The 230,686-nt window shown below is 43.8% G+C and carries 193 protein-coding genes, 18 tRNA genes and 1 other RNA gene (2 of these 212 only partly in view); 68 read left to right on the top strand and 144 right to left on the bottom strand.

Going from position 1 to position 230,686, the window contains the following annotated elements:
- The 4 genes from recB to BET10_RS08580 all read right to left on the bottom strand — a co-directional run.
- Positions 1–3,312, bottom strand: partial view of an exodeoxyribonuclease V subunit beta gene (gene recB / locus BET10_RS08595; protein ID WP_070984959.1) — the 5' portion only. Its footprint begins 237 nt before the window's first position; the window shows 3,312 of its 3,549 coding nt (coding positions 1–3,312); the start codon lies at positions 3,310–3,312; the stop codon falls past the left edge of the window.
- Complete coding sequence (recC, locus tag BET10_RS08590; protein WP_070984956.1) at positions 3,299–6,574, bottom strand: exodeoxyribonuclease V subunit gamma; 3,276 nt, start codon at positions 6,572–6,574, stop codon at positions 3,299–3,301. The genes recB and recC overlap by 14 nt, the downstream gene beginning before the upstream one ends.
- A 107-nt stretch (positions 6,575–6,681) precedes the next feature.
- Positions 6,682–7,704 (bottom strand): GGDEF domain-containing protein, encoded by a 1,023-nt coding sequence (locus tag BET10_RS08585; protein WP_070984954.1) that lies wholly within the window; start codon positions 7,702–7,704, stop codon positions 6,682–6,684.
- Positions 7,705–7,908: 204 nt separating this feature from the next.
- On the bottom strand, positions 7,909–8,952 hold the full coding sequence (locus tag BET10_RS08580; RefSeq protein ID WP_070984953.1) for an alkene reductase: 1,044 nt from the start codon (positions 8,950–8,952) through the stop codon (positions 7,909–7,911).
- A 141-nt stretch (positions 8,953–9,093) separates the two neighbouring features.
- Here BET10_RS08580 and BET10_RS08575 point away from each other — a divergent pair, with 141 nt between their 5' ends.
- On the top strand, positions 9,094–9,675 hold the full coding sequence (locus tag BET10_RS08575; protein ID WP_070984951.1) for a TetR/AcrR family transcriptional regulator: 582 nt from the start codon (positions 9,094–9,096) through the stop codon (positions 9,673–9,675).
- A gap of 80 nt (positions 9,676–9,755) precedes the next feature.
- Here the strand turns inward: BET10_RS08575 and BET10_RS08570 are convergent.
- The 26 genes from BET10_RS08570 to aspS all read right to left on the bottom strand — a co-directional run bounded on the left by BET10_RS08570 (position 9,756) and on the right by aspS (position 25,145).
- A tRNA-Ser gene (locus BET10_RS08570) sits at positions 9,756–9,845 on the bottom strand.
- A gap of 95 nt (positions 9,846–9,940) precedes the next feature.
- Entirely contained in the window at positions 9,941–10,981 is a 1,041-nt protein-coding gene (gene nadA, locus BET10_RS08565; protein WP_070985594.1) for a quinolinate synthase NadA, read from the bottom strand.
- 128 nt (positions 10,982–11,109) lie between these two features.
- Positions 11,110–11,185: transfer RNA gene (locus BET10_RS08560), tRNA-Lys, on the bottom strand.
- 28 nt (positions 11,186–11,213) lie between these two features.
- Positions 11,214–11,289: transfer RNA gene (locus tag BET10_RS08555), tRNA-Lys, on the bottom strand.
- A gap of 26 nt (positions 11,290–11,315) precedes the next feature.
- Positions 11,316–11,391 (bottom strand) — tRNA-Lys (locus BET10_RS08550).
- A gap of 28 nt (positions 11,392–11,419) precedes the next feature.
- Positions 11,420–11,495: transfer RNA gene (locus BET10_RS08545), tRNA-Lys, on the bottom strand.
- 28 nt (positions 11,496–11,523) lie between these two features.
- Positions 11,524–11,599, bottom strand: a tRNA-Lys gene (locus tag BET10_RS08540).
- A gap of 27 nt (positions 11,600–11,626) precedes the next feature.
- Positions 11,627–11,702 (bottom strand) — tRNA-Lys (locus BET10_RS08535).
- Positions 11,703–11,727: 25 nt separating this feature from the next.
- Positions 11,728–11,803 (bottom strand) — tRNA-Lys (locus BET10_RS08530).
- A gap of 152 nt (positions 11,804–11,955) precedes the next feature.
- The gene (ybgF, locus tag BET10_RS08525; protein WP_070984949.1) at positions 11,956–12,705 is read right to left on the bottom strand and encodes a tol-pal system protein YbgF; all 750 of its coding nucleotides are present in this window, start codon (positions 12,703–12,705) and stop codon (positions 11,956–11,958) included.
- A 15-nt stretch (positions 12,706–12,720) separates the two neighbouring features.
- Positions 12,721–13,257 (bottom strand): peptidoglycan-associated lipoprotein Pal, encoded by a 537-nt coding sequence (gene pal / locus BET10_RS08520; protein ID WP_070984947.1) that lies wholly within the window; start codon positions 13,255–13,257, stop codon positions 12,721–12,723.
- A gap of 41 nt (positions 13,258–13,298) precedes the next feature.
- Complete coding sequence (gene tolB, locus BET10_RS08515) at positions 13,299–14,654, bottom strand: Tol-Pal system beta propeller repeat protein TolB (RefSeq protein ID WP_070984945.1); 1,356 nt, start codon at positions 14,652–14,654, stop codon at positions 13,299–13,301.
- A gap of 9 nt (positions 14,655–14,663) precedes the next feature.
- On the bottom strand, positions 14,664–15,602 hold the full coding sequence (tolA, locus tag BET10_RS08510; RefSeq protein ID WP_070984943.1) for a cell envelope integrity protein TolA: 939 nt from the start codon (positions 15,600–15,602) through the stop codon (positions 14,664–14,666).
- 2 nt (positions 15,603–15,604) lie between these two features.
- On the bottom strand, positions 15,605–16,030 hold the full coding sequence (gene tolR, locus BET10_RS08505; protein ID WP_070984941.1) for a protein TolR: 426 nt from the start codon (positions 16,028–16,030) through the stop codon (positions 15,605–15,607).
- Position 16,031: 1 nt separating this feature from the next.
- Positions 16,032–16,721, bottom strand: coding sequence for a protein TolQ (gene tolQ, locus BET10_RS08500; protein ID WP_070984939.1), 690 nt, complete (start codon positions 16,719–16,721; stop codon positions 16,032–16,034).
- A gap of 794 nt (positions 16,722–17,515) precedes the next feature.
- Positions 17,516–18,520: a Holliday junction branch migration DNA helicase RuvB gene (gene ruvB, locus BET10_RS08495; protein ID WP_070984937.1), complete on the bottom strand. Its 1,005-nt coding sequence runs from the start codon at positions 18,518–18,520 to the stop codon at positions 17,516–17,518.
- A gap of 5 nt (positions 18,521–18,525) precedes the next feature.
- Complete coding sequence (gene ruvA, locus BET10_RS08490; protein ID WP_070984935.1) at positions 18,526–19,143, bottom strand: Holliday junction branch migration protein RuvA; 618 nt, start codon at positions 19,141–19,143, stop codon at positions 18,526–18,528.
- A gap of 8 nt (positions 19,144–19,151) precedes the next feature.
- Complete coding sequence (gene ruvC / locus BET10_RS08485; RefSeq protein ID WP_070984933.1) at positions 19,152–19,673, bottom strand: crossover junction endodeoxyribonuclease RuvC; 522 nt, start codon at positions 19,671–19,673, stop codon at positions 19,152–19,154.
- Between the two features lie 68 nt (positions 19,674–19,741).
- A complete protein-coding gene (locus tag BET10_RS21680; RefSeq protein ID WP_205987528.1) occupies positions 19,742–20,200 on the bottom strand; it encodes a carbon-nitrogen hydrolase family protein in 459 nt (152 codons plus the stop codon).
- Between the two features lie 31 nt (positions 20,201–20,231).
- Positions 20,232–20,456: a nitrilase-related carbon-nitrogen hydrolase gene (locus BET10_RS21675; RefSeq protein ID WP_205987527.1), complete on the bottom strand. Its 225-nt coding sequence runs from the start codon at positions 20,454–20,456 to the stop codon at positions 20,232–20,234.
- Positions 20,457–20,520: 64 nt separating this feature from the next.
- Complete coding sequence (locus tag BET10_RS08475; protein WP_070984931.1) at positions 20,521–20,988, bottom strand: GNAT family N-acetyltransferase; 468 nt, start codon at positions 20,986–20,988, stop codon at positions 20,521–20,523.
- 83 nt (positions 20,989–21,071) lie between these two features.
- Entirely contained in the window at positions 21,072–21,644 is a 573-nt protein-coding gene (locus BET10_RS08470; RefSeq protein WP_070984929.1) for an NAD(P)H-dependent oxidoreductase, read from the bottom strand.
- A 37-nt stretch (positions 21,645–21,681) separates the two neighbouring features.
- Entirely contained in the window at positions 21,682–22,059 is a 378-nt protein-coding gene (locus BET10_RS08465) for a MerR family transcriptional regulator (RefSeq protein ID WP_070984927.1), read from the bottom strand.
- Between the two features lie 33 nt (positions 22,060–22,092).
- Complete coding sequence (locus BET10_RS08460; RefSeq protein WP_070984925.1) at positions 22,093–22,551, bottom strand: GNAT family N-acetyltransferase; 459 nt, start codon at positions 22,549–22,551, stop codon at positions 22,093–22,095.
- A gap of 107 nt (positions 22,552–22,658) precedes the next feature.
- Positions 22,659–23,126, bottom strand: a complete 468-nt coding sequence (locus tag BET10_RS08455) for a GNAT family N-acetyltransferase (protein WP_070984923.1) — start codon at positions 23,124–23,126, stop codon at positions 22,659–22,661.
- A gap of 243 nt (positions 23,127–23,369) precedes the next feature.
- Complete coding sequence (aspS, locus tag BET10_RS08450; protein ID WP_070984921.1) at positions 23,370–25,145, bottom strand: aspartate--tRNA ligase; 1,776 nt, start codon at positions 25,143–25,145, stop codon at positions 23,370–23,372.
- A 171-nt stretch (positions 25,146–25,316) separates the two neighbouring features.
- Between aspS and BET10_RS08445 the strand changes: the two genes are divergently transcribed.
- Positions 25,317–26,165 (top strand): DUF72 domain-containing protein, encoded by an 849-nt coding sequence (locus tag BET10_RS08445; protein WP_083330476.1) that lies wholly within the window; start codon positions 25,317–25,319, stop codon positions 26,163–26,165.
- 31 nt (positions 26,166–26,196) lie between these two features.
- On the opposite strand, the gene BET10_RS08440 is transcribed toward BET10_RS08445, so the two are convergent.
- Positions 26,197–26,610 carry a GFA family protein gene (locus tag BET10_RS08440; protein ID WP_070984917.1) on the bottom strand — a complete coding sequence of 138 codons (414 nt, stop codon included), beginning with the start codon at positions 26,608–26,610 and terminating at the stop codon, positions 26,197–26,199.
- Between the two features lie 77 nt (positions 26,611–26,687).
- On the opposite strand from BET10_RS08440, the gene BET10_RS08435 reads away from it, so the two are divergent.
- Positions 26,688–27,191: a YgjP-like metallopeptidase domain-containing protein gene (locus BET10_RS08435; protein WP_070984915.1), complete on the top strand. Its 504-nt coding sequence runs from the start codon at positions 26,688–26,690 to the stop codon at positions 27,189–27,191.
- Here the strand turns inward: BET10_RS08435 and BET10_RS08430 are convergent.
- Both BET10_RS08430 and BET10_RS08425 read right to left on the bottom strand, forming a co-directional pair.
- Positions 27,171–28,442, bottom strand: coding sequence for a lipopolysaccharide biosynthesis protein (locus tag BET10_RS08430; protein ID WP_070984913.1), 1,272 nt, complete (start codon positions 28,440–28,442; stop codon positions 27,171–27,173). The genes BET10_RS08435 and BET10_RS08430 overlap by 21 nt on opposite strands.
- Before the next feature lie 15 nt (positions 28,443–28,457).
- Complete coding sequence (locus BET10_RS08425; protein ID WP_070984911.1) at positions 28,458–29,144, bottom strand: DUF3334 family protein; 687 nt, start codon at positions 29,142–29,144, stop codon at positions 28,458–28,460.
- 115 nt (positions 29,145–29,259) lie between these two features.
- Here BET10_RS08425 and cmoA point away from each other — a divergent pair, with 115 nt between their 5' ends.
- From cmoA to BET10_RS08400, 5 genes are all read left to right on the top strand, one after another.
- Entirely contained in the window at positions 29,260–29,985 is a 726-nt protein-coding gene (gene cmoA, locus BET10_RS08420) for a carboxy-S-adenosyl-L-methionine synthase CmoA (RefSeq protein WP_070984909.1), read from the top strand.
- A 10-nt stretch (positions 29,986–29,995) separates the two neighbouring features.
- Positions 29,996–30,964: a tRNA 5-methoxyuridine(34)/uridine 5-oxyacetic acid(34) synthase CmoB gene (gene cmoB, locus BET10_RS08415; protein ID WP_070984907.1), complete on the top strand. Its 969-nt coding sequence runs from the start codon at positions 29,996–29,998 to the stop codon at positions 30,962–30,964.
- Positions 30,965–31,128: 164 nt separating this feature from the next.
- Positions 31,129–32,181, top strand: coding sequence for a phosphoribosylformylglycinamidine cyclo-ligase (purM, locus tag BET10_RS08410; protein ID WP_070984905.1), 1,053 nt, complete (start codon positions 31,129–31,131; stop codon positions 32,179–32,181).
- Positions 32,181–32,828, top strand: coding sequence for a phosphoribosylglycinamide formyltransferase (gene purN / locus BET10_RS08405; RefSeq protein WP_070984903.1), 648 nt, complete (start codon positions 32,181–32,183; stop codon positions 32,826–32,828). The genes purM and purN overlap by 1 nt, the downstream gene beginning before the upstream one ends.
- On the top strand, positions 32,773–33,537 hold the full coding sequence (locus BET10_RS08400) for a DUF3108 domain-containing protein (RefSeq protein WP_083330475.1): 765 nt from the start codon (positions 32,773–32,775) through the stop codon (positions 33,535–33,537). The genes purN and BET10_RS08400 overlap by 56 nt, the downstream gene beginning before the upstream one ends.
- A 60-nt stretch (positions 33,538–33,597) precedes the next feature.
- Here BET10_RS08400 and BET10_RS08395 read toward each other — a convergent pair whose 3' ends face one another.
- Positions 33,598–34,362 carry a class II glutamine amidotransferase gene (locus BET10_RS08395; protein ID WP_070984901.1) on the bottom strand — a complete coding sequence of 255 codons (765 nt, stop codon included), beginning with the start codon at positions 34,360–34,362 and terminating at the stop codon, positions 33,598–33,600.
- Positions 34,363–34,629: 267 nt separating this feature from the next.
- Here BET10_RS08395 and BET10_RS08390 point away from each other — a divergent pair, with 267 nt between their 5' ends.
- Entirely contained in the window at positions 34,630–35,289 is a 660-nt protein-coding gene (locus BET10_RS08390; protein ID WP_070984899.1) for a hypothetical protein, read from the top strand.
- 94 nt (positions 35,290–35,383) lie between these two features.
- Here the strand turns inward: BET10_RS08390 and BET10_RS08385 are convergent, their stop codons facing one another.
- Positions 35,384–36,766, bottom strand: coding sequence for a Na+/H+ antiporter NhaC family protein (locus BET10_RS08385; protein ID WP_070984897.1), 1,383 nt, complete (start codon positions 36,764–36,766; stop codon positions 35,384–35,386).
- Between the two features lie 513 nt (positions 36,767–37,279).
- Between BET10_RS08385 and BET10_RS08380 the strand changes: the two genes are divergently transcribed.
- Positions 37,280–37,516: a hypothetical protein gene (locus BET10_RS08380; RefSeq protein WP_070984895.1), complete on the top strand. Its 237-nt coding sequence runs from the start codon at positions 37,280–37,282 to the stop codon at positions 37,514–37,516.
- A 70-nt stretch (positions 37,517–37,586) separates the two neighbouring features.
- On the opposite strand, the gene topA is transcribed toward BET10_RS08380, so the two are convergent.
- Together topA and BET10_RS08370 are read right to left on the bottom strand one after the other, a co-directional pair.
- Positions 37,587–40,226, bottom strand: a complete 2,640-nt coding sequence (topA, locus tag BET10_RS08375) for a type I DNA topoisomerase (protein WP_070984893.1) — start codon at positions 40,224–40,226, stop codon at positions 37,587–37,589.
- A 244-nt stretch (positions 40,227–40,470) separates the two neighbouring features.
- Complete coding sequence (locus BET10_RS08370; RefSeq protein WP_070984891.1) at positions 40,471–43,497, bottom strand: hypothetical protein; 3,027 nt, start codon at positions 43,495–43,497, stop codon at positions 40,471–40,473.
- Positions 43,498–43,664: 167 nt separating this feature from the next.
- On the opposite strand from BET10_RS08370, the gene BET10_RS08365 reads away from it, so the two are divergent.
- A complete protein-coding gene (locus BET10_RS08365) occupies positions 43,665–44,990 on the top strand; it encodes a dicarboxylate/amino acid:cation symporter (protein WP_070985592.1) in 1,326 nt (441 codons plus the stop codon).
- 61 nt (positions 44,991–45,051) lie between these two features.
- On the opposite strand, the gene BET10_RS08360 is transcribed toward BET10_RS08365, so the two are convergent.
- From BET10_RS08360 to BET10_RS08325, 8 genes are all read right to left on the bottom strand, one after another.
- Positions 45,052–46,224, bottom strand: a complete 1,173-nt coding sequence (locus BET10_RS08360; protein WP_070984890.1) for a cystathionine beta-lyase — start codon at positions 46,222–46,224, stop codon at positions 45,052–45,054.
- Positions 46,225–46,226: 2 nt separating this feature from the next.
- Positions 46,227–47,150: an NAD(+) diphosphatase gene (gene nudC / locus BET10_RS08355; protein WP_170829124.1), complete on the bottom strand. Its 924-nt coding sequence runs from the start codon at positions 47,148–47,150 to the stop codon at positions 46,227–46,229.
- 149 nt (positions 47,151–47,299) lie between these two features.
- Complete coding sequence (gene nagB / locus BET10_RS08350; RefSeq protein WP_070984888.1) at positions 47,300–48,094, bottom strand: glucosamine-6-phosphate deaminase; 795 nt, start codon at positions 48,092–48,094, stop codon at positions 47,300–47,302.
- Positions 48,095–48,350: 256 nt separating this feature from the next.
- Positions 48,351–49,484 (bottom strand): transmembrane glucosamine N-acetyltransferase NagX, encoded by a 1,134-nt coding sequence (gene nagX, locus BET10_RS08345; RefSeq protein WP_070984887.1) that lies wholly within the window; start codon positions 49,482–49,484, stop codon positions 48,351–48,353.
- Between the two features lie 62 nt (positions 49,485–49,546).
- Entirely contained in the window at positions 49,547–50,671 is a 1,125-nt protein-coding gene (gene nagA, locus BET10_RS08340) for an N-acetylglucosamine-6-phosphate deacetylase (protein ID WP_070984885.1), read from the bottom strand.
- Entirely contained in the window at positions 50,671–51,582 is a 912-nt protein-coding gene (nagK, locus tag BET10_RS08335) for an N-acetylglucosamine kinase (protein WP_070984883.1), read from the bottom strand. Before nagK ends, nagA begins: the two co-directional genes overlap by 1 nt.
- Positions 51,583–51,853: 271 nt before the next feature.
- Complete coding sequence (locus BET10_RS08330; protein ID WP_070984881.1) at positions 51,854–52,696, bottom strand: isopenicillin N synthase family dioxygenase; 843 nt, start codon at positions 52,694–52,696, stop codon at positions 51,854–51,856.
- Positions 52,697–52,978: 282 nt separating this feature from the next.
- Positions 52,979–53,773 carry a M48 family metallopeptidase gene (locus BET10_RS08325; protein WP_070984879.1) on the bottom strand — a complete coding sequence of 265 codons (795 nt, stop codon included), beginning with the start codon at positions 53,771–53,773 and terminating at the stop codon, positions 52,979–52,981.
- Between the two features lie 178 nt (positions 53,774–53,951).
- On the opposite strand from BET10_RS08325, the gene BET10_RS08320 reads away from it, so the two are divergent.
- Positions 53,952–55,142 (top strand): Bcr/CflA family multidrug efflux MFS transporter, encoded by a 1,191-nt coding sequence (locus BET10_RS08320; protein ID WP_070985591.1) that lies wholly within the window; start codon positions 53,952–53,954, stop codon positions 55,140–55,142.
- A 28-nt stretch (positions 55,143–55,170) separates the two neighbouring features.
- On the opposite strand, the gene grpE is transcribed toward BET10_RS08320, so the two are convergent.
- Positions 55,171–55,773 (bottom strand): nucleotide exchange factor GrpE, encoded by a 603-nt coding sequence (gene grpE, locus BET10_RS08315; protein ID WP_070984877.1) that lies wholly within the window; start codon positions 55,771–55,773, stop codon positions 55,171–55,173.
- A gap of 58 nt (positions 55,774–55,831) precedes the next feature.
- Entirely contained in the window at positions 55,832–56,776 is a 945-nt protein-coding gene (locus tag BET10_RS08310; protein WP_070984874.1) for an HrcA family transcriptional regulator, read from the bottom strand.
- A gap of 86 nt (positions 56,777–56,862) precedes the next feature.
- On the opposite strand from BET10_RS08310, the gene nadK reads away from it, so the two are divergent.
- From nadK to recN, 3 genes are all read left to right on the top strand, one after another.
- The gene (gene nadK / locus BET10_RS08305) at positions 56,863–57,747 is read left to right on the top strand and encodes an NAD(+) kinase (RefSeq protein WP_070984872.1); all 885 of its coding nucleotides are present in this window, start codon (positions 56,863–56,865) and stop codon (positions 57,745–57,747) included.
- Positions 57,748–57,813: 66 nt separating this feature from the next.
- Positions 57,814–58,401 (top strand): hypothetical protein, encoded by a 588-nt coding sequence (locus tag BET10_RS08300; RefSeq protein ID WP_070985590.1) that lies wholly within the window; start codon positions 57,814–57,816, stop codon positions 58,399–58,401.
- A gap of 90 nt (positions 58,402–58,491) precedes the next feature.
- Positions 58,492–60,165, top strand: coding sequence for a DNA repair protein RecN (recN, locus tag BET10_RS08295; RefSeq protein WP_070984870.1), 1,674 nt, complete (start codon positions 58,492–58,494; stop codon positions 60,163–60,165).
- 180 nt (positions 60,166–60,345) lie between these two features.
- On the opposite strand, the gene BET10_RS08290 is transcribed toward recN, so the two are convergent.
- From BET10_RS08290 to BET10_RS08280, 3 genes are all read right to left on the bottom strand, one after another.
- Positions 60,346–61,761, bottom strand: a complete 1,416-nt coding sequence (locus BET10_RS08290) for an FAD-dependent oxidoreductase (protein WP_070984868.1) — start codon at positions 61,759–61,761, stop codon at positions 60,346–60,348.
- Between the two features lie 8 nt (positions 61,762–61,769).
- The gene (gene gltB, locus BET10_RS08285; RefSeq protein ID WP_070984866.1) at positions 61,770–66,224 is read right to left on the bottom strand and encodes a glutamate synthase large subunit; all 4,455 of its coding nucleotides are present in this window, start codon (positions 66,222–66,224) and stop codon (positions 61,770–61,772) included.
- A 525-nt stretch (positions 66,225–66,749) separates the two neighbouring features.
- Positions 66,750–67,097, bottom strand: coding sequence for a Grx4 family monothiol glutaredoxin (locus BET10_RS08280; RefSeq protein ID WP_070985589.1), 348 nt, complete (start codon positions 67,095–67,097; stop codon positions 66,750–66,752).
- A 241-nt stretch (positions 67,098–67,338) separates the two neighbouring features.
- Here BET10_RS08280 and BET10_RS08275 point away from each other — a divergent pair, with 241 nt between their 5' ends.
- The 4 genes from BET10_RS08275 to BET10_RS08260 all read left to right on the top strand — a co-directional run bounded on the left by BET10_RS08275 (position 67,339) and on the right by BET10_RS08260 (position 72,884).
- A complete protein-coding gene (locus BET10_RS08275) occupies positions 67,339–67,920 on the top strand; it encodes a Fe-Mn family superoxide dismutase (RefSeq protein WP_070984864.1) in 582 nt (193 codons plus the stop codon).
- Between the two features lie 203 nt (positions 67,921–68,123).
- Positions 68,124–70,046 carry a PrkA family serine protein kinase gene (locus BET10_RS08270; RefSeq protein ID WP_070984862.1) on the top strand — a complete coding sequence of 641 codons (1,923 nt, stop codon included), beginning with the start codon at positions 68,124–68,126 and terminating at the stop codon, positions 70,044–70,046.
- A gap of 27 nt (positions 70,047–70,073) precedes the next feature.
- Positions 70,074–71,357: a YeaH/YhbH family protein gene (locus tag BET10_RS08265; RefSeq protein ID WP_070984860.1), complete on the top strand. Its 1,284-nt coding sequence runs from the start codon at positions 70,074–70,076 to the stop codon at positions 71,355–71,357.
- Between the two features lie 18 nt (positions 71,358–71,375).
- On the top strand, positions 71,376–72,884 hold the full coding sequence (locus BET10_RS08260) for a SpoVR family protein (RefSeq protein ID WP_070984858.1): 1,509 nt from the start codon (positions 71,376–71,378) through the stop codon (positions 72,882–72,884).
- Positions 72,885–72,920: 36 nt separating this feature from the next.
- Here BET10_RS08260 and BET10_RS08255 read toward each other — a convergent pair whose 3' ends face one another.
- Positions 72,921–73,919: a sensor domain-containing diguanylate cyclase gene (locus tag BET10_RS08255; protein WP_070984855.1), complete on the bottom strand. Its 999-nt coding sequence runs from the start codon at positions 73,917–73,919 to the stop codon at positions 72,921–72,923.
- A 4-nt stretch (positions 73,920–73,923) separates the two neighbouring features.
- Positions 73,924–74,928: a response regulator gene (locus BET10_RS08250; protein ID WP_070984852.1), complete on the bottom strand. Its 1,005-nt coding sequence runs from the start codon at positions 74,926–74,928 to the stop codon at positions 73,924–73,926.
- A 220-nt stretch (positions 74,929–75,148) separates the two neighbouring features.
- Here BET10_RS08250 and tpx point away from each other — a divergent pair, with 220 nt between their 5' ends.
- A complete protein-coding gene (gene tpx / locus BET10_RS08245; RefSeq protein ID WP_070984849.1) occupies positions 75,149–75,730 on the top strand; it encodes a thiol peroxidase in 582 nt (193 codons plus the stop codon).
- A 70-nt stretch (positions 75,731–75,800) separates the two neighbouring features.
- On the opposite strand, the gene adk is transcribed toward tpx, so the two are convergent.
- The 4 genes from adk to BET10_RS08225 form a co-directional block, all read right to left on the bottom strand.
- Positions 75,801–76,445, bottom strand: coding sequence for an adenylate kinase (gene adk / locus BET10_RS08240; protein WP_070984846.1), 645 nt, complete (start codon positions 76,443–76,445; stop codon positions 75,801–75,803).
- A gap of 156 nt (positions 76,446–76,601) precedes the next feature.
- Positions 76,602–78,515, bottom strand: coding sequence for a molecular chaperone HtpG (gene htpG / locus BET10_RS08235; RefSeq protein WP_070984843.1), 1,914 nt, complete (start codon positions 78,513–78,515; stop codon positions 76,602–76,604).
- Positions 78,516–78,865: 350 nt separating this feature from the next.
- A complete protein-coding gene (gene recR / locus BET10_RS08230; protein ID WP_070984841.1) occupies positions 78,866–79,471 on the bottom strand; it encodes a recombination mediator RecR in 606 nt (201 codons plus the stop codon).
- Between the two features lie 155 nt (positions 79,472–79,626).
- Entirely contained in the window at positions 79,627–79,863 is a 237-nt protein-coding gene (locus BET10_RS08225) for a DUF3024 domain-containing protein (protein WP_083330473.1), read from the bottom strand.
- Positions 79,864–80,065: 202 nt separating this feature from the next.
- On the opposite strand from BET10_RS08225, the gene BET10_RS08220 reads away from it, so the two are divergent.
- Positions 80,066–81,013: a site-specific integrase gene (locus BET10_RS08220; protein WP_070984837.1), complete on the top strand. Its 948-nt coding sequence runs from the start codon at positions 80,066–80,068 to the stop codon at positions 81,011–81,013.
- Between the two features lie 141 nt (positions 81,014–81,154).
- On the opposite strand, the gene BET10_RS08215 is transcribed toward BET10_RS08220, so the two are convergent.
- From BET10_RS08215 to BET10_RS08190, 7 genes are all read right to left on the bottom strand, one after another.
- Positions 81,155–81,481 carry a YbaB/EbfC family nucleoid-associated protein gene (locus tag BET10_RS08215; protein ID WP_070984834.1) on the bottom strand — a complete coding sequence of 109 codons (327 nt, stop codon included), beginning with the start codon at positions 81,479–81,481 and terminating at the stop codon, positions 81,155–81,157.
- A gap of 57 nt (positions 81,482–81,538) precedes the next feature.
- Positions 81,539–83,788: a DNA polymerase III subunit gamma/tau gene (dnaX, locus tag BET10_RS08210; protein ID WP_070984833.1), complete on the bottom strand. Its 2,250-nt coding sequence runs from the start codon at positions 83,786–83,788 to the stop codon at positions 81,539–81,541.
- A gap of 1 nt (position 83,789) precedes the next feature.
- Positions 83,790–84,335, bottom strand: coding sequence for an adenine phosphoribosyltransferase (apt, locus tag BET10_RS08205; RefSeq protein WP_070984831.1), 546 nt, complete (start codon positions 84,333–84,335; stop codon positions 83,790–83,792).
- Between the two features lie 159 nt (positions 84,336–84,494).
- Positions 84,495–84,617: a hypothetical protein gene (locus BET10_RS21975; protein WP_275423248.1), complete on the bottom strand. Its 123-nt coding sequence runs from the start codon at positions 84,615–84,617 to the stop codon at positions 84,495–84,497.
- 69 nt (positions 84,618–84,686) lie between these two features.
- Entirely contained in the window at positions 84,687–85,433 is a 747-nt protein-coding gene (locus BET10_RS08200; RefSeq protein ID WP_070984829.1) for an HvfC family RiPP maturation protein, read from the bottom strand.
- Positions 85,433–86,275 carry an HvfB family MNIO-type RiPP peptide maturase gene (locus tag BET10_RS08195; RefSeq protein ID WP_070984827.1) on the bottom strand — a complete coding sequence of 281 codons (843 nt, stop codon included), beginning with the start codon at positions 86,273–86,275 and terminating at the stop codon, positions 85,433–85,435. Before BET10_RS08195 ends, BET10_RS08200 begins: the two co-directional genes overlap by 1 nt.
- A gap of 63 nt (positions 86,276–86,338) precedes the next feature.
- Positions 86,339–86,824 (bottom strand): HvfA family oxazolone/thioamide-modified RiPP metallophore, encoded by a 486-nt coding sequence (locus tag BET10_RS08190; RefSeq protein ID WP_070984825.1) that lies wholly within the window; start codon positions 86,822–86,824, stop codon positions 86,339–86,341.
- Positions 86,825–86,978: 154 nt separating this feature from the next.
- Here BET10_RS08190 and BET10_RS08185 point away from each other — a divergent pair, with 154 nt between their 5' ends.
- Positions 86,979–87,971, top strand: a complete 993-nt coding sequence (locus tag BET10_RS08185) for a tRNA-dihydrouridine synthase (RefSeq protein WP_070984823.1) — start codon at positions 86,979–86,981, stop codon at positions 87,969–87,971.
- Between the two features lie 29 nt (positions 87,972–88,000).
- Entirely contained in the window at positions 88,001–88,360 is a 360-nt protein-coding gene (locus tag BET10_RS08180) for a TraR/DksA family transcriptional regulator (protein ID WP_070984821.1), read from the top strand.
- On the opposite strand, the gene BET10_RS08175 is transcribed toward BET10_RS08180, so the two are convergent.
- From BET10_RS08175 to BET10_RS08130, 10 genes are all read right to left on the bottom strand, one after another.
- Complete coding sequence (locus tag BET10_RS08175) at positions 88,357–89,355, bottom strand: hypothetical protein (protein ID WP_083330472.1); 999 nt, start codon at positions 89,353–89,355, stop codon at positions 88,357–88,359. The two genes, BET10_RS08180 and BET10_RS08175, sit on opposite strands and share 4 nt — an antisense overlap.
- 60 nt (positions 89,356–89,415) lie before the next feature.
- Complete coding sequence (locus BET10_RS08170) at positions 89,416–90,675, bottom strand: tetratricopeptide repeat protein (protein ID WP_070984819.1); 1,260 nt, start codon at positions 90,673–90,675, stop codon at positions 89,416–89,418.
- 11 nt (positions 90,676–90,686) lie between these two features.
- The gene (locus BET10_RS08165; RefSeq protein ID WP_070984817.1) at positions 90,687–91,301 is read right to left on the bottom strand and encodes an energy transducer TonB; all 615 of its coding nucleotides are present in this window, start codon (positions 91,299–91,301) and stop codon (positions 90,687–90,689) included.
- Positions 91,301–91,705: an ExbD/TolR family protein gene (locus BET10_RS08160; protein ID WP_070984814.1), complete on the bottom strand. Its 405-nt coding sequence runs from the start codon at positions 91,703–91,705 to the stop codon at positions 91,301–91,303. Before BET10_RS08160 ends, BET10_RS08165 begins: the two co-directional genes overlap by 1 nt.
- 14 nt (positions 91,706–91,719) lie before the next feature.
- Entirely contained in the window at positions 91,720–92,244 is a 525-nt protein-coding gene (locus tag BET10_RS08155) for a MotA/TolQ/ExbB proton channel family protein (protein ID WP_070984812.1), read from the bottom strand.
- Positions 92,244–93,608, bottom strand: a complete 1,365-nt coding sequence (locus BET10_RS08150; protein ID WP_070984810.1) for a MotA/TolQ/ExbB proton channel family protein — start codon at positions 93,606–93,608, stop codon at positions 92,244–92,246. The genes BET10_RS08155 and BET10_RS08150 overlap by 1 nt, the downstream gene beginning before the upstream one ends.
- Before the next feature lie 6 nt (positions 93,609–93,614).
- Positions 93,615–94,385: a DUF3450 domain-containing protein gene (locus tag BET10_RS08145; protein WP_070984809.1), complete on the bottom strand. Its 771-nt coding sequence runs from the start codon at positions 94,383–94,385 to the stop codon at positions 93,615–93,617.
- 413 nt (positions 94,386–94,798) lie between these two features.
- Positions 94,799–95,437 carry a CatA-like O-acetyltransferase gene (locus BET10_RS08140; RefSeq protein ID WP_070984806.1) on the bottom strand — a complete coding sequence of 213 codons (639 nt, stop codon included), beginning with the start codon at positions 95,435–95,437 and terminating at the stop codon, positions 94,799–94,801.
- 73 nt (positions 95,438–95,510) lie between these two features.
- Entirely contained in the window at positions 95,511–96,551 is a 1,041-nt protein-coding gene (locus BET10_RS08135; protein ID WP_070984804.1) for a Leu/Phe/Val dehydrogenase, read from the bottom strand.
- Between the two features lie 330 nt (positions 96,552–96,881).
- Positions 96,882–98,408 carry a fumarate hydratase gene (locus BET10_RS08130; RefSeq protein WP_070984802.1) on the bottom strand — a complete coding sequence of 509 codons (1,527 nt, stop codon included), beginning with the start codon at positions 98,406–98,408 and terminating at the stop codon, positions 96,882–96,884.
- A 156-nt stretch (positions 98,409–98,564) separates the two neighbouring features.
- Here BET10_RS08130 and pabB point away from each other — a divergent pair, with 156 nt between their 5' ends.
- The 3 genes from pabB to BET10_RS08115 all read left to right on the top strand — a co-directional run bounded on the left by pabB (position 98,565) and on the right by BET10_RS08115 (position 101,961).
- On the top strand, positions 98,565–99,914 hold the full coding sequence (pabB, locus tag BET10_RS08125) for an aminodeoxychorismate synthase component I (RefSeq protein ID WP_070984800.1): 1,350 nt from the start codon (positions 98,565–98,567) through the stop codon (positions 99,912–99,914).
- Between the two features lie 11 nt (positions 99,915–99,925).
- Positions 99,926–100,495, top strand: a complete 570-nt coding sequence (locus tag BET10_RS08120; protein ID WP_070985587.1) for an NUDIX hydrolase — start codon at positions 99,926–99,928, stop codon at positions 100,493–100,495.
- 89 nt (positions 100,496–100,584) lie between these two features.
- Positions 100,585–101,961 carry an L-serine ammonia-lyase gene (locus BET10_RS08115; RefSeq protein WP_070984798.1) on the top strand — a complete coding sequence of 459 codons (1,377 nt, stop codon included), beginning with the start codon at positions 100,585–100,587 and terminating at the stop codon, positions 101,959–101,961.
- A 98-nt stretch (positions 101,962–102,059) separates the two neighbouring features.
- On the opposite strand, the gene BET10_RS08110 is transcribed toward BET10_RS08115, so the two are convergent.
- A complete protein-coding gene (locus BET10_RS08110) occupies positions 102,060–103,493 on the bottom strand; it encodes a serine hydrolase domain-containing protein (protein ID WP_070984796.1) in 1,434 nt (477 codons plus the stop codon).
- Positions 103,494–103,622: 129 nt separating this feature from the next.
- On the opposite strand from BET10_RS08110, the gene BET10_RS08105 reads away from it, so the two are divergent.
- Both BET10_RS08105 and BET10_RS08100 read left to right on the top strand, forming a co-directional pair.
- Positions 103,623–105,719: a winged helix-turn-helix domain-containing protein gene (locus BET10_RS08105; RefSeq protein WP_070984794.1), complete on the top strand. Its 2,097-nt coding sequence runs from the start codon at positions 103,623–103,625 to the stop codon at positions 105,717–105,719.
- A gap of 51 nt (positions 105,720–105,770) precedes the next feature.
- Complete coding sequence (locus BET10_RS08100) at positions 105,771–106,385, top strand: LysE family translocator (protein ID WP_070984791.1); 615 nt, start codon at positions 105,771–105,773, stop codon at positions 106,383–106,385.
- A gap of 68 nt (positions 106,386–106,453) precedes the next feature.
- On the opposite strand, the gene BET10_RS08095 is transcribed toward BET10_RS08100, so the two are convergent.
- The 5 genes from BET10_RS08095 to dapB all read right to left on the bottom strand — a co-directional run bounded on the left by BET10_RS08095 (position 106,454) and on the right by dapB (position 113,069).
- Entirely contained in the window at positions 106,454–107,035 is a 582-nt protein-coding gene (locus tag BET10_RS08095) for a rhomboid family intramembrane serine protease (RefSeq protein WP_240503662.1), read from the bottom strand.
- 128 nt (positions 107,036–107,163) lie between these two features.
- Positions 107,164–107,640 (bottom strand): transcription elongation factor GreA, encoded by a 477-nt coding sequence (gene greA, locus BET10_RS08090; RefSeq protein ID WP_070984787.1) that lies wholly within the window; start codon positions 107,638–107,640, stop codon positions 107,164–107,166.
- Between the two features lie 45 nt (positions 107,641–107,685).
- Positions 107,686–110,904: a carbamoyl-phosphate synthase large subunit gene (gene carB, locus BET10_RS08085; protein ID WP_070984785.1), complete on the bottom strand. Its 3,219-nt coding sequence runs from the start codon at positions 110,902–110,904 to the stop codon at positions 107,686–107,688.
- Positions 110,905–110,919: 15 nt separating this feature from the next.
- Positions 110,920–112,056 (bottom strand): glutamine-hydrolyzing carbamoyl-phosphate synthase small subunit, encoded by a 1,137-nt coding sequence (gene carA / locus BET10_RS08080; protein ID WP_070984783.1) that lies wholly within the window; start codon positions 112,054–112,056, stop codon positions 110,920–110,922.
- A 209-nt stretch (positions 112,057–112,265) separates the two neighbouring features.
- Positions 112,266–113,069 carry a 4-hydroxy-tetrahydrodipicolinate reductase gene (gene dapB / locus BET10_RS08075; RefSeq protein WP_070984781.1) on the bottom strand — a complete coding sequence of 268 codons (804 nt, stop codon included), beginning with the start codon at positions 113,067–113,069 and terminating at the stop codon, positions 112,266–112,268.
- A gap of 227 nt (positions 113,070–113,296) precedes the next feature.
- Here dapB and BET10_RS08070 point away from each other — a divergent pair, with 227 nt between their 5' ends.
- The 3 genes from BET10_RS08070 to BET10_RS08060 all read left to right on the top strand — a co-directional run bounded on the left by BET10_RS08070 (position 113,297) and on the right by BET10_RS08060 (position 116,681).
- Positions 113,297–114,604 carry a Na+/H+ antiporter NhaC family protein gene (locus BET10_RS08070; RefSeq protein WP_070984780.1) on the top strand — a complete coding sequence of 436 codons (1,308 nt, stop codon included), beginning with the start codon at positions 113,297–113,299 and terminating at the stop codon, positions 114,602–114,604.
- Between the two features lie 82 nt (positions 114,605–114,686).
- The gene (locus BET10_RS08065; RefSeq protein ID WP_254679743.1) at positions 114,687–115,475 is read left to right on the top strand and encodes a nucleoside-binding protein; all 789 of its coding nucleotides are present in this window, start codon (positions 114,687–114,689) and stop codon (positions 115,473–115,475) included.
- 153 nt (positions 115,476–115,628) lie between these two features.
- Positions 115,629–116,681: a hypothetical protein gene (locus tag BET10_RS08060; protein ID WP_070984777.1), complete on the top strand. Its 1,053-nt coding sequence runs from the start codon at positions 115,629–115,631 to the stop codon at positions 116,679–116,681.
- 90 nt (positions 116,682–116,771) lie between these two features.
- On the opposite strand, the gene BET10_RS08055 is transcribed toward BET10_RS08060, so the two are convergent.
- The 14 genes from BET10_RS08055 to BET10_RS07990 form a co-directional block, all read right to left on the bottom strand.
- Positions 116,772–117,722, bottom strand: coding sequence for a hypothetical protein (locus BET10_RS08055; RefSeq protein ID WP_070984775.1), 951 nt, complete (start codon positions 117,720–117,722; stop codon positions 116,772–116,774).
- 227 nt (positions 117,723–117,949) lie between these two features.
- A tRNA-Leu gene (locus BET10_RS08050) sits at positions 117,950–118,036 on the bottom strand.
- Positions 118,037–118,071: 35 nt separating this feature from the next.
- Positions 118,072–118,145, bottom strand: a tRNA-Cys gene (locus tag BET10_RS08045).
- Positions 118,146–118,160: 15 nt separating this feature from the next.
- Positions 118,161–118,236, bottom strand: a tRNA-Gly gene (locus BET10_RS08040).
- A 30-nt stretch (positions 118,237–118,266) separates the two neighbouring features.
- A tRNA-Gly gene (locus BET10_RS08035) sits at positions 118,267–118,342 on the bottom strand.
- A 30-nt stretch (positions 118,343–118,372) separates the two neighbouring features.
- Positions 118,373–118,459 (bottom strand) — tRNA-Leu (locus BET10_RS08030).
- Between the two features lie 27 nt (positions 118,460–118,486).
- Positions 118,487–118,562: transfer RNA gene (locus BET10_RS08025), tRNA-Gly, on the bottom strand.
- Positions 118,563–118,669: 107 nt separating this feature from the next.
- Positions 118,670–118,756, bottom strand: a tRNA-Leu gene (locus BET10_RS08020).
- Between the two features lie 35 nt (positions 118,757–118,791).
- Positions 118,792–118,865, bottom strand: a tRNA-Cys gene (locus BET10_RS08015).
- 15 nt (positions 118,866–118,880) lie between these two features.
- Positions 118,881–118,956, bottom strand: a tRNA-Gly gene (locus BET10_RS08010).
- Between the two features lie 221 nt (positions 118,957–119,177).
- The gene (gene pgsA, locus BET10_RS08005; protein WP_070984773.1) at positions 119,178–119,723 is read right to left on the bottom strand and encodes a CDP-diacylglycerol--glycerol-3-phosphate 3-phosphatidyltransferase; all 546 of its coding nucleotides are present in this window, start codon (positions 119,721–119,723) and stop codon (positions 119,178–119,180) included.
- A gap of 42 nt (positions 119,724–119,765) precedes the next feature.
- Positions 119,766–121,589, bottom strand: coding sequence for an excinuclease ABC subunit UvrC (gene uvrC / locus BET10_RS08000; RefSeq protein WP_070984771.1), 1,824 nt, complete (start codon positions 121,587–121,589; stop codon positions 119,766–119,768).
- 12 nt (positions 121,590–121,601) lie between these two features.
- Positions 121,602–122,252 (bottom strand): UvrY/SirA/GacA family response regulator transcription factor, encoded by a 651-nt coding sequence (gene uvrY, locus BET10_RS07995; RefSeq protein ID WP_070984768.1) that lies wholly within the window; start codon positions 122,250–122,252, stop codon positions 121,602–121,604.
- A gap of 178 nt (positions 122,253–122,430) precedes the next feature.
- Entirely contained in the window at positions 122,431–123,576 is a 1,146-nt protein-coding gene (locus BET10_RS07990) for a dicarboxylate/amino acid:cation symporter (protein WP_070984766.1), read from the bottom strand.
- A 216-nt stretch (positions 123,577–123,792) separates the two neighbouring features.
- Between BET10_RS07990 and BET10_RS07985 the strand changes: the two genes are divergently transcribed.
- From BET10_RS07985 to BET10_RS07975, 3 genes are all read left to right on the top strand, one after another.
- Positions 123,793–126,132, top strand: coding sequence for a carbohydrate binding family 9 domain-containing protein (locus BET10_RS07985; protein ID WP_070984764.1), 2,340 nt, complete (start codon positions 123,793–123,795; stop codon positions 126,130–126,132).
- Positions 126,133–126,266: 134 nt separating this feature from the next.
- Complete coding sequence (cysK, locus tag BET10_RS07980) at positions 126,267–127,235, top strand: cysteine synthase A (RefSeq protein WP_070984762.1); 969 nt, start codon at positions 126,267–126,269, stop codon at positions 127,233–127,235.
- A 122-nt stretch (positions 127,236–127,357) separates the two neighbouring features.
- Positions 127,358–128,257 carry a substrate-binding periplasmic protein gene (locus tag BET10_RS07975; protein ID WP_170829123.1) on the top strand — a complete coding sequence of 300 codons (900 nt, stop codon included), beginning with the start codon at positions 127,358–127,360 and terminating at the stop codon, positions 128,255–128,257.
- Positions 128,258–128,303: 46 nt separating this feature from the next.
- On the opposite strand, the gene putP is transcribed toward BET10_RS07975, so the two are convergent.
- Entirely contained in the window at positions 128,304–129,782 is a 1,479-nt protein-coding gene (putP, locus tag BET10_RS07970; protein ID WP_070984760.1) for a sodium/proline symporter PutP, read from the bottom strand.
- A 279-nt stretch (positions 129,783–130,061) separates the two neighbouring features.
- On the opposite strand from putP, the gene BET10_RS07965 reads away from it, so the two are divergent.
- The 3 genes from BET10_RS07965 (at position 130,062) to BET10_RS07955 (ending at position 133,751) form a co-directional block, all read left to right on the top strand.
- Positions 130,062–131,294, top strand: a complete 1,233-nt coding sequence (locus BET10_RS07965; RefSeq protein ID WP_070984757.1) for an EAL and HDOD domain-containing protein — start codon at positions 130,062–130,064, stop codon at positions 131,292–131,294.
- Between the two features lie 108 nt (positions 131,295–131,402).
- Positions 131,403–133,421: a TonB-dependent copper receptor gene (locus BET10_RS07960; protein WP_070984755.1), complete on the top strand. Its 2,019-nt coding sequence runs from the start codon at positions 131,403–131,405 to the stop codon at positions 133,419–133,421.
- Positions 133,422–133,523: 102 nt separating this feature from the next.
- On the top strand, positions 133,524–133,751 hold the full coding sequence (locus BET10_RS07955) for a DUF3820 family protein (RefSeq protein WP_070984753.1): 228 nt from the start codon (positions 133,524–133,526) through the stop codon (positions 133,749–133,751).
- Here the strand turns inward: BET10_RS07955 and BET10_RS07950 are convergent.
- The 5 genes from BET10_RS07950 to ilvY form a co-directional block, all read right to left on the bottom strand.
- Complete coding sequence (locus BET10_RS07950; protein WP_070984752.1) at positions 133,748–134,734, bottom strand: sterol desaturase family protein; 987 nt, start codon at positions 134,732–134,734, stop codon at positions 133,748–133,750. The two genes, BET10_RS07955 and BET10_RS07950, sit on opposite strands and share 4 nt — an antisense overlap.
- Positions 134,735–134,804: 70 nt before the next feature.
- Positions 134,805–137,030 carry a TonB-dependent receptor family protein gene (locus BET10_RS07945; protein ID WP_070984750.1) on the bottom strand — a complete coding sequence of 742 codons (2,226 nt, stop codon included), beginning with the start codon at positions 137,028–137,030 and terminating at the stop codon, positions 134,805–134,807.
- A complete protein-coding gene (locus tag BET10_RS07940) occupies positions 137,023–138,291 on the bottom strand; it encodes an imelysin family protein (protein ID WP_070984748.1) in 1,269 nt (422 codons plus the stop codon). The genes BET10_RS07945 and BET10_RS07940 overlap by 8 nt, the downstream gene beginning before the upstream one ends.
- A gap of 87 nt (positions 138,292–138,378) precedes the next feature.
- The gene (locus tag BET10_RS07935) at positions 138,379–140,118 is read right to left on the bottom strand and encodes a DUF4856 domain-containing protein (protein ID WP_070984746.1); all 1,740 of its coding nucleotides are present in this window, start codon (positions 140,116–140,118) and stop codon (positions 138,379–138,381) included.
- 300 nt (positions 140,119–140,418) lie between these two features.
- On the bottom strand, positions 140,419–141,312 hold the full coding sequence (gene ilvY, locus BET10_RS07930) for an HTH-type transcriptional activator IlvY (RefSeq protein WP_070984744.1): 894 nt from the start codon (positions 141,310–141,312) through the stop codon (positions 140,419–140,421).
- Between the two features lie 122 nt (positions 141,313–141,434).
- Here ilvY and ilvC point away from each other — a divergent pair, with 122 nt between their 5' ends.
- From ilvC to BET10_RS07910, 4 genes are all read left to right on the top strand, one after another.
- Positions 141,435–142,907: a ketol-acid reductoisomerase gene (gene ilvC / locus BET10_RS07925; RefSeq protein ID WP_070984742.1), complete on the top strand. Its 1,473-nt coding sequence runs from the start codon at positions 141,435–141,437 to the stop codon at positions 142,905–142,907.
- Positions 142,908–143,191: 284 nt separating this feature from the next.
- A complete protein-coding gene (locus tag BET10_RS07920) occupies positions 143,192–145,105 on the top strand; it encodes a methyl-accepting chemotaxis protein (RefSeq protein ID WP_070984740.1) in 1,914 nt (637 codons plus the stop codon).
- Between the two features lie 201 nt (positions 145,106–145,306).
- Positions 145,307–146,485 carry a tetratricopeptide repeat protein gene (locus BET10_RS07915; RefSeq protein ID WP_070984737.1) on the top strand — a complete coding sequence of 393 codons (1,179 nt, stop codon included), beginning with the start codon at positions 145,307–145,309 and terminating at the stop codon, positions 146,483–146,485.
- Positions 146,427–147,362 (top strand): M28 family peptidase, encoded by a 936-nt coding sequence (locus BET10_RS07910; protein ID WP_240503660.1) that lies wholly within the window; start codon positions 146,427–146,429, stop codon positions 147,360–147,362. The genes BET10_RS07915 and BET10_RS07910 overlap by 59 nt, the downstream gene beginning before the upstream one ends.
- Here BET10_RS07910 and BET10_RS07905 read toward each other — a convergent pair.
- Complete coding sequence (locus BET10_RS07905; protein WP_070984735.1) at positions 147,290–147,610, bottom strand: GIY-YIG nuclease family protein; 321 nt, start codon at positions 147,608–147,610, stop codon at positions 147,290–147,292. The two genes, BET10_RS07910 and BET10_RS07905, sit on opposite strands and share 73 nt — an antisense overlap.
- A gap of 122 nt (positions 147,611–147,732) precedes the next feature.
- Between BET10_RS07905 and BET10_RS07900 the strand changes: the two genes are divergently transcribed.
- On the top strand, positions 147,733–148,092 hold the full coding sequence (locus tag BET10_RS07900; protein ID WP_070984732.1) for an outer membrane protein assembly factor BamE: 360 nt from the start codon (positions 147,733–147,735) through the stop codon (positions 148,090–148,092).
- Between the two features lie 80 nt (positions 148,093–148,172).
- Here the strand turns inward: BET10_RS07900 and BET10_RS07895 are convergent, their stop codons facing one another.
- Positions 148,173–148,493 (bottom strand): RnfH family protein, encoded by a 321-nt coding sequence (locus tag BET10_RS07895; RefSeq protein ID WP_070984729.1) that lies wholly within the window; start codon positions 148,491–148,493, stop codon positions 148,173–148,175.
- On the bottom strand, positions 148,493–148,927 hold the full coding sequence (locus BET10_RS07890) for a type II toxin-antitoxin system RatA family toxin (RefSeq protein WP_070984727.1): 435 nt from the start codon (positions 148,925–148,927) through the stop codon (positions 148,493–148,495). The genes BET10_RS07895 and BET10_RS07890 overlap by 1 nt, the downstream gene beginning before the upstream one ends.
- Before the next feature lie 140 nt (positions 148,928–149,067).
- Between BET10_RS07890 and smpB the strand changes: the two genes are divergently transcribed.
- Positions 149,068–149,550 (top strand): SsrA-binding protein SmpB, encoded by a 483-nt coding sequence (gene smpB / locus BET10_RS07885; RefSeq protein ID WP_070984725.1) that lies wholly within the window; start codon positions 149,068–149,070, stop codon positions 149,548–149,550.
- Between the two features lie 103 nt (positions 149,551–149,653).
- Here the strand turns inward: smpB and fabB are convergent, their stop codons facing one another.
- Positions 149,654–150,868 carry a beta-ketoacyl-ACP synthase I gene (gene fabB, locus BET10_RS07880; RefSeq protein ID WP_070984722.1) on the bottom strand — a complete coding sequence of 405 codons (1,215 nt, stop codon included), beginning with the start codon at positions 150,866–150,868 and terminating at the stop codon, positions 149,654–149,656.
- 175 nt (positions 150,869–151,043) lie between these two features.
- Here fabB and mnmC point away from each other — a divergent pair, with 175 nt between their 5' ends.
- Positions 151,044–153,029 (top strand): bifunctional tRNA (5-methylaminomethyl-2-thiouridine)(34)-methyltransferase MnmC2/FAD-dependent 5-carboxymethylaminomethyl-2-thiouridine(34) oxidoreductase MnmC1, encoded by a 1,986-nt coding sequence (gene mnmC, locus BET10_RS07875; RefSeq protein ID WP_070984720.1) that lies wholly within the window; start codon positions 151,044–151,046, stop codon positions 153,027–153,029.
- A gap of 59 nt (positions 153,030–153,088) precedes the next feature.
- On the opposite strand, the gene BET10_RS07870 is transcribed toward mnmC, so the two are convergent.
- Complete coding sequence (locus tag BET10_RS07870; RefSeq protein ID WP_083330471.1) at positions 153,089–153,925, bottom strand: OmpA family protein; 837 nt, start codon at positions 153,923–153,925, stop codon at positions 153,089–153,091.
- Between the two features lie 198 nt (positions 153,926–154,123).
- Here BET10_RS07870 and rnt point away from each other — a divergent pair, with 198 nt between their 5' ends.
- Positions 154,124–154,792, top strand: a complete 669-nt coding sequence (rnt, locus tag BET10_RS07865; protein WP_070985583.1) for a ribonuclease T — start codon at positions 154,124–154,126, stop codon at positions 154,790–154,792.
- A 330-nt stretch (positions 154,793–155,122) separates the two neighbouring features.
- On the opposite strand, the gene gap is transcribed toward rnt, so the two are convergent.
- From gap to BET10_RS07840, 4 genes are all read right to left on the bottom strand, one after another.
- Positions 155,123–156,127: a type I glyceraldehyde-3-phosphate dehydrogenase gene (gene gap, locus BET10_RS07855; protein WP_070984714.1), complete on the bottom strand. Its 1,005-nt coding sequence runs from the start codon at positions 156,125–156,127 to the stop codon at positions 155,123–155,125.
- Positions 156,128–156,144: 17 nt separating this feature from the next.
- The gene (eda, locus tag BET10_RS07850) at positions 156,145–156,765 is read right to left on the bottom strand and encodes a bifunctional 4-hydroxy-2-oxoglutarate aldolase/2-dehydro-3-deoxy-phosphogluconate aldolase (RefSeq protein ID WP_070984712.1); all 621 of its coding nucleotides are present in this window, start codon (positions 156,763–156,765) and stop codon (positions 156,145–156,147) included.
- 25 nt (positions 156,766–156,790) lie between these two features.
- Positions 156,791–158,644 carry a phosphogluconate dehydratase gene (edd, locus tag BET10_RS07845; protein WP_070984709.1) on the bottom strand — a complete coding sequence of 618 codons (1,854 nt, stop codon included), beginning with the start codon at positions 158,642–158,644 and terminating at the stop codon, positions 156,791–156,793.
- A 365-nt stretch (positions 158,645–159,009) separates the two neighbouring features.
- Positions 159,010–160,638 carry a DUF342 domain-containing protein gene (locus BET10_RS07840; protein ID WP_070984707.1) on the bottom strand — a complete coding sequence of 543 codons (1,629 nt, stop codon included), beginning with the start codon at positions 160,636–160,638 and terminating at the stop codon, positions 159,010–159,012.
- A gap of 248 nt (positions 160,639–160,886) precedes the next feature.
- Here BET10_RS07840 and ssrA point away from each other — a divergent pair.
- Positions 160,887–161,243: a transfer-messenger RNA gene (gene ssrA, locus BET10_RS07835) on the top strand.
- Positions 161,244–161,327: 84 nt separating this feature from the next.
- Here ssrA and BET10_RS07830 read toward each other — a convergent pair.
- From BET10_RS07830 to BET10_RS07815, 4 genes are all read right to left on the bottom strand, one after another.
- Positions 161,328–162,245 (bottom strand): pirin family protein, encoded by a 918-nt coding sequence (locus BET10_RS07830; RefSeq protein ID WP_070984705.1) that lies wholly within the window; start codon positions 162,243–162,245, stop codon positions 161,328–161,330.
- A gap of 175 nt (positions 162,246–162,420) precedes the next feature.
- Positions 162,421–164,934 carry a M1 family metallopeptidase gene (locus BET10_RS07825; protein ID WP_070984703.1) on the bottom strand — a complete coding sequence of 838 codons (2,514 nt, stop codon included), beginning with the start codon at positions 164,932–164,934 and terminating at the stop codon, positions 162,421–162,423.
- Positions 164,935–165,363: 429 nt separating this feature from the next.
- Complete coding sequence (locus BET10_RS07820) at positions 165,364–166,272, bottom strand: S1 family peptidase (protein ID WP_070984701.1); 909 nt, start codon at positions 166,270–166,272, stop codon at positions 165,364–165,366.
- 345 nt (positions 166,273–166,617) lie between these two features.
- Positions 166,618–167,115, bottom strand: a complete 498-nt coding sequence (locus BET10_RS07815; protein ID WP_070984699.1) for a winged helix-turn-helix domain-containing protein — start codon at positions 167,113–167,115, stop codon at positions 166,618–166,620.
- A 101-nt stretch (positions 167,116–167,216) separates the two neighbouring features.
- On the opposite strand from BET10_RS07815, the gene BET10_RS07810 reads away from it, so the two are divergent.
- A complete protein-coding gene (locus BET10_RS07810) occupies positions 167,217–168,302 on the top strand; it encodes a hypothetical protein (RefSeq protein ID WP_070984697.1) in 1,086 nt (361 codons plus the stop codon).
- A gap of 57 nt (positions 168,303–168,359) precedes the next feature.
- Here BET10_RS07810 and BET10_RS07805 read toward each other — a convergent pair whose 3' ends face one another.
- The 8 genes from BET10_RS07805 to BET10_RS07770 are packed head-to-tail and all read right to left on the bottom strand — an operon-like array spanning position 168,360 to position 178,135.
- A complete protein-coding gene (locus BET10_RS07805) occupies positions 168,360–169,262 on the bottom strand; it encodes an SMP-30/gluconolactonase/LRE family protein (protein WP_070984695.1) in 903 nt (300 codons plus the stop codon).
- A gap of 8 nt (positions 169,263–169,270) precedes the next feature.
- A complete protein-coding gene (locus BET10_RS07800) occupies positions 169,271–171,706 on the bottom strand; it encodes a beta-N-acetylhexosaminidase (protein ID WP_083330469.1) in 2,436 nt (811 codons plus the stop codon).
- Complete coding sequence (locus BET10_RS07795) at positions 171,699–172,670, bottom strand: sugar kinase (protein WP_070984693.1); 972 nt, start codon at positions 172,668–172,670, stop codon at positions 171,699–171,701. The genes BET10_RS07800 and BET10_RS07795 overlap by 8 nt, the downstream gene beginning before the upstream one ends.
- Complete coding sequence (locus tag BET10_RS07790) at positions 172,667–174,103, bottom strand: sodium:solute symporter family protein (protein WP_070984691.1); 1,437 nt, start codon at positions 174,101–174,103, stop codon at positions 172,667–172,669. Before BET10_RS07790 ends, BET10_RS07795 begins: the two co-directional genes overlap by 4 nt.
- 52 nt (positions 174,104–174,155) lie before the next feature.
- Positions 174,156–174,542 (bottom strand): RidA family protein, encoded by a 387-nt coding sequence (locus BET10_RS07785; RefSeq protein ID WP_070984689.1) that lies wholly within the window; start codon positions 174,540–174,542, stop codon positions 174,156–174,158.
- 6 nt (positions 174,543–174,548) lie between these two features.
- Complete coding sequence (locus BET10_RS07780; protein ID WP_070984687.1) at positions 174,549–176,021, bottom strand: N-acyl-D-amino-acid deacylase family protein; 1,473 nt, start codon at positions 176,019–176,021, stop codon at positions 174,549–174,551.
- A gap of 3 nt (positions 176,022–176,024) precedes the next feature.
- Entirely contained in the window at positions 176,025–176,897 is an 873-nt protein-coding gene (locus BET10_RS07775; protein WP_070984685.1) for a MurR/RpiR family transcriptional regulator, read from the bottom strand.
- Positions 176,898–176,908: 11 nt separating this feature from the next.
- The gene (locus tag BET10_RS07770) at positions 176,909–178,135 is read right to left on the bottom strand and encodes an amino acid deaminase (protein ID WP_070984683.1); all 1,227 of its coding nucleotides are present in this window, start codon (positions 178,133–178,135) and stop codon (positions 176,909–176,911) included.
- A 432-nt stretch (positions 178,136–178,567) separates the two neighbouring features.
- On the opposite strand from BET10_RS07770, the gene BET10_RS07765 reads away from it, so the two are divergent.
- Both BET10_RS07765 and BET10_RS07760 read left to right on the top strand, forming a co-directional pair.
- Entirely contained in the window at positions 178,568–181,603 is a 3,036-nt protein-coding gene (locus BET10_RS07765) for a TonB-dependent receptor (RefSeq protein WP_070984680.1), read from the top strand.
- Between the two features lie 138 nt (positions 181,604–181,741).
- A complete protein-coding gene (locus BET10_RS07760) occupies positions 181,742–183,256 on the top strand; it encodes a tryptophan halogenase family protein (protein WP_070984678.1) in 1,515 nt (504 codons plus the stop codon).
- A 56-nt stretch (positions 183,257–183,312) separates the two neighbouring features.
- Here the strand turns inward: BET10_RS07760 and BET10_RS07755 are convergent, their stop codons facing one another.
- A complete protein-coding gene (locus tag BET10_RS07755) occupies positions 183,313–184,824 on the bottom strand; it encodes a tryptophan halogenase family protein (protein ID WP_083330468.1) in 1,512 nt (503 codons plus the stop codon).
- Positions 184,825–185,119: 295 nt separating this feature from the next.
- Positions 185,120–185,407 (bottom strand): helix-turn-helix domain-containing protein, encoded by a 288-nt coding sequence (locus BET10_RS07750; protein WP_083330467.1) that lies wholly within the window; start codon positions 185,405–185,407, stop codon positions 185,120–185,122.
- A 195-nt stretch (positions 185,408–185,602) separates the two neighbouring features.
- Here BET10_RS07750 and BET10_RS07745 point away from each other — a divergent pair, with 195 nt between their 5' ends.
- On the top strand, positions 185,603–186,049 hold the full coding sequence (locus BET10_RS07745) for a helix-turn-helix transcriptional regulator (protein WP_070984676.1): 447 nt from the start codon (positions 185,603–185,605) through the stop codon (positions 186,047–186,049).
- 47 nt (positions 186,050–186,096) lie between these two features.
- On the opposite strand, the gene BET10_RS07740 is transcribed toward BET10_RS07745, so the two are convergent.
- The gene (locus BET10_RS07740) at positions 186,097–186,462 is read right to left on the bottom strand and encodes a hypothetical protein (RefSeq protein ID WP_070984674.1); all 366 of its coding nucleotides are present in this window, start codon (positions 186,460–186,462) and stop codon (positions 186,097–186,099) included.
- A complete protein-coding gene (locus BET10_RS07735; protein ID WP_070984672.1) occupies positions 186,459–187,007 on the bottom strand; it encodes a hypothetical protein in 549 nt (182 codons plus the stop codon). The genes BET10_RS07740 and BET10_RS07735 overlap by 4 nt, the downstream gene beginning before the upstream one ends.
- Before the next feature lie 727 nt (positions 187,008–187,734).
- Here BET10_RS07735 and BET10_RS07730 point away from each other — a divergent pair.
- The gene (locus tag BET10_RS07730) at positions 187,735–188,994 is read left to right on the top strand and encodes an SLC5/6 family protein (RefSeq protein WP_070984670.1); all 1,260 of its coding nucleotides are present in this window, start codon (positions 187,735–187,737) and stop codon (positions 188,992–188,994) included.
- Positions 188,995–189,034: 40 nt separating this feature from the next.
- Here BET10_RS07730 and BET10_RS07725 read toward each other — a convergent pair whose 3' ends face one another.
- The 3 genes from BET10_RS07725 to BET10_RS07715 form a co-directional block, all read right to left on the bottom strand.
- Positions 189,035–191,371, bottom strand: a complete 2,337-nt coding sequence (locus BET10_RS07725; protein WP_071038881.1) for a methyl-accepting chemotaxis protein — start codon at positions 191,369–191,371, stop codon at positions 189,035–189,037.
- Positions 191,372–191,493: 122 nt separating this feature from the next.
- On the bottom strand, positions 191,494–191,928 hold the full coding sequence (locus tag BET10_RS07720; protein WP_070984666.1) for a GNAT family N-acetyltransferase: 435 nt from the start codon (positions 191,926–191,928) through the stop codon (positions 191,494–191,496).
- A gap of 78 nt (positions 191,929–192,006) precedes the next feature.
- Positions 192,007–193,560 (bottom strand): AbgT family transporter, encoded by a 1,554-nt coding sequence (locus tag BET10_RS07715; protein ID WP_070984664.1) that lies wholly within the window; start codon positions 193,558–193,560, stop codon positions 192,007–192,009.
- Positions 193,561–193,733: 173 nt separating this feature from the next.
- Between BET10_RS07715 and BET10_RS07710 the strand changes: the two genes are divergently transcribed.
- Complete coding sequence (locus tag BET10_RS07710) at positions 193,734–194,588, top strand: HDOD domain-containing protein (protein ID WP_070984662.1); 855 nt, start codon at positions 193,734–193,736, stop codon at positions 194,586–194,588.
- 86 nt (positions 194,589–194,674) lie between these two features.
- Positions 194,675–195,910 (top strand): NRAMP family divalent metal transporter, encoded by a 1,236-nt coding sequence (locus BET10_RS07705; protein ID WP_205987530.1) that lies wholly within the window; start codon positions 194,675–194,677, stop codon positions 195,908–195,910.
- A gap of 118 nt (positions 195,911–196,028) precedes the next feature.
- On the opposite strand, the gene BET10_RS07700 is transcribed toward BET10_RS07705, so the two are convergent.
- From BET10_RS07700 to fadI, 7 genes are all read right to left on the bottom strand, one after another.
- The gene (locus tag BET10_RS07700) at positions 196,029–197,111 is read right to left on the bottom strand and encodes an energy transducer TonB (protein ID WP_070984660.1); all 1,083 of its coding nucleotides are present in this window, start codon (positions 197,109–197,111) and stop codon (positions 196,029–196,031) included.
- 63 nt (positions 197,112–197,174) lie between these two features.
- Positions 197,175–197,453, bottom strand: coding sequence for a YfcL family protein (locus BET10_RS07695; RefSeq protein ID WP_070984658.1), 279 nt, complete (start codon positions 197,451–197,453; stop codon positions 197,175–197,177).
- Between the two features lie 10 nt (positions 197,454–197,463).
- On the bottom strand, positions 197,464–198,591 hold the full coding sequence (locus BET10_RS07690) for an ATP-NAD kinase family protein (protein ID WP_070984656.1): 1,128 nt from the start codon (positions 198,589–198,591) through the stop codon (positions 197,464–197,466).
- Positions 198,581–199,135 carry an elongation factor P hydroxylase gene (locus BET10_RS07685; RefSeq protein WP_070984653.1) on the bottom strand — a complete coding sequence of 185 codons (555 nt, stop codon included), beginning with the start codon at positions 199,133–199,135 and terminating at the stop codon, positions 198,581–198,583. The genes BET10_RS07690 and BET10_RS07685 overlap by 11 nt, the downstream gene beginning before the upstream one ends.
- A gap of 72 nt (positions 199,136–199,207) precedes the next feature.
- Positions 199,208–200,731 carry a sensor domain-containing diguanylate cyclase gene (locus tag BET10_RS07680; RefSeq protein WP_070984651.1) on the bottom strand — a complete coding sequence of 508 codons (1,524 nt, stop codon included), beginning with the start codon at positions 200,729–200,731 and terminating at the stop codon, positions 199,208–199,210.
- Positions 200,732–200,888: 157 nt separating this feature from the next.
- Positions 200,889–203,072 (bottom strand): fatty acid oxidation complex subunit alpha FadJ, encoded by a 2,184-nt coding sequence (gene fadJ / locus BET10_RS07675; RefSeq protein WP_070984650.1) that lies wholly within the window; start codon positions 203,070–203,072, stop codon positions 200,889–200,891.
- The gene (gene fadI / locus BET10_RS07670) at positions 203,072–204,382 is read right to left on the bottom strand and encodes an acetyl-CoA C-acyltransferase FadI (RefSeq protein ID WP_070984648.1); all 1,311 of its coding nucleotides are present in this window, start codon (positions 204,380–204,382) and stop codon (positions 203,072–203,074) included. Before fadI ends, fadJ begins: the two co-directional genes overlap by 1 nt.
- A gap of 282 nt (positions 204,383–204,664) precedes the next feature.
- Between fadI and BET10_RS07665 the strand changes: the two genes are divergently transcribed.
- The 9 genes from BET10_RS07665 to BET10_RS07625 all read left to right on the top strand — a co-directional run bounded on the left by BET10_RS07665 (position 204,665) and on the right by BET10_RS07625 (position 213,853).
- On the top strand, positions 204,665–205,621 hold the full coding sequence (locus tag BET10_RS07665; protein ID WP_070984642.1) for an AAA family ATPase: 957 nt from the start codon (positions 204,665–204,667) through the stop codon (positions 205,619–205,621).
- Positions 205,621–206,586 carry a DUF58 domain-containing protein gene (locus BET10_RS07660; protein WP_070984640.1) on the top strand — a complete coding sequence of 322 codons (966 nt, stop codon included), beginning with the start codon at positions 205,621–205,623 and terminating at the stop codon, positions 206,584–206,586. Before BET10_RS07665 ends, BET10_RS07660 begins: the two co-directional genes overlap by 1 nt.
- A 5-nt stretch (positions 206,587–206,591) precedes the next feature.
- Positions 206,592–207,026 carry a DUF4381 domain-containing protein gene (locus BET10_RS07655; RefSeq protein ID WP_070984638.1) on the top strand — a complete coding sequence of 145 codons (435 nt, stop codon included), beginning with the start codon at positions 206,592–206,594 and terminating at the stop codon, positions 207,024–207,026.
- Entirely contained in the window at positions 207,019–208,005 is a 987-nt protein-coding gene (locus BET10_RS07650; RefSeq protein WP_070984636.1) for a vWA domain-containing protein, read from the top strand. Before BET10_RS07655 ends, BET10_RS07650 begins: the two co-directional genes overlap by 8 nt.
- A gap of 1 nt (position 208,006) precedes the next feature.
- Entirely contained in the window at positions 208,007–209,932 is a 1,926-nt protein-coding gene (locus tag BET10_RS07645; RefSeq protein ID WP_070984634.1) for a vWA domain-containing protein, read from the top strand.
- Positions 209,926–211,578, top strand: a complete 1,653-nt coding sequence (locus BET10_RS07640; protein WP_070984632.1) for a BatD family protein — start codon at positions 209,926–209,928, stop codon at positions 211,576–211,578. The genes BET10_RS07645 and BET10_RS07640 overlap by 7 nt, the downstream gene beginning before the upstream one ends.
- Positions 211,579–211,640: 62 nt before the next feature.
- Entirely contained in the window at positions 211,641–212,156 is a 516-nt protein-coding gene (locus tag BET10_RS07635; protein ID WP_070984630.1) for a sigma-70 family RNA polymerase sigma factor, read from the top strand.
- A complete protein-coding gene (locus BET10_RS07630) occupies positions 212,156–212,872 on the top strand; it encodes a DUF3379 family protein (protein WP_070984627.1) in 717 nt (238 codons plus the stop codon). The genes BET10_RS07635 and BET10_RS07630 overlap by 1 nt, the downstream gene beginning before the upstream one ends.
- 129 nt (positions 212,873–213,001) lie before the next feature.
- Positions 213,002–213,853 carry a Tim44 domain-containing protein gene (locus tag BET10_RS07625; protein WP_070984625.1) on the top strand — a complete coding sequence of 284 codons (852 nt, stop codon included), beginning with the start codon at positions 213,002–213,004 and terminating at the stop codon, positions 213,851–213,853.
- Positions 213,854–213,948: 95 nt separating this feature from the next.
- On the opposite strand, the gene BET10_RS07620 is transcribed toward BET10_RS07625, so the two are convergent.
- The 9 genes from BET10_RS07620 to rlmE all read right to left on the bottom strand — a co-directional run bounded on the left by BET10_RS07620 (position 213,949) and on the right by rlmE (position 223,797).
- The gene (locus BET10_RS07620) at positions 213,949–215,238 is read right to left on the bottom strand and encodes a Glu/Leu/Phe/Val family dehydrogenase (protein WP_070984623.1); all 1,290 of its coding nucleotides are present in this window, start codon (positions 215,236–215,238) and stop codon (positions 213,949–213,951) included.
- A 163-nt stretch (positions 215,239–215,401) separates the two neighbouring features.
- On the bottom strand, positions 215,402–217,192 hold the full coding sequence (locus BET10_RS07615; protein ID WP_170829122.1) for a UvrD-helicase domain-containing protein: 1,791 nt from the start codon (positions 217,190–217,192) through the stop codon (positions 215,402–215,404).
- 304 nt (positions 217,193–217,496) lie between these two features.
- A tRNA-Leu gene (locus tag BET10_RS07610) sits at positions 217,497–217,581 on the bottom strand.
- 63 nt (positions 217,582–217,644) lie between these two features.
- Positions 217,645–217,992 (bottom strand): preprotein translocase subunit SecG, encoded by a 348-nt coding sequence (gene secG, locus BET10_RS07605; RefSeq protein ID WP_070984619.1) that lies wholly within the window; start codon positions 217,990–217,992, stop codon positions 217,645–217,647.
- A gap of 1 nt (position 217,993) precedes the next feature.
- A complete protein-coding gene (tpiA, locus tag BET10_RS07600) occupies positions 217,994–218,743 on the bottom strand; it encodes a triose-phosphate isomerase (RefSeq protein WP_070984617.1) in 750 nt (249 codons plus the stop codon).
- Positions 218,744–218,822: 79 nt separating this feature from the next.
- Complete coding sequence (gene glmM / locus BET10_RS07595) at positions 218,823–220,163, bottom strand: phosphoglucosamine mutase (protein ID WP_070984615.1); 1,341 nt, start codon at positions 220,161–220,163, stop codon at positions 218,823–218,825.
- Positions 220,160–221,008, bottom strand: a complete 849-nt coding sequence (gene folP / locus BET10_RS07590; protein WP_070984613.1) for a dihydropteroate synthase — start codon at positions 221,006–221,008, stop codon at positions 220,160–220,162. The genes glmM and folP overlap by 4 nt, the downstream gene beginning before the upstream one ends.
- Before the next feature lie 152 nt (positions 221,009–221,160).
- Complete coding sequence (gene ftsH, locus BET10_RS07585; protein WP_070984611.1) at positions 221,161–223,098, bottom strand: ATP-dependent zinc metalloprotease FtsH; 1,938 nt, start codon at positions 223,096–223,098, stop codon at positions 221,161–221,163.
- A gap of 69 nt (positions 223,099–223,167) precedes the next feature.
- Positions 223,168–223,797 (bottom strand): 23S rRNA (uridine(2552)-2'-O)-methyltransferase RlmE, encoded by a 630-nt coding sequence (rlmE, locus tag BET10_RS07580; RefSeq protein ID WP_070984609.1) that lies wholly within the window; start codon positions 223,795–223,797, stop codon positions 223,168–223,170.
- Positions 223,798–223,881: 84 nt separating this feature from the next.
- On the opposite strand from rlmE, the gene yhbY reads away from it, so the two are divergent.
- Entirely contained in the window at positions 223,882–224,178 is a 297-nt protein-coding gene (gene yhbY, locus BET10_RS07575; protein ID WP_070985578.1) for a ribosome assembly RNA-binding protein YhbY, read from the top strand.
- Between the two features lie 5 nt (positions 224,179–224,183).
- On the opposite strand, the gene BET10_RS07570 is transcribed toward yhbY, so the two are convergent.
- Positions 224,184–225,338, bottom strand: a complete 1,155-nt coding sequence (locus tag BET10_RS07570) for a serine hydrolase domain-containing protein (protein WP_070984607.1) — start codon at positions 225,336–225,338, stop codon at positions 224,184–224,186.
- Between the two features lie 97 nt (positions 225,339–225,435).
- Here BET10_RS07570 and BET10_RS07565 point away from each other — a divergent pair, with 97 nt between their 5' ends.
- The 5 genes from BET10_RS07565 to BET10_RS07545 form a co-directional block, all read left to right on the top strand.
- A complete protein-coding gene (locus BET10_RS07565) occupies positions 225,436–226,239 on the top strand; it encodes a hypothetical protein (RefSeq protein ID WP_070984605.1) in 804 nt (267 codons plus the stop codon).
- 110 nt (positions 226,240–226,349) lie between these two features.
- Positions 226,350–227,189, top strand: coding sequence for a MipA/OmpV family protein (locus tag BET10_RS07560; RefSeq protein WP_070984603.1), 840 nt, complete (start codon positions 226,350–226,352; stop codon positions 227,187–227,189).
- Positions 227,190–227,360: 171 nt separating this feature from the next.
- Complete coding sequence (locus BET10_RS07555; RefSeq protein ID WP_070984601.1) at positions 227,361–228,068, top strand: response regulator; 708 nt, start codon at positions 227,361–227,363, stop codon at positions 228,066–228,068.
- Positions 228,069–228,079: 11 nt separating this feature from the next.
- Complete coding sequence (locus tag BET10_RS07550; RefSeq protein WP_070984598.1) at positions 228,080–229,369, top strand: sensor histidine kinase; 1,290 nt, start codon at positions 228,080–228,082, stop codon at positions 229,367–229,369.
- A gap of 234 nt (positions 229,370–229,603) precedes the next feature.
- Positions 229,604–230,686: the 5' portion of a sodium-dependent transporter gene (locus BET10_RS07545; RefSeq protein WP_070984596.1), read on the top strand. It continues 264 nt past the right edge of the window; 1,083 of the gene's 1,347 nt are visible here — the first part of the coding sequence; its start codon is at positions 229,604–229,606; its stop codon lies off the right edge, out of view.

Below are 230,686 nucleotides of genomic sequence, written 5' to 3'. Positions count from 1 at the left end.
GTTACTTGGCATGTAGTCACTGGCTTTGTCTCCCAAATAGTTAGACTTATAATCCAAAATGTAATATTTCTCTTGGTAAACAAAAATCAAGTCTATAAACCCTTTGAGCAAACCTTTGACCTGTTCAAATTGCAGCTGGCTGTGCTGCCCTGTTATTTCGCTCACCAAACGGTTTAATTGCCCCGCTTGCAAAGGCTCAAGTGGCAGATGAAATTCCATCTCAACTAGGCACTGTGCGGGGCTTAATGCACTTAGGCTCAAGCCGTTGCTGCTATTTAGCGGGCAATTTAGACACGCCAATATCCAGTGACTGACTGGCTCCTGCCATTGCTCTTCAATGTGATATTTGGTCAAACTCTTGGTAATGGCTTCAGGTAATGCTATTTGCGCTGCGCTTGGATCATACGGCGCAGTAAAGTCGATTAGCTCAAATATTTCATGTAGACAACTACCAGGCTTGGCACCCTTAGGGAAGGTATACGAGTTAAACACTTGCTGGGTATTCGCAACGATTTGCTCAGGTAAATCAAGCTGGTGGTTTTCATCTAAAGCGCCTGCTGGTCGCTCATCAGAATGACTATGGTAACTTAGCTGACTAAAACTGGTGGCGCGCCAATCACGCTCAATTTTAATCGTGACGGGCTTGACCCCCATACTGGATGACTCGACAAACTGAGCATCCATAACCTTAGGTGTGCTATCCTCTGTGGTTATCCAGTGTAGCCTAATATCCTCTTGCTCATCACAAAATGTTTGTAGCCTCTGGTGCCAGCTTTGTGCATCAGCAAAGACCTCGTTGCCAAACAGTACATAACCTATCGCTGTTTGTGTGATCCCCGGTTTTTTAGTTCGTCCTGCTGCAATGTTAAATAACCCTATATCACAAAAATGGACGGCCCGGGTTAAAGCAACGTATAGCAGTCGAATATCTTCGGCTAAGCGCTCTTGTTGCGCCAAAGCTTGCTCATCTTCTGTTGCATCCATACTATAAATGAGCTGGCCATCTTGATGATAGATAGCATCGCTGGTTTCTCGGTAACTGCTAGCAAAAGGCATATAAACGATTGGGTATTCAAGCCCCTTAGATGCATGCATTGTGACTATTTTCACGAGGTCTGCATCACTTTCCAGGCGCACCTGAGCGCTGTCTTGCTGTGATTGCTGACATTGTCCTGAAAACCAGCGCAATACGCGCAGTGTGCCGTCCAGCTCTATCTGTTTTTGTTGCAACAACTCAGCTAAATGTCGATAGTCGGTTAGCCAGCGCTCGACGTTGTAACCTTTGGCTTTCCACAGCGCAGGTAAGCGGTTTTGAACCAAGAGCTGCTCGAGCATTGCCATAGCACCTTGCTTGGACCAAGTCTTTTGTAGCTGACTGAATTGGTCGAGATAGTCCTGCCACTGTTGCTCTTGCGTACGCAGCGCATAGATCTGTTGATAATTCAAAGCAAATAATGGACTGACTAAAATGCCTCGCAGTGCCGCTTCATCATATTTGCCATGTAATACCTCCAAAAAGTTTAGTATTGCATGGGCGATGGGCTGACTGAATATGCTGTCTCTGGCCAAATAAACACTGGGAACCGCGCACTGCGCCAACGCTGCCTTAATCATACTGGCTTCATTTCTATCGCGTACAAGTACACAAATATCGCCTGCTTTTACGGGTTGTTCACCAATTCGCGCCCGACCTTGCTGGGCATCTAGTAGTAAGTCGACAATTTTGCCTGCATAAGCACGCGCTAAAACTCCTAAAGCTTGGGTTTTACTGGTGATCGCTGCCTCATCCGCGTAGACGCTAAATACTAATGAAGCCTCACTGGTTGCGGTCCGTGAAAAACGCTGCGCTTCGCTCTTCCCCTTAGCAGCAACACAGGTAAATGGAATCGCTTGGTTGTAAATAAAACTGTGTTCATGGCATGAAAACACCGCATTAATCGCTTTAACCATGCCCGTTGCAGAGCGAAAGTTAGTGCCAAGGGTATATTGGCTTTGCTCATTTACTTGCTGTTTAGCTTGAATATAAGTGAATATGTCTGCACCACGAAAGCCGTAAATAGCCTGCTTGGGGTCGCCAATCATGGTTATAGTGGTATCAGGGTTATCACCGTAAATCGCTTCAAAAATACCGTACTGAACAGGATCGGTATCCTGAAATTCATCAATCATCGCAATTGGAAATAACTGTGCAATTTTTTGCCTTAAAACACCACCTTGCTCAGTGTGTAATGCGCGATAGAGCTGGTTTAGCAAATCATCTGGGCTAATTAGCCCATGCTGGGCTTTATGCGCTTGTAGTAGTTTACGTACTTCACTGACACTGTGCTGCAAAATAGCTAGTGGCAACCCCTTACTAACTTGTGCGTGTAGTTTAGCCATTTCATCAAAGCTTGCGATAAGCGGATGTTCAATAATAGCCGCACCTTTTTTATAGTGACTGGTATTTGACAACGAGGCGCTCCCCCACAAAGCAAACGAATGCTTAGCACTGCCAAATTCAAAATACCAGTCATCGCTTTGGCAATACGCTATTAGCGCCTCAATATTAGCCACTCTCCCCGGCGTTTTATTTTTGGCCAAGGCACTTTGAGACAACACAGTGAAAAAGTCGCTCGCCAGTAGTGATTTTTTAAAAATACTTGCTTGGCGCTGATATGCTTCACGAGCTTGTAAAACCTCCCCAAGTTCAAGCTTCGGGGTGATCACCGCCTGCTCTTTAGTGAGTAACTTTATCACACTGCCAGCCAGCGCTTGAGGACTAGAAAAGTGCTCAAGCACCGCCGAAGTCGTGTCTTTGTCTAGCGGATAAACAAAGCTTCGCCAATGGTCTTTAATGGCTTCAAGGATCAGTTCAGACTCATCCAATACAAACTCTAAGTTAAACGCAACATTTGATTCAAAAGCATGCTGTTTTAGCATCCGTTGGCAAAAGCCATGAATGGTAAAAATTGCCGCTTCATCAATTGATTTTGCGGCTGCGTCTAATAATGTAAATGCCTGATGTGGATCTGATACTTGTGATAACACACTGTTGATCAGTGCGTCATCACACTCAGCCCCCAAGAGCGCATCTCTAGCTAATAGAATTCTAGAGCGCACTCGGTCTTTAATCTCTTGCGTTGCAGCTTCAGTGAATGTTACGACCAATATTTGTTCTACGGTTAACGGAGGTTGTATCTGAGGTGGTGTTTGTAAACCAAGTAAACAGCGCAGATACAAACCGGTGATGGTGTAGGTTTTTCCCGTTCCAGCACTTGCTTCTATGAGGTTAGCACCAATCAATGGCATGCTTTGTGGCTTAAGCGTCTGCATAACGTTGCTCCTGTGCCAGCTCTACAATATCTGCAAGTAACCTGTCGCTTATCGCCTGCAATGGCGCAATCACGTCATCTAAGTTGCTAAAATTCAGCGCCACATATGGGTCCTCACTTTCACCAAACCCTATGTACTGACCACCATTAAACTTGGTAGCAGCCTTGTTGATATCCCCTGTGGCGATAAGTTCATAAGCAGTACTGACAAAAAATGGCATCGGTTGCGCCAAGCATTGTTGATAAAAATCAAGCCAGTTTGCCAAGTGCTGACGCGCAGTCTTCGGCTCAATTGGCGCAAAACTCACACGCTCATCCAATCCATAAATATGCGTATGTACACTTTGCTCTGCACATTGTGCAACACAATGCATCAAAAAGCCTTTCACCTTGTCTTTGGCCTTAATACTGGCACTACGATAAAAAATTTGCTTGTCGTCGTATAGTTTATCCAGCCAGCCAAGTAGTGTTTTCTCACCCACTTTGAGGCGTACTTCAACTGGCTCTTTTCGCTGTTGAATGTGTGTTTGTAGTTGCTCTGCCATAGGTTGAACGCGTTGCTGCATTTTCGCCAGCTGAATTTCACCAACCGCTGCTTGGGGTAAGTTGCCGCGTTGCACCATTTGCTTGAGATTTACCGTTTCACCTCTAAGTTGACTCTCAAGTAGCTCACCAAGGTAAAAGTACCGTTCCAAGGTATCGAGTATAAATGGCTCTTCATCTTTATCACTCAAGGCTTGTTCATGTAACTTCAGCCCCAGTGTTTGGGTATAAAACGCTTTTTGAGGATTGAGCACGGTAAACATAAACTGAGCAATATCTATTTCATGATCGCAATCAATTTCAAGCGCAGTGGCAGAAGTCGGCTCAAGAAGCTGTTCAGGAACCTCTTCGTCAATTAACCAAATAGGATTAAAACTTTGTAGCGCATTATGAGCATCATAATTCTTGGCATTGAAGGGCTGTAGCGATGCTTGCTGCAAAAGTTGCTCAGACGGCTTTAGCTTAGGGTCTGAGTAACAAAAACTACGATCGATGTACTCCATTAACTCGCTCACCAAAATCGATGGCATCTGCAATTCATTATTAAAGCATGAACGGCCAATATAGCTTAGATACAAATGCTCTCGCGCACTCAGCAACGCTTCAAGAAACAGATAACGATCGTCAAATTTCCGTGAACGGTCACCTTTTTGCCGTTTGGAGTGAGGCACTAAATCAAAGCCAATGGGTTGTACAGTTCTTGGATAATCCGCATCATTAAGTCCAAGCAAACACACCACCTTAAACGGTACTGCACGCATCGGCATCAGTGTACAAAAGTTAACCGGACCGACTAAAAATCTTTGCCCCACCCCCTTTTCCTGCACGCCTTGCTTTACTAAATAACTCAACACTCTAGCTGACACAGGTGATTGCATGTCTAAATTGTCATCATGTTTTTGCAAATCATCAATGACTCGTTCAAGCGTAAGCAAGTCCCAACTCTGCTCGGTTTGTGCATCATAAAACTGCTCAACCATCTGGCGTAATAATTGGGCTTTGTCGGACAAACGCGCCTGTTGATTTAGTTTTTGTTTGAATGCAGCCAACATACTCACAAAATGCAACAACTTACTTAAACTGTTGACCGCCATGCCCTCAACGAGATCTGCTGGATAAATATCATTAAAGTCATGTTGTTCATTACTTGAAGCAATACCCAGCAGCAGTCGATTTAGACCATGTTTCCAAGTATTAAGAGATAACGCCGGTAAGTCATGGTCTAACTTGTGTTCAGCATCCAGCCCCCATTTAACGCCAACCTGTTCTAACCAAAACTTCAGCTGGGAAAACTCCTGTTCCTCCACCTTAAATTTGCAAGCTATAGGCGTTACGGCTAATAAATCCAGAATATCAGACACGCCAAAACGGCTAAATGGCAAGTTCACCAAACTCACAAACGAACTCAATATCGGTTTCTCTTGCTCTATCGATAAGTCAGCCAATGCATAGGGAATAAATCGCTCACCAGAGGCTGCGCCAAATACCGCTTCTATATATGGGCTGTAGGCACCTACATCGGGCATCATGACAATAATATCTTTGGGTGTAAGGCTTGAGTCAGCATGAAACAACCTGAGTAAGTGATCATGCAAACATTCCACCTCACGAAGCGGTGTATGGCAATCTTGTAGCTGTATTGACTTATCGTTTAAAGCAATTGGTAGCTTACCTTGCTCGCTGATAAACCACTGTTTATCAGGAGTTAGCGACTTCCCTTTGAATGCAAGTTGAAAGAACTCTTGTTGTATCTTGCTAAGTAGTGTGTCATCAAAATCATCCATAAAGCCATCTATCCATTGAGCGTCTACTTGAACCAGTTGCTCAAAATAGTCACGCCCCAACTTCCCCCAAGAGGAAAGCAATGGGTTGCCAACAAAGTAATATTCCTGTTGCGCCAATTGCGCTTCGACCTGTGGCATTTTGGCATATTTGACTGCTATTTTAGCCTGAGTTTTTTCATCTACTAGGTCTCCCCAATAGTGTTCGCTAGGATTGCAAAAAAACAGCAACACCGTGGTTTTCTTGGCCAGCGCCTGAAATATTTCTAACTGGCTTGATGGCATGGCCGACAAACCAAAAATACATATTCGTTCGGGTAATGTGCTAGGGTCTGCATCTTCTAGAGCAGTAACCAATAGTTGGTGCATATTTGCACGGTGATAGTCGCTTTGCCCTAGTGCTTGGGTATGCTTTACCAATCGCCGCCAAAGATCGGGTTGCCAAGGTGCGATGGTAACATCAACATCATCCAGCTCGTCTATTGAGCTATCCCATTTTGCTATCCAATGGGGACGGTACATTAAATACTGATCGTACACATCTGCGATTTTTTCACACAATGCAAATAGCTTTAGACCGTCCGCATCTTGTTGTAAATATTGCTGTAACTGCACATAACGAGGATCATCCAAACAAGTTGGTAAAATACTTACCAACTTCCAAGTCATATTAGGCTTATTATAGGGCGATTCACTGGGTACATCAGGTAAAAACTGTTGGTACAACCGCCAAATAAAACTTGAAGGTAGAGGAAAATCAACTTGTGCGGCGATCCCCAGCGCCTCACTTAGGCCGATTTTCAACCACTGCGACATGCCTGGTGATTGTACCAAAACCACTTCTTTACTAAATGGCGAACTTAATGGCGCACTTTTGAGCAGAGTATGAAATTGCGCTTGGAGAACTTCCATGCGGTTAGATTGAATGATGTGCAACATTATGTATTTCCGAGCTATTTATAACCAGAATAACCGGATAAACCAGCTGAGTTTGAGTTTTTATATGCACGTGACAGTGTAAGATATTTACCGGCCCGAAGATAGACTCAAAACAAGTCTACGCCATCATCATCGCCTTTGGGCCGTGTATAATCACCAGCGATACTTTCGAAGAAACAAATTTGATCACGACCACTCTCTTTTGCCGCGTATAATGCCCTGTCAGCATTTTCTAAAACATGAATAGGAAAGTCGTACGGTCCAACCTTAGCAATGCCAATACTCACCGTTAATTTATCGACAAACGGGAACTTTGTGCGACGTACTAGTGCAACAAACTCGTTAAGCAAACGCTCAATTTCTTCAAATTTGACGGGCTCAAACACCAACACAAACTCTTCCCCACCAAAGCGGAATAACAAATCTGTTGGATTAAAAAAGTGTTCCATGGTTTGCGCGAGTATCAATAGCACTTCATCACCGCACACATGACCATAGTTGTCGTTTACTTGCTTGAAGTGATCTATGTCCAACATGGCAAGCCAAGACATTGCTTCTTCGTGCTGTTTTCTGCCTTTATTTGCCTTAATGGTTTTGTGGTGTTTTACCACCTGCTTTTCAATTAGTTGTTTTAACTTTTTATCAAATGTTTGTCTGTTTAATAAGCCGGTGAGCTTATCTCGTTCGTTTTCATGAAGAATAGTGAGGTAGTTTTCATAGATACAACAAAACGCGTTGAGCAACACCTGATCTGCACTACTGAGACTTTCACTCACGATAGCAATGGCGCCTATGGGTTTATCCGAAAGTGTTATTGGGATCCATCTTCTTTCAACACCATGTTGATCTTGAATGGCAATAATACACGCCGAATGCAAACAAGATAACAGCTCAGAGCTTGGACTTAATATTCTCTCAGATTCCTCCCAGTAATACTGTTTATCGTCCAATACTTCCAAGCTCAAACTGCATTCCACCGTAAGCTCTCCTCTTCCTGATGTGGACTTATAAATAGAGACCTTCTGACAACCAATAAATTCATGAATAGTAGATAGTAGGCTTGATTCGAGTGAATCCACATCTCGTGTTTTGGTCAGTTTTACAACAGAGTGAAGTAGCTCTTCTTGCATGGCTTTACCTAAAGCTTAAACGACTGGAGCGCCGTGATTAATTATGGTTTCAAATCTAGGTGGCAACTTAAAGTTCATAACAAGTATAGTCACTATTCAAACGCTTGCAGAAGTTAACTTTGCGCTGTTTTTTATTTGGCTTTTTGCTCTATGGTTACAAAAAAGGAGGCCGAAGCCTCCAATGCAGGTTTACGCTTGCTACCGTTAAACGAGTTCTGCGAGCATTTGTTCGCTGTACGGCTCTAAATCTTGTTGATTTTTTACACGAATTACATAATCTGGATTAGCGATAAATGGACGCCCTATCGCGACTAAATCAAAACGCTCCTCAGATAATGCTCGCTGTGCTGTATCTGGTGTAAAACCACCTACGCCAACAAGGGTTCCCTTATAGTGTTTGCGCATATAATCAGATACTCGGCCCCCAAGGTGTTCAAATTCCATGCTATCGTCGAAAATGCCCACATGTACAAATGCCAACGTGCGAGAATTAAGTTGCGCCAGCAAGTAATCAAATACTTGTGTATCACGTGAGTCTGGTTCCATATTGAAATACGCCCCTGGAGATAGACGTAAACCAACTCGTTCATTACCAACTGCCGCAACTACCGCATCGACAACTTCTAACGCAAAACGCGACATATTCTCTGGCGTTTCACCATATTCATCTTGACGTTGATTTGCGGCATAGTGCAAGAACTGGTCAATTAGATAGCCATTCGCGCCATGAATTTCCACACCATCAAACCCTGCTTCAATTGCATTTTTTGCAGCTTGGGCATAATCGGCTACCAGTTGTTTGATTTCCTCGGTTGATGCAGCTTTTGGTGTTTGATAACTCAAGTCCCGCATTCTTGGCACGGTGCCCTCTATGCCAATTGCTGAGGGTGCAAGTACATTTCCTTCACCGAAAAAGTACGGGTGAGCAACACGACCAACATGCCATAGTTGAGCGAAGATCTTGCCACCTGCATTGTGAACTGCGGTTGTCACTTTTTTCCAGCCGTCAATTTGAGCTTGGGTGAATAACCCAGGCGTATTAGGGTAACCTTGAGCATCAGGACGAATAATGGTTGCTTCGCTGATGATTAACCCTGAATCGGCTCTGCGTGCATAATAAGCCGCCATGGTGTCGGTTGGGACCAGCTCATCATCAGCCATACAGCGCGTCAAAGGTGCCATTAAAATGCGATTGTTTAAAGTAAGTGTCTCGTTGAGCTGCAGTGGCTCGAATAAAATAGATGTCATAAACCCTCTCTCATATGCTTAGCATTAATCTTGAATATGCATTCAAGATACACATTCTTGAATATGTGTTCAAGAACTATTTTTGAATAGCCAATCAAATTAGGTTAAGATTTGCTTATCTAAGCAAGACTACACGCCCCTATGAGAAGTGCTGAATTCGACAGAGAACATGTATTACGCCAAGCCATGACCGCTTTTATGCAGCATGGTTACTCCAAAACGAGTATGCAGAAACTAACCCAGGCCACTGGACTACACCCAGGGTCAATTTACTGTGCCTTTAACAACAAAAAAGGATTATTGCTGGCGTCTGTTGAGCAGTACCAAAAGGATAAAAATGAGCAGTTTGCTCAATTGTGTGCAAGTCATGACAATATCAAGTCTGCTTTACAAGCTTTTTTAGCTGACATCGCCCATCCATGTGCAAGCAATGAAGCAACCAAAGTATGCTTGCTTACCAGAACGCTTTCAGAGGTCGATGGACAGGATGATGAAGTCACGCAAGTGCTTGCAAATAATTTAAGTGCATTTGAGGATTCATTAGAAAATGTGTTAAGTGAAGCGATAAACAAAGGTGAGATTGGCTCAACGCCCAGTGCAAAAGAACGCGCTCAGTATCTGGTGGTGGGGATTTATGGTTTGCGCACCTACGCCAGCACAGGGAACGATCCAAAAGCTTTGAAGCGTCTTAGCGAGCAATTGCTTGAACACGTGCTCAGGTAGTCAAACGAAAATATTCAGACACAAAAAAAGCGCCTATAAGCGCTTTTTTTAATGTCATTCTGTTATTGCACTAAAAAACATGGCGGAGAGGGAGGGATTCGAACCCTCGATAGGGGTTAGCCTATACACGAGTTCCAGTCGTGCGCCTTCAGCCACTCAGCCACCTCTCCGTTGCATCTAAAGTGCGGGGCTAATACTATGAAAAGCAACACACTTTAGCAAGCAGTTTTTGCCCCAGAACAATCAGTTGCTCAACTATCGAGCGTTATCTTTGCAGGTTTGCTGAAAAATCCAACATACGATTAAGTGAACGCAAAGCACCTTCACGCAAGTCCATATCTACAAACACTTCTTTACCTTGAGGGTCAACAAGTGCTTCTTCGATTGCTTTGAGGCCATTCATTGCCATCCAAGGACAATGAGCACAACTCTTACAGGTTGCACCTTCACCCGCAGTTGGCGCTTCAAAGAACTCTTTCTCAGGGCAAAGCTGTTGCATTTTATAAAAAATGCCACGGTCTGTAGCAACAATAAACTTGTTGTTTTCCATAGTCTGCGCCGCTTTAATCAACTGGCTGGTGGAGCCAACAGCATCCGCAAGCTCTACAATTTCCGCAGGTGATTCTGGGTGTACCAATACCGCTGCATCTGGGTGCAACGCTTTCATGTCTTTTAGCGCTTTGGTTTTAAATTCATCATGAACAATACAAGCGCCATTCCACATGATCATATCAGCACCGGTTTGCTTTTGGATATACGAGCCTAGGTGCTTATCTGGACCCCAGATAATTTTTTCACCTTGCTCATCCAGATGCTCAACAATTTCCAATGCACACGACGACGTGACAATCCAATCGGCTCTAGCTTTAACAGCGGTTGAGGTATTAGCGTAAACCACTACTTTTCTATCTGGGTGCTGATCACAAAACGCTGAGAATTCATCAATTGGGCAACCAACATCCAAAGAGCAGGTTGCAGCAAGCGTTGGCATCACTACGGTTTTGTTTGGTGTTAGAATTTTTGCTGTCTCACCCATAAAACGCACACCAGCTACAACAATTACATCGGCATCGTGCCTAGCACCAAAGCGCGCCATTTCTAATGAATCTGCCACACATCCGCCCGTTTCTTCAGCCAAAGCTTGGATCTCAGGATCGGTGTAGTAATGGGCGACCAACACGGCATTTTTCTCTTCTAACAAGGATTTAATACGCGCTTTGTAAGCCTGCTTTTCGTCATCAGATAACGGGGCTGGTTTAGGAGGAAAAATATAATCCTCAGGCATGATTTGTTCAGCTAAACTCATTTTTCGACCACTGTAGTCATATTGCATAATTGCAGCGAATTATACGTAAATGAGCGCAAGAATCCTAGTCAATGACGACTATAAGACAGAATAATTAAGAATATATTAAATAGAGAATATCTAGGAAGTGGTGGGTCATGATGGACTTGAACCATCGACCAATGGATTAAAAGTCCACTGCTCTACCAACTGAGCTAATGACCCGCTCTAACATCGAGAATAGTTTTTTGAATGGTGGGTCATGATGGACTTGAACCATCGACCAATGGATTAAAAGTCCACTGCTCTACCAACTGAGCTAATGACCCGCTCAAAAAAGAGAATAAGTTTTGAATGGTGGGTCATGATGGACTTGAACCATCGACCAATGGATTAAAAGTCCACTGCTCTACCAACTGAGCTAATGACCCGCTCGGAATTCAAAACTGATTTTGTAAATGGTGGGTCATGATGGACTTGAACCATCGACCAATGGATTAAAAGTCCACTGCTCTACCAACTGAGCTAATGACCCGCTCGGGTTATCCTAAACATTGCATTGATGGTGGGTCATGATGGACTTGAACCATCGACCAATGGATTAAAAGTCCACTGCTCTACCAACTGAGCTAATGACCCGCTCGAGTATCAATGCAAAATTGTAAATGGTGGGTCATGATGGACTTGAACCATCGACCAATGGATTAAAAGTCCACTGCTCTACCAACTGAGCTAATGACCCGATCGGATAACATTTACAAAATAAGTGGTGGGTCATGATGGACTTGAACCATCGACCAATGGATTAAAAGTCCACTGCTCTACCAACTGAGCTAATGACCCACTTAGTGCAGCAGTTTGATTTGAACCAATCGCCTGCTGCGGGCGCTTATAATACTTATTTAAAAAATGAGTGCAACTGAAATACGTAGTTTTTTTCAGTTTTTGTGTCTAAGCGCCTAATTTTAAACCATTGTGGCAAAAAATCGTGCCATTTAGATCTTCGCAAGACGTTCTGTGGCCAATTTAGCAGCAGTCGTACTTGGGTATTCTGAGATCAAAGTATTTAAGATTTGCTTAGCTAAATCTACTTTGCCCTGCTTTTGATACAAAGCACCTAACTTTAACATCGCATCGGGACGTTTATTCGATTCAGGGAATTGTTCAACAACCGTTTTAAAGTGCACTATCGCATTAGCGTCATCACTTTTTATCGACTGTAGCTGACCTAACCAATAATGTGCATTTGGAATATACACAGATTGTGGGAAAGTCGTTAAAAAGTTTTGAAACTCAGGAATAGCGGCATCATATCGCTTGTCCTGCATGATCAGCGCGACTGCACGGTCATATGCTTCATTCTCATTTAAATCGGTGCTAATGGCTTGTGAGTTGTCAACGGCCGTTGCCGCCGCAGGACTGCTCGATTGCTCATAGGCTTTAGATACGCGATTTTCAATTTCTTGATACAGTTCACGTTGCCGCTGAAGCACTTTCTCAAGCTTGTAGCTTTGCTCCTCAGTAACACCGCGTACTTGACTCACTTCATCTTGCAATAAATTGAGTTGTTGCTGTAGCTCTAGTTGCAACTTATTACGTGTTTGCATCATGCGCTCTAACTGCGCTATACGTTGCTCTAAAGAATCTGGGTTATTTGCAGCTTCAGAAACAGGAGCGGGAGCAGCCCAAACTTGGGTGCTCCCGCTTAGTAATAGTAGAGCTGCCAGAATATTATTCGGCTTCATAATCTCTCTTACTTATTAGTATACAAGCACCGCGCGACGGTTTTTAGCAAATGCTTCTTCTGTGCGAGACTTAACCATCGGCTTTTCTTCACCATAGCTCACTACAGAAATTTGGCTATCTGAAACACCTAAACTTTGTAGATACTTCTCAACTGCTTTACCACGGCTTTCACCTAACGCGATGTTGTACTCAGGTGTACCACGCTCATCCGCATGACCTTCAATAAGTACTTTAACGCTTGGGTTTTTAACTAAGAAGTCGGCGTGAGCTTGCAATAGCTCAGCGTACTGGCTTTGAATCGTTGACTTATCAAAGTCAAAATAAACGATTTGCTCTTGACGCAATGCTTCATACTTTTCGCGTAACTTTTCTTCTGCTGACTTTTCACGAGAAATAGTATTTACGTCTACTTGATTGTTCGAATCATTAGCTGCAGCCTGATTGCTTTCATTTGCTGCACCTTCGTCAACACTTGAAGAAGAGCTACATGCCGCTAGCGTCATTACTGGTAAAGCCACCAATAGCGCTTTTAAAGTTTTATTAAGTTGCATCGAGTATATTCCTATTTGTAAAATTCAAACCAGCAAAATTGTTATAAAAATGGCGACCAGGCCGGAGCCTTTACTTGTCCATCCGAAACGGGAAGTCGCGCCTTAAATCGACCATCCATAGACACTAAAGCCAGTACCTGCTTATTGTTATGTAACGTGCTATAAATGATCATTGAGCCATTCGGTGCAATACTGGGAGACTCATCTAAACGCGTTCTCGTCAATACTTGAAACAGCCCCGATTCTAATTCTTTTTTAGCAATATGATATTTGCCTAATGTTCTATTAACCATAATCAATTGTTGACCATCAGGGCTAATAGAACCCGCAAGGTTCATGTCACCGTCAAAGGTAATACGCTTTGACCTACCAGTCTGTAAATTTAACTTATATATCTGGGCATTACCACCCCTTTCCGACGTATAGACAATTTCTTTGCCATTTGGGTGCCAAGATGGCTCTGTATCTATACTACGGTGCTTAGTTAAACGTCTGGTTTGTTTGGTTTTAAGGTCCATTACATAGACTTCTGTGGCACCGCCTGCATCCTTAGATAACACCACGAGTAACTGTGTACCATCAGGTGAGAATTGCGGGGCACCATTTATACCAGGAAAGCTTGTAACCACTTCTCGTTTTCCAGTGTACAGGTCCTGTATGACAATTTGTGATTGACGGTTTTCAAACGTAACATACGCGAGCTTATTACCGTCTGGAGACCATGCTGGAGACATTAGAGGCTCTTTTGAGCGCAATAACACTTGCTCATTGTAGCCATCGTAGTCCGCAACCACTAATTGGTACGGCTTGTCCTGCCCATCTCGTACTATCACATAGGCAATTTTGGTACGAAATGCACCGCGCTCACCTGTTAAAGATTCGTAGACGACATCACTAATTTGGTGGGCATAACGCCTAAAGCCTTCACTGGTGATGATGCTTTGTCTGGCTTCTTGGATATGATCCTGACTTTTCATCAGTTTGCCATTACTCATCATGCGTGTTTCGCCGCCTGTTATCTGGGCGCGGATCACATCAATTAACTCGTATTTTACCAAGTATCGACCACCAGGCTGTTGTTGTACTGAGCCGACAACAATGGCCTCGACGCCTCTTTCTACCCATGCATTGTAGTCAACGTCTTCATCACTGGTTGGCAACTGCGGCATATCTGCAATCGCTAGCGGCTTAAATTTACCACTGCGCATCAAGTCTGCGGAGATAACATCACTTAGCTGAGAAGGTAACTGACCTACCCCGTCAAACTTAAATGGCACAATCGCTATCGGTCGAGCACTGTCAATGCCCTCCGTTATGACAATCTCAAGGGCTGCGCTTGCAACACCCTGCATGCCAAAAGCAACTATGATTAACATGTTTCTCAATCGGTTAAACATAAGTTTCCTTTATAAATTTGGTTTAATTGTTAAGTTAATATTTTTTAGTTTTTCAAACACATCTTTTTCTTTAGACACAGGCAAGGTATCGGCCATTCTCACCGCTCTAAGTGCTGCATCACAGACCAGCTTGTCGCCACCCAAAGAGGTGACACTCGTAACTAAGCCATTAAATGCCAAACGAATATTGACTCGACATTCTTTGCCTCGCATTTTCTCATCTGTTAGCAAGTTTTGTTGAATTCGCTGTGTGATCAAAGCTTGATACTTCTCAACTTCAGTCAGCACCTGCTGTTGACGAATGCGGCTTCTCGCAGCTTGCTCCTTGGCTAACTGCTCTTGAAGCATTTTTTCTTCCAGCGCTTTTTGACGAGCCCGCTCAGCTTCTTCCGCCTTGCGTTTTTCTTCTGCTTCGCGACGTTTTCTTGCCTCTTCTGCTTTGCGCAGAGCATCTTCTTCTGCTTTGCGTTTATCTGCTGCCGCTTTTGCAGCCTTTTCAGCAGCTAACTTTTCTTGCTCCGCCTTTTGCGCCTTCTCACGTTGTTTCTTCTCTATTTCACGTGCTTTTCTAGCCTGCGCTTCAGCTTGGCGCTTTTCTTCTTCTTTCGCTTTACGTTGCTGTTCTAGCTTAGCTATGCGGCGGGCTTCTGCTTCACGGTCTTGTCGAGCTTGCTGCGCACGTCGCTCTAAGTCTCGTATCCGCTTTTCCTCCGCCCTTTTCTGTGCATCTTCTTTTTGCTTCAGTTCAGCAATTTTCTTTTCTACCGCACTTTGATCTACAGAAACTGCCGAAACCACCTTCTCTGGTTGAGCGGTTTGTGGCACATTCAAGGTCACCTCCATGACTGTAGGTGTGGGCACTTTAAACGTTGCACTTGCGAATAAAAATCCAGCTATCGCAAAATGTAAAAGAAAAGATTTTAACAATCCGCTTTGTAGTGAGCCCATGGCTATTCCTCAAATGATTTCGTCATTAAACCCACCGATGGCACACCAGCATTCTTCAAGAAGTCCATCAATAACAGAACTTCCTGATACGACACTTTACCTGAGCCTTTGATCATCACTGGCGTATCTGGATTTTGTTGTAGCTTAAGTTTAATAACTGCTGCCACCTCAACCGCATCCATCGGAGCCTCAGGATCTGTACCGACACTCACATAGTATCGACCTTCTGAGTCAATACTGGCGATAATCGGAGGCGCATCTTTAGTTTCGACTAGATCCGACTCCTGCATTTGTGGTAAATCGACTTTTACCCCATGCGTTATGAGCGGTGCAGTTGCCATAAAGATGATTAACAGTACCAACATGACGTCTATATAAGGTACAACGTTTATCTCCGCCATTTGGCGGCGTTTCTTCCGCACATACATATTACTTCGCCTCTACCGAGTTAGCAGCTTGACGATGAAGAATATTTGAGAACTCTTCCATAAAGTTAACGTATTGTGTTTCAGCGCGTTCTACATTTTTTGCAAAACGGTTATATGCCATAACTGCGGGGATTGCGGCAAATAAGCCCATAGCTGTAGCAATCAAAGCTTCTGCGATACCGGGTGCAACCATCTGTAACGTAGCTTGTTTAACTTCGCCAAGTGCAATGAAAGCATTCATGATCCCCCATACCGTACCAAATAGACCGATATAAGGACTGATTGAACCCACTGTGGCAAGAAATGATAATCCTGATTCAAGCTTTTCAATTTCGCGAGATAAAGCCACTCGCATTGAGCGGTGTGTGCCTTCGATCATCATACCAGCCGAAGGTGTACTACTTTTTTTATGGCGGGCAAATTCCTTAAAACCTGCTGCAAATAATGCTTCAAGCCCAGCCGCGGGAGCCGCTTTGGCACTCACTTCTGAATACAGTTTGCTTAAATCCATTCCAGACCAAAACTTACGTTCAAACTCTCTCGCTTCGGTTACTGCTCGGCCAATAATACCTTTACGCTGAAAAATAATGGCCCAAGAGGCAATCGACATCCCAACCAGTGTTAGCATCACAAGTTGTACTAATAAACTTGCTTTTAAAATTAGATCAATAAAATTGAGTCCCGATTCCACTTTTTTATACTCCTAACGATTGTGTTTCGGCCAATGGCCTGCCAATTCACTCAATTGACTGTAAGCGACTATAAAGGTTCAGTTAGTTTACTCACACATGCCAGTGCTTACAATCTCATTACCGTGAATTACAGCTATTTGGCGACAAAGTGCGCAAAAATGTAACAACTCTTCCACCTTCCTATGAGAAATAAGCCAAAAGGACTAGAGAGCAAACTTTAATCTATACATAAAATGCGTATTTATTACTAATTCATGCATAAATCGAGTGTTTTATGCATAAATAGCGAATAAACTCACAAAAACATATTGGTAATACCAATTAACAACAAATAAACTAATACTCACAAATTGATTAATAACAATACAAACACAACAAAAACAACAACTTAAAAGTGTGCTAAGTTCAAAAAATCAACATAGAGAAAGATGCACCACAAACTTGGTATTAGTTTTTTTTATTTGAAAATAAAATTTTTCTAGTTTGATGAAATGCAAAAACCTCTTTAATATACACCCTGTACTGAGCACACAGCATGATGAATGCACAAGCACAGTTGTTAGTAATATGATTGCTGATTTGTCGTATTACTTTTGATAAATGCATACTGGATAAAACCGGTGTTCATTTATCAGTTCCCTGGATTACTTCCTTCAACTTGTTGTTTTGCCCGCTATCTTTAGCGGGCTTTTTTTTGTCTTGAATTCAGCGAATATTGTATTAAGTGAGACTTAACCTTGACTGAAAATGAACAGGTAGGTGTAGAATTTCAGGCGCTAAGCCTAGCGACAAACTAGGCTTGCGGTGTTAGGTTAAAATGAAGGTATGCCGCATTAGACGCAATACGGCCACGAGGTGTCCTTTGTATAAAGCCTTGTTGAATTAAAAATGGTTCTATAACATCTTCAATCGTTTCACGTTCTTCACCAATTGCCGCAGCTAAGTTGTCTAAGCCTACGGGACCTCCTGTGAACTTTTCAATGATGGCCAATAGATATTTACGGTCCATATAATCAAACCCACACTTGTCGACATCCACCATATCCAGCGCTTGTTGTGCGATTTCTGCACATACTTTTCCATCCCCTTTGACTTGCGCAAAGTCGCGCACTCGCCTTAATAAGCGATTCGCGATACGAGGAGTGCCTCTGGAGCGCCTAGCAACCTCATCAGCCCCTTCTGGGCTAATGGTTAAGTCTAGATAAAACGCTGAACGGGAGATGATTTTCGCCAAGTCGGCTACTGAATAAAACTCCAGTCGCTGCACGATACCGAAACGATCTCTCAGTGGCGATGTTAATGAACCAGCCCGAGTCGTGGCACCTATCAACGTAAATGGCGGTAAGTCTAGTTTAATCGAGCGTGCCGCTGGCCCTTCTCCTATCATAATATCTAACTGATAGTCTTCCATCGCTGGGTATAAAATCTCTTCAACTTGCGGGCTTAAACGATGAATTTCATCGATAAATAGCACATCGCCTTCTTCGAGATTGGTAAGTAACGCAGCCAAGTCACCTGCTTTTTCCAGTACGGGGCCAGACGTCGTTTTTATATTAACGTCCAGCTCGTTGGCAACAATATTAGCCAATGTGGTTTTACCCAGTCCTGGTGGACCAAATATCAACAGGTGATCCAATGCTTCATCACGGCTACGAGCAGCCTCAATGAAGATTTCCATCTGCTTTTTAACATGGGCTTGCCCAGTGTAATCAGCTAGCAGCTTAGGGCGAATCGCCCTATCAACTACATCTTCGTTGCCCTGTACTTCGGGCTCAATTAATCTGTCAGCTTCTATCATAATGGCTACATCATAGATTTAAGCGCTTCTTTTATCAGCGCTTCTGTGCTCATATTCGGTTGTGATACATTTTTAACCGCTTTCAATGCTTGTGCTTGTTTATAGCCTAATGCCATTAAAGCAGCAACCGCGTCATCCGCGGGCGTATCCGCTACGGTTGGGTTTTGTGTTGGTTCAAGTACCGCCGCATCACTAAATGGTGTTAGCAGATCATGGCCAAAGTTCTTTAGCCTGTCTTTCATTTCTAATACTAAGCGTTCTGCGGTTTTTTTCCCAACACCAGGAATTTTCACCAACGTTGTGGCATCTTCATTGTTTACACATTGTATAAACTGCTCCGCTGACATGCCTGACAAAATAGCGAGCCCTAGTTTAGGACCTACACCATTGGCTTTGATCAACTCTCGAAACAGCGCACGCTCTTTTTTATGGTTAAAACCAAACAGTAACTGCGCATCTTCACGCACCACAAAATGAGTATAGACTGCCGTTTGCTCACCTATATTAGGTAATTCATAGAAACAGGTCATAGGCATTTGTACCTCATAGCCTACTCCCGCAACATCGAGTAATATTTCCGGTGGTTGTTTTTCTAATAGTATCCCACTGAGTCGTCCGATCATGCTTATTCCTATCTAAGTCTACGCCTTACGGTTTTGGTCGCACTGCCTGCAAGGCGAATTAAATTTTGTTCCGAGTGAGCGTGGCAAATTGCAATGGCTAATGCATCAGCGGCATCCGCCTGTGGTGTACCCGGCAGCTTGAGAATACGCTTAACCATCTCTTGTACTTGTGCTTTTTGCGCACCACCTGTACCAACAACAGCTTGTTTTACCTGCCTTGCGGAATATTCATTTACAGGTACATCTTGCATCGTCGCAGCAACGATTGCTGCGCCTCTGGCCTGCCCAAGCTTGAGCGCAGAGTCAGGGTTATGCGCCATAAATACTTGTTCAATTGCAAAGCTATCTGGCGAGAATTGTTCAATTAATTGATTTACTCCTTGGTAAATCATTTTTAATCGGGTGGGAAAGTCGTGTTCCCCAAGCTTTATACAACCACTGCCTAAATACTGAAACTTCGACCCTTGGTGAGAGATCACACCATAGCCAGTAAAGCGAGAGCCGGGATCTATGCCTAAAATAATTGCCAATATACTTACTCAGTCATTAGGTTTTGTGCATAATGCCAAAATACTGTATGAATTACCAGTTATAAGTCTTAGAGTTTAACGTCCTTTTTAATTGCGCTTACACCTTCGTCAGAAATAGAGCACACTAATAAACTTGGCATCTTGGTGTTCGTGCATGCAAACATTCGTCCCGCCTCACCCCATATAGCGTTCTTCCCTGCACAAGTCCATCCACCTGTAACGGAAATATGATTACTAAGAAGTACAGGAAACTGATTTGTTGTAGCTATCTGCGCTAAAAGTTTACTGTCTGGCGTATAACCCGCTTGAGAGATTAGCGCACTCACAAGATATACATCGGCGTTTGCTTTTGCCGCGTTTTGACTGTGTTCAGGCGCACAAAAATCAGCGCAGACGGCCAAGGCTATGCGGTATTGCTTGCAATTAAACACATAGTCTATAGAACCTGCACTGCAATAGCGCTCTTCACCAGAGTGTAAAAACTGTTTCGAATAAAACTCAACGTCACCATTTGCAAAACAAATCACCGCACCAATAGTCGGTTTTTCTGATGACTTACTACTTAACGGACAGCCCCTTGAAATTTTCAGCCTCTGGCTCAACAGCCAACGTATTCAACAATTCCAATTCATAACCACTAAGCGATAACTCAGGAAAAGCGACAATATCGCACCCGAGCTCTGATGCTTGCGCTATCATGGACATGTGAGTCTTTAAATTTTCGGTGACATCACCTTTTACAACCGGCGACTGTGCCAAGCCAATCACAACCTGCTCACTCACTTCAACTCCTAAAAACACTCTTAAACAGCTGTGAGCCTTGAACTGCTCGCTGTAAACCTTAAAACTAGGGTTTTAATCTCTTAGACATGACTTGCACATCTACGCCGCAATAAGTCACGCGCTCCAAGCTTTGCCATCCCACGCGCTTATACAGGCCTCCCTCTAGCGCTTCTGTTTGCAAAAATAACTCTTTGATACCAAGTGATTTCGCTACTTGTTCAACGCTATCAACCAAGGCTGTAGCCACTGCTTGCCCGCGCCATTTGGGTGCCACAAACACCCCTCCGAGCCAATGTTCTCTGTCTGGGTAGATAGACATTTCTCGGTACTTAAGCTGCGCGACACCAATCATTTGTTCGCCTTCCAAAGCAACAACGATAAGTGGCATACAGTCACGATTGAGGTACTCATCGAGTTGTTGCTCAAATAACGCTATTGATGCATTTTCGATAATATCTCCCCACTGTTCAAAATACCATTTTGCCACCAGCGGTTTCAGCTCTACCTTGTCAGCTAAAAATAAAATATCCACGTTGTTGTTCCTTGTCGTTTTGGACTTTCAATGTTTTGAGGTGAAAACCACATCTGGTGATTTTCACCCTTTATCAGTGATATTTAACCCCCATGAGATGCAAAATTGCTCACATCTTGCAGCCAAGTATTGCGCTGCGCTTCATCTGCCAGTATCACCCCACCAAATAAACTTACCGCAGCTTTTTCAATACCGCAAAATTGCAATGTAAACAAATCTAGTTGCTCTAATACAGGCTTGGCCTGAACCTGCATGAAGTCGCTCGGTGCATCCATAGTTAAAATTATACGGGCTGACTTACCACAAAGATGTGGAGTCGGTAATGGATTAGCTTGCTCATAACTAAACGCAAACCCAGGCAAAAAGGTCCTATCAAATAGTCCTTTGAGTTTTGCTGGTAAACCGCCCCACCAAATTGGTGAGACGATTACTATATGTTCAGCCCATAATAGCGCTTGCTGAAACTGCACCAAAGCAGGCTCTAGACACTGCTTTTGATCATACCCAGCTGCTAAGTTGGGGTTAAACTCCATAGTGGATAGATCAAAGCGTCGTACTTGTGCATACTCTGTTGCCGCTATTTCGTAACGGTCGCTCAACTGCTTTGAAAAGCTCTTTTCTTTTGGATTACCATTTAGCAATAATATATGTTTCATCGTTACTCTCTATTTAGATTAGAAAACGATGCTGAGTTTAAGCTCTCCCCTTAACGGCAGAGTCAAGTACTTTTGGACATGACTCTATGGCACTAATACATTGACTCACCTTAGCGATATTATTGCTAATACGTAGCACTTGCTCTTGCATCTCTATTTTTAGCTGTTGTAAAAATAGATTGATCCGTTCCCAGTCTACTTGATCATTTTGATAGACAATCACGCCTTTTAATTTCGCCAACGTCACACCAAGCTCCTTGGCTTCTCGGATCAGCTTTAATACTTCCACATCGCTTGCCGTATATACACGATACCGCCCCTGTCTTAAGGGCTTTTTGATAAGGCCCTTTTGCTCGTAAAAGCGGATAGCTTTTACCGACAAGCCTGTTTGCCTTGCTACTTCACCAATAAACACTACTTATCCTTCGCGACGTCTAAAATAACCACGTTATTCACTAAAATTGTTAATATTAATTTCCATGGGCTGATATACCAACCCCTCAGATACTGCAATATCGCCGACACTAATAAAACCATACCGCTCATATGCCGACACCGAAGTCGTGGATGCGTGGACCGTAAGCTTAGTATTTGACACGCCACTTTTGAGTGAAGACAGCAACCTGCGACCGACCCCTTGCTTTTGGTATTGTGGTGCCACAAACAGCATAGCGATATGCTGACCTTGCTTAAGTTCTACGTACCCTGCCACACGGCCATTAATGACGGCAACCAACATTAAGTTATCCTGCGTCATGCGCTCAGAAAGCGCTGCACCACTGGCTATTCGTTTAAATGTCACAATTCCTTGTTCAGATAAAGTGCCAGCCACTGAATTCATAAATGATGACATACATACTTTACTGACTTCATCACAATCACCGTGTAAAAGTTCCCTTATAACCATTAAAGTTACCCATTATTTCAACCGTTATAGATGTGGCTTTTTGCGCTCGCAGAGAATGCTCAAACATAGACTCTACGGTGTAACTGGCCTAAAAATGTAAGCACTGTTTAAGCAATCACATGTTTCATTTTATGACCACCAGTTACTTCAAACCCATTAGATTTGTAAAACTCTACCGTGCCTTTGTACTGTGGTAATGGTGGTGTGCACAACTCTAACCGCTTCCATCCCTGTTGCTTGGCAAGTTTTACAACCGACTGTAATAACTCCTGTCCAATACCCTTAGAGCGATACTCTGGCATCACATAAAATTCTTGAATAATACCGAATTGACCTTCTGCGTACAGCGAATAGCTTTGGCATACCGATGCAAAGCCAACAATCTGGTCAGCATCAAAGGCTGCCATCACCTGATAAATACCATTGGAAACATAGTTTTTGCATAGATCAATCGCAAGCGGCACATCTACGCTGAAGTGCTTTGTGCCTGTTCGTTCAGTAATTTCATTGGTAAGGCAAACTGCAAGCATCGCAATTTGTTCAGATTTGGTTGAGTCAATAGTTTGGTATTTCATGCGCTCTCTCCTTGTACGCTTATAGAATGTGAAGGCAAAACGTCACCACGCTAAGTCATAACTTGATAACACTTTTCTTATAACAAATATTAATAATGAATTGATGACTAATACAAGTAATATCTAGCAATAAAATAGAACCTTATTTAGGAACATATGTAAACAGTTATTTGTCGTTGGAACCTTGCACAACACAAATAAAAAAGGCGACCTAAAGGCCGCCTTTTTCAACAATCGCAATAATTATTCACTGTCGATTTTTGCTTGTTCAACACTAATCGCAAGTTCTTTAAGGGCATCAGGATTGGCGACGCTTGGCGCATTAGTCATTAAACAAGACGCTTGAGTTGTTTTCGGGAATGCAATGACATCACGGATATTGTCCGTTCCACATAGCAACATCACTAAGCGGTCTAAACCGAACGCTAAACCAGCGTGTGGCGGCGTGCCGTACTTCAATGCATCCAACAAGAAACCAAATTTATCTTGTTGTTCTTGTTCGTTGATCCCTAAGATCCTGAACGCGGCCTGCTGCATCTCATTGTTGTGAATACGCACAGAACCACCACCTACTTCATAACCGTTTAAGACCATGTCGTACGCGTCAGATATTGCAGATGCGGGATTTGCTTCCAATTCTGCCGCTGAAATGTCCTTCGGCGCAGTGAACGGATGGTGTACCGCGTGTAGTGTTCCTTCGTCATCTTCTTCAAACATTGGGAAGTCAACAACCCAAAGCGGTGCCCATTTTTTCAAATCTGTCAGTTCAAGGTCCAAACCAACTTTTAGACGTAAAGCACCCATTGCTTCGTTAACCACGTTGCGCTTGTCAGCACCGAACAGGATAATATCGCCTGTTTGTGCGTTGGTACGCGTTAGTAACGCGTTGATCACTTCTTCATTTAAGAATTTAGCGATTGGTGACTGCACACCTTCTACACCAGCTGCGCGGTCGTTAACTTTCATCCACGCCAGACCTTTCGCACCATAGATGCCAACGAATTTGGTATATTCATCAATTTGCTTGCGTGACAGCGCAGCACCACCTGGTACAGTTAATACTGCGACGCGACCTTTGTCATCGTTTGCAGGGCCGGATAGTACTTTAAACTCAACATCTTTCACTAGATCGGCAACGTCCACCAATTCCATCGGGTTACGTAAATCAGGCTTATCTGAACCAAAACGACGCATCGCTTCGCTGTATGCCATAACTGGGAATGCACCCAAATCAACGTTCAGTAATTCTTGCCACATTTCACGGATCAATTGCTCTGTCACAGCACGTACTTGATCTGAGCTCATGAATGAGGTTTCAATATCAATTTGTGTGAATTCAGGTTGACGGTCAGCACGTAAGTCTTCGTCACGGAAACACTTAACGATTTGGTAGTAACGGTCAAAGCCCGACATCATCAACAACTGTTTAAATAATTGTGGAGACTGAGGCAAAGCGTAAAAACTTCCTTTGTGTACTCGGCTTGGTACCAAATAATCACGCGCACCTTCAGGTGTCGCTTTAGTCAGTACGGGTGTCTCAATATCTAAAAAGTCATTGTTGTCTAAGAAGCGGCGTACAAAGCTGCTGGCCTTGGCGCGTAATTTAATACGGTCGCTCATTTCTAAACGACGTAAGTCAAGATAGCGATATTTTAAACGACGCTCTTCAGAGTTTTGTTGATTAAAATCCAGAGGCAGCGGTTCAGAACGGTTAACAACCGTCAGTCCAGTACCTAAGATCTCAACTTCTCCGGTTGCCATATCTTTATTAACCTGACTGTCAGGACGAGCGCGAACCACTCCCCTAACCTGTACACAGAACTCTTGACGCAACGTGTTTGCTGTGTCCATTAACCCTTCAACTTCTGGGTCAAAAACAACTTGCACTAACCCTTCACGGTCGCGCAGGTCGATAAAAATCAAGCCACCTAGGTCACGGCGTTTATTGATCCAACCGCATAGTTCTACTTCTTGTCCAACATGGCTTTTGTTTAAATTTCCGCAGTATATAGAGCGCATAGTATTCCTGTGTCTCAGTTACACAAGACCGGTAACTGGCATTAAGATGAAAAATTATCGGCGATTATATAAAATTCCTTGTCTGAATGTCATCCTCGATCCGATTTTGTTTCTAAAATTCGTCATCTTTATTACACTGTCGCTATTAGCGGACTTATAAAACTCGATAACATGTTATATCTTGGTTGCCCACAATGGAGCGCAGCTCATTGGAAGGGACGATTTTTCTCTTCCCACTGCCAACACAGCCAAATGCTTCAAGAATATGCACAAATTTTTAATTCTGTTGAGGGTAATACTAGCTTTTATGCCGATCCAAAACCCAGTTCTATTACTAAATGGCGCAATGATGTGCCCGCTGATTTCAAGTTTACGTTTAAAATTCCCAAACGTATTTCTCACGAACTGGCGTTACAAAACTGCCAACGTGAGCTTACTCGTTGGTTAACTCTTTTCGAACCGATTTTTGATAAAGTCGGTCAAGTGATGCTGCAACTGCCCCAAGCCTGTAGCCCACAGTTTTTACCGCTCATCACCGCGTTTTGTGCCCAACTACCAACGGCGCTGCCACTTGGTATTGAAATTCGCCATCTCGCATTTTTCGATAAAGCGGATAACGAGCGCCGATTTAATCAGTTTTTGATTCAAAATCAATACAATAGAATTATGATGGATACACGCCCTCTATTTAGTGAGGCCGCCACAAACGAGGCGATTATTGATGCACAAAGAAAAAAGCCACGCGTGCCGTTACATGTTATTGCCACCAGTAACGCGCCCGTTTTGCGCTATGTTGGCTGTTCTGATTTGCAAGCCAATCGTCAGTTTTATGCACCATGGCTAAAGAAAATTAATCACTGGTTAGATGAAGGCAAAACACCCTACGTCTTTTTTCATACTGCTGATAATTATGATGCGCCGCTGTTGGCCAAGCAATTTATTGAAGATCTTAACCGCCCAGAAGTTAAACTTGGTGAATTCCCAGCACAGCAGCAACCACAGCAAACAAGTTTACTGTGATCAATTTTCCCACTCATGTAGTAACGTGCTATTAGCTTTTACCACGACTAGGCTCAAACCCGTTGTATTGTGGCAACTTAACATCAAGGTCTTCCCAGTTCGCTTTACTGCTTACAAAGTTATGTGACATAGGCCGCTCATCAATGTCTGAATCGAGAATGCCTAGGCGTAAGCGTAGCTTTTGCGGTAAATCCGAGTTTGAACTGAACAATGGACTGGCGCAATTGGCGCAAAAGTGGCGTTTTCTACCTGGCTTAAACTCAAAATGCTTAATTGCATCCTGACCACGAACCACCTGTAGCTCATCACTATTTACAAAACCGTTTGTTGCAAACGCGGTGCCCGTGGACTTTCGACATAATGAGCAATGACAATGAATGATGTCGCTGATCCTACCGGTGATATTCAATTGAACTTTGCCACACAAGCAACTAGCCCTATACATCCCGTTATCCTTGTTGTCGTGTTTATTAATGAATTCGATTATAATAAGCCGCTGTAGCATGTACCAGAATTAAAACCATGAATTTCTCACATTATTTTCTTCAATACCCGGAACACATTCAAACTCAGGTTCAGCAACTGATCACGTCGGGTAAGATAGAGCACTATTTCAAGAACAAGTACCCACATGCTCACCAACTGCAAAGTGAGAAATCATTGTATGAATATACCAATAAGCTAAAACAGCGCTATTTAAAAAATGCGCCCAATTTGAACAGTGTTAGGTATAAAAAGCAGAGTGATTTGGTAAAAAATGCTTTGGGAACGCACACTTTTAAAAGCCATCAACATGGCGGAAAGTTAAAAGCAAAACATGAAATAGCCATTGCAGAGCAATTGAAAAACGCCCCAGAAGCTTTACTTAAGGTACTAGTTGTTCATGAGTTGGCACATTTTAAAGAAAAAGAACACAACAAAGCATTCTATCAATTGTGTTGTCATATGGCGCCTGAATATCATCAGCTAGAGCTAGATTTACGATTATTCCTAGTGCTTCAACAACTACAACTGAGCTTTTATTGACCGCTTGGTCAATCCAAACAATTGCTCAAAATCAAGATAACCATGCTTTATCACCAACCAAGTGCGCAGCACCGCACCCAGCACAAAACCAAAACAAAAGGCCCAAGCGATACCCAACAAGCCAAATTGTGCCTGGCAATACCAAGCAACTATTACCGTAACGGCTGTTGCAAATAACAACACCCATAGATTATAAAGTGGCTCACCTAGTAAATTGATAGTACTGCTAGCACATACCCTCAAAGGGGTGACCAACTGCGCTAGCAACAAAATCAGTAGTAGCGTATGACCGGACTCCATTTCAGGCTCATGGTACAATGCCAGTAAGGGATACGCTGCGATGGCAAGTACAGATACAAACACTAAATTGCACAACCAAAACCAGCGCATGGTCTGAGCTATCTCAGCGCTGTCTGGACGCTCTTTCAGTAGCAGCGGCTTCAATACCATACCAAACGCGTTGGATAATATAGCCATCAACCCAGCAATCACCACTGCAGGATAAAACACACTGACTGCTTTTGGACCTAACCAATGATGTACAAGCAGTACATCAAGTTTAGCGACCAGAGCAACACCCGCCCCACTTGCAAGCAACCGCAACGATGATTTACACCAATGCTTGGTTTGATACGCCGGTTGGTCTTTTTTCAGCAGCGGGAATATCAATGCGAACTGTAGTACCACCACAATACTGATGCTGGCTATCAGTGCTTGGCAGACCATTTCAAGGTGTAATGGTCCATGGCTAAAATACAAATATGCGCAACTAGCAGCTGTAAATATTTCAAACAGTGACTGCTGTGTCAGCAAGCCGCGCCGCTTGGCATCAAGCGCAATTAAAAATGTTGCCTGACACTGCATAAGAGCTCCAAGAGGAACTATTAAAACTAGGTACTCTAAATGCTCATTTGCCAGTTGGTGAGGAGAAAATAGCGCGTAGCCAAACAGCACAATGGCAGCAAAAATAAGCCCAAAGCTCAATGCAACTGCTAAGTAAACTCGTTTTAGCCCTTGTAACAATGCATGTTGCTGGCTTTTAAACAAAGGATGCGCAATACGCATAAGCGATGACGCAAAGCCCATGCTAGCAGGTAAAAGAAGCACTTCGCATAGTGCGAGTAAGGCGGCAAACGTGCCAAAATGTTCGGCCCCCATAAAACGGGCCAACAGCAAAGTCATAATAACTCTGCTGACATGGTTGAGCCCCGTAAAGGTGCCGAGTGATAGAACGTGCTTTAAAACATCCATGTTGGGTGAATAACTCTACAGACCTAACTCCGACATAAAATCGTCATCTGCTACATCCGCATCATCTGCTGCCTGCTTCTTGCTCTGGTCTTCATTTTTTGAAGCCTGGCGTTCTATGATCGTATCTGGGTCTACCGATTCGGCGATATCAAAGTCATGTAGTTTGATAAACTCGGTTTTATCCATCGCCAGCTCTAGGTAGAAAATATTTTGATTCTGAGTGGTAAAAGTAACTCGACGCGCTTGTGGGCGGTCCATCGTGGTATCTACAGAGATCTGTACCTGCTTGTTAATCGCCATCATCTTCGGCTGATTTTGGGTGATTGACGTATGCAACTGTTCACGTACTTTGCTGGTGAAATCCCCTACAATTTGGTTCATCAACTCACCCATCACATTGGATACATCATCAGACAAGTGACTATTCGCGATCTCATCTTCTGGCATACCCATGCTGCGCATGTAGTCTTGGTAGATTTCCATCGCCGCTTGTGCTGTAAAGTTGGTCACGACAAGGCCTGTAAACCCACCATCAAACAATACAAAACACCCAATGTCAGGGCGCATACACGTACGGGTAATTTTTTGCACCATCGCTGAATATGCTATTTGATTGCCACTTGCCGAAGAGAGGACCTCGGTCACAGAACGACACAAAGTTGATAATATGTCTTCAGTACTAACTACTTTATTTCTCGCCATTATTTGTCTCTTTTTTACTTCTTATCATTAATAGTAGCCAAGCTACTCAATTTATCACTGACTATCCAGCATAAAATGGTAAAATAGCACGATTATTTGGTAAGAGAGATAAAATGTGACTGGCAAAGACAGTATTTATGCCACTGAGCAACAGGTAAAAGATTTCAGCTTTGACGCCAATGTCGTTGAAGTGTTTCCGGATATGATACAACGCTCAGTCCCAGGGTACGCCACGATTGTAAGCACCATGGGTAAACTAGCTGGGCAATTCGCTCAAAGTAACTCAAATTTATATGATCTTGGCTGTTCTTTAGGCGCTGTAACGCTGAGTATGCGCCGCAACATCGCAAAGGAAAATTGCCAGATCATCGCTGTGGATAACTCACAAGCTATGGTCGAGCGCTGTAAAATGCATCTTGGTGGCTTCAAATCTGATGTGCCTGTGGATGTGCAACTTGGTGATATCAATGAGCTTGAGATTAGCAACGCCAGTGTTGTTGCCATGAACTTTACCCTGCAATTTATCCCACAAGAGCAGCGTTTAGCGGTTTTACAAAATATTTATAACGGCCTTAAACCGGGTGGTATCTTGTTATTAAGTGAAAAAATCAAAGGTGAAAATGACGAGCAAGATAACTTGCTGATCGACTTACATCATGATTTTAAGCGCCACAATGGCTATTCTGAGCTAGAAATTAGCCAAAAACGCACTGCGATTGAAAATGTCATGCGCCCTGATAACTTGAGCACACATTTAACTCGATTAAGTGACATTGGTTTTAAGCAAACACAGGTTTGGTATCAGTGTTTTAACTTTTGTTCAATAATAGCGATTAAGTAACGGAGAAAAGATGAACAACTGGTTTACCGACTTTTATGCAGCCATCGCAAAAAACCAACTGAGCCATTGGCTAAATACCCTGCCAGCTCAGCTTACGCACTGGCAAAATGAGGCACAGCACGGTGACTGGCCACAATGGGAAAAGGTTTTGAAAAACCTGCCAGAATCAAATACTCAGCACATTAATATTGTTGATAAAGTTGAGTTTGGCCTTGCAGATGAGCTTTCTGAGGGTCACAAAAAGCAGCTCTCTCATTTGCTTACGCGTATGATGCCATGGCGTAAAGGCCCATTTCATATCCATGGTATTCATATTGATACTGAATGGCGTAGCGACTGGAAATGGGATAGGCTACTGCCACATATCAGTAACTTGCATGGTCGAACCGTTTTGGATATTGGTTGTGGTTCTGGTTATCACTTATGGCGTATGCGTGGTGCTGGCGCTGAGTTTGTGGTGGGCATAGACCCATCGGATCTATTTTTATCTCAGTTTCAGGCTATCAAACACTTCAATCCCGACCCTAACGTGCACCTGCTGCCACTGGGTGTAGAGCAACTGCCACAGCTAAAAGCGTTTGATACGGTGTTTTCTATGGGCGTACTGTATCATCGCCGCTCACCGATAGATTTTCTATCACAGCTTAAAGCGCAACTTCGTGCAGGTGGAGAACTAGTACTTGAAACGCTTGTTATCGAAGGCGACGTCAATACGGTGTTAGTGCCAACTGATCGCTACGCAAAAATGCGCAATGTCTGGTTTATTCCAAGCACTGCTGCACTAACTTTATGGCTTGAACGTGTCGGTTTCAAAGACATCAAAGTGGTAAATGAAGACATTACATCTGTTGATGAGCAACGTCGTACCCCTTGGATGCAAACGGAATCGTTGGCTGACTTTTTAGACCCTAATGACATCACTAAAACCATTGAAGGCTACCCTGCGCCACTGCGCGCTATTCTAACTGCCAAGGCCTAAGGTTCGTAGTAACTCTGTGCAGGGATTTCCTCCAGCATTCCCTGCACACACTGCTAATTTTTTCCACATGCGATTAAGTGATATTTCAACTAGCCCCATATGGGCAATTGTTGTAAAATACGCGCGTTTCTAAGCAACCCATAAAGCAATTTTGAGGAAAACCTGTGAGCGAACAAAAACAGTCTCTTAGCTACAAAGACGCAGGCGTAGATATCGATGCGGGTAACGCATTGGTAGAGCGCATAAAAGGCGTAGTGAAAAAAACTCGTCGTCCAGAAGTAATGGGCGGAATTGGTGGTTTTGGTGCACTATGCGAACTTCCAACTGGTTACAAAGAGCCTGTATTAGTTGCTGGCACAGATGGTGTGGGCACTAAACTTCGCCTCGCTATCGATTTGAAAAAACACGATACGGTAGGTATCGATCTCGTTGCAATGTGTGTAAATGACCTAATCGTCCAAGGTGCTGAACCCCTATTTTTCTTGGACTACTACGCAACTGGTAAACTAGATGTTGACGTAGCAGCCGATGTCGTAACAGGTATTGGTACAGGCTGTGAATTGTCGGGTTGTGCGCTAATCGGTGGCGAAACTGCTGAAATGCCAGGCATGTATGAAGGCGATGATTACGATATCGCTGGGTTTTGTACTGGTGTGGTTGAAAAGTCAAAAATCATTGATGGCACCAAAGTTGCCGCAGGTGATCAGCTGATCGCTTTGGCTTCAAGTGGTCCACATTCAAATGGCTATTCACTTATCCGTAAAGTATTAGAAGTATCAGGCGCTGATACAAACGCTCAGTTTGAAGGTAAAACCTTAGGTGAGCACCTATTGGAACCTACTCGCATCTACGTTAAATCAATCTTAGAACTGCTTAAAGATGTAGACGTTCATGCACTATCGCACATCACAGGCGGTGGCTTCTGGGAGAATATTCCTCGTGTATTACCTGAGTCAGCCAAAGCCGTTGTTAAAGGCGACAGTTGGCAATGGCCTGCTATTTTCAACTGGCTACAAGAAAACGGCAACATCAGTACCCACGAAATGTATCGCACATTCAACTGTGGTGTTGGCATGATCTTAGTTGTTCCAGCTGATAAACTAACACAAAGCCTTGAAATATTAACCGCGCAGGGCGAGCAAGCTTGGCATATTGGCGAAATTCAAGATGCTGTTGCAGGTGAAGAGCAAGTTGAGATTTTAGGTGGTAAGGCCTAATGTCAAACACTCGCTTAGTAGTATTGATCTCTGGTAGTGGTTCAAACCTGCAAGCCATCATAGATGCCTGTCAGAGCAATCAAATAAAAGGCGAGGTAGTTGCTGTTATCAGTAACAAAGAACAAGCTTATGGCTTAACACGTGCCGCTAATGCGGGCATTGAAACCAAAGTGTTAAGTCATAAAGCATTCGCTACACGTGAAGATTATGACGTCGAATTGGCCTCTTTAATCGACTCTTTTAATCCAGATTTAGTTGTATTAGCTGGATTTATGCGTATTCTAACTCCTAGCTTAGTGCAAAAATTTAAAGGGAAAATGTTGAACATTCACCCTTCTTTGTTGCCTAAGTACCAAGGGCTGAACACCCATCAAAGAGCGATAGATGCAAAGGACGACGTACACGGTGTTAGCGTACACTTTGTAACGGAAGAGCTGGACGGTGGTCCGGTGGTATTACAAGCAAAGGTTCCTATCTTAGCTGACGATACCGCACAAACACTGGCACAGCGGGTTCACGAACAAGAACATATTATCTATCCCTTGGTGGTCCAGTGGTTCAGCGAACACAGACTAACTATGGAAGCAGATTATGCCGTTTTTGATAACCAACCCCTTCCAGCCCAAGGCGCAACCTACCCAGAATAATAAAATATGCGCTTGGCTACTTGGCTTAAGCGCTATTTTCTCTTGCTCTATCATTGCCAACCCGCTTGTTTCTTATAATGCTGAATATCAGGTGTCTCGCAAAGGCTCGGTAAAAGGTACCGCCGTTCGCGAGCTGAAATTACTTGATCAAAATACCTATCAATTGAAATATCAAAGTGACATCGATATTTTCATTTTCTCCGATGAGCGTGAAGAAGTATCAACATTTACCTTAAAAGATGGGAAGGCGGTTCCGCTCAGCTATAGCATGGTGCGTACAGGTACCGGTAGAGATATCAATCAACACATCACCTTCGATCACAAAAACCAATTGATCACCTCGAGTAATGAAAAATATCCGCTAGATGTAAAATGGATAGCCGATCAGCAGGATTTACTCACTTATCAGCTACAATTGCGTCAAGAGCTCAAGGCCGGTAAACAAAAGTTCAGCTACCCAATCATCGATAATAAAGGCAATCAACGCATTTATAACTTTGTGGTAGACGGCGCAGAAACCATTACCTTGCCCGTTGGCAATGTTGAAACGGTGCGAATTAAGCGTTTATACGACAACGACAAACGTCAAGCAACCGTTTGGCTAGCACCTGAATACGACTACATGGTGGTCAAAATGTATAAAGGTAAAGAAGGGGTTGAGCAATTCCAAGTTCAGCTAACTAAATACGAAAAACAAACAACGATGTAAACAACATGGGTAGCAGCATGAACGCTATGCTACCCAGTTTCCAAAACCTCAGTGGGAATGCTAGATTTTCTCACCCATTTTAAACAACACAAACTCCCCTTCCTGCATTTTTTGCCACTGCTCATCGTTGGTCAAAGGGCGAGTGGTTATCACGGTGACCACGTCATTAGGTGTCGTTTCTTTTTGAAAGTCCACTACCATGTCCGCGTCAATCAATGTTGCTTTTCCAAAAGGTGCACGGCGAGTGATCCAATGTAAATTGTTAGTACAATACGCCAATACATAAACGCCATCAGTTAGTAGCATATTGAATACTCCTTTGGCCCGTAGCGTATCGGCAAGCTTAGCTGCATAACGAAACACCGAGGCCATGTTTGAAGGGCGTTTAGGATATTTCTGGCGGATCTTGTCTAACAACCAGCAAAAGGCCAGTTCACTGTCGGTGTTACCCACTGGGCGATAAAATTCAGGTTTCAAATCGTTATAGTTAGATAGCTGCCCATTGTGCGCATAAGTAATTTCTCGCCCCCATAGCTCCCTGGTAAATGGATGGGTGTTTTCCAAACACACACGACCACGATTACCCTGTCGGATATGACTTATCACCGACACACTTTTTATTGGGTAGGCTTTAACCAGCTTAGCAATTTCTGACTGACAGCTTGGTTCTGGGTCTTTAAAGGTTCGACATCCCTTTCCTTCATAAAAGGTAATTCCCCAACCATCTTTATGAGGCCCGGTATTCCCCCCACGCTCCAAAAGGCCTGAAAAACTAAAACAGATATCTGTTGGGACGTTCGCCGACATGCCCAATAACTCACACATTAAATAAAACCTCTTTTAAATAGTGGAAACACCATCGTATTGACTAAACATACCTATGTTTTGGATGGTGCTATGGTTACGATTACTTTTTCTTATGTGTAACCCCTGTTGGCATTATGTCTCACTCACACACCTTCGTAAACAAGGCGGTCTATTTAATCGTATTGAGCGGTGCCGTCCTTTATTCAGTATTTATAACTTCACAATATTGACTACAAGTGTAATCTATAGCAACATAGGATTACAAACGTAATCAAATGGCAGATCATGAAAGCACTTTTCCCCCTATTACTGGCATTGCTAATAGCTGCTTGCCAAAGCCCAGTTATCCATATTTACTCGCGTGATTTATCGCAGGCACAACATGCAAAAATACAAGCCCTTCTTGAAATTGAAAAAGTTCGCTATCAATTTACTAATTTGCAATCACCAGAACGATACAATCAACCGAGTTTGCTATATCACCCACAAGATAGTGATCAAACACTCATCAGTGCCGTTGAACGCGTAGTGAAAGGAATGGGTTATGAGGGCTTAAGCATTCAGGTGTTTAGCAAAGATAATCACTATTATACGCAAGGTAATATGGGATTATACTTCCCTACCAAGATGCGTGAAGTTGTAGTGCCTGACTTATTGTTTACGCACGAATGCGCCGATATTGATATGCAAATTCAAATGAAACACACTGGTCAATGGGTAGCGCGTAATCAAACGGACCTCAAAGGTAAATGGCAATACATTGAACCGTATTTAACCTTGCTTTGGTTCGATGGCGCTGGAATGGTACAGCAAGCATATCAGGGTAAAACTCACACAGTAACCACCAAGCTGGGACAGAGAAATGCTGTAACTTTCTCTGCCCTCGGTCATCGTAGTTATCCACTTCCCATACTCAATTGTGATTTGCAGGCGGTTTTTATGTAATGTGCCTTATCAGATCAGTTAAGTGACAAGCAGATTAGATAAGCAAACCGCCATCTAACAAATTATGGGCACCTTAAAGATGCCCTTTGTAGCTTTAAGCCATCAACAAGAAACCGATAAACGCTATCACCGCTGCAATGAGTGCATACGGTAATTGTGTCACCGCATGGCTAATCAAATTACAGCCTGAGCCTTGCGCTGCTAACACCGTGGAATCAGAGTAAAAGCACGCTTGACTACCAAAAGAAGATGCCGACAGCAATGCGCCGATTACTAGCGCCGTGTTTGCTTCAACCGCCACGGCTAACGGCATTACAATTGGGATCGTAACAGCAAAAATTCCCCAGCTCGACCCTGTAGCAAACGCTAGAATCGCCATCGATAAAAATACCATTGCAGGTAGTAACTGCGCAGTCATATATGGACTGAGCGAATTGATCACATACTGAGGCAGCATTAACTGATCGCACACATCTTTAAAGATAAATGCGGCGATAACCGTGCCAATTGCTGGCAACATGCATTTAAAACCATCGATCATCTGCTCAAGCATGTCAGCAAGAGGCATTAGTCTTTGTGCTAAGTAAAACGGAACTGTAACCGCCAATGTCGCTAGCAAACCTTTCCATACATCAATATCAAAGTACACCGTAAATGCCACAAGTAAACCGATAGGCAACAAAAAGTTATAAAGCTTACCTTGCTCATCTGCATGCTCGAACTCCTGCTCTATCGCCTTTGCAGCATAGTCGTCTGGTGTGTGTACGTCAGTCAAGTCTACTTGCTCCAAAGCAGGCAGCCCTTGACGCGCGGCAAGTTCCGCACGCTTCATCGGCCCAAATAGAGGGATGATACCCAGAGCAACGAGTGGCACCATGATCACGGCAACCCAAGCATACAGCATGTAAGGTATCGCCTGCATATAAGTGGTTATGCCCAGCCCTTGCTCCGCAACCCCGTTGTCGACCAACAACCCACCAAAAAACACCGCCCATGTAGACAGTGGGACCAGCACGCAAATTGGCGCGGCTGTTGAGTCCACCACATAGGCCAGCATTTCACGAGAGATCTTGAATTTATCAGTGACTCTGCGCATGGTTTCGCCAACCGTTAGCGCGTTTAAGTAATCATCAATAAAGATAACAACCCCTAAAAGGTAAGTCATTAATAGTGAAGACTTACGCCCTTTAGCCATTTTTAATGCATTGCGACCAAAGGCCAGCGCGCCACCTGTACGTACTAACAACGCGATAAGCGCGCCAAAGCTGCCGCATACTAGGATTAGCCAGCCAATGGTCTCATCTGCCATCACTTTGAGCGACGCATCGGCAAAATTGGGTAAAATAGTTCCCACATCTACTAACGCCAAACCCACCAAGGCACCAATAACAAGCGCTAAAATCGGTCTGCGTAGCAAAATGGCAAGGGTTAAAACAACGATAGGTGGAATTACACTAATAACACTAGGCTCTGTCATTCAAAATCATCCCAATATTATGACTACAGTAAAAAACAATGGCCGCTACGTATTGTGAGCGAGTATCTGCTTAATATTGGGTTGACCAGTGATTAGTATGGCCCTTCTTGAAACATCAGCGAGAAAATAAACAGTAATTCATTTTTCGTCAATTTCTTTTTTCTGCTGACATTGAGTTGCCAAGTATGGCTGCTGCTGAAAATAAAAACTATTGCAGCAAGCAAATTAATAAAAGTGTTCTTCATATCGATTTGCTTCTAGAGAGATATTGTTTTTCCCATGTTGTCGAAGTGCTGAGTCTAGAGAGGATTTCTCATGTTAAATCAAAATATTAGCCATAGATATATGTCAGCAGCTAATGTCAACCAAGCCACAATTTTACACTATTGCGATTCATTCAATACGGGAAAGCTAACATCACTTTATTTACTCTTTACGAGAAAATTTTTTCGTTGTTCAACATTAAGTTTTTAGTTTAAAAAGTGCATGTCCAATTAACTTAAGGCAAAAACAATGAAAAAAACACTTCTTGGTATGGTAGCAGCATTCACTTTCGTTGCTACAAGCAGCTTCGCTGACGAGAAAACAGTTGCACCTCAAGAGCTAGTACAAGAGTTTACGCAAATGTGCTTAGAGTGGGCAAATGACGATGGCGTAGACGCACAAGATCTTAAAAAATACGTATTAGATTGCGTGAATGAAGAACTAACAAGCAACAGCTATCAAACAGTAAGTAGTGTTGATATCTGATCTCAGATTTTTATGTCTGCACACCTCATTCAGACTTCACTAAAAAGCCGGGTTTCCCCGGCTTTTTTTATTACTTTTTCTTCTTCGATGCTTTGGTTTCAATCACCCACTTTCCACCTTCATATGTGGCTTTCCAGCCGGTGGCTTTACCATCAACCTCAGTCATAACGTACTGAGTTTTGGTTTTTCGTGAGTAACGCACAACAGCTAGATTAGCATCGTCATCTTGTTCTGGTGCATCTGCTAAATAATGGAACTTAGGAGATATTCTATCTTTGAAACGCTTCAGTTCAGCCACTTTTGGTGCCCGAGTTTCTCTCGATTTCGGGAACGTATGAGCGGCTAAGAAAATACCTGACGCGCCATCACGTAACACAAAGTATGCGTCTGACTTTTCACATTCCAGCTCTGGTAAGTGAACAGGATCTTCCTTCGGTGGCGCAGGCTCACCATTTTTAAGTAGCTTACGAGTATTTTTACACGCTTCATTGCTACAACCAAAATACTTACCAAAACGACCCGACTTAAGCTCCATATCTGAGCCACACTTATCGCACTCAATGATAGGACCGTCGTAGCCTTTAATCTTAAATGTTCCCTTTTCAACCACATAGCCTTTACATGCAGGGTTATTACCACATACATGCAACTTACGCGTTTCGTCAATTAGGTATGAATCCATCGCCGTTTCACAAATTGGGCAACGCTTCATCTGCATTAAAGTTTCAGTTTCAACGTCTTCAACATCAGCTGCAATGGCCTCATCACCTGACACCAAGTTCATGGTTGTCGTACAACGCTCTTTTGGTGGCAGGTTGTATCCTGTGCAACCAAGAAACACGCCCGTAGACGCGGTACGAATACCCATCTTGCGACTACAGGTCGGACAATCAATATCCGTCTCAACCATCATGTTTTGACGCATGCCACCTTCAGCTTCATCGCCGGAGGCAACTTCAAGCTGTTTTGAAAAGTCAGCGTAAAACTTATCTAGCACCTGAGTCCAAACTCGCTCACCTTCGGCGATATCATCGAGTCTATCTTCCATCTTGGCCGTAAAGTCAAAGTTCATCAGATCATTAAAATTCTCAACTAAACGATCGGTTACGATCTCGCCCATTTTCTCTGCAAAGAAACGGCGATTTTCAACTCGTACATACCCTCTGTCCTGAATCGTTGAGATAATCGAAGCATAGGTAGAAGGACGACCTATTCCTCTTTTTTCAAGCTCTTTTACAAGGCTAGCTTCACTGAATCGAGCTGGTGGCTTGGTAAAGTGCTGTTTAGGATCCAGCGCCACCAAATCAATCGCATCACCTTCTTTAACAGCTGGTAATGACTGTTCTTCTTCATTTTTCTTGCGCACAGAAGGTTGCACTTTAGTCCAACCATCAAAACGCATTACGCGACCTTTAGCCTTTAACGTATAATCCTCCGCTGCCACAGTCAGCGTTGTCAGGTCATACTCTGCTGGTGTCATTTGACAGGCGACAAATTGTCGCCAGATAAGCTCATACAGCTTCTTGGCATCCGCATCTACCCCTTCAACATGGCCCGACAAAACATTCACATCCGATGGACGTATTGCTTCGTGCGCTTCTTGAGCGTTTTCTTTTGCGCTGTATTTTATTGGGTTGGCAGGTAAATACTTATCACCAAACTGCGAGCCGATATAATCGCGACACATAGCAACCGCATCGTTTGATAGATTGGTTGAATCGGTACGCATATAGGTGATGTAACCGGCTTCATATAGACGTTGAGCCAACATCATGGTTTTCTTCACACCATAACCTAAACGCGTACTGGCAGCTTGTTGCATAGTGGAGGTAATAAACGGCGCGCTAGGCTTACTCTTACTTGGCTTTTCTTCAACCTTTACAACACGGTAAGTACTCTTCTCCAGCTCAGCAACAGCTTGCATGGTTTGCGCTTCATTAACTGGCTTGAAGGCATTACCCTGATACTTTGTAACCTCTAAGCGGATTGGTTGCTTAGCTGCGGTTACATCTGCGTGAATATCCCAAAACTCTTCAGGAACAAAGGCTTTAATTTCTCTTTCACGCTCTACCAGCAATCGTACCGCAACTGACTGTACTCGCCCTGCCGACAAGCCTCTGGCTACTTTTTGCCAAAGTAATGGAGACACCATAAAGCCAACAACTCGGTCTAGAAAACGACGAGCCTGTTGCGCATAAACCATGTCAGTGTTTAATTGCCCTGGGGTTTCAAATGCCTGTTGAATTGCGTTTTTGGTAATTTCGTTAAACACCACACGCTTGTATTTGTCTGGCTCGCCACCAATGATCTGTTCAAGGTGCCACGCAATGGCCTCCCCCTCTCTATCCAAATCGGTTGCCAGATAAATGTGGTCAGCATTTTCTGCGAGCTTCTTTAATTCTTGTACCACCTTTTCTTTGCCTGGCAGTACTTCATAGTGGGGTTCCCAGCCTTTTTCTGGGTCAATACCCATACGCGCAACGAGATTCGCGTAATCTTTATTCTTCTTATATATGGCTTTTTCTTCAGGAGACATCTTTCTTACTTCGGCTGGACTTTTAGTAGCCAAGCCTTTTGTCTTTCCTGCACCGGAAGTTGGCAAGTCACGCACATGTCCAACACTGGATTTTACGATATAGTCCTTACCTAAGTATTTATTAATTGTTTTTGCCTTTGCGGGAGACTCTACAATTACTAGCGATTTGCCCATAGCTGCCTATTTTTGACCCATTCTTGTCTGAGTTTTTGCCCGTCTCGGGCGATTAATATTTATAGGTATATCTACAAACACCTATTGTTACAAGCTTTAAATACAATCTTTTAGCTGATTAATGATTAATTACACAATTACTGTTGCTATTTTAAGCAAAAAGTACAAAGCCAAATTTAAGCAGCGCAATATAAAGGAATCAGTACAAAAATGCCAACCCGAAGGTTGGCATTTTTAAGTCTCATTACCCTGCGTCTCTGACTGTCAGCCTTGCGCCTGTTGTCTCCCCAGCAGGCGTTGTAAACACAATTGAAACTTCACCTTCGGCCTTTTGGTTAGCCTCTATCTCATTGGCAATGCTGAATTTAATCATTGAGGCGCTTTTTTGCGACGAATTCGACACTTCATAGCTCGTGCCACCGGTATATAACCCGTTATCAGCGCTAACTTGGATCTCAGTGCCTTTTGGCAACGGATTATTATTTATATCGCTGAAATATAGGAATACTTCAACACTCCCTATTGTCGTAGAGGTATCAAAATTAACTTCCTTAACATCACAGAGCCCATCTAACTCTGAGGACTCAAGCTCCAGTGCTGTCACGCCATCTATTACTAGATCACTACAATCTTGCGGTATCGTGTGATCGTTGGCCAAATTTGCATCTTTTGCCACTACAAAACGGAAATATGCTCGACTACCTGACATAATAATTTCGGCGCTATCAAATACATCAATAATGGACTTGCTACATGCCCCCGCTTGCTGTTGTGCAACGGTACAACTCAACCCATTGTATTTTCTATCTTTATCAGTAAAGCTTCCATCGCCATTACCATCCCACAACTTTTCGAAATGGCCCGCATTAGTACTTAACGGCGAGCAAGGGTTTGAATCACTGTTTGGTAAGCAATTTATGCCTTCATAGCTACCATTTTCGTTGTCATCACGAAATGCCTCGGGTACATCGTAAACCAAGCTAAACTCGTTCTCATCAAACAAACCATTACCGTTAACATCGTTGAAGTTTTCTTCGCCGTCGGTGATGGCAATCAGGGTCGCACGACCAGCTAAAGGTACACCATCTTCATGTACCGAAGCGTCGAGAATGCCATAAGTACAGGGTGCGTAGCTCCCAAAGTATAAATCACAGTTACGCGTCGCTTCTAACTCGATGGTGCTTAACTGATTATTACCTACATTTAAAATTTGCTGATGACTCGGCGCAGAATTTCCCTGGCCGACTAAATACGACTTTTTGGCTTTATAAAGTAACTTGGGATTAAATGAGCCAATTTCGTTGCCCCAGTATTTTTCCGAGCAGCCAACCTGATTTGGCTGACTACAATCAATTGGACTACGAGGGTCACTCGCAGGCTTATTGGTAACAAATGGGATTACATTTTGGCTCACCCAAGTTGCACGACACCGACCATCTGTGGTTTCACATTCTAACTCTGCATTAAACTGCGTGCCATCAACGGTGCCAACCGCACCACCTTCAGCGCTGATATACACTTTTGTACCATCGTGCACAAAGTTACCGTATCTGTCAGCCACATTAACAACAATTGGCACTTCTTTATTACTAAAGCTAAGCGTTTCTGTATTAACAGTCTCGACAGACAATGACATCGTAGAGTTTACTGGTAAGCCACTTGTTACACTTAAACGGCTTGATACCGACATAATAGCTTCATCTTGAGGCACTAATGTGATCACGCCACTAGGACAATCATCCGGCCTCGATGAAGACGTGCATTCGTCAAAACGTTCCTGCCAACAGGTTACTTCATCATTACTACTACTTGGGATCAGTTCATTGGGAATAAAACAAGCCTGTACCACAAAGCTAGACGAGACATTACCTGAGCTAACAATAACCTTCGCTTCTCCCAATGAGTCTGTGCGTACACTCTGTGGCACGAGCGTTGCGTCGCTGTGTTTTGCTCTGAGTCTGAAATCTAACCGCTGATTTGCTGCACCACCACTTAGGCTGTTAATAAGTTTGAAGGTCAACTCAGATGACTCCTTTCGCAGCGGCCCACCAGTACCTCGAAGCGCTAAAAGACTCTCAGATGCATCAACAAATTCAATTGCTTGTGGTTTGGCCGGTGACACAGGAATGACAACCTGTTGCGTTTCCGAATTGCCACCTTTTGAAATGGTCACAGAAACCGTATCGCCTGTTGCAATATCACACCCTAGGTTTTTGTATGTTGAATAGGCAATACCGCCGACGCTGGTAGCATTACCATCTACTTGCGCTTTGTCGCTCTCTGCACATCCAGAAGAAAATGCCACATCTAAAGGGGCCGTAACAAAGTCGCCATTTTGATCTCTGATCTCAACTGTTAACAATGTGGTTTCACCTGCGCCTAACGCAATGGTATTGCCATCAGAGTCTTTACGAAGACCGTTATCGATGGTCAGTGACAGATCTTCAGCACCACTGGTAAATGCAAACTCAGCCTCGACATCATTGAAGCTGGCTTTAAGTTGTCCTGCGCCGCCTTGCAAAGGTGGGCGATACTTAAACAATGCAAAGCCAAAGTTGTCGGTTACACTCTTCTCACCCGATAAAATCGTACCTATATCCGCTTCCAACTCTACGAGTACGCCTGAAATGCCAAGCCCAGATTTAGTGCTAGCCACGCCCACCAACACATCAACTTCTTGAATCGCATCAATCTTGTTGGTGGCAGTACACTCTAAAGCCAACTCATCTAATGGCGTTGTATCTCGCTGACTTTCCCAACTTGCTGGGCAGTCTGCCAATACCTTCATTGTTAACTTGGTGCTATCTTCTTGCGCGTTAGCCTCATCGCCAGATGAGTAAAATACTGATTTATCGGTATGAGTTTCGTTTTCAGAATCCGTGTAGGTTGCAGTGACTTCGCCCCAGCCTCGGTTTTCTCCACTGGCTATGGTAATTGAGGCGATACCAGCTGAATTGGTCGCTCCTGTACCGGTCTCAGGGCTCAATCTACCCGCATGGAGCAAGTTAAACTGAATTAATTTCCCCGTGATTGGTTCATCTCCTTTGGTCAGCGTTGCTGTAACAGTACCAGTACGGCTCTGCGAAATGGGGTTGTTTTCATCAAGTGTATTTCCGTCGCTATCAGCCACTTGAATTGTCAATACAATTTCACCCGTTTGATCGGTTGTATTGTCCGTACCATCCGTACTTTTCTCGATTGAACCACCGCCACCACATGCGGTCAGTAGTAAACTCAGCATCGTAATGCTTAACCAGCGCATCAAAGGCATTAACCCCTCTCCCTAGCACAATTTTGAAGTTAAATTTTTCCTCATACTACCTTAGAAAGCGCTCAAAAATCACAGTTTTTTCGTATTTTCTCACCGATTTTTTTTGGTCAAATGCAGACGGCCTGTTAGGCTATGCAGATCTATTGTTGTCAATCTCACTTATGAACATGCAAAAAAATAACAAAATGAGTTTAACCACTCGGATTATGCTGGGCATGCTAGCCGGTATTATTCTGGGCTTATTACTTCAAGCATTGTTTGCTGGCGAACCTGAATATTTAATCCCATTAGGTCTGTTTGACTTTCCTGTAAAAAGCTTTTTAGTTGACGGATTGTTTCACGTTGGTGGGCAAATTTTTATTGCCAGCTTAAAAATGCTGGTTGTTCCTTTAGTATTTATCTCTTTGGTGTGTGGTACTTGTAGCCTAAGTGACCCGAAAAAGCTCGGTCGCCTTGGTGGTAAGTCTATTGCTTTATATCTGATGACCACTGCGATTGCCATTACTGTTGCCATTTCGCTTGCATTGATTTTTGCCCCTGGTGTTGGCCAAGAATTACCGAGCAATGCAAGCTATGACGCACAACAAGCACCAACGCTTGCGCAAGTTATCATTAACATGTTTCCAACCAACCCAATTAGCGCCATGGCGAATGGAAATATGCTTCAAGTTATTGTTTTTGCACTACTATTTGGCATTGCAATGGCGTTAAGTGGTGAACCAGGTAAACGTGTTGCCAAGGTGTTTGACGACCTAAATACCGTGGTACTTAAGCTGGTTACCATTTTGATGAATTTAGCACCTTACGGGGTGTTTTTCTTAATGGCAAAACTGTTCACCACCATAGATATTAAGCTAATAGCTGGTCTGGCTAAGTACTTCTTTGTGGTACTGCTTGCATTATTTATTCATGGCCTTATCAACTATTCCATTATCTTAAAAATGCTGACAGGCCTGAGCCCCTTCACCTTCCTTAAGAAGATGAAAGATGCGTGTATGTTCGCCTTTAGTACCTCAAGCTCTAGTGCCACGATGCCGGTAACACTCGAAACAGCTACGAAAAAGCTAGGTGCGCATAACTCAGTGGCTTCGTTTACCGTTCCTTTGGGAGCGACCATCAATATGGATGGCACTGCTATTATACAAGGTGTGGCAACGGTCTTTATCGCGCAGGTATTTGCCATAGACCTTACTATTACTGATTACCTTATGGTGATTTTAACTGCAACACTCGCATCGGTTGGCACCGCTGGTGTGCCAGGCGTGGGCCTTATTATGCTGGCTATGGTACTGAATCAAGTCGGCCTACCTGTTGAGGGAATTGCCATCATCATTGGCGTAGATAGACTGCTTGATATGACACGCACTGCTGTGAATGTCACAGGTGACTGTATGGTCACCTGTATCGTTGCCAACTCTGAGAAAGAGTTTGATTTGGATGTGTTTAACGATCCTGACGCGGCTAAAGAACTAGAAGAAAAGACATCGTTATAACGTAATTTGCTAGTTGACTAAAAAGCCCGCTATAAAGCGGGCTTTTTAGTTTAAAATTGCCTTAGTTGCAGTGTTGCTCATAAACCTCAAGCGCTTGTTGCAAGTCTGAGATCAAGTCTTCTACATCTTCAAGACCAATGTGCAAGCGTATAATCGGCCCTTGTGCCCAACCTGTGGTACTGCGAAGCCCTGACACGCTCTTGTTAGCTGTAACCAAACTCTCGTAGCCTCCCCATGAAAAGCCCATTTTAAAGTGCTCTAACGCATCTAGAAACGCATTAATTGCTTTTTGGGTACCTTTGCGCATCACAAAAGAAAACAAACCATTACTGCCGTTAAAATCACGTTTAAAGAACTCATGCCCTGGGCAAGTGGGCATCGCAGGGTGCCTTACATGGTCCACCAGTGGATGCTCGCTTAACCACTTTGCCACTGTTAACGCAGCCTTTTCATGTTGCGCCAACCTGACTGACATAGTACGCAGGCCTCGCAAAGCAAGGTATGCATCGTCAGCAGAAGTGCACTGCCCTAACAAATAAGAGTTTTCTCTAAGAGTAGGCCAGTACTCTTCGTTGGCAACCGCTACCCCCATCATCACATCTGAGTGCCCGACAATATACTTAGTAGCTGCCTGAATACTGATATCAACGCCATGGTCGAGCGGTTTATAGTGCCAACCATTACCATAGGTATTGTCCAGCATAGTGATCACACCATGTTGCTTTGCCACTTTGACTAAAGATGGTACATCTTGTACTTCCATCGTGATAGAGCCTGGCGACTCTAAAAACAGTACCTTGGTATTCTCTTGAATCAAATCGCTAATGCCAGCACCTATCATGGGGTCATAATAAGTCGTCGTAATACCCAAGCCAGCTAAGATTTTATCGCAAAAGTCTCGAGTCGGTTCATAAGCGGTATCCACCATCAATAAATGATCACCCGCTTTTAAAAAGGATAACAATGACTGACTGATAGCCGCAGCACCACAGGGGTATAAAGCACAACCTGCACCGTTCTCAAGCTCCATGATTGCATCTTGTAAAGCGTAATGGGTATGCGTACCTCGGCGACCATAAAACAATGTTCTGTTACCACGCTCTTTGATGGCTTCATGCAAGTCTGCCACACTGTCAAACACCACGGTTGAGGCGCGCTGTACAACTGGGTTTACCACACCTTGCGTGTATTGCGGTTTGCGCCCGGCACTTACTAACTTCGTATTCTTTTTCATTTTTACACCTTTATATGTGCGCGCCAATATTCAACTAAATAACGAGATATCGAGTCTGGACGAGTTAGCTTATAACCCGAGTCTTTATCTCCCCATTGTCCAAACGCATTTAGTTGTTCGCGAGAAAACCATTGCGCATCTTCTAAATCATCTTGATCAACTTTAATCTCTGTAGAGGCTGCTCTACCGATAAATCCTAACATCAGTGATGATGGAAATGGCCAAGGTTGCGAAGCAATGTATTCCACATCAACGACGTCGATGTTAGCCTCTTCTTTAACCTCTCTTATCACTGCTTGTTCAAGCGTTTCGCCAGGGTCAACAAACCCAGCCAGTGTTGAATAAACGCCTTCAGGCCAGCTCGCCTGACGCCCCATTAAACAACGCTCAACACCATCTTCAAATGTGTGGGTTATCAACATAATCACCGCAGGATCTGTTCGCGGAAAGGTCATATGCTTACATTGGCTATTTTGGCAAAGCCTAGCGTGCCCACCTTCAATACTCTCATTTGTGTAGCCACAACGACCACAAAAACGATGGGTTTTATGCCAATAACATAACCCTCTTGCCAACACGCCAACCGAGGCCATGCTGTAATCCAGTTGCAGGCCTATGCTGCGCATATCAACAAATTCAAGCTCGTTATCTGCAAGCAGCCCTATCGTGTGTTCAGAGCCTGATACATCCAAAGCAAAATAACTATGTTGTTCATCAACACCGAGTAAAATGGCATTTTTTTTATCAAATCGACTGACTTCACTTAGGCTGAGTAACTGCAACTCACAACACGCGACATTGACTAGGTTTCGGTCTTTGTCAATGAGTAGCCAACGGCTGTTTGAATTTATTTGTTGTTTTAACCACTGCTGATCTTTGCGTTCGTTAGTGGCGCGATTGAGGTGCATATACGAGTAATGTAACAAAGCCTGTTCCTTGTCTAAAATGTTTGCATAAAGCTACCACATACACGCAAAAAGCTAAACTCTTACCACCTTGCAGGGCACACCATGACTCCTGAAAAAAAAACAAAAAAAAAGCCCTTTCGGGCTTAAAGCTATAGTGTAACTCCACACTACAAAGAGGCAAGGTAGTCTTGAAGCTTTTGGTTTTCAGCTTCAATATGTTGATAAAATTCAATATCTTTAAGCTTAGATGCTGCTTTTAAGTCAACCACGATCACTGCATCTTTGTGCAATTGCAAGGCTGAAGCTGGACAAGCGGCTGTTAATGGCCCTTCAACCATTGCATGAACAGCTTCCGCTTTGTTTTCACCAGTGGCCAGCAAAACCACTTTTTTGGCATCTAAGATAGTGCCAATACCCATGGTGATAGATAGGTGTGGTTGGTACTCCCCTTCTTCAAAGAAACGTGCGTTGTCTTCGATAGTTTCTCGGGTGAGGGTTTTAACACGCGTGCGAGACGTTAAACCAGATGAAGGCTCGTTAAAGCCAATGTGACCGTTACGACCAATACCCAATAGCTGTAAATCAACGCCCCCAGCGGCTGCCATACGTGCTTCATAATCTTGACATGCAGTAAGTGGGTTTTTGGCATCACCCGGCGGAACATGTGTGTTGTCTTTATCAACATCAATATGATTGAACAACTGCTCATCCATAAAATAGCGATAGCTCTGTGGGTGGGAGCCGTGTAGTCCGAGGTATTCGTCTAAATTAAACGTGGTTGCGTCTTTGAAACTAACCAACCCTTCTCGATTACGACGAATAAGCTCCTGGTACAGAGCCACTGGTGTTGAGCCAGTTGCCAAGCCTAAGACTGATTCAGCTTTGCGTTGTAACTGAGTTGAGAAAATATCTGCGCCATAGGCTGCCACTTCTGCGGCATCATTCAAAATAACAATTTGCATAGTATAGGCTCGGTGTTGAGTACAAAGAAAAATGGGATCTGAACCTTACTTCGCGTGCAATCAAAGCAAGGTCAGATCAAACCTAATTGGGATACACTGTAATTAGGCATTACCATTATGACAACGCTGTCATTATTATCAGAATAAAAAGCTTTGTAAAGTAAAAGTGAAGAAAATTTCTCTATTTTTAGGTCAAAAACACGCAAGCCCGCAATAAATGCGGGCTTGCTAACGTTGAAATAAATTAATTTTGCTATCAAACACTGACAAAAATCTTGCGTTTATACATCCAGTGCAATACCAATAACTGCACTAATAATAGCGCTACAACTGAGAGCAAAGGCTGCCATTGCGGAGCTGACGCACTCACCAAGCCGCCAAACACACTTTTACTAATGTAACTCCAATTGACCAATGAAGAAGCGAGATAAATTATGATGGAGTTGGCACCAATGATGATAAATGGATAAGCAAGACGCTGAGTATTCAAAACATCCACTAAGGCATAGAAAGCTGCAAATAATATTGTACTCCAGCCTACCGTTACTAATACAAATGAACTGGTCCATAACTCTTTATTCACGGGAAAATACCAATCCCATATCCAGCCTGCCAAGACACTTACCAGCCCTGCCGAGAATAGCGTTATCACACTACGCCACGGACCAAAATGCTCCGCTTGTGCGATAAAGCGGCCAACAAATACGCCTGCAATCGCATTCACAACTGCTGGTAAGCTTGAAAGGATACCTTCAGGGTCAACAACACGGTTTTGGTAACTTATCCCAGGGAGAAAATGTTTATCGAACCAAGCGTTCCAACTGCCCGCCCCCATGGCACCCAAGTCGCCAGACACGCCTCCCGGTACAGGAATAAAACACAGTAAAAACCAATAAAACAGTAGAATACCAACTGCAACCATCGCCTGCACTCGCGCACTGGTATGCCACACTAATAACGCACAAAAAAACCAAGCAATTGCGATACGTCCTAATACACTCGAATAGCGTATTTCGTCCAGCGCAGCGGGTATACCCGTTCCCCAACCGTGATTGTATAAAACACCTAAAAAACACAATAACAACAGTCTTTTCACTGCTTTTTGATAATAAGGCTTGCGCTCGGAAAAAGGGAGCGAATCAATGCGTTTAGGAGCAAGCCCCATCGCCACACCCGAAAGGAAAATAAATAACGGGAATATTAAGTCATAAAAAGTAAAACCATGCCAAGGACTATGCACCGTATGTGCTTCAAAAAGCTTCCAACCTTGCCAACCGGTCAACACAAAGAGTGCGGCAAAAATTGACTGCCCTCCTAAGATCCAAAACATATCCATTCCTCGCAATGCATCCAGTGACGCGAGGCGCTTTTTCTTTGTTATTGTATTCATGCAAGCCCTCTTAAAAGGAAAAAGCCCCGTTAAACTGCAACGGGGTTTTCATTCAGGGAAATCTATATTTGATGTCCAGCGATGTAAGTCGATTGCGAAAACAGTTGCTCATCCAAGACAACAAAGTCTGCGTCTGCTCCTTGGAGTAGGTGTCCCTTGCCCTTAAGCCCTAAATACTGAGCAGGATAGAGTGAAGCCATTCGCAGGCTCTCGCCCAATGACACTTCTAAATCATTGACCGTATTGCGTACGGCACTGGCCATATCTAATACGCTGCCCGCCAGTTCACCTGTGGTGGAGTTCAGCCTATCACCTGTTCTTATCACCTTACGGCCGTCAAAAAAATCGAATTCCATATCATTTGTACCCACAGGCGGCATGGCGTCCGTCACCAGCATAACTTTACCGCGTTGCTTTGTACGAATCGCTAATTTGGCCGAAGCGCTATGTACGTGATGTCCATCAACGATTAATCCACACCAGCTATTGTCATCCCAAAGTGCTGCACCAACAACACCTGGTTCACGAGATGTAAACGCAGACATAGCATTGAACAGATGTGTAAAGCCATCGGCACCGACTCGCAGTGCGGCCATTGCCGTGTCAAAGTCAGCATTTGAATGACCAATGCTAACTTTAACTCCAAGTGCTACCAACCGTTTAATATCATCAAGAGGTACTGTTTCGGGCGCTAACGTCACCATTTTGATGCCTATATCTTGACGAGCATAGATAGCAAACTCTTGCTCCGAAATGGGCCGGATGTATTGCTCGCTGTGGGTCCCTTTTTTAGGATAAGACAAATGAGGCCCCTCGAAATGAATACCTACAATGCCCCTTTGCTTCTGAGCCAAAGCTTGCGCAGTGGCGTCAGCTGCCGCTTTCATCACATCAACTTTGTCAGTGATCAAAGTTGGCATCAACGCCGTTGAGCCAAATTGTCCATGAGCTGATACCATTTTATCTAAACATGCAGTGGACTGCTGAGCATTGAAAAACGCACCTCCACCACCGTTTACTTGAACATCAACAAACCCAGGGACTATTAACCCCGACAGAGTTTTAATTGAGTCGCTGCGAGCGTCAACATCAAAGCAAATTTTCCCGTTCTTTACGGCAAAACAAATGTTTTCTTTAAAATCAAAACCGTCAAATAGCTTACTCGCTCGATATAGGTGTGTCGTCATTAGTTAGCCTTTTCCAAATTCTGCTCTACATTTTGAATCGCAAAATAAATTGCGCCCATCTCTGGCGGCTGCTTGGGAAGCTCAACTCGCGCAGCAATATCTGGGTCCAACCATTTATTTAATGGCTCAGCCAACCCGCCAATCATGGACAAACGTGGCGGTTGGTTTTCTAATAAACGTTTTGCCAAACGGCTAATATAGTCGGCACCTTGAGTAACAATCGCTAGCGCAACTTCGTCCTCTTGCTCTGCAGCATTAAACACAAAGCGCGCTAATTTAGCGTATCCACTAGACGGTTGCCCTGCCATTTGCTCAGCAATGCCCATAGCGGTCAACGTGTTGAAATGAGATTTAAACATGTCACTCATTGCCGTTGCTTTGCCTAGACCATCTAAATCTAGTAATACAGCTTTTATGGCTTCCAATCCCATCCATGCACCACTACCAATATCACCTTGCGCAAAACCATGGCCGCCATAGTTCACGGAGCGACCACTGACGATAGAAAAACCACACGAGCCAGTGCCGGTAATAATCACTGCGCCATCTTGCCCTTCATGTGCACCAATGCAGGCCGTATGTAAGTCCGTAGTTAAGAACATTTGTTGGAATGGGTGATCCCACTGCATAATTTTGTCATATAAAGCTGGTAAATTAACACCAGCGAGGCCCATACCAGCGTTGAGTTCATGAACTTGTTCCACTCGCAAACCAGCATCTTGCAAGGCCAACTGGGTAGAAACCATGATTGACTCTAACGTACGTTCAAGACCATGAAGTGGATTCGCCGGACCTCCCAGTCCAGTGCCTAGCACACCGTGTTGCTTCGAGTAGATAGTAGCGCGGCATTTCGTTCCTCCGCCGTCTATACCTATATATAACTGGTCTTGTTGCACCTGTTTAGCCATCATGTAGCGACCTCTATCGATTGGAGTTGGCTCAATTTTATAATTATTGCTGAGCATTGAGTCGTGTTGAATTAATGTTACACACAAAATGACAGCGTTGTCATTATTTTTTTGACGATTTTGTTCGACATTGAAAAATTCTAATATTGCACAGAATCATCAGGTTGTCAGCGTAAATTTGATGAGTATATTGATATTATAGGAATAAAACTGCCGAGTTAGGGTTGTTAAGCGATTGAATTACATAAAAATAGAGCGGCTAAGCCGCTCTATTCTATTTAACGCCAAGTTCAGTTAATCTTTCCTGAAGATAGCTATCTGCTGTGTATCGCTCAGACAACACAACGTCAGGACGAGGATGTAAAAACAGCGGTAAAGAAATACGAGACTTCGTAGAAGCTTTTCCTGTTGGGTTAATTACTCTGTGAATCGTTGATGGAAAATATCCACCAGATGCCTCTTGCAACATATCACCAATGTTGATGATTAGAGAACCAAAGTCACAAGGCACATCAAGCCAACCGCCCTCTTTGGTTTGCACCTGTAAACCTGGCTCATTGGCCGCTGGCAGTACCGTTAACAAATTAATGTCACCGTGCGCTGCGGCACGAATTGCCCCAGGCTCTTCATCGCCCGTCATTGGTGGGTAATGTAATATACGCAGCAAAGTTTGCTCTGAGTCAGCAATCATATCTTTAAGGTCGATTGAGAACTTTGCTCGCACATCTTCCGGCGCTTGCGCTTGCACCCAGCTTAACAACTCTGCAGCAAACTCGTTTGCTAATCGGTAGTACTCACGAACTTCCGCCTCTAGTTGCGCAGGTACACGGCCTTTAGGGTAAACATGAAAGTATTCTTTGATGTCTTTAACGGTAAAGCCTTTTGCAACCTCAGATACATCAGGTGGAAAATAGCCATCTTGAGTTTGTTTGTCATACAAAAATTCATGCTTTTGCTCAGAGTTAAAAAACTCTTGCCAGTTTTTGTAGATAGACTCAACTAATTGCTGTGGGATTGGGTGGTTTTTCAACACACCAAAGCCTGTATTGCGTAAAGACTCGACAAATTGTGCTGCGGCATCTGGCGCACGATAATCGACCGTAGGTAATTGTTGCATAATGATTCCACTTGATTATTGCATGAGTTCACTGGTAAATAAGCAATTGGTATCTAAACCCGCCTATCTATGTGTTAGCCCTGTGTAGATAACTGGCGAGGATAGATAAATAAACCCCCTCAGATAAGGACTTTTGTCCTCTCCTATGTTGTGTTGTCACCTATTTTGAGCCAGATCAAATTTCACTAAGACACGACGGCTAAACTACTTATTTAATGTGCGAATTAAACTATAGCAGTCAATTCGCACTCTATAAGGTTAGCTCTATAACTTGTTCGCCGTTTATTTACACTGGGGTTTACGGCCTGATTGCCAAGCCTGCTGCTTGAGTTCTAGGGCATTATTCATTCCTTGTTGCAAGTTTGCGATACGAGTATTTGGCGCAGGGTGCGTTGACATGAACTCAGGAGGACGCTCGCTAGAGGCAGCCTCCATATTACGCCATAAAGCCACCGAACCTTGAGGGTCAAAGCCAGCTTTGGCCATTAGATCTAAGCCAATTACATCCGCCTCACTTTCATGAGAACGGCTAAAGGGCAGTGCCACACCAAACTGTGCCCCGAGTCCTAAACCTTGCATGATGGCATCTCGATATCGAACATCCCCCATTTGCAACGCCACATTACTCGCCTGCAAGCCAAACTGCAGCAAACTGTTTTGCGATACACGTTCATTGGCGTGCTGGGCAATCACATGCCCCACTTCATGGCCCATCACAGCTGCAAGCTGATGCTGGTTTTTCGCCACCTCTAATAGCCCAGTATGCACACCAATTTTGCCTCCAGGCAATGCAAACGCATTGGCGCTGGGTTCTTTGAATACCACAACTTCCCATTGCTGATTCGCATATTCAGCTGGTAATTGGTCAATCAGGTGATCCGCAATACATTTCACATAAGCATTAGTCGACTTATCCGCTTCAATAGGCTGCTGCTCTTTCATTTGTGCAAAGCTGGCAACCCCCATCTCACTCATTTGTTGGTCTGAATATAACGTAATCTGTGTGCGCCCGGTCGGTGAAGTTTTACACCCCGAAATAGCGAGCGTAATCGCCAAAGCGGTAAGTAGTTTTTTCATGCAGTTAATTCCCGTAACATTAAGTTTGTCGCTAGTTTAAAACATTTGACTGGCTACTCAAACGCCGATTAGGGCAAAAGCCAAGACTTGTCTCAAATTATTGCACTCTGACTCAGAAATTCCCCTGAATATGCTTCAGTTTGTTAGACTTAACACAAACTCATCATTTTGGACGCCTGTGCAAAACGCTCACCCTCTTGGTCGATTATTTTTGCCATTATTAGCCAGTATAGTGGCGTTAACACCGCTTGCAATAGACCTATATCTGCCGGCTATGGTCGTGATAGCTGAACAACTCAATACGTCTTTGGAGAAGGTACAAGTTTCTTTGAGCAGCTACTTAGCGGGCTATGCGCTAGGTATGTTGATTTTCGGTCCATTAGCTGACAGATTTTCACGTACCCTGTTAGCGCGTTTTGGGCTGTTGGGGTTTGCTATCAGTTCAGCACTACTTGCGCTTTGCACAAACATAGAAACATTCAATCTGCTTAGGGTCATTCAGGCCTTTACAGGCGCTGCCGCAAGTGTCGTGGTACCTGGAATAATTCGGCATTATTATCAGCAAGATACCGCCAAAGGCATGTCTTATGTATCTATGATTATGATGCTAGCTCCGCTGCTGGCACCAAGTATTGGTGCAGGTCTGATGCTCATTTTGCATTGGAGTGCAATATTTTGGTGCTTAACTTTATACGCCATCGTAGTTTTTGTTTTTATTACCTTCGCTGATATCGATGTACCAAGGTTTAACAAAGATAAGATCTCTGCACGCTTCTTTTTTAAAAACTATCAACAAGTATTGTCCAACAAGCTATGTCGCATGGATATACTCACGTCTATGGCTGCGTCATTTGCATTCTTTTGCTTCCTTACGTCCGTTCCTTTCGTCTACCTTGATTACTTCAAAGTCTCCGAGCAGCTGTTTGGTATTCTATTTGCGCTTAATGTGATGGCGCTCATGTTTGGTAACTTCCTAAACACACGGCTAGTACCAAAGCTGGGGTCAAGACGTTTACTCTATCTTGGCTTAATCATTGGGATGGTTACGGGCATCACCTTAGTGTTCGAAAGCACTCAACAGGTCAATGTATGGGTCTTCGCCAGCACCATTGCACCATTGATGATGAGCCTAGGGATTATCGCTAGCAACGCAGATGCCTTAATTTTAATCGCTTTTGAAAAGCACACCGGAACCGCCACTGCTGTAATTGGAACTTTGCGTTTTGGCAGCGGTGCCTTAGTCGGGCCTATTTTAGCACTCATTAAGCCAAGTACCGCATTGCCGTTTGCTTGTTTGATGCTAAGCGCCGTTATAGCGTGTTGTCTGTATCAAGTTTGGCAAAAATCAGGCATAAAAAAAGCCGATTAACTCGGCTTTTTTTATGCCAAAGATATGCTTATTCCGCTTCTTTAGAAACCATAACCATCGCAGGTCGTAATAAGCGACCGTTTAGCGTATAGCCTTTTTGCATTACCGCAAGCACGGTGTTTGGTGAGACATCATTGCTTGGTTGAATAGACATAGCCTGATGTAACTCTGGGTTAAATGCTTCTCCTTGAGGATTAACAGTTTCAACACCAAACTTGGCAACAGCGTCAGAAAAGCTCTTTAATGTCATATCGATACCTTCAAGCACAGGCTTTAAGGTCTCATTTTCTTTATCAGAGAATTCAATCGCGCGTTCTAGGTTGTCAATCACAGGCAAAAGCTCATTAGCGAACTTTTCTAAAGCAAACTTATGCGCCTTCTCAACATCTTGCGCTGCTCTGCGACGCATATTCTCAACGTCAGCAGCAGCACGTACAACACTGTCTTGTTGATCAGCAATAGTCTGCTTTGCAGCTTCCAGTTCAGCGTATAAACCAGCTATTTCTTCCTCTGGGCTTAACTCAGCTTGCGCTTCATCTTCTACTTTTGTTTCTTCTTGTGTTTGAGCTGCTTGCTCTACTTGCTCAGCAGCGTCTTGTTCATGTTCAGGGGCATTGGTTTGCTCAGACATGTAAGATTTCTCCAATTCTTTACTACTGTGGCTAATTATGGGGATTGAATTTTGAGATTCAAGCCCCTAATGGCGTGATTTGGGAAAATTGTGTAATGATAGCCTCAATCGGCGCATTAGATGGGCAAATTACACAAAATCTGCTTTGATATTCACCTTTTTGAAAATACGGAACACTCAAAACAACGGACTGTTTAACATTGAGTGTGCTCAGCTCAGTACCAAGTACAACAGACAAACCATTCTTAAACGCTAACTTATCTTCAACCTGATGCAAGAACGACACACCAATATTGAGTTCGGTTTCTATGTCTAACCCTTGATATAAATATCTTTCACCTACAACAATACTGTTATCAGTGCCTAGCTGGTGGTGAAGTTCTCTCGTCCATTGAGCTAATTGCTCTCGACAATTTTCAGGGGCGCTGTGCGCCATCGCACGCATCCGGTGTAAACCTTCAATTAGAGTCTGTTGACTAAATACCGTATTCATCCAAGCCGCGAATAAATACCTATGCTGATCACTGTCATCTTTAGGTTTATTGATACAAATATTTTGTGACTGACCTGCTCTATCAATTAAGAGCACCAACCAAGAACTACTATCAAATGCGAGTACTTCAACACGAAATACCAACTGTGAACTTGCTTGCGGTAAACCAACACAACAACACACATTGAATTTTTGGCTTAAGTTGTGCGCAAACTCTATCAACTGGTTTTGTTCTGGCTGCCAGTAATTGGCTATCTGCGCAAGTGCAAAATACTCGTCCAGCCAATATTTCAAGCCAGAATCTGTGGGAACTCTCCCGGCTGAGGTATGAGGAGAATAAAGTAAGCCTTCTCTTTCTAATCTGGCCATTGCATTGCGAACGGTTGCAGAGCAGACTGCCATGCCTTTTTGCTTCGCTATTTTACTCGAAGCAACAGGATGCCCCTCGCCGTTACAGTACAAGCTCATTACGGCAGAAAAGATTTGTTGGTCGCGTGCTGTTAATTTCATATTATTTATGTAGTGACATCATTTGCCAGTTTCAAGTCATAACTTTTTAAGTTAGTCTTGCGCTATTATTATCAAGGACATTCAACATGACGACTCCCTTCAAAACCATTGGTTTAATTGGTAAGCCGAGTCATGAAGGCGCGGCGTTGACCTTACAACGCTTATATACCTTTTTGCAAGCACTTGGTTACACCGTATTGGTTGAAGCGCGCGTAGGAGCGCAAATATCTAACATAGATAACAACTCACTTACAGAACTGGTGGAGCTAGGCAATCAATGCGACTTGGCTATCGTCGTCGGTGGTGATGGTAATATGCTTGGTGCAGCGCGCGTACTAGCACGTTTTGACGTGGCAGTAATAGGTGTAAACAGAGGTAACCTTGGCTTTTTAACGGATTTGAATCCTGATGGGTTTGAAGCGAGTCTTGAAGAAGTGCTACGCGGAGAGTTTATTTCCGAGTCTCGCTTTTTATTAGAAGTAGAAGTGTACCGTCACGCAGAGCTCAAAAGTGCAAACCTTGCAGTGAATGAAGCCGTACTTCACGCTGACAAAGTTGCACACATGATAGAGTTTGAAGCATTTATCAATGGAGAATTTGTTTTCTCACAGCGCTCAGACGGACTGATTGTTTCGACGCCGACTGGGTCAACTGCATATTCTCTGTCTGGTGGTGGGCCAATTCTCACACCTCAGCTTAACGCCATGGCGCTAGTCCCCATGTTTCCGCACACGCTTTCAAGTCGCCCGTTGGTGGTTGACGCTAACAATGAAATTCGGCTCAAACTCAGCCTTGAGAATACCGATAGCCTACAAGTGAGCTGCGATAGCCATGTGGTGCTCGCTGTGCTTCCTGGTGACGAAGTGGTCATAAAAAAAGCAGAGAAATCTTTGCGTTTAATCCACCCAAAATCATACTCGTACTACAACGTACTTAGACAAAAATTAAATTGGGGTAGCAGGCTTTACTAATACCTGTAAGATACCGCAAAATACATAAAAACTATTTTTCTAATTTAGGAAAGTTGAACCGACATGATCAGTTATATTGTTTTTTTCACACTACTTCTTCTGATTACATTACTTGGAGTGTACGTTGTGATAGAAAATAATCGTAAAAAGGCACGTGAAGCCGAAAAGAAAATTTTTAATAACCGTTTAAAAGAGATAACAACACACTTTAAACAAAGAACGGCCGAGTATGTAGACGCTAAAATCCTGCGCCCTAAATACGCTCCAAAGATTAATGCTATTGTCGGTAACTTTTTTGTCGTTCAAGCACACACGGAAGCCAATCTGACTCAGCTTGAAGTTGTTAGTGAGTTATTTACCCGTACCGTCGGGACTGAATTAGGTAAGTGTCGAGTAACAGGTAATACCGAGCTACTCGCCGAACAGCTACAGTATTTTGTAGCGGAATTACCCAGCAATGGTATTGCCTACAACAAAGATTTTTACTATGAAATCTTACCTGCGTTGATCACCTTGATTAAAACACCCGATGTTCCGATGAACCTAGAAATCGATGAAGAACCACTAGAAGACAACGCACAAAGCGACAATGAGCTAGACGAACAAACAAAGCAGCAAATGCTAGATGCAAGACAAAGGCTAACAACCAGCTAGCCAATATTGTGCTGATTTAGTCAAATTCGAGTTGCTTTTAATCAGCATACTGTATAGATTAACAGTATAACCACTGTTTGGATACACAGTATGCTTATTAACTTAGAAATTAAAAACTTTGCTATTGTAAACGCGCTACAAGTTGAGTGGCGTTCGGGCATGACCGCCATCACAGGCGAGACAGGTGCCGGTAAGTCTATCGCTATAGATGCGCTTTCATTGTGTTTAGGTGAGCGAGCCGATGCCTCAGCCATTCGTCCCGGTGCTGACAAAACTCAAATAAGTGCACATTTTGATATCTCAAAACTACCCGTCGCAAAACAATTTTTAAGTGAGCATATGCTCAACAACGAAGATCAAGATTGCATTTTGCGCCGCGTCATTGGTAAAAACGGCCGCAGCAAAAGTTATATCAATGGTATTGCTGTTACCGCAGGCCAACTTAAAGAGCTAGGACAATATTTGATCTCTATCCATGGTCAGCATGCGCACCAATTATTACTCAAACCAGAGCATCAACTTCACCTACTCGACGCTTATGCTGGGCACCACGCTTTACTTAACGCAGTCAATGCACAATACAGCCACTTCAATAAACTACAGCGCGAATATAGCGAATTACAAAAGCAGCAACAAACGCAAGTTGCAAAGCAACAACTGCTTGAATATCAAGTTGCAGAATTAGATGAGTTTGCTTTACAGGATGGTGAGTTTGAGGAAATAGAAGCAGAGCACAGTCGCTTAAGTCATAGTCAAACGATACTAGAAACCTGCCAACGTGAGCTTGCGCATCTATACGAGGATGATCAAACCGTACTGAGCCAACTTCAACACAGCGCGCAAAAATTTTGTGAGTTAGCCGGCTACGACAACCAGCTCAGTTCTATCGCACAAATGCTTGAAGAAGCCGCAGTACAAATAGAAGAAGCTTGCCGAGAAGTACGCAGCTATGGAGAAAACATCGAGCAAGATCCAATGCGCCTACAAGAGGTGGAAGAGCGCTTGTCAAAAGCAATGGACTTAGCCCGTAAACATGCAATTAAACCAGATGAGCTATTTGCCTTTCATCAGCAATTAAAACTAGAACTCAACGAGATCTGTTCAGACTCTGAGCGCTTAGATGCGTTAGAGCAAGAAATTGCAGACGCCATACATGCCTACAACATTGCCGCAAAAGGATTGAGTGAAAGCAGACAAGCAGCAGCTGGGCAACTTAATGAATTGATCTCCAAAAGCATGGCATCACTCGCCATGGAGAATGGCCGTTTTGCGATTGAGTTGACACAAAAGCCACAACAAAAACCTGCGGCCAGCGGATTTGATGATATTGAGTTTTTGGTCTCAACTAACCCTGGCCAACCATTACAACCACTAGGTAAAGTTGCCTCAGGGGGCGAGCTTTCACGTATTAGTTTGGCAATTCAGGTTATCATCGCCCAGCGCGTCACCACGCCAACACTCATATTCGATGAAGTAGATGTAGGTATTTCTGGTCCCACCGCATCGCAAGTAGGTAAATTGCTCAGACAATTAGGTCAGTCCACTCAAGTTATTTGTGTAACGCATTTACCACAAGTTGCATGTAGTGGCCACCAGCAGTTTTTTGTCGCTAAAGTTGTTGATAATGGCGAAACCTTCACGTCTATGAAGCCACTAGAGCATGAGATGCGCGTTGAAGAAATTGCCCGTCTGATCGGTGGTGATAAAATCAGCGCTACCACCAAAGCCAGCGCACAAGAGTTGCTTTCGGTGCAAAGTGCATAGATTAGTGGCGTTGGTCGAATAAGCGAAACGCCATCCTGCTTTTTGAAAATATAGTCATGTAGGATGGCTCCGCTTTGTAGCTTATCGAGCCTACAAGTTAAAGTTCGCCACAAAAAAGCCCACTGTCGCGGGCTCGATGGTCTTACTACTTAGTTTGAATCTTAAAGCCTTTATGGGTGTTTACACATCCAAATAGTCCAGTATTCCCTCAGCCGCATTACGGCCTTCAAAAATAGCGGTTACAACCAAATCTGAGCCTCTGACGGCATCACCGCCTGCAAAGATTTTTGGGTTGCTGGTTTGGTGAGTAAACTGCCCTTTTTCTGGGGCTTCAATGCCACCCCAGTGATTAATTTCCACATCATATTGTGCTAACCAATCTAAGCTATGTGGCTTAAACCCGAATGCCATTAATACCGCATCGGCGTCCAAGGTATGTTCAGACCCTGGGACTTCTTCGGCTCTTCTTCGGCCATTCTCATCCGCTTCACCGAGCTGAGTTTGTACCATTTCAACGCCTTTAACATGACCATTGTCATCCACCACAATGCCTTTGGGCTGGAGATTGAACTTAAACTCAACCCCTTCTTCTTTGGCGTTCTTTACCTCACGACGAGAGCCAGGCATGTTCTCTTCGTCACGGCGATAGGCACACACTACCGAGGCTGCATTTTGTCTTACCGATGTACGTACACAGTCCATGGCCGTATCTCCGCCACCAAGCACAACCACCTTTTTACCTGCCATGTCGATGAAAGGCTGTTTTGTTTCATCATACCCCATCACACGGTTGGTATTACCTACTAAAAATGGCAGCGCATCATATACACCCGGAGCACCTTCGTTTGCCAACCCTCCTCGCATGCTTTGATATGTACCAACACCTACAAACACGGCATCATACTGAGATAGCAACTCATCCATACAGATGTCTTTGCCCACTTCAGTATTCAACTGAAACTCAACACCCATTTCGCTAAATATTTCTCTGCGCTTCTGCATTACCGACTTTTCAAGTTTGAATGAAGGAATGCCAAAGGTGAGCAGTCCACCAATTTCTGGGTTGCGGTCAAACACTACCGGCTTCACGCCATTACGAACCAAGATATCAGCACACCCTAACCCTGCTGGACCGGCACCAATAATGGCAACCTTTTTGTCACTCCAAACAACATAAGACATGTCTGGCTTCCAGCCTTGGGCAAATGCGGTATCTGTGATGTATTTTTCAATATTACCAATGGTAACTGCGCCAAATTCCTCATTTAACGTACACGCGCCCTCACATAACCTATCTTGTGGACAAACACGGCCACAGACCTCAGGCAAGCTGTTGGTGCGATGAGACAGCTCAGCCGCTTCGAATATACGCCCCGTTCTGATCAGTTTTAACCATTGTGGTATGTAGTTGTGTACAGGGCATTTCCACTCACAATAAGGGTTGCCGCAGTCAAGACAGCGATCTGACTGCGAATTTACCTGACTGGTAGAAAAAGGTTCGTAAATCTCCACAAAAGATTGCTTGCGCGTTGAAATTGGTTTCTTACGCGGATCTACCCTTTGTACGTCAATAAACTGATAAACATTTTCGCTCATACTTCCCCCTATTGAGCCTGCACACGAAGCTCTGCGCTACTGCGCGCTCTATGCCCTAATAGGCTTTTTACATCGCTCGATTTTGGCTTTACCAATTTAAACATTGGTAAGTACAAATCAAAATTAGCTAACACCTGCTCTGCCCTTGACGAACATGTTAATTCAAGGTGTTCGGCAATCAGGCCGCGTAAATGCTCTTGATGAGATGGCAATTGTGTTAGCTCTACAACTTCAACCAATTCTGGGTTAATGCGTTTAGCAAAGTCGTTACCTTCGTCTAAAACATACGCAAAACCACCAGTCATACCCGCACCGAAGTTGACACCGACAGCACCTAAGATACATACAACGCCACCGGTCATATATTCACAGCCATTGTCTCCTACTCCTTCGACAACGGCTTGCACGCCCGAGTTACGAACAGCAAAGCGCTCGCCAGCTCGGCCCGCAGCAAACAACTTACCGCCCGTTGCACCATACAAACAGGTGTTACCCATAATAGTGGCTTGGTGACTGGCAAAGCTTGACCCCATAGGTGGTCTAATAACCAACTTACCACCGGCCATGCCTTTACCCACGTAATCGTTCGCATCACCCACCAGCGTCATTTCTAGGCCGCCAGCATTCCAAACACCGAAAGACTGACCCGCAGTACCATGTAATTCAATCGCAACTGGGTCCGCTGCCATGCCCTGATTACCGTGTTTACTGGCAATATAGCCCGATAGCATGGCACCTACAGAGCGGTCTGTATTACTGATGCGATTAACTAAAGAGATCCCAGTTTTGTCATCAATTGCTTGCTTTGCTTTATCCAACAGAAGCTCGTTCAACTGACCTTGGTAGTGAGAAGTATTTGCTGCGCTGCAGTAAAGCGTTTCACCCGATGGGTTATTTGGCTTAGCAAGTAAACCTGACAGGTCTAATTTAGCTTGTTTGGCAGTGCGCCCTTCTATCATCTCTAGTAAGTCAGTACGACCAATAAGATCAACCAAGCGAGTGACACCCAATGCCGCCATCAGCTCTCGAGCCTCTTGCGCAATAAACTTAAAGTAGTTCATCGCCATGTCTGGTAAACCGTGATAATGCTTTTGGCGCAATGTTTCATCTTGAGTAGCAACACCCGTTGCACAATTGTTCAAATGACAAATACGCAAGTACTTGCACCCTAAAGCAACCATAGGACCTGTGCCAAAGCCAAAGCTCTCCGCACCCAAGATGGCAGCTTTGATGATGTCTAAGCCCGTTTTCAAGCCACCATCTGTTTGCAAGCGAATACGGTGACGTAGTCCATTTTCAACCAAAGCTTGTTGAGTTTCGACTAAACCCAACTCCCACGGGCTACCTGCATACTTAACTGATGTCAGTGGACTTGCGCCTGTGCCTCCGTCATAACCTGCAATGGTAATGAGATCGGCATATGCCTTTGCCACACCTGTCGCTATCGTGCCAACCCCAGGCTCCGATACCAGCTTGACCGAGATTAAGGCATTTGGATTCACCTGTTTTAGGTCGAAAATAAGCTGCGCCAAGTCCTCAATTGAATAGATATCGTGATGTGGTGGTGGTGATATTAAAGTCACACCAGGCACAGAATAACGCAGTTTGGCAATATAAGGCGTGACCTTTTCACCCGGTAGTTGCCCACCTTCACCCGGTTTAGCACCCTGTGCCACTTTGATCTGAATTACATCAGCACTATGTAAATAATGAGGTGTGACACCAAAGCGACCAGAGGCTACCTGTTTAATTCGTGAATTTTTCTCAGTACCAAAACGAAGTTTATCTTCACCCCCTTCACCTGAGTTAGAGCATCCACCTAAGCGGTTCATCGCAATGGCTAGCGCTTCATGGGCTTCGGGAGACAGGGCGCCAATACTCATCGCTGCTGAATCAAAACGTTTGTAAAGCTCTGTTGCAGGCTCTACATCATCGATATTGACTGGGGTCTGAGTTTTTAGCGCCAGTAAATCTCGTAAGTTCGTCACTGGGCGATTGTTTACCAGTTGTGCATATTTCAAGTAGTCTTCATAACTACCCGAACGTACCGCTACTTGAAGGCTTTGCACAACATCTGGGTTGTAGGCATGATATTCACCGCCGTGAACATACTTAAGCAATCCACCATGACTTAACAGCTTGCGCTTGCTAAACGCTAGTTTATGTAACTTTGCCTGATCCTCAGAAAAGTCTTCAAAACATGCACCTTGAATGCGATTAGCAACACCTTTAAAGCACAGCTCAACCACACTATCTGACAGCCCTACCGCTTCAAATAACATTGAGCAACGATATGACGCAATGGTGCTGATCCCCATTTTCGACATGATCTTGTACAACCCTTTGTTAATCGCATTGCGATAAGCCAAGGTGACTTCTCGATAAGTTTTTTTGATCACGCCCGAGTCACACATCGCAACCAAAGACTCATAAGCCAGATAAGGGTATATCGCTGTTGCTCCAAAACCGAGTAATACAGCAAATTGATGCGGATCTCTGGCACTGCCTGTTTCAACAATAATGTTTGAGTCGCAGCGCAGGTTACTATTTACTAACCTTTGTTGCACCGCTCCAACAGCCATCGCCGCAGGTATCGGAAGCGTGCCTTCACTAATCTCACGGTCGCTGAGTACCACCATGACGCAACCAGCTTGCGCTTTTTGCTGAGCTTCATCACAGACTCGAATAATGGCATTTTGTAAGCCTTCTTCCTGTGTGTACTGCAAGGAAACTTTACAGATAGAGTAATGTTCGTCATCTGCATTGCGTAACTGCTGCATATCAGAGTAAGACAATACGGGTGAATCAAATTGTAAGCGCTTGGCGTGTCCGGTCGTCTCATTAAATACGTTTTGCTCTCGGCCAATACAGGTTGCCAATGACATCACGTGATTTTCACGAAGTGGGTCGATCGGTGGATTGGTCACTTGCGCAAATTTTTGACGGAAATAGTCAAACAAAGAACGGTAACCCTCTGATAGTACAGCAAAAGGTGTATCATCTCCCATCGAGCCAGTTGCTTCTTGGCCGTTTTGGCCCATCACCCGAAGCACCTGCTCTAGCTCTTCGTTGCTGTAACCGAATAATTTCTGATATGTCAGTAGCGTTTGCTCATCTAAATCTCGACCACCAGCCTGCTGTTCGTCTAGTTGTTCAAATGGCGTTAACCGCTTGACGTTTTGTTCTAGCCAAGCTTTGTAAGGGTGTCGAGCCTTGAGGTCTTGGTCAATTTCATCCGATTGCCAAATTTTGCCATGTAACGTATCGACTACCAGCAACTCCCCAGGACCAACACGACCTTTATCGATAACTTCATCCGCCGCATAATCCCAAATACCCACCTCAGATGCGAGCGTGATAAAACCGTCTTGCGTCAGTACATAACGCGCGGGTCGCAAGCCATTTCTATCTAAGTTACAAGCTGCAAAGCGCCCGTCAGACATAACAATACCTGCAGGCCCATCCCATGGCTCCATATGCATTGAGTTAAAGTCATAAAATGCACGTAAGTCTTCGTCCATCGCTCGGTTCTTCTGCCACGCTGGAGGTACAAGCATACGCATAGCACGAAATAGATCCATTCCGCCTGCTAGAAACAGCTCAAGCATGTTATCTAGGCTAGATGAGTCAGAACCTTCTTCATTAACAAATGGCGCTGCGCTTTGTAAGTCAGGCAATAAAGGCGAAGAGAACTTGTAAGCACGTGCTCTAGCCCATTGACGGTTACCCGTGATGGTATTGATTTCACCATTATGAGCCAAATACCTAAACGGCTGAGCTAACGGCCAACGTGGTTGTGTATTAGTTGAAAAACGTTGGTGGAACACACAAATCGCGCTGGTCATACGCATATCAGCTAAATCAAGATAAAAGTTTGGCAAGTCCGCTGGCATCATTAGCCCTTTATAGACGGTGACCAAACCAGATAAGCTCGATATATAAAACTGTTTATCATCGAATAAACGCTTCTCAATGCGACGTCTAGCAATGTACAAGCGACGCTCAAGATCTTTAGGGCGCCAACCTTCAGGCGCACTCACAAATACTTGCTCAAACTTTGGTAACTGTTTTAACGCAATTGGACCTAGCATAGATGGGTCGGTGGGTACTTCTCGCCAACCAACAAGCGTCAAGGTTTCTTTTTCTAATTCTTCATTAACAACTTTTCGTGCTGCTTGGGCAAGTTCACTATCAGTGTTTAAGAACATCATACCAACCGCATAATTCTTTCCTAGTCGCCACTGTTGCTCAGCAGCAATAGCACGGAAAAAGCTATCGGGTTTTTGTAATAATAATCCGCAGCCATCACCAGTTTTACCATCGGATGCAATACCACCACGGTGCTGCATTCGGTCTAACCCAAGAATTGCCGTGCGAATGAGTTTGTGGCTCGCTTGACCATTGATATGTGCTATCAAGCCAAAGCCACAGTTATCTTTTTCTAGTGCCGAGTCATATAACATGGACTCCTCCCCTTGCTACAACTGCCATTGGTTACACTTCTAACGAGATTTTTGACAGATATTCAAAACTAGCGAGGTTTTATATTGGAGTCAACACAATTATGAATACATATTCATTAACATGAATATTTCTCATTGGTATGACAAATTAACCGAAAGTAAGAAAAATCGCTCAACACCGTAATAAATGACTAAAAAAAGACCATGACACCAGTGTCAATTTAAATTAAAAGTTAACAAAAAAGCCCCCAACACTCAGTTTACGTAAACGTAAAGAAGTTAAATGATGAATAAATATTCACATAACCCTTGCTTACTAAGCGTCGTTTTAGCAATGCTGTGCATATTATTCAACAGGCTTTTTGATCACATCGAGTTGGCACTCGCAATGAAGGGAAATTATCAGAAGGTAAAGTTAACGTTGACGTCAACTTTCATTCAATACTTAAGAGTTACTTGCATGCTAGGTACAAAAAAGCCCAACTTTTAGTTGGGCTCAAAGTGAATTGCTCTGATTGCAGTGGCTTACTCAGCCGAACTAGACTCTTCAGTCTTATATTTTGCTGCTGTTTCTTGAATTAGTGGCTGTAACTCACCACGTTGAAACATTTCAATGATAATGTCGCAGCCACCAATCAGCTCACCTTCAACCCATAGTTGTGGAAAGGTTGGCCAATTAGCGTAATGTGGTAATTCAGCGCGGATATCTGGGTTAAGAAGGATATCAACATACGCAAATTGCTCGCCACATGCCATTAATGCTTGCGCAGCTTGTGACGAAAAACCACAGTTAGGTAATTTTGGAGAGCCTTTCATATAAAGAAGAATCGGGTTTTCAGAAATTTGCTGTTTAATTTTATCAATGGTTTCCATCTTTAACCTCAAAGTGACGATAGCGTTTTGGTCTGTGATAGTAATGCGTGCTTGAAATATCACCATTAAGACCACATTTACGATTAGTATTAAGGCAACGCCATTGCTGTTTGCCAAAACTTGAGTAAAATACTCGGGAATTATAGTATCACTATAATGCCAATTCGTATAGAACAGAGCAGTTATCTACGCTATGTTTGGTATTCTGATTTGGCATTCAAACAACAAAATGGAGATTAACATGGCATTTGAACTACCGTCACTACCTTATGCAATCGATGCGCTTGAGCCTCACATTTCACAAGAAACTTTAGAGTTTCACCACGGTAAGCACCACAACACTTACGTTGTTAAACTAAACGGATTAGTTGAAGGCACTGAATTCGCTAACAAAACTTTAGAAGAAGTGGTATGTAGTTCAGAAGGTGGAGTATTTAACAACGCTGCGCAAATCTGGAACCACACATTCTACTGGCACAGCCTATCACCAAACGGTGGTGGCGAGCCGGCTGGTAAAGTAGCAGAGCTAATCAACGCTAAATGGGGCTCATTTGCAGCATTCCAAGAAGCGTTCAACGACAAAGCCGTAAACAATTTCGGTTCAAGCTGGACTTGGTTAGTACAACTAGCAGATGGTTCACTAGATATCGTGAACACTTCAAACGCTGCAACACCGCTTACAGAAGCAGGCGTAACACCAATCCTAACTGTTGACCTTTGGGAACACGCGTATTATATCGACTACCGCAATGTTCGTCCTGACTACCTGAAAGGTTTCTGGGCATTAGTTAACTGGGAATTTGCGAACAGCAACCTAGCTTAACAATTACGACTTATTCGGCAATAGAATTATTGCAATAAAAGGCACTTTCAGTGCCTTTTTTATTTCCTCGTTTTCCGCACACAAATGCATTAAATATTTGGAATTTTTAGGCAAATTTCAAATATCAAGACTAAGCTTAAGATAACCTTTTCCTTTGTAGATAAAACAGCTTTTTTTATGTAAGCAGGTTATTGGAGGTCGTTATGACGATATTTGAACACTACCAAGCCAGATACGAAGCAGCACAAGAAGAAGAGTACAGTATCGCCGAGTTTCTAGAGATCTGTAAAGAAGATAAATCGGCCTATGCAAGTGCTCCTGAACGCTTATTGATGGCCATTGGTCAACCTGAAATGATCGACACTGCAAGCGATGCACGCCTTAGCCGGATTTTCTCTAACCGCGTGATTGCACGCTATCCTGCTTTTAGCGAATTCTACGGAATGGAAGACGCGATAGAGCAAATTGTGTCTTATTTAAAACACGCCGCCCAAGGGCTTGAAGAATGTAAGCAGGTACTCTATTTGCTAGGCCCCGTTGGTGGTGGTAAGTCATCCATTGCTGAAAAGCTAAAATACTTGATGCAACAAGTACCTATATACGCAATCAAGGGCTCGCCTGTAAATGATCATCCACTTTCCTTATTTAACCCAATTGAAGATGCTGAACTACTAGAAAAAGAATATGGTATTAAACCCCGCTACCTAAAAACAGTGATGTCACCATGGGCGGCAAAAAGGCTACATGAATTTAACGGCGATATTAGCAAGTTCAGAGTGGTTAAGCGCTATCCATCTATTTTGGACCAGATTGCTATCGCTAAAACAGAGCCTGGCGATGAAAATAATCAGGATATTTCGGCCCTTGTAGGTAAGGTAGATATCAGAAAGCTTGAGCACTATGCTCAAAATGACCCAGATGCTTATTCGTATTCGGGTGCTTTGTGTCTTGCAAACCAAGGCTTAATGGAGTTCGTCGAAATGTTTAAAGCACCAATCAAAGTGCTTCACCCGTTGCTTACAGCCACTCAAGAAGGCAATTACAACGGAACCGAAGGGATTTCAGCACTCCCCTTCAGTGGCATGATTTTGGCGCACTCAAACGAGTCTGAATGGCAGACCTTTAAGAATAACAAAAACAATGAAGCGTTCTTAGACCGTGTTTATATTGTCAAAGTACCTTACTGTTTGCGTGTCTCTGAGGAAGTTAAGATTTATAACAAACTCATAGAAAATAGCGAACTGGCGCTTGCTCCATGTGCTCCAGGAACGCTTGAGACTTTAGCAAAGTTTGTTTCACTGTCCCGAATTAAAGAACCTGAAAACTCAAGCATCTACTCAAAAATGAGAGTATATGATGGAGAAAGCTTAAAAGACACAGATCCTAAAGCAAAATCCTATCAGGAGTATCGCGACTATGCGGGTGTTGATGAAGGTATGACTGGGCTATCTACCCGTTTCGCGTTTAAGATCCTCTCTCGCGTATTCAACTTTGATCACGCAGAGGTTGCTGCAAACCCCGTACATTTGTTTTATGTACTAGAACAGCAAATTGAACGTGAGCAATTCAGTGCCGAATTACAGGAGCGCTACTTAAGCCACCTTAAGGGCTATCTCATTCCTCAATATGTTGAGTTTATAGGTAAAGAGCTACAAACCGCTTATCTAGAATCTTACTCTGAATATGGCCAAAACATTTTTGACCGCTATGTTACTTATGCTGATTTCTGGATCCAAGATCAGGAATACAGAGACCCCGATACCGGCCAGTTGTTTGATAGAGCAGCCTTAAATGCTGAACTTGAAAAAATTGAGAAACCTGCTGGGATCTCTAACCCTAAAGACTTCCGTAATGAGATAGTTAATTTTGTTCTACGTGCTCGTGCACACCATAATGGGCAAAACCCTGTTTGGACCAGCTACGAGAAGCTACGTACCGTTATAGAGAAGAAAATGTTCTCTAATACCGAAGAGCTGCTTCCTGTTATTTCGTTCAACGCTAAAACTTCGGCTGAAGATCAGAAGAAACATGAGGACTTCGTAAACCGCATGGTTGAAAAAGGCTATACCCAGAAGCAAGTACGATTACTCTCTGAATGGTATCTAAGAGTTAGGAAATCACAGTAAGACGATTAGAAACTGAGAGGGTGATTTATGGCGCATTTTATAGACCGTCGCCTGAACGGTAAAAACAAGAGTACCCTAAACCGACAACGTTTCATTAGACGTTATAAAAAACAGATAAAAGAAGCCGTGTCGGATGCTATCAATAAACGCAGTGTTACTGATACAAGTAGCGGTGAGAGTATCTCTATACCACAACGAGACATCAGTGAACCTATTTTTCATCAAGGTAAAGGTGGAGACCGTGAGCGGATCCACCCAGGCAATGATCAATTTAGTACTGGTGACAAGATCCAACGTCCCCCTTCGGGTCAAGGAGGGGGCGCAGGCCAAGGCGATGCCAGCGACCAAGGTGAAGGCGAAGATGATTTTGTGTTTTCTATCTCCAAAGATGAATATCTGGACCTACTATTTGAGGATTTGGAGCTACCAAACTTAAAACAAAGTCAGCTAGATAAGCTAGTACAAATGAAAACGCATCGTGCTGGTTTTTGTAACGATGGGATGCCAAGTAACTTAGATATAGTGCGCTCACTACGCGGGTCGCTCGCACGTAGAGTTGCCATGTCTGCGAGTAAACGTAGACGTCTGGCAGATGCTGAAGAAGAGCTACAGGCTCTACTAAACGAACCTGTACCACCTCAACAAAAAATTACTGAGCTTGAAGCGGAAATGGCTGATCTAAAGCAAAAAATCGCAGCGGTCCCTTTTATAGACAACTACGATTTACGGTTTAGAAATTATGAAAAACGCCCTCACCCTACAAGCAAAGCGGTAATGTTCTGTTTGATGGATGTGTCTGGGTCGATGGACCAAGCAACAAAAGACATGGCAAAGCGCTTTTATATTTTGCTGTATCAGTTTCTTACACGCACTTACAAAGATATTGAAGTGGTGTACATCAGACACCATACTCAAGCCAAAGAGGTTGATGAGCAGGAGTTTTTCTACTCGCAAGAAACTGGTGGAACAATTGTTTCTAGTGCTTTGAAGTTGATGGATGAGATTGTCAAAGAGCGCTACTCTCAAGGCGACTGGAATATTTACGCTGCACAAGCTTCGGATGGTGACAATTGGGCAGATGACTCTCCTCATTGTACGGATATTATGACCAATAAATTACTCAAGGTTGTGAGGTACTATGCCTATATTGAGATCACTACCCGCGCACATCAGAGTTTATGGCGGGAGTATCAAGCAATTGCTAATACTCACGATAACTTCGCAATGCAGCACATTCGCACCGTGGAGGATATTTATCCCATCTTTAGAGAGCTGTTCAAGAAAAACCGTCAACAACAAGGCGCAGCTTAGCCACATTGGAGGAAGCTTATGAGTTATAAGCCAATGAATGATGGGCCTGATTGGACCTTTGATCTGCTGAATGAATATCAAGTTGAAATTGCCCGTGTCGCAGAACATTACAGGTTGGATACATACCCAAATCAAATAGAAGTGATCACCGCTGAGCAAATGATGGATGCGTATTCGAGCGTTGGCATGCCAATTGGCTATAGTCACTGGTCATTTGGTAAAAAGTTTATTGCAACCGAACAAAATTATAAGCGCGGACAAATGGGGTTAGCTTATGAAATCGTTATTAACTCAGATCCATGTATAGCCTATTTGATGGAGGAGAACACTCTTCCGATGCAAGCACTTGTAATGGCACATGCGTGCTACGGACATAATTCATTTTTTAAGGGGAATTATCTATTTAAAACGTGGACTGACGCATCATCTATCATTGACTACCTAGTCTTTGCGAAGAATTACATCGCCGAATGTGAAGAAAAGCATGGCATCGATGAAGTAGAAAACTTGTTGGACTCATGCCACGCATTGATGAACTACGGCGTTGATCGATACAAACGCCCCCAGCAAATTTCAATGTACGAAGAGCAAAAACGTCAAAAAGAGCGTGAAGACTATCTGCAATCACAAGTAAACGAACTTTGGCGTACCATTCCAGTGAGCCAGCAGGAAGAACGCATGAAGAAAGTGCGTTTTCCCAGTGAGCCACAAGAAAATATTCTTTACTTTATTGAGAAAAATGCCCCTTTATTAGAATCATGGCAGCGTGAAGTCATTCGCATTGTGCGCAAAATATCCCAGTACTTTTACCCACAAAGACAAACCCAAGTAATGAATGAGGGCTGGGCTACGTTCTGGCATTATACAATTTTGAATCACCTCTACGATGAAGGAAAAGTGTCAGATGCCTTTATGTTGGAGTTTCTACAAAGCCATACTAACGTTGTGTATCAGCCTCCATACAACAGCAAGTTTTACTCCGGTATAAACCCTTACGCGCTTGGCTTTAACATGATGGTAGATATTCGTCGCATCTGCGAAAACCCAACCGATGAAGATAAATACTGGTTCCCCGAATTTGCTGGAAGCAACTGGTTAGATACGCTGCATTTTGCAATGGAAAACTTCAAAGATGAAAGCTTTATCAGTCAATTTTTATCTCCAAAGCTAATTAGAGATTTCAAGTTATTCACCATTATCGATAAACAAGCAAACCCGCACCTAGAAGTGGGTGCTATTCATAACGATGAAGGCTATCAAAAAGTGAGAGCATCACTGTCCGCACAGTACAATCTAAGTAACAACGAGCCGAATATTCAAGTGTATGACGTGGATGTTAGAGGGGACCGTTCCCTGACCCTAAGGTATGTTCCACAAAATGGCATTCCGCTTGCGGAGTCAAAAGCAGAAGTTTTAAAACACCTCTACAGGCTTTGGGGCTTTGCTGTACGGCTTGAACAAGCCAACGAAAATGGGGAAGTACAAGTCATTGCACAATGTCCCGTTGTTGAGGAAGAAGAAGATTAGTCACTTATTTAAGTAACACAAGCGAGCTTGTGTTACTTAATTTGCTTTACTCGCCTTACTGGTGTCTTTTTTCAACTCTGGCGTATATTGAGTAACTTGGTTTCGACCAGACTCTTTTGAGTGATATAAAGCCATGTCAGCGGCTTCAATCCATTGTTCATGCTTATTAAATTTTGGGCTATAAGTGGCAAAGCCCACGCTCACCGTGATCTTTATTTGCTGTTCGTCATAAAAAATGGATGACTTTTCTATTAAATTTCGCAAGCGCTCTGCAAATACTTTAGCCCCCTCGGCATCCGTATCCACCAAAGTTACTGCGAACTCTTCACCACCATATCTGCCCGCGGTATCCGTTTCACGTAACGTTTTCTTTAATAGATCAGAGATATGCCTTATCGCCTCATCACCACCACTGTGACCATATTCATCATTTACCGTTTTAAAATGGTCAATATCAAACATCAATAATGAGCTACAACCATTACTACGCTTTAGTCGTAGAAACTCATTACGTAATCCAGCTTCCCAATAACCTCGGTTGGCCAGCTGTGTCAAACTGTCGGTTCGACTAATACGCTCCAGTTCATGGTTAGCCTTTTCAAGCTCAATCTTGTTCATCGCCTCATCGGTGACATCATAAATAATGATGCATATGTGCCCTACTTCGCCCGTCACCATTGATAATGGAATAATGGTAGAGTTTTGATACATGTAATCCGCTTTCCCAGTAATTGGGCGATAGTTTTTAAAACGGAAGATATAAGGCTGCTGCTCCCAGATAGTGAATGAGCGATTCTTCAGAACAAAGACCGACTCAGCTTTAGAGCGAAACCATTTTTCATCAATACTTGGAAAAATATCAAAAATATCTTTATCTTTTACTGCACTGGGCAATAGCCCTGAATGGTTTTCCATAAAACCATTCCAAACACATACTCTATACTCTCTGTCTAGCACCACTAGGCCAATGTCAACGGTATTGAACATATCCATTAACCAGTGTATTTCATTCATTTCAAAATCAGCAGCAGGCATAGTTTTAATCTTCTAATAAATAGGCGACTTTATATTTTAGGGTTTTCAGTGAATCTTCTGTAAACAGCAACATCAGGTCACAGTTAATATTATGGTTTTCTATACCATAACTGATCTCTATCGCTAACGTTCTTTGCCATCGGCTCTTATTTGCCTTAACTAAGTCAGATACATCGCAATGTTGCCCTAAAACTACAGGGTGCCCCTGACTAAAAGACATATCCAGTTGTTTTGATAAACCAGTTAAAATAGCACCGATCAAGATATTGCTAATATCCATCAACAGCTCTAATTCTACCTTATCGTTTAGCTCACCTTGATAGTTCATAAGCGATGCGACTTCTTTAAAACTAGAGTCGTTTAACAAAAGAAGCGCTTCACCAGAAACACCACCACCAATAAACCCTTGGCATACACCCGATGTACTGGCATTAGCATCAATGGCTTGCAGTGCCATATGTAACTCGCTTACTTCTAACACGTTGACATTAGGAATTGGTAACTCTACAAACACATTCAATAAACGCGCAAGCAAGTCCCCCGCTTGCCCCATTGCCACGTTTGTCAGCTCTTGATATATGTCTCTGATCTCGGGCTCTAGCTGCTCCCCCAGTTTATGGACCAAGCTTTCTCTAATCGCTCTGTCACGAATACCATGATGTTCTATGATCTCCACGAGCTTAGCTGCATCACAAGGTTTGCGAATAAAGTCTATTGCACCAAGCTCAATAACTCGCTGATGTGCGTTTGGCTGAATGTCTCCAGAAACCACGACGGTGAGTACACTTAAACCTTGTTCATTGATTGCTTGCAGAACGCCATAGCCATCCATTTGTGGCATGTTCAAGTCTAGGAAAAGAATTTCTGGTGAGTATTTTTTAATTTTTTCAATACAATCAATACCATGCTCTGCAAATTCGACTTTTATGTCCCAATCACTTGGCAACGAGCGTGCTAGCTGTCTGCGCGCCAGTTTTGAGTCATCACATATTAAGACCAATGTTGACATAAAAGCTCTCTTACATTGACAAACCACAATATTAATGAGATGTTATTAAGTGGTTGCATTTATTATTATAGGTATTCTGTATTTGAATACCGCTTATTTTTACGGCACATGTTAATAAAATCAGCCTTGATTTACAACGTTATTCCTACCGTAGGCTTGGTTCATAGCTAACAGTATAATACACTCTTCATGATTACGATAACTGACTTAGGACTTGTTTATGCATAAAGCAATCATACTGGCTACAGCATTGTTTTCAGCGCAAATTTTTGCAACAGATTTTAAAGAAAATCAAATAGATAATGGCAAGGTTAACGCGAATGGCAAACCTGTAACTTTATTAGGTAATGGCGTAAAAGTAGGCCAACAAGCCCCTGATTTTAAGGTTGTTGATGGTTCGTTTGTTCCAGTTACATTAACAGACTTCAAAGATAAAGCTGTTTTAATTAGTGTGGTACCAAGTTTAGACACCGGCATATGTAGTTTACAAACCAAACATTTTAATGAAAAAGTTGCTGGCGAATTTGGTGATGTAGTCATGCTAACCATCAGCGCCGACCTGCCTTTTGCACAAAAACGTTTTTGCCAAACTGAAGGCATAGACAAAATACAAACACTCTCAGATTCAGTTTGGCATGACTTTGGTAAAAACTACGGTTTGTATATAAAAGATATGGGATTGTTGAGTCGTGCTGTTTTCGTGCTGAACAAGGAGCACAAAATAGTGTACAAACAATTGGTTGAAAACTTGGCTACCGAGCCAAATTACGACCAGACTTTAGCGGCACTAAAAGCGCTATAAAACAGCTGTTGTAAAATATCCAGTCATAAAAAATGCCAGTCACTGACTGGCATTTTTTTGTAATCTACAATTACCCTAACAATTGTGCTAACTGCTGGCTTACAGCGTCAACTGCCTGTGTACCATCAAGTTTGTGGTATTGCGTGTTACCTGCATCAGCTTCAGCCTGATAGTATGAAACTAACGGCTTTGTTTGGTCGTGATAGATACCAAGACGCTTACGAACTGTTTCTTCAACGTCATCATCACGAATGATCAAGTCTTCGCCCGTCACATCGTCTTTACCTTCAACCTTTGGTGGGTTGTAAACTACGTGGTAAACACGTCCTGAGCCTGGGTGAACACGGCGTCCGCCCATGCGCTCAACGATGATTTCGTCAGCAACATCAAACTCAATAACATGGTCGATGCTGATACCATTTTCTTTCATCGCATCAGCTTGAGGAATAGTACGAGGGAAACCGTCAAGCAAGAAACCTTTTGCACAATCTTCTTTAGCGATACGCTCTTTTACTAGGCCGATGATGATTTCATCAGAAACCAACTGACCTGCATCCATCACTTTTTTAGCTTCTAGGCCAAGTGGTGTTCCCTCTTTGATAGCAGCACGTAACATGTCGCCAGTAGAGATTTGCGGAATACCATATTTGTCCATTAAAAACTGTGCTTGAGTGCCTTTACCTGCACCCGGCGCGCCTAAAAGGATAATGCGCATAATTATGTTCCTCGTTTTCGGAGTTTATTTGAAGTTGGCTAAATTTTTTCACATGCGTCCAAGATTCTCAAGCGACTTATACTAATTGCCTACCTTAATAGTCATATAAATGCAAAAAAGGGCCGCTAAGGGCCCTTTTAAATTTAGAACTTGAGCTTATTTACTCATTTCAAGCATCAATTTGTTCAAGCGTGTTACGAATCCTGCTGGATCTTTTAGGCTACCACGCTCTGCAAGTAGTGCCTGATCTAACAACACTTCTGACCACTGTGCAAATTTATCTTCGTCTTGTTCCACATTTAAATGTTTAACAAGCTGATGCTCAGGGTTAAGCTCGAACACAGGTTTAGCTTCTGGTACTGCCTGCCCTACTGACTCCATGAGTTTTTGCATTTGTGAGCTCATATCATGATCGTCTGCAACAACACATGCTGGTGAATCAGTTAAGCGGTGCGTAAAGCGTACTTCTTTAACCTTGTCACCAAGTACACCTTTCACGCGATCAATTAAGCCCTCAACTTCTTTTTCACTTTCTTCTTGAGCCTTTTTGGTTTCTTCGTCATCCAGTTCACCTAAGTCTAGGTCGCCACGTGTAATTGACTGTAGTGGTTTTTCAGCAAACTCTGTCAGGTGGCTCATCATCCACTCATCTACTCGATCTGAAAGCAATAGCACTTCAATGCCTTTCTTGCGGAAGATTTCGAGGTGAGGAGAATTCTTCGCCGCTTCAAAGCTGTCAGCTACCACATAGTAGATCTTGTCCTGACCTTCTTTCATACGCTCAATGTATTGCTCTAATGACACATTCTGAGTACTTTCATCTGTATGTGTTGAGCTAAAGCGCAGTAATTTTGCAACAGTCTCTTTATTGGCAGAGTCTTCCGCTGGACCTTCTTTAAGTACTTGGCCAAACTCATTCCAGAAAGTTTGATACTCTTCTGGCTTGTTTTTACCCATACGTTCTAACATTTTTAGCACACGTGATGTACAACCCTTACGAATAGCTTGGGTGATCTTATTGTCTTGCAAAATTTCACGCGATACGTTCAATGGTAGATCGTTTGAATCTAATAGACCTTTCACAAAACGTAGGTAGCTCGGCATAAACTGCTCAGCGTCATCCATAATGAATACGCGTTGTACGTAAAGCTTTAAACCACTTTGACGTTCACGATTCCATAAGTCAAATGGCGCTTTTTTCGGAATGTACAATAAGCTGGTGTATTCAGTTTTACCTTCAACTTTGTTGTGCGCCCATGTTAGAGGCTCTTCCCAATCATGACCAACATGCTTATAGAACTCTTTATATTCTTCGTCGCTGATTTCAGACTTATCACGTGTCCAAAGTGCAGTTGCGCGGTTAATCGCTTCCCACTCGCCAGGCTTGCCTTCAATCTTCTCGCCATCAGGGCCCTCTGACTCTGGCACTGGCGCTTTATACATTTCAACAGGAATTGAAATGTGATCTGAGTATTTGGTAACGATGCCACGTAATCTAAAGTCATCTAGGAATTCTTTCTCATCGTCACGAAGATGAAGAATGATATCCGTACCACGGCCTTGCTTTTCAACCTCAGCAAGCGTGTACTCGCCTTCTCCTTTAGAGTGCCATTCTACGGCGCTCTTTTCACCGGCTTTACGGGTAACGACGGTAACCGCATCGGCAACAATAAATGCTGAATAGAAACCAACACCAAATTGACCGATTAGCTGTGAGTCTTTGGCTTGGTCGCCTGTCAGGTTTTGGAAAAACTCAGCGGTACCCGATTTTGCGATAGTACCCAGTGAGCTGATCACCTCATCGCGTGTCATACCAATACCATTATCAGAAATGGTGATGGTATTGGCGTCTTTGTCTACGCTAACGCGTACGCGAAGTTCTGCGTCGCCTTCGTACAAGTTACCATTTGATAAAGCTAAAAAGCGTAGTTTATCTGCTGCGTCAGATGCGTTTGACACCAGTTCACGTAAAAAGATCTCTTTGTTTGAGTACAAAGAATGGATCATTAGGTTTAATAGTTGTTTGACTTCTGTTTGAAAGCCTAATGTTTCTTTTTGAGCTGCGGTCATTGTTCTCTCCGGTATAACCAATAGATGCAGTGTTAATATGTCAAAGGATATGGGGTGGAGTTTTTTGACTTCAAGGGGAGACAATAAATTTTTATTAAAAAAGTAGGCGCTTGCGTAATTTGTAATGCATTCTAGCACTTCAAAAAGGCATCTAAATCGTAATCTTGCTCATCGAGGTGTTTAGCGTCAAAGCACGTTAGTTAGTTTTATTTAGCGTGCTATTTCACGCTTATTTCCATTGGCTGCTAGGATATTGTTTTCATAGGCAGCTCGTAACTGCTTAGCGATAAGTTGCGGCAGCACTGCAGGTGCTAATGATGTCATTACTTACCGCTCGGTTCTATCCAACATCATGAACCGAGTGAGCGCCTGCCAGAAAATGCATGCATCAGCGTCATGCCATCAACGAGATCCAGCTCACCACCCACTGGCATACCGTGCGCAATTCTGGACGCTTCAACCTGATACTTATGACAAAGCTCACCAATAAAATGCGCCGTTGCCTCCCCTTCAACCGTCGGATTGGTGGCTAAGATCACTTCATCAATATTGCCTTGCGATAGCTTTTGTTCCAACAAATCTAAACCAATTTCTTTTGGTCCAATACCATCAATGGGCGACAAATGACCCATCAAAACAAAGTACAACCCCTGATATTGACCAGTTTGCTCAATCGCCAGCACGTCCGTTGGCGACTCAACAATACACAGTAGACGGCTATCTTGGCGTTTAACACTCTGACAAATATCACATTGCGCAGACTCAGAAAACGTTCGACACGACTCACAATGACCAATAACTTGCATCGCCTTAGTCAAACACCCACCAAGTTGCGTACCGCCATCTCGGTCTCTCTCAAGCAGATGAAACGCAATGCGCTGTGCTGATTTAGGGCCAATGCCAGGCAGACATCTTAGTGCTTCAATAAGCGCGGTTAAACTCGGTGATAATTGCATAAAATATTGTTTTCTAATTGGCTTGTTAGGATTCACCTAACATGCGTTTATTAATATTCCGAAAAGTACCACAATCATATCTGAGAGTACACAAGCTCTATCATTCCTTAACATACAGCCGTAAAGAAACCCGTCATCCTGACAAAGGTCAGGATCTAACCCCAAAAGCAGCCAAACTCATCGTTCATAACCACCTCAAGTGCACGTTCAATGGTATTCGCCGTTGGCTCTGGCTCGTAGCCATGCCATTTTAGGTTTTGCCGCAGCCAGTAAATCTTCCACACCTTTTGTGACTTAACATACGTGAGCTTTACGTTATCAAATTCATTGTATTGGGTTTTATCAAAAAAGTCCGGGCGGCGCTCAAAAATAAACACCGTCTGATTGTCAATGCGAAAAAGGTTTTTTAAAAATTATTCATAAACGGCGTGTGAAGACAACCTTGAGACAGCTATTTCTACATTAAGTGCTATCAAGCGTGATATCGCAAATGGTGCGTATCGAATTGACCCAAAAAATTTTTGGGCCACGCATTTCCCGAACTCAGTCAAAGCCGAAAGAGTTAAAGTCTTCACCGTTGGTTCTATTTTCGACATGTACGAAGAGGAAAACTATGCCGACCTGATCGAATCTCTTAAATCGAAGTTTAAAAGTTGCAAAACATGGGTAACCAAGAACAAACTGGTAGACCTCGACGTCAAAGAATTAACACACAAGCAACTAAATAATGCCAGAAAAAGTTCCGCTAAAAATTTAGCTGTTCCAACTGTAATTGAATACTGCCAAACACTGCGTCGAATCCTAGAATTGGCAGTGGAAGATGCAATAATCGAATACAATCCGTTTGTTAAGGTGCCTAAGCTTGTATCTGATGAAAAGCTTGACGAAGATGTATTGCCCTTTACTAAAGAAGAGCTATCGGCACTTTTGAATGTTGTACATGTACCTCAAACAAAAGTGATGATTGAGTTTTTAGCCTTGACTGGCTTACGCCCAGGCGAAATGAAAGCGCTTGCATGGGAGGATGTTTTTCTTGACGAAGGTAACTTAACAGGCCACATAGATATTAAGTTTAATCTAGACCGAAAAGGAAAATTGAAAACACCTAAGACAAGATCAGGCAAACGCACAGTAGAACTCTTGCCTGCAACGGTAGAGTTATTGATTGAGCAAAAGAAGCGATCTTATTCAGTACAAGCTATTGATGAAATAATACACCTTAAGCATGGTAAAACCAAAACTGTAACGCGCCGTCGTGTTTTTCTGAGCCGCGAAGACAAACCATTTAAGCGTCCAGAACTAACAACTGCTCCAAAACAATGGGCTAACTGGTTAAAAAAAGCTAAATTAACGCACCGACCTCCGTATCAACTACGACATACATACGCAAGTCGTATGCTAAAGGCTGAAGCTAACCATGTATGGCTTGCCAAACAAATGGGACATGCTGATTGGGGTATGATCCTTATCATCTATGGAAAATGGATTGATGAAGGCCGTGATGAGATAAATAAAGTTGCCGCCAATTTAGCATTACTCTGATAGTCAATATTGAGTACAGACACAAAGCCCAAATTAAATAATTTGGGCTTTTTTATTAGTAGCTCTTGGTATCTATTTGGTATCCCTAAACTTCAATCATAAAAATAGCGCCTGAAAGCGCTATTTTTATGGGGTTCTTAATTAGAACGGCATTTTGAAGCCTGGTGGTAATTGCATACCGCCTGTAACTTCTGCCATTTTCTTTTCAGACTCTTCAGCAACGCGGCGCACTGCATCGTTACATGCCGCGGCTAGTAGGTCTTCAATCATGTCTTTGTCATCTTCCATTAGACTTTCGTCAATTTCAACACGACGTACATTGTGGCTACCTAGCATAGTCACTTTTACTAAGCCTGCGCCTGCTTCACCTGTTACTTCTAAACTTTTAATGTCTTCTTGGGCTTTTTGCATGCGCTCTTGCATTTGCTGCGCTTGCTTCATCATGTTACCCATTCCACCTTTAAACATAATATGCTCTCTTACATCAATTCAATTGGGCTAAAAGATAAGGGCTATTGTCGTTGATTACAATGCCTGAACTGTATTTTCGTCGACCGTTGCATCAAATTCTTGCACAAATTGTACTACGTTAGCATCCTGATTAATGACATCTACAGCCTGCTGATAACGGTCGGCGTCTATTTTCTGTTGTATTAAATAAGGTGAATCAATCACCCCTGGCGCAAAACTTATGTCGAGTTGTACTTCGTAGCCATATATCTCACATAAGGATGCTGTTAACTTTTGCCTCAACATCGGGCTATCAAGATGTTGCTGGCTTTGGTCTACTTCTAACTGAAAAGTATGCCCATCTTTGGTAAAAATTGAATGCAGTGCAAATTGACGCATTCGTCCACCAAGCCCCATACGTTTAATTAAGTGCGCCCATTCGTCTTGCTGGTGGGCAAATTTAATATCACTGATTGGACTGCTGAAGTCTTCAGGCACAGGAATACTTGGTGCTTGTGGCTCGACCTCTTTTTTAATTTGAACAGGCGCTATTTGCTGCAATAGCTCTGGCGCTAGTTTACTTTCATCCGTTTTATGTCGCGTTTTAAAGTCAGCTTTCTTTTTGACTGGTGTCGGTGCCTGGCTTATTGGCGCTGGCTGCGCCTGCGGCTTTTTTGCACCATCCTCCGACGCTCTCACCAACTGGCCCGCACCGGATATATTTCGGTTTTGCAAGATACGAGCAATCGCCGATTGCGCTTGTTGCTCTTTGTCAGCAAGATTTGCAGCTGGGTTTTGGCCCTGTTGCGCCTCGGGTGACGGCGACGATGGTGCTTGCTCAGTAGGTTGCTGCTCAGGCGCTGCCGCAAAGCCTTGTTCACTTGCTTGTGCCATCACCTGTTCATACTGCTGTGAAAACTCTTGTTGTAGCGCATCGTCTATATCATCTGACTCAGCATGCACGCCCATCTCAATTGGCTGCAGTTGAGGTGCCAAAGGCTCATCAGGAGTTTCTACTACAGGCTCCGTCACTGGCTCTTGTACAGCCGGTTGCTGAACCTCAGTTTGCTGCGGCTCAGTCTGCGCCGCCTGTGAAACAGGGTTTAGTGTTTCAGGCTTTACCAAAGACGTGCTGGCAGTAGCGCTATCTGACTTTTTAAGTAGCGCACGCAAGCCCCCTACTTTGCCGTTAGCATCTTGTGTAGGTTGAGCTGGTGTTGACGGTGCGGTTGTCTGCAAGTTCGTTTTTTCAAACGCCAACAAACGCAACATTAGCATTTCAAACCCTAGCTTTTGCTCAGGAGCCCACTGTAGGTCTCGTTTACCATTAAGTAGCAATTGATAATATAGCTGAACCTTTTCTGGGCTAAGCTGCTGCGCCAAAAGCGCAACATCTTGAGGTTCAAAATCGCTCAAGCGGGCCGCTTGTGGTACCAACTGAGCCAACTGCATAGCATGAGTCAGTGCTATCAAATCATCTAACACACTAACAAAATTGCCATTTTGCATTGCTATATTGTCCACCGCTTGTAGCAATGTTTCAGCTTCCTGACAGGCAATCGCCGTCAGTAAAGTGACTGCATGTGCGCTATCCATCAACCCCAGCATTTGCTGTACTGCAGCTAGCGTAAGCGCACCATTGGTTTGCGCAATAGCCTGATCAGTCAAGCTCAAAGCATCTCGCATACTCCCGTCAGCCGCTTTTGCTAACGCTTGTAGTGCTGGCAGCTCAAAACTAACTTGCTCTTTGGGCAAGATATCGCTCAATTGCGTAATGATCTCTTGCTGTGACATCGCATTGAGGTTGAACTGTAAACAGCGTGACAAAATGGTGACGGGTAACTTTTGAGGATCCGTTGTTGCAAGCAAAAACTTGACGTGTAGCGGTGGCTCTTCAAGAGTTTTCAATAAGGCATTGAAACTATGCTTGGACAGCATGTGCACCTCATCGATTAGGTACACCTTGTAACGGCCGCGAGTCGGTGCATACTGCACGTTATCAAGAATTTCTCTGGTATCTTCAACTTTTGTTCTTGAAGCCGCATCTATCTCAATGAGATCAATAAATTTACCGGCTTCAATATCCAAACAGCTATCACATTGACCACAAGGGTTAGAGGTAACGCCTTGATCGCAATTAAGGCTTTTGGCAAAAATACGGGCGATGGTCGTTTTACCAACGCCCCGGGTTCCGGTAAATAAGTAAGCGTGGTGCAACCTTTGTTCATTCAACGCATTGACCAATGCCTGCTTAACATGTTGCTGTCCCACCAGTTGGTGGAATGTTTGCGGACGCCACTTTCTTGCCAGAACCTGATAACTCATATTATTCGCCTTCGAATTCTACGAGCTTAAGCACCTTAATGCCCATATCCACCACGCGCTGTTCGCCGCCAAGCTCAGGTAGTGACACAACAAATGCTGCATCTGTCGCATTGCCACCTAAACGAGCAACGAGTTTAGCTGTTGCTTCAATGGTTCCGCCTGTCGCGAGCAGGTCATCAACTAACAGCACTTTGTCTCCTTCAACAATTGCATCAGCGTGCAATTCCAGAATGTCTTCTCCGTATTCTAGTTGATAAGCCTGTGAAATGACTTCTCTTGGTAGCTTGCCTGGTTTGCGTACCGGGATGAATGGAATACCTAAGGCATAAGATAAAGGCGCTCCGAAGATAAAGCCACGCGACTCAGTACCGATTATTTTTGTAAAACCTTGGTCTTTATAAGCCGCAACAAAACTATCTACGGTTGCTTGAAACGCTGCTGGGTTTGCCATAAGCGTTGTTACGTCACGAAACATAATACCCGGCTTAGGGTAGTTAGGAATAGTAACAATACTGTCTTTGATCATAGACGAATTAACTTGTGTCATTTTGGCACGCTTTGTTAAATAAATATTCAAAACATTGATTATAACAAGATTGACCAAACATGGAACGCTATGGAAAGGGAATCTGAAGGAAACTGCTCAGAACGATGCTAAAATGTACAAAAAAGGCTGCAAATGCAGCCTGTTCAATTCTTAACTCGCTTAAACAGCGAGCGCTGTTGCCCAACCAAGAATCGCATTTAAACATCCAATGCCTGCAAAAACAGCAAGGAATGCAATGAAGTAAGTTGCATTGAACGGATCTTTAAATTCACCTTTAGACATAATACTACCTTATTTTTAGCACGACAAAACGGCGCACATAATAATCGATATGCCCTAAGGGTTAAAGTCTTAATGTGAGTTTTTACTCGCAATAATGCTCAGTTGTGTAAAGGCTGATAATGTTTGCTGCGCACCTTGGTAAAGTTGTTCAAAGCTAAACTGTGGTAGCTGCTGATGCACAAGCTCAATTAGTTTTCTCAGCACAATACCCGGGTTTTGCGCTATTACTTGTAGTAGCATTGCGGTCATTGCATTTGACGATATGAAAGCAACTTCCTCTTCCTCGTCTCGATAAATGACAAAACAACAAGGTTGCTCACTGGGTTGTTGGGGCTGAAAATCTTTGCTTATTTGATGTACAGGATACTGATAACTCAGATTTCTAGCCGTGTCTTTAAAATACAGTGGTTGCTGCTCAATATCATCGATAGTGATGTAGTCATCGCTACTTTGATATACAGCCACATCAAGCTCAGACCACTCATAATGAGCAAGTTCTAACATAAACTGAGGGTCACTTGCTTGGCGTTCATACTCAAATTGTAAGTAATGTAAAAACTCCTGACTGATCTCTAAAAAGTAAGGCGATTTGCAATCGTGCTCGACAAAAAATTGTCTCACCAGTGCTTGCCAGGTTGATTCATCATATAAACTTTTCAGCACGGGAAATGCTGACGATACAAAGCCCTCGATATTATTGAAAAATAACTCTCGATAAACTTCAAGTCGACGGTCTTCGATGTTATCAGGGGCCGATTCTTTTTCTGGGTTTCTAATATGCGCCATAAAAGCGTTTTGTACATCGATGAACGACATTAAGCCACCCCTTTGACATGCTCAATAAACGGCTTTTGGATAGTCTGAATATGTGCCAGCTCTGATTGTAAATCAGCCATACTAGGAATATTGAAGTCTCTTTCTAGTAAAGTTGGAAATACGCCGTGTGATCTGTACGCCTGTTCTAGAAGTTGCCATACAGGATCACAAACCGGCGCGCCGTGAGTATCTACTAGTAAATCTGCGGCTTCTTCATAGTGACCGGCAACGTGTCCGTAGGCGATTCGCTCCCGTGGCATAGCTTGTAAAAACTCTAATGCGTTATACCCGTGATTAATACTGTTAACATAGATATTGTTTACATCGAGAAGTAAATCACAGTCAGCCTGTTCTAATACCGCTAGCGTAAACTCTAACTCTGACATCTCTTGGCCAGGCGCGGCATAATACGACACATTCTCTACCGCTATGCGCCTTTGTAAAATATCCTGAACCTGTCTGATCCGCTTTGCAACATGACCTACGGCTTCTTCTGTAAACGGGATTGGCATTAAATCGTACATATGCCCTGTTCCGGAGCAATAACTTAAGTGTTCACTATAAAGAAGAATATTATGTTCATCAAAAAACTGCTTTAACTCCTTCACAAAATCAACATCTAACGGGGCGGGAGATCCCAGCGATAATGACAAACCATGACAAATAAATTTATGCCTTTGGGTCAACTCCTTAAATTGACGACCGAACTTGCCACCCATTTTGAGCCAGTTTTCAGGGGCTACTTCAAAAAACTGCGCCTGTTTTGGAGCATCAATCAATAGCTCATCCAACATTTCTCTGCGCAATCCTAGTCCTACCGCACCTAGTTCACTAATTTGCATTCTCTACCTCTACATAAAGACAGAGCAACCTAGGTTGCTCTGCATTGTGCAATTAATCAGTGATTAGCGTGAACCGCATTTACCTTCGCCACACTTACCTTCTTTTTTGCCTTTGTGCTCGCCGCCACATTTGCCTTCGCCGCACTTACCTTCTTTTTTGCCTTTGTGCTCACCACCACATTTGCCTTCGCCGCACTTACCTTCTTTTTTGCCTTTGTGCTCGCCACCACATTTGCCTTCGCCGCACTTACCTTCTTTCTTACCTTTGTGCTCGCCGCCACATTTGCCTTCGCCGCACTTACCTTCTTTTTTGCCTTTGTGCTCGCCGCCACATTTGCCTTCGCCGCACTTACCTTCTTTCTTACCTTTGTGTTCACCACCGCACTTGCCTTCGCCACATTTACCTTCAGAACCGTCCAACTGATAACCAGCTGTCATAGTTTCAAAAGCGAAAGGGTTTGCTTGCACGTCAGTTGCAGTTAAACCAGCTGTACCAACAACAACAGCACCAAGTGTTAAAGCTATAGAGTTTTTCTTTATTGTGTTCATAACGGTTTCTCTTTTAGGAATAAACGATTCTTTCTACAAGACCATAGATGAACTAAAAATATTTCATCAAAAAGCGAAAAAAAGCAAATTTACACTTAGCAAATCTTTACTGCTCGTTTAAAATGGCCGCCTTTTTAGCCAAGCACTGAGTAGTATGAAACTAGTATTAGCCCCAATGGAAGGCGTTGTAGACTTCAAAATGCGCCAATTACTTACGGATATTGGTGGCTTTGACCTGTGTGTTACAGAGTTTATTCGAGTTGTTGATTTAACTCTGCCACGACGTGTTTTTACCCGCTATTGCCCTGAGTTACTCAATAAAGGTAGAACCCGCTCCGGTACACCTGTGCGCATACAATTACTTGGACAAGTACCTCATGTGTTAGCAGCAAATGCGCGAAAAGCGGTCATGCTTGGGTCGCACGGTGTCGATCTTAACTTTGGCTGTCCTGCAAAAACGGTGAATAAAAGCAAGGGCGGAGCCGTATTGCTCAAAGAGCCCGAGCAAATCTACCAAATTATTAAGGCCGTTAGAGAGGCGGTGCCTGCTGAGCATGTTGTTAGCGCGAAGATTCGTCTTGGCTTTGATGACGATAGCAATAGCACTGAAATAGTAGACGCCGTACAAAGTGCAGGTGCTTCAAGTCTTGCCATTCATGCACGAACAAAAAGAGATGGCTATAAGCCACCTGCATATTGGGAAAAAATCCCACCGCTGCTATCGCGGTTATCGATTCCCGTTGTTGCAAATGGCGAAATATGGCAGGTAGAAGATGCCTTGTTATGCCAGCAAAGGAGTGGCTGTAACGATTTAATGCTAGGGCGAGGGGCGTTAGCGATGCCCGATTTAGCAGCAAAAATAAAAGCCAAAGTATATAACCGTTCCCACCAAACATTGAGCTGGGAGAATGTGATATACCATATCCTTCACTCTTCTATGCACCAAGACCCTAATGTGAGCGAAAAGTACTTTTCGGCCAGAACCAAACAGTGGTTAGGTTATTTAAAGCGTCAGTACCCGCAAGCTCATGGTCTATTTGATGAAATAAAAACCCTTAAGCATAAAGATGATGTGGTTTTAGTGCTTGAGAAATATGCAAAGTGTCCGTCACTTGATTCAAATCATATTAGTCTGCTACAAAGCTGATGATAATAGACGCTCACAGGAGGGCGACTATGAATTCAGACACAACAAGACACTTTCAAGATCAGTTGCAGAGCGAATTAACTGCGGTTAGAAAAGCTTTGCTGGAGGAGTTGAAACAATCTAGCCAAAAATTTGCTAACGAGCTTGCTAAGTCGTTAGAGCAAAGCTCACCTTCTGAGTGGCTGGATATTGCAGCCACCCAGCTCAACCCACAGCAATACCCGAATTTCCAGAGATTGTTAAAACTTGAAGCGGCATTGTGCCAAATCGACATAGGTCAATTTGGCTACTGCTGTGATTGCGAAACTCAGCTTAACATGGCTGAGTTAAAAGCCGATCCGACCATTCAACGATGTAATAGTTGCTGCCAAAAACGCCATACTAGTTAAAGACTCGCGAGAAACACCAGTACGCTAGCCGGATGCAGCACAACATTTCCCACAAGACTTAGAGCTTGCTGATCGGTCAGCTCTATTCGTGCCTGTAGGGTTACTTTTGCTTGTTTATATGACCACCCTTGGTAGTGGACACCTAAATCAACTTCCATGAGTGCCAGCAAGGCGTGTTGGTCATGTAAGGACAATTTAGGCTGACAGGATGAAAGAGTTTCTGGCAAATTAACATAGCCGTCTAGCCAGTTCAGTCCTCTTTGTGGCGAACAAAGCCTCTTTATCAGGCTAAGTGCCACGGACTCGCTCTCATCAAACGATAAAACATTTGCTGACGTGCCACCTCCTGTGACGAGCCTTTGCTGCAACTTGGTAAGTAGTTTATTTGGTGCGATTGGCTTTCCATAGTAGAAATTAAGCTTACTTTGGTACCATTCCTTGCCGTTTGGTAACTGATATAAACCAATGCCACTTCGTGGTTTGTAATCATCTAGATAGTTGAGCAGCACTTGACCCTCTGGCTGGCCTGCTAAATAGCCTTTTAATCGATTAAGTTCAATTCGAGACAGATGGATGTTGCTGTCTTTGGCGCTCTCAAGTTTCTCGACTACCAGTTGCATCCACTGGCTTATACTTGCCGAGTCGACACCCTGTTGTTTGGCATTGCTAATTACGTTTACCTGTGCAGGCCATGGCAGGTAACGCTCAGGATAGCGCTCTTGAATCTTTAAATAGTTTAACTCTTGAAGCTGAGCTGATGTGAGCCCTGTTTCATCAAGCTGTTGATAAGCCGAATGCCTAAGCTTTAGGTAGGCCTCAGAAAAAGGAAAAATATGGTTGTTTACTGACAGCCCAGAGGGAAGTAAAAGGCTGTTAAGCACGCGTAACTCTTGCTGTGCTGCGTGGTAGTCCAAATGAGGTTTACGCTGTTCACAACCCGCTAAATAAATGACTATGGCCACGCTTGCCAGCAGTCGCAAGAAATTTGAAATCATATTGAATATATAACTTAGGTAATATCAGATAATAAAAAAGCCCCTTTCGGGGCTTCTTTGTTAGATCTTAACGCCGTTGCGTTGTGCTTTGTCTTTAATAAACGTCGCCCAACCTCTTGCAAACTTGCGTGTTCTAGGATCTTCTTGTGCTTTTACGATGGCTTGGTATGCCTGCTTATACTTTGCTTGATATAAGTAAGCCTCAGCTAAGTCAGAGTATGTACTCCCTTCCTTATCTGTGCCAAGCTCGAGTGCTTTATTCAAACGCTCAACCGCTGCACTAAACTTCTGCTCGGTTAACAGTAAGCTACCCGCCTTTCTATAAAGTTCAGCATCATCATCAAACTTCGCTGCTTCTTCATAGTACTTCGCCGCATCAATTAAGTTTTTGGCTTGGTGGTGGTAACTCGCTATCGCAGATACATTGCGCTTATTACGTTCAACTTTTCCTTCCTTAACCGCTCTTTCAAACACTTTAGCGGCCTTGTTAGGAATTTCATTCAACGAATAATAGCTGCTTAAAATCTTATAGTGATTCTCTTTATCAAAGTAGCCTTTGTTATATGCCACTTCCATCACAGTTTGACCTTTTGAATATTCTTCAACCTGCATGTAGAAAGAACCCAGTTGTGTCCACATTTTCGGATCTTCTGGGAATAGTTTCACTAATGTTTCAGCAACTTTTACCGCATCTTTGTATCGCTTCAACTCAAAGAATGCACCAATCTTAAACATATAATACTGCTTGTTTGGTTCCTCTGACAACGCGATGGCTTTATCCGCAGGTTCCAAAGTTTTGCTATATTGCTTAAGTTGGAAGTGACCCTGAGCGATTCGCGCATACACTTTTGGATCTTCTTCACCTGTGAAGTCCATCCAAGCTCTGTATGTCTTGATTCCCTCATTAAAGTTTTCAGTTCCCATATAAAGGTCACCTAATAACTTATATAAGTCTGCTTGATCTTTAAAGTTGAGCGCATCTGGAGCGAGCGCTAGGCGAATATATTTAATCGCTTCGTCATACTGCTCTTTTTGCGCATACATGTTACCTAAGTAGCGGTTAACCGTTGCTTTGTCAAAATCATCAGACGGCTCAAGCTCTCTCAACAAAGCAATTGCTTCGTCAATCTTCTCTTCATTGTATAGGTCAAAAGCTTTAACTACTTTTTTACCTGTACGCTCGCCCATGATTTTGGTTTTAGCGTTTTTACGTTCCTCAATCTTTGCATAATCAGGTGCTGCTACAGCTGCTGTGCTGTAAACAGTTCCTGATAAAGACATAAGTAGCGCAAGAGCTGTAGCTTTCTTGAATTGCGTCATTTCTTGCCTCCTTAACCTTGATTGAGTTTAAAGTCTAGCTGAACTGTAATGCCCGGTTGCTTCTGAGGTTTCCCATCAACAATCTTTGGACGGTATTTCCACTTACGTAATGCACGAATTGCTTCACGGTTAAAAATACGCTTTGGTTCAGCATCAATAACTTCTACATCTTCAACACCACCTAGCTCGTTGATAGTAAATGAAAGTTGTACCCAACCTTCTTTACCGTCACGTGCCGCTTGAACCGGATACTTTGGTTCAATACGTACGATAGGTGTTGCGTCGCCGTCGCGACCGAATTCACCAGGGCCACTCAACCCGCCTGATGTTCCCCCTAAGTCGATGCTTGGCATATTAAAACCAATTGCACCAGCTGCAGGGTTAGCAGTTTCTGGTTGAGGCGGCTGCGGTTTAGGCGGCTGCTTCGGTGGAGGTGGCGGCGGAGGCGGAACACGCTTCCGCTCCTGCACCTCAGATTCAGGTGGATTCGTCAAAATTTCGACCACTATCTGTTCTTTTTTCTCATCAGCCCTATCAGCTCCACCGGAGATCAGGTATGACATGAAAAAGAATAAGCCGAAAGTAACTGCCCCACCTGCAATCAGTGAAAACAGAAAACGAATCATTACTTAGCTCCAGCTATTGAAATCTTCAGGCCGTCATCAGTCGCCTTGATTTGGTCCATTACTTTTACAACCACACCGTGCTTAGCGCCCTTATCCGCTTGGATAATAACAGTCTCAGTCGGTTGTTCAGCTAGGATACTCTCAAGGTTTGCACTAACACGTTCAACATCTACCTGACGCTTGTCCATCCAAATCTCACCATTCTCACGAATAGCAATAAAGATGTTAGCGTTTTTAGTTTGTTGAGCTTGCGCAGCCTTTGGCTTCTTAACTTCAATACCAGCTTCTTTTACGAAAGAAGTGGTAACGATGAAGAAGATCAGCATGATGAATACGATGTCAAGCATCGGCGTCATATCTACTGCTGCTTCTTCCTCTTCACGAAAACGTTGTTTACGTGCCATATTTATATCTCTCTCTAGTGATGTGGCAAGCTGTCAATCAGCTGTTCTTTAGCCATTTTCGCTCTAGCTTCCAAACGAGTGCTGAAGAATACACCTGACAGTGCCGCAACCATTCCTGCCATTGTTGGTACCGTCGCCATTGAGATGCCTGAAGCCATCAAACGTGCATTACCAGTACCCTGTGTAGCCATGGTTTCGAATACCGAAATCATACCTGTTACTGTACCTAGTAAGCCGATTAATGGACACATTGCAACCAATGTTTTGATAATCAACATACGCTCATCTAATTTCTCAGACGCTTCAGAAATCCATGCATCGCGGATTCTGTGTGCGTACCAAGACGTGGTGTCTTGGCGGGCGTCCCACTTAGCTACGATATCCGCTTTCATTTTTGGATATTCAGCTAGTAGGAACCAATAGCGCTCAATCATTAAAACCCACATAATAAAGAGTGCTATCGCGACCACGTATAAAACCTGGCCGCCTGTGCCAACAAAATCCCTGATAGATTCCCAGGTCTCCATCAGGACTAGCATTAGGCTTTCTCCTTCTCCGCGTGTGCAGCAACGATGCCTGCACTTTGCTCGTCAAGGATATGTAGAACTGCTTTACTACGACCTGAAACGATAGCGTGTAATAGGATTAGAGGTAGAGCAGCTATCAGACCTAGTGCTGTTGTTACAAGCGCTAGAGAGATGTTACCTGCCATGATCCTAGGATCACCAGTACCAAATAGTGTGATTGATTCGAAGGTTAAGATCATACCAACAACCGTACCTAGTAGACCTAGTAGCGGTGCAATAGCAGCTAAGATCTTGATGATGTTGATACCAGCTTCAATGCGCGGCGTTTCACGTAGAATCGCTTCGTCTAATTTAAGCTCAAGGTTCTCAACGTCTTGGTTCTTGTTGTCATGGTAAACTTTCAAGATACGACCAAGCGGGTTGTTTGTGTTAGGTGTGTTGATATTTTTGATTTGTGCTTTGATTTTCGCACCAACCATCATTAGGTCTAGGAAGCGAATTAGCGCAAGTAGTGCACCAACTGCTAACAATGCCGTGATGATGTAACCAACTGTGTCACCTTGGTGCCAACGCTCTTCAACGGTTGCACGCTTCGTGTTTAGAAGCAAGATTGAACCACGAGTTGGGTCAACGTAAAACTTAGTGTAAGTACCTGCAGAAGTGCTAAGTAGCGAATCAACAGTGTCTAACACATAGCCATCTGGTTGCTTACCTAATGGCGTGATCGCTTTGTTAGCCGCGTCATAAAGTACATAACCGTCTTTAGTAACTAGGTTAAAGTTACCAACACGAGTTACCTGCTTAACGTTGATTTCACCGCTAAGTTCAGCAACTTGAGCTTCAAAAGTAGATACTTTTGCAGACTCAGTCATTTCAGTTTGGAAAGCAATCCAAAGCTCTTCTAGTTCACGAGTAGTTGGTAGTTCTTTTGCAGCTGCAAGAGAACGAAGAACCTCAGCGCGCCCTGGTTTTTCAGCAGATACTAGTGATGCTTCAATTGAACCGATAGCTTCTGAAGCTGAACGACGAACAACACCGAACATCTCACCTAGAGTACCCGTTGCGTTTGCTAGCTCAACTTCTTTTTCAGCAAGCGTGATTTCGTTTTGCTTGAACTCTTTGTTCAAACGCTCACCACGTGCTTTTTCAGCAGCTAAGTCGCTTTTCGCTTTGTTAAGAAGCGATTGTTGGTTTGCGCGAGAAGATAAGAACTCTTGCTCACGTTGCTTGTTGATTTTACCTTCAGAAATACGGTTTTGTTTTACTTCTTGTAGGATTTTATCAAGAGCTTCTGTATTTGCGTGTGCATTTAGCGCGGCACCTGCAGAAACAGATAGTGCAGCGGCTACTGCAAAGCCTTTAAATAGTTTCTTCATTTTCACTTACTCCGCGCCAAAGATTGGTAATGCAACTAGATCTGGGGCAGCCTGACCACGTGCGATACGGATCATGTCTTTTACTGGCTTAAGGTATTCTTCACCTAGCTCATCCCACTGTTTAGCAGTATTGTTCCAAACCCATGCGTGCTTTAAGTCAAAAGACTGAGCTACATAAGCTACGCGGCCAAGGCGTGCAAAATCAACGTTGATGTTTTTGCCGTTGATTTCAAGTGAACCTTGAGAAGCAGCCATTACTGAACTGTAATCAGTTTCAATAGTGTAAGCTTCTAGCACTTGACGGAATTTTTCTGAAGTAGTTACTTTAGAATTTGAAAGTAAGTCACGTAGTTTCTCAACGCGACCCATACGTGTTTCAGTATCAAACGGAACGTCCGCTTTGATGAATTGCTCAAGCGTATCGATCATGCGATACATCAAAGGCACAACGTCCTGTTTTGTCTTTTCAATTGTTCCGATCTGACGATCAAAAGATTCGATGCCAGCTCTTTGGTCTGCGACCAAACGGGCAACGTGGTCGTTATAAACTTTTAGCAGTTCAGTTTCGTCAACAACACTGCGGTATTCGCCGATCATTTCTTGCGTTTGACCGAAGATTTTGTCGATCTTTTCTTGAGACTTTTTAGCAGCCATTTGAGTTTGTTGACCTACTTTTTGTACGTCGTTCAAAGGATCTGCAATCACATTGCTGCTTGCAAATGCTGTTGCGCCAAGAAGCGCAGTAGCTACAAGACTCTTTCTGATTTTAACAGACATAGTTCCCAACCAATTAAGTAATGTTACTTTTATAATTTTATCACCCCCTATTAGGGAGCAACCCTGATATCTTTTAACAGATATCAACTGTCCAATAATGCTAAATGCAAGTCGCCGTGTCAACTTCACTCGCAAAACAAATTTTCCAGTTTTAAAAAAATAAACTCGATATAAAACAAAAAATTAACATGGTATTTTTTGACCCCCTCCTATAGCCGTTGATAATAAAGCAGTTACATCACAATGTTTACATTTGATTACAACTAAGCTTTGCTTTGTGATCTCTTCTTTAATTTTGCGATAATCCGTTATAAACCTTTGAATAATATAAACAATAAAGTTTATAACCAAAAAATAATTGCCATTTTTGCATCATTTTAAGATTTTTCGCTAATTGTCTACATTTCAACCGCTTATTTAACCACCTCGGAAATAACTTTATTAAGTGTAGTCAAAAATTGTGCAACGTGAACACCATCTAACAACGCGTGATGCACTTCTATATTCAATGGCATGAGACCTGACTCAATTTGATACTGACCAAAAACAAACTTTGGGATCCCAACACAAGTCCCCAGGCTTGTTGCAGCATGACTGAAGCTGCTAAAATTAAACCAAGGTAAGATAGACACATGAATTTGCGCTGCACTGGTTTCACGCAACTTAAACTGTTCATCAAGTAAGGTTTTGTTTAGATATATCGCCTTTTGTTTTGCTGTATGCGCTGCAAACTCAGTGATATTTTGTTGCAACGACAAAGGGATAAAACGAAATGTATCATCTTCTTTTAAAAAAACAGTACTCGCCATTAATTCATCGACTTCAACAGGAAGGCCATCAACTATTCTATGGCGCATCGGAGTGTAGCTATTTACTGCTTTGAGCAAACAGTAGAGATAGCAATCGGTAAACGAATATTGCTGTTGTTTGGCGTATCGATATAACAACGATAAATCAAGGTTGGTAGTAATGTTGAAGTGAGGCTTATCAAAGCCTTTAAAAAAATGATAATGCTCGGCGCGTGGCCAAGTGTCTAAATTAATCTTTTTCATATACAGCACACATAAAAAAAGGATATGCAGAGCATACCCTTTTCAATCGTTTGGTTCGAATAAATTTAAAAAATTACAAACCTTGAGCGATGATCTCTTGAGCCAGTTCATCTGCAATGATGTGCGTTGACTTTTGTTCGCTCTCAGAACGCGCAAAAATTTCCGTCAAGGTATCATAAATACCTTCCACATGTTTTGTGGCTTGTTCTTTATTATAACCCTCAGGTTTTGTCTCATAATATACGTTGATGATACCACCTGCATTTATCACATAGTCAGGCGCATACAGGACACCCTTTTCACGTAATATTTCACCGTGACGTGATTCAGCTAACTGATTGTTAGCGCAACCTGCGATAACCGTCGCTTTAAGGCGTGGAATAGTATTATCGTTTAGCGTCGCCCCTAAGGCGCAAGGAGCATAAACGTCAACATCCAAGTCATAAATCTCATCAATACCAACAGCGGTCGCACCAAACTCAGATACAACTCTATCTATTGAGGCTTGATTGATATCAGTTACAAACAATTGCGCACCAGCTTCATGTAGATGTTTACATAAACCATACGCAACGGCACCTAACCCTTGAACCGCTACTTTTACGCCAGCTAAGTCCTGATGGCCATGCTTATGTTGGTAAGCTGCTTTAATTCCTAAGAACGTACCTAGTGCAGTAAAAGGTGATGGGTTGCCACTTTTGCCCTCTAGGCCAAGTACGTAATTGGTTTCTTTATGCATCATCATTACATCACCTGTGGTGATGTTCACATCTTCAGCGGAGTAGTAGCTTCCACCCAAACGCTCCAAATGCTTACCAAAAGCTCTGAACAAAGCTTCAGATTTAATTTCTTTTGCATCACCGATGATCACTGATTTACCACCGCCGAATGGCAAACGTGCCACTGCATTTTTATAGGTCATCCCCTTAGATAAACGCAGTACATCGTAAACTGCATCTTCATCTTTTGCGTAATCCCATAAACGGCAACCACCTACTGCAGGGCCTAACTTAGTGCTATGTACTGCGATGATGGCGCGTAAGCCCGATGCTTCATCGGCACAAAATACCACTTGTTCATGATTATCAAATTCAACTTGGTTAAATACAGCCACTTTTAGTTCTCCGATAATGTCTCACCTTGAAGGTGTTGATAGCGCTGAAATTGGCAAAACTCTAACACTAACTTAGCGCACACGCCAGAAAATGAGATGATCATCCTACTAATTACAATTAGTTTGAATAATATAGTTAAATGTACTTACAAAATGAAATATACAACCCTTTAACATGGCCATTATGGGATTAATTTAGCTAATAAATTTTAATATATCGCAAGGGATGTTTACGTAAACGTAAAGGGCAAGTCGAATGTACAGTTATAGTTACAAAAAAGCCGTGTGATTGCATATCACACGGCTCTATCTGTTCAATGCGTGCTGAAATTACTTCAGTTTGCTATCTAGCTCTTCAATCTTTGCTTTCCAGATTGCCGGCCCTTGTTCATGGGCATTAGCACCTGTGCTATCAACCGCTACAGTCACTGGCATGTCTTCAACTTCAAACTCATAAATCGCTTCCATACCCAAGTCTTCAAACGCAACAACGCGCGCCTTCTTAATCGCTTTTGCAACCAAGTATGCAGCACCGCCCACCGCCATTAGGTAAATAGATTTGTTGTTTTTGATTGATTCAACCGTCGCTGGACCACGCTCAGCTTTACCAATCATGCCAACAATGCCTGTGTTCTCTAGCATCATATCAGTAAACTTATCCATACGAGTTGCCGTTGTCGGACCAGCAGGACCTACCGCTTCATTACCAACAGCATCAACAGGGCCTACGTAATAGATAAATTTATTCTCAAAGTCGACACCTTCTGGCAAGCCTTCACCTGAGCTGATCATGTCTTGTAAACGCTTATGCGCAGCATCACGACCCGTTAGAATTTTACCTGACAATAAAACAGTCTCACCCATTTTCCAATCTTGGGTATCTGCTTTAGTTAATGTATCTAAATTCACACGGCGAGTATCTTCGCCCACTTCCCAGGTCACTTCAGGCCAATCTTCCAGTTTAGGCGCTTTTAGATCAGCAGGGCCTGAACCATCCAGAGTGAAATGCACGTGACGTGTTGCCGCACAGTTTGGGATCATGACCACAGGTTTTGATGCCGCGTGAGTCGGTGCTGTCTTAATTTTTACATCGACTACAGTAGTTAAACCGCCCAAGCCCTGAGCACCAATACCCAACTTATTGGCACGCTCAAAAATTTCTAAACGCAGTTTTTCTTCAGCTGTTTCAGCACCACGTTCCATGAGCTCGTGGATATCCACAGGATCCATCAAAGACTCTTTTGCTAGTACAGCCGCTTTTTCTGCTGTACCACCGATACCTATGCCCAACATACCTGGTGGACACCAACCCGCTCCCATTAATGGGAGGGTTTTTTCTACCCATGCAGCAACATCGTCAGACGGGTTTAGCATTACCATTTTTGTTTTGTTTTCAGAGCCGCCACCTTTTGCGGCTATCATTACTTCAACTTCAGCACCTGGCACCATGTCAATGTGTACTACCGAAGGCGTGTTGTCTTTAGTATTTTTTCGGCTTCCTGCAGGGTCAGCAACAATCGATGCTCGTAGCGGGTTATCTGGGTTCAAATACGCACGACGGGTACCTTCATCTACCATCTGTTGAACGGTTAGATCTGTCTTATCCCACTTAACATCCATACCCACTTTTACGAAGCAAGTCACAATGCCGGTGTCTTGACAAAGCGGGCGCTTACCTTCAGCTGACATGCGTGAGTTAATTAGAATTTGTGCAATGGCATCTTTGGCCGCTTTGCTTTGCTCTTTGTGATAGGCTTTTTCTAAAGCTTGTACAAAGTCTAAAGGGTGATAAAAAGAGATATATTGCAAAGCATCTTCAATACTGTCGATGAAGTCTTGCTGACGGATCATACTCATGACGGTTCCTTAGTTTGTGTTATTAAACGCCTCGGTCAATAACTTAATACATCTAAACATAGTGAACTTTTATGTGAGTCACTAAGCCACTATAGAAAAATAGATAAGTATGATAACCTCCCCGCCCGTTTCGGGCTAGTTTTCAGGTTCAAGTAAATGCTAAATGACCAAATCAATTGTAAAAAGTTAACCCTCAATCTTTCAACTGACGTCGTTTTTGAGCACTTTGCACACCTCCCTCATGCAATATTACTTGATTCCAGTAACGCCAAGCACGTGAATAGTCGCTTTGATATCATCAGTATCAACCCCAAACATCTGTTAGAAGCAAAAGATGGTCACATCTATCTTGATGGTTTACAGCAGCAACATACCTGCTTTGCCATTATGAAAGACAAGCTTAAAGAGTTGAGTGACCAAAAAGCGCCTTTTGATTTACCCTTTAGCGGTGGCTGGCTGGGCTATTTCGGCTATGACCTTGGCCGCTATATTGAACAACTTCCCATTCACGCGACCAAAGACATTTCACTGCCTGATATGAGCATTGGCTTGTATTTAGATGCCCTGATTTTTGATAACCATAATCATCAGTGGTATTACATCTCGCAGCCCAGTTTAGATAGAGTGAGCGACTACCTTGATATGCTTGCTGCTAAATCTCCTACATATCGGACATTTAAACTCTCTTCCAAGTGGCAATCAAATATGACACAGGCACAATACAACACGCAATTTGAAAAGATTCATCAATATTTGCTCAGTGGTGACTGTTATCAAATTAATCTAGCTCAAAGATTTAGCGCCGAGTTTAGCGGCGAACCTTGGCTTGCGTATAAAAAGCTGCGTGCGCACAATAAAGCCCCTTTTTCTGCGTACATGAATACCAGTGCGGGCGCTATTTTATCTGTGTCTCCAGAGCGGTTCTTACTGGTCAACGACAAGCAAGTTGAAACCAAACCAATCAAAGGCACCTTACCACGTCTGGCTGACCCTATTGAGGACAAGCAACAAGCTGAACGCCTAGCCAGCAGCAGTAAAGACCGTGCCGAAAATGTCATGATTGTGGACTTATTGCGCAACGATTTAGGTAAAGTTGCCAAGCCCGGAACTGTTCAGGTCCCCAGCTTATTTGCCATAGAAAGCTTTCCTGCGGTACACCATTTAGTAAGTACAGTAACCTGTGAATTAGCAGAAGAACACTGTGCTGTTGACCAACTTGAAGCCGCTTTTCCGGGAGGCTCTATCACCGGCGCGCCCAAAATACGTGCAATGCAGATCATTGAAGAACTGGAACCTCATAGACGCAGTGTGTATTGTGGTTCAATAGGATATGTAAGCGCTTGCGGTAGAATGGATACATCAATCACAATTCGCACACTGGTATGTTGTGATGAGAAAATTCACTGTTGGGCTGGCGGCGGTATTGTTGCTGACTCACAAGCTGAACTTGAGTATCAGGAAACCTATCATAAAGTGAATAAGATCTTACCCATTTTAGATAATTGAGAGCACAGCTTGTGACATTAGACGAAGTCATCACCCGCTTTTATACTAGCTCAGTTCAACAGGCAGAATCGCGTATCGTCGCCCGCCAATCGGTCAAAGCCAGTGCGGTGTTACTCCCGTTAACAGAAGAAAATGGGCTGGCCGCGTTATTGTTTTGCAAACGTTCAGCTTATTTAAAACATCACCCTTCACAGTTGTGTTTTCCAGGAGGGAAAGTTGAACCAAGCGATGTAAACCTACAAATGACAGCAATACGAGAAACCCAAGAAGAGCTTGGCATTGCTGCGCATCACATTACGCCCATTGGTACACTCAACAAACACACCACACTCACTGGGTTTAACATCTTCCCAGTTGTTGCGAGATTGTCACCCAAAGCACAATGGCACACCGACAGTGCCGAAGTTGAAAAAGCGTTCATCATTACCATTGAAGAGTTAGCTGCCCCTCAAAACTGGCAAACCTACTCGTTACAACTTGCAGGTAAGACGCGCCAGCTGCCGGGTTACATTACGCCACACGGGCTTCTTTGGGGAGCAACAGCAAGCTTAGTCAAAAACTTTATAGCTTTGCTAAAATAGGCATAGTAATTTCATAGCACAACGGGTTACAAGGCTGCGTTTTAACGTTATGATGTGCGCACGTTCAAAGGCAATGTTGAGTAAAAATTATGATTAGTGCATTCGATATGTTTAGTATCGGTATTGGCCCTTCTTCGTCTCATACCGTCGGTCCAATGCGCGCATCGCGATTGTTTGTTAAAGACTTACAAGATAAAGGTTTATTAGCACAAACAACCGAAGTTAAAGTAGAACTATTTGGCTCTCTAGGTCAGACCGGTATCGGTCACGGCTCTGGCAAGGCCGTCATTTTAGGCTTAGCGGGCTACGATCCTGAAACCATTGATGCCGATGCAGTTCCAGATATCCTAGAAAAGATAGAACAAGAACAAGTGATATACCTGGACCAAAGCCACAAAGTTAAGTTTCCAAAACAAGGTGCTATCGTTTTTCATCGTAGAAAAACTTTGCCAAAACATTCCAATGCTATGGAGATTGTCGCACTCAATGGTAAAGACAAAGTTCACAGTCAAATTTACTACTCTATCGGTGGTGGCTTTATCGTAACCGATGAGCAGTTTGAGCAAGAAAAACAAGCAGCACTGGATATTCGCGAACAAAACCCCGCGCCTTATCCGTTTGATACCGCAGAACAGCTGCTTAATTTATGTAAAGAGTCAGGCTTAAGTGTGTCTTCATTGATGATGGCAAATGAAAAAACGTTACGCCCTATGACCGAAATTAAGGCTGAATTATTTAATATTTGGCAAGTAATGAAAGCCTGTATCGAACGCGGTATGCGAACTGAGGGTATTTTACCTGGTGGTTTAAAGGTGAAACGCCGCGCACCTAGCTTGTACTTAAAATTAAACGTTGAAAATAGCAATGACCCACTACGCGCAATGGATTGGGTTGACTTATTCGCGCTTGCCGTGAATGAAGAAAATGCAGCGGGTGGGCGTGTCGTTACAGCCCCAACAAATGGCGCAGCAGGAATTTTACCAGCAGTACTGATGTACTACCACACTTTCATCAAGGAAGTGGACGAAGAAATCGCAACCCGTTACCTGCTAACAGCCGCCGCTATTGGTATTTTATATAAAAAGAATGCGTCAATCTCTGGTGCTGAAGTCGGTTGTCAAGGAGAGGTCGGTGTAGCCTGTTCAATGGCCGCTGGTGCGCTGACTGAAATCATGGGCGGCAATGTATTACATGTGGAGAACGCGGCAGAAATCGGCATGGAACACAACCTAGGTTTAACCTGTGACCCTGTAGGTGGTCTGGTGCAAGTGCCATGTATCGAACGTAATGCAATGGGGGCTGTAAAAGCGATCAACGCCTCGCGTCTTGCTATGCGTGGTACTGGTGAGCAGAAAGTATCACTCGATAAAGTGATCAAAACCATGCTCGATACGGGCAATGACATGAAGACCAAATACAAAGAAACCGCTCGCGGCGGTTTAGCTGTAAATATCATTGAGTGTTAATTGGTTAACGAGTGTTGAACAGCTTATACCTGAACTTCAGGTATAAGCTGAATACTCACGCATGCGTCATGTATGACTGTCAGTGCTCCCCTTTCCTTTTAGAGTTTTTGGATCAGCTCATTCACTGCAAAAACAATGGGTTCGCCCGCAGCATCACTATTGCCAAGTACCGCGAGTATATAACCCTTATCACGATAAATGTTTAACTGCGCACTGGTCCCTAAGTAACTTCCATTATGACCAATCACTTGATTTCCAACGTCACCTCGTACTGAGAAACCATAGCCATAATACGGTGAGTGCAACTGTGGTTTAGCAGATGTGGCTTCGACTGTGAGCTCTGAGTTTAGTAACTGATGATTAAGTAAAGCCAAGGCAAAGTGATGTAAGTCACTGACCGTAGAGTACCCACCGCCAGCCGGTCCACCTTTTACACCTTGCATCATAAAGTTCTCGGTGAGAGTTTTGGTTTCTGTAGAATACCAATAGTTTCTTGCAGTATTCTTGATTGGTACGTCAAGATCGAAACTACCACTATTTGTCATACCTGCTTTTTTATAAACATGTTGTTCTATAAAATCGTAATAACTCTGTTTAGACACCACTTCAATTACATGGCCTAACATACGCATGCCAGTGCTACTGTACTGCCAGCGACTTCCAGGCTCAAAATTAAGCTTTATACCTTTGTACAAAGGTAGAGAATCTTTAAGCGAACGCATCTTCGATTGTTGATTATTCGTATCAGGTATTGCGCCCAACCCCGATGTATGAGTGAGCAACTGCTTTACTGTTATGTTATCAAAGTGCCCTTCACCAAAGTATTTCCTGTCTAAATACTGAGTGAGCTTATCGTTTACCGACAACTTTTCTGTTTCGACCAATTGCATAATGGCCACACTCGTAAACATTTTGTTCAATGAGCCAATTTGGAATTTAGTGTCGATGTTATTTTTAACGTCATATCGCCTTGATGCAAAACCATGTGCCTTTTGAAACAACACCTTGTCACCCTTTGCAAGCAGTACCGTGCCTGAAAAAGCCTCGTTTTTTGCAAGGTGATCGGTTAGCTTTTCTAATGTACTAAGCAGTGCTTCTTCAGAGTTTGATTGTGTTGAAAATTGCCCTAAACCGGAGGGTCGTATGTACCAACCCGAGATTTTCGACTTGTCATCTAACATGATCACTAAAGAATACTCTAAAGCGGTATTTTTCGATAAAACATCGCCTGTCAGTCTAATCTGCTGATCTCGTTCGGTGCGCGTAACTTGCTTCAAACTCAGAGTATGGTGCAACAAAGCCATATTCATTGTATAGCCTATATATCGCTCTCTTCCCGAGCCCTGCCAGCGCGATAAACTCTCCGGTGAAAAATGACTGTCAACATAGCGAGTGATCGTCTCTAAGCTGTTACTATTTAGCGTGCTAATAAATTGTTTAACTAACTGCTCGTCTTGGTTTATGGTTGTACTATCTTGTGCAAACGTTTTTACACTCAAAAAGAGCAATGACCATATCAGTAAGTAACGCATCTTGTTTTATTCCTTCTGTCTTTATATTTGATAAAAGCGAGTTAACTTGGCCTATGTAATAACGTTAAAAATGAATTTCAGCGATGAATTAGCTCTTAAAAAACAATTAAGAAATAATTAAGAATAAAAATGAGCAGTAATAACAATCAGTTAGAGAAATTATTGGGTGGCAATGCATTTACTAGTACATTTTGCATCAACCAAATACGGGTCCAGCCACGCCCTGGTGAAATCATCGTTAATGGTATTACCCATGTACTCGAACCAAAAGTCATGGCCTTGCTCATTGCTTTATGTGAACACGCCAACACTATTATCAGTGCTGAAGCTCTATTTGAACGTGTGTGGCCTCGCTCTGTTTACAGTCCCAATTCTGTTAGGCGCAATATCGCGCTACTACGTAAACTGTTGTGTGATGAAGATAAGTCGCTTATCAAAACACATCCAAAGCGAGGCTATAGCTTACAAGCGCAAGTGACATTCTCAGCTGAACACTCCCCCCCGGCTGTCACCGAAACAAACGCTGAAAAATCAAAACACACCAACTTCAAGCCAATAGTAGCAATAGGATTCACCATTATTTGCCTCCTAAGTACATTGCTGTATTTTTGGTATCTTGATAGCAATGACACTAACGAAGTCAGTGTGTTGACCAACCTAAAGCCAATCACCTCAAGCAACGCGCTAGAACATTACATGCGGGTAAGCCCCGATGCCAGTTATATGGCGGTAGTGACTAGTAGTTCAGACAAAAGTCAAGAAAAGCATATTGTTATTCGAGATCTAAAACACAATACCACATGGCAAGTAAGTACAATTTCAAAGCCGTACCGCTACCTTGCATGGCGCAACAACCACACGCTCATCTATTCAAGCTTTAATGGAAGCAGTGTCGAGTTTGGTCAAATCGAACTGAATGATATGCGTCAAACTTTACTGCAAACAAGCTTATTCGAACGCCACGATATTGACTGGAGCAGTCCGCTGTTCATTGATAAAGCAAATAACCTATTGTACTTGGCAAATCAGAATGCATCTGAACATAGTCGTAATGTATCGCTTTACAAGCACACCCTCATGTCTGGAGAAGTCACAACGCTACTCCCTCCTAACGATGAGTTTAAACCCTATAAAATAAGCCTATCAGAGGATGAAAATACGCTCGCTATGGTAGGGTTCAATACCCAATCAAAATCCATTGTGAAGCTGTTTGACCTTAATACATTAGAGCAAAGAACCGTTGCAGAGCTTAACCACGATTGGTACTTTTTAACATGGCATAGCAGCAAAAGCTCGCTGCTACTGAGCAACGGTAGTCAACTTTCAGCGCTAACACTCGACGGCCAATGGTCTATGCTTACGTATAGTAACTATCATTTTTTACAGTATCTTCAATTGGTTAAAAGCAAGCTCTATTTCATTGAAAACCGAATTGACGAAGACTTATATCTCGCAAGGCGACACGCCCCTGCAAACGTCAAAACAATCGCTAACTCCAATGGTGTAGATTGGGGAGCATCGCTATCGCCCGATGAAACAAAAGTCGCCTATATTTCAACACGCAATGGCTATGCACAGCTATTTTTAAAACATTTAGACTCAGATACACAGACACTTATTTTCGAAAACAGTGCCAAAGAGCTGGCCATCGCCCCTCCTATTTGGCATAGTAATCAAAGTATTATCAGTGCACTTAATAACCGTCCTTTTTTACTCGAACTAACCAATAACAAGGTTAGCGTTAAGTGGTTGGAAAATATAATTGGTGTGCCGCTTGCACGATTAAATAATAGCGATACCATTATTTATGCTGATAAGTCTGCTCAAGGCGACACGTTATTTGAATACAATCTGTCGAACTCGAAGCGTAAAGCACTCAATGTCCATTTACAAAATCGCCAGCTGGTTGTAAATGACAAAAATCAGCTCATTATCAGTGCAAACAATGTCATTCAAAACATCAGCACCAAAACTGAGATAATGCATGCTGAGAGCGCAAATATACACTTGTACGCCTCCCCATCTGGTATGTTTTTTAGAACTAGAAACGCCAATGGCTACCACTTGGGCCGTTATGATTATCAAAGTGGAAAAATACAGAGCACACACGCACTGAATGCGCTATGTAAACAACACTGTGACCAGTTAATCGGAATATCGGATAGTTACTATTTATTAGCAGAAAAACAAAGGCAATCTGATATCTTGTCATTAGATATTAACTAAACATATTTGGCGCATGATTGTGATGTGCTTACATGTAATAAGGAGTTCTTAGTGACGCTTGATACTTATCTCGCTTTATTTAGTGCAATGTTTATCGTTGCCATCGTTCCAGGCCCTGCCGTATTTGCCATCAGTAGTACCGCTATGGTTGGAGGGTTTCGTCGCGGCGCATTTATGACAGTGGGTATTTTGTGTGCTGACTATATTTTTATCTTATTTGCGGTATCTGGACTGTCACATCTTGCACAGTTGATGGGGAGCACTTTTATTGCAGTAAAGTATCTGTGTGCGGCCTATTTAATTTGGATTGGCGCAAAGTTACTTTTATCAAAACCCAACGCGTCCAATATGAACATGCTCCCCAAAACACGCAAGCTTGATGTACTTTCAGGTTTTTTAATCACCATGAGTAATCCTAAGGCGATTCTGTTTTACCTCGCGCTATTTCCTGCATTTGTAAGCTTTGAGGACATCACAAACTATGATCTTTTGGGCATGCTTGTCTGTGCCACTTTAGCGTTTGGCTCCGTAAACTTAGGGTACTCTTACCTCTTTTCAAAAGCGAAAACAAAGGTGTTAAGTTCACACAAACGCCAAGGCATGTTTAACAAATTGGCTGGTGCCGTTTTGTCTGTAACAGGCATTATTATAGTCGTTAGAAATTAATGGCGTTAAAAACTTATTGAATGGCACCACAAAGCGGCTTATCTATGCTTTGCCAGCAGCTGTTTTAGCTAACTCACTGCCCTTTTAGTAGGCCTCCCTACGCCTCTAAACAGATAAGCCGCAACACAGCCACTGATAAAACCAAATATATGACTCGAAGCACTGGTGCTTTCATCAAATGAGAATAGTGTACCAACCAAGCTGATTTGAAAATATTGTGTGATAGCAAGCAGCGCCAGCGCAATAACAAAGCTCCATACATTTCGCCGAAAGATAGCGCTTCCCATGATGAAGCCAAAGTAGCCCATTACAACCCCTGATGCACCAATGTGAATTGCAAAGCTGGCGAATAGCCAAACGAGTATACCGGTGAGTATAAATATCACCACCGTGGAGCGCTTAAAACATGGCAATTGACTCGCCAAATAACCACTAATTAATAAACCAAATGTGTTGCCTATTAGATGTTGCCAATCGCCATGAATGAATGGATAGGCGATAATTCCATACAACCGTGAGGTATCCCAAGGTACAAGTCCATATTGGCTAAAAGCGATACCGGTGACGCTCGCCATTAGATGCACACTCCACATCACAACTAACATAGCTACAACCAACTTGAAATTGCTTAATGAGAACTGCTTTTTCATAGCCATCCTTATAGTTTTCTCTACCCTATTCTATGCACAGCAATAATGCGAATACCAGATATCTCGTTATGGAGCCAATAAAAAACCGGGCATAAGCCCGGTTTTTTAGGTTCTAAACTTGAATTCAGTTAGATATATTCAACTTCGATGATTTCGTACTCAACAGTACCATTTGGTGTTTGAATATTAGCTGTGTCATCTAACTCTTTACCAATTAAGCCACGCGCAATCGGTGAGTTAACCGAGATAAGGTTGCTTTTGATATCAGCTTCATCATCGCCCACGATACGGTATTTAACTTCTTCATCGGTTTCAACGTTACAAATAGTGACTGTGGCACCAAAAATAACTTTGCCATTATTTTCAATCTTAGTAACGTCAATTACTTGAGAAGTCGAAAGCTTAGCTTCAATCTCTTGAATACGGCCTTCACAAAAACCTTGCTGTTCACGCGCTGCGTGATATTCAGCATTTTCCTTTAAGTCTCCGTGTTCGCGTGCTTCCGCGATATCGGCAACAATTTTTGGGCGAACCACCGATTTTAAATGGTTAAGTTCTTCACGAAGCAACTGCTCGCCTCGTACTGTCATCGGAATTGATTGCATAAGTATCTCACTTAATACCAGGGCCGCCAGACCCTGGTTTAGTCCTTAGTTCAATCGTTGGTGTAGCTCTTGTACAGAATTTACTGTGTTTCTGTCATCTGCAGCGTGTGCAGAGCAGTTAGCAAATGCTGCATTAAGCGTGGTGGTGTAATTTGTCTTATGTTGCAATGCACCACGACGTAACACCTTCGAGTCTTCGATCGCTTGGCGACCTTCAGTGGTATTTACTATGTAGCTGTACTCACCATTTTTGATTCTATCAAGAATGTGAGGGCGACCTTCGTATACCTTGTTCACGCGACGTACTTCAATGCCTGCCTCTTCAAATGCTTTGGCGGTACCATTCGTTGCATCTAGCTCAAAACCAATTTCTTTCATGATTTTAGCCAGTTCAACAACACGTGACTTATCGCTGTTACGCACAGATAGTAGCGCGCGACCACCGCGTGGTAAAGCATTACCAGCGCCTAATTGTGCTTTTGCAAACGCTTCGGCGAAGTTTTCACCAACCCCCATTACTTCACCTGTTGAACGCATCTCAGGACCACGAAGTGGGTCAACGCCTTGGAACTTAGCAAATGGCAATACCACTTCTTTTACGCTGTAATATGGTGGAATAACTTCGCTGGTAACACCTTGGCTTGCTAATGATTGGCCAGCCATACAGCGTGCCGCAACTTTCGCCAGAGCAATGCCCGTCGCCTTAGATACAAACGGTACAGTACGCGCTGCACGAGGGTTCACCTCGATAAGATAAACTTGACCATCTTTGACAGCAAACTGGGTATTCATCAGACCGATAACTCCAAGTTCAAGCGCCATATCCGTCACTTGCTTGCGCATTACGTCCTGAATTTCTGATGATAGCGTATGAGCTGGAAGCGAACACGCCGAGTCACCTGAGTGAACGCCTGCTTGCTCAATGTGCTCCATGATACCACCGATGATCACTTGCTCTCCGTCACAGATTGCGTCTACGTCTACTTCGATTGCGTCATCAAGGAAACGGTCAAGTAACACTGGCGCTTCGTTTGAAGCTGACACTGCTTCTGTCATATAACGACGTAAGTCATCTTCGTCATATACGATTTCCATAGCACGACCACCCAGTACATATGATGGGCGAACAACTAGTGGGAAGCCAATCTCTTGAGATTTTGCTACCGCTTCTTCAAGTGATGTTACTGTTGCGTTTTCGGGCTGAAGTAGGTTCAAACGTTCAACCATTTGCTGGAAGCGCTCGCGGTCTTCAGCACGGTCAATTGCATCTGGCGAAGTACCAATGATTGGAACCCCATTTGCTTCAAGTGCACGAGCCAGTTTAAGTGGTGTTTGACCACCGTACTGTACTATTACACCTTTTGGCTTTTCAACGCGTACGATTTCCAGCACGTCTTCAAGTGTGATTGGTTCGAAGAACAAACGATCAGAAGTATCATAGTCCGTCGATACTGTTTCAGGGTTACAGTTTACCATGATGGTTTCGTAACCGTCTTCACGCATTGCCAGTGCCGCGTGTACACAGCAGTAATCAAACTCAATACCTTGGCCGATACGGTTTGGACCACCGCCGATAACCATAATTTTATCTTTGTCTGATGGATTCGCTTCACACTCTTCGTCATACGTAGAGTACATGTAAGCTGTGTCTGAACTAAACTCCGCCGCACAAGTATCAACACGCTTATAAACTGGCACGATGTTAAGCTGGTGGCGCTTTTTACGAATTTCTTTTTCAGATACGCCTGCGATTTCCGCAATACGTGCATCAGCAAAGCCTTTGCGCTTTAAGCGACGTAAGAAATCTTTGTTCAAGCCAGCCAAGCCCACTTCTGCGATTGTCGCTTCATCTTTAATGATGTCTTCAATCTGTACCAAGTACCAGCGGTCAATTTTAGTAAGCTCAAACACATCTTCCACGCTCATGCCGTGACGCATCGCATCAGCAACATACCAAATGCGCTCTGCGCCTGGCTCGCGTAGTTCACGAATAATGGTTTCTTTTGCCTTAGGGTCATCCAGTGCAACAATCGGGTTGAAGCCCGTAGCACCCACTTCTAAGCCACGTAAGGCTTTGTGCAATGACTCTTGTTGGTTACGACCAATGGCCATCACCTCACCCACAGACTTCATCTGTGTGGTTAAGCGGTCATTTGCACCGGCGAATTTTTCGAAGTTAAAGCGTGGGATCTTAGTCACAACATAGTCAATTGACGGTTCAAATGAAGCTGGTGTTGCCCCACCCGTGATGTCGTTTTGTAACTCATCTAGTGTGTAGCCAACCGCGAGCTTCGCTGCAATCTTAGCGATAGGGAAGCCTGTCGCTTTAGACGCAAGTGCCGAAGAGCGAGATACACGTGGGTTCATCTCGATGATAACCATACGACCATCATCTGGATTTACACCAAACTGAACGTTTGAACCACCCGTTTCAACACCGATTTCACGCAATACCGCCATCGAGGCGTTACGCATGATTTGGTATTCTTTGTCCGTCAACGTTTGCGCTGGCGCAACCGTGATTGAGTCACCAGTGTGAACACCCATAGGGTCAAAGTTTTCGATTGAACAGACGATGATACAGTTGTCGTTTTTGTCACGAACAACTTCCATCTCATACTCTTTCCAACCAATTAAGCTTTCGTCGATTAACAACTCGCTTGTTGGTGAAAGATCTAGACCTCGTGTACAGATTTCGTCGAACTCTTCTTGGTTGTACGCAACACCACCACCGGTGCCACCCATAGTGAATGACGGACGAATAATACATGGGAAACCAATGCGAGATAGCACGTCATGCGCTTCTTCCATTGAGTGGGCAATTTCTGCACGTGGACACTCAAGGCCGATATTTTTCATCGCTGCGTCAAAGCGCTCACGGTTTTCAGCTTTATCGATGGCATCAGCTGTTGCACCAATCAACTCAACGCCGTGTTTAGCCAATACACCGTGCTTATCTAAATCAAGCGCACAGTTCAATGCTGTTTGACCACCCATTGTTGGCAATACCGCATCTGGCTTTTCTTTTTCGATGATTTTCTCTACCACTTCCCAATGAATTGGTTCGATGTACGTGGCATCGGCCATTTCTGGGTCAGTCATGATAGTTGCTGGGTTTGAGTTTACGAGAATAACTCGATAGCCTTCTTCTCTTAGCGCTTTACAAGCTTGCGCGCCCGAGTAGTCAAACTCACACGCCTGACCAATCACAATTGGGCCTGCGCCTAAGATAAGAATGCTTTTTATATCAGTACGTTTTGGCATTGTTACTCCGCTCTCTTAAGCTTTGTGGGCTTGCATTAGGTCAATGAAATGGTCAAACAACGGTGCCGCATCGTGCGGGCCTGGGCTTGCTTCAGGGTGACCCTGAAAGCTAAACGCTGGCTTGTCTGTACGGTGAATCCCCTGCAATGTACCATCAAACAGTGATACGTGAGTGGCGCGTAATGTCTCTGGCAAGCTTGCCTCATCGGCCGCAAAGCCGTGGTTTTGCGCAGTGATCATGACCACATTACGGTCTAGGTCTTTAACTGGATGGTTACCACCGTGGTGACCAAACTTCATTTTTACTGTTTTTGCGCCTGATGCAAGCGCCAGTAATTGGTGACCTAAACAGATACCAAAGATAGGCGTATTGGTTTCTAAAAATGCCTTTATAGCTTCAATAGCGTAAGTACATGGCTCAGGGTCGCCAGGACCATTTGAAAGGAATATACCGTCTGGATTAAGTGCCAACACGTCTGCAGCGGAGGTTTCTGCAGGCACTACGGTTAATTTACAGCCACGGTCAACTAACATGCGCAAGATGTTTTTCTTAACGCCGAAGTCATAAGCAACTACGTGAAATCTTTCTTCTTCTGCCGATAGACTCTTGTAACCCTCGCCAAGTGTCCAACTTGACTCTTTCCAAGTGTACTGCTCTTTAGTACACACCACTTTGGCCAAATCCATGCCCTTCAAACCTGGGAACGCTTTTGCAGCTTCTAATGCTTGATTCTCATCAAGCGAGTCACCTGCAATGATACAGCCATTCTGTGCGCCCTTATCACGTAAGATACGTGTCAGTTTACGAGTGTCTATATCAGCAATTCCTAGAATATTACGAGCTTTCAAATAATCGCTTAACGATTGCTCATTGCGGAAATTACTGGCTAGTAAAGGCAAATCACGGATCACTAGGCCTTTGGCCCAGATCTGGTCCGCTTCTTCGTCTTCACTGTTAGTACCGGTATTACCGATGTGCGGGTAAGTCAGCGTTACGATTTGTTCCGCGTAAGACGGGTCAGTCAAAATTTCTTGATAACCAGTCATAGACGTATTGAATACTACTTCACCGACTGACATACCGTCAGCACCGATAGCAGTACCGCGAAACACTGTGCCGTCTTCTAGGACTAACAGGGCGGATTTAGTCAAGTTAACCTCCTAATGGTAAAAAACGGGAGCAAGCTACAACGCTTTTCATCCCGTTCACAAAGCGCTTGGTAACACGCAGTTATTAATTTTTGGCAAATTCGTTATAGTCTACAGCAATTTCATAGATTCGTCTAACCCAAGAGACAAAAACATTAAAAATATCGCTTTTTATAAAAAAAATTCACGAAAGCGCTAAAAAAGTATGTTTACTACTTCAATCCGAGTACATCTTGCATGTCATAAAGTCCATTTGGTTTATTTCTCAACCACTTCGCAGCCCTTACCGCACCAGACGCAAAGGTCAGACGAGATGTCGCTTTATGAGTTAATTCAAGCCTTTCACCCATAGTTGCGAAATAAGCTGTATGTTCACCTACTATATCTCCGGCTCTGAGCACCGAATAGCCTATCTCATTTTGAGATTTGGCCTGTTCTATCGCAGTGCGGTCATAGCGTGCTACCTGCTCATGATCCCAGCCTTTCGCCTCAGCAATAGCCTCACCGATTGCCAATGCTGTACCAGACGGCGCATCTATTTTGTTTCTGTGGTGTGCTTCAAAAATTTCAATATCCATTTCATCCGCTAACTTAGCGGCGGCCGTTTGCACCAGATCCAATAATAAGGTCACACCCACGCTAAAATTGCGAGCAAAAACGATTGGAATGTGCTGTGCTGCGTCCTTTAATAACGCCATATCTTCTGGTGTTAAACCTGTCGTTCCGATAACCATAGGTAATTTATTTGCAATCGCCAGCTGCAAATGACGTTTCATACCTTCAGGTAAAGTAAAGTCGATAAGTACATTAGCATCAGTGTGCGTTACTAAGTCTTCATCGGTGAAAAGTAACTTTTCTGACGCACATGGCTGCTTACTTTTGACCGAGGCGCCGAGCAACTCAGAGCCAGAACGTACCGCTGCGGCAGCTATATCAGTGTCATTTGCTTGCGTACACGCCTCTACTAGCGCCAAACCCATACGGCCATTGGCACCAAAAATTCCAATTTTATCCATGTCTTAACTCTATCTGAAAGGTTAGCTAATTGTCTTAGGCTATAGAGTTTATCAATTCTCTATGCCATAGTCAGTGAAAGAACAATAATAACAGAATACCGTAGACTTTGGACGTCTAAATGTATAAACTTCCATCTTTCGCCGATTTACTTATTGCGGGCGTTTGAAGTTTAAATACAGCTAATAAAGGATCTCTGGCTGTGGTATTGATTTATTTGGGGAGCACAATGCAGCCAAACACTCTACATGCGAAGCTATCGCTATTACCCTTACTCGTTTTTGTCGGGCTTTTTCTCGGTGCAGGATTATACCTTCAATCTCAGGGGGTTGATTATGCGTTTTATCAGCTACCAGCACCTGTTGCCATCTTGCCTGCGATCGTGATCGCTTTTTTAATTAATAGAGGTAGCATCAATAATAGTGTCGAAACTTTTATCAAAGGCGCTGGACACAACAACATCATCACTATGTGTTTAATTTATCTACTTGCAGGTGCCTTTTCGGCCGTTGCCAGTGCAACAGGTGGTGTTGATGCAGTCGTTAATGCGGGTTTATCATTGATCCCAGCGGCTTTCTTGCTGCCGGGCCTATTCTTGATCTCCGCTGTGGTTTCCACTGCCATGGGAACCTCAATGGGCACCATAGGGGCTATTGGTCCGATAGCTTATGCAGTATCACTGAAAACGGGTATTGATCCTGCTCTGATGGCAGGCACGATTGTCTCTGGCGCTATGTTTGGCGACAACTTATCCATTATTTCAGACACAACAATTGCGGCAACACGCACGCAAGGCTGTGAAATGAAAGACAAATTTAGAGAAAACCTGAAGATAGCCTTGCCTGCCGCGCTACTCACTGTATTGCTTTTGGTTTTTCTGACCCCAGAACCACAAGCAGTTGAAGCCAAACCTTTTGATTGGCTACTGGTGTTGCCATACATTTTTATTCTGGTACTGGCTGTTGGCGGATTAAACGTTTTTGTTGTGCTATTCAGTGGTATCGTGTTCGCGGCTGCGATGGGCTTTACCGGTGACTATCAAGCTGGAAGCTTTGCCAAAGACGTGTACAAAGGCTTCAGTGATATGCAAGAGATTTTCTTACTATCAATGTTTATTGGTGGTTTGTCAGAGTTTATTCGCATTAACGGTGGTTTGGATTATCTGGCGCTAAAAATTCAGAAATTAACCGCTATTATAGCTAAATGGCATCGAAAAGTTGCTGATCAACTCGGTATTGCCGCACTGGTTCTCGTTAGTAACTTATGTATTGCCAATAACACCGTCAGTATTATCGTCGCAGGCCCCGTCGCTAAAAAGCTGGCAGATGACGGTAATATCAGCGCAAAGCGCTCAGCAAGCTTATTGGATATTTTTGCCTGTGTGATGCAAGGATCACTACCTTATGGCGCACAAGCTTTGTTACTGGGTGCAACGTTTAAAATCAGCCCATGGGATGTATCAAGCTCGTCATTCTACTGTTTTATACTCGCCTTTACCGCCATTGCCGTTATCTGCCTACGCAGAAACAAAGCCTAACACCTTTTTATATAAATGCGCTCCGACTGTGAGCGCTTTGTCTATAATTCATACGATACCACTTCAAGAATCTGGAATATCTATGAATTATAGAGCTTTACTCTGTGTCCTCGGTTTAATTATATTTTCATTCCCCTGTGTAACCTACGCAGCAAAGTGGAGCAAAACACAAATTCACCTGAATCGCGGCGAGCTCATCAACCCTTTTAATAAGCAAGAATCTATAACCGACATCATCTCTTTGCAACACGTATCCGGTCATAATTTCGGGGAGGTATTCTTTTTCATTGATCATCTAGACGATGACCACACGGACGGCTTCAATGACAGTGATATTTATTCCGAGGCCTATATCACGTTCAGTACTCAGGCTTTGTTTAACGCAAGCTATGACTTTTGGCGTTTGAAAGATGTGGGTTTGGTGATGGGCATAAATGCCGGTGATGACCCAAAGGTGATGAAATACTTGCCAGGTATTAAACTCAGCTGGGACATTCCTGGATTTAACTTTTTCACCACCACCTTCACCGGATATTTTGACGATAACGCAGGACTTGCCAAACATGGTGCCCCTCAGACCAATAACTCCTTTATGTTCGATTTGGCATGGGGATATCCATACCAACTTGGGTCCCAGAAATTCTATTTCACCGGTCATGCAGAATACATCGGCTCTAGACGCGATGAAATAGGAAGATACGTGAATGACTGGATACTCGCGCAAATGGCATTTCAATGGGACCTAGGAAATGCGCTGGGCCACAAAAGCGACACCCTGATGCTCGGTATTGAATGGCAGATTTGGCGCAATAAGCTGGGCACATCTGTCAATGAATCATCCCCGCAACTACATGTGGTATGGACATTCTAATTGGCGTCTAAAACCCCAAGAAAGGCCTGTAATCGCCAGTAATGTTAAATGGCGACGTTTTGTACTTTAATTGGAGTACCCACTATTGCCACTGAGCTTTACCATGTGATGTACAGTAGGCATAACCCATAAGCTAAGCCTAAGGAGAAGCAAGTGTCTCATGTTATCGTCAAAGCCGTACGCTGCCAAAATGCAGAAACATTGAGTGAATATAGAGCAAGTCAAATGAAAGAAGCGCGTTGGAAAAACGTCACTCAAGGCATATCTGACAAAGATTTAGATAGCAACTTTGAGTTTTTAAATGGCGCTGTTTTAAATCGCGATGCCGGTGGCGAAATATTGCTGACCACAACAGGCTTATTTGGGCCAATACGTTCAGGAACGCTCGTACATCTCGATGCCAATGCTCATAATCAGGTGATTCAAAGTGAGCGCGCACCATCAGATGAGCAAGATACACTCATCACTCATTTAAACAACCTTCACAATGAATACACGCACCGCCCACCTTCACGCGAACATGCATTATTGGTCAATGGCTTTTGGAGTGCAACAGTTGACGGTGCGGGTATTACAGGCCTTGATGGCTCAGCAAATGTGTTTGGCAGCACTGGCCAGTTGATTTGTGATGTGGATGAATTGTGCTTTCCTTTACTGCGCTATGGTGACAGTAGAGAGTCTCAAGAACATTACGAAAGAACACTTGCCTACTATGGTGGTAAGCTCCTAAAACCGCATGAAGAATTTGCGCTTGGCTTCAATCAGGATCTTTGGGGCATCCAGTATGACCAAAAATTGCCGCAGTACGTGACTGAATATCAGTTTGGGCCAACTAAAGGCGGTGGTTTATTTGTAGAGCATCACCCTTTCCCACACATCTGGTTGCCTGCTCAGGGTAAAGACCCTGTATTTGGACGCCATACAACTTCGCGCATTTTACTCGGTAGAAGAGTCGATACTCAGCAAGAGGATAACTACTTTAGAACAGTGACCACCGAGCAGTACCACTTCAGCATGTTTGAGATCCCACTCAATGGCAGTGCACTGGCTATTCGCCCTCAATGTATTCATAACGATAGCTTTACTGATGGTGCCCAAACGGTATTTTTAGCTAATACTGCTGCTAATACCGTTGCACTACGCCACAGTGTGCCAATCAATAGAATGTTTGCAGGTGATAAGCCCTTTCATCGAGAACATGAATAAATGTGATTGACCCGTTTGGGGCAAGTTGTTAATCATGCGGCAACCACCGCATGATTCGTTCATTGAGTTAAAGTCATACTCAACTAAATATTAATACCAGTAGCAGGTTACAACTTTTACTTTGTGTGCCTCTGAGATAACGCAAGCCAACTTACCCAACCCACCAGCACCTCCACCGTTACCATCACCACCGTCATATTCTGAGTAATTGGGGCTAAAAACTTCGCGCAGATGATCTGAAATCGACTCTGGCTCGCCTCGCTCTTCAAGCCTATCTATGTCCGTACCAATTCTGCCAAAATATCGCTCCAACCCAAATTTAGTTTTCGGTATCGACATGCCTTTTTTATCTTTAAACTTTAGATTCTTAAAACGCATTCTTACCTTTGAGTCCGCATACATCATGCTTAGGTCTACATCTGCTTCAACCTTAGTACCATCCGCAAAAGTATATACCACAGTCATTTCTTTATCAGACAGCCCAACGGAAATGACCCCTAAACTCAAGCCAAAACCCTTGGCGGCAAACTTCGCGAACTCTGAGTCAATCACACTAAATTCATCTGCAAAGTTCTGGGCATGATAATCAGCGAGCCAATCACCAAATACACTGTCTGACATGCGTACTGCATCAAAAGCGGACTTAAAATCAGCTTCCTGATACTGAAAGCTCCCAGTGACTTTGTCCATCGCTATGGTGGTTTTTATATCGGTTGTTTTTAGCTCAGAGCTCAGAGGCGATGACGCTGAGTGAGTGCGTCTGAGTGTCACCGAAGAGCCACTAGCCATAGCAGGCCCTGCCATCGCCACGTGATATTCTTGCACAGTGTAACTACCTGAACGCGATCGATCGGCAATATAAATTTTTTGTCCCCATGTATAGGCTGCATTCGCCGCGACCTGCCGCTTTTGAGAGTCAGAACAGCCATGGCACGGCAGAATTAAATCTACCTCCATACTAGGGCGCGCTGAGGCATTAAATACACTGCACAACATAAGCATTGCTATGCCCATACAGGCGATTTGAAGATTAAATTTCATAAAATATCCTTTTTATGTCTGATGGAAAATTAAACTGCCAAAATAGTAATTCAATCGAATATGAAAAAAACATTAAAACAACATTTTTTACATTTCATTAATTGTTTCGTATTCGAAGAGACAAGAGGGCACGTTAACTTTATGAGTATCAGTGAAAGTAGTTGCTAAAAAGCACGAGAGTACAAAGAATAAAAATGTGGCATGAGAGCTGGTGAAAAAATTTAAAATGGTGCCCGGGGCCGGACTTGAACCGGCACGTTGTTACCAACGAGGGATTTTAAATCCCTTGTGTCTACCAATTCCACCACCCGGGCATCGGGTTTGCTTTCGCATGTGGAGTGTTGAGATATGGAGGCGGAACCCGGAGTCGAACCGAGGTAGACGGATTTGCAATCCGCTGCATGGCCACTCTGCCATTCCGCCGTCTTATCGAAAGTTTGGAGCGAGTAACGAGGTTCGAACTCGTGACCTCGACCTTGGCAAGGTCGCGCTCTACCAGCTGAGCTATACTCGCAAACTTCAAAAAGAGGACCTGATATTTGATTGGAGCGAGTAACGAGGTTCGAACTCGTGACCTCGACCTTGGCAAGGTCGCGCTCTACCAGCTGAGCTATACTCGCATCTCAAAGAGATTTTTATCTCTAATCAAATGGTGCCCGGGGCCGGACTTGAACCGGCACGTTGTTACCAACGAGGGATTTTAAATCCCTTGTGTCTACCAATTCCACCACCCGGGCATCGGGCCTTATACAAAAGCGTTAGATTGGAGCGAGTAACGAGGTTCGAACTCGTGACCTCGACCTTGGCAAGGTCGCGCTCTACCAGCTGAGCTATACTCGCATCACGAAATGCGCTTTCATCAGTTGAAAATATCAAACGCTAGGTCGCGTCTTTCTAATTCCAGCTGAGCTATACTCGCATCTCACAGAGAAATACTCTAATCTAAATGGTGCCCGGGGCCGGACTTGAACCGGCACGTTGTTACCAACGAGGGATTTTAAATCCCTTGTGTCTACCAATTCCACCACCCGGGCATCGGGTTTGCTTTCGCATGTGGAGTGTTGAGATATGGAGGCGGAACCCGGAGTCGAACCGAGGTAGACGGATTTGCAATCCGCTGCATAGCCACTCTGCCATTCCGCCGACTTAATTAAAGATTGGAGCGAGTAACGAGGTTCGAACTCGTGACCTCGACCTTGGCAAGGTCGCGCTCTACCAGCTGAGCTATACTCGCATTACCAATGCGTTTTTTATCAGTTGAAATCATCAAACACTAGGTCGCGTCTTTCTAATTCCAGCTGAGTTAATCTCGCAATCTTTAATTTCAAAGGCGTGCTGCCCTCTCAACACGGACGCATTCTACAGAAGTTACGAAACGCGTCAATATAAAAAATGAATGTTTTTAATCGTTTGTTCAAAATTTATCTAAACTGATGTGTTAATAGGCACATCTAGTTAAGATTTAGTCAATTCTGCTTTTGCAGCATATAAATAAGCGACCATCGACGTCACCGTTAAGAAGGTGGCAATTGCTAGTAGCGCATAACTTAAATGAATCATCCACGGGGCGTATTGCCATATCAAACCGATAATGGCCAACATTTGCGCCGCCGTTTTAAATTTCCCAAGTGAAGAAACGGCAACGTCATCACGCTTACCCAGCTCCGCCATCCACTCTCTTAGTGCAGAAATAACTATCTCGCGACTGATAATAATAATCGCAGCCGCCGTTACGAAGTAATTTTGATAATAGGTCGCCAGCATAACCAGAGCAACACTCACCATCACTTTATCAGCAACTGGGTCTAAGAACGCTCCAAAAGGAGTCGATTGCTCTAATTTACGTGCTAAATAGCCATCAAGTATATCAGTCACAGAGGCGAGCCAAAAGATAAACGCAGCAGCAAAAAATGCCCATGAGTATGGCAAATAAAACAAAACTGCAAATACAGGAATGAGTAACAACCTAAATGTTGTAAGTGTGTTTGGAATATTCCACATAACTACTTAGTGAGGTCTTTTTCTTTATGTTCGCATGAATGCTTAAGCTTTGTCATGCAAATGGTTAAATATCTTTTCAGCCGTTTTAGGGCTGATCCCGGGAACTTGTTTTAACTGGTGGATGCTGGCGGCTTTCACCCCTTGCATTCCTCCTAAATATTTCAAAAGTGCCTGACGACGTTTAAGACCAACACCTTCAATTTCTTCCAAAACGGATTGAGTGCGCTGTTTTTGTCTTTTGTTGCGATGCCCTGCAATGGCAAACCGGTGCGATTCATCCCTGATGTGCTGAATTAAATGCAGTGCAGGTGAATCGCTATCTAAATTAACCGTTCTACGCCCACCATCAATTAATAGTGTTTCTAGACCAGGTTTACGACTTGTGCCTTTGGCAACACCAACGAGTAATGGTAACTTATCTAACGGCCAATCAGCAAAAAAAGCTTCAGCTCGGCCCAATTGGCCTTTACCACCATCGATAAAAATAACGTCTGGAACCTTTGTCTCGTCCTGCAATTTTGCGTATCGTTTATTGAGCGCAAAGTCCATAGCGGCATAATCATCACCAGGTGTTATCCCAGTGACGTTGTAGCGACGATACTCTTTGTTATTTGGGCCTTGCGAATCAAACACCACACACGATGCCACAGTATTTTCACCCATGGTATGACTGATATCAAAACATTCCATTCTTTGTATATCACTCACTTGTAACGCTTCTTTGAGTAGCGCATAGCGTTTGTTAATAGAATCTTGTGCGCTTTGTTTTACAGCGATGCTATTGGCCGCGTTTTTATTTGCCAGCGCCAAATATTGAGCTCTTTCTGAGCGCACTTGTGCTCTGAATAACACTTTTCGCTGTGCCACTTCACTCAAAGCGTCTGCCAGTTCCTGTTGCGCGTGTATTGTAAACGGTAGAATAATTTCTTTTGCAATACGGCTATTTGTACCGCCACTGAGGTAATACTGACCAATAAATGAGGTGAGTATTTCATCCTCCAATGAATCTTTTGGGACTTTCGGAAAGTAAGTTTTTGTACCCAACACTTTATGCTCTCGGATCATCAACATATGTATTGCCACTAAGCCATTTTGCTGTACAAAGCCTATGACATCCATTTCTGCGAAGTTACCTGCTACCGATTGCTGTTCCTGCATTTGTCTCAGTAAGGCAATTTGATCGCGATACTTGGCAGCCAATTCAAAATTCAAGGCCATACTTGCGGTTTCCATACGCGCAACTAATTTTGCAATGACCTGTTGTGATTTACCGTTTAGAAACTGACGAACCAAATCAACCTGATCGAGGTACTCTTCATCTGACACCTTGCCAACGCACGGCGCGCTACAACGCTTTAGCTGATACTGCAAACATGGACGACTTCTAGCACGATAGTAAGCATCTTCACACTGGCGCACAGGAAAAATCTTTTGCATCAAACGCAAGCTTTCTGAAACCGCAGCACTGCTTGGGAAAGGACCGAAATATTCACCTTTGTACTTTCTCGCGCCACGGTGAAATGCCAACCTTGGGTGTTTATGACCACTTAGAAAGATATACGGGTAAGATTTATCGTCTCGAAGTAAGATATTGTATCTAGGTTGGTATTTTTTAATTAAGTTATTTTCGAGCAGCAGTGCTTCGGTTTCTGTGTTGGTAAGAGTCACTTCAATACTACAGATATTACTTACCAGTACTCGGGTCTTGCTATCAGGAATGTTGGCCCGAAAATAACTCGAAACTCGCTTTTTGAGGTTTTTGGCCTTGCCCACATAAATAACCTGATGCTCGTCGTCGTACATACGATAAACACCAGGTTCTGTGCTCAAGGTTTTGAGAAACGCTTTGTGATCAAATACAGCCATCTAAATGATAGGTTAATGTGTGGTATCAATGTCTATCATTTTATGACGAATTGCTAGGTGTGTTAACTCCACATCGCCGCCTACGTTGAGCTTTTCAAACATTCTGTAGCGATAACTATTGACTGTTTTTGAGCTCAAGTTCAAACGCTCTGCAATGTCTTGAGCTTTTTCACCCTTGGTGATCATCAGCATGATTTGTAGTTCACGCTCAGAAAGAGATTGAAATGGGTTTTCATCGTTGCGGCCACTGAACTGAGCCAGAGCAATTTGCTGCGCGATTTCTGGCGCTATATAGCGCTGCCCAGCATTCACTGCACGAATTGCATTGATCATCTCGTCGGGACCTGCCCCCTTGGTCAAATAACCGTGCGCACCTATTTGCATCACCTTACTAGGGAAAGGATCCTCACAATGAACGGTTAATACGATCACCTTAACATCCGGGCAGTAACGACATATCTTTTTTGTCGCTTCTAATCCACCAATGCCAGGCATGTTCATATCCATTAACACAATGTCTGGCTCACCTTGACGACAAAATGCCACCGCTTCTTCACCAGTTTTAGCCTCTCCGACCACTTTAAAACCACGTACATCATCCAATATACGTTTAATACCTGTTCTCACAAGTTCATGATCATCAACTAAAAGCACGTTAATCAATAGTACATCCCCTCACTGTTACCTCGGCCCCTGTGACTTTAAATCACAACACGCCCAGATTACCATAGAAATATATAAATAAATAAATTATTCACACGCAAATAACGCATGCTGTTTACAAAATAATCACACAAAGGTGACGTCTAGATCACCTTTGAGTTTAGTGCATTATGTGGGGTTATGCGCGTTGCGAGAAACGGTTAACCCAAAGCGCTATCACACCGTCGCCTGTTACATTACAGGCAGTGCCAAAACTATCTTGTGCCAAGTACAGTGCAATCATCAACGCCACCGCTGCTTCGTTGAAACCCAGCATTGATGTAAGCAGACCTAGTGCAGACATCACCGCGCCGCCTGGTGCCCCAGGAGCTGCGATCATCACTACACCTAACATAAAAATAAATGGCAACATTTGTACTAATGAAGGAACCGCCATCGAAGGAGAAAGAAGCATCACAGCCATAGCACAGGTAACAATAGTAATCGTCGAACCTGACAGATGAATAGTCGCACATAGTGGCACTGAGAAGTTCGCAACCTCTTCTTTGACACCATTGGCTTTACTAGACCTAAGTGACACTGGAATAGTAGCGGCACTTGACATGGTTCCTATCGCGGTAAAATAGGCAGGAAGCATGTTCTTGATTAATTCAAAAGGACTGCGCTTGAGTAGAATGCCTGTGCCAACATACAACACTGTCAACCACAACCAGTGCATAACAATGGCCGCAACCAACACAATACCAAAAGTGCTTAGCGTATCAGCAACAGTACCCGCAACCGCCATCTCAGCGAATACCCCAGCGATATAAAAAGGGAGCGCTGGAATGATCACTTTACTTAATAATCCATCTATTACAACTCTGCCCTGATCAGTGACCTCTTTTAATGTCGTTAAATTTAACTGGCTGATCCCAATACCAAAAATAAAAGCCGTTGCTAATGCCGTCATTACTCCCATTAGCGGCGGGATCTCTACATTGATATAACTGCCAATCTCAGTTGCTGACGACGCTTCGTAACTCAAAGCACCATCAAAAAATGGAATAAAGGCATTTACTAAGATAACTGCCAGTGTACCGGCAATAACAGTCGAGCCATACGCAAAGCCGACAGTTTTTCCAAGTAAGTGTCCTGATCCCTTTGGTAACCCCGCTATACCTGATGCAATAAAAAACAATATAATCAGAGGGATAGTAAAACTAATGAGTTGACCAATAATAACTTTAGCAGTGTACAAAAGCTCAACCAGCGCCATAGGCAGATAGAAACCGGCGGCAATACCGACCAAAATACCAGCAATAAGTTTAAGAATTAACGACATAATACTTCTCTAACTAAAATGATGCGTTGTTGTATCACGTTTTACAGCGCAATTGCCACAAATCCCTGAATATTACATGTAAACCGCTGTAAAGCCTGCAATGCGTTGAGTAAAGGACATTTAACTTATTAAACTGCAGCCCAACGCGAAAGGTTTGTTAACATTACCTGCATATTATTAAATAGCTGTCTACTCTATGACGATATATTTAGCAGCATGATAAACAAAGTTATTTTCGCATTAAGCTCTCTTCTCGCTTTGAGTGCAAACGCCAATGAACTCGGTGAACCACTCCCTTTTATCGACACTCGAGCAACAATTGACGGTAAACTTGACGACCCTGTATGGCAGCAAGCAAAGAAAATTGCCATCGATAATGTAACTTGGCCGCAAGAAAACATCCCCAGCCCAGTCACAACCACGGCCTATGTATATGAAAATGGCGAGTCACTATTTGTCGCCTTCAAAGCAGACGATCCCAATCCTGAGCTAATCCGCGCTTTCTTTCGAGACAGAGACCGTGCTTGGAATGATGACTTAGTGGGTATCAAAATTGATTCTTTTAACAATAAACGTAGTGCCTACCAGTTTTTTATCAATCCACTTGGTGTTCAACAAGATTCAATCGAAAATGAATTAACGAAAAATGAGAATAGTTCTTGGAATGGCATTTGGGACAGTGCTGGAATGATACATGAGCAAGGCTATAACGTAGAAATAGAAATACCACTACGCGTGCTCAATTTCGATGATTCCAAAAAAGTAAAGCATATGGCCATGGAGTTTCTAAGGTTTTTACCAAGAGATCAACGGCTCAGACTATCCAATATGCAAATCTCCCATGCGAATAACTGCTGGATATGTCAAATGCCGCTGTACAGCGGTTTTGAGTCAGCTAAGCAAGGTAACAACATTGCGATTATTCCTTCATTAGTGTTGAGTAAATCGCAAACACGAGATATTGACGAGCGTGACATCGCCGAATGGGAAGATGAAGATAATACCGAGCCTGGGCTAGATGTAAAATGGGCGATTACCCCAGATACCACTTTAAATGCTACGCTGAACCCTGATTTCTCACAAGTAGAAGCTGACACGGGCCAACTCAGTATCAATGATAGCTTCAGCCTGTTTTTCCCTGAAAAGCGCGCCTTTTTTTTAGATAACTCAGACTACTTCTCTTCACATTTAAACCTGATACACACCAGAAACATTGCTGCACCCGATTATGGTGTTAAATTATCAGGAAGCAAGTCTGGTCACACATACGGGCTGTTTGTAACCAACGACGAGCATCTCAATGTCATGGTGCCTGGCAATCTGGGTTCAAATATCGTGTCACTAGAGCAAAAAAGTAACAATGCTGCATTGCGCTATCGTTTTGATGCTAACGATGGATTGTCGATAGGCTCAACGGCGACCCTAAGAGACAGTGACAATTACAAAAATAAGGTAGTGAGCATTGACACTAAATACCAGCCCACCGCCAGTGATACATTTAAAATTCAGATACTAGGGTCCAATACCCATTACAGCCAAGCGTTTGCGGATGAACTATGTGACGGCGATGAGGGAGATTGTTATAAGCTGCCCACTGAAGTATGTGTAGCTGGGCAAGACTGCGATTACAACGAAAGTGTTTTGCGAGTGCTAGAGCAGGATGACCTATACGGTTTGGGGTATTTTGTAAATTACGAGCACAACACCAAACATTGGCGAGCATTCACCAGCTATCAAAGCTTTGATGCAGATCTTAGAGCTGACATGGGCTTTATGTCTCAGGTTGACTTCAACAAATTTCTGACTGGTTTCGAATATCGCTGGTACGGTAAGCAAGACAATTGGTGGAACCGTGCTCGCTGGTATACCGATTGGGATATCACACACAATGATGACGGTGAGTTACTGGAAAAAGAAGTTCAGACCAATTTAGCAATTGATGGACCGCTGCAAAGTTTTATTGACTTTGGTGTAGAACATAGAAACCGCCGTGGTTTAAGGCGTAACAAAGCCAGTCTGGAAATACAAGACAATAGCGATCTATTTTCTGAAAATGTGATCTGGACCTACATGGAAATAAAGCCTGTTTCAGGACTATTCGCGGGACTGAATTTGCGCACCGGAAATAAAGTGGATCTGGCCAATAATCGCGTCGGTAAAATGTACTTTGCGCGACCTGTGATAAATCTCAATTTAGGAAAACACTTTGAAGTTAACTTTAGACACAGCTACGAAACACTAGACGCGGATGATGCAAAGGTCTATACAGCCAATCTAACCGATGCCCGTTTGACCTATCAGTTTAATATTAATAGTTATTTACGTATCGCAGTCATCTATACTGATATCGATAGAAACACCAGTAACTATATTGATGAAGTTGACGCGAACTATAAAGGGCTGAGCACCCAACTGCTCTACTCTTACAAGTTGAATCCCCAAACCGTGTTCTTTGCTGGCTACGCCGACAATGGATATCAGGATGACGACCTATCGCGACTCACAAAGGATGAAAAAACCTTCTTTGCTAAATTTAGTTACGCTTGGCTAATGTAATAAGAAATAACATTTATATTTCTTTTGGCTATAAGCATATTTGATATATCTTATAGCCATTCTTTACTTCAGTTTTATATAAAGCTAAGTAAAGTGTGATGTTAAGTAAAACCTAGAGCACCTAAGGGAACACAATGTCTAAGATATTCGCAGATAACAGCCTAACAATTGGCCAAACGCCGATTGTAAAATTAAACCGCGTGACAGGTGGTAACGTATACGCAAAAATTGAAGCTCGTAACCCAAGTTTCAGCGTTAAATGTCGTATCGGTGCTTCTATGATTTGGGAAGCAGAAAAATCTGGTCTTTTAACAAAAGACAAGGAACTCATTGAGCCAACTTCTGGTAATACTGGTATCGCTTTGGCATTTGTAGCAGCTTCTCGTGGTTACAAGCTAACATTGACCATGCCAAATACCATGAGCCTTGAGCGCCGCAAGTTACTTAAAGCATTAGGAGCAAACTTAGTGCTAACTGAGGGTGCTAAAGGTATGAAGGGTGCGATTGAAAAAGCCAATGAAATCCAAGCAAGCAACCCAGACAAATACATCTTGCTACAGCAGTTTGAAAACCCTGCTAACCCTAAAATCCACTTTGAAACTACCGGTCCTGAAATTTTCGAGACAATGGATGGCAAAGTTGATTATTTCGTTGCAGGTGTTGGTACAGGCGGTACTATCACAGGAACTACTCGCTACCTGAAAAATGAAAAAGGTTTGCAAGTTAAAGCGATTGCCGTTGAGCCTTCGGACTCACCAGTGATCACACAAACACTTGCTGGCGAAGAAGTAAAACCTGGTCCTCATAAAATCCAAGGTATTGGTGCTGGCTTCATTCCTGGTAACCTAGATCTTGAGCTGATTGACGGCACAGAGCTTGTTTCAAACGAAGATGCAATTGCCATGGCTCACCAGCTAATGAAAGATGAAGGTATCTTAGTGGGTATTTCATCAGGTGCTGCCGTTGTTGCCGCAAAGCGTATTGCTGAAAAGCCAGAGAATGCCAGCAAAAACATTGTGGTTATTTTACCAAGCGCAACTGAGCGCTATCTATCAAGCCCACTATTTGCAGACGAGTTTTCAGAGCAAGAGCTTGTACAGTAATAATCTTTATTGATATCAAAAAACCGGCGTTAGCCGGTTTTTTTGTGCCTCAAACATCGTGGCAAATTTCGCTCCATTTTCTAAACTTAGTAAACATACTGTTTATTCAACCATAAATTACCATGCATATTGCTTTAATCTTAATGATGGTGTTGTTTACACCTTTGGTATTCGCTCAAAATGCCACAAATGTAGGTTACTTTAAAGATGCAAGCTACCACCTTGTGCAAGGGGTTGAGCATGAAAACGGTTATCTCTATAACCCTAAGGGTGACAAAAAGTTACTACGAGTTGTTACATTAGATTGGCCGCCATATATCGGCCAAGCTCTGTGTAATAAGGGCTGGGTATTCCAATTCGCAGTGGCAATACTGGCCGAACAAGGCTATAAAGTTCACGTTGAGTTTTTACCTTGGGCACGCGCGGTTAGAGCCGCCGAAACAGGTAAAGCGGACATATTAATGCCCGAGTATTACATCGAAGACTCCGCACCGTCGGATTACATACCAGGTAAAACGCGCAGAGAAATGCTGGCACTGTCTAACTCGTTTCCAGGGGGAGAAATAGGTTTTCTCAAGCGCAAAGGCGAGAAAGATCGATTCGATGGCAATTTGCTTTCACTAAAGGGGCAAAAAATAGGTGTAGTTCGAGGCTATCAAAATACCCCTGAGTTTGACGCCATGATGGATAACGGAGAGTTCGTGATTATTGAAGCGGTTGACGATCTGCAACTGGTCAAATTGCTGGTTGGCAAACGTGTTGACTTAATCATCGGCGACCCTAAAGTCCTGCGATTTACCGTTAATTACTCACAACTGAGTAAGCCCGAAAAGGTTAACTTGTTAAGTAATATAGAAAATGAATCTAAGTTACTGAAGTATAACTATCTATACTTTGCTTTAAGTAAAAGTAAACCTCAGTGGCGGCAAGTACTCGATGATATTAATAAAAGCCTGTACCAGTTTAGCAATAGCGGCGAAACTGAGCGTATTATCGAAATGGGAAATTTAGAGTGCTTTTAAAAAAAGCGCCATACGGCGCTTTTCTAGTCAATAACTCAGTGTCGCTTTATAGCTCACTTTGTACTTTCTTAAACAGGTTTTGAATCGGTTCACTTGGCTCTGATGTTATTAAACTAACACCAATAATCGTAGCCGTTGATACGATAAAACCAGGTACGATTTCATAGATGATCGAACTTAACGTTTCACCGCCTATCGTAATAGGCGCGTAAATCCACACAAGCACAGTCACTGCGCCCGATATCATCCCCGCCAATGCCCCAGCAAAATTCATGCGTTGCCAACATAAGCTCAACAACACTAGTGGACCAAACGCAGCACCAAAGCCCGCCCACGCATTACTTACTAAGTCTAAGATAGAGCTATCTCTATCATAGGCTAGGTAAATAGCACATAATGCAACGGCTACTACGCTTAGACGACCAACCAACACAAGCTCTTTGTCTGTTGCTTCTCTGTGTACAAAAATCTTGTAAAAATCTTCTGTAAGCGAGCTTGAACTTACTAGCAACTGAGATGAAATCGTACTCATAATTGCCGCCAAAATAGCAGCTAGTAGGAACCCAGCAATTAATGGGTGGAAAAGTAACTGAGAAAGAATCAAGAAAATGGTTTCAGGGTCGTCAACAACAATGCCCTTTTCATGCGCATACGCTGCGCCAAACAGACCTGTACCAACGGCTCCTAATGCTGCAATGATCATCCAAGACATACCAATACGACGTGCTGTTGGCATATCTTTAACGCTTCGCACTGACATAAAGCGTACAATAATGTGTGGCTGCCCAAAATAACCTAGGCCCCAAGACATTGCAGAGACAATACCGATTGCCCCACCAGCCCCAACCCAGGTTAGCATTTGTGGATTAACCGCATCTAACGTTGACGATAACGGTGCATCAAGTAACGAGTAGGTTACCACTGGCACCAGAATTAGCGCGATAAACATGATACAACCTTGCACAAAGTCAGTCAGACTGACCGCTAGGAAACCACCAAACAAAGTGTAAAGCACAACCACGCCCGTGGTGATGTATAACCCAGACTCATAACTCATACCGAATGAGCTTTCGAATAGCTTACCACCTGCTACCACGCCTGATGAGGTGTATAACGTGAAGAACACAATGATCACTAATGCAGACACAATACGTAGTGCATTGCCTCTATCTTCAAAGCGATTAGCAAAGTAATCTGGAATCGTAATTGAATCGTTAGCCAGCTCGGTGTAAACACGTAACCTTGGTGCAACCAACAGGTAATTTAACCATGCACCGATTACCAAACCAATTGCTATCCAAGTGCTACTGAAACCTGTAACGAACATGGCCCCAGGTAACCCCATCAGGATCCAACCACTCATATCAGAAGCGCCTGCTGACAGAGCAGCTACACTTGGCGGTAAACTACGACCTCCAAGCATGTAACCAGAGACATCACTGGTTGATTTGCGATAGGCATATAAACCAATGCCCAACATAACCACAAAATACAAAACAAGCGAAATTATCGTGCCTAATTCCAAAGTTACCTCCTCAGTTATCAGCACCCTACTCAATGACAATTATCCAGCACAGGCCTTTCTTATTGGCATTAAATAGAGGGCATTATTAGTGTTGCCTGACTATATCATGAATATTCTGCACACCCCAGCATAGTCGCTAACGTTTCACGGTCAACTTATGTTCAGTATCCATACAGCTTTGGTTAAGTAAAAACGGATGACACTCAAGCGTTTAAATAATGAATTAGCATTAATGTTTGACTATTATTAACAACAGAAGGGTTCTATTTTTTGGTGTGTATGAACTTTTACGCGGCACGGCAACCTATTTTTGACAATAACAATGAACCAATAGGCTATGAGATATTATTTCGCAATGGTCCGCATAATGTATTTCCGAATATTAATGCTGATAAGGCAACTTCTCGGTTGCTAGAAGGTAGCCAGTTTTACTTTGAACTCGCTGAGCTTAGCAACCATAAACCCGCGTTTATCAATTTCACCTTAAATACCTTACTACTTGGCTACCCCTTTATGCTACCGGCCAAGCATATGGTCATTGAAATAGTTGAATCTATTGAACCGGGAAAAAAACTATTAAACGCTGTAAAAACGTTGCATCAAAAGGGTTACCGTATCGCCTTAGATCATTACCGTCACCAATCTGCTTGGCGGCATTTTTATCCATACATAAAATATTTAAAAATAGATGTTAGCTGCACACCGTTGCCCGAAATACATCTCATAATGAAAGAAATTGAAGAGCATAAGCAGATAAAACTAATCGCAGAAAAAGTTGAAAACCACCAGCAATTGGAACAATTAAAGCAACTCGGGTTTTCTCTGTTCCAAGGGTTTTATTTTGCCAAGCCCGAAATGCTCACCAGTAAAATGTTCAGCGCCAGTGAATTATCAATCGCTCGATTACTCAGCGAAACGGCCAATGAATATGTCGACATTAAAAAGCTCACACCAATATTTGAACGTGATATTAATTTGTCTTATAAACTTTTACGCTATACCAACTCAGCAATATTTAAACGACGAGCGAAAATAAGCAATATAAAACAAGCTTTGGTCGCGCTAGGTAATGAAGAACTAAAACGGTTTTTATCACTAACATTTGCCGCACAAATCTCCCCAGAGAAGCCAGCTGAACTGATAAAACTTTCTTTAATGCGGGCACGATTTTGTGAACAACTGGCGTTAAATGCCAACAGTAAAAAGTATGTGGGCCCTGCATTTTTGACAGGTATGATGTCACTGATAGATGCGATTCGCGATGACAGCATGGAAAACATCATGGATAAGCTCCCACTGGTTGACTCTATCAAACAGGCGTTGGTGAGTGGCGAAGGTCCATTGGCACACTTACTATTGATAGTACAAAGCTATGAACAAGCCGATTGGCAAGCCGCACAAGCGCAATGCCGTGCACTTAACATCGACCCTGATGTACTACCTTTAGCATATAATGATGCGCTCAATTGGTGTAACGAGCAAATGCAAGTGCTTGCTTGCGAGATACATTGATCCCTCGAAAAGCGCCTTCCCATCACTTCAGGTGCGACAATCTGTCGCATTCCATACATGCCCACAATCTATAAAATTAGAAGCAAGTTAATAACTTGGACCCTGTCAATGAAACACACTTTGCTCTGTAGTGCTCTATTTAGCGTTTTTTATAGCTATGCCAATGACGATAAATTTGAACATCTCGTAGTGATTGCCCCTATGCAATCTCCCATGCTAATCGTTACCGACCCAAAACAACCAAGACAGCCTCTTCCCGCTCAAGATGGTGCGGATCTACTCTCAAGTATTACGGGGTTTTCTTTAATAAAAAAAGCAGCCGCAAGTAGCGACCCTATCTTCAGAGGTATGGCAGGCTCTCGTCTAAACATTATTACCGATGGTGGGCTAACATTAGGCGGATGTGGCAGTCGCATGGACCCTCCCAGCGCCTACATTACACCACAAACATACGACACATTAACTGTTATTAAAGGTCCACAATCCGTCAAATACGGTTCAGGCAACAGCGCCGCAACCATTATTTTTGAGAGAAATCAGGAGCGCTTGCAAGCGCAACAAACAACGGGATTTGTCAATGCCACGCTTGCCAGTGCCAAGCGGCGCACAATTAATACAGATATAAAAGCGGGTACCCCTGATTACTATGTCCGTATCTCTGGTAACGTGGCTCGTGCTGATGACTATCATGATGGTGACAATACCCGAGTGCATTCAGCATATCAGCGCTGGAACTTGGATACTGAGCTTGCCTATACGCCTACCGATGACAATATTATCAGTGTATCTCTGGGTCGAAGTGATGGTGAGGTTGCTTATGCTGATCGCATGATGGATGGTAGCCTGTTTAAAAGGACCCATGCGGGGCTCTACAGCAAATGGCTGTTGGCTATAAATGGGATCAATCATGTAGAAGCCAAATGGTATTACAATGAAGTTGACCACATCATGGACAACTATAGCTTACGCCCCTTTACTCCAAATATGATGATGAAAGCGCCATCGGCCTCAAACCCAGACCGGCGATCAGTGGGTGGTAAAATTATGTTTGATGCATCTCCTACTACAAATCAAGTATTTGTGTTTGGTGTTGACTATCAACAAGATCATCACCGTAACCGTAGTACCCGTGACCAATTCAACCACCCTGTTGAACATCTACCTCGTTTAACAGATGCCAAGTTCGATAAAGTCGGCCTATTTGCCGAGCACGAGTACACACTTAGTGCGTCTGAACAGATTGTTTCAGGACTGCGCTATGACCGTTGGCATGCGAAAGACTACCGCCAAGAGATCAGCATAATGTCAAAGCGCCAACCTAACCCGACTGCGAATATGAAGCGCACAGACGATTTGCTCAGTGGCTTTACGCGATACGAACGCCATTACGATAACCATCATTATTTTATCGGCTTTGGACACGCGCAAAGATTTCCTGATTACTGGGAGCTGTTTGGAGGAAACCGAGCATCGGTCCAGAGCCTGAGTGCTTTTGATACTGATGTAGAAAAAACAAATCAACTTGACTTGGGCACTCAGTACACACATAAAAAGTGGCACGGTACTATATCCATGTTTTACAATCGTATTGACGACTTTATGCTCATCGATAACGCCTTTGGTCAAGGGCCGATGCAGCGTCGCGTCACCCGCAATATCGAGGCTGAAACCTTTGGCGCTGAGGCTGAAGCAAGTTACAACATTACTAAACAGTGGCGGGCAAGCACTAGCATAAACTATGTACGAGGTAGTAATCTAACGGATGGTATTGCACTCGCTCAGCAACCCCCTTTGCAGGTTCGTTTTACACTTGACTATCAAACTGATAATTGGCGTCTAGGTATGTTATGGCGTGTGGTATCAGCGCAACACCGAGTCGCACTGGCGCAAGGAAACATTGCGGGGCAAGATATTGGTCCAAGCCGTGGCTTTGGCGTACTGGCATTCAATGCCCTATATCAACCATCTCCGGATGTTAGCGTAAGTATGGGTGTTGATAATGCCCTAGATAAAACCTACTCTGAACATTTAAGTAAGTCAGGTGCTGCTGTGAGTGGTTATAGTCAAATTGACCGTATTAATGAAGCAGGCACCACCTTATGGGCTAATCTAAACTGGTATTTTTAAGGCCTAATCATTGTGTATGGTGGCTCCCTGACTTTGGGGGGCTACTGTACAGTCGAACCAGCCATGGCTACAATGCCCCTTTGAGTTAAAATAAGAAAGGTCATGAACACTCAGCAAGAAATGATTGACGCCATTAATACCAAAATGCCTTTTGGAAAACACACTGGCACCCCACTACTAATGCTGCCCGAGCCCTACTTGGTTTGGTTCAAGCAGCAGGGCTTTCCAAAAGGTAAGCTGGGAGAACAACTCGCGATGATCTACGAGGTTAAGCTCAATGGCTTAGAGAAGCTACTCATGCCCCTGCTACACACCAAACCAAACCGCTAGTCTAATTTATCAATGGGTTGTTTGGACACTCGCTTGTTTGGAAGTAGTGTCAAACAAGCCTGTTTAAACGGCTTCAAATAAATTGCAGTTAGTGAGTCATGCCCTGCATCGTACTGTCCCACACCGATACTAATATGCGGCGCAGCTGAGGCTTTTATCAAAGAGCCATACATTCTGTCCCAAATAGCCAGTGCCGACCCCAAATTGGTATCAAAGTGCTGTGGGTTGTCGCTATGGTGTATTTGATGCTGCGCAGGACTAATAAACCACCCTTCAAGCCAATCACCCCAAGTAAAGCGAATATGAGAATGTCGCAAGTTGGCACCAAAAATATTGAATAAAAACACAAATGCATTGGCACCTAGAATGTCGTACATACTGAGTTCTGTGCCAAAAAAGTGATAACCCAAACCCACAACAAGTCCCTGCGTTAGTGCCATTCGGCAAGCATAGAGATAACTTTCAACAGGGTGTGAGCGATAAATCGTAAACGGCGTTAGCACCTTGGCGGAATGGTGTACTTTATGAAACTCCCAAAAAAACGCCACTTTGTGAAGCAGTAAGTGCAATAAGAAGCGCGTTAAATCATCGACAATAAATAACATTAAGGTAAATATCGCGATGACCGCCGACTCTGGCCATGGGAGGTGTAGCGGTTGACCAAAGCACCATTCTAGAATTTCTGTTGTCGCTATCGCAACAGGCACCATAGTTAACACAATCGGTGCAAACAAGGCAGCTTTGAGCAGAACGTTACTCACTAGCAAACCGTAATCTAGTCGAGCGCTTTTACATAACCAGACGTTTTTGGGAAACAAGAATTGTAAAAAGCCACGCATTGAACGCTTGGGCAATTGAGCAGCAAAATATACGGGCACCGCCATAACAACCGCGCTCAATAAGTAAGGTAGATAAATGCGCTTATTAGCATCAAGCAAATAGCCCGGCAAAGAGATAAAGCTCTGCCACATCTGTTCTAACATGATTACCCCAAAAAAAGGGCCACATTGTGACCCTTAATTTAACCTTTGTATCAGTAAAAATTAATTGAAATTAAAACTGATACTTATAGCCCAACGAGAACTGACGTGGTTTGCCTGGTCTTGCACCATACGGGCGACGACTCACCACTTCTGTTTCATCTAAGAGATTGTCTACTTTGGCATACACGCGGCCGTAGTCCCCAAGCTCATAGCTTGCCGATAAATCAACGGTGATATTAGACGGCACATCTTTACCGGCAAGAGGAATATCTACTGAAATACCTGCATCCGCATCTGCCCAGCTCACACCAGCAGCTTCAGGCATTGAACTGATGTATTTAACCGCCATTGACAGCTGCCAGTTTTGCGCAGCTAAGCCAATATTAAAGGTTGCCTGGTGGTTAGGCAAATAAGGCAGTTCATCGCCTTTTTTAACCTCCCCCCACTGTGCAAATTCAGAGCGCAGGGCGTGCTGAAATTCACTTTTGGTATAGGTATACACCACGCTGTAAGGTATCTCTAAATCTAGGCTCAATGGGTAACGCTGTGAGAATTGCGCCTCAACACCGTATACGTCCACTTCCCCACCATTAAACTCTTGATCTATTTGAGCGTTGATACCACAGTTTGACTGACTACAGCTCTCTTTTAGGTTGCTGTAATCATTATAGAAGCTGACCAATTCAAACTGAGTTACACCGTCATTGAAGCGGCCACCAAACTCGTAATTAACGCTCTTTTCTAACTTAATATCATCTGCTTGTGCTGGGGATGATGGCACAAACCCTTGATGCACACCAAATAACAAACCCGACTCATCAGATAGCTTATAGAAGCCACTTAACCCCGGCAACCAGATGCGTGTTGTTTTAGCTTGCCAATCTTGCGCATCTTTGTTGTTTTGGTAGTGCATATCCATCAACTCACCACGCACACCAACACCTAAGGTCAATGCATTAACCGTGATTTGATTTTCAAGATATACAGACCACGCATCGGTGGCTTCTGTATCTAGGGTTGTAAATACCTTGTCTTGACCCGTATTTGCCACTGACCCCGATGTCATCGCATAGGTCTGTTCAAAGTGTTTACGCTCAATTTCATCTTCATGATAACGCACACCCGCTGAGAGCTTATGCTGTAAATCAAGCAAGTTAAACTTGAATGAAGCATCAACCTGCACACCTTGTGAATAGTACTCACGGTCGTTCGTGCCCATGGTCAAAAATATTGAGTTGCGACCCGCCAAAACAGAGTCCTGTTGCCCTGTTATCACTGCATACTCTTCAGCATACTGCTCAGGGTTGGCTAAAATCGCCGACAGCGAGCCACTGTTATTGGTTAAACCGTTAAGCTTGCGCCATGCACGTTCGTAATCATTACGGTAAACACGAGTCGTCACGCGTACATCTTCGCTTTCTAGGTAATGTGAAAACATCACCTGCTGATGCTCTGTCTCCATCAAGGCATCTTGAGATGCTGCGTAGCGACGATACGGCGTGCTGGCAAAATCTGAATCTGTTAAACCTAGGTATGTTTCATCCGACTCTTCATCTGCATAAGACAATTTCAAAGCAAAAGTATGGTCAAACTCACCCATACGCATTTTGTAGTTAAACTTAGCGAGCAAGTCATTTTTGTTAAACCCAGTGTTACCACCACCATCTAACTCTTTAAAACCGTCAGCCTGTAAGTTAACGCCTTCCAGTAAAAAGCCCACATTGTTGACCACAGAACCAAAATACCCGTGGGCCTTTTGATATCCATCACTACCGGCTGCGATATCTATACCGCCCTCGGTAAACTCTGGTACTTGACGAGTGATCAAGTTCAACGTTCCCGCCACTGTTTGCGGTCCGTACTTAATCGCTGCAGGGCCTTTAAATACTTCAACCGCCGTCATGCGCGTGGTTACTGGAAAATAATACGCCGCAGGCGCAGAATAAGGAGATGGACCAATCAAGACACCATCTTCTAAGATAGTGATTTTCTTACTGCGCTCAGGTGTCACACCACGAAAGCCGATATTAGGACGCAAGCCGTAACCATCTTCTTCACGAATGTTGACACCCGGCACTGAGGCCAGAATACGGTGAATGTCATCGTATTCGTACTTCTCTAATTGTTCTTCACTGAGCAACGTGGCAGAGCCCGCTTCAGTACGAAGTTTGTCGTAGTGACTTAGGATCTGAATATGTTCTAACTCACCGTCATTATCCGCTGCCAACGCGTTAGGTATCGCAACTGCGACGGCCAACGCCAACAAAGATTTTTGCATAAAAGGTCCTTTAGTCATTGTCACCTGCCGACGTTTTTGGAAGTTCTAGTGCAAGTTTATTGATGAAGTCATTTTTAAGCTGATCGGTCACCGATTTCACTTGAGTATGTGTATTAGTAACACTTGCTTTATCGTTAGTCAGTGCGCTTTGCAAATTACCTTCCAATGCATTAGCCGCAGCTTTAGCATTAGCGATACCTTGCAACATGGTTTGTTTAGTATCTGATGCCTGTTGCTCATCTAGAAAATCGTCAAAGCCAGTGCTGTTACTTTCACTGCTACCACCTAGGAATAACTTCTCAAACGCATCGATGTTTGCTTTGATGTTTTCTATCGAGTGCTTTGCATACACAGATTCTACTTCTTGCGGACAAGCTTCTAGACCACAGCTGTTCGCAAACAAGCCTAAAGGTGTAGCTAATTTGTAGTCTTTTAACTCTTCTGTCATGTAGAACAGCGCATCAGAGATTTCATTGATGGCTTTGGTTTGGGTTGTAAACTTATTTCCCGGTTCACCTGCGTTCTTCAGTACTTGGCTGTAGCCTTGTTCACCATTCCAATGATTTATCAAGGTTTGCGCAGAGTGGCTCAAGTCGCTGGCCACTTCTACAGCAAAATTACAACGCGCCACCTTACGCAGCTGCTCACTGCGTGTATTCCAGTCATCCAGAATATCGCCCGCAGCGATTGCACTACAGCTGTAGTCTTGGTTCTCGTTGAACAGCAAATATTCAAGAGCATCAAGACCTTTACGCTTATCAGAACGATTACGGATATTGTAGGCCGTGCCATTCACATTGCCCTGTTCAAAAAACACTACATCCTGGTCAACACTACAAGTACTTGCCTGTGGCCAAGAGTAAATGTCGTTGCGCAGTGCTTTGTCGTTATCAAGCAATGGCCCTACAATCATAAGCTCAGCATGTTGCCAGCTGATCATCGCTTCACGCCATGCATCTTGAGAAACCTGCTTCGCAGCATCCAGCGCTTGTTTGGCTGCATCATCTTGCATGCTCGGATCATAGGCGGTTTCTAAGTCACAGTAGGCTTTAATTTGACTAGGTAGCGATTGTGCTTTGTCTGCAAATGCTTCAAATGTTGGCGTGATTACGTTGTCAGTGAGGTTAACCAATAATGCTTTTTGGTCAAAGCTAGTCACCACGTCATTTTTGTTATCAGCAAAGTTTTCACCCGCTGAACTTGAGGTACTTTCACCACACCCGCTTAACAGTGCCGCGACGGTACTTGCTAATAGTAAAGGTTTTAATGTTGGTGCCATCAATTGCCTCTTTTTATAGATTTTTTATACGACAAAAGGTTAGCTTATAAAAGCTAACCTTTTTTTAAAGTCTGACTTGTGCGTTAATTACCAGTTGTCAACAACATCAGCGTCAAAGCCATATACTTGCTCTAAAATATCACGCGCTTGATGTAGTTGCACAATGTATGCTTCCATATCAGCTTGCGCACCAACAACTGGTTTATTACCCATCAACTCGTTCATTTGTGCAAACTTGCCAGCATTGGCTTCGCTGTTAAACGGTGATTCAGGGTTAAACTGTAGGTTAAGCGCAAAGCCTTTCATTTCTGACCAATGCTTAGCTAAAGTCACAAATTTATCGGCCTCATAGGTGCCCGCTTTCATGTCTTCTAAATCTTGCATTGTATCGTTGATGTAGTGTACAACCGTTGCTGAGATTGACTTTTCCCACGCCGCAGTTGCAGCAACCGCGTATGCTTTAAGCTCAGTTAGCTGTGCGTCTGTTAATTCCGTCCCAACATTGTCAGAGATAAGCTTACGACCTGCGAAGAACGCATCAAAAGCTTCTTTGCTGTAATCAGTTGCACCGTCAGAGCCTAAGTCACGCTTTGCAGCATTCGTTGAGTTACCGAAGTTGTACTCAGCGTTTAAGTCAATTTTACCGTCTGCATTGTAGTCATTGTAACCCTGCCACCCTTCACGGCCGCCTTTGCCTGCGATTTCTTCATCTGTGTAGCTCATGTAGTTACGCGCAGCACCGAAGTAACCAAAACCTTCGTCCCACTGGTGCTCAAGGTTGCTGTACTTTGCATCACCTTCAATGATGTTGCTGGTTAAAAGGCCTTTGCCTTGCGTTGCATTATCTAGGTAATCATCTGAACCTTGTGAGAATGCCACGGCACCATATAAAAACTTTTGCGTAAGTTGCTTAAGGTCAACGCCATCAGCCGTTACATAAAGCGATTCAATTTCTTTGCCATTAGGTGTAATAACAGAAGGTGCCTGTACACGCTCAACCAATTGAGCAAATAACGCGTTGATTAGGCCCTCTGGCGTGTTAGTCTCAAGACCCGCCCAACCTTCAAAGCTTGTGCCATCATTCCAGTCTTTATGCTGACCTTTAGCATCGTTACCTGCAATTTTACCGCTTAAGTCTTTGTGGCTACCAGAAATGTCAGCGAGCGTTGCTTGCTTAGAATCGCTCACAACCGTCAATGTCATCGCGCCTGCAAGGGCATCGTAATCAGCATCAGCGATTTTGTAGTATTTGTTTAGCTGAGCGAGTAGCTCTTCAGCCGTCATTGTTTGTGCATCAGCTAACAAGCCCTCAGCGCTACCAATGTAGTTGTAAAGCTCTTTAATCAATACGTGACGTGCAATTTGACCAGAGTAAGATACGCTTGACTCACCAGATGTGCTGTTCACAAAATCATAATCCTGAGCGTCAGTTACAGCAAAAGTTAACGTTTGCGTAAACGTATTGTTAGCACTGTCTTTTACGGTAACGTCAACTGATACTTCTTGCTCAGCTTCATAGTTAAGTGTCACTGCTGGTTTTAGCGCAAGTGAAGTGCCATCGATAATGAAACGCTCATCTTCAGTTGAGAAGGTGAAAGTTTCATTTGCATCTGCATCGGTTGCAGACAACGTACCAATCACTTGACCCGCCACGTTCTCATTTACGTCACCTTGTGCTGCCAATGCAATTGCTGTTGGTGCTTTATTCGTTGGCGTATCTGTATCTGGGTTGTTGTTAGAGCCGTCAGAGCTTGAACCGCCACACGCAGTTAAACCCAATGTTGCAACCAAAATAGAAGTAGCTAAGAGAGACTTTCTTAAAACCATCAATGATTTCCTCAGAAAATTATTAATATTTATATTTCTTGATATGGGGGTAAAGTATACACATATCTAAATGACAATCAATATTATTTGCGTTGCCTGCATAAAGATCGGGAAAATCATCAACAAGCCATGACTAATCTGTAAACAGAAAAATCTTTATAAATAGTATATGGTGTCAAATATACCGAGGAATGTAGGCCAAATTTGTCGACTCTGTAAGATGTAGACTGTGTGTAAAACGCCGTAAAACCTTGTGAATCATCATTTTTAAAAACAAAATAATATTATCTCAATCACGCTTTAAAATAACTCCGTTGCACATTGCCACAATGCATTCACTACTGGGTCTTGTAGCCGCTTTTGTTTACAGACGAGCCCAATTTCAATGTCTTCCAGCATTCCCCGAGTATCTAAGTATTGCACTTGTTGTTGAAAGGGGCTTTGATCCAACACAATTTGCGGTACACATGCCACCCCAAAGCCTAAACTTGCTAACGCCACCATGGCTTCATGCCCTGATACATGAGCATATACTTTTGGAGTGAGCTTTTGCACAGTGCAAAACGCGTCAACCCGCTCTTTGAGCACACCGTGTTCGGGCATAATAAATGGCAAATTTGCCCACAGTGCACTGCTGTTTTGATAACGATTTAAAATGTCTGTAAGCGGGCAATCCATCACAGGGGCAATAACAACAAGCTGAGACTTACCTAGCGGTAAATATGCCAGGCCTTGCGGTAGAGTCGCTGGCTTCACCGCCACCGCTAAGTCTTCTTTTCCTGTTTGTACATGATTTATCGAAAACGCAGGATCGCCCGTGTTGAGGTTAAGCTCAACCGCAGGGTACTGCTTGCGAAACAAAGCAAACAATTCATAGGTAAAACTATAAGTGGCGGTCACCGAGCAATACATGCTCAACTCCCCGCTAAGTGGACCTTCATTATCCTGACACTGGCTTTTAAACTGTCGCCATTTGGCCAGTGTGGCTTGAGCATACTCAACAAATGCCTTGCCGTGGGATGTTAGAATCACGCTGCGATTGTCACGAATAAATAGCTCCGTGCCAAGCTCTTGCTCAAGTTGCTTAATCTGGCGACTGAGCGTTGGTGCACTCACATGGCATAGCTCACTGGCTCTGGCAAAGTGCAGCGTTTCAGCCAATGTGAGAAAGTAGCCCAATTGTTTATGGTCCATACCTTACCTTTCATTAAATGAAATATAATAATTCAAATATATCATTTTACGTAATCAATAACAGCGCTTATGCTCAACCTATCATTATTTCTAACAACAAGTGATTTTATAAAGGTAATATCATGGCGAACTATTTCAATACATTACCCCTAAGAGAGCAGCTTGCTCAATTAGCACAATGCGAATTTATGGACCCTAGAGAATTTGACGATGGGGTAAAGGTATTAGAAGGCAAAAAACTGGTCATTGTTGGCTGTGGCGCACAAGGTTTAAATCAGGGTTTAAACCTACGTGATTCGGGTTTAGATGTAAGCTATGCGCTACGAGAGTCTGCTATCAAAGAAAAGCGTCAATCGTTTATCAATGCCTCAGAAAATGGTTTTACCGTAGGCACCTACCAAGAGCTAATCCCAACAGCAGATCTTGTGCTTAACCTAACACCTGACAAACAACATACAGCGGTAGTGAGTGCAGTCATGCCACTGATGAAACAAGGTGCAACCCTTGCCTATTCACATGGCTTTAATATTGTTGAAGAAGGCATGCAAGTACGTGAAGACATTACCGTGATCATGGTAGCACCTAAGTGCCCAGGTACAGAGGTGCGTGAAGAGTACAAGCGTGGCTTTGGTGTACCTACACTTATCGCTGTTCACCCGGAAAACGATCCAGAAGGAAAAGGTTTGGCACAGGCTAAAGCCTATGCTGCGGGTACCGGCGGTCACAAAGCTGGTGTATTGCACTCTTCATTTATCGCAGAAGTAAAGTCAGACCTAATGGGTGAACAAACCATCCTGTGTGGCATGTTGCAAACTGGTTCATTACTTTGTTTTGATAAAATGGTCGAGCAAGGTATTGATGCCAGCTACGCTTCTAAACTCATCCAATATGGGTGGGAAGTGATCACAGAAGCCCTCAAACACGGTGGTATCACCAACATGATGGATCGCTTATCAAACCCAGCAAAAATCAAGGCGTTTGAGTTAAGTGAAGAGCTAAAGCAAATAATGCGTCCACTTTACAACAAGCATATGGACGACATCATCAGCGGCGAGTTCTCAAAAGGCATGATGGCAGATTGGGCAGAAGACGACGCCAAACTACTTTCATGGCGCGAAGAAACCGCTAACACAGCATTTGAAAAGCAACAAAATACCGATGAAGAAATCAATGAGCAAACTTTCTTTGATAAGGGTATTTTAATGGTTGCAATGGTTAAAGCTGGCGTTGAGTTAGCATTTGAAACCATGACCGCTGCGGGCATCATTGATGAATCGGCTTACTATGAGTCTCTACATGAAACACCTTTGATTGCCAATACCATTGCGCGTAAGAAGTTATTTGAAATGAACAGAACGATTTCTGATACTGCAGAATACGGCTGTTATTTATATAACCATGCATGTTTACCACTACTTAAGCCATTTATGAGCAAAGTGAATACAGATGTAATAGGTCAAGGCCTAAGCTCCAGCGACAACTACGTTGATAATCAGGCTCTAATCCAGGTAAACCATGCTATTCGTACCCACCCTGTTGAAGTAATTGGTGAGACATTGCGTGGTTACATGTCAGCGATGAAGAAAATCGTTTAAACCTTCTCCCTAGGCAAGTAACTGAGCGACCTTGCCAGTTTTTAACAGTTCGCTTGTTAGAAACCAAAGCCCATTAGCCTATGCGATGGGCTTTTTCTATTTTAGTTCCAATATACACGCGCTCCTATATAAATTATCAATTAGAGTTATATAACTAATTTATAGGTTTATATAATAAAACCTGTGTTTACAAACACATCGGAAACTTATGGCGCAGAAATAATATGCCCTAATAATCCGTTATGCTAGAATATTTAATTCAGTTCGGTAAAAAGTGTAATTAAATGCGGATGTATAACTTATCTATCACTCAAAGGATCACCCTACTGGGTAGTTTAATCGCAATCATAGTTGCCAGTGTCATTGGTGCCACTGCAATTTATAGTGCCAAGACCATGACTGAAAAAAGGATGTTGGAGTCAGAGCTACCAAGCAAAGTAGAAAGTATAAATAAATCAATAGCACAACAAATTTTGCAACTAAAAAGTGCTGCCCAACAGTTGTCCAGTAACAAGTTCATTCTTGAGATGGCCAAGCAAGGACAATTGGATGAGCAAATACTGGTGGATGAACTTAAGCGCATAGCTGGGCAGTACGATCTAGTGACTGCGTCTTGGGCCAATCGACAAAGTGCTCAATATTGGAACCAAGACGGATTTCTGCGCGTTTTAAATCAACAACAAGATGGTTGGTTCTTCGGGTTTACTCAAAGTGGCGAGGCGTTCTCTATTAGCATTTTCCAAGAAGCGCCAGGTGATGTAAAAATGTTTGTAAATCATCAACAAACCAATGGTATTGGTCTGGCAGGGTTGGCCAAAAGTATTGATGATATGCAGCGTATGCTAAGCGAAATGAAAATAGAAAAAACAGGCTTTGTATACGTGGTCAACTCACAAGGTCAGGTACAGCTTCACCCGGATGCGTCTAAAGTTGCCAAATCTAATTTGAGTGATTTTTATGGCCGTAACGCCAACAACCAGTTGCTAACACGTAAAACATTTTCATCAGGGTCCTTTGTGATTGATGGTCGTAATACTATCGTTGCCGCAAGCCCAATCGAGCAGACCGACCTGTATGTTATCGCGCAAGTCCCCTCTAAAGAGGTATTTGATGAAATTAACTCTTTGCAATGGCAAATAATCCTGTTCGCTCTGATCACGGCAATAATCGCAAGCTTTATCAGCTTATTAATGGCGAAGAACCTGAGTGCACCACTGTCAAATATGGCACAATTATTTGCACGCTTGGGCAGTGGTGACGCTAAGCTCCATTACCGAGTACCACAGTCCAACCAGCCTGAATTACAAGCCTTGGCAGATGGCTTCAACGAGTTTATTTCAAAAATTGAGTCGGCAATCAAAATGGTTGCCAGCGAAAGCCGCGAGATCCGCACGGCCAGTGAGCAGGTGTTTGAACAAAGTATCAAAAACTCAAAAGCACTGGACGAACAAAAGTCTCAAACAATTAGTGTTGCAGCAGCTATCAATGAGATGGGCGCAACTGTACAAGAGATTGCTGGCAGTGCCAATAATTCGGCAAAGCTTACTGAGCAAGGCAAAGCATCATCCGAACAAAGCCATCAACGCGTACAGCAAAGCCAGCAAATTCTGCAAACTTTGGCTGGTGACATTGACGCCATGGCGCATGAGGTTGAGACCTTAGCTCAGAAAACACAGTCAATCGCCAATATTGTTGATGCGATTCGCGGTATCTCTGAGCAAACTAACTTATTGGCGCTCAATGCAGCGATTGAGTCAGCCCGTGCCGGTGAGCATGGCAGAGGGTTTGCCGTGGTGGCCGACGAAGTGCGTGCGCTTGCAAGTAGAACCTCAAAGTCTACCGATGAAATACAAGCGACAATCAGTGAGTTGACTCAAACATCTGATGCTATTGTTGTGCAAATTAATCAGTCAAAGCAACAGGCTGAACACAGCGTAGAGAGCATGCAAACGTCAGTTGAATTGATGTCAGAAGTCACCGAAGCTGCCAATCAAATCAATGATATGACGACACTGATCGCAGCTGCAACCGAGCAACAAAGTAATGTGGTGGCTGATGTAGGGCGCAGTATAGAGCACATCAGCACTATTAGTGATGAAGTCACCAATGCTCAGCTTAATACAGAACATGCGATTCAAGCACTCGCAGACTCCGCTAAATCGCTGGATGATTTAGTTGCGAGTTTTGAACAAAAATAACCTCTTTCACTGGCGGTCTTAAAGGCCGCCAAGATTTCCCTCCTAGCATAATTACTCATATTCCATCAGCTTTGTGAAATATTTCACGCTTGATCACGGTCTCTGTCAGTACTAACCGAAATAATTTGTAACCCTTAAACTGCCAAAGGACTTGAAATATCAACTATGCTATAGATATGTAGCTGTATCAGGAAATATGTTATGCCAATATTTAAACAAACCCTATGCCTAAGTGCCTTATTGAGTGCGCTGATACTCACGGGCTGCAATAGTACATCTGGCTCGATACACATTGACCAGAACATAGGCCTCAATAGTACATTCAAACGCGTAGCGGTTGAATCTGAACATGATGTATTTCACTTAGACCCAAAAATTACATCACAATTAACACTCTTTTTTAAAAATGGTACGCCTCAGCTAGCACAAACCAAGGCACTGATGCAGTTTCTGGTTGATAATGGCGAGTCATCACTGGCCTATCAATCCGACGCGAACTTAACCGCATCACAAGCCTACTACAACTTGAACGCAAACTGCCTATCACTATCAATCCTAGCCTATAGCTTGGCTGAACACTTAGGGTTTGATGCTCAATTTCAGCGGGTTCATATTCCTGAATATTGGGACCAAAGCCAAGGATACAGCTTATTGACAGGTCATGTAAATTTGGTTGTCTCTGAGACGAATCGTAATGTAGATAACAGCCATATCTTATATACACGCCCAAAATCAATCGTCATCGATTTTGATCCAAATAGTCGTAGACAAGCGTTTAGCACTTCCAACATCAGCAAACAACGCATTTTAGCGATGTTTTATAGCAACAAAGGCGCAATGGCTTTGGTAAATGCTGATAACGATAAAGCCTACAGCTATTTATCAGCTGCCGTAAAAGCAGATCCAGAATATTCTGGAGCGTGGGGAAACCTAGGAATTTTGTATCGAGTTGCAGGATTTCATGAACAGGCAGAGCAAGCCTATCAACAAGCACTCACGCTTGATCCTGAAAACAATAATGTATTAGGTAATCTGGCCTTGCTTTTCAAGCTCACTGACAGAGTAGATGAAGGTGAGAAAATTCTTGCCCGCCTTGAAGATAAGCGCAAAAATAACCCCTATTACCTGATTGTAAAAGGTAACGAAGCGCTTAATGCGCAACAATACTCACAAGCCCTGTCATTCTTCCGCAGAGCCAAAAAGCTTGATCATCATCTACACGACAGCTATTTTGGCATGGCAAAAGTATATTATTTGAGAGACGACCTTGAACGTGCGAAGTATTATTTATCAAAAGCTTATGAGCTTTCTGAATTTGACCATGACCGCAACCGTTATCAAGGCAAATTGCAATGGCTGCAAGCTGTGGCTAAGAATTAGTACCATCATACTTTGTTGCGCATCGCCTTTTGCGGTGTCGCAACAGCTATTCGACGACTTAGCAACACTCACAAGCCCAGCACATGCAGGCAGAAGTGCCGGTAGCGATGAGCCTAACCTCAGCGCTCAATTCCTCTTTGCAAGATTCACACAACTTGGCCTACAAACCGAGTATCAACGCTTTTCGTTCAAAACAGGTTTTACATCAGAGGCCATCGGGCACAACGTTGTAGCTAAACTCTCTTGTAATACTCCGCGCTGTGGAAAAGCAATCGTTGTGTCAGCACATTACGACCATTTAGGCACCAAGGGCAGTAAAATATATGCCGGTGCAAATGATAACGCGTCGGGTACTGCAGCCTTGCTTGCCTTAGCACAGCAACTAAAAACTGCTAAGCGATATTACCCAATTATCTTGCTTGCCACAGATGCTGAGGAGAAAGGCCTTCACGGCGCTAAGCATTACGCTAGTAAGATAAATAGTACGGAGTATGCGCTCAATATTAACCTTGATATGTTGGCATTAAACCAAAAAAGTACGCTTTATGTGATGCATTCTAGAACGGCTAAACCTTACATAGAAGTGTTAGCCAGATTACCAGTACATGACTTTAAATTGAAGCTCGCCAGTTCACCACAAAGAATGCGTAGGTTGGTTGGCACCGAACGTGTTGATTGGCTCAAAGCCAGCGATCACTATGCCTTTCACAAAGCCGGGCTACCCTATTTGTATTTTGGTATGGGGGAAGATAAACACCATCACAGTGTTAAAGATACACTTGAGCAAATAGATTTTGAAAAGTATCAACACGTGGTCAACTTCATCAATGATTTTATCGTTGCATTGCTTGATTGTCCTTTAGATTGCACCAGCTGAATTTTTTGCGCCTTAGAAAGTTTTTTGATTTGCCACTCTAACTTACTGGCTTCGCTTTTATCACCTACTGGGTGACTAAAAATCAAGGTTAATGGTCCCTTCCCTTTTAAGTTTTTAGCCCCAGTCCCGGCACTGTGTGCTGCAAACCGTTTAGCGACATCCGTGGTTATGCCTGTGTACCAATGGCCAAACTTTGTCTCTACAATATAAACAAACCATTTTTTAGTGTCTCTTGGCTCTATCACCATGTCAAAATACCTACTATGGAGAAACTTTTTGCTGCATGTATGGTCGAAGTTCCACAAGAAGCTTTACCTTCTGCGCTTAATCAGTATCATGCAAATAACACAAAACAAGGATACACAAATACATGCTGTCTAATAAATCCCTTTCTGTATGGCTCAGTGCTGTTGTCATTACTGTGATGTTGTCTGGTTGCTCAAGTTGGGTATACCGCATCAATGTGCCACAAGGTAACTTTTTAGAGCAGTCAGATGTAGATAAACTACGTGTCAATATGACTCGCGAGCAAGTGTTGTTCGTCCTCGGTAGCCCTATCGCTAAAGACGCTTTTAACAATCAAAAGTGGCATTACGCTTATGTATTCAACATCGACCGTGAATCTGAGCAACGTAAATCACTTACCGTGCATTTCGATGGCGATAAGCTGACGAAAATTACTGGTGATTTTGACGAGCCAGAATCATTTAATACTCCACTAGATGAATAACTATTGGGTAGTTTACTAAAAAAGGGCGATTCGCCCTTTTTTAATGCCTATAAATAACCGTCAGGTGCCCTACTAGATCATTAGCTTAAAGGGCGGCCGCCAGTTATCTTGTTTGCACGCCCTTCTTCTTTGGCCTTTTCAGCTCTTCTGCGCCTTGCATCCTTGGGATCCGCTATTAGCGGGCGATAGATCTCAATTCGGTCACCTTCTTTTACTACTTGGTGATTTTTTACGGTGCGATTCCAAATACCTAAAGTTAAATTGCCCGCATCAATTTCTGGGCATTTTTCTAAAATGCCTGATTGCATCACTACTTGCTCAGCAGAGGTTCCTTCTGCTACATCGACTTGCAGACATGTCGCTTTGTGTGGAATCGCAAATACCACTTCAACTTTAATCATTATCTGGCCCCGTAAACCGTTCTAGCACGTTGTGTGAATGCAGCAACCATGCTCTTTGCTACCTCGTTAAATACCTTACCAAATGCCATTTCAATCAGTTTGTTAGCAAATTCAAACTCAAGCTTTAGACTTACTTTACACGCTTGATCGTCCAATTCAATAAATTGCCATTGTCCATGTAAAGATTTAAATGGGCCTTCAACTAACTGCATATGTACAGTCATTCCATCAAAACTGTTTTTTGTGGTAAACCATTTTTTCAGTCCCGCTTTAGATATTTCTAAGCTCGCCGTCATACTCTGTTCGTTTGCTTGTAGTATTTTTGCATCAGAGCAATTAGGTAAAAAAGCTGGATACGCGTCAACATCATTGACTAAATCAAACATTTCTTGGCTGCTATACATCACCAACGCGGTTTTTTCTATTTGTGGCATAGGTACTCCAATTCATTTGCGCCGATTTTAGCAAGCTTTTTAAGATTTATCTTGTATGTGCGCCCCTGCTAAGGGAAAATAACCTGCAAAATAAAAAAAGCGCTGTTTTCTATTCTCTTTTCTAGGTAAACTAGGCCATTATGGCAAAGAAAAAATCATCAAAATCAACAAGCAATACCATCGCGCTAAACAAAAAAGCGCGTCATGAGTATTTTTTAAACGATAAGTTCGAAGCAGGTATTGAGCTACAAGGCTGGGAAGTAAAAAGTATCCGAGCTGGTAAGGTCAATATTTCTGACACCTATATCCACCTTAAAGATGGCGAAGCGTTTCTGCTAGGCAGTCAGATCCAACCATTGAATAGTGCCTCTACCCACGTAATTTGTGATCCAATGCGATATCGTAAATTACTGCTCAACAAACGCGAAATTGACCGTCTTGTCGGTGCAACCGAGCGTGAGGGTTACTCTCTTATCGCCACAGCTATGTACTGGAAAAAATGCTGGGTAAAATTAGAGTTCCACTTGGCCAAAGGTAAGAAAATGCACGACAAACGTGCTGATACCAAAGAAAAAGATTGGTCTCGTGAGAAAGAGCGCTTAATGAAACACAAAGCCAGATAGTAAAAAAGCCTCATTATGAGGCTTTTTTACTATCTATTGCTCATATTCAATAAAGTAATAAAAAGCCCCGCATAAGCGAGGCTTCAGACTAGGTAACTAAGACTTAGCCTTTGTATTTTTGCATCACTAACGTTGCATTTGTTCCGCCAAAACCAAAGCTGTTTGACATCACAGTGTTAAGCTCCACATCACGACGTTCAGTCACGATATCCAGACCTTTCGCTTGCTCGTCCAGCTCATCAATATTGATTGATGGAGCCACAAAGCTATTTTCTAGCATCAGCAACGAATAAATCGCTTCATGTACACCTGCCGCACCCAAAGCATGACCTGTCATTGCTTTAGTTGCACTAATCGCAGGTGATTTCTCACCAAATAGCTCTTGAATCGCACCAAGCTCTTTAACATCACCTACTGGTGTTGATGTGCCGTGTGTGTTTAAGTAATCCACTGGTCCTGTAACATCGGCCAGAGCTTGCTTCATACAACGTACTGCCCCTTCACCTGATGGCGCAACCATGTCATAGCCATCTGAAGTTGCACCATAGCCCACAATTTCTGCGTAAATATGTGCACCACGCGCTAATGCATGCTCTAACTCTTCTACAACAACGATACCGCCACCGCCTGAAATAACAAAGCCATCACGATTTGCATCGTAGGTACGAGATGCTTTCTCTGGTGTCTCGTTATACTTGGTTGACAATGCCCCCATCGCATCGAACTCCATTGCTAAAGTCCAGTGCAACTCTTCACCACCACCAGCAAAAATCACATCTTGCTTACCAAGTTGAATTTGTTCAACCGCATTGCCAATACAGTGCGCAGAGGTTGCACACGCAGAGCTAATTGAATAATTAACACCCTTGATCTTGAACGGCGTTGCCAAACACGCAGACGCTGTACTTGCCATGGTACGAGGTACCATATATGGTCCAACTCGCTTTACACCCTTTTCACGTAGGATATCCGCTGCTTCTACCTGATATTTTGATGAGCCACCGCCAGAACCAACAATCAGGCCAGTACGCTCATTTGAAACCTGCTCTGGCGTCAAACCTGAATCTTCAATCGCCTGTGCCATTGAAATATAAGAGTATGCCGCTGCATCGCCCATAAAACGATGTGCCTTACGATCAACAAATTGCTTCACATCGATATCAATGTTTCCAGAAACGTTACTGCGTAATTTATAGTCAGCAAACTCTTGGTTGAACGCAATGCCGCTTTTGCCTGCTTTCAAAGATTCCAATACTTCTTGCTTGTTGTTGCCGATGCTAGATACAACACCGATCCCCGTAATTACGGCTCTTCTCATGGGTAAATTCCCTTAGTCTTTACTTAATTGCGATTATTCTACGCTGAAATCAACATCAAAGTGGTCAGCTTTCCAGCGTACACACGTACTCTGAATTAAATTAGCACAAATTACAACGGACGTAGCATGAGAAAACGCGTAAAATATGGGAAATTTTTAATTTCCTCGTAGCTTTATGATCCAAAACGCACAAATTCATTTCAACGATATGGGTACACCTGTAGCCGATAACTTCGATGATGTTTACTTTTCGAATGATGACGGACTGGCTGAGTCTCATTATGTGTTTTTCACTCAAAATCATATCGCCGAACGCTTAACTAAGCATGACCAAAAGCACTTTGTGATAGCCGAAACAGGCTTTGGTACTGGTTTAAACTTTCTCAATGCATGGCAACAATACGATGCGCTTAAGACCAAAGGAGAGCTGCCTAGATTGCACTTCATTTCGTTTGAAAAGTTTCCCATAAGCCACACTGATCTAGTTAAAGCACTTGCTGCATGGCCAACTTTAAGCGGTTATGCACAACAATTGTGCGCACAGTACCCAATAGCCCTAGCGGGCTGCCACCGCCTCGAGTTTGACGATGGTAACGTCACTCTCGATTTGTGGTTTGGCGATGTACATGACTCACTACCAAGTATTAGTTGCCAACAAACAGCGCTGGTTGATGCTTGGTTTTTAGATGGCTTTGCACCGAGCAAAAATCCCGATATGTGGCAGCAGTCATTATTTGATGCCATGGCAAATCTGAGTCGCAGCAATGCCACTTTCGCAACCTTCACCGCAGCAGGTTTTGTACGCCGAGGGCTGCAACAAGCAGGCTTCGAGTGCAAGAAAGTAAAAGGCTATGGTCGAAAAAGAGAAATGGTCGTCGGTACGTTAAGCGCAGCAAATGGCTACGCCAGTACACCCGATTATTATGCTACGGCCGCGTCGTCACTTAGCAACGTAGCGATCATAGGCGGCGGTATCGCCAGCGCTTGCCTTGCCTATCAATTGAGTAAGCGCAATATTAAAAGCACACTACTGTGCCAAGATGACACATTAGCCAAGGGCGCATCTCACAATCGCCAAGGTGCAATTTATCCAAACCTTCAAGCTGATAATAATCCCCCAAGTGAGTTTTATGCTCATAGCTTCTTATATGCAAAACGCTTTTATCAGCATATTACGGAGTTAGGCTTTCATTACGACCATGATTGGTGTGGTGTGCTGTTACAAGCTGTCAGTGAAGCAAAACAAACACAGCAGCGCACTTTGGTTGAGAAGCGCAACTGGCCAGAAGCCCTTATCCGCCAAGTCAACGAGCAACAAGCATCCAAGATAGCCGGTGTATCTGTGCCCTACTCAGGGCTATATATCGAACAGGCTGGCTGGGTAAATCCGGCGCAGCTTACGCATGCCATCTTTGCAGCGGTTCAGAAAAAGGAGCTCTGTCAGGTACAGTTTAACGCTGACATTGCACGTCTTGAAAAGACCAGTGAAGGCTGGATGTTACACGCACAAAATACACGCTACGGCCCGTTTAGCGATGTCTTCATTTGTGGCGGTGAGCATAGCGACCGATTTGAGCAAACCAAAGACATTCCCATTCAAGGAGTACGTGGGCAGGTGTCTCACGTTCGTGCAAGCGAACAATCGGCACACCTGCAAACCGTGCTGTGCCACAAAGGTTACTTTACCCCGGCCAATGACGCTCTACATTGCATGGGCGCCACATTTGAGAAAAACACCAAGAGCCGTAGCGTCACTGAACAGGATGATCACATCAACCGTGCTCAGCTCAATAAATTTTATGGAAATTGTGACTTTGCCAACACCCTAGGCGAGATAGCCAGTGCTAAGGCCGCAGTGCGCTGCTGCTTTGCAGATCACATCCCCATGTTAGGGCAAGTACCTGACAATCAAGACCTGATGCACGCTTTTGCTAACCTGCGCAAGGGCAAGCACTATGGCTTTGCAAGCCAAGTGCAACCACATGCAGGGCTCCATATTGTGACAGGCTTTGGTGCACGAGGGCTGTGCAGTGCCCCACTAGCAACCGAGCATTTAGTCGCGAGCCTATGTAACGAGCCTCGACCATTTAGCGAGCGTGTACACCAAGCAATTCACCCTAACCGATTTATTGTTCGCGACCTTATTCGCAATAAGATTTAGTCGCTCAAATAAAAACGCCGCTTAATTAGCGGCGTTTTTATAGCTTATATCTCAAACTGTTAGGGTCTAGAGATTTGAATGACCACACGACGGTTGCGATTACGGCCAATTTCGTTATCGTTCGCAGCCACATGGCGCTTTTCACCCAGCCCTTCAGTAACAATACGATCCGCGGCAACCCCTTTGGCTGTAATGTATTCTTTGATTGCCTCTGCACGTCTACGGGAGAGCTCTAAATTAGGCCACCGCCCACCATGGCTATCCGTATATGCAGAAATATAAATCGACTCGATATTTGGGTCGTTATTGAGATATTCCCCTATCATATCCAAGCGCTTACGTGATGACTTCGTCAACTCGCTGGAGTTTTTCTTATAGTTCATTACCGTAAATGAAATATCTTCAAAACTATAGGGCAACAGATTGTCTCTACATTGCAAAAACGCCCAATAGGCTTGCTTAAAATTAACTGATGATAGCGCTACAGAGATCTGGTCCTGGCTATTTTGCCAATCTTTATAATGGAAAGTGGGAAAATACCCCTTTTCTAATTCACTGAGCATTTCCCAAGACAGCACATTATCTAGCTCACCATCAAATTTTTTCAGTAATTGCATTTGCCCAATGTCTCGGGCTGGCACACCTGCGCGCCATACAGGGGGAACCGATTGCAAGCCCGCAAATGCATACGTCTCAGGACGCACCACCATATCAAGGTTAAAAGTCAGATCTTTATTTTTGCTTGCGGTGACACTAAAAATTGCATCACCATAGTAAGGTACCTCGTGGTTTAGACTACATTCGAGCCGTGCTTTCTTATCGACAGTCCAATGGGATGAGTCAGCATCGGCGCTGTATTGCCGCATTGCCGCCTGAGGCTGACTCATCATAGCCATCAGTACTCCAACTCCAAAAATATTAACCCGTATACTCACCGCTTTACTCCGCTTTGCCAATTTATTGCTATGGCGTCACTACTGTGCTCATTGATGCAATAACTATGCCCATAACTTAATAACACCCACAAACTCTGATTCGCATATTTTTATGCACCTTGTATAATGGGCGGCTCAAATTTAGCAACCAATAAGATTATGGCAGATCAAGAGCAAACTCTATACTCACAACGTTTTCGTGGCTTCTTTCCTGTAGTTATCGACGTAGAAACCGCAGGCTTTAATAAAGATACAGACGCCTTGTTAGAAATCGCCGTTACCACATTGAAAATGGACGAAACAGGCATCCTTAGTTTAGACCAAACTTTACACTTTCATGTTGAGCCATTCGAAGGTGCCAACATCGAGCAATCTGCCATAGAGTTTAACGGAATAGACCCTTTCTCAGCGCTTCGTGGCGCAGTTGTAGAAGCTGACGCCATCAAAGAAATTTGCAAAATGGTGAGAAAAGCGCAAAAAGCCGCGGGCTGTTCACGCTCTGTGGTGGTCGCGCATAACGCCGCCTTTGATCATGGCTTTTTAAACGCCGCGATTGAACGTAACAACATCAAGCGCACTCCGTTTCACCCGTTTGTTAGTTTCGATACCACCTCACTGGCTGGCTTAGCACTGGGTCAAACGGTTTTAGCTAAAGCATGTCGTACTGCGGGGATTGAGTTTGATAACGCTCAAGCACACTCTGCGTTATATGACACAGAGCGCACCGCTGAGCTATTTTGCTATATCGTCAATAAATGGCAAGCGCTGGGCGGTTGGCCCTTACCTGTAGTTGAAGATAGCGAGTCAACAACACAAAGCCCCGCATAAGGCATTGGGCTGCTTGTGCCTATAGGTTTTTGTATAATTTTGCGTACACGAGCGCTGATATAGCGCTTTGTAGCTTACTGTATCACTACTTTTTTGTATTGCTGTATGATTCTCATCATTCCCTTCGTTGCTCACAGGAGCAACAGTCAAGCTTTTACAACCTGATATGTATACAAAATAATTATTAAGCACAGCAACATACTTATACGCGATAACTGATTCATAGGCTTCACGGTAAATGAGAAACGGCCACGGGTGTCCCATTTAATAGACAAATAAAAAAGCCGCTTTAGCGCGGCTCTTTATCAAAAGTCTTAGCGTGTGGGATTTTTATAAAAACTGGCCCAGCGCTTTAACTTGGTCTAGCATGCGGTTTGAGAAACCCCATTCGTTGTCATACCAAGCCATCACTTTAACAAGTTTGCCATCCACTTTAGTTTGCGTTGCATCAAACACAGAAGACGCTGGGTTATGGTTAAAGTCAATAGAAACAAGTGGTAGTTCGTTGTATTCCAAAATACCCGCCATTGCCCCTTCTGAGGCAGCCTTTACAACCTGATTAACTTCTTCAATAGTTGTGTCACGCTTAGCAACAAAAGTTAGGTCAACTAACGAAACATTGATAGTTGGCACACGTACTGCCATACCGTCTAATTTGCCCGCCAGCTCAGGTAACACTAAACCTACCGCTTTGGCAGCACCAGTTTTAGTTGGGATCATAGATTGAGTCGCGCTACGCGCACGATATAAATCAGGGTGATACACATCACTTAGATTCTGGTCATTGGTGTAGGCATGAATGGTTGTCATGCTACCTTGCTCGATACCAATGACATCGTTAAGCGCTTTTGCAACTGGCGCTAAGCAGTTTGTGGTACATGAAGCATTTGAAATGATGTTGCTTTGCGCGTTTAGCACTTCACTGTTTACACCGTGTACAACCGTTGCATCCATATCTGTGCCCGGCGCAGATACGATCACCTTCTTCGCACCAGCTTCAATGTGTTTAGCCGCTGCATCTCTTGAGGTGAACAGACCCGTACATTCTAAAACAATGTCAACGTTCAACGCTTTCCAAGGTAGGTTTGCAGGGTCACGCTCTTGCGTTAGGGTAATTTCATCACTGCCAACAACCAGCGTGTTGTCGTGCAAAGTTACCGTTTGGTTGAAACGACCGTGTACTGAATCGAACTGAGTCAGGTGGGCGTTTACATTAGCTGGTGCTAAATCGTTGATAGCAACGATTTTAATTTGTTCATTTTGGCCAGACTCATAAAGCGCTCGTAAAACATTGCGACCGATACGGCCATAGCCATTAATTGCGACGTTAATCATGCTGCGATTCCCCTTGATTATTTAACTTCACTTGCTTGTTTTGCAAGCGCTTCAATGGCTTGCCAATCTTTGTTTGCGATAAGTTGTTTGTCCAACATCCACGTACCACCCACGCAAATTACGTTGCTCAGTGCGAGGTATTTTGGCGCACTCTCTAAAGTGATTCCCCCTGTTGGGCAAAACGTTATCTGCGGTAAAGGGCCACCGATGGATTTCAACATGGCAGCACCACCCGCAGCTTCAGCAGGGAAGAACTTAAGATATTTAAAACCGTGAGAAGCCAGATTCATCACTTCGCTTGGTGTAGCAGCACCAGGTAAAAATGGAATGTCAGACTCTTTGGCAAGCGCCAGAAGTTCGTCATTCACGCCAGGACTGACCATAAAATCAGCGCCAGCGGCAACCGATGCTTCAAACGTAGCTCTATCAACCACCGTACCGGTACCCACGTAAGCATCAGGTACTGTTTCTTTCATAATTTTCACTGCCTGCGCAGCCACAGGTGTACGCAAAGTGATTTCCAATGCTTTTAAACCACCGTTATACAAAGCTTGCGCTAGCGGCGCGGCATCTTCTAGGTTGTCAATAACAACCACAGGGACTACCGGTGCCGATGATAAAATCTTCTCTATGCTCATAACCTTCCTCATTCCCAATGCACTTTTATTCTTCTAGACCAAAGGCACTCGCACCTAAGTCTGCACTGCTAACAATATTTCTAAATCCGTTGAATAACTCGCGGCCTGTGCCATAAGTCATTTCAGGCTGTGTTAATTGCGCTTCACGATTGGCAAGCTCGTCATCTGATACGTGAACTTTTAAAACACCCGCTGGTGCGTCCAACGTGATTAAGTCACCGTCTTGAATCTTGGCGATCAGACCACCTTCTACCGCCTCAGGCGCTAAGTGAATCGCTGCGGGCACTTTACCCGATGCACCAGACATGCGACCGTCGGTTACAATCGCCACTTTGAAACCTTGGTCTTGTAGCGTTGCCATCACTGGCGTTAATTTGTGTAGCTCAGGCATCCCTTTTGCTTTCGGGCCCTGTTCTTTAATCACTGCGATGAAATCTTGATTAAGCTCACCATTTGCAAACGCTTCTTGTAGCGCGCCTTGCGAGCTGAACACTTTTGCTGGGGCACTCACCACTCGGTGTTGCTCCAATACAGCCGATACCTTAATGACTGCTTTTCCTAGGTTACCCGTCAATAATTGCAAGCCACCTTGTTTGCTAAATGGGTTGTTAACAGGGCGAAGTACTTCTTCGTCCAGTGACTTCTCTGGCACTGGCACCCATTTCACTTTGCTAGGACCGTTACTGTCAGTCATGATCAGGTTGCTATCTGTTGCTAACACTGGTTCTTGGGTGTAGGCATCTAAGCCCTCACCGACAATGGTTTTTACGTCATTGTGTAAATACCCAGCATCACGCAGTTCACGCATTAAGAAGCCCATACCGCCCGCCGCTTGGAAGTGGTTCACATCCGCCGAGCCATTTGGATAAATACGTGCAAGCAGAGGCACCACCTCAGACAAATCAGCCATGTCTTTCCAAGTGATCTGTACGCCCGCCGCTTTTGCCATAGCCACTAAATGAATAGCGTGGTTGGTTGAACCACCCGTTGCCAGTAACCCAACTAAGCCGTTGATCACAGTTTTTTCGCTCACAACATCCGCCAAACAATTCGCGTCTTTGCCATCAATGAGTTGCTGCAACATGCGCTCAACCGCATTGCCAGTTAGACCATCACGTAATTCGGTATACGGGTTAATGAATGAGCTACCCGGAAGGTGAAGACCCATGATCTCCATCAACATTTGATTTGAGTTTGCAGTGCCATAGAAGGTACAAGTACCGGCACTGTGATAAGACGCACTTTCAGCCTCAAGCAGCTCTTCACGACTGACTAAGCCTTGGGCAAACTTTTGGCGAACACGCGCTTTTTCCTTATTTGGAATACCTGATTGCATCGGACCTGCTGGTAAAAAATACACAGGTAAATGACCGAACGACAACGCGCCAATCAACAGCCCAGGGACAATTTTGTCACACACGCCTAAACAAAATACGCCGTCAAATACATCATGTGACAACGCCACGGCGGTCGACATAGCAATCACATCACGTGAAAACAGCGATAATTCCATGCCGTCACGGCCTTGGGTAACACCATCACACATCGCTGGCACACCACCTGCAACCTGTGCTGTGGCATCAAACTTTTGTGCAATTTGTTTAATTAAATCTGGATATTCTTTGTAGGGTACGTGAGCCGACAACATATCGTTGTATGAATTGATAATGGCAAGGTTTGGTTGCTCGTCTGCTTTTAAACGTGCTTTGTCATCACTTGAACATGCTGCCATTACGTGGGCAATGTTGCCACATCCAAGGCCTGCTCTAACACGCGTTTGTTTTTTTGCTTTTTCGATGCGGTCTAAATAGGCGTGACGTGTATTTTGGCTGCGCTCAATAACACGTTCGGTAACTTCTTTAATTCGAGGATGCAACATATATTCGACTCATTCTCTATATAGGTTAGAGGAAAAAGGCTCAGCGCGATTAAAGACTCCACTCCAATCTTTGCACTGAGCACATTTTGATTTACCCGTTCAAAGGTACGCTATCAGGCTGTCTCTCACCCCAACCTGACACCGGTGTCACCGTATTAACGCACATCGTTGACACCGGTGTCAACCTTTACTCATAAATTTAGTCTAAAAATACAAAATGACCAAATAATGACCTAAGTCCAAATGGAGTAAAATATGAAGCGATTAACAGTGAGCCAAAACTCTAGGGGTTTGGTTAGTAAGTAATTACCGATATATGGCTGTAAATACGAATGTACTTTTAAGAGAGTAAGCCATTAACCTTATTACAGGTTAAACTGCTGAGTGATCTTACCTTCGTCAAGCATCACCGAGTGCGGCGGATAGATACGGGTAAACTGTTTTGAGTCTTTAGCAATGACCACTTCAATGCCGGGATGCATTAACTCGTTCACCTTAACGCGACAGGTATGCAGTAGGCGCGCTAACTTTTGTTGGATAATTTTGATGTTACGCTGATTGCGCTTGTAATGCATATCGAGCTGCTTTTCGCTCGCTTCTAATTTTTTCAAAAACTCGTCACGCTTACTAGATTGTGGTGACTTAGTGGCCTTGGCTTTAGCTTTCGACACTTCCAAGACCTTTTCGGTTAAGCGCCTTTCAAAGGTTCTAAACTCTTTTTGCTTTTCTTTAAGTTCAAACCAATTTTGCGCAATGGCGATACGAGTACGCGTACCAGATGGTGCTCCCAGCTCCCCCGTCTCAAGGCGCAGGGCATTGAGTACATTACCCCCTATCAGCTTACCTCTTGGGTTTTCACCCTTACCGATACGGATCAAACGCCCTGCCGATAAATCGCAATGCAACGCCTGACGTTCAACAAACAAATCTTGCTGTGTTTCAATAAGGCAATATTGGGCATAGCCGATAGACACCGTCCGCGCTGATTTGATAGAACACGAAAACTCGTCATTATCGGCGCGCTTTCTGCCGATTGCCCCTTGAATGATAGTAACCGCACCAGCGCTTTCAATGTCTGCACACTCCACAAAACCAATCACAGTAATATCACCGCTGGCTTTGATGCGCATACCATCTCTTACGTCGCCGCTGACAATCACACTGCCATCAAACTCAATATGGCCCGTGCTGACATCTACGTCTTGATAACATAAAACGTCATCAACCCGCATACCGCGGGGCACAGCTACCGGCACACCTTTGGAGTCGGCAACCAGAATATTTGGGTCATTTTCGTCAAGTTTAGTGCCCTCAAGCACCTGCATTTCAAAATCACGGCCAGGTTTTGGGTCAAGTACATCGCCAAATACGGTGTAGCCAGTTTCACCTTTTGTAGGCGGAATGCGTTTCATCAATGGCGCACCCGGCTTAACGGTGATGATGGCCCCAAGGTCACGCATATCGACCTTACCGCCCTCTTTGGCTTGTGGGCTGAGCACTCTGTCCTGCGCTGTCATACACAGGCGCACAAATTTGGCATCATCGCCATTTTTAGCGCGGCGACCATGAGCTACGATGGTTTTATACACCTCGCCCGCTGGCAGTTCTAATTGTTGCGCTAAAAATTGCTCAAGTACGGTTTTGTTAATACCATGTTTCACACCCGCATCTTTCAGCGCTTGCTCGGCTGCATCCATAGAAATCATGTTGCCGCCACGCGCGGTAACTATGGTTGCCTCAGCAATCATATTATTATCATCAACACGGATAGAGATTTCGGCGCCAATAGCCATGGCAATAACGAGGGATTCGTTGTCTGAGTCTTTGCTTGTGAACAGTTTACCGATGTTTGCGTGGACAATATCAAAATCGGCATATTCAGATTGCTCAAGCAATTCAACCAGCTGAGAAGCACTCGCTGGAAAACCAGATTCTGATGGATGAGAGAGTAAATACAACGCTCCCATATCTTTATCATAACGAAACAACGACATCGACTTAATTCCTACGAAAACAAATCCATTTTGTTATTGACAACGTAACTAAGCCATTTGAGCACAACAATGCAACATTGTTAAGTAATATATGGCTACATTGGCACACAAATTATAAACGATTGTAAATGCGCTTTGTACAATAATCACCCAAGCGATTCTTATTTAATAAGTTACCTGAAAAAGTTCCTTGAGCTATTGCCCCCCGCTGGGCTATACTGGCCCCACTTCACTGAATAACACATTCAGGGGCTGATTAGGATTCGACGGGATTCATGAAGCCTAAGGTGCATGTCGAGGTGCGGCTGGCCTCGTAAAAAAGCCGTATTTAAAGTAATCGCAAACGACGATAACTACGCTCTAGCGGCATAATAGCCCGCTAGCACTCCTCCAAGAAATGCTTGTGGTTCTGGTTCTGGAGTGTCACCCTACACAAGATCGCTACGGAAACCCTGGCCGGGGTTGAAGGGCTAAAACTAAGCGGCCTCGCCTTTACTTATCGTGTTCGTCCGAGATTTAAAGGTTAACCAATAGACGATACTAAACATGTAGGACCGAAGGTCGACGCTTTCCGGACGGGGGTTCAAATCCCCCCAGCTCCACCAAATAGCGAAATAAAAACCCATCAAAGCGTTTGTTTTGATGGGTTTTTTGTTTGTTCTAAAGTTTTATTGCAATGTTCAACCCAATCACCACTCGGGCAAGGGAATAAATTCAACCTCATCATTGGGGACTTTGGGAAACTGGCCTGCTTTCCAATCTTGTTTGGCTTTTTCAATCAGGGATTTATCGCTGGCAACAAAGTTCCAATCCATGTAGCGCTTGCCAACGGAGGCACCGCCGATAAGGGCAAGCGTGGTGTCGGCTTCGGCTTTAACGCTAATGCCACTGCCGTTTGCAAAGATGCCCATGTTGTGTTGCTCAAGCACTGTGTCTAATACGCTTAAACGCCCCGTTACCACATAGAGCGCCAGCTCATCGGTTGTCGGTAGTTCTAACGTCTGCCCCGCTTGCATTCGCGCTTCTATATATAAGGTTTCTGAAAAGGTTTTAACGGGCGAGGCCACGCCGTACGCTGTGCCAATTAATACCCGAACGGGCACACCGTTTACCGTTACGCTTGGAGTATCACCGCTGGCGTAATGGTAAAACGCGGGGTCACACATCTCGTCTTGCGTTGGCAATGCCAACCACAGTTGCAAACCATGGATATCTTGCGGGGCTGTTTTTATCTCCTCTCGTTGGCGCTCTGAGTGCACAATGCCGCGCCCTGCTACCATCAAGTTAATATCGCCAGGCACGATGGTTTGCTCGCTGCCTAACGAGTCGCGATGTAGCATTTCCCCTTCAAAAAGGTAGGTGACGGTCGCCAAACCAATGTGCGGATGGGGTCTTACATCAATGCCCTGCCCCGCGTCAAAATGCGCCGGACCCATATGATCGAAAAACACCCACGGCCCCACGCTGCGGCACGCTCTCACAGGCAGGGTTCGCCGCACTTTAAACCCACCCAAATCCTTATCTTTGGGTGTTAAAACCAACTTCAATGCGCTGCAACCAGATGCCACCGTGCATTCATGCTCTAAAGATTTTGATAGGTTACTCATTGCGGGTGTCCTTTAAGCTTTGAAAATGAGGCACAAGTACAACTTGCCCCTCATAGAAATCGCTAACTTGCGTCACTTGTAAGCCTAGTATAGCGGGTGTTTAGATTACGATAGTCAGGAATATGGTTTGAAAAGCGCGCACCCAACATTGGGAAGTATTGAGTGACACGCTGAGTTAGCGCATACTAGCCAGTCGCTTTTTAACACTTTGCAAGTTACGTTTGGCGTTATTATCACACTCGTTGATCACCTCAAGTACGATGTTGAGCTTAGCGTCTAAGCCTTGCACATCTTGCCAATCTGCAAAGGTATTTTTTACCAGTGCCGCCTCTTTGGCTGAGCAAGCGGTGATAAAGTTGTAAGGAAACCACTGCAACTTATCATCGGCAATACGCTTACTGATGGCGTCTTTGTGGCTGCGAATATATTCCCCTGCATAAGCGCGGTGCTTAGGTGTAAATGCTGGATACTGAAAGCGATAATCAAGGTCATGGCCATAACTTGCATCGCTCAGCAGTAAATCATAAAAGGCTTTAATTTGGCTTATGGTATTGCCATAGCCTAAGGTGTCGAGCAAGTCTTCTTTCACTTGTCTTTCGCTTTGTGAAAATTGGCTCAACAATGTTTGGTATGCTTGTTCATCGGCATTGGCAACCATTACACGCAATACCGCAGTGCGGTGTGTCAGCTCACTCAAAGAAGCATTTTTATATGCTTTTTGAGCCGCCAAAATGGCGCTGTTTGCACGTAGGTTCACACCATATAATTCAAGCCATAAATCACCGTTTTGATTGGCAAGCACTGATTGCCAATTATCAATTTTTGGCAGCTGGCTCGTCAAATAGTGGGCATATTCATCGCTTAGTGACTCAGGTATTAAGGTCACAAAAGTATCCTGCAAGGTTGAAAGCGCATTGCTCACCTCAACTGCACCGCGTGGCAAGGTATTGATAAGATGAATAAGCGAATCAACATAGCTCATAAAGTCAATCTTGGCAGCCCTTGCCAGCGCTTCTTGGTTGTCTACATATGAGGCTCGCTCTGCGCGGGTGAGCTGCTCAACAACAAAGCCGCCATTATCTAGATTGTCTAAATATCTAAAATACCCAACCCCGTTGCTATCTAAAAATAGCTGCGCGGTGGCGGGCACATTATTGATGGCCATGCGTGGTTTATCGAGCACCACTTGTTGCGTTTTAAGCACTTTGCCATCCCAAATTTTCACGCTCAGTGGAATGGTCCAAAGTTTCTCTTGGCTGCTGTCAAAACTAGTTTGTTGAATATACACCTGCCCATTTTGTTTACTCAGCGTCAGTAACGGATAGTTAGACTGCGTGATAAATGAATTGATAAAGGCTGCAAACCACGGGGTTTTGGCAAAATATTGCGTAAATGCGGGGGCGCTGGTATTGCCACCTGCAACGCCTTTTACATAAGCACGCATCTGAGTTTTAAATACCTCATTACCCAACGCCAGCTCTGCCATTTCTAATACCGAACGGCCTTTGTGATAAGCCAGCTGGCCTATGGCTTCATTGTCTCCACGGTACTTCACGCCACTGCGCAGCGCTCTGGCTGAATGTGTGTCATCAGCAAATGAAGCAGACTGAGGATTAAACGTACAACCCGCGCTCTTTGGATAACGCGCCTGTACAACTTTGGCGGCAAAGAACTCGGCAAATGACTCATTCATCCAATAGTCGTTATACCAACTCATGGTGATATCGTTACCAAACCACATATGAGCGACTTCATGGGCAATCAGCTTTCTGAACCGACACATTGCAAAACCATCCGCGTCTTGAGCCGGGATCTGATGACTGTTCAGCGCAATTAAACCAACGTTTTCCATTGCGGCTAGGCCATCGATTGGCGCGACGAAAAAGTCCAGCTTGCTGTAAGGAAATGGGTATTGTAAGTAATCTTCCATAAACTGCACTGTGCTGCTGACCAACTCGTTCATATCTTCGGGCAAATTAAGTGCAATTGATTTCGGTGCATGTACAAAGGAGTTAAGCGCAGTGCCCTTTAACGCCACCGAATGAAACTCTCCCACCGCTAACGCCAGCACATCTGAATAAATTTTATGGCTTGGCGCAAAACGGATAAGCTTTCGCTGCCCTTTGATCTCGCTAGAGATCACCGGTGTGTTATGTTTTGCGTCATATTGCTTGGGAATATTAACGCTAAACTCAAAGCGGGTCTTCTTATCGGGCGCATCAAAACCTGGGAATACGGTGCGCGCTTCCATCTCTTGAAACTGAGAAAAAATATAGGGCGAGCCACTTTGTTGACCCGCCACAAAGAGGCCCATAGTTTTGTGTGTGATTTTGCCTGAATAATGAATAGACAGCTTAGCCTGCCCCACAATGGGTTGCGCCAAGCGGTGGGTCACAATATCGAATTCATTGGGCTGCATAATGGGTAACGCCATTGTTTTTCCATTGTGCGTCAGCTCGACCGATTTTATATCCAAGTCGCGAGCATGATAAGCAACGGTATCGCTGCTTTGCGCTACGGCTAAATACAGTCGAGTATGACCACTAAACTCACTTTGTTCGGGTGAGAGAATCAACGCCACACTTTGTCGCTCTAAAGAAATATTTTCTGGCAAACGATAGGCGCTGGCATGCGCGGCATACATCACCAATGAAGACAAAACTACAAATAAAAAACGACTATAAATCAACGTACACCTTCCCTGAATAACATATTGTTTTAGTTATAATTAGCAACTATTACAGCACTTTTAATGAGATATGCCTACCGATGATTAAGCACTAGTATCATTAACTGTAATCCTGTGTAGCGCGATTTCTAGCACAGCGCCTTTCATACTGTGTAAGTGCGAAAAACAACACATAAGCAAACCGCTACTGTTGAGCAACCAACAAGGATATCCATTTGTGTTTGCTGAGTATGTGTTAGGAACGGTGTTCACATCGCCATTCTATGTCGGCGAGTTTGCTCTGTAAAATAAGTACAATGTCACAAAAGCAGCGTCCGTCAATACTTGGCTAGACGGCGACAACCGCTGGTGGTTTGGTAGTAAGACTGATTAGAGTACTTCACTGAGCCACTTATTCAGTGGCTCAGTGCTTGGTTTTAAGTGCAGGCTTTACAGCTTGGCTGTAACAGTATTAGCAAGCTTCATAACCGTTTGCATGGGAACACCAAAAGCAATCACTTTACTGCTATCTGCCCAATACTTTGTTTTGATTGCTTCATAAACTGAGCCATATAGATCAGGTTCCGCCAAATCATTAAAACTGGCAATCAACGAAGAAACAGCCACCACACACTGATTGTTTACATCATATATGGCGCCACCAGAAAAGCCGCCGCTCATCGCCTGATGCAATAGTATCCAACTGACAGGCTCACTGTGCATGTTGTTAGGCGGGAACCCCTCCTTACTGGCTTCGGCGTTAAAACTTTCTGTCATCAAAGGTCTTTTAGTGATCCCCGAAACCGTACCTGATGCCGTTGTTACCCTTGAATCTGGTGTTAACTTGCTCATTGCAACTCGTGAACCAAACTGTTCATCTTCACACCATTTTGGTACTACTGCTGGCTCAAAACGACTCTCTACAAGCTTTAAATAAGCTAAGTCGGTCTGTGGTGAGCGTAGTACCACCTCGGCTGCCATAGGTTGGGAAAGCTTACCTAAACGACCAAGTTGCACATAAGCTAAGTCTCCCACCTCTAGCCCATCAACAACATGGTCGGCAGTAACAATTAGCTCAGGGTTCAACGGAATACCCATACCGTTGATCAACTTATTATCTTCTGGGCGAACGCTTACCATCACTTGGTAATTAATTACCACGTCTTTGCCTTCAGCAGGCTGGATTGACGAATTGTTTTGATAAGCAATGGCCAACTCTTTTCCCTGATGAGTCTGACTCATACCACAACCAAACAATGCAACAGTCGCACCTAGCATCAGCCACCTTTTGGATGCGCTCAAAGCGCGCACTACGATAGGCTCATACTTCAATGTATCGATGTGCTCTGCGTATATCATATGATCATTCCGTGTTAATAAATTTAATAAAATAATCGCAACTATCAACGAAGGCCAAACGTACCAAGCCCTCATGCTTGGTTCTAAATATGACACAAAACACAAAAAATTTACATATTTAAAACATGAAATCGTTTCAATTGTGTTCTTGTTATTAAAAACAGCAAGGTGAATTACCCAAACTTTAAGTGGCCCACCCTTTATCAATAAAGTCTGTGTAGAAAACGTCGCCTATTTAAAGCGCCATGATCAGTGCGATTTTATTTATATTGTGTAATGTTAAAATGAGTTATTAAAGCTGTGCGATTACCCAGCTTGAAAACGCATGCCGATTCGCAACTATTTTCATATCTTCCCCATACAAAACGATACAACGCAGCCTATAACGACTGTTATACCATAGAGCTGTTGGCAGCTAGGCGGTACGTCACTGGCCGCTAATTGCCACAGATAGCGTCGTTTTGGAAAAGTTTTGATAGCGTCATCACCAAGTACCGCACTCAATTGACCGATGGTTTGAAACAACGCCTGATCAGATAGCACCTTTCGCGGCCAAACATGCGATAGAATATCCTCTTTGCTTAATAGCTTTGTGGGGTTTTCTAAAAATAACGACAACAGTCTCACCTGATTGATATTCAGGCTAACCACACTCCCTTTTTGATACAAAACCTGATGCTGCGTATCGAAACAAAATTCAGAAAAGTAAAGCATGCAATAATGAGATGTTACAACAACAATGCCGCAACGTACCACTTTAAGAGACGCTTCAAAATCACCCTCTATGCTTTGTGTGGTAGTAAGCATAGCGTAGCAAGGCATTTGCATTTGGTCATTTGACATTCAAACACTTAAGATGTTAATAAAGTGTTTGTAGATGAATAAAACATGAACAATACACCTATTCCCCCAACATTAAGATAAGCAAAACAAGGAATTTAAATATGCTTAAACGCGCTCTAGTACTCTCATTGCTGGCCTCACCTGCTGCATTGGCCAGCAACCCCTTTACATCTAATAACTTTACCAATGAAGCGATGGCAAGAGGGGCTGATGCTGAACAATCCCAAAGCTCACTGACTGCTCGTGCTCTACAAGACCTTAATGACAGCAAACTACAAAACCTTATAAACAGTTGTCAGGACAACCCTAAAGATACCAGTACTCCAAAGTGTCCAGCACTATTAACAGCAATTAAAAAGGAACTCGATATCCCACACAACAAGTTACTCTCAGTATTAAAAGCGTGTGATGAAAAGGGATACTATTTAGACGACGAAGACAATAAAGTAGACTGCCCTGTTGTTCCCTCTGATGACTTTAAAGCTTTTCAATGGGTGTCATGGGATATTGAAGCTGACAAAAATAATGCTTTTTACCAAACCGCTTTGGCACCTGTGGGAGACAGTAAAAACTTCAGCGTAGGTCTATACAAAGGCTTATGGTATTTGTGGGGTGAAGACATCCGCTTACCTTTCTATTTTTCCTACGCGGAACCCAAGTCTAATACGCCAAAAAATGAAGCGTCTGATACTTTGATTGACAAAGATGCGGGGCTACAAGTAAGCATTCCGGTTATTGCGGCATTCAAAAGTGGCCCAGGCGGGTTAGATAAGAAACAAAGTACGATATCAGCTGGCGGTATTTTTAGTTTGGTTGCAAAAGATGTCAAAGGTAATGAAGATTCAGAATGGGTCACAGGCTACAGAGCGTCACTTATCGCACAGTATAACTCTTATCTCGAAGTGTTCAGTGTTAGTGATCCAAATGGAATAGCTCAGCCAGGCTCGCTGAATATTGCGCTTAACTATACTCATCACAAATATAGTAACGACAAGTTAAAAAATGTCGCTAATAATCTCACGCTGCTCAACGGTGATAAATACTCCGACAGTTTTAACAGTAGAGGCATTACCATCACGGCTGAAATCGGCAAGGTAGTCTCTATCAGTTATCAATATGAAGAAGTCGACGACGCTATTTTTGGCAATGACAAAATCAAACGACTCGTTCTTTCAAAAACCTTTTAATGAATGAGCCACAATGAAAGGCGGCAGAGATTTTGCCGTCTTTCACAGTCTGCTGCACTAGTCATTACTCAGATTACGCCCCGCCACATCCGTTTTAAACATTTCTATGGCACCGCGTTTTTGCATGGTCACAAATACAGATTTTCCATCAACACCACCAAATGCCACATTGGTTGGGTGCTGGCCTTTGAGTTTGACCTCTTTAAGTAACTCACCTTGTGGTGACACGACCGCGACCACACCCGCACCATATCGAGCAATGTACAGATTGCCTTTAGCATCAGTACGCATCCCATCAAGTCCAAAATCAGCAAACTCTATTAATAGTTGTTTATTGCTGATGTTACCTTTTTCATTAAGGTTGTAGCGCCATACTTTGCGCTGCACGCTCTCATTTACATACAAGGTTTTGTTATCAGGGCTGACTTCGATGCCGTTGGTTGTGCCCATGCCTTGTTCAAGCAAATCCGTACTGCCATCTCGATTGATACGCCACAATTGCCCCGTGCTATTTTGCCAATTAGGGTCACTGGCAAACAAAATACCATTGTCCATAATCGCCAAGTCGTTAGGTTGATTCATTTGTTTTTGATGGGCATACACACGCACAGCGCCCGATAAATCGCCAGCTTGGTTCAGCGCCTTGTGACTGACTCGCAACACATTGTGATTAACATAATCAGCGATGTACATATTGCCCGATTTATCAAAACGAATACCATTACCCACACTGCCATTTGGCAAACTGAGTAATTGGCTGACTTGCCCTTTGTCCGTCACTTTACCAATGCTGCCCTGTTTGGCGTAATTCACCGCGTACAATACGCCTTGCTTATCCACCGCAGGTCCTTCTATGCCTTGTGTGAATACATTGTCGGCTATCCAGTCTTGAGTAGTAAACAGTGCTGTGGCGTGCCCCAACCCTGAAACAATTATGAGAGAGTAGAGTAAGTATTTCATAGCGTTCCTTACTTATTTTGACAATTTAAATACAATCGACGTACAGGCTCTACAGCAGCAAGTACAAGTTCACTTCGCAAATTTTGTAATGAGCGCAACTGCTGAGCCACCTGACCCTGCTCTTGGGGTGAGTGGATCACTTGACGGCGACAGCTATCAATTACACCTAACGTCAGCACATTGAGCTCAAGCTGCTGTTTTAAAAGTGGCTGTAGATGTTCCAAATTGGTGTTGTTCACCAACACCTGCTGGCCAGCCAACAATTGCGCCTGAAGCTTGAGTGTGTCTTTTTCAACATGCTGCAATGCGTCTGTTTTTCCATTTAGATAGCGTGTAAAAGCCGCTTGCAACAGGCGCACCGCACGACTCTCAACAGGCAGAAAATCAACCAAAGCATTCAGTGGTGCACGTTGGTGATATTTGTTTTGTAAATATTTAATGTGATGTCGGGTGTAATAATGTGCAGGCTCTAAGCGAGAGGATAAAGCCATTAAAAAGCTTAGACTACGCTGATGCTCAGCGTCCGTGAGCGTTGGGCTGAGTAAGTAGCTCAAGCCTTTTACGTGCTGTTGCTGATGTGCAAGCCCTACAACTTTAGCACCATAGTCGTCCATCGCATCAAGCCTATGATACATATTTTCTATATTTTTAATTGCCTGCGGCGACCATAAACGCTCAGCGATGGCAAACAAGCGAGGCCATATTCTTAAATCTAGGTTGTCATCACTGACAAGCTCGCTCCAAATCGTCGCCTCCGCACCTAAAATACGCTGCTGCTGTGTAGGTCTTAGTGGTTCAGGCATTGAGGTGGGCGATGGATTAAGGGTTTCTTTAAGCACCACTGGATAGCGGCTGTTACCTATCAAAACTGAACTTTTACCCTGTGCAGGTGCAAATTCAAACTCAAGTGGCCCCATCCAGCTATCTAACGTCACCAGCCAGTATTGCTTGCCATCTAATGTATAGCGTTTTTGTAACTGGGCAGCTTTGTGGTGCTGATCATTGAGTTTGATCAGTACTTGGCGAGCTGCATCGTCCCCCATCATGAGCAGCTCACCGTTGACATCGCTCCCTTTGAGGCGGTCAATGGTAAAGGTATAAGCGGCTGACAATTCAAGGGATTGCTCTAAAGGCTCACTCTGATCTAGGGGATCATTACGATAGTGATAATCAGTATATTGCGGTTGGTCAATGTAAAATCCTGTCGACAAGATGCCCTGATAACCATTGCGTGCCACTGTATTTAAAGAGTCGTGTCCTCGCCATGACTGTACCACTATGTCTTTCGGTAAATCCGGATGATACACCTCATCCCAGCCCATCATGATACGCTGCTGCCGATGTAAGATAGCTTGCACTCGTTGATTAAAATAAGCTTGTACGTCATAGCCATTATTGAGATTGTCTGTCTTCATCAAGGCCTGAATATTACTGTTGGCCAACCACTGCTGAGGGTCAACTTCGTCACCACCGATATGAACATATCGATCAGGGAACAAGCTCGTCATCTCTGCAAGTAAGGTCTCTATAAATTCATACACCTGCACTTTGGACACATCAAGTAGCGGCTTAAACACGCCCCAATGACGTTGCATCTGGTATTGCTTTTCCTCACTCATCAATTGTGGGTATGCTACAGCTATCGCACTGGCATGCCCTGGCATACCAAACTCCGGTACTACTCGAATCCCGTGTAAAGCGCCATAAGTAACCACATCCTTGATCTGCTGTTGTGTGTAATATTGACCATCTGAAGCTAATTCTGTCAGCCGAGGATAAGCTTTAGACTCAACGCGCCACCCTTGATCATCCGTCAAATGCCAGTGCAGTACATTGAGCTTAGCCGCTGCCATACCATCTAACTGGCGCTTGATCGTATCAACGGAGATAAAGTGACGTACGCTGTCGATTAATAACCCGCGCCATGCAAACCTAGGTTCATCTTCAATACGCAGATAAGGAAGCCCTCCTGATTGAGCGCTCGCGAGCAACTGCATTAAGCTGCTCACCGCATGCTGTGCTCCAAACACACTATTGGCCTGAATGTGGATACCATGGGCACCAATATCCAGCGTATATGATTCGTCCTCTGAAAATTGTGGTATCAAGTGATGAGCCTTTGTGCGGCTGTTGCTTGCCACCACTATCTGCAAAAAGCTGGTATCTGGCAAAGCACTTTTGAGTAAGGTAGTGGAGCGCAAACTTTGACTTTGAGCCAACGCAGACTGAAGCCTTGAAAACTGCAAAGACTGACGCTGTTCATCAAACCCCGTCATAAAAACCTGTACATTTTCGGGCAAAATAAGTTGCTGCTGAGTCATTTGCATCTTTTTAGGCGATGGCATCAATAACAGCCCTAAGTTTGCGGGGGTTGGTGAAGCAACACACACAGCAGCATAACTCCAACACAGCAATGAGATGACTAATTTAAGGTAGTTATTCAACTAAAAGCTCCTGATTTAGCAAGTTGGGTATTAATGTTGGCGAGATCAGTGCCCCTTGATGTTGGATAACCACTGCCGCCAATCGGTGTGCAACAGTAGCACTTGCCACCGTGTCTTCTTCAAGTAAGAAGTTAACCAAAAAACCCGCTGAAAATGCATCTCCTGCAGCGCAAGTGTCTACCACCGCGAATGATTCAACCTGACATGCAGGTACTTCTATACGGGTTTTGCTTTCATTACAGTAAAGTACGCATGATGCGGCCCCTTGACGGATCACCAGCAATTGTCTGTTGCGACTCCCTGTAGAGTGAAACTCAATGATTTCTCTTGGATTATGCGTACCATACAACACATACTCATCATCATTGGTTAGAAATGCAATATCGGCTATTGCCATCAACGCGCGATAATCAGGTTGAGGGTTTATGCCTTGCCACAAACTAGGCCGATAGTTATTATCAAACAGGATGATACCACCTTGACGCTTAAAATCTCTAAGTTTATCAATAAAATAACTTCTATCCGTGGCTGGCAGAATAGCTAAACTGATACCCGACAGATAAATTGCGTCGATCAAACCATGAGTGAGTGCGTCGCTAAGCGTATCACCCAACTCAAAATAGGCGCGGGCCGCACTATTGGCTCTGTCAAAACGAAATACCCGTTCACCGTATTGACTATGGCTCACCCAGTATCTTCCCATCTTTCGCTGCGGATGCCTCAGCAAAAACTCATCATGAATGTCGTTTTCAGTCATTAGCTTTGCAAAGGCATCATCTTGAGCCGCCGTGCCTATTGCACTGGCATAATAGACTGCCATAGGAGGTTTTGTTAGTTGAGCACATAAATGCTGACAGTACCAAGCCGTGTTAAATGTATCACCACCAAAAAACATCTCTCCGTCCGCTCGATGTTCAACCATACATTCACCGAAAAATACGACACGTTTAGTTTGCATGCTCATGATGACGTTTGCTCCACGGTATTGTGTGCCTTGTTCACGCTGCTTTTTTGACTGAGCTTACTGGCTAAAATTCCAAAAATCATCGCGCTGCACAATGCAGGCAACACAGGATTACCAAACCAAGCTAGCCAACTGGCCTGTTGAGCGACTACACCTGCCCCCACAACACCGCTAATCAAAGTTGTTAACGCACCTTGCCATGTATAGCCTCGCCAAAACCTACCTAGTAACCCCATCACACACAAACCACTCATCACCATCGCAACCATATGAGTGATGTAGCTGACGATATCGTCTGATAGCAGCGCCATAAACAATGCCAAGCCAACCGTAAGTAGCATGGCTACACGTGATATTAACAGTTGATGTTGCTCAGGCATGTTGCTACCAACCAACCACTGGTAAATATCGTCTACCAACACACTCACCCCAGCAATTGCATCTGAGCTGGCACTGGATAAGGTGGCTGACAATCCTGCTAAGATAAGCAATCCGCCAAATAACAAAGGTAAACTATGTAGCGCCAGATAAGGAAATGCAAAAGCGGGGTTATCAAGCTGTGCATTGAGCAAGTAGGCACTGATCCCAATCAATGCAGGAACACCAGAAAACAGCAAATAAAGCCCCCCTGAAATAACAAAGGATTGGCGCACACTACGCACACTTTCAGCGGAGTATATCCGCTGACGAAATGACGGTGTCGCTAACACCCCGACTAACACCGCAATAGCCAAAGATATCGCTGGTATAACGCCGATTGTGTTGATTGATAACAAGCCACTGCCAACGACGCTTTCACTGTGCTGTATTGCACCTAGACCACCTACAAGATCAAGCGCAAAGTACGCCATGAATACAAAACCAATGAATAGCATCACCGCTTGAATGGCATCCGTCCACACCACCGCACTATACCCCCCGATAGTCACATAAACCGCCAGGCCGATACCAATGATAAGCTTAGCTTGCCCTTGTTCAATACCTGTCAGCCAAGATAAATACATGCCACCACCTATCAGATGTGCTCCCAACCAGCCAATGCTGGCGCTGTAAATGAGCAATGCTAATAGCTTTTTCACGAATGGATGGTTATCAACATAGCTGGCCAGCTCTTCACTCATGGTTGAAAAGTTTTGTGCTCTAGCTGGTGCAAATAGCCAGGCTAGTAATAAAATGCCAAGCGCGCCGCCGATACCGTACAAAGTCCCAGCCCAACCATTCTGATAGGCAAAGCCAACGGCTCCCATTGACGAACCAGTGCCCACCATGGTTGCCACTGTCGTACCCAAAGTGAGAAAAACTGGAACTCTGCGCCCCGCTAACAAAAAGTCACTGGCACTTTTTTGCCAACGAGACACCCACCAGCTAATCACCACCATCGCGAGTAAATAGCAGGCAAAAGCCAACAAGAAAAAACTCTGCTGTGATGTCATTGATGTCTCCTCTTTGAGTTTACTTGGAACGACGTCTGTGCATATGAGTCGGTCAGTCACCCTTGTAGCAGGTAACATCCACTTCTACTTTGCAATCCACCACTAAATCCGCAACCATACAAATACGCGCAGGAGGATGAGCACCAAAATACTGCGCAAATACCTTATTAAACGACTGGAAGTAACGTGCGTCGGTCAATATCACCGACACATGAGTAACATGCTCAAGCTCATAACCCGCTTCACGCATAATGGCCACACAGTTATCCAGTGCGATTGTGGTTTGCTCAACAATGCCCCCTTCAACCACTTCGCCGTCTCGCATTGGTGTTTGGCCCGACACGCGTAACCAGCCCCCAGCTTCAACCGCTCTGGCGAAGGGTAAGTGCTGTCCACCAGTCCCCGTGCCACCTTCAGCTCCAAACCGTCTAATTGTCATTGCTCTTTACTCCTGATTATCTAAACGGGCTAAAAATCGCCCAGCTCTGTATCTGCGTTGGATGCTGACTTGATCATCCCCTTCTTTAAAACTGGTTCGGCCATTAACCCAGACATGTTTAATCCCTCGCGCTGGTTTATGAGGCTGACTATAAGTTGCTTGATCTGAAACCGTATTGGCATCAAAAAGCACTAAATCAGCAAAGTAGCCCACTTTGATCGCCCCTCGGTTTTTGAGCCCAAAGGTTTGCGATGATAACGCTGTCATTTTATGGATAGCCAAAGACAAATCGAGGCTATTTAACTCTCGTACATATCGGCCTAACACACGAGCAAAGGTGCCCCACAGTCTAGGGTGTGGATGGGGATCGCAAGGCAGTCCGTCCGACCCTATCATGGTATGTTGATGACTCACAATGTCCTGTACATCCTGCTCGTCCATACAATGATAAACCGCCCCCGCAGGACTTAGTTTTTGCGCGGCTTGTAACAAAGAAACTTGCCATTTACTGGCAATGTCTTTAAGTGTTCGTTTGGCCATATCAGGGTGAGGTTCAGACCAGGTGATAAAAATCTCACTCTCTTGCGTCACCTGCTTTAGATCCAAAGTACTTGAACTAGCGGCATACGGGTAGCAATCGCAGCCAACTGGTTGTTGCTGCCGTTGTTCTTGAAGGTGTGCCAATACTTGTTGCGCTCTGCCCCAGTTGCTTTTACCAGCACATTTTAAATGTGAAATAACCAAAGGCACTTGGGCACTTCTCGCACTAGTAAATGCTTCATCCATAGCATCCAAAATCCCATCAAATTCGGTGCGCAAATGTGTTGTGTAAATACCCTTGTATGGCACTAAACACTGAAGCAACTCACTTACCTCATCAAAGCTGGCCGCATTGGCATTGCCATAGGCAAGCCCTGTGCTAAAGCCCACAGCACCATCAGTCAGAGCTTCACTTAGTAGCTTTTTCATTTGTGCAATTTCTTCGTCAGTTGCACTACGCCCAAGCGATGACATCACTTGCGCCCGAAGTGACGTGTGGCCTATCAGCATCGCGGTATTAACGCTCGGCCTTACCTTGGCATAACATGCTCGATACTCTGCCAGTGTGGCAAACTTAAACTCTGTATCCACGCCCAGTAAGTTAATGGGATCAACCACCTTATCACACCCAGAAAATGGCGCAGCGCTTATCCCACAGTTACCGGTAATGACAGTAGTGACACCCTGACTCAGTTTGCTAAGCATATGTGGATTACGCAGTACTTCTAAATCATCATGAGTATGTACATCTATAAACCCCGGTGCTAATGCATACCCGTTCCCATCAATATATTGCTTTGCCCTGTAGTGTGATACGTCTTCAACCGCGACGATATGTTCATCCAAAATGGCCACACCACCAAATGTAGGCTCACTGTATTCTCCGTTGTAAATCATCACATTATGAATGATGGTATCGACCTGAACAGTGCCTGTCATGGCTCAGTCTCCCAATGGAAAACGTTTATCGACAGGGTCCGCACCACAGGCTTCATTACGATGCCTATCGAGCTGCATCTTCAAGCGTCGCAGTTTTTCTTTTGAACGGCGTTGGTTTTTCATCGCCACTTCACTGGATAATATATCCACCGCCGCCATCATGGCATAACGCGCCGCACTGGGTTTGAAGATATAATCACTCTCTTGCGTTTTTATCGGTAAGTGAAAGTCGGCCAAAGCGCAGAGCTCTCCTTCAGGGCAAATAGCAATCACCACTGCACCATACTCTTTTGCAATACGAGTTGCGTCGATGACATCAGGGCTTACCCCGCTGATAGACAAACTAATAACAACATCGCTTTTATTGATGGTCGATGCCGTCATGCGCATTAGCATCGGATCACTATGAGCGTTGCTTAATATATCCAAGCGGAATAAGCGATTTTGACACTCCGTGGCTAGCATACTGCTGCCCCCACCCACGCCATAAATCAAACAATGACGGGCACTACAAATTGCATCACAGGCCTGTTGCACCACCTGCTCTTCAATCAAGGGCGCATTGAGATGCAAAATTTCTTCTATGGAGGAATAGACGTGAGAAATGTTTACTCGCTCCACCAAAGAAGTACCTAGGAAGCGCTCTCCAACCGCAGTGGACTTTGCCAGTTGCAGTTTAAGGTCGCGCACATTGTCACACTGTAAACTTTTTGCAAGACGCGTGATGCTGGCATTACTTACTTGCGCTCTTTGCGCCAATTCATCAATTGAAGCACTGGCTGCAAAATGAAGATCAGACAGAATAAGTTTGGCGACCTTTTGCTCCGCGGGGCTAAAATGCCCCATCCCTTGTGATATTTTATCAATTATGTCCATCGCCGTGCCCTTCAAAAGTATGTAGCCAATGTTTTGCTGATCACCCAGTCATCGTCAACTACGCCAATTTGTCGCCACTTATCGAACGTTAAACATGGATGAGACGTTGAAAAACAGACCAAATCGCCCACCTTAAGTGCCGAGTCTGAGGCTATGCTCATCATGCAGTGTTGGTCCATAATGGCTGTTACTCGAAATTCAGTTGGTGCCTTGTCAAGCTTTTGAGTAGTAGGAGAAAATATTAATTGCGGTGTTGGTAACCCAGCATCAAAAGCAACATCACGTTTGCCTAGCCCAATGATGGCAAGGTTAGGCTCGGCACGAGACACCACATAGGCCCAAAGATACAAACCCGAAGTTAAACCGCCTTTGATATCACATGCCAATTGACTGCGTTGTAGCACTTGCTGCTGAGCCGACTGATAAATGCCGGTATCATGAATAAGATAACAACCAGGGCGTAGCACATAGGTAAATAGTTCACGGCTTTCGCTGTCATTCATCGCCTTTGCAACCACATCGTACCAAGCTGAGCCCGCCCCCGTAATGATGGGGTTATCTATGGCAAACCCCTGACGCTGCTCAATTTGCACCGCCATTGCAATCACATCTGTTACAAATGAATGGATGCGCTGCTGAGCATGCTCTTGGGTGATCACCCCTTCGTAAAAACTCAAACCACACACCTTTAATGCCTTGAATTGCTGACACACATCCAACAAATCAAATAGCTGTTCACTTGAGCGCACACCACAACGACCATGCTCAACACCGACCTCCAAGAGAATATTCAATGTCACATTTTTCGACTGGAAAAATGCCCCCAACTGGCGAGCATTGTCAGGTGAGTCGACAAAACAATAAAACTCTGTATCGGTTTGGCTCAGCAACTGTGCAATCAATTCAAAATGAAACTTTCCAATCAATTGATTGGCTAAAATGACCCGTTCGATACCTTGCTCAACCGCATTTAACACCTGAGGCACTGTGGCCAAACTAATAGCCCATGCCCCTTGCTCAATTTGTTGCTTAAACACGTCAGGTAACATGGTGGTTTTGCCATGGGGCGCAAGCCTAACGCCTGCTTGCCTAGCGTACTGCGCCATCCACTGTGCGTTATTAGTAATCGCACTTTGTTTAACAACCGCCACAGGAAAGCTCACTTCCTCAGTCAAAATATTCCAACCACTCGTTGCAAGTGATTCTGACTTACCTGTACCTTTCAAAAATTCAGACATAAGACCTTTTATCTATTCTTAACAATTAATTATTAACTTACAGTAACGGCATGCACGCAAGGTCAATTTACAACCAAAAGTAATACAAGTATCAATCAATTTGCTTGATTTTTAGACCATGATAGTGTTAGAAAGTAACAAGTTCAACAATATTTTTTGTTAGTTTTTAACAAAACTGATAGGCAACATATATTTTATTTTGAACTGAGCAGGTTAATTATGAGTACGTTTTGCGCCATCGTTACTTTGTCTCGATGACGCAACGTTTGTATGGGTAGTTAAACGTCATGTTACTCAAAAATGAGACCATCAATATTTTTTAAAACAAAATGACAGCGCTGTCAGGTGTTTTAAAAATGCAGTGAGTCATCACAACAATAAGCAAACCAAATCTAGTCAACTTGGTTTGCTTAACGATACAAGGGGAAGAACGTGTCTACCAAAACATTTCAACGTAGCGTACTGGCGTCCACTATCGCGGTCGCATTATCATCAGGTATAGCCCATCATGCTAACGCGCAAGATAGCGCAACCGTGCAAGAAGACATTGAAATTATTCAAGTCAAAGGGATCCGTGCCAGTACAGTAAAATCTATTAACGTCAAGCGCTTTGCAGCATCACAGGTTGATGGTATTGCTTCAGAAGATATAGGTAAATTACCTGACGTCACCATCTCTGACTCATTACAACGGATCACTGGTGTTCAGGTAGAAAGAACGGCTGGTGAAAGTGGACCTGTACAAATTCGTGGCATGGGTCAAGTTGACACGACACTCAACGGTGAAGTATTTCTCAGTGCCACCACCATAGACTCCTCTGGCGCAAATTTCGGAGATCTACCTGCACAACTTTTCTCGGGCGTTGACGTGTACAAAACCAGTCAAACAAAACGCACTGCTTCAGGCATTACAGGCTCGGTAGATTTAAAAACTCGCCGTCCATTCAATATGGATGAAGGCTGGGTATACAACGTGTCAGCCGATGTAACACAAGGCTCTATCAGTGAACAAAGTGACCCGACATTAACGGGATTGATCAGCTACAACACCGCCAAATGGGGAGTATTGTTTTCAGCCGCTACTCAGGAAGCGACGCTAGCAACCGACTACAACGGCTATTTCGACACCTCTGAAAACGGCGGTATTGGCGCTGCCAACAATAACTTCACATGGGGCCAAAACCCACGCGGTGAAGAGGTTCGCCACGTTGTACCACAGGGCTTTGCGGCGTTTAATAAACAAGAAAAACGTGAACGTGAGGGCTACCAGTTCGCGTTTCAAGCCGATTTAAGTGAAGGATTTGAATTAGTATTTGAAGCGTTTTACACCGACCAATCGCGCTTTAATGACCGCCGAGGGCTATCGCAAAACAACCGCTGGTACACTTTTAATGACTATGCCTACCCGACTGAGTCGGGCTGGACAGGAGATACATTTACTGATGCTGATGGCAACCCTTGGGGAGCGGTCAATGACTTTTACTTAAAACCGTGGCGTCTACAAACCTTCACTCAGGTGAACAATAACTTTGAAAAATCGACCAACCTGAACTTAGAGCTTAACTTCAATAACGGTGGTGCACTTACCGGTCAAGTACGCGCTACGCGTGCGCATGCATCGGCCAGAATGCGCCATGGTTACGGTGAAGGCGACATGTTGAGTATTGATAGAGGCACTTTAGTGACTGGGCCTGGGCAATTAACCCCTGCCGAGTTTTGTGGCGATGATGACACTATTGTAGGCGATCAAGGCGGTTGTTATGCCGCATTTTCACCCGGCGGTATTGAAGATGACAGCTTTTTACTGCGCTACAATGCCAGCGGTGAGTCACCGGTATTTAGCGGCTTTGAACAAATAGTCAATGGTGGCCAAGGAAGCATGAGTATCGCCGACTATATGGGCAGTATAGATTCATACCACATCGGTGCATTTTCGTCAGAAGGGAATACCGACGATGAAGGCGAAATCAACACCTTCAGTACAAAGTGGAATTACCAATTTGATGATGTGACCTTTATCACCAGCGTAGACTTTGGTATTCGCATGATGGAACGCGAGGTCGATCACGACCAGTTTACGTATACCTCCGAGTTTGGTAATGGCTGTGATGTTGCACAGTGGAAAGCGGTTGACCAATATCACACCCCCGCAACCTGTGAGGGTAACCCTGCGGCAGGTGAATACCTAACACAAGATGTCGGTGATATCCCAGCGGGTACATGGGTGCCCTACACCTTGCTAAACCCTGCCCGACTTGATACCTACACCACTGTGAGTCAAATCTCGAGTTATGGCAGTGTGCAGGGTATTCCAGCAATGTGGTCAATTGACCCGAATAACTTCCGCGACCCGTACCAATTCCATTTAGATACATTTGGCAATGTTCAACGTATCGAAAACGCCGGTGCGTCTTACGACGTAGAGCTAAATGAGTTTAGCTATTTCCTACAAGCCAACTTCGAATACAACATGTTCAAGGGTAACTTTGGTATGAAAGTTGTTGAAACCGACTTGTATGTTAAACAAAACTTAGCAGGAGCAAACCTACCTCACAGTGGCCTAGGGCCCGACGTGGGTGATGTGGTTACCGAGCGCAATTATACCGATTACTTACCGTCTATTAATATTACCGCTGACGTAACAGAGGATGTGATTGTACGCGCCGCTTATTCAAAAAATATGCAAGCACTCACGCTAAGTAACTGGGGTGGAGGTAAAACCGTAGGTAAAGCCATCAATGGTGATTGTGACTGCTTGCGTGTAGTAAACGGCACCTTATCGGGTAACCCTGAGCTGAATCCGTGGCGCTCCAAGAATTTCTCACTTTCTGCAGAGAGGTATTCTGGTCAAGCGTCCATGGCATTCTTAGCGCTTTACAAAATTGATATTGAAAGCTTCACAACTGATGGTACGGTCATGATTGATGAGCCGGATGATGATGGTATACGTCGTGGCCCATGGCCGTTTACCACCCAAGTACAGGGTGAAGGTGGTTACGTCAAAGGGGTAGAAATCGGTATGAAGGCCGCATTTGGTGATTATACTGATATCAGCATCTTGCAAAACTTCGGTGTTGATGTGAACTATACCTTCAGTGATAGTGGTTATGATACCAATGAAAGCGTGTTTGGCGAGCTGCCATTTCCAGGTAACTCAGAGGACACTTATAACTTTGTACTGTGGTATGAACAGGATGAGTTCTCAACACGTCTAGCATGGAACTCTCGCAGCCCGCGCTTAGTCACGACAGGCTCAAGTGCAGTCGGTGGGCAATCACTTTACCAAGATGATTATTCACAACTTGATTTTAGTGCCACCTACCATGCCACCGAGTACTTAGATATCTTCTTACATGGCTCAAACATTACCGAAGAAGTTCAGCAAACGTATTTACAGTTTGCCGCCCAAAAAGCGTTCCGTAATGAGTACGAGTCTCGCTGGACCCTTGGTGTTAGGGCAACATTTTAGTTGAAATAACACTTCTGCCCAAGACTACCGCTTTGAGCGGTAGTCTTATTTACTAAACAACCAATCAAGATAGATAAGTTAACAAGTTGAGTGAGCACCGCGCCTTGCGTTGCCGCCAGCAAGCCTTGAGGAGGTACTATGCAAAAGACCCAAACTCCAATTAAAAAGTTTGTCATTGTTGGGGGCGGAACCGCCGGTTGGTTGGCTGGTGCAACCTTGGGCAATATTTTCAAACACTGCGATGTAGAAGTTGAGCTCATTGAGTCTGAAGACGTCAACATCATCGGCGTTGGTGAAGCTACTATTCCACCACTTATAGACACGCTAGAAAGCTTAGGTATTGATTTAAAGGACTTTATAAGTGAAACGCAAGCGAGTTTTAAGTGGGGCATTAAATTTGAAGACTGGTATAAAAAGGGCCACAGCTACTTTCACCCCTTTGGGGAGCTTGGTCAACGCATTGATGGCCATGAGTTTTACCAGTGCTGGCTAACACTCAAAGCCAACGGTGATAATACGCCTCTGATGGCTTACTCACCCGAAGCAGTACTCTCGCAGCATAATCGGTTTTTTGTTCCACATCAGGCGATGAATACCCCCCTTGCGGGCGCACGCTTTGCGCTACACCTTGATGCGGTGCTAGCTGGAAGATATCTCCGTAACTTTGCGCAAAAGATTGGTGTCAAACGTACGGTTGGCCATATTGAATTAGTAGACAAAACAGTGGACGGGTGTATCTCATCTGTTACCTTAACATCCGGCCAAACCATCGCTGGTGACTTTTTTATTGATTGTAGCGGCTTTAATAGTTTATTGATTGGTAAAGCATTAAACACTAACTATCTGGATTGGTCTGAGTATCTGCCCTGCAATCGTGCCGTAGCCGTACAAACCACTTTGACTGAAGACATTGCCCCATATACCGTGTCCAAAGCACAAGGGGCGGGTTGGAGCTGGCACATTCCATTGCAGCACCGCATGGGTCATGGCTATGTTTACAGCGATAAATACATCAGTGACGAGCAAGCAACCGCCACATTGATGAACAACGTTTCAGGTAAAGTACTCACGCCTCCTCGCATTATCCCTTTTAAAACTGGCCTAAGAGAACAAGTTTGGAACAAAAACTGCCTTGCACTCGGACTGGCGCAAGGTTTTTTAGAACCACTGGAGTCAACTGCAATTCACTTGGTATCAAAATCATTGGCTTTATTTGTCCGTATGTTTCCAACCAAGCAGCATAACGCCGTTTTACAAGCCGAGTTTAACCGTCAAATACATCAAGACTACGCCGAAATTCGTGACTTTTTAGTACTACACTACTGCACCAGCCAGCGCTCAGACAGCCCGTTTTGGCGAGACTGGCAACATCGTGCCATTCCGCAAACTTTAGAGCAACGCTTGACCTTTTTTGCTCAACAAGGCGGACTGCTTCAAGAAGTTGAGGCACTGTTTCAAGCCACGAGTTGGTATGCTGTACTGGATGGCATGGGTGTCAGGCCAAAAGGTTACAACCCAACATTAGATGCACTCGATATTGACGCGCTAAGAAAAAGCCTGATGATGGGTCGCACGGCACTTGAGCAATGTGTGCTCAAGCAACCGTCACACGCACAGTTTTTGCACAAGTACTGCCCTGCCAAAAATCTCTAAGTCAGCTTAAATGTAAGAGCTCAGAACAAAGCACTGCTCGATTCTGATCCGCCTCGCTAGACATCGCTTACCGCTTTGCAGTGCTTATCAATAAACGCTTGATGCGACAAACATTGTGACACAGCACTTTGTAATTGGTCGTTTAACTGCGCTAGGTTTTTCTCAATTAGGCGATTGTCTAAGCTTTTAATCCGCGCATCAAAACGTTCTGGCTGTAAATTAAAACCGAAAAACATTGCAAGCCAACTTGCCTGTTGAAAAGACTCATCAGCATATTGCACCACATGCCCTTGGCTTTTATACACTGCCAACTTATGAGCAAGACTCTCAGGGATTGGCATTTGCTGGCAGTAACGCCAAAATGCCGTGTCATCACGCTGCGTCAGCTTGTAATGTACCAGTAAAAAATCAATGATGCGGTCAAGCTCACTATTATGAAGACGATTTACTTCATCAATATCAGCCTGATTAAATGATTTGTCAGGAAAAAAGGTCAGCAACTTGGCCAATGCAGTTTGAATGAGAGAAATCCCCAAAGATTCCAGTGGCTCCAAAAAGCCCGCGGCCAAGCCCAGCGCAAAACAGTTTTTATGCCAAATGACTTTCCTACGTCCTTTTGGAAACTTAAAGTGCTTTACCTGGGTTATGGTACGCCCTTTTACGCTGTTTAGCAGACTCTCCTCGGCTTGTGCATCACTCATAAATTTACTGGAGTAGATATAACCATTCCCCATACGATGTTGCAGGGGAATACACCATTGCCACCCTGCCTCTTTGGCTATGGCTCGTGTATACGGTGTGGGTTGACCCTGTAATTCAGTTTGCACTGCGACAGCGCTGTCACAAGGAAGCCAATGATCATCTGCTTCAAGGCCAATCCCCATGGCTCCTTCAATCAATATCCCTTTAAAACCCGAGCAATCTATGAATAAGTCACCATTGATGGTCTGTCCATCACTGAGTTTCAGCGATTCAATCATCCCCGACTCTACATTTAGCGTTACCTTAGATACCGTTGCCAGAATATGCTTAACTCCCTTTTCTTTGCAGAACTGAGTTAAAAACTGCGCATACAACACTGCATCCATGTGATAGGCGTAAGAGTAATGAGTGGCTGAATTGTTACTTTGTCCATTGGGCTGAGCAAAAGCCCCCTTTTTGGCCAGTAAACAGGCAAAACAATAATCTTCTATCTCTGGTGCGACGCCCTGTGCCTTGAGTTTATTAATGTATTGATGGAATTCAATATTTTCTAAGGGCGCGCCATAAGCCGCAAACGGGTGAAAAAACCGTGATCCTTTTTTATACCAATCTTCGAATTCAATCCCCAGTTTAAAGGTGGCCTGTGTGGCCTTTATTAAATCGGCATCCGCAATCCCTAAATTGCGGTTGAAGTCTACGAAGTTTGGAATAGTCGCCTCTCCCACCCCAACAGTGTTGATATCAGGAGACTCTATGAGGGTAACACTCAAATCCTTTCCCTTTGCAAACCTAGACAAGCTTGCCGCTGCCATCCAACCTGTTGTGCCACCACCAACAATGACAATTTTCTTTATTTCATCAGCCACAGAACACCTTTTTTTATTATTTTTAGTTACCCTAATATAAACTAAAATCCGTTGCGTTCTAAGCCATTGAGCACAAAAAACATACTATTTTTTATGCGTATCAAATTGAAAATAAAAACTTTATGTTAAGTCGATAACGTGTGAGAAAAATGCGGTGGGATCAATCCATAAAAAGGTGAAATAAACAGCCAACTAACAGTAACGTTTATTTCACCAGCACAAAGCAGTTGTAACACTGCTACAGGTACGAGAACACTGGGTCGCGCTTTGCTAAATACAGAACGCAAAATTCATGTTAGGCAGACTGCCTTTCCTCAACAGGACTATATTGCTCGATAAAAGATAGAAAATTGGGTTGGCCAAACAGCATCATAATATCAAGCAATTGGCATGCTGTGAGTTCTGTCTTACCAGATTCCCAGTTTGAGATAGTGGCCTGATCGACTGGCGTAACTAGGCTTTTACCCAGTTGAGCCTGAGTCAATTTCATATCTCTTCGTAACTTACGAATTGTCGCTGGAATATACTGTTTTGCTGCCAAGGTATGCGCTTTACGTGTGCGTTCATTTCTTCTTATTGTCATCATATATCCATATTTGGTAATAGTCGGTATTTTACAGCCTGTACAACAAACTGGTTGCAAATCACCAAATGGTCCTATTGAGTGAATGTACTTGACTACACTCACAGCCCCCTGAAACACCGAAATAGACAAGATGATTTATTTCATGTAGCCTATCTGGGTCAACTGGTAAAATAATTGATCGGATTGGGTTATATGTCAAATACTTTTGCAACAAGATTAAAACAACTGCGAATTTCAGTGGATGAATCGCAGGTAAGTTTTGCTGAAATGTTAGAAATCCCAGTTCCATCATATCGAAAGTATGAGAAAGGTGAGCGAGAACCCACACTTTCGGTTATTTCCAAATTTTTCGAACATCCATCGACTAAAGCATTTGCTCAGTGGCTAATTACTGGCGAAAACCACCCCAATGCGACCACCAACAACCCGACCAGTATGCAGACTTATACGCCGTTCTTGTCTGAGGATGAATTTGAACAACAATTTGTTAAAACCGCAAAAGAAACATTGTTGTTTATGTGTCATTTGGGATGGTTTAAATCAACTAAAACGGCTGACTTTGAAACAAGTGGGCAGCTACTATTAAGAGACTTAAAACCTTTGTTGGCAGGCTCGTTTAGAAACAATAAAAGCGCTTAAGAAATAACTATAGCAATCCCTTTCCTCCCTCTAAGCTGCACTTTAACTTATTTTACTACTTTTAATACTTGCACCGTTTGATTACAACGTGAAACATCTGACTTGGCTACCACACCGTTGCAGGTTTGCTCAGACTCTTTAAAATCGCTGACCCGCTTGAACATGACTTTTACACCGTCATATTTAACAAAGTCATCATCACTTTCAAGCACTTCTGCTAAGTCCATAACAATATCGTAAGCTTGGTCGTAAGATTGTTTAGATATCGATTCATGCCGACCAGATTTTGATGTAACTAGAAAAGCTTTTAGTTTTTGCTCACTACGAGATAAATTAATACCTTTGACCAACGACACAACATAACAAACAAAAATCAAACACGTCAGACAAGCCATTGTTAGGACAAGCATCATGCAGGCACCCTCATACGGTGTGTTTGAGACGTAAATTTAAAAACAAAAAACATGGTAATGGCTATATCCATTATCGATTGTGAAGCGATGAAAGGCCCATAAAAACTATAAAGGATATTAATATCAAAATACCCCCTTAGTACAAGCTGTAGAAGGTTTGTCAGTGTTCCGACGAAACTCATAAACAAGCAAGTCCTTGCAACAAACGAGAATCGGCAATTTTTTATTGAATGGAAGAAAAACATCAATAGACAAAAAGTCGCTGAGATACTCACTAAAAATGAATAGTAAAAGCGTCTCAGCTCAAATACCCCAACTTCTAGTGAGAAGATATAAGGTATTATATTGGTGATAAGTAAATTTATAGCAAACAAGCATAAGCAAGTTAAAAAACATGAGTAAAGCTCTTCATCAGCAAGAGATTCAAATCTGTAAACACCAAATACAGGTATATTTCGCCATTTAAGATTTAATATAACCAAGATTAAAACTGCACATTCTAATGCTCGCAATCCCCAAGCCACTAATGTGTAAAGTTCATCCATGTTTTTCCTATAAAATACTCAATACAACTTACTCTGGTGGCTGATGACCATGCCCTGAAGAGCCAGCACCTGACACTAATGAACATTGGTGTAACTCTAATTTGTTGATTTTCTCGCTCAGAGTAAGCTTGTTATTCTTTGTTAATACTCTATTGCTAGTATCAAACCTCAAAATATTCCCTATAACTTTATTCAGTGCAAACATTTCATTTACCTCTTAATATAAATTGTATAATGAATGCCACAAAATATGTTACCTCGATGTTAAACACATAATGACCTTACGTCAATTCTAGACGTTTAAAAGATGTAACATTCTATGCAGCGATACGCTATTCATGGGTTTGCTCAAATAAGAAAGCGCACCAAGAACATATTTATATTAGGGAAATGTGAAAGAAATGGAATAAATATTAACAAATTTAAGGCCAATTTCGTATACGCCATTGAATTTAATACGTTATTTTTATGGTTTTTATTTTTTAAATGAATAACGATTCAAACTTCCTTGATGGCACCAATAATAAAGTCTTCATATTGTTATTTTCAACATACTGATAGCGCAACGGCCACCCAATTAACCTCAGTCCTAGATAATCATAAGTATAACAATTAGACGCTTTGAATACTCTTTAAGCATAACTCATCTAAAGACCTGAATAACACATGAATCTTTATCTAACTTCCATTATGATGCGTGAAATTTTCATAACTCAGGATGTATTTTATGAGTAACTCCCCAGAAGCTATCACAACCGATATATCTTCAGCCAGTTGGGGTAACTGGAGTAAGCATGACACCCATTGGGTCCTTAGTTTATTTGGTACAGCAGTAGGTGCTGGTATTTTATTCCTGCCTATTAACATAGGTATTGGCGGCTTTTGGCCATTACTAGTGATGACCTTATTGGCCTTACCCATGACCTACATGGCTCACAGGGGTCTGGCTCGATTTGTACTGTCATCCGAGCAAGGAAATGCCGACTTTACCGATGTGGTAGAAGAGCACTTTGGGCCAATCGCGGGTCGTCTCATTTCGCTGCTGTATTTCTTCTCAATATTTCCCATCCTGCTCATTTATGGCGTTGGCCTAACCAACACCGTTGATAGCTTTATGGTCAATCAGTTGGGTCTTGAGTCTCTACCACGAGCAGCGCTCTCTGGTGTATTGGTAGCAGGCATGATTGGCATTATGCTAGGTGGTGAGAAGCTGCTCATGCGTGCATTTGCCGTGCTGGTTTATCCACTGGTCGCTATTTTACTGTTCCTGTCTCTATATTTAATACCACATTGGCAAGTGCCCATAGTCGATACACCCGAGTTAGGTAATTTGGCTTCCACCTTATGGTTATCCGTTCCAGTTATTGTATTTTCATTTAGTCATGCAGCAGCTATTTCTAGCTTTGCGAACGTACAAAGACGTCACTACAAACGACAAGCAACCAGTAAGGCAGAACGTATTCTCAAATACACGTCAGTATTTTTGATTTTATTTGTCTTACTGTTTGTTATTTCCTGTGTATTGTCACTAACACCTGAGCAAATGAATAATGCTAAACAGGCAAACGTTTCTGTGCTTTCTTATCTAGCGAATATTTATGATAACCCATTTATTGCCATGCTCGGGCCACTCGTGGCGTTTGTAGCCATTACGTCATCATTTCTGGGGCACTTTATGGGCGCACGCGAGAGCTTCAATGGTCTGATGACAAAACAACTTAAACTGACGTTTGCCCAAGCAGACAAATTGGGTATTGGTTTTATGTTTATTGCTATTTGGGTATGTGCAGTAGCCAATCCAAGTATCTTAGACATGATGGGCGCAATATCAGGCCCAATCATCGCCATGATCTTGTTTATTATGCCAACTGTTGCGGTGTTTAAAGTTCCCGCTTTACACGCATACAGACGACATATTGGCACCTACTTCGTGTTGTGTGTTGGACTACTCGCTGTTTCTGCTTTGTTGTATAACATGCTAGGTTAATCACACTTCATCTCATCAGCTCTAGTCAGACATCAACTGACTAGAGCTTGAAACGTCCTACCAAAGCTTGCAGACGGTGATATTCCGACTCCACTTCGTCACAACAACTAGACGCTATCTGAATGTTATCGCAGTTGTGCTCAGCGAGATCACTGATACTCGATACCTGATGCGCCATATCTCGGGCAACCGCACTTTGCTCTGATGTGGCCGTTGCTACTTGTGAGTTATAACTTTCAATCGCCATGACTTGCTCGTTTATTTGCTCAAATGATGAAGTAACATGGCTTGTTGTAGAGAATGTTTGTTCAACGCTTACCAGTGCGCCTTTCATGGAGTTAACCGTTTGCTTCGAACCACTTTGCAAGGCTTCAATGATATTGTGGATCTCTTTGGTGGAGTCTTGAGTCTTTTGTGCCAGCGCTCGAACTTCGTCGGCAACAACGGCAAATCCGCGTCCTTGTTCTCCAGCCCTTGCAGCTTCTATCGCGGCATTGAGCGCCAGCAGGTTTGTTTGTTCAGCTATGCCTTTTATTACCTCTAAAACTGAGCCAATATCAGCACTATCTTTGGCAACCTTATCTACTTCACTGGAAGTCACGGTAATGATATTTTTTAACTCATTATTGTTGCGCACGTTGGCCTCTACATTCGCTTGTCCATCAGCTACTTGCTCAACCGCTGCATGAGTTGCTTCATTCGAGCTTTCAGCTGATTGTGCTAATGATTCCGAGGTTTGCGCCATCTGCTCTATCGCAGCCGACAGTTGCAGAGTCATGCTGGACTGCTCTGTTGACTGAGTCGCAACTTTGTTAAAATTCTCCCTCAGCGATGACACTGAACGATCCAAATTTTTAGATGAATCTGAGACTTCACACATCGCCTCATTAATACTTTGCATCATCTTATTGAGCGAGCGGCCAACCTGACCTATTTCATCATTATCCGCTTTGTTAAAGCGTAAATTTGCTCGCAAAGACAGATCCAATGACGTTGCCACTTTCACCACAAAATCATTAATTGCCAGAACGGGTTTTGACAGATATCCCCCTAAAAACCACGCAATCGCCAGTCCCATTAATATCAATACAATACTGAGCACCACTGCAGCAAATAACATGGTTTCCAACAAGTTAGCACTGGCTTCAAAACCTTCATCTGTACTAATTTCACTGACAATGGCCCAACGTAAGCCCATTAAATCTAATGGTGCAAACGCTGAGACTACTTCTGTATTAAGATAGTTATTGGCCTGTGAAAAACCACTTTGACCTTGCAAAGCGCGCTCTGCAGCCTGCGTTTTCACTTCAGCTAAGCCCAATGTAGAGTTTTTAGCATCTATTTGACTGATCACTTGGCTGGCAACACCTTGACTTTTGATGTTCGCTAAATATTGAGATTTATTTTCCAAAAAGAAACGGCTTTGCGAACGCATCAACCGATCTTCCCCCACCAAATAGGTTTCTCCTGTTTCTCCAAGCCCTCTTTGCAGCCATTGTTGATCGTAATCCATGATGTTATTAATGTTGTCCACTGGCGCTTGGAAAATAAGCACACCAATTCGTTGCTTATTGTTAAATATCGGGGTTGATAAGAATGCAGCAGGCGCCTCATAAGAAGGCGTGTAAGGCCTAAAATCAATGAGCGTCACCTCACCTTGCTGTGCTTTCATGGCTGCTTGATATGCATCTCCCAAACCCGAGCTACTGTATGGGCCAAAGCGCAATGAGGTAGCAAAGTCGAGTTCTTTAAACACAGAGTAAATAACCTCACCCGTTTGCGCATCAACAATAAAAATATCGTAGTAGCCAAACGATTCTAGTAGCTGCTTGTAAGAGTCGTGATACTTCACATGGGTTTGCGCGTAATCACTGCCGTCTTGGGCATCATACAATTCGCTTTTACTACCTAATGGGTGCCGGTTGTTAGAAATATAGGTATATTGAATCGCTCTGGTATTTGTTGACAAGTCCGCCAATAACACTTGCGTGTTAATTTGCGCATCATCATTTAGCTCACGGTAATTTGCCGCAAACTGCTGCTGATAGAAGCGTTGCAAAGAAGTGTTTATCTGGCTTTGACTCGCTCCAGAGAATTGCTGCTGATACTGAGAAAAACCAGATCTAAATGCGACAGTTGCATCGACAGTCATTGTTGAAGACGCCAGCGTTTTGATTTGCTGCTGCATCATGTCAAAGTAGCTTTCTAGTTGCTCTTTCTTTGCATCCCTGACACCCACTAAGCGATTTTGCAACTGCTCCTGTAGCGCATTATTAGCATTCGATTTTGCCAACGTAGTTAGAATACCAGCTGTTGCTATCACCGCTGCGGCAACAATAATCGCCACGTTTAATACAATCTTACTTTTTATTCTCACCGCAAACCTCTACTGCTTGTTGCAAAAACTATCTGTATAATATGTAAATTTAGCAGGAGTTAGCGCAACAACCACCTTAATTTAGATGTTTCCACTCATGTGAACACCTTATCTGCTTTATGTTACAAATTAGGCTTGTAAATATCGGGCACGACAATTTGCATAAAAGGAGATGCATCCGTAATTGGCTCAAAGCCATATTGCTCATACAAGCCATGTGCATCCTTAGTGGCTAGCATAGTACGCCGTAACCCTTGTAGTTCGGGATGTGTCTGTATAGCCTCCATCAACCTTTTACTCAACCCTTGGCCTTGAAAAGCAGGTTGTACGAACACATCCGCCAAGTACCCAAACGTGGCTTTATCCGTGATCATACGTGCAAATGCCATAAGCCCTGCTTGTGGGTCTATAATGGCAAAACACACACTGTTCTCTAACGCTTTTCTAAGCAGCGGTTTAGGGATATTTTCTGCCCAGTAAGATTGGCTAATATTTGCGTGAATATCGTCGAAATAAGAAAGGATGAGATGAGAGTCTGAGGCCACGTTTACTTGCATATTGGGCTCCTTTAAATGCAACAGTGTGATTGCCACATTATCACCATTTAGGAGCCCATACTATTGAATTTTGGTTATTTATGAGCCTAAATATTCATAGCTTGCTTGCAAACCCAAAGGAATATCCAGTCCCCAGTAAACCAATAAGAACAAGCTCCAGCCTATTAAGAAGGCGATTGAATACGGGAGCATCATCGCTATCAATGTGCCAATGCCTGTTCCTTTTACATATTTTTGGCAATAGACCACAACAAGCGGAAAGTAAGGCATCAATGGAGTAATAATATTGGAGCTTGAATCGCCTACGCGATACGCCGCCTGACTTAAATCAGGAGAGATCCCTAATTGCATCAACATAGGCACAAAAATAGGCCCTAATAGCGCCCATTTTGCTGAACTAGACCCCACAAACAGGTTTACAAAAGCGGTTAGGAAAATAATACCTACGACTGTAATTCCGCTAGGCAGTGCTAACGCCTTGAGTATTTCTGCGCCTTCAATTGCTAATAAGGCACCTAGATTCGACTTTGCAAATGCAGAAATAAACAATGCACAGAAAAATGCCATTACGATGTAATAAGCCATGCTCCCCATGGATTTACTCATCGCATCTATCATATCTTTCGAAGATTTAAAGGTGCCTACCATAAAACCAAACACGGCACCTGGGATCCAAAATAGTAAAAAGATCAGCGGCACAATAGATTGCATTAAAGGAGCACTAAAGTCAGTCAATGCCCCTGAAGGGCCACGTAGAGATGAGTCTTCACCGCTTGCCGCATACGTCAATAGGGCTATTCCTGCTAGCATCACTGTGCTGGCTACGTAAAAGCCCTTACGCTCCACATCGGTGACTTCATGAAATTCAGGTAGGCTATCGGTGTCTCCATCCACAGGAGTATTTTTAAGTCTTGGTTCAATAATTTTATCGGTGATGTACCAGCCTAATAAAATGATAAACACACTCGATGCGGAGGTGAAAAACCAATTATTCAGCGGGTTTATAGCCATCTCAGGGTCAATAATATGTGCGGCACTTTGTGTAAAGCTCTGTAGTAATGGGTCTATTCCTGAAGGAATAAAGTTGGCACTAAAGCCGCCGCTTACACCTGCAAATGCAGCAGCAATACCAGCCAAAGGATGCCGCCCCATGGCATAAAAAATCACCCCAGCAAGTGGAATAACCAGTACATAACCAGCATCCGTTGCAGTGTGGCTTACAATTGCCACCAAAATGATTGAAGGCGTGAGCAGAATCTGTGGTGTGCGTTTGAGCATCAGCTTGAGGCCAACATTGATATAGCCAGAATGCTCTGCCACACCTACGCCCAACATAGCAACCAGTACAACTCCCAAAGGAGCAAAGCTGGTGAATGTTTTAACCATAGTCGCCAAGAAGCCCGCGAGTGCATCACCACTTAACAGATTATGCACCACAATTGCTTGCCCTGTTCTTGGGTCAATCGATTCAAATTGAGTGTTAGAGAAGAGCCAAGATAGAAGCCAAATCAATAACATAGAAAATAAAAAAATCATGGCGGGATCTGGTAGTTTATTCCCAACCCGCTCAATAAAATTCAGAAATCGAGTCACTGCGCCATTGTTTACCGCACCGTTCGCCTGTGAGTCCATAGTTGTTCCTTAATAAAAAAATCACCTAACTCTACTTAAAATTAACATTCGTCGCAATATCCAGAACAGGTCACACCACAACCGATGAGCCATCGATGCATATATAGTATCACTTGATTTCATATTAAATAGGCTATGCTTTGGGCTAACCCTTTGACTTGGTGCACGCTACTATGATCAATATTGATGACAAGGTAATAAACGACATAAAAAGAGGCTTTAATTTACCACCTAAGCCAGAACTTCTTGAACAATTACAAACAGCTATTCAACACCCCGAGCCTGATTTAAACCACATTGCAAGCCTAATTTCCACTGACCTTTCAACGTCTGCTGCTGTACTTAAAGTTATTAATTCGCCAGCTTACGGCATGTCACGCACGATCACCGATATTAAACAGGCCGTGATGTTTTTAGGTCTAGATAGCGTTACTCAGCTGGTCACAAGCTGCCTGTTGCAACAAGCTTTTGAACAAAGCTCTTGTTGTATCAGTCTCGAAAGGTTTTGGGACACCTCAACAGAAATCGCAGCGGTTGCTACACTCATCGGCAAAAAAGTGAAATCTAAAGTGCCCTCGGAAAATCTACACATGCTTGGATTGTTTCACGATGCAGGGATCCCCGCTATGGCGGTTAAATACCCAGACTACGTTAAGGTGCTCGATATAGCCAATAACAGTCATGATGAACCTCTCACTCAATTTGAAGAGCAAGCGTACAACACTAATCACACCATTGTAGGGTTTTTTCTAGCATCCAGCTGGCATCTACCAAAACCTATCTGTCAGCTTATTTTGCGTCACCATGATTTAGAGTTCTTGACAGAACCGCACGATCAGGAGTTACTTCTCAGTTACGCCACATTAAAAATGGCTGAGAACCTAGTACACACGCAAAAGCGCTTTAGGAGTACAGCAGATTGGCTGCATGTAAAAACAGAGGTACTTAGCACCTTAGAGTTGGATGAGGACGATTATCAGGATATTTTGGAAGATACGGATGACTACTTCCAAGAACGCTTTGGTTAAATGGGTTTGTGGAGTGCCGAAAATTGTAAACTAACTGTTCAGTTTTAAAAGCACAAGCGCTACTATGGCACAAAAAATCATAAGGAATCACCGTGCTGTTGGCGCTAAAACACAAATTCACTTCCGTTGGGGCGACGCTTGGCCCCGGCATTCTCATGGCAACCGCTGCCATTGGCGGATCCCATTTGGTAGCTGCAACGCAAGCTGGGGCACTATTTGGTTGGCAATTACTCTGGCTGATCCTAGCCGTTAACTTGCTTAAGTATCCCTTTTTTCGCTTTGGAGTCGAATACACCCTGTTAAGTAAAAACAGCTTAGTTGCAGGTTATCAGCAACAAGGTAAGGCCGTTTTTATTGCCTTTGTCGTTCTTAATATCATTGCTGCTATTGTCAACACCGCTGGCGTATTATTACTTACGGCCAGCTTGTTACACTATGCACTGCCTTGGGCAATAGACATTACCACCCTATGCTTTGCTATTTTGGCGCTATGTCTCGCTATTTTGTTACTCGGTCATTATAAACTACTTGATAAAGCGAGTAAGTGGATCATGGCGACATTGACAATTTCAACTGTGGCTGCCCTTTGCATTGCAGTGAGTCAAGGCGCGGCTAACCCACCACCAGCTAATCCACCGGAGCCATTTCAAATGGTCATGCTTGGCTTTCTTGTGGTGTTAATGGGCTGGATGCCAGCGCCGATAGAGATCTCTGCTATCAACTCTCTTTGGCTAAAAGCTAAAACGAGAACATCAGCCCTTACACTCAAGCAGGGATTATTTGACTTTAACCTTGGTTATGGACTTACCGCTGTACTTGCAGTGGTATTCTTCTCGTTGGGCGTACTCATTCAATATGGCAGCGCCACCAAGATTGAGTTAGCTGGTATCGCGTTTAGCCAACAGCTCATCAGTATGTATACACAAACCATTGGCCCGTGGTCACACTCACTGGTTGCTGCGATTGCGTTTTTGTGTATGTTTGGCACCACACTTACAGTATTGGATGGCTATGCCCGAACGCTTAATGAGTCCATGCAATTGACGAAAAAGTCAGTTCCAAAATACACCTTATCGTTGTTGGTACTAACTCAAGCAGCACTGGGCATGACCGTCGTACTATTTTTCAAGGCTAATTTAAAAGACATGCTGACCTTTGCAATGACACTGGCGTTTGTTACAACGCCAATCTTTGCATGGTTTAACTATCGACTCATGAAGGTGATCGATAATCAACCTAAAGGGTTTATGAAGTATCTCAGTTTGCTCGGGTTGGTTTACTTGTTCGGTTTTACTTTGATGTTTTTGTATTGGAAGTTTTAATCAACGAAGGAGCCATAGTTTTGGCTCCCTCTCCTAATCACCGACTATTATCGCCAATATTGAGGCTCAGCACTTTTTACTCATGAGTTTATACGTTTTGAAGGTGAAAAGACTTCATTTAACGACCCATTTTAAACGCCAGCCGTACCGAAGTTTTAGCACTAACAGCCTCACCATCCACAAATTTAGGCGCATAACGCCAATCTTTTAATGCTTTGATAGAGTTTTTCACAAACATTTCACCATGCTCTTTATCCAATACTGTTATATCTTCAACAAAACCTTCTGGTGTTACCGTAAACTCCAAATCAACCCACCCTTCTTTGCGAGCTCTTGTAGCTCTGGTTGGATATATGGGTTCTATCCGATATAAAGGTGTCTGCTCAATATCATCCTGCCAAGGTTTCATTTTGGCAATGGCAATGCAGTGCTGTGTCGCTTGTTCACGCTTACCCAGCTTTTCATATAGACCAACTAAGCGAGAATGCGCAACAAGCTCGATAGGGTGATCAAATTCCAGCTTCTCGTCGAACACCTCAATAATGCTGTGGAGTTTCTCAACAGCACCACTATTTTGCTTGCGGGCAGCAAGTAATTCTGCAACCCATAAATCTACCGTTAATCGATGAACAGCGTCTTTTGGTAAGTGCTTTTGATTAATTTCATCTGCATGAGTTAGATAGCGTTTAACTCTTGTGTAGTCTCCTACACGATTGAATACTTTTGCTGCTTCAAAATAGATTTTTGATTCGAGCAACTTATTGTTATGGTGTTGGGCAATATCCAATGCTTTAACAACATACTCCCTAGCAGTGAGGTCCTTACTTGGAAGTAACCAATCTACCTTGAGCATATATGTATCTATTAACTCTATCGCGTTATTACCATGTACCTGTTTCAAGATAGCAATTGCACCACTCACCAGATTAAGCGCTTCTTCTTTGTCATTAAAGGCGATGGCTTTGGCGTAGTTAATTGCTAGGTTTGCGGTGTTTTCGGTTTGCTCCCCAAATACTACACGACCTTGCTGGTAAGATAACTTTGCGTATTTTTCTATACTGTCGTAGTCTTCTCGCGCTTCAACAGCTTGCTGATAAGCACGGTAGTTTTGATTAAATTGCTCACGAACATCAGATTGTGCAAACGAGGTTGAGCAAACTAATAAGCTGGTTAATAACAGCGCTTTTGGTATAGAAGTCATTTAGAATCCTTTCAAATAAATTCCCTATTATATATACAAAATTTAAAATGGGAATATCTTTCCTTACGCCGCTAACCCTTTCACTTGTTCCCAAATATCTACAACATGGGCTTTATCGTCTTCGCTAAGTTCACCACTGTGATACGCTTTAACTAGGCTTTTTTCTACGTTTTCGTTTAACTCTTGTGGGCTCATCTGTTCACCCGCAACTTGGGCATAACCTACCGCTAGGTCAAAATGACCACGTAGGTAGCCACCTGCAAACAGTTCATCATCTGTTGCCTTATCTACCAGTGCATCAAAAAACTGCTGTGCAGCATCTACGTATTCTTGAAATGACATAAGTATTTTCCTAATTTAAATCTGGGTGGCCTACGGCATACATCACATGATCATTGTACCCTGTGATCACTTTAATATAACCGCTTAAGGCCTCATCTAGTTGCTCATCGCCAGTATCAGCAATAAGTGGGCGACCATTGAGCGCTTGTAGCTTGGTTTTCGTTGCGACAACGATGATGTTGTCTTTACCAATTGTTCTAATTAATTCCGGGCTGAGTTGCTGGTTGCCTCTGCCAAAAATATGACCTTGTCCCCCAATTAGCGTGATCACTAACTTAGTCGTTGCGCCTTTAACATTGGCAAGTAGCTGGCTTGCAGTCATATCCTGAGCCACTAATTGTTGATCTCGAATAAGGTCAACACCCAACAAGGTGTTCTCAAGATCCAACTCTTCCATAATGGCAGCAACGGTTGAACCCGACCCCATAATATATTGGGTATCTGGGTCCATCTCACTGATAACATAAGCTGCGATATCGGCAAGTACGAGTTCATCACTTTCTTTACCGCCATTTTTAACGCTTTGCACATAACGTAATTCCGAAGGCACTTGCATTTCGCCATAACGTTTCGCCCTTACCGAGCCTTGACGAAATGCCTCTTCGTCAATATCCATCACATCTGCCTCTGACAGGGTAACCAACTCGCCAGTAACCAACATAGCTACGACACGCCCCGCCGCTTTAGGGGTAATAGCGTAAACACCTGAATGAATTTTACAGCCTGCTGGTACACCAAGCACCGGAACACTATCGTCCACAGCCGCGCAAATATTACGTGCGGTGCCATCACCACCTGCAAATAAAATCATATCAACGCCACATGCCAACATAGCCTTCGCAGCTTGCTCTGTGTCCTGAGGGGTAGTTGGCTGATGGCTTTGATATACAACTTGGGTTCTAAAACCAAGTGCTTTGGCTGTGGTCTCCCCCATTTCACCATCAACCGTAAACACCGCTATCTGCTCTTGATAGGCAAGCAGTTGCTCAAGTGCCATGTGGGTTCTTTGATTAGCCTTAGGCATAGCCCCCAAAGCCAATGCCTGCTGTGCAGTCAGCTCTCCATCGCTACCTTTTAGCGCAACACTACCACCCAAACCAGCTACAGGGTTAACTATCAAACCAAGTTTAAACTGCATCAAGAAGCTCCTTTGGACAATGCCAACTAAATTGTGCCTGCGAAAGCGGCCATGGGGTTTTATAGAAATCACTCAACACATGTAGCAACTGCTCTGTACGCGTATTAAAACCGCCCTCTAGTAGTGCTATTACTTGCTCATGCACTCTACGCTGAAATCTAAAGCGACATGTTTGTTCGCCATTGAGATTGTCTACCGAGACATTAAAATCAAATCCAGCAGCCACGCTCAGCGCCCATTCAATGGCCTGAGGTTTTACTTCAACATTTTCAAATTCAAGTTGTTTGGCCTTGTCGCGACCATCCGGACAATACCAATAACCATAATCTTCCAAAGTGCGGCGTTTTGTACCCGCCACCAGCCAATGGGCAATTTCGTGTAACGCGCTGGCATAAAAACCGTGAGCAAATACCACTTGGTGATAGCCACAACTGGCGTTAGCTGGAATATAAATAGGCTCATCATCGCCTTTTACGAGTCGCGTGTTGTATTGAGTTGAAAATAGTTGATCAAAGATAGTGATCAGATCGTCGATGTGATGCATTAACTACGAGCAAACCATGTATTACATAATGGCCGCAGATTGTACGTACTTTTAGGCAGGAAGTAAAAACCTCTAGTGTGAAGCCATCATCAGTTCGGGCTCAAACATGACCGCCTGATTTCGACCTCGGCTTTTTGCGCGATACAATGCTGCATCGGCTTGATCGACACAATCATTTGCACTGAGTTTGTCACTGACAAAATCATAGGCGACAACACCAATACTGAGTGTGAGTCCATATTCCGTTTGCTCGGCAAACTCTTTAACTAATCGCTCAGCAAAGCTCATCACACTATGATGAGCGGTTTCAGGACATACTATCAAAAACTCATCTCCTCCCCAGCGCCCAATTATATCGGTTGGTCGCGCGGATTCGTTCAGAAACTGGCACAGGTTTTTTAACGCAATATCACCCACTAAATGCCCTTCTTTGTCATTCAATGGCTTAAAATTATCAAGATCGATTAATAACACTGATAATGGTCGGCGGTAACGGTTAGCTCGAGTGAGTTCATCCTCAAGCAAAGAGTAAGCATGCCTGCGGTTATACACGCCCGTTAGATAGTCCCGTTCAGCTTTTAAAGCCAGCTCTTCTTCTTGGCGTATATCTCGAACGATAGCGATTAAAAAATCTTTCGCCCCGTGGTTAATACTTGCAATGGCGATATCCAGTGGCAGCTGCGTGCCATTTTTGTGCAGGCCAACGATTTCCAGTCCATCTTTTTTGCTGTGTCGCATCTTAGACTTACCTAAGTAGTCTTGTCGAAGGTGGATGTGATGGGACCGATACGGCTGTGGGATCAAGTCCTCAACCTTCATGGTAAGCAATTGTGCTTTACTGTAACCAAACAATTCCTCCGTCGCCTTGTTCACTCGGATTATCTTCCCTTGTTTATCACAATAAAGGATTGAATCAGGTGTTACTTCAAATAGAGCATCTCTTTCACGAAACAGTACAGCTATGCGCCACAATGCAATCATGTTGAGAATAGCAGCCAAACAAACAATAGGAGACACCACAAATGCGCCGAGTTTTATGGTAGATAGTGTTTCGTTGCGTAGCTTAGCCTGTAAGACCAATGCCTGATGATTACTACTACGTAAACTTGCTCGCAAGCTCTGCTGGGCACGTTCAGCATTGTCATCATCAACACGTACCAACTGATCCAACTGCTCAACACTTAGCTCTCTCAACTTCTCTGACTGAGCTTCGGATAATTTAATGGCATAAGTACGAACAGTGCTTTCAATAGCATCAATAGCTGATACTTCTTCACTTGTGAGCCTGAGCTTTTTAAGTGCGCTTATACTGTCATAAACCTGTGAGAGCCCTGTTTGTGCGCCCAAGAGGTAACGACTATCACGACGTAGAACATAGTTTTTAAAATGGTGAATAAACCCCCCATAACCCATATTCTGATCTAATTTGGCGAGCAATACGGCTTTTTCGAGGTTGCTGCTGGTAATTTGCTGCCAGTTTGCGTTGAGCTGTTCTGATTTTTGAATGGCAAATGTATTCCAATAAAAAAGCGCAAAGTTAACCATGATTGTTAACAATAACAATGCGCCCAACTGCCAGTAAAAACGCCGCTCCATATCCTTGCATCCCACGTAAAAGTGTTACCGTAAGTGTAGTCAACAATCAAATGACAGCAATAAATTACTAGGCCAATTTGTTCGTTAAAAAAGGGAATACACCGTGTGATGTATTCCCTTTTTTTAACACTCTAAACAATAAACTGGGTAGTGTTTTTTAAGGCGTTTCGGTTTGTTCCTCATTCGACTTAGCAGCTTCTTGAGGTTGAGACTTACTCACTTCACTCAAAGCGGGTTTAGCATCTTGATAAAACTTAGTGCCTGTTTCAGCCATCTTCATCAATGGCTCTGCTGGTGTAAACACCGGGTTATCAGAAGCATACGTCGACAGTTCTGAACATACCTTGTTAACTCCACGATTATCCATATAACTAAATGGACCTCCTAGGAATGGCGGGAAACCAATACCAAAGATTGCGCCAATGTCACCATCGCGAGGGCTAGCAATAATGCCCTCATCTAAACAACGCGCGGCTTCGTTGAGCATCTGAGCAACACAACGGCTTGCAATTTCTTGTTTGTTCAGACGTGGACTGGTGGTAATTCCCAGTAATTCATATACTGACTCGTCCACTTTTTTGTCTTTTTTATCGTAGCTATAGAAGCCTCTGCCAGTTTTACGACCTAAACGCTTCGCGTCTATCAGGCGGTCAAAAGCATTAGGCGCCTTAAAACGCTCCCCTAGTTCTTTTTCCAAAATTGGCGCTATTTTAGAACCAATATCAATGCCTACTTCATCAAGTAGTGCCAACGGCCCTACTGGAAAACCAAACTCTACCAATGCTTGGTCAATCTTTTCGATTGGCTCACCCGCTAACAATAAGTTGGCCGCTTCATTCACATAAGGCGCCAAAATACGGTTGACGTAAAAGCCAGCTTTGTCTTTTACCACAATAGGCGTTTTGCCCTGTTTGCGCGCAAAATTCACCGTGCGAGCAATTGTCTGCTCCGAGGTAGCAGCATGAGGAATGATTTCTACCAATGGCATTTTTTCAACTGGAGAGAAATAATGTAAACCTATTACATTCTCAGGGCGTTCAGCCTTTTCAGCGATTTGAGCTATCGGCAGCGACGACGTGTTGCTGGCAAAAATGGTTTCTTTTTGACAGTGCTGTTCAATATCAGCCACCATACCTTGCTTGAGCTTTAAGTCTTCAAACACCGCTTCGATCACCATATCAACATGTTTGAAACCAGAGTAATCTGTAGCGCCAGTGATACGGTTCATGGTCTGTTGAAGCTGCGCTTTTGTCATGATGCGGCGCTTTTGGCGCTTGGACAAAATTTTGTAGCTGTAATTCATTGCATTGGCGATGCCTTGCTGAGCCACATCTTTAACGCGTACCAGTGCTTGTGCCTTAACAGCACTGACATGTGCAATACCCGCGCCCATCAAACCGCCCCCTAAAACAGCGGTGCGCTCAATTGGTGCAACATCGTCATTTTTCCACTCTTTTTTCATTTCAGTGGTAGCAAAGAAGATCCCGCGTAGCGCTTTTGATACATCGGTCATCACCAAGTCGGCAAACCCTTCCGCCTCGGTTTTATATGCCTTGAGCTCATCAAGCTCTATCGAAGCGCGTACGGCTTTTATGATATTCACTGGTGCAGGATAGTGACCACCGGTCTTTTTCAAAACATTTTCCTGCGCTTTTTTGAATATGATGTTACGACCGAATGGGTTTGACTCAAGCAGCTGGCTCAATCTATCTAAGCGAGGTTTAGTTGGTTTAGCTTTACCTTTAGTCGCCATTTGTGCAGCAACAGATAGCAAGATACTCGCTGGTACACAGTCGTTAACTAAGCCTGATTTTTTGGCTTGTTTAGCGCGTACCTGCTTGCCTGTTAACATCCACTCCAGCGCCTTTTGGATACCTACCAACTTTGGTAAACGCTGAGTGCCACCGCCTCCTGGTAATAAACCAAGCTGTACTTCAGGTAAACCTAGTTTGGTAATATCACTGTCGGTACACACACGATAATCACATGCAAGCGCAAACTCTAAACCGCCACCAAGGGCCGCACCATGAATCGCAGCAACCGTTGGGTAAGGCTGTTTTTTCATGGTGAAAAACGCTTGCTGACACATTTCTGACAAGGCTAGTGCATCTTCGCGCGTTTTGGCGCTATCCAACATTTTGATGTCTGCGCCCGCAATGAAGTTATCACTTTTGCCACTGATAAAAACCATTCCGGTAATGTTGTCATCACGGCCCTGTTTTAGAATTGCCAATAAATCTTCGGCAAAACTATCCCGCAGGGTGTTCATCTTTTCACCCGGCACGTCGATAGTAACGATGGCTACTCGTCTTTCGTTTAATTCATAACTAAATACTGACATTACGCGCTCTCCAATACAAAGGCTGCACCCAAACCACCCGCCGCACAGGCTGTGGTAAGTGCTAAGCCGCCGCCACGACGTTTTAACTCATGCAAGCTTTGCGTGATCAAACGCGCACCCGTCGCTGCAAATGGGTGACCATATGCCAATGAGCCGCCGTTAACGTTAAATTTATCCATATCAATTTCACCAATCGCTTTCGAGCGACCCAATTTTTCTTGCGCAAACTTGTCCGAGCCAAACATTTTCATGTTCGCCAATGCCTGCGCGGCAAATGCTTCGTGCATTTCAATCAAATCTAAATCTTGTAAGCTAATACCCGCTCTGTCGAGCGCCACAGGCGTTGAATGAGCAGGTCCCATCAGCATATCTTCATGTACACCAATTGCTGAGAATGCAAAGCTACGAACATAACCTAAAATGTCGTAACCCAATGCTTTAGCCTTACTCTCACTCATCATCAGTACCGCTGCAGCGCCATCTGTTAACGGTGTAGCATTGGCTGCTGTAACCGAACCATGCACTCTATCAAATACTGGCTTCAGCTTGGCATACCCTTCTAATGAAGAGTTGGTACGAATATTATTGTCTTGTTCAATAAACGATTTGTAAGGCGGCACATGCGCCGTCATCACTTCTTCCGCTAATAGCCCATCAGCCCATGCTTTGGCTGCCAGTGAATGCGAACGGTGCGCCATGGCGTCTTGATCTGCGCGGCTAATCCCGTGGGTTTTTGCCATTTGCTCAGCAGTTTGTCCCATTGAGAGTCCCGTTGAATATTCGGCTACCGCAGGAGGAACTGGCAGTAAGTCTTTCAAACGTAACTTGGAGAAAATCTTTAAACGCTGACCTAACGTACGCGCTTTGTTCAAATCAACAAGGCTACCGGCTAGTTTCTTACTCACACCGATTGGTAATACGGAAGATGAGTCTGCGCCACCCGCAATACCCACAGTCGCAGACCCTGCAATGATTGATTCAGCCACATTGGCAATCGCTTGGAAACTGGTTGCACACGCACGTGATACAGAATAGGCATCAACAGATACTGGCATACCGGTACCCAATACAATTTCACGAGCGATATTGGGTGCTTCTGGCATTTGTACAACTTGACCAAACACCAACTGGTCTATTTCATTTTTATCGAAGTTTAAACGCTCAAGCATTTCGTTGACTACCAGCTTACCGAGGTCCAATGCTGGTACGTGGTGGAACGCCGTAGCTTGTTTTGCAAATGGAGTACGTAACCCGCTTACAATCGCGATACGGTCGCCTTTTGTTGTTTTTAGAATATTTTGCTCAGACATTAATATGCTCTCCCGCTGACAGGTCTGACCTGTTAAATTTTACCTGATTCTAAACAACCGCTAATACAATGCCAATAGTAAATTCAAAATTGGTTACAAAAGAATCAAACACCACTTACCCTAGTCGTTTTTTTATACAGTCGCAAAAGTTATTGAAAAAACTCGGGAACTATTCAAAAAACCAGAGTCTAAGTATGACGCAAAAATGTCAATCAACACTTGAGATCAGACAACAAAACCATATAACTTAAAGCAAAAATTTGTCACAACAAGGACAAAGCAATGGCAGTAAATGAATTTTCACAATTAAAACGCTATCTCGATACACAAATTATTGGTCAGCCGGCTTTGACTCAGGCTTTACTTATCGCAATTTTGGCTGATGGTCACCTTTTGGTTGAAGGCCCGCCTGGACTTGCTAAAACCCGCGCAGTCAACGCCCTAGCAAAAGGGATTGAAGGCAGTTTTCAACGCGTTCAGTTTACCCCAGATTTATTACCTGCAGACGTCACAGGTACGGATATTTATCGTCAACAAACCAGTGAGTTTGTGTTTGAAAAAGGCCCACTTTTTCACAACCTGATTCTGGCTGATGAAATTAACCGAGCCCCTGCTAAAGTGCAATCAGCACTGCTTGAAGCAATGGCTGAGAGACAAATCACCGTGGGTAAAAATACCTACCCCTTGTCTGAATTGTTCATGGTTATGGCAACACAAAACCCGTTGGAGCAAGAGGGGACTTACCCGCTGCCAGAGGCCCAGTTAGACCGCTTTTTACTCCACCTGAACATAGATTATCCGCACGCAGAGAATGAACTGGCGATTTTACGACTGACACGTGGCGAAGCCTTGGAACAAGAGCCTGTCAGCTTTGCTCCTATCAGCCAAGCCACCTTATTTGCCGCCCGTAAGAGCGTATTATCAATGCACCTTGCCGAGCCGCTTGAACAATATTTGGTACAACTGATCATCGCGACGCGTCAAGGTGCAAAACTCGATGCCCAACTTGGCGCATGGATTGAATTTGGTGCAAGCCCGCGGGCAACCATCGCATTAGATAAATGTGCACGAGCGCATGCATGGTTGCATGAGCGTGACTTCGTTACCCCTGAAGATATCCAAGCCGTGGTCCACAATGTTTTGCGTCACCGCATCATCCTGAGCTACGAAGCACAAGCGGATGGCATCAGTAAAGATGAAGTGATCAGTCGAATTGTTGATTTAGTGCCAGTACCGTAATGAAGCAAGCAACTCAGTTATCAACCCAAGCATGGTTAGAGCAATGCCACAGTAATGGTGCACAGCTGGGCTTGAAAGAGTTACTGTATTACAAGCCCAAAGCTAATTTATTGTCGCTAAAGCCTAGCGCACGCATCAAAAGTGCTCAGGCTGGCCAATATTTAGCCCCCCACAAAGGCCGTGGGATGGAATTTGCCGAGGTGCGCCAATATCAGTATGGTGATGACATTCGTGCCATTGACTGGCGCGTTACCGCAAGAACGGGCGAAGCGCACACTAAACTTTATCAAGAAGAAAAAGAGCGTCCCGTCTTTGTTTTTACCGATCTTACAAACAGCATGTTGTTCGGCAGTAAGCTACTACTCAAGTCAGTGCAAGCAGCACATTTAAGTGCGCTGGTTGCTTGGTCTGCATGTCAACGTGGTGATAGGCTCGGTGGTATTGTTTTTAGTGAATATGGTCACCATGAGCTCAAACCCGCAGCGCGAGATAAAGGCGTGCTAGCCTTGTGTCATCAGCTGTGTGATATCCACCAACTAGCCTTACAAAACCGAGAGCAAGTTGTTGAGCATCAGCAGATAGAAAATCGCTTTGCCGACAATCTAAAACGTCTTACGCATCTGGCCAAGCCAGGCAGTCTGATCTATTTAATTTCAGATTTCACTCATCTTAGTGACACCAGTTTTAAACAGTTAGAACGCTTGGCTCGACATTGTGAATTGATTGGCTGCCATATCAGCGATCCTTTTGAACACCAGCTTCCAGCCTACCGTGAAGCCATTACGGTGGACGCTGGCGCAGGTAGTTGGACATTACCTCTGATGGATAAACAATTTCGTAGCAAATTTGCCGAGCAAGCAGCGGATGTGTTCGCAAAACGCCTAGCGCGCTTAAAACGTGCGGGTATGACCATGCAATCTTTTAGTGCGGCAACGCCCTTAGAATCACAGCTTTTGAGGTATTAACAGTTATGCAGGCTTCTCCACTAGATGCATTACACGACGTGATGCCACCAAGCGAAGTATCATGGTGGCCATTATCCCCCGCTATGTGGGTCATCATTGCAATGTTACTTTTACTCACAATCATGCTGATTGTTTGGCGCTACAAAGCTTGGCAACACAAGCGCGCAAAACGTGAAGCAATTAGCCAGTGTGCGCAATACCAAGATGACGCCCAGCAATTACACATATTAGTCAAACGACTCACCAAACATTACTATGGTAACCAAGCTGTTGCGGGTTCTAATCAGCTTTGGGCGAGCCGTTTGAGCAAATTGAGCGGGCAAACATTTAATGCACAAGAGCTAGATACGCTTTACAGCCCAGAGCCAAGCGCGAACTTGGCGTCCAAGTTGCATCTGGCTATCAAAAATTTCAAGTTAAAAGAGGCCATCGATGTTTGAGTTTAGCTGGCCTTGGGCCTTTGTGTTACTGCCACTGCCGTGGCTGCTGGCGAAATTGAAACCTGTACAATACACAGCCAATGCTCGTTTGCGTATGCCAAGCTTTGCTAACCTTGCAGAGCTCGCCCCGAAAGCTGTGCAACAAAGCCGCAAGATACACTGGCTAGAGCTACTCATCTGGCTGCTACTTGTGGTGGCTGCAGCAAACCCAAAATGGCTGGATGAACCAATAGCCTTGCCCAACGAAGGCCGCGACATCATGCTTGCTGTGGACTTATCTGGGTCAATGACTGAACAAGACATGGAGTATCAAGGCCGTTACGTTGATAGATTGTCCGTTGTTAAGGCCGTACTCAGTGAATTTATTGAACAACGACAAGGTGATAGACTTGGCTTAATTTTATTTGGTGATACTGCATTTTTACAAACGCCACTTACAAGAGATTTAAATACCGTAAGTCAAATGCTAAGCGAGGCACAAATAGGCTTAGTAGGCCGTGCAACCGCCATCGGCGACGCTTTAGGGCTTGCAGTAAAGCGGTTCAGTCAAAAACAACAAAGCAACCGAGTGCTTATTTTGCTGACTGATGGTCAAAATACGGCGGGAAATTTAAGCCCAGATGATGCCTTGATCTTAGCGCGTGAAGAAGGAATAAAGGTGTACACCGTAGGTGTTGGCTCTGATGGTAGGCGTGGTTTTAGCCTATTTGGCATGGGTGGTGTCGGTGGCAGCAATATCGATGAAGCTACGCTAAAACATATCTCTAAAGAAACCAGTGGTCTTTACTTCAGAGCAAAAGATGTAGCGGGTTTACAGCAAATTTATCAAGAGTTGGATAAACTTGAGCCCGTCTCTGACGAAGCACAAACGTTTCGTCCACAACTTGCGCTATTTTACTGGCCGCTTGCTGGGGCTTTGCTCCTAATCACGCTGACAATTTTACTAAAAGCCCTACGTGGCATGAGACAGGAGGTGTAATATGGAGTTCATGTTTATTCGCCCTGCTCTATTGTGGCTGCTTCTCCCTTGGTTACTTATCACGGGCTTACAGTTTGTAAAGAGAAACAATCACAAACACGGTGAGCTTATTGCTCCACACCTTGCGGGAGTGATGCTCAGTGAAGCAAAGCAGCAGAAAAAACAAAGTAGCCCGCTGTTGATGAGCCTATTTTTATTGCTTGGTATTATAAGTATCGCAGGCCCAAGTTTCGAAAAACAACAAGTACCCGTCTACCAAGCCAAACAAGCGCGAGTGCTGTTAATGGATATGTCCTATTCAATGTATTCCACCGACATCACACCAAATCGTTTAACCCAAGCGCGTTTTAAAGCACTGGATATGATTGAGCTATTCAAAGAAGGTGAAACGGCACTAGTAGCTTACGCAGGTGATGCTTATACTGTTTCACCGCTAACCAGTGATGCAGCAACATTAGCTAACTTAATTCCCAGCCTAAGCCCTGAGATTATGCCTGATAGAGGTTCAAATGTACTCGCTGGTATCGCTCAAGCTATCTCCTTGCTAAAGCAAGCAGGTTATACCCAAGGTGATATCATTTTGGTGACTGACGGACTAGACCAGAACGATGTTGATGACATCACCTCTGAGCTAAAGAATGAACGTTATCAATTGAGTATTTATGGTATTGGTACCGAACAAGGCGCGCCAATCGCGGTACCTGAAGGTGGATTTTTGAAGGACGCTTCAGGACAAATTGTAGTACCTAAAATTAATTTCTCGCGCTTAGCGGGGCTTGCTAAAAGTCATAGCGGAAAATTTGTTCGCTACAGCCCTGCAGGGCAAGACATCAAAGCGTTTAAACCCAAAGTTAAAAATGATGATGTACTAAACGAAACTCAGCAAAGCCAAGCATTATGGCGTGTGGATGCAGGGCATTATGGTTTGCTGCTCTTGTTACCAATGGCACTGTTGCTCATGCGTCGCGCAGGCATCACTCTCCTAGCCGTGATGTTTATAATGACACCGATTGAGCAACCCATGGCCGCTGATTGGCAAAGTTGGTTAAAAAATACCGACCAGAATGCCCTTGGTGCATATCAAAATGATGACTTTGCAAACGCCGCTGCAGCGCAAAACCCTGAACTTAAAGGTGCCGCCCTATACAAACAAGGCCATTACGACCAAGCCGCTGAAGTATTGCGCGACACACAGTCTGCACTGGGACAATACAATTATGGTAATGCACTGGCTAAGCAAGGCGAGCTAGACGCAGCCATTGAAGCATATGAACAGGCGCTATCAATAAATCCAGACTTGAGCGAAGCTGCTGATAACAAAAAGCTTGTTGAACAACTTAAACAACAACAAGACCAACAACAGCAAGGTGACCAGCAGCAACAAGGTGACCAACAACAGCAAGGTGACCAGCAGCAACAAGGTGACCAGCAGCAACAAGGTGATCAACAGCAAGGTGACCAACAGCAACAAGGTAACCAACAGCAGCAAGGTGACCAACAGCAGCAAGGTGACCAACAGCAGCAAGGTGACCAACAGCAACAAGGTGACCAACAGCAACAAGGTGATCAACAGCAACAAGGTGATCAAAACAATCAGCCCGATATGCAAAGCGATCCCAGTACACAACAGCATGCGCAAAGTGCTGAACAAACTGAACAGCAAAACAGTGATGATCACAATGCCCAAGCAGCAATGCAACAGCAGCAAAAGCAACCAAGCTCTGATGAGGCCACTGATGAAGCACAAGGCGCATCGGTTACGGCTCAACCACTTACCCCTGAAGAAAAAGAAAAGGCTCAGCAGCTCAATCAGTTACTTCGTAAAGTACCCGATGACCCTGCTATTTTGCTACGCAATAAGATGCAACTAAAAGCCCAGCAACGCGCTCAACAACGCCGTCCACAAGGAGTTGAAAAATCATGGTAATACGCTTGTTAATTTCCGTATTCCTTTTACTATTTTTACACCCAAGTATGGCCATTGATACCCTCACTGCCAGCGTCGATAAAAACCCCGTGCTAGTTGGGGAATACTTTACCCTCACCATTGAGGCTGATGGTAAGGTCTCTGGCGAACAGCCCGATACCAGTGCTCTGTCTGCACAATTTGTGACTGGCCCAATTAGTGTTGGGTCTCGAACCAGCATTATCAACGGTAGCATGAGTAGTCAAACCACATGGCAAATGCAGGTATTGGCTAGAAAGCCCGGAACTTTCACGATCCCCGCTTTTGAAGTAGCTGGCAAGCGCTCTGAACCCATTCAATTAAAAGTCGTGCCTCGGGGCGATGAGCAGCAACAGCAAAAAGATATTTTTGTCACCGCTGAGCTAACACCAAGCAACTTGTATGTTCAACAGGCTGGCCTGTATACGGTTAAACTATATCTGGGCAAAGACTTACTGGATGGGCAACTGAGTGCCCCACAAATGTCAGACGCTCAGATCTCGCAAATGGGGAAACAGCAAGAAGACTACGAAGTCGTTGATGGCCGCCGTTATATGGTCATCACTCGCGAGTACTTGATACAGCCACAAAAAAGCGGCGACTATACTATTACAGCACCGGTGTTTAATGGCCAGGTAAGAGAAAACTATCGCCGTATGGCTGTTTCTGCCATCGCCGAAGATACACAACTTGAAGTAAAGCCAATTCCAGATACCTATCAAGGCGCCTGGTTGCCTAGCGAGTTGGTCAACCTCAGTGAAGAGTGGCAGCCCGCCGATGAGTCGGTCACGGTAGGAACACCTATTACCCGCACCATCACCCTAACGGCGCTTGGGGTAACACAAGAGCAATTACCCGATATCGAGCTAGATACTATCTCTGGTATTCGCAGCTACCCAGATGAAAGCGATAGAAACCAACTTAGTCGTGACGGGCGCGTGATCTCACAATTGGTGTCATCACACGCGTTAGTGCCACAAAAAACCGGCACATATACTCTGCCAGAAGTGAAAATCCCATGGTTTAACACAGTTATCAACAAGGTAAATTACGCGACATTACCCGCACGAACTATCACTGTGATTGCCGACCCTAATCAACCGCTTGCCCCAATTACAGCGCCTGTATCGCCCGTAGCACCAGAAAACCCACAAGGCAACACAGAGCAACCCAATCAGCCTGCACAAAGTTTGCCAGTAAATACGCCTGTTGAAACAGCAAGTAAAACCCTTATCGATTGGATTGTAATGGGAGCTGGCTATATCTTGTGGTTGCTAACTTTAGCAATTTGGTGGTTTAAAAAGCCACAGGCACCTCAGCCAAAAACGTCAGCAAAAGCGCCAGACTCAATGATTGCTCTAAAAGCGGCTGCAAAACAACATAACGCCCATGAGTTTTATCAAGCATTGAGAGCCTTGGCTAAAAAGCAAGCTCCGACGCTCGGCTTTGATGCTTGGCTGGCACAGTTAAACTCCCCTGAGCTTAGCGATGAAATTGCCAAGCTACAGGCATCCCTTTATAGTGAGAGCACCCACAGTGCGGATTTAACACAGATATATCAACTGCTGCAAACAGCCATAAAAAAACACGCGGCACAAGATAGCGCTCATCTGACTCAGCTATACTGAGTCAGGTGAAAATTAATTTTATCGTGATGTAAGAAATTCACGGATCATAAGGTCTTATTAGCATGACCACAAAACAAAAACGCTACGAGGCTTTAGTGCAGGTCTATCATGGTGAGCTTTATCGCTTTGCCTACTGGCTATGCCAAGACCCGACTATAGCCGAAGACTTAGTTCAAGAAACTTTTTTACGGGCATGGCGCTCACTTGACTCGCTTCAAGACAAAAATGCTGCCAAGCCTTGGTTGTTAACTATTTTACGCCGAGAAAATGCACGGCGCTTTGAGAGAAAACAGTTTGATTACGCCGATGTAGATAACGACACCTTAGTCGACAACACCGGCACAAGTTTAGACGATGAGATGGAGCAAACCGTTATACAAAGGCAGATAAGCAAACTTTCAGTCGAGTATAGAGAGCCATTGCTGCTGCAAGTGGTTATGGGTTGCTCAGGGGATGAAATCGCAGATATTTTAGAGCTAAACAAAAACACAGTTATGACTCGCCTTTATCGAGCTAGAAATCAGCTCAAAGAGGCACTAACCGAATGTCAAGAACCATTAAAAGGGGCACAAAACTGATGGATGAACTAGAATTTCGTCGCCGCCTTTTTGCAGATCCAAACGATAAGGACGTTGCGCAAGAGGCAGCAAATAATGCTGAGCAAAACGCCCTGTTAGAGGAACTTCAAGCTTTTGATGCGCAAATTGCAAAAGCGCTGGATGTAGAAGTACCAGCTGGCTTGGCTGAGCGTATTTTGGCAAATCAGCAAGCTGATAATAAGCACAACAAGGTGGTGAAAAAGAGCTGGTTTCGCAGCTACCGCACCCCATTTGCTACGGCAGCAAGTGCGACTTTTGCATTGGGTTTGTATTTTATGAGTGCCACGCAGGCCCCCCTCTTGGCGGGCGAACATGCCTTAGCCCATGTACGTCATGAACAAATCGCATTTAAGGGGCAAGATGAAATCGCGCTGCAAACGGTTAACGATAAACTATCGCTATTTGGAGCAAGACTTGAAACGCTGCCTGGCAAAGTGACCTATGCTACGTTTTGTAACTTTAAGGGCCAGAAAAGCCTGCACTTGGTATTTCAGTCTGAACATGGCCCTATGACAGTATTTATCGTACCGCTGTCTGGTAAAAATAGTCTAGGCGGTGACGGTCAATTTGCGGATGATCGCTACAATGGTGTCGTTGGTCAGGACAATCACGGCGCGACTGTATTAGTTGCCAATATAGGTTCCCCAGTTGAGCAATACCAAAAAGACGTAAGCAACGCTTTGCGCTGGCAATAGGATGTAAATAAAGCGGTACGTTCTATACGTACCGCTCCCCCCGTTTAATTCCCTATTGGCCCTATTTCTATTTATATCACTCGGCTAATTCTTTAAAATTCAAGACAGTTTTAGTTCTTTAGGATAGTTATGAAAAACTTTATTGTACTTTTTTCACTGATCTCATTGTTGTTCGTAAGCAGCTTTAATGCGGAAGCCAGAAAAAAGTTTGGCAGTAAGTCATCTGGTAAAACCCATCAAACCAGTACGACACAACAAAAGCAACAAACAGATACCAAGTCTCTTTCAGCACCAACAACTGCAAAGCCTAAATCGAGTAAAAAAGGCATTATGGCGGGTGTTTTAGGCGGCCTACTTGCAGGTGGCCTTATCGCTGCAATGCTTGGTGATGACTTTGAAGGCTTTGCGTTTTTAGAAATGCTACTGCTTGCGGGTGCGGCATTTTTAATCTTTAAACTGGTAAAAAATGCTTTAGTTAAGCGTCAACATCCGCAGATGGCGGGTGGCCCACAAGTTAACCCAAGTCAATTCAATCAGCCTCAACAGTTTCAAGCCCAATCGGCGGCAACTGGTGGCTTTGCTCAGCAAGAGTCAGTTCCTTTCAACTTACCTAGAGATTTTGACATAAATGGCTTTTTACAAGGCGCCCGTCAGCACTATGTCACGTTACAAGAGGCTTGGAATAAAAAAGACTACACGACCATGGCCGAATACCTAAGCCCACAACTTGTTGCAGAGTTTAAGCAAGAGCGTGAAAGCGCAGGTGATGTGGCGACCGAGGTGATGTTTGTGGATGCACAGCTCGTTCGTGCTGACACCAACCCTCAAGTATGGGAGGTAAGTATTCTGTTTAAAGGTAAATACCGTGATTTAGGTGACAAACAAGAAGAGCCTATTCATGAAATCTGGCACTTAGAACGCCAAACTCAAGGCAATGCGCCTTGGCTAATCGTTGGCTTAGAAGATTTAGCACAAAGCTAATCACATTATTAAAGAAGTAAAAAAGCCGCCAGCACCGATGCTCGCGGCTTTTTTGATGATATCTGGCCTTTATTTGTATTCCAGCCCTCTAAATCTTACTGTGAACTGGAGAAATAGTCTGATGTACCATGCGCATGTAACGCATCTGACAAACGCTCCAACGCGATTTGGTACACCACTTCACGCATTGACCCATTGGCTTGTTGATATCGCTGCCAAGCATGTTCAAACGCTTGGTGCATGTAGTCATTGAGTTTGTCATGAACTTTTTGTTCAGACCAGGTTTCGCCCTGACGATTTTGACACCACTCAAAAAAGCTCACTACAACACCACCTGCATTGGCCAAAATATCAGGGATCACATGGATTCCCTGCTCAGTCAGTTGCAAGTCGACATCTGAGCTTATTGGGCCATTGGCAATTTCCACGATATAACTCGCTTTTATTTGCTCAACATTATCTTTGTTAATAACACCAGCTAATGCCGCAGGCACTAAAATATCAACATCAAGTGATAACAACTCCTCATTGCTGATACGCGTATGTTCGATATCCTCACAGACGGAATGCTGGCAATAAACAGCCCTAAGTTCATTGCTGCGTTGCTTTTCAGTGAATACACTTTGCACATCAAGCCCTTGTTCACAATAAATTCCCCCCTTTGAATCGCTTACGGCTACGATTTTATAGCCCTCGGCTTGTAGTAATCTTGCACAGTGATAACCACCATTACCAAACCCTTGAATCGCAACTGTCTTTTCGCTTGCTTGCCAGTCTAACTTTCCAGCAAGTGCTTTAATACATAAAAAGGCTCCTCGCCCTGTTGCGCTCTCGCGGCCAAGGCTGCCACCAAACGCTAGGGGCTTACCTGTGATCACGGCTGGACACTTTGTTCTAGTTATTTTTTCATATTCGTCCATCATCCAGCCCATGATACGTGCATTGGTATATACATCTGGCGCAGGAATATCAAGCTCAGGCCCTATAAAATCGGCTTTGGCTCTGATGTAAGAGCGCGATAATCGCTCCAGTTCCATGGGCGACAACTTTTTGGGGTCTACGGTCACTGCGCCTTTCGCTCCGCCAAAAGGCACATTCACCACGGCGCATTTTAATGTCATCCATAAAGCTAACGCTTCAACTTCACTTTGATCTGCGTGCTGGTGAAAACGGATCCCGCCTTTGGTAGGGCCGAGCAAATCATTGTATCGACATCTATAGGCCTTAAAGTACGCGGTATTACCATTGTCTTTACGAATTGCGATATGGCTTGTCAAAGTGCTTTGAGGCTGGCTCAACGCTTCTAAAACAGCACTAAATTGGGGAGTGTCTTGAGCAATGGTACTCAAGCGAGCGAGCGCATCTCGCAGCAGGTCTTTTCTCATATTTAACTCCTTTAATATTATTCGCTATGATGCTTTTGGCATATAACTACAAGCGTAGTGTAATAAAGCTAAGCTGCACAAAAGCGTTGAGAGGTTTTAATTGCTTATTATCAATAACGCTTTCACAGCTGTGTTTAATTATTAAAGAATGAGGCTTTGTCACCTAGTGAGTATTGCTTTTTATTTCTAGCTCAGCTAAAAACCGACATGCGTTGTCTTGTGGCTTAAATAGATAAACTCGCCGCTTAGCACGGGTCAACGCCACATAAAACAAGCGTCTTTCCTCTGCAAAGGAAAATGTCTCCCGTGCTGGCAACATCGCTTCCATCAACGGCTGAATCGGTCGATTAGCGGGAAAGCCCGTGTGACCTTCATAGAGCCCCATGATCACCGCATATTCTGCTTCTTTACCTTTTGCTGCATGAAAGGTCATCGCCCTTATTTTAAGCGCTTTGAATTTACCTTGTAAGTCCACCAGCTCATCACGTGAAGGCAGCATCTTATGAAAACGCGCCAGTAACAACACGCAGGCCTCCCCTTTATCATTGAGCTGAGCAAGTACTTTTTCAAGCGTATTAGCTTCACATTCGACAGTTTCCATTTGTAATGTAGGTCCTGTTTCCGTGCGAGCCGACTTCACGTATTTTTTTAGCTGATGTGGGTTGGCACATACGAAACGACTAGAGATATCTAGGACATCTTGAGGGTATCGAAAAGTTTTATCCAATGCAGTGATAGTAACGCGACCAAAGTGCGCCTCAAACTGCGTGGTTAATGTAATATCTGCACCGCTAAACCTATAAATTGATTGCCAATCATCCCCTACAGCAAACAAATACCGTTTATTTTTTGCCTTCATTAAGGCTTTGAGCAATTCAGCCCTAATGGGTGATAGGTCTTGAAATTCGTCCACCATTATATGTTGCCAAGGTACATTAAAGCGGTCAGCTTCTATATAGGCTATTGCTTTGGCAATCATATCTTCAAAATCAATCGCCCCCTCGGTATCCAAGTAAGATTGATATTCATCAATGATTGGCGTTAGACATTTCAGGAGGTCACTTTGCTGTGAGGCAATTCTTGTCAGTTGACCTAAAGCCACAACATTCTTATAGACACTTAACAAAGAGGTAATATGAGCGATGACCGCTTTACATCGTGCACTTCTTATAAATTCAGCCAGATCTAAATTAGGCTGAATATGACACTCCTTGATACAAAACTGCTCGAATAATCCCTTGTACCCAGGCTGAAGGCAAAGTACCTGAAGTGTATCTTGAACAAACCTGAATCGCTTCTTGGCATCGTTAGTTAACTCACTGAGCTGTGGCTGTTTACCCTCAACTGCTGCAATCACCAGCATGCCCAAGGCATGAAAGGTCAAACATTCAAACGACTCTCCAGCTCGTTGCTTTAGCTCCTTTGCAGCTTCACTGCCATAAGCAAGGAGTAAGACTTGCTCTGGGGTTGCTACATCACTGTAGACCAAAAACTTGGCTCTTGACACCATCACACTGGTTTTGCCCGTGCCAGCCCCCGCTAGCAGCAGGTGGCTATCATCTCGAATAATACAGGCTTGCCTTTGTGCTGCTGTTAATGGCTGAGCTTCAACGCTGTCAAAAAAGTGCTGATATTTATTTGCATAGTACTGTATATACTTCGCTCTAAATGCCGCGATATCGTTTGCTTGCCACTGCTGTAACTCTTTAAGCGTATACAACGCCTGCTCGAACTCCGATGTTGGCGTAATGTGAAGGGTCCAACTCAACCATTGTCGTTCAAGTACAGCAACAGTTTGTTTTACAAGGTCAAGGTTGGATTCCGAGAGGTATTGGTTTTTAAGTGAATCTTCTACCTTACCAATGGCTTTGATAAGCCGATGAGCGTGATGATTAAGCCAATACCGCTGAAGCGCGTCATTGGTACATCCGCTATGCGCCAGCGTAACAGTCAAAACTCTCCCTTGCGCCCCTAGCTTCATTTCTAACTTTGTGAGGAAAACTCCGCTTGTCAGTCTCGGTGGGACAAACATCTGTTGCCATGCTATCTCTTTATGAGAAGTGCCCTTGCGTAAAATTAGCGAATGCTTATTTACACAACAACTATGGAAGTGCGCAACACGTTGTTTTAAAGAAGATAGATTTAAGTTCAATTAATTAAGGCACTTAAGAATTAGCTAAAGAATGATATCGATTTCACACTATCATCCGATAAATTACAGGCATAAAAAAACCAGCATCATGCTGGTTTTTATAATTTGGTGCGGATGGGGGGACTTGAACCCCCACGGCCGAAGCCACCACCCCCTCAAGATGGCGTGTCTACCAATTCCACCACATCCGCATTTTTCGGTTAACCGTCTGATTGAGGAATCAAACCACCGAGTAACTTAAGGTTACTAATCTTTTAATTTGGTACGTCTGAAGATTTGTTGTCTTCAGGAGATACTGGAACATCTGAAGTAGCCGGCGCTGTTGTTGAAGGCGGCACTTCAAGGTTTTCCCACTCATCTGTCTTTTTAATCTGACCCGTTGTAAGGTTACCAAGCACAATACTTAATACAAAGAAAACCGTCGCTAGAATCGTAGTCGTCTTCGTCATAAAGTTACCTGCGCCCGATGAGCCAAATACCGTTGCTGATGCGCCAGCACCAAACGATGAACCCATGTCGGCACCCTTACCTTGTTGAACTAACACCATACCGATAAGTGCTAAAGCAACAATTAAGTAAACAACCAATAATATTTCGTACATTTTATACGTTCCCTAGTGCACTTTTACAGATGCTGATGAAGGCATCTTTTTGCAAACTCGCTCCGCCAATAAGGCCACCGTCGATGTCTGCCTGTGCAAATAATGATTCACTGTTTTTTTCGTTTACACTACCACCATAAAGGATGCGTAGCGTCTGTGCCACCTGCTCATCATAACTACTCAGCATGTGACGAATGAATTTATGTACCGTCTGTGCTTGCTCTGGGGTTGCTGTTTTACCAGTCCCGATAGCCCAAACGGGTTCGTATGCTATCACAGAATTATTTAACGCTGCTACACCTAATTTATCAATTACGGCTTTTATTTGCTCTGCAACGACTTCTTCTGTTTTTCCAGCATCACGCTGCTGCTCTGTTTCACCAACACATAGTATTGGCGTCAAACCAAACTGCTGTGCTTTGGCAAACTTATCAGCTACCTGTTGGTTGCTCTCTGAAAATAAACTACGTCTTTCAGAGTGACCCACTAAGGTATATTTAGCCCCTATTTCATGAGCTAGTTTTGCGTGGATTTCACCGGTGTATGCACCTGAATCAAACTCAGAAATAGTCTGAGTTCCTGCCATTACCCCCTTGTTTACTACATCTTTAAGTAATAAAGCGGGAGGAAATATAATAACATCCACGTCTGCATTATTGTGCTTTTCAACTTCGCCGCAGATCTCAGATACCAGTTCCAGCGAACCGTTCATTTTCCAGTTGCCTGCAACTATTGGCTTACGTTGCGCCATACGATACTCCGCATCAGAAAGCGGGTGAGATACTAACTCTCCTCACCCAGATTTACAAGAAATAAAATTAAAAACCAGATTAATTGCTCACAGATTCAACAACTTCAGCAATCTTTGTTGCAAAATCGATCACTTGCTTCTCTTGCTCAGCCTCAACCATCACTCGAACAACTGGCTCGGTGCCTGATTTTCTTAATAAAACACGCCCTTTGCCTGCAAGCTGCTCTTCAACTTCAGCGACAACCTGCTTAACAACATTTTGCTGCGTAGGATCATCAGCAGTCGAATAGCGTACGTTGATCATTTTCATTGGATACTTTGTGAATCCGCTACCTAGGTCTTGCAAGGTTTTGTTTTGAGAGACCATCGCCGCTAACACTTGAAGGCTAGAAATAATCCCATCACCAGTACAAATAAGGTCTAGATTAAGCACATGGCCCGAACTTTCACCGCCAATCGTCCAACCTTTCTGATTAAGCAGCTCCATAACATATCGGTCACCCACTTTGCTACGAGCAAATTCGATACCTTGGCTCTGTAGCGCGTTTTCAAGCCCCATATTTGACATGACCGTACCGACAACACCGCCGTTTAACGTGCCATTAGCGTGGGCTAAACAAGCAATGATATAAACGATGTCATCGCCATCAAAAACATGGCCTTTGTGATCGACCATCATCACCCGATCGCCATCACCATCGTATGCAATGCCCACATCTGCTTTATGCTCAAGAACCTGACGCTTTAAGCTATCAACGTGTGTTGCACCACACTCATGGTTAATATTCAAACCGTTTGGTTCACAGGCATGGCAAATCACGGTCGCGCCTAACTCACGCATTACCGCAGGCGCAATATGGTAAGTAGCACCGTTGGCGCAGTCTAAAACAATTTTCAGCCCTTCAAGTGACAACTCTTTAGGAAATTGACTCTTACAAAACTCTATGTAGCGGCCATCAGCATTCTCAAGACGTCTTGCCTTACCTAGTTTTTCAGATGCAACACATGTCATGTCCTCATCCATCATTGCTTCAATTTCCAGCTCTACGCTATCTGCCAACTTTAAGCCATTACCGCTAAAGAATTTGATGCCATTGTCATGATATGGATTGTGAGACGCGCTGATCACAATACCTGCTTCTGCTCTAAAAGTTTGTGTCAAATACGCTACAGCAGGAGTTGGCATTGGCCCAAGCAGAACCACGTCAATACCTGCTGCGATTAGTCCAGCTTCCAAAGAGGTCTCTAATAAGTAACCAGAAATTCGGGTATCTTTACCAATAATTACTTTTTTTGTGCCAGTTTTAGACAAAACTTTACCAGCAGCCCATCCCAATTTTAGCGCAAACTCAGGTGTAATTGGGTGCTGTCCAACCAAGCCCCTTACCCCATCTGTACCAAAATACTTTCTAGTTGTCATATGGTTACTCCATTAATTGCTGCATGCCAAACATTCAGAGCATCAGCAGTTTGCTGAACATCGTGTACTCTGATTATTTGTGCTCCCTGTTGTGCACATAGTAATGCGCCAGCGAGACTTGCAGCTAAACGTTCATTTGTTTCTCTGTTTAATAACTTTCCAAACATAGACTTACGCGACAGTCCAGCGAGTAGTGGTAGTCCAAATGATTGGAAAGCTTTAAAGTTGCCCAATAATTCAAAATTGTGTGCCAAGTTTTTACCAAATCCAAAACCAGGATCCAGTATAAGGCGCTCCCTCAATATGTTCGCCTCGTCGCACGCTAGCAAACGTTCGCTGAAAAATGCCTTAATATCGGTGATCAAATCACTATACGATGGGTTTTGCTGCATGGTACGTGGCTGTCCTTGCATATGCATCAAACAAATCGCCACGTCTGGATGAGCTGCAGCCACCTGAAGCGTGTCAGGCTCTTGTAATGCGCGTACATCATTAATAATATCAGCGCCGGCTGCTATCGCCTCAAGCATCACCTGTGCTTTACTTGTATCGATTGAAATAACACAGTCGCTTTGCCGACGTATACCTTCAATCACGGGTATCACTCGGTTGAGCTCTTCTTCACATGTGACATCTGGCGCGCCTGGTCGAGTTGACTCTCCTCCCACATCTAGAATGGTTGCACCTTGGTCTAACAATGAAAGAGCCTGATTGACAGCGTTATCACATTGCAAAAACGCACCGCCATCTGAAAATGAATCTGGTGTCACGTTAACAATGCCCATGACTTGCGGCTTATTGAGGCTTAGCAAACGGCCTCGGGGTAAACGTATTGTGGTTGTCATTATCGTTACTCGTTTTAGAGTAATGTTAGCAAAAGCATGTAAGTATGCTTTGCAACTTCATATTGTGCAAAAATCTATCGAAAACTTTCAGTTTTATAGTTATGAAAAAGCCCCGACTTAGCGGGGCTTTAGACATTCGACTATTTTAACCGTTATTCGATTCTATCATCAAGCTCTGACGACGCTTCAGATTTATCAACTGGCTTTTTATCATCTTCTGCTGTCGGCTTTGTACCCATTTTGTCAGACTTTGGTTCTGGTTTGCGGTCATGAGCGTCACGAGGTGGACGCACTTGCGTACGAGCCATTAGGTCATCAATTTGACCTGCATCAATAGTTTCATACTTCATTAGAGCATCTTTCATGCTGTGAAGAATATCCATGTTGTCCTTTAGGATCTGTTCAGCACGTTGGTAGTTGCGAGAAATGAAATCTTTTATCTCTGCATCGATCAGTTTCGCAGTTTCATCTGACATGCCGGCCATTCGGTGTGAACTGCCGCCCATATACATTTCACTCTGCTCTTCAAGGTACTTTTGCGGTCCAAGCTTACTGCTCAAGCCCCATTGCGTAACCATTTTCTTAGCAATATCCGTTGCACGTTCAATATCATTGCTGGCACCAGTGGTGACTTTATCTTCACCATAGATAAGTGCTTCAGCAATACGGCCACCGTATAGGCTCGATAACATTGATTCTAGGTGCTCTTTCGAGTGGCTCACTCTATCTTGCTCAGGCAAGTACATTGTAACACCAAGCGCTCTACCTCGAGGGATAATTGAAACTTTATAAACAGGGTCATGTTCAGGTACCAAGCGACCAACTATCGCATGGCCTGCTTCATGGTAGGCTGTCATTTCTTTTTCATGCTCGCTCATTACCATAGACTTGCGCTCAGCGCCCATCATGATTTTATCTTTAGCGGCATCGAACTCGGCCATACTCACTTTACGCTTGTTGCCTCTGGCTGCAAATAGAGCGGCCTCGTTTACTAAGTTTGCCAAGTCTGCACCAGAGAACCCCGGCGTACCACGAGCAATTACCGATGCTTCAACATTATCATCTAAAGGCACTTTGCGCATATGTACATTAAGGATCTGCTCACGACCGCGAATATCCGGAAGGCCAACAACCACTTGACGGTCAAAACGACCAGGACGTAATAACGCTGGGTCTAATACATCTGGACGGTTGGTCGCAGCAATAACAATAATGCCTTCATTGCCTTCAAAACCATCCATCTCAACGAGCATTTGGTTAAGTGTTTGCTCACGTTCATCGTGGCCACCACCCATGCCTGCACCGCGCTTACGACCTACAGCGTCGATCTCGTCAATAAAGATAATACACGGCGCTGCTTTCTTAGCCTGCTCAAACATGTCACGTACACGAGATGCACCCACACCAACAAACATTTCAACAAAGTCTGAACCAGAAATCGTGAAAAATGGCACTTTCGCTTCACCTGCGACCGCCTTAGCAAGCAAAGTTTTACCGGTACCAGGAGGACCGACCATCAGCACACCTTTCGGAATGCTACCACCTAACTTTTGGAACTTTGATGGATCGCGTAGGAAATCGACCAACTCTGTTACGTCTTCTTTAGCTTCATCACAGCCCGCAACATCTGCAAACGTCGTTTTCACTTGGTCTTCGCTCATCAAGCGAGCTTTACTCTTCCCAAATGACATGGCCCCTTTTCCGCCGCCACCTTGCATTTGACGCATGAAGAATATCCATACGCCTATGAGTAGTAGCATTGGGAACCAAGATATAAAAATATTCGCCAAAAATGATTGTTCTTCCGGTGCAACACCTTTTACGTTTACATCATTTTTTAGTAAATCATTGATAAGGTCTTCATCGTACATTGGCATGATAGTTTGAAAACGCTCACCATTGCCCTTCATACCTGTAATCGTGCCGGTTGAACGGTCAATATTGACGTCTCTTACCGCGCCACTGCGTACTTCTTTGACAAACTGTGTGTAACTGGTTTGACGATCAATGTTATCGCCGCCGTTGAAACTCTGAAAAACGGTCATTAGCACAACTGCAATTACCAACCAGAGTATTAGATTCTTCGCCATATCGCTCAAGGGGTTAACCTCTTGTATCCAAAAATTATTTAAATTCGACTGTAATGCTTTTCAACTGTACTACAGTTTGTAGCCTGTCGCCACTATATAAACCTCACGGGAACGTGGACGGGAGGCTTTTGGCTTTCTAATTTTTACCACGTTAAAACATTTACGTACTTCCTGTACAAACTGATCAAAACCTTCACCTTGGAAAACTTTTACAGCAAAAGCACCATTTTTACTGAGTACTTGGTGACACATATCCAGCGCAAGTTCTACGAGATACATACTGCCAGCCTGATCAGTAGACATGTTGCCGCTCATATTTGGCGCCATATCTGAAAATACCACATCTATATTCTTGCCACCAATGCGGTCAAGTAATGCATTTAATACGGCTTCCTCACGAAAGTCTCCCTGTAAAAAATCCACCCCTGCGAGTGAATCCATAGGCAAAATATCACAAGCAATAACTTGCCCTTTATCACCCACCTCTTCGGCTAGATACTGTGACCAGCTGCCAGGAGCCGCGCCTAAGTCAACAACACTCATGCCAGGTTTGATGAGTTTATCGCGTTGTTGGATCTCTTCGAGTTTAAAGATAGCTCGGGAGCGAAAGCCGCGCTTTTGCGCTTCATGAACGTAAGGGTCGTCCACATGTTCCTTTAACCAGCGTTTTGAGCTCGCTGAGTGCTTTTTATTTGCCATTATTCACTGCAACTCATTAGTAATATTGTCTAGATGGCGGTAGAATATGAAAATTCAAGCCTACATAGTGTAAATTGTATCAATATGACTTTATCAAATAAACAAAAGCAGTACCTTAAAGGTTTAGCACATCCACTAAAACCCGTTGTTTTGCTCGGCGCAAATGGTTTAACTGAAGGTGTTCTGGTTGAAATTGATCAATCTTTAAACATTCACGAACTTATCAAAGTTAAAGTGCCGACAAATGACCGTGAGACAAAGCAGTTAATTTTTGATGCGATTGTTCGTGAAACTGGCGCATACAAAGTGCAAACCATCGGCCATGTCATCGTTTTGTATCGTCAAAGCGAAGAGAAGAAAATTCAACTGCCTCGCCAGTAATTTTCTTATGCGCCATCGTCTGAGTGCGTTGGCGCCACTCGGTACTTTTTAATAACCTGAGTTATGAAATCAGTCGTCAACTGGTTTATCACCCCGCTTTCTGCGTTTAGCAATAAACTAAACCCCACATTCAAAGCTGGTATTACAACCAAATCGGTGCGATAACCCTGTACCCAGCCACTGTGATATAATACGTATTCACCATCAAAGTCGTAAATACGCCAACCCAACCCGTAAAACGCCTCGTTGACATGCTCACGCCAAATACGTCTGCGCAATTCTCTTTTCGTGTGTGTGTAGGGCCTACTTTGTAACGTCAATGCATCCAATGATAACACCTCTGGGTAAAGCCCAAGCTGCGCTTTGAGCCATTGAACCATATCGTTTGCACTGGCATTTACCCCTGCAGCTGGGGCCACCTTATAATAATGTGGTTTGAGTTTTGCCGTATGCCAGCGCTTACGGCCAAGTACGTGTGGTAAAGCATAGTTATTGTCCTTTTCCATGCTTTCTATACCAATACCGCCGTCATTCATTTTTAGCGGTGTGAAAATAAATTCTTGTAACCAACGCTCGTAAGACATTCCCGTTGCATGCAAAATCACATCAGAAATCAGACTAAACATGGCATTTTGATAGCCATAACACTGTCCAGGTTTACAAATACGTTCAACTTTTATGAGCCGTTCCACTATTTGTTCATAAGACATTCTGGACTCGATTAAGTTGTCGTAAGCATTGGGGACTAAGCCACTTGAATGACTTAGTAGGTGATAAACTTTGAGGTGTTGATAGTCAGTCCCTTTGAGATAAGGTAAATAGGTACTTACATACTCGTCCAGCGCTAGATACTGCGCACTCGCTAGCTTTGCTGTTAGAGAACCCGCAAATGTCTTGGAAACGGACGCTAGACGAAAGCGCGTATTTTCATCAACTGTTCGGCCTTTGTTAACTTTGGTCTTGCCATATCCCTTCGCTAAAGAGCCAAATTCACCATGTACAACACTCAATGCCGCACCTGGGATTGATTTTTCTTTTAGTTTTCGCTCGACTTGCTTAGAATAGCTGTTCAAAAATTGGTGCCACTGCTGCTTTTTGTCTTCTGATGCAACGGTATTAGTCGCAAACAACCAGAAGACAACAAGAACTAAATACTTCATAATAACTCGTTAAACTAGAATTCGTTGAAGTTTATCACGAAGTTAGCTTGTGTTTACATCACCAATTGAGACTTAAACTGTAACAAGAGGTACATGAATGCGTTTTCTGCTTATTTTTATTACTTTGGCTTTCTCATTTGGTTGTTCTTTAACTCCCGAGATGGCACCCAAACTTGATGTGCCTCCTAAGCCGATATTAAGTAAGGAAATTTATCAGCTTAGTTATAGTACTGAACTAGATTCAGCGAGAATAAAATCGGTACAGTTGCCAGCACATCCGATTGAAAAAGCAAACTCGGTGCGTATAGTCGCTGACAAAGTTGCAATGACAGACACATTAAAGTCGCATATTGAGCGCGCGCTTAAAAAGCATGGACTAACAATAGTCACTAGTAACAAAGCCGACTACATACTTAACATTCATCAATTAGACCTTACTTTTGGCCCGAACAAAACCTACGTGCTCAATGTACCAAAAGCATCACACGCTTTATATCAGCTCGTAACTCAAAAAGCGCCGAGTTATCAATGTAGCAATATCATAGCAAGTGTCAGTATGAGACTAACTCACATTGCATCATCAGATGTTGTTTGGTTTGCAAAGTCTTCGATTGATAGCGCCAGCTTTCAAGGTATTCCATTACAGTTCAGCTATACCAAAGAGCAGAAAATAACTAACGAAAACGACATACTTTCGTTTATCGTGTCACAAAATACAGAACAAGCTAGAATCGCACGCTCCAGCACCCCCGTTGAAGTACCTAAGTACATTGTGGAAGATTTGATTGGTGAGCCACAGAAAGTTGCAGGTGCCTGTACAGAAACCGAAGTGAGTGCGCTAAGCAGCGCTATGCACCAACAACTTGCTGCGGTCTTGATTGATAAAATCAATGTTTTATAGGCCAATAATATAGCTCCCCGTAAAGAGCATGCCCTGTGCTCAACAATTTTTTACAGATACTAACGCCGCATTCAATATAATGTTCATCAACTTAGTTGTTGGTGAACATTATGCTCCGTACATTAACAAAATTGATAATCATCACTGTTGTTTTATCTTCCACTGCATACGCGAGTAACCGTTTGTATTCTGACAATACATTAACTCCCACCAATGGCCTGTACCTAGATATCAATATGGGCCTAGGTTACCTGTTAGAGGACTCGTATCTTATCGGCGCCAATGTAAAAGATGGCGTGGAGTTACTTAATGTAAATGTGTTTGCATCATATGGAAACTGGTACTTGGATGCTGATCGCAGCCAACTCAGTGGAGGCTGGATAGTAGGCTATAGTGCCATTGAGCACAGCAATTGGGATCTTGATGTTATTGTGACACAAGCACAAGATGGTTTTGATGAAAAAGGCTTTAATTTATATAACTCGGATGAGATCCCACAGCTCAAAGGTATTACACAAAGAGCGTTTGATGTAACCGGCGGATTGCGGTTAAGCCGAAGGTTCGGTGACAATCAAGCATCACTAGAACTATTGCAAGATATAAGCAGTACCCACAATGGTTGGATAGTCAGCACCTTTTATAGCAAGATTATCCCGTGGCAAAACTGGGAATTTAGAACCGGTCTAGGCATCAATATCTATTCCCGCGATTTTACCAATTATTATTTTGGCATTTCTCCAAAAGAACAAAGAGTTGATCGACCAGTATATCGCCCTAAAAGCGCAATGAGTGTTGTATACGAGTTTCATGCCGAATACCCGCTCAACGAAAATTGGATTTTTTTAGCCGGTTGGATGACAACCTGGTTTTCACAACAAATTTATCGCAGCCCCATTGTTGCACAAAACTATCAACATAAGGCGAAAATTGGGGTACGGTACGTATTTTAGCAAACAATCATTAAGCGCCTAATTTCGTATAGGTAATTAATTGATTTATAAACTTTACCAATAACAAAACAGTGATAAGTGACAGCTCTAGATTAGTCAGGCACAATCAGGTACATGCTTGTTAGTCTGCATGATTTAACTGCAAATTTAAGATGCTAGAGGATTATTAAAATGGATAATTACGGTACGATTTTGCTCGTCGAAGATGACGAATCTCTATCTCAATGGGTTGCAGATTATTTGAACAACCAAGGGTATACCACACATGTTTGCGCTCGAGGGGATCAAGTAGTTGCAATGGTGAAATCTCTTAGCCCCGACATCGTACTGTTAGATGTTATGCTACCAGGGCAGGATGGCATTAGTGTTTGCCGTGAACTTCGTCAGTTTTATCAACATCCTATCATTATGCTAACAGCCAAAGACGAGGAAATGGATGAAGTGATAGGCCTTGAGGTTGGTGCCAGTGATTATGTTATTAAGCCTGTTCGCCCCCGTGCTTTATTGGCAAGAATTAAAGCGATGTTGCGCTCATCTAGTGAGCAAAAACACTCCGATATAAATAATGACAAGTCGCTGTGTGTTGGTAACCTGAGCATAGACACTCAAGCGCGCAAGGTGTTGGTGCAGGGTAAAGAAGTGAATATTTCTAGTGCTGAGTATTTATTACTACATTTTTTGGCATCAAATGCTGGAGAAGTTGTTTCAAGAGACGCGGTGTTCAAAGCGACCAAAGGTCGAGAATACGATGGACTAGACAGAAGCGTCGATGTACTTATTTCGGCCTTACGTAAAAAATTCAATGATGATCCACAGCACCCAGAAAAAATTAAAACTATTTGGGGTAAGGGCTACCTGATGGTTCCAAGCGCATGGTAAAAGGCTAATTTGTGAGAAAGCTATATATTTATTTGCTTGCCAGCGCCTTGGTCTCAATTGTCGTACTCGGTTGGCTAATTGATATATTTAGCGAACAAGCCTTAGAGGTCGACGATAACTTCGGCTGGCAAAGTACACTCGCCAGTGGCGTTGCCAAGCAAGCAGCTAGAGAGCCTGTTGCAAATAGGTCTGATTACATTACCACTTTGAGTGAAGACTATGGCTTAGCTATCAGCTACAAACAAGGTGACACTTTGGCCGTGCCTTCTGAACTCAAAGCGCAAATGCTCACGGGCAAAGGGTTAATTTTAGAAGATCAGCAAGGCTTTTATCTGTTGAAAACTAATGACGCTTTACTTCCTGACTATCTTGAACTGCGCTTAGATAAGCCAGCAGAGCAGCAGAGTAACGATGCCATGCTCACCTTATTGTTTTATACCGGCGTATGTACCTTTATGTGGTTTATACTCTCGCCGTTAGCTAGGCGCCTATCTGTACTCACAGAAGCGGCTAAACAATTTGCCAGCGGCAACCTGAGCGCCAGAATCGCTACCGATAAATTTACCTATATCAAAGACGTGGAACTCACATTTAACCGCATGGCGAGTCAAATTGACAAACTCCTTGCAGAGAACAAGCTTCTTGCATCAAGCTTATCACACGACATACGCACTCCTGTGGCCTGCCTTCGCTTTGGGTTAGATGCAGCACTCGATGAAAAAGACATTCATCAAGTTCATGATATTCTAGCTAGAATGGAAAATGACTTAGATCAAATGGAAGATATGCTGGCCAGCTATCTGTCATTTGCCACATTAGAGCAAAAGTCGCACTTACTGAACTTTGAATCTACCGATGCGACCCCTTATTTTGTTTCATTAGTCGAGCAAATTGCGCCAAAGTTTAAAAGCGCAAACCTACAAATTAATTACGAAATAGAGCCTCACCTATTTATATACGCAGACCTACATTGGCTGGCACGCGCTGTAACAAATCTGCTGTCTAACGCCTGTGACTTTGCCTGCGGTGCTGTTCTTATCAGAGTTGTCGGTGATGGCCATGAGATTCAGATCCATATCGAGGATGATGGCCCAGGCATTGCGCCACAAAACTGGCACAAAGTATTCAGCCCATTTTTTCAAGAGCAATCTCACCGTAACCGGGCGGGAAAAAGCTATGGTTTAGGGCTGGCGATTGTAGCCAAGGTTGTAGATTGGCATCATGGCAAAGCGAGTGTATCCCAGTCAGACATATTGGGCGGTGCTAAATTCACCTTAACTTTACCTTGTAAAGCTAAATGAGCAGCGTAAAGTAATGACCACATTTAATAAGTAGCTTTTGAGTTAATCAACTGAAAAGCAACAACTTACAATCTATAGTTGAATTTTTAGTCTGGCGAACTAATGTTACACTCGCAAAATCACCAAAATATTGCGCTAGATCATGGCATTGTTAATAACAATTAGCGCTTTTTATTTCGCTGTAATTACAGTAGATTGTCAGCCGCCGTAAAAAAAATAGAGAAGTAAAATAATATGAGCACTGTGCGCGGAGAATTTAGTTCTCGCTTTGGATTCATCATGGCAGCAGCAGGATCAGCTGTTGGCCTTGGCAACATTTGGGGCTTCCCCACTCAAACCGCTAGCAACGGTGGAGCCGCTTTCGTTTTGGTTTATTTGGTACTAGCCTTTTGTTTAGCTTATCCAGCACTAATGGCTGAGCTAGTTATTGGACGTCATGGTCAGGCTAACGCCGTTTCATCACTGCAAAAACTCTCTAATAACCCACTAAGTAAACGCTTTGCCTTCGCTGTGGGCTTCGGTGGTATTATTTGCGCCGGCCTTATCCTCAGTTTTTATGCAATCGTTGCTGGCTGGATGTTTACTGCAACGTTAGAGCCCATCGCTAAACTCACTCAGTTGTCAAGCACAGCCCAATGGCTGAATAGCCAGTCTCTGGCAAGGGATTTAATTTTTACCACCCTATTTGTGGTGCTGACTATTTCTATCATCAGTAAAGGCGTTGAAAATGGTATTGAGAAATGGTCTAAGCGCTTAATGCCCGCTTTATTGGGGATTTTATTTTTGCTCATTGCCTACGTCTTGATGCAAGACGGTGCCAGTGAAGGACTGAAGGCTTATCTTGTCCCTGACTTTTCTTCCATCTTAAACCCCGAGTTACTAGTCAGTGCACTTGGACAAGCATTCTTCTCGCTATCTTTAGGAACCAGTGTAATGATCATTTATGGCTCTTACATTAGCAGGCAAGAAAACTTAGTTTCACTTGGCGCCTACGTAACATTAATCGATGTGTTTATTGCCTTTGTTGCTGGCCTTTTGATCATCCCTGCCATGTATGTAGCCCAAGCTCAGGGAGTTGAAATATTTGCGGCAAATGGACAACTACTGTCAGAAGACACGCTAGTGTTTCAAGTGTTACCAGCTCTATTTGAAAGCATGGGAGATGTCGGCTTATTTGTCGGCTTTGCATTCTTTGCATTGATGAGTATTGCTGCACTCACCTCGTCAATATCTATGCTTGAAGCGCCCGTATCTTATGCCGTTGAGCGTTTTGCACTGTCGCGCGTACAAGCAACTTGGGTGATCGGTGGCCTTATC

Source organism: Pseudoalteromonas amylolytica (genome assembly GCF_001854605.1).
Taxonomy (GTDB): domain Bacteria; phylum Pseudomonadota; class Gammaproteobacteria; order Enterobacterales; family Alteromonadaceae; genus Pseudoalteromonas; species Pseudoalteromonas amylolytica.
The sequence above is the reverse complement of the archived record's forward strand: the minus strand, read 5'-3'. Positions and strand labels throughout refer to the sequence as shown.

Coding starts and splice junctions, on each gene's coding strand:
- recC (WP_070984956.1), bottom strand. CDS start 6,574: ATGTTGCACATCATTCAATCTAACCGCATGGAAGTTCTCCAAGCGCAA.
- BET10_RS08585 (WP_070984954.1), bottom strand. CDS start 7,704: ATGCAAGAAGAGCTACTTCACTCTGTTGTAAAACTGACCAAAACACGA.
- BET10_RS08580 (WP_070984953.1), bottom strand. CDS start 8,952: ATGACATCTATTTTATTCGAGCCACTGCAGCTCAACGAGACACTTACT.
- BET10_RS08575 (WP_070984951.1), top strand. CDS start 9,094: ATGAGAAGTGCTGAATTCGACAGAGAACATGTATTACGCCAAGCCATG.
- nadA (WP_070985594.1), bottom strand. CDS start 10,981: ATGAGTTTAGCTGAACAAATCATGCCTGAGGATTATATTTTTCCTCCT.
- ybgF (WP_070984949.1), bottom strand. CDS start 12,705: ATGAAGCCGAATAATATTCTGGCAGCTCTACTATTACTAAGCGGGAGC.
- pal (WP_070984947.1), bottom strand. CDS start 13,257: ATGCAACTTAATAAAACTTTAAAAGCGCTATTGGTGGCTTTACCAGTA.
- tolB (WP_070984945.1), bottom strand. CDS start 14,654: ATGTTTAACCGATTGAGAAACATGTTAATCATAGTTGCTTTTGGCATG.
- tolA (WP_070984943.1), bottom strand. CDS start 15,602: ATGGGCTCACTACAAAGCGGATTGTTAAAATCTTTTCTTTTACATTTT.
- tolR (WP_070984941.1), bottom strand. CDS start 16,030: ATGTATGTGCGGAAGAAACGCCGCCAAATGGCGGAGATAAACGTTGTA.
- ruvB (WP_070984937.1), bottom strand. CDS start 18,520: ATGATAGAAGCTGACAGATTAATTGAGCCCGAAGTACAGGGCAACGAA.
- ruvA (WP_070984935.1), bottom strand. CDS start 19,143: ATGATCGGACGACTCAGTGGGATACTATTAGAAAAACAACCACCGGAA.
- BET10_RS08470 (WP_070984929.1), bottom strand. CDS start 21,644: ATGAAACATATATTATTGCTAAATGGTAATCCAAAAGAAAAGAGCTTT.
- BET10_RS08460 (WP_070984925.1), bottom strand. CDS start 22,551: ATGGTTATAAGGGAACTTTTACACGGTGATTGTGATGAAGTCAGTAAA.
- BET10_RS08455 (WP_070984923.1), bottom strand. CDS start 23,126: ATGAAATACCAAACTATTGACTCAACCAAATCTGAACAAATTGCGATG.
- aspS (WP_070984921.1), bottom strand. CDS start 25,145: ATGCGCTCTATATACTGCGGAAATTTAAACAAAAGCCATGTTGGACAA.
- BET10_RS08445 (WP_083330476.1), top strand. CDS start 25,317: ATGTTATATCTTGGTTGCCCACAATGGAGCGCAGCTCATTGGAAGGGA.
- BET10_RS08440 (WP_070984917.1), bottom strand. CDS start 26,610: ATGTATAGGGCTAGTTGCTTGTGTGGCAAAGTTCAATTGAATATCACC.
- BET10_RS08435 (WP_070984915.1), top strand. CDS start 26,688: ATGAATTTCTCACATTATTTTCTTCAATACCCGGAACACATTCAAACT.
- BET10_RS08430 (WP_070984913.1), bottom strand. CDS start 28,442: ATGGATGTTTTAAAGCACGTTCTATCACTCGGCACCTTTACGGGGCTC.
- BET10_RS08425 (WP_070984911.1), bottom strand. CDS start 29,144: ATGGCGAGAAATAAAGTAGTTAGTACTGAAGACATATTATCAACTTTG.
- cmoB (WP_070984907.1), top strand. CDS start 29,996: ATGAACAACTGGTTTACCGACTTTTATGCAGCCATCGCAAAAAACCAA.
- purN (WP_070984903.1), top strand. CDS start 32,181: ATGTCAAACACTCGCTTAGTAGTATTGATCTCTGGTAGTGGTTCAAAC.
- BET10_RS08400 (WP_083330475.1), top strand. CDS start 32,773: ATGCCGTTTTTGATAACCAACCCCTTCCAGCCCAAGGCGCAACCTACC.
- BET10_RS08395 (WP_070984901.1), bottom strand. CDS start 34,362: ATGTGTGAGTTATTGGGCATGTCGGCGAACGTCCCAACAGATATCTGT.
- BET10_RS08390 (WP_070984899.1), top strand. CDS start 34,630: ATGAAAGCACTTTTCCCCCTATTACTGGCATTGCTAATAGCTGCTTGC.
- BET10_RS08385 (WP_070984897.1), bottom strand. CDS start 36,766: ATGACAGAGCCTAGTGTTATTAGTGTAATTCCACCTATCGTTGTTTTA.
- BET10_RS08380 (WP_070984895.1), top strand. CDS start 37,280: ATGAAAAAAACACTTCTTGGTATGGTAGCAGCATTCACTTTCGTTGCT.
- topA (WP_070984893.1), bottom strand. CDS start 40,226: ATGGGCAAATCGCTAGTAATTGTAGAGTCTCCCGCAAAGGCAAAAACA.
- BET10_RS08370 (WP_070984891.1), bottom strand. CDS start 43,497: ATGCCTTTGATGCGCTGGTTAAGCATTACGATGCTGAGTTTACTACTG.
- BET10_RS08365 (WP_070985592.1), top strand. CDS start 43,665: ATGCAAAAAAATAACAAAATGAGTTTAACCACTCGGATTATGCTGGGC.
- BET10_RS08360 (WP_070984890.1), bottom strand. CDS start 46,224: ATGAAAAAGAATACGAAGTTAGTAAGTGCCGGGCGCAAACCGCAATAC.
- nagB (WP_070984888.1), bottom strand. CDS start 48,094: ATGCAAATTGTTATTTTGAATGATGCCGCAGAAGTGGCAGCCTATGGC.
- nagX (WP_070984887.1), bottom strand. CDS start 49,484: ATGAATACAATAACAAAGAAAAAGCGCCTCGCGTCACTGGATGCATTG.
- nagA (WP_070984885.1), bottom strand. CDS start 50,671: ATGACGACACACCTATATCGAGCGAGTAAGCTATTTGACGGTTTTGAT.
- nagK (WP_070984883.1), bottom strand. CDS start 51,582: ATGATGGCTAAACAGGTGCAACAAGACCAGTTATATATAGGTATAGAC.
- BET10_RS08330 (WP_070984881.1), bottom strand. CDS start 52,696: ATGCAACAATTACCTACGGTCGATTATCGTGCGCCAGATGCCGCAGCA.
- BET10_RS08325 (WP_070984879.1), bottom strand. CDS start 53,773: ATGAAAAAACTACTTACCGCTTTGGCGATTACGCTCGCTATTTCGGGG.
- grpE (WP_070984877.1), bottom strand. CDS start 55,773: ATGTCTGAGCAAACCAATGCCCCTGAACATGAACAAGACGCTGCTGAG.
- BET10_RS08310 (WP_070984874.1), bottom strand. CDS start 56,776: ATGAAATTAACAGCACGCGACCAACAAATCTTTTCTGCCGTAATGAGC.
- nadK (WP_070984872.1), top strand. CDS start 56,863: ATGACGACTCCCTTCAAAACCATTGGTTTAATTGGTAAGCCGAGTCAT.
- recN (WP_070984870.1), top strand. CDS start 58,492: ATGCTTATTAACTTAGAAATTAAAAACTTTGCTATTGTAAACGCGCTA.
- BET10_RS08290 (WP_070984868.1), bottom strand. CDS start 61,761: ATGAGCGAAAATGTTTATCAGTTTATTGACGTACAAAGGGTAGATCCG.
- gltB (WP_070984866.1), bottom strand. CDS start 66,224: ATGTTATATGACTCGGCACTAGAAAAAGATAACTGTGGCTTTGGCTTG.
- BET10_RS08280 (WP_070985589.1), bottom strand. CDS start 67,097: ATGGAAACCATTGATAAAATTAAACAGCAAATTTCTGAAAACCCGATT.
- BET10_RS08275 (WP_070984864.1), top strand. CDS start 67,339: ATGGCATTTGAACTACCGTCACTACCTTATGCAATCGATGCGCTTGAG.
- BET10_RS08270 (WP_070984862.1), top strand. CDS start 68,124: ATGACGATATTTGAACACTACCAAGCCAGATACGAAGCAGCACAAGAA.
- BET10_RS08265 (WP_070984860.1), top strand. CDS start 70,074: ATGGCGCATTTTATAGACCGTCGCCTGAACGGTAAAAACAAGAGTACC.
- BET10_RS08260 (WP_070984858.1), top strand. CDS start 71,376: ATGAGTTATAAGCCAATGAATGATGGGCCTGATTGGACCTTTGATCTG.
- BET10_RS08255 (WP_070984855.1), bottom strand. CDS start 73,919: ATGCCTGCTGCTGATTTTGAAATGAATGAAATACACTGGTTAATGGAT.
- BET10_RS08250 (WP_070984852.1), bottom strand. CDS start 74,928: ATGTCAACATTGGTCTTAATATGTGATGACTCAAAACTGGCGCGCAGA.
- tpx (WP_070984849.1), top strand. CDS start 75,149: ATGCATAAAGCAATCATACTGGCTACAGCATTGTTTTCAGCGCAAATT.
- adk (WP_070984846.1), bottom strand. CDS start 76,445: ATGCGCATTATCCTTTTAGGCGCGCCGGGTGCAGGTAAAGGCACTCAA.
- htpG (WP_070984843.1), bottom strand. CDS start 78,515: ATGACCGCAGCTCAAAAAGAAACATTAGGCTTTCAAACAGAAGTCAAA.
- recR (WP_070984841.1), bottom strand. CDS start 79,471: ATGCAATTATCACCGAGTTTAACCGCGCTTATTGAAGCACTAAGATGT.
- BET10_RS08220 (WP_070984837.1), top strand. CDS start 80,066: ATGTACGAAGAGGAAAACTATGCCGACCTGATCGAATCTCTTAAATCG.
- BET10_RS08215 (WP_070984834.1), bottom strand. CDS start 81,481: ATGTTTAAAGGTGGAATGGGTAACATGATGAAGCAAGCGCAGCAAATG.
- dnaX (WP_070984833.1), bottom strand. CDS start 83,788: ATGAGTTATCAGGTTCTGGCAAGAAAGTGGCGTCCGCAAACATTCCAC.
- apt (WP_070984831.1), bottom strand. CDS start 84,335: ATGACACAAGTTAATTCGTCTATGATCAAAGACAGTATTGTTACTATT.
- BET10_RS21975 (WP_275423248.1), bottom strand. CDS start 84,617: ATGTCTAAAGGTGAATTTAAAGATCCGTTCAATGCAACTTACTTCATT.
- BET10_RS08200 (WP_070984829.1), bottom strand. CDS start 85,433: ATGTCGTTCATCGATGTACAAAACGCTTTTATGGCGCATATTAGAAAC.
- BET10_RS08195 (WP_070984827.1), bottom strand. CDS start 86,275: ATGCAAATTAGTGAACTAGGTGCGGTAGGACTAGGATTGCGCAGAGAA.
- BET10_RS08190 (WP_070984825.1), bottom strand. CDS start 86,824: ATGAACACAATAAAGAAAAACTCTATAGCTTTAACACTTGGTGCTGTT.
- BET10_RS08185 (WP_070984823.1), top strand. CDS start 86,979: ATGAAACTAGTATTAGCCCCAATGGAAGGCGTTGTAGACTTCAAAATG.
- BET10_RS08180 (WP_070984821.1), top strand. CDS start 88,001: ATGAATTCAGACACAACAAGACACTTTCAAGATCAGTTGCAGAGCGAA.
- BET10_RS08175 (WP_083330472.1), bottom strand. CDS start 89,355: ATGATTTCAAATTTCTTGCGACTGCTGGCAAGCGTGGCCATAGTCATT.
- BET10_RS08170 (WP_070984819.1), bottom strand. CDS start 90,675: ATGACGCAATTCAAGAAAGCTACAGCTCTTGCGCTACTTATGTCTTTA.
- BET10_RS08165 (WP_070984817.1), bottom strand. CDS start 91,301: ATGATTCGTTTTCTGTTTTCACTGATTGCAGGTGGGGCAGTTACTTTC.
- BET10_RS08160 (WP_070984814.1), bottom strand. CDS start 91,705: ATGGCACGTAAACAACGTTTTCGTGAAGAGGAAGAAGCAGCAGTAGAT.
- BET10_RS08155 (WP_070984812.1), bottom strand. CDS start 92,244: ATGCTAGTCCTGATGGAGACCTGGGAATCTATCAGGGATTTTGTTGGC.
- BET10_RS08150 (WP_070984810.1), bottom strand. CDS start 93,608: ATGAAGAAACTATTTAAAGGCTTTGCAGTAGCCGCTGCACTATCTGTT.
- BET10_RS08145 (WP_070984809.1), bottom strand. CDS start 94,385: ATGTCTGTTAAAATCAGAAAGAGTCTTGTAGCTACTGCGCTTCTTGGC.
- BET10_RS08140 (WP_070984806.1), bottom strand. CDS start 95,437: ATGAAAAAGATTAATTTAGACACTTGGCCACGCGCCGAGCATTATCAT.
- BET10_RS08130 (WP_070984802.1), bottom strand. CDS start 98,408: ATGAGTATGATCCGTCAGCAAGACTTCATCGACAGTATTGAAGATGCT.
- pabB (WP_070984800.1), top strand. CDS start 98,565: ATGCTAAATGACCAAATCAATTGTAAAAAGTTAACCCTCAATCTTTCA.
- BET10_RS08115 (WP_070984798.1), top strand. CDS start 100,585: ATGATTAGTGCATTCGATATGTTTAGTATCGGTATTGGCCCTTCTTCG.
- BET10_RS08110 (WP_070984796.1), bottom strand. CDS start 103,493: ATGCGTTACTTACTGATATGGTCATTGCTCTTTTTGAGTGTAAAAACG.
- BET10_RS08105 (WP_070984794.1), top strand. CDS start 103,623: ATGAGCAGTAATAACAATCAGTTAGAGAAATTATTGGGTGGCAATGCA.
- BET10_RS08095 (WP_240503662.1), bottom strand. CDS start 107,035: ATGAAAAAGCAGTTCTCATTAAGCAATTTCAAGTTGGTTGTAGCTATG.
- greA (WP_070984787.1), bottom strand. CDS start 107,640: ATGCAATCAATTCCGATGACAGTACGAGGCGAGCAGTTGCTTCGTGAA.
- carB (WP_070984785.1), bottom strand. CDS start 110,904: ATGCCAAAACGTACTGATATAAAAAGCATTCTTATCTTAGGCGCAGGC.
- dapB (WP_070984781.1), bottom strand. CDS start 113,069: ATGGATAAAATTGGAATTTTTGGTGCCAATGGCCGTATGGGTTTGGCG.
- BET10_RS08070 (WP_070984780.1), top strand. CDS start 113,297: ATGCAGCCAAACACTCTACATGCGAAGCTATCGCTATTACCCTTACTC.
- BET10_RS08065 (WP_254679743.1), top strand. CDS start 114,687: ATGAATTATAGAGCTTTACTCTGTGTCCTCGGTTTAATTATATTTTCA.
- BET10_RS08055 (WP_070984775.1), bottom strand. CDS start 117,722: ATGAAATTTAATCTTCAAATCGCCTGTATGGGCATAGCAATGCTTATG.
- pgsA (WP_070984773.1), bottom strand. CDS start 119,723: ATGTGGAATATTCCAAACACACTTACAACATTTAGGTTGTTACTCATT.
- uvrC (WP_070984771.1), bottom strand. CDS start 121,589: ATGGCTGTATTTGATCACAAAGCGTTTCTCAAAACCTTGAGCACAGAA.
- BET10_RS07990 (WP_070984766.1), bottom strand. CDS start 123,576: ATGTCGTTAATTCTTAAACTTATTGCTGGTATTTTGGTCGGTATTGCC.
- BET10_RS07985 (WP_070984764.1), top strand. CDS start 123,793: ATGATAAACAAAGTTATTTTCGCATTAAGCTCTCTTCTCGCTTTGAGT.
- cysK (WP_070984762.1), top strand. CDS start 126,267: ATGTCTAAGATATTCGCAGATAACAGCCTAACAATTGGCCAAACGCCG.
- BET10_RS07975 (WP_170829123.1), top strand. CDS start 127,358: ATGCATATTGCTTTAATCTTAATGATGGTGTTGTTTACACCTTTGGTA.
- BET10_RS07965 (WP_070984757.1), top strand. CDS start 130,062: ATGAACTTTTACGCGGCACGGCAACCTATTTTTGACAATAACAATGAA.
- BET10_RS07960 (WP_070984755.1), top strand. CDS start 131,403: ATGAAACACACTTTGCTCTGTAGTGCTCTATTTAGCGTTTTTTATAGC.
- BET10_RS07955 (WP_070984753.1), top strand. CDS start 133,524: ATGAACACTCAGCAAGAAATGATTGACGCCATTAATACCAAAATGCCT.
- BET10_RS07950 (WP_070984752.1), bottom strand. CDS start 134,734: ATGTTAGAACAGATGTGGCAGAGCTTTATCTCTTTGCCGGGCTATTTG.
- BET10_RS07945 (WP_070984750.1), bottom strand. CDS start 137,030: ATGACTAAAGGACCTTTTATGCAAAAATCTTTGTTGGCGTTGGCCGTC.
- BET10_RS07940 (WP_070984748.1), bottom strand. CDS start 138,291: ATGGCACCAACATTAAAACCTTTACTATTAGCAAGTACCGTCGCGGCA.
- BET10_RS07935 (WP_070984746.1), bottom strand. CDS start 140,118: ATGGTTTTAAGAAAGTCTCTCTTAGCTACTTCTATTTTGGTTGCAACA.
- ilvY (WP_070984744.1), bottom strand. CDS start 141,312: ATGGACCATAAACAATTGGGCTACTTTCTCACATTGGCTGAAACGCTG.
- ilvC (WP_070984742.1), top strand. CDS start 141,435: ATGGCGAACTATTTCAATACATTACCCCTAAGAGAGCAGCTTGCTCAA.
- BET10_RS07920 (WP_070984740.1), top strand. CDS start 143,192: ATGCGGATGTATAACTTATCTATCACTCAAAGGATCACCCTACTGGGT.
- BET10_RS07915 (WP_070984737.1), top strand. CDS start 145,307: ATGCCAATATTTAAACAAACCCTATGCCTAAGTGCCTTATTGAGTGCG.
- BET10_RS07910 (WP_240503660.1), top strand. CDS start 146,427: ATGACCGCAACCGTTATCAAGGCAAATTGCAATGGCTGCAAGCTGTGG.
- BET10_RS07905 (WP_070984735.1), bottom strand. CDS start 147,610: ATGGTGATAGAGCCAAGAGACACTAAAAAATGGTTTGTTTATATTGTA.
- BET10_RS07900 (WP_070984732.1), top strand. CDS start 147,733: ATGCTGTCTAATAAATCCCTTTCTGTATGGCTCAGTGCTGTTGTCATT.
- BET10_RS07895 (WP_070984729.1), bottom strand. CDS start 148,493: ATGATTAAAGTTGAAGTGGTATTTGCGATTCCACACAAAGCGACATGT.
- BET10_RS07890 (WP_070984727.1), bottom strand. CDS start 148,927: ATGCCACAAATAGAAAAAACCGCGTTGGTGATGTATAGCAGCCAAGAA.
- smpB (WP_070984725.1), top strand. CDS start 149,068: ATGGCAAAGAAAAAATCATCAAAATCAACAAGCAATACCATCGCGCTA.
- fabB (WP_070984722.1), bottom strand. CDS start 150,868: ATGAGAAGAGCCGTAATTACGGGGATCGGTGTTGTATCTAGCATCGGC.
- mnmC (WP_070984720.1), top strand. CDS start 151,044: ATGATCCAAAACGCACAAATTCATTTCAACGATATGGGTACACCTGTA.
- BET10_RS07870 (WP_083330471.1), bottom strand. CDS start 153,925: ATGGCTATGATGAGTCAGCCTCAGGCGGCAATGCGGCAATACAGCGCC.
- rnt (WP_070985583.1), top strand. CDS start 154,124: ATGGCAGATCAAGAGCAAACTCTATACTCACAACGTTTTCGTGGCTTC.
- gap (WP_070984714.1), bottom strand. CDS start 156,127: ATGATTAACGTCGCAATTAATGGCTATGGCCGTATCGGTCGCAATGTT.
- eda (WP_070984712.1), bottom strand. CDS start 156,765: ATGAGCATAGAGAAGATTTTATCATCGGCACCGGTAGTCCCTGTGGTT.
- edd (WP_070984709.1), bottom strand. CDS start 158,644: ATGTTGCATCCTCGAATTAAAGAAGTTACCGAACGTGTTATTGAGCGC.
- BET10_RS07840 (WP_070984707.1), bottom strand. CDS start 160,638: ATGTCGTTGTTTCGTTATGATAAAGATATGGGAGCGTTGTATTTACTC.
- BET10_RS07830 (WP_070984705.1), bottom strand. CDS start 162,245: ATGAGTAACCTATCAAAATCTTTAGAGCATGAATGCACGGTGGCATCT.
- BET10_RS07820 (WP_070984701.1), bottom strand. CDS start 166,272: ATGATATACGCAGAGCACATCGATACATTGAAGTATGAGCCTATCGTA.
- BET10_RS07815 (WP_070984699.1), bottom strand. CDS start 167,115: ATGTCAAATGACCAAATGCAAATGCCTTGCTACGCTATGCTTACTACC.
- BET10_RS07810 (WP_070984697.1), top strand. CDS start 167,217: ATGCTTAAACGCGCTCTAGTACTCTCATTGCTGGCCTCACCTGCTGCA.
- BET10_RS07805 (WP_070984695.1), bottom strand. CDS start 169,262: ATGAAATACTTACTCTACTCTCTCATAATTGTTTCAGGGTTGGGGCAC.
- BET10_RS07795 (WP_070984693.1), bottom strand. CDS start 172,670: ATGAGCATGCAAACTAAACGTGTCGTATTTTTCGGTGAATGTATGGTT.
- BET10_RS07790 (WP_070984691.1), bottom strand. CDS start 174,103: ATGACATCACAGCAGAGTTTTTTCTTGTTGGCTTTTGCCTGCTATTTA.
- BET10_RS07785 (WP_070984689.1), bottom strand. CDS start 174,542: ATGACAATTAGACGGTTTGGAGCTGAAGGTGGCACGGGGACTGGTGGA.
- BET10_RS07780 (WP_070984687.1), bottom strand. CDS start 176,021: ATGACAGGCACTGTTCAGGTCGATACCATCATTCATAATGTGATGATT.
- BET10_RS07775 (WP_070984685.1), bottom strand. CDS start 176,897: ATGGACATAATTGATAAAATATCACAAGGGATGGGGCATTTTAGCCCC.
- BET10_RS07770 (WP_070984683.1), bottom strand. CDS start 178,135: ATGTCTGAATTTTTGAAAGGTACAGGTAAGTCAGAATCACTTGCAACG.
- BET10_RS07760 (WP_070984678.1), top strand. CDS start 181,742: ATGCAAAAGACCCAAACTCCAATTAAAAAGTTTGTCATTGTTGGGGGC.
- BET10_RS07750 (WP_083330467.1), bottom strand. CDS start 185,407: ATGACAATAAGAAGAAATGAACGCACACGTAAAGCGCATACCTTGGCA.
- BET10_RS07745 (WP_070984676.1), top strand. CDS start 185,603: ATGTCAAATACTTTTGCAACAAGATTAAAACAACTGCGAATTTCAGTG.
- BET10_RS07740 (WP_070984674.1), bottom strand. CDS start 186,462: ATGATGCTTGTCCTAACAATGGCTTGTCTGACGTGTTTGATTTTTGTT.
- BET10_RS07735 (WP_070984672.1), bottom strand. CDS start 187,007: ATGGATGAACTTTACACATTAGTGGCTTGGGGATTGCGAGCATTAGAA.
- BET10_RS07730 (WP_070984670.1), top strand. CDS start 187,735: ATGAGTAACTCCCCAGAAGCTATCACAACCGATATATCTTCAGCCAGT.
- BET10_RS07720 (WP_070984666.1), bottom strand. CDS start 191,928: ATGCAAGTAAACGTGGCCTCAGACTCTCATCTCATCCTTTCTTATTTC.
- BET10_RS07715 (WP_070984664.1), bottom strand. CDS start 193,560: ATGGACTCACAGGCGAACGGTGCGGTAAACAATGGCGCAGTGACTCGA.
- BET10_RS07710 (WP_070984662.1), top strand. CDS start 193,734: ATGATCAATATTGATGACAAGGTAATAAACGACATAAAAAGAGGCTTT.
- BET10_RS07700 (WP_070984660.1), bottom strand. CDS start 197,111: ATGACTTCTATACCAAAAGCGCTGTTATTAACCAGCTTATTAGTTTGC.
- BET10_RS07695 (WP_070984658.1), bottom strand. CDS start 197,453: ATGTCATTTCAAGAATACGTAGATGCTGCACAGCAGTTTTTTGATGCA.
- BET10_RS07690 (WP_070984656.1), bottom strand. CDS start 198,591: ATGCAGTTTAAACTTGGTTTGATAGTTAACCCTGTAGCTGGTTTGGGT.
- BET10_RS07685 (WP_070984653.1), bottom strand. CDS start 199,135: ATGCATCACATCGACGATCTGATCACTATCTTTGATCAACTATTTTCA.
- BET10_RS07680 (WP_070984651.1), bottom strand. CDS start 200,731: ATGGAGCGGCGTTTTTACTGGCAGTTGGGCGCATTGTTATTGTTAACA.
- fadJ (WP_070984650.1), bottom strand. CDS start 203,072: ATGTCAGTATTTAGTTATGAATTAAACGAAAGACGAGTAGCCATCGTT.
- fadI (WP_070984648.1), bottom strand. CDS start 204,382: ATGTCTGAGCAAAATATTCTAAAAACAACAAAAGGCGACCGTATCGCG.
- BET10_RS07665 (WP_070984642.1), top strand. CDS start 204,665: ATGGCAGTAAATGAATTTTCACAATTAAAACGCTATCTCGATACACAA.
- BET10_RS07660 (WP_070984640.1), top strand. CDS start 205,621: ATGAAGCAAGCAACTCAGTTATCAACCCAAGCATGGTTAGAGCAATGC.
- BET10_RS07655 (WP_070984638.1), top strand. CDS start 206,592: ATGCAGGCTTCTCCACTAGATGCATTACACGACGTGATGCCACCAAGC.
- BET10_RS07650 (WP_070984636.1), top strand. CDS start 207,019: ATGTTTGAGTTTAGCTGGCCTTGGGCCTTTGTGTTACTGCCACTGCCG.
- BET10_RS07645 (WP_070984634.1), top strand. CDS start 208,007: ATGGAGTTCATGTTTATTCGCCCTGCTCTATTGTGGCTGCTTCTCCCT.
- BET10_RS07640 (WP_070984632.1), top strand. CDS start 209,926: ATGGTAATACGCTTGTTAATTTCCGTATTCCTTTTACTATTTTTACAC.
- BET10_RS07635 (WP_070984630.1), top strand. CDS start 211,641: ATGACCACAAAACAAAAACGCTACGAGGCTTTAGTGCAGGTCTATCAT.
- BET10_RS07630 (WP_070984627.1), top strand. CDS start 212,156: ATGGATGAACTAGAATTTCGTCGCCGCCTTTTTGCAGATCCAAACGAT.
- BET10_RS07625 (WP_070984625.1), top strand. CDS start 213,002: ATGAAAAACTTTATTGTACTTTTTTCACTGATCTCATTGTTGTTCGTA.
- BET10_RS07620 (WP_070984623.1), bottom strand. CDS start 215,238: ATGAGAAAAGACCTGCTGCGAGATGCGCTCGCTCGCTTGAGTACCATT.
- secG (WP_070984619.1), bottom strand. CDS start 217,992: ATGTACGAAATATTATTGGTTGTTTACTTAATTGTTGCTTTAGCACTT.
- tpiA (WP_070984617.1), bottom strand. CDS start 218,743: ATGGCGCAACGTAAGCCAATAGTTGCAGGCAACTGGAAAATGAACGGT.
- glmM (WP_070984615.1), bottom strand. CDS start 220,163: ATGACAACTAGAAAGTATTTTGGTACAGATGGGGTAAGGGGCTTGGTT.
- folP (WP_070984613.1), bottom strand. CDS start 221,008: ATGACAACCACAATACGTTTACCCCGAGGCCGTTTGCTAAGCCTCAAT.
- ftsH (WP_070984611.1), bottom strand. CDS start 223,098: ATGGCGAAGAATCTAATACTCTGGTTGGTAATTGCAGTTGTGCTAATG.
- rlmE (WP_070984609.1), bottom strand. CDS start 223,797: ATGGCAAATAAAAAGCACTCAGCGAGCTCAAAACGCTGGTTAAAGGAA.
- yhbY (WP_070985578.1), top strand. CDS start 223,882: ATGACTTTATCAAATAAACAAAAGCAGTACCTTAAAGGTTTAGCACAT.
- BET10_RS07570 (WP_070984607.1), bottom strand. CDS start 225,338: ATGAAGTATTTAGTTCTTGTTGTCTTCTGGTTGTTTGCGACTAATACC.
- BET10_RS07565 (WP_070984605.1), top strand. CDS start 225,436: ATGCGTTTTCTGCTTATTTTTATTACTTTGGCTTTCTCATTTGGTTGT.
- BET10_RS07560 (WP_070984603.1), top strand. CDS start 226,350: ATGCTCCGTACATTAACAAAATTGATAATCATCACTGTTGTTTTATCT.
- BET10_RS07555 (WP_070984601.1), top strand. CDS start 227,361: ATGGATAATTACGGTACGATTTTGCTCGTCGAAGATGACGAATCTCTA.